The sequence below is a fragment of the Synechococcus sp. MIT S9504 genome (genome assembly GCF_047497135.1).
Classification (GTDB): domain Bacteria; phylum Cyanobacteriota; class Cyanobacteriia; order PCC-6307; family Cyanobiaceae; genus Synechococcus_C.
Window position 1 is genome coordinate 442,364 of sequence record NZ_CP138942.1, and the last position, 222,507, is coordinate 664,870.

Below are 222,507 nucleotides of genomic sequence, written 5' to 3' on the forward strand. Positions count from 1 at the left end.
GGTCGGGCTGAAACTGGTTCGACCAAGACCGAGTGCAAGCACATCGAGTGGTCTGCGAGGAATGATTCCTTGGCTTAACCACCCACCTGCGATGAAGGTCGGGTAAGGGTTATTGGCAGGGTCGAGGCTTACTGTGCCACCAGCCCAAACTCGATTGTCGAGTCCGATCGGCACATCCACAGGCCAAGTGAGTGATCCGTAAACGCCGCGGTTGATTCCTTCTCCAAGCTTCTTTGCATTGTCGACTAAGAGGCGCGTTGATGAGAAATAGCCTCCGAGCTGAACTTCAGGCAGTGGTAACTGTCTGATCACAGTCTCCTTTGTATTGGGAATATTGATCTCTGCCGATAGATCAGTTCTGGATCGGAGCGGATTGGTTTCCCATTGCAGAGCCTGAACACCGCCCTGCACATTGGGGATCCCTGGATCAACGCCAAGGCTGGCCGCAAGACTGGTCTGAGGGTTCAGGTAGAAGTAAGCATATTCCAGTGAACCAAGAGATTCCGAATGAGCCTGAAGTTTGACTCCAGGAGCTATGAAAGGATCAATCGGTACTCCCACAATCAGCAGGTTTAACGTGTTGTTGAGGACTGAGCTGATGTAACTGCCCATGGCGGGAGCAGAAATAAAGCCTGGTTCTCCAGCCATGACAGGATCTAGCGACATCACGCCAAGCTCTGCTTGCCACCAGCTTTCACCGCGATTTCTGACCACGGAGGCTTCGGTGATCCAGGTCCCCACAGAATTCACCAGGGTCTGCAACGTGAAGGCAGATCCCAGATCTGTGTTCAGATCAGGATTGCCGGCATCGTTGGTCAGCTGCACATTGAGCTGCCAGTGGTCCAGTTCATTCCAGTGCTGCTGGCTCTTGCCAAAACCGCTGCTCAGGGACAGATCGAGCACCACAGCCTGATACCAGCTCGAGGCTGAAGGATTGGTACCACCGCTGATTCCTGCCATGGGCTCTGCCGTGTAGTCGATGCTGAGATCGATCCATTCAGGCAGCTCAAGCCAGGTCTGAAGTGGGCCTCCCCGGCTGGGAGAGCCCTGCATTGATACGACCACGAGGGTCAATCCGACCAATGCCTTTTTGAGCTGGGACCCCATGCCGATGCTGGGATATGGCATAGGGGGTGAGCCTGATTCGGAATCAGGCGACAGCAGCGAAGCTGTCTCGGAATGCCTGAATCGTTGCTTCGATGTCCGCGTCGGAATGGGCCAGGGAGGTGAAGCCGGCCTCGAAGGCTGATGGAGCAAGGTACACGCCGCGCTCAAGCATGGCGCGATGCAGTTTGCCGAAGCGTTCAGCATCGGTTGCCTTCGCCTCTTCGAAGTTGCGCACAGGCCCTTCGCAAAGGAAGAAGCCGAACATGGCGCTCACGCTTCCGGTCGTGATCGGAAGGCCGGCAGAGGTCGCTGCCTCATTGATGCCAGTAACCAGCTTCTCAGTGGTTGCAGTGAGTTTTTCGTAGCTACCGGGCTGCTTCAGAAGCTCGAGCGTCTTGATGCCAGCCGTCATGGCGAGGGGATTTCCGCTCAGCGTGCCGGCCTGGTACATGGGGCCCGCAGGAGCGACCATCTCCATGATTTCGCGTCGACCGCCGTAAGCCCCTACGGGAAGTCCTCCGCCAATCACTTTGCCCATGGTGGTGAGATCAGGAGTGACACCGAAATGGGCCTGGGCGCCGCCGTAACTGATGCGGAACCCCGTCATGACCTCGTCGAAGACCAGCAGTGCACCGTTCTCCTTGGTGAGTTCGCGCAAACCCTCAAGGAAACCAGGCTCGGGCTGGATGAACCCGGCATTGCCAACGATGGGCTCGAGGATCACACCTGAAATGGCATCCGGGTTTTCAGCGAAAAGCTGCTTGACGGCCTCCAGATCGTTGTATGGAGCTGTGAGGGTATTGGCCGTGGTGCTGCGGGGAACGCCAGGTGAGTCAGGCAGGCCGAGGGTGGCCACACCGGAACCGGCCTTCACCAGGAACATGTCCGCATGGCCGTGGTAGCAACCTTCGAACTTGATGACCTTGTCGCGTCCTGTGAAGGCGCGCATCAGTCGCAGCACGGCCATGCAGGCTTCTGTGCCGCTGTTCACGAAGCGCACCATCTCCACGCTCGGAACGGCATCGATCACCATCTCAGCCAGGGCATTCTCAAGAGCACAGGGGGCTCCGAAGCTGGTGCCTTTTTCGATCGTTTCCTGAAGCGCACTGATGACTTCGGGATGGGCATGGCCACAGATCGCAGGTCCCCAGCTGCCGACGTAATCGATGAATTTGTTGTCATCAACGTCCCAGGCGTAGGCGCCCTTGACTCGATCGAAGACGATCGGCTGGCCACCCACAGATTTGAATGCACGCACTGGGGAGCTCACGCCACCAGGCATCAGAGCCTGGGCGGCACTGAACAGCTCCTGGGAGCGACTGGTGTTCAAGCTTGGTGCTGTCACGGGGGCGGATGCCAAGGGGCCGATGCAAACCGTGCCACATCCTGACCCAAGAACGTGCCAAAACGGCTGATCTGTGTAGGAAGCGGGGATTCCGGAACTTGTGATACAGACATCGGCATCGTGTTTTAGGCCCTGATCAGGTCTCGCCTGGACAGCGTCCAAGCCGGATCTGAGCCGATTCCCAGCCTTGTGAGGCGTTGTAGGTCCCGCCAAAGAACGACTTGTTTAAGACTGTGACGGATCGAGGATGAACTGGTCCGCATCCTCTCTTCAGGCCGGGATAGGGCGCTTTTTGAACAGCCTTGCTGCCACCAGCCTGCTGTCAACAGCTCTGCCATAGGCCTGTGGCTTCAATCAGCGATGAAGGTCTCCTGATCATCATCAACCTCCTCCTCCAGCTCCCAGGAGAGGTCAACCACCACAGGTGCATGGTCACTGGGTTGCTCTCGGCCACGCTCCCTTTTGTCGATCTGGCAGCTAAGGGCAAGTTCCTGAAGATCGCAGCTCAGATAGATGTGATCAATTCTCCAGCCGCTGTCACGGTTCCATGCACCGCTGCGGTAGTCCCACCAGCTCCAGTGGCCGCTTCCCGTCTCGAACAGCCGGAAGGCATCTTTGAGATCATCACCAAGCGCCAGGACCAAGGCATCGCGTTCAGCATCTGAAGCCATGATTCCTCCGCTGAGACGATCGGGGTCATGCAGGTCTCTGGCTTCCGGTCCGATATTGAAATCACCCACAACGCAGAGGGGCTCGTCCCTTGTCTGAGCTGCCCGCAGATACCTCGCTAGACATGAGAGCCAGTTCAGTTTGTAGTCATATTTCTCGGATTCAAGGCTGGAACCGTTGGGCACGTAGAGATTGATCACCCTGATCCCATCGACAAGAGCACTGATCACCCTCTTCTGCTGACCCAGCTCTTCAGCTTCAGGATCAGTCCCCAGTTCTCCGATGAACCCCAAGCGCACGTCCTCCAGGGGATGCCGGCTGATCAGGGCCACTCCGTTGTAGGACTTCTGACCATGGATGCTGACGTTGTAACCCCTGGATTGGAAGGGCTCGAGCGGAAAGAGCGGATCATCAACCTTGGTCTCCTGCAGGGCCAGCAGATCCACACCGCTCTGCTCCAACCAGCGGACGACGTGATCCAGTCGAGTGCGAATCGAATTGACATTCCAGCTTGCGATCTGCACGGAGACCCTGATGCACCTGATTGGAGACCCTTAGCATCAACCGCATCCGAGCATTCGATCCCATGCAATCGCTCCGCCTGACCTCCGGTGTTGCGTTCGCCGTATCCAGCGCAATGCTCTCGGTTTGCCCTGCTGTCTACTCACAGACAACGCTTTCACAGCCGAGTGTGATTGAGCGCAATGAGGATCGCGATATTTACAACACGCTCCCCGGGGAAGGCAAGAAGAACGGATCGGTCCTGGATGTCACCAACCCCATGGAATTGATGAGGTCTCTGCGTCAGGCGACTTCCATGAACGATGCCACCGATCCAGTCGATGCCATTGATGAGGCACTCAGGGAGTTGTCACAGCCTTGAGGCCTGGCTTTGCCGGTCTGTTCCGTGCAGCTTCGAGAGCCCAGCGCAGTTCAAGTGTTTGTAGATCAGTGCCAGTTGGTGCCAGGTTTTTGTTCAGTGTCCTGGCTTTCCTGAGCAGGGCGACGGCAGCGTCCCCTTGACCCTGATCCCGTTTCAGCAGGGCGAACGCCAGCAACGGCTCAGGTCGTTGAGGGTTGTCGTCGATCAAGTTGCGGTAGCGATCGGAAGCCTTTTTTGTGTCACCTGACAAGCGCTGCAGATCGGCCAACAGCAATCCCAGCTTCAGCCGACGTTCAGCCGGAAGGGATTCAAAACGTGCGCTCAGGCGCTTGATGGGCTCTGCGCCCTGGTCGGTCTCCTGTGAAAGAAAAGCCCACAAGGTCATCACTTCGAGCCGATCAGGGTGCAGGCGCTGCAAAGGCCTCAAGGTGCGGAGGGCTGCTTCTCGATCTCCGTCCTCGTACTGCGCGCGAGCCAGCAACAGTGACCATCGCCAGTCGCTCGGATGGCTCTGAACCTGAGTTTTGAGCATCTCCAGACCTGAGACGTCGGCGGCGGAGGAGTGTTTCTGAATGGTTGTCGGGGAGTGAGTCTCAGTCCAGAGATGGGTCACTGTCCAACCTGCGACCACACACAGCCCTGCAACTGCGCCCAAGCTCGCCAGTGTTTTCGTCGTTTGACGCCTGTAGCCCGGCACCGTGTCGTGGGAATGCTTCGCCAGTCTGAGGGTCTTTGTCGAAGCTGGCTAGAGTTGCCACGGGCCAGTGGATGCCCCTGAATCTGATGCGCGACCATCCCATCCCTGCGGTGACCGAGCCGCTGCAATACCGGGCAATCGGCGTCGTGCGCGGAATGTTCCGGCCCGAATCTGAAGATCAGAGCACCCGTGGCCATTTGGTTGATGCCGATGGCCAGAAACTTGATGCTGTTGTTTTGGGGCGCATGCTCACGTTGATGCGCCGTCATCTCGACATGAGCAAGCCTCACCTCTGGGTGGTGTACCCGCGGTGCAGAGAGGCAGGCCAGTTACATCTCCAAATCGCTGGAATCTGGGAGCCCAGCACCCTCTCAGCTTCGGATGAAGAGACAGCATCCACGGACGCGTCCATGGATGAGCTGCCTGAAGGTGACGATTACTTCTCGATCAGGGGCGAGCTCATCTATACCAAGCCAGAAGCTTCCGAGGTCGTTATCAAAGTTCGTCAGCAGCCACGCGCTGATGGCTTTCGCCCTTTGCCCTTCAAGTTGCAGCTCAGTGGTGATGTGGAGCTTGCGCATTTACGCCATTTCGTCAGCCTCGACGTGCGTCGCCAGGGACAGATGCTTCAGGTGCAGGCGACAGAAGTGATCGCACCGATGCCAACCCGTGGTGGCAAGGGACGTGGTGGTGCCTCCCGCCGCCCTGCAGACCGCAGTCGGTCGGCTCGCAGCTGATGAACGCATCTCCCGTCTCTGCCACCACGGCGGGTCTGGCAGTGGCCGGTTGCACAGGTCTCGCGGTGTTTGGGCCGTTGGTGGGACTATCGCCTGCCTGGATCGCTCTGCTGGTGGGTGGAGGTTTGCTGGGTCTCACCCTCGATGCTTCCCAGCTCGAAGGGATGGGTGGTCATCTTCTGGCCGAAGCTCTCCCTGGAGGTCGGATGCGTCTGCGACGGGTGGCACGCCACGAAGCTGGTCACTGGCTGGTTGCGCGTGAGGAAGAGATGAAGGTGCGGCGCGTGCTGGTGGGTACCCGTCCCTGCCTGGAGGCTGGCCTGCGCTGCAATGGAGCAACCGAATTCGACCTCCCTGATCAGGTCCGCTTGCCCATGGAGGATCTGCGCCGCTGGAGCCGCGTGCTTCAGGCGGGAATGGTGGCAGAAACCCTGTTGGAGGGATCGGCAAGGGGAGGGGCTGATGACCGGGCGCTGCTTGGCAGGATCTGGGGAATGTCAGGTCAGGATGTGGAAACGGCACAACGTGAACAGCGACGTGCTCGACGTGAGGTGGAGCAGTTGCTGAAGAAGCGTCTGAATGATCTGGACGCTGTCGCTGAAAGGCTGCTGGAGGGCCTCGCTCCGGAGGTGGCATGACGCCTGGCCTCGCCGCCTCCTACGTGGTGGATTGCCCGACGGGCCTGGCCGGGGACATGTTGTTGGCGTCCTGTCTGGATCTGGGGGTTTCCCCAGAAGTGATTCACGCGCCGCTGCGTGCCCTGGGTTTTGAGAATGGGTATGCCCTTCGAGTCGAGGAGGCGCATAACGGAGGCCTGCGCGGCCTGCGTCTCGAGGTTGAGTTGCGGGAGGAACATCCGCCTCATCGCCACTGGGGCGAGTTGCGGCAAAGAATCCTCAAGGCTGCGCTCTCTCCCTTTTTGCAGGACAAGGTGTTGTCGGTGTTCACCGCACTCGCTGAAGCCGAGGCAGCCGTTCACGGGATTGCCGCTGATCATGTGCATTTCCATGAAGTTGGAGCCATGGACAGCCTTGTGGATGTGGTTGGCGTTTGTGCTGCCATCGAGCATCTCAATCCGACATCGCTCTGGTGTGTCCCTCCTCCAGCAGGACGGGGCGGAGTTGCCACGGCTCACGGCCTGCTGCCCGTCCCTGCTCCAGCCGTACTCGAGCTGGCGCGACGTCATGGTGTGGAACTGCGCTGGGGCGGGGACTGGCCAGAAGCTGAGCTGACAACTCCGACAGGTCTGGCTCTGATGGCTGTGCTGGCCGATGGCTTTGGATGGCCAGAGAAGTTGGCTCCTGAGGCTGTTGGAACTGGCCTGGGCCATCGTGAGCTGGACCGCCCTAACTTGCTGCGCCTCATCCGTCAGCATCCTCAGGTCTCTGGTGCAACCAACCAGCCCCGTTGGCAGGACCTGATCATTCAGGAGGCCTGGATTGACGATGTTTCGGCTGAAGCCATGGCATGGCTGATTCAGCAGCTGCGTGATTCGGGTGCTTTGGATGTCGCCTGCTCTCCGCTGCAGATGAAGAAGGGACGTCCAGGAACTGCCGTGACGGCACTGGTGCTGCCTGAGCAGGCAGCTGATCTGCGCCGGATCTGGTGGAGGGAGAGTCCAACCCTGGGACTGCGCGAGCGGCGTCAGGGGCGCTGGGTGCTGCCGCGGCGTCGAGGCGTTCTCAGCACTCCATGGGGTGAGCTGGCGGCCAAGCAGATGTTGAAGCCGGACGGAACTCAGTCCGTGAAGCCCGAGCGGGATGCCCTTCAGCAACTCGCACACCGCGCTGGACTCTCTCCGGAGACTTTGTGGCAGAAGCTTTCTCAGGAGAGGCTTCAGTTCAATCCGGAGCAGGAGTGGACATGCTGAAGCGTTTCAGATCCCTGCTTTCGCTGAAGCTCCCGGGAGGCCTGAAGCTGTGGATCACCCTGCTGGCGCTTGGATTTGTGGGCTGGGCGCTGGCCGGTCATGCCGTGGGACTGCGCTCGCTCTCGATCACAACACAAGGCTGGTGGTGGCTTGTGTTGGCCCTCGGCCTCAGTTGGCTGAGTTTGCTCGTGAATGCGGGCGCTTGGCAGGTGCTGGTGGGTTGGCTGGGACATGGCACAGGCTCAACACCGCTGCTGCCTCTGTATCTGAGCAGCAATCTGCTCAAGTATCTGCCCGGCGGGGTGTGGCATTTCCTTCGGCGGGTGAGGGCTTTGGGGCCTTCGATCGGTACGGGGCCGGCACTGGTGTCCGTCTTGCTTGAGCCCATGTTGATGGCGGTGGCGGCCCTGCTCTGGGTGCCCTTTGGTGGTTGGCAGAACGGACTGGCCTTGCTGGCACCATTGCCTGCACTGCTCCTGCTTCCACGCTGGAGAGAGCCCTTGCTCTGCCGGCTTGAACGCAGTCGTTTGCGGCAACTCAACCGCTCTGATCCCGATCTGGCCTCCTTGCCTCCCCTGGATCAGTTGGGAAGTGGCCGCAAGAATTACCCCTGGGCACCTCTGATGGCCGAGCTGGTGTTCATCGCTTCACGCTTCTCCGGTTTCTGGTGCTGCATTCAGGTGTTCGGGCTGACCCCGGTGCTGCCGATCGGCAGCTGGATGGCAGCCTTTGCCCTGGCCTGGGCGACAGGGCTTGTGGTTCCCGCTGCACCAGGGGGGCTTGGTGTATTCGAGGCGATTCTGCTGCTGCGCCTGGGTTCATCCGTGCCGGAGGCAGCACTCCTCGCCGTGGCACTCAGTTATCGCCTCGTGGTCACTCTTGCGGATCTACTGGCTGCGGCAGGCGTGAAAATGGATGGTCTGATCGCCCTGCGCGTCGCTCAGCTGAGTGATTCTCCGCAGTCCTCATCGGGCTCCTCCAGCTGAACCGTGCAGTGCTCGATGCCCTTGTGTTGCATCGCCTGCCGAACCCCGCTCAGCAGCTGCGGATCCTGATCGCTCAGGCCCGCATCTCTCTGAAGGTGAACAGTGAGTGCCACGCGCGTTCCGCCGATGGACCAGATGTGCAGATGATGGACGCCCTGCACCCCTGGCATGGCTTGCAGATCGGCCAAAACGGCGGCTGGATCAATCCGATGGGGAACTTCATCCATCAGCTCGGCGAGGCCATCGCGCAACAACATGATCCCCAGCCATCCCACGCTCAGGCCAACTCCAAGACCTGTGAGGGGATCAATCCATGTCCAGCGGGTGATGGAGGTCACCAAGGCGCTCAGCAGCACCGCCGCTGAGACCGCTGCATCTCCGAGCAGGTGAAGAGCAGCAGCTCGGCGGTTCAGATCACCATGGTGATCTGAACCGAACAGGCGGGCGGAGACCAGGTTCACCACCAGGCCAGCGCCTGCTGCGATGGCGACCGGCCAGGCCACCACCAGCTCCGGTTGTCGGAACCGCTGGATGGACTCCACGCAGACCACTGCGGAGGCCATCAGGATCAAGACGGCGTTGGCGACGGCTGCCAGCTGGGTGGAGCGTCCGAAGCCATAACTAAACCGACCCTTGGCAGGTCTCTGGCTCAGGCTCTCCGCTCCCCAGCCCAGCAGGAGTCCCATCACGTCACCGACGTTGTGTAGGGCATCGCCGATCAGTGCGATCGATCCGAAGGCGATCCCAACGGCGATCTGCAAACCGCTCAGGCTGGCATTGAGCAGAACCGTCCACCGGAATGCTTGTCGACTTTGGCCGTGGCCGTGGCCGTGGCCGTGGTCGTGGCTGTGGTGATGATGTTCCAATCGAACTTGGTACCTAAAAACATGATGGCCGCAGCCTTGCCGGCTTTGCCATCGCCAGCACAGGCACTTCCTTGCCCTCTGGCGGCTGGCTGGGAGTTGATTCACAACATTGAACTCCCAGGGCGAGGGTTGGATGGAGATCGTGTTGGTGGCTTCTCCGCAGTGGCCTATCAGCGGAAGGAGGACCGTCTCTGGTTGCTAAGCGACGCAACCACGGGCTACTTGGTGTCGTTCACTGGCCTGAGCCGTTTACTGCAAGGTGAGCAGGCATCGCTGCAAGGTGGTCGACGTCTGCTGTTGAGGGGGCGAGAGGGTTCATCTCTGCCAGCGGACTTTGACGGTGAGGGGCTGGTGCTTAACGGCAATCAGATCTGGATCGTCAGCGAGGGGCGCCGACGTCCTGAGAGAAGGGCAAGACTGCAGAGTTACAACCTCTTGAACGGACGCCTGCAGCGCGAGGTCCCCCTTCTTGCTGATTGGCAAGAGACAGAGGGGCAGGGACTTGCTGCCAACAAAGGGCCTGAAGCACTCACGCAGATGGCATCCGGTGATCTGGTCATGGCAGCCGAGGCTCCACTGATTCAGGACAGCGCTCAGCAGGGCAAGGACTGGGTTCGGTTCGCTCGTTTGCGCACCGGTTCGGATCATCGGCTTGAGCCCCATGGGGGGTTCGAGATCGGACCTGCGGGTGCAGCGGTCAGTCTGAAGCTGGGTTTGACTGAACTGCTGGCCTTGGGAGAGGGCCCAGCAGTTCTGGCGCTGCTGCGCAGTTTTGCCTTGCCTGTGGGGTGGTCTGCCCATCTTCAGGTTCTGCGTCTGTCGGGAAGTGAGTCGCCGTCCGCTCCGCCGATTCAAGCGTTGCAAAGCTGGGATCTGTTGGCGAGTGGCCTGCCATCAGCCAACTGGGAGGGAATGGCCTGGGGACCGGTGATGAAAGATGGTCGAATTCCGCTGGTGCTGGTGAGTGACGATGGTTTTCACCCTTTCCAGAGCAGCTGGCTGTCCGTTCTGGCTCCGCGACGCGGGCCGGATTGTGTGCCCAATCGTTTCGCCTTCTGATCCCGACCTCTACTCCGAATCAAGATCCAATCGCGGCACCAGAGCTGATGAAGCAATCAGACCCAGGACCAGGATCATCAGCGCCGGCCAGACCGCAGCGGCGAGTCGCTCATCACCTGCGTACTGAAACACCCTCACCGCAAGCGTGTCGAAATCGAAAGGTCGTAGCGCGAATGTGAGCGGCAGCTCCTTGACGGTGTCCACGAACACCAGCAGGCTGCCAACGAGGATCGGGCCTCGTAGAAGCGGCAGATGAACCCGTCTGAGCACGGCCGGCCAACGCAAGCCCAGCCCTGTTGCTGCTTCGTCAAGGCTGGGAGAGAGTCGCTCCAGAGCTGCATCAATGCCCCCCTTGTTCACTGCGAGGAAGCGATCGCTGTATCCCCAGAGCAGAAGCAGGATTGGAGACAGTTGCCATGGGGCGCCGATCACCAGCAGAGCCAGCGCCAGAACTGCCCCTGGAATGGCGTAGCCCATGCCCGCAAGAAAAGTCACACCTCTGAGCCATCTGGCAGGACTCCAGCGCTTGGCAATGGCCAGCAACATTGCCGCCAGGCCCGCCAGCAGGGTCGCTGCCAGCGCGAGACCCAAAGTGCGCAGGGTGAGCAGCAGCAATTCTGGTGTCAGACCGGTGGCCAACTGCTGCCAGTTCATTGCGCCCCACAACAGCGGAATGCCAAGGGTGATCAGGGGAGGTAAAGCTCCAAGCACCTGGGCGGCGAAGGCCCTTCCGCCGCTCAGCATCCATGCAGGAGATTCTCCTCCTGCAACACCTTCTGACCAGCGGCGGCTGCGGCTGCGCAGTCTGCGTTCGCCGAACAGAAGCACCATCACGATGCAGAGTGTGATCAGAGCAAGACCCACAGCACCAGCGGGATTGCCCTCGATTCTCCAGGCCTCGATAATTCCAGCCGAAAGACTGGGAATGCCGAGCAGTTGCACGGCACCATATTCATTCAAAACCTCCATGCCCATGAGGGCAATGCCTGCACCGATCGCCGGCAGGGCCATGGGCAGTGCGATGCGGCGGAAACTGTTCCAGGGCCCCACACCCAGTGAGCGGCAAGCTTCCAGTTGCCGGCGTCCACAGATCGTGAAGCTTTCGGTGCTCAGCAGGAAGACATAGGGGTAGGTGGTCAGCGCCATCACAACGATTCCCCATCCCATCCCGTTGATGGTGATTCCCTCCAGACTGCCGATATCCACCAGAGTCGCCGCCAGCAGATACGACGGATTGGCGAGTGGCAGCAGCTGGGCAATCCGCAGCCAGCGGCGGCCTGGGAATCGGCAGTTCGCCAGCAGCCAACCGTTGGCGGTTCCGATCACACCTCCCATCAGGCTGGTGCCGAGGAGTAGCACCACCGTGCCGCGGATCTGGAGCAGACCGTCGGGTCTGAGGCTGGCATTGCCGCTGCTTACGCCACTGAGTCCTTCGCCCAGCAGGCCGATGACAGGAAGCAGGGCCAAGAACGCAATTGCCACCGCTCCTGCCACCAGCCAAAAGCGGCCTGACAGCAAGCTGCGCGTACGCGTGAGCACTCCTTGCCGAAGGGGATCTGCCATGGAGGAACTGTCGCTATTCACGCTTGAATCACTTATGAGGTCTGGTGATCAGGAGCTGAGCAGGCTTTCGGCACTGTTCGCTGGAGCCAGTAGCTGTGGCGTTCTCCAGGCAGAACAAATCCGTTGTGTCGCGACAGGAATGCTGGGAAGACACGCTTAAGGGCGATTTTGAGAAGCGTATTCAATAACCTGGATACGTGCATCAAAAAACCCTCACGCCAGGTGAGGGTTTTGAAGGTAATAGCGCTTTCAAGCTGCTGTTCAGCGATCGTTGCGACGAACGGGGATGGGAACCAGGGCTGGCTCCATCAAGCCACCACCGCCGTTGTCGTCATCGGAATCGAGCAGCAGCCAGAAGGCAAGCGCCAGAGCCATCAACAGCCCACCAGCCGCGAGAACTTCAACCATGCCCTCTCCTCATCGAATGCCACCCTAATCAACTTTGCTGAATACGGGGCAACTTCGCCCCCACTTACTGATCAACAGGCACGACAACGCACTCTTGAAGCTGATGTCTCAGGGAATCATGGTCGAGACCACGACCGATCAGTACCAGTTGGTTCTTTCGGGTTCCATTCCAGTCGCTGTCGTCGATTGAGAACCGTTTGCCCGCCAGGTGGAACACGTGACGTCGCTCGCTTTCCTTGAACCAGAGAATTCCCTTTGCTCGAAAAACGCTTTCGGGCAGATGATTGTCGAGAAAATTCTGAAAGGCTCTCAGATCAAAGGGATCACTGCTTGAGAAGGACAGTGACGTGAATCCTTCAATGGCCAGATGATCAGCGGATCCATGGTCGTGCCCATGGTCATGGCTGTGTTCATGATCGTGGCTATGCCCATGGTCATGGCTATTCCCGTGATCGTGGCTGTGTCCGTGGTAGTGGCCTTCGTTCACCACCCGGTCGGATTCGAACAGACCCACGCTCAGCAGAAGGGGCAGCGGCACATCTCCCTTCACTGAATGCAGGATGCGCGCATCTTTCTTGACGTCGCGCAGCTGTTGTTCGACATCCTTCACGCGACTTTCATCAACAAGATCGGTCTTGTTGAGCATCAGGATGTCGCCATAAATCACCTGCGATCGACCGACTTCGCTGGCAATGGCCTCTGCTCCGAAGTTCTCGGCATCAATCAAGGTGATGATTGAATCGAGCCTTGTCAAATCACGCAGCTCGCTGCCCAGGAATGTCATTGCAACGGGCAGCGGATCAGCCAGACCCGTGGTTTCAACCACCAGATATTCCACGGGTTTGGGTCTGTTGAGGATGCGGTCCACGGCATCAAGCAGCTCGCCGTTGATCGAGCAGCAGATGCATCCGTTGCTCAGTTCGACCATGTCCTCATTGGTGCTGACCACCAACTCATTGTCGATTCCGATCTCCCCGAATTCATTGACAAGCACAGCTGTTTTAAGCCCCTCCTGATTGCTCAGGATGTGGTTCAACAGTGTTGTTTTCCCTGCTCCGAGAAAACCAGTGAGAATCGTCACCGGCACCGCGGCTCGCTTCACGCTGGTTGTCATAGAAAAATCCCCTTCCTCAATCCATTTTGGCAGCGGCTCACTGCAGGGCGTCGATGGATTGCGCCAGCTCTGCATCCAGATTGCTGAGTCCTCCCAGGTCGTGGGTGGTCAGCTCGATCGTCACCCGGTTGTAGACATTGCTCCAGTTGGGATGATGCTGTTTTGCTTCAGCCAGCAGGGCAACCCTGGTCATGAAGGCGAATGCCTCACTGAAGTCGCTGAACTGCCACTGTCGTTTGAGGCGTTCATCCCCCACCTGCCACTGCGTCAGAGTGGCGCGTAGGTTTTCACGATCCTGAGGGCTGAGCAGTGCTGCCATTGACCATCATCTCTGAACTTCAGCTCTAGCCTGGAGCGTGAGCAGCGGTTGTGGTCAACAGATGATCAACAGACTGGTCTGGATTCTGCTGATCCTTGTCCCGATGGATAGCGTTTCAGTGCTTCCGGCAAGGGCGCAACGGGTGGTCAAGAAACTCACTGCTGAGTGCCCGATGGGCTACATCGATATGTCGAACGGCAAGTGCAGCGCTCTTGGATTGATGAGCTACACCCTTCGCCCGGCAATGGATGACAACTGTCCTTCCGGTTGGAATCCCATGGGCGGTGGCTATTGCCGCAAGGACTGAACCAATCGACCTGAACCAATCGACAAATCCGCGAGACAATGTGGTGATGGAGCGGTCAGCCTGTGTCGGAGAGCTTGAGTCATGACAGACGTCGACTATTTGATCAATCGATTTCATGAGCTGTTCCGACGCCAGGATGCCCAGCGTCAGTTGAAACGGCTGACGCTCGGGGAACAGACGGATCAGGAGCGAGGCTCTCCTGAAGACGGCGAAGAGCAGCCCTGAGCGGAGAGTCGATTCCGACTCCGCCCTGTAACTGCTGTTTCAATTAGAACAGCGTGCACGACAGATCTTGGGAGGTCATGCGACTCCTGTATTTAGCAGCAGTCTTCGCTACGGCCGCCTGGCTGATCGCTCTGTTGTGGCGGAAGCTCGTCGCTGTCCGACAAGTCAACGTCATTGTTGAATCCCCTGAGAGAACAGCCCAGGTCAATGCCCTGGAGAGGGCTCTGAGAGCTGAAGGTGGGGAGACGGATTCCAGTGCGAACGACGATCAGGAGCTGTCCTGATGGCGCATGGATGGAGGGCAAGCGCATCAGCGATCTGCGTTCTGGGGTCTGTGCTCGGATCTTGAAGCTCGTTAAGGTCTTTTCAGATCGATGAAGCCAATGGCTGCCGGGATAACGGCTTGGGATCGTCTTGGCTCGCACCTTCACGAAACCCAGGTTATGGATTCCATAACCAGGACGCTGTACTGGGATCAGAACACCCGAATGCCAAGCGGTGGTTCAGCCTGGCGGGGTGAGCAACTGGCTCTGCTGGCTCGCCAGCTCCATGCACGCCAGAGTTCAGAGCACTATGCGCAGCTGATTGCGGCAGCCCGTGAGGACTGGCGAATTCGCGCCAACAGTGTTGATCACCCTGAAGTCATCAGTGGCCAGGCCCGCAATCTGGACCTGCTTGAGCAGGATCTCCGTCGGCAGCAGGCACTTGATCCGGATCTTGTCAGTGCTCTTGCCACAGCCAAATCCCAGGGTTACGACCTCTGGCAACAGGCCCGCCGCACTTCCGACTTTTCACTTTTTGCGCCGGCTCTTCGTCGGATGGTCGAGTTGCGTCAGGAACAGGCCCGTCAGCTGGCAGAACCGCGAAGTTGCTGGGAAACACTCGCGCAGCCGTTCGAGCCTGATCTCACATTGCAGCGGCTTCAGGATCTGTTTGCGCCGCTGCGCAGACGCTTGCCCGAACTACTGGAGCAACTCAAGGGCAGTCCCAGACCGTCGACTCTCAGTTGGGATCTGCCCGCATCGACACAGCAGCAGCTCTGTGATCAGCTGCTCAGCGACTGGGGCAGGGACAAGGGAATCACATGCGTGGCTGCTTCGCCCCACCCCTTCTCGATCACCTTGGGGCCTCGCGACTTCCGCATCACCACGCGCGTGGTGGCTGGTCAGCCTCTGTCCTGTTTTCTGGCCACAGCCCATGAGTGGGGACATTCGCTCTACGAGCAGGGACTGCCGACCAGCACGCATCAGTGGTTTGCCTGGCCTCTCGGCCAGGCCACGTCGATGGCGGTGCATGAAAGTCAGTCGCTGTTCTGGGAGAACCGGGTGGCCCGCAGTCAGCCCTTCTCAGAACTCTGGTGGGAACGCTTTGCCGCTGCGGGCGCACCTCTTGAGTCAGCAGCGGATCTCTGGAAGGCGATGAATCCGATGGCGCCAGGATGCAACCGGGTGGAAGCTGACGAACTCAGCTATGGACTTCATATTCTGGTGCGGACGGATCTTGAGCTGGCTCTGCTGGAACAGGGCCTGCCGGTGGAGGATCTTCCGAGCGAATGGAATCGTCGTTACCGCGAACTGCTGGGGGTTACCCCTGAGGATGATGCTCAGGGCTGCCTCCAGGATGTGCACTGGAGTGAAGGTCTGTTCGGCTACTTCCCGTCCTATCTGCTCGGACATCTGATCAGTGCACAGCTGAGCGAAGCGATGCAGACGGCGATCGGTTCCCCCGAAGAGCATGTCCGCCGTGGTGATCTGAGCGTCATGCTCGGCTGGCTGAGGGAGAACGTCCATCCCATCGGGCGTGCCCTCAATGCTGAACAGCTTGTGGAGAAGGTCTCCGGTCGCAGTCTTTCCAGCACACCTTTCCTGAACTATCTCGAAGCCAAGCTGGAGCGCTTGTGCATTGCGCGGGTCTGAGCCCTCTTCCCAGAACTCGGTGATGAATCAGCGTGTGGTGATTTTCAGAGTCGAACAACTCTGTTGAGCGCGAAGCTGATGCTGACACTTGCTCGTAATATCACCGCTCCGAACGCCGTCCTCCATGGCCAATCTCGACCAGGCTCCGAGCCGCAGCATGCCGAACCTGCTGCATGTGCTGCCGGCCTTTGCTGATGAATCCGAGTTGCGTCTGAACACGATCGTGGAGCTGAACTCCAACACGATCAACAAGTACGAGCTGATCACCGAGACCGGGCACCTGAAGCTGGACCGGGTTGGTTACTCCTCTTTGGCCTATCCCTTCGCCTACGGCTGCATTCCCCGCACCTGGGATGAAGATGGTGACCCGCTCGATATTGAGATTGTCAATGTCACTGAGCCTCTGATTCCAGGTTCAATTGTTGAGGCTCGCATCATCGGCATCATGACCTTTGATGACGGTGGTGAGGTCGATGACAAGGTCATCGCGGTCCTGGCCGATGACAAGCGCATGGATCACATCAAGTGCTTTGAAGACCTTGGTGAGCACTGGAAAAAGGAAACCACTTATTACTGGGAGCATTACAAGGATCTGAAGAAGCCTGGAACCTGCACCGTGAACGGTTTCTTCGGTACGGAGAAGGCCGTCGAGATCGTCAAGGCCTGTGAGGCTCGATATGTGACTGAGATTGACCCCAAGCTCGTCGATTGATCCACGAGTGGCATTGCGATCAACGTCTTGGTGCTGCCCATCAACTCCTGCATCAGCAAGATGCTGATGCAGGACAACTGACTTTTGGGTGTCAGCTGTTGCCTGTCAGGGGCTGCTCTCTGGCCAGTCGGCGATATCTGGCAGCATTCCGCCTGCTGTGCCCACATTCAGCTGTGCGCACATGGATGAAGGCCTGGAGCATGAATCGAGCTTCAGCTTCGCTCCACTGAAGTTGTTCCGGCATCGCAGCAGCCAGCGGATTGGACCCTTCTGTTAGAGAAAACCTGGAAACATTCCGCGGCGCAGAGGAGGCATTTCTTCAGAAAGTCCTCCACTGGTGTGCGGTTTTTCCTCTGGCCAGTGGATACGTTGAGACCAGTGAGTCTTGGCTGTCCGGTAATGCGTCTCATGTGCGTTGGCTGCTCCTCTTTGTTGGCCGTTGGGGCTGTTTCTGTAGCTCTGGCTGCATCAGATCCAGCAGTTGCTTCGCCTCAGCTGCAGGCACCGCTCTTTGCTTCAGCGAAGGTGCATTCTGTGAATGCTGAGACGAGCATTCATCTCGATCTCAAGCAGCGACGCATCAGTGTGATCCGCGCTGGACAGTCCATCGGGCGCTGGCCGGTGGCGATTGGTGATCCCAAGACTCCAACACCGACAGGTGTGTTTCGGGTCGAGACCAAGCTTGTCAATCCTCAGTACGAAAGCACGAAATCCGGCCGGGTTCATCCGGTCACCGGACCTGCCAGCCCACTCGGCCATCGCTGGATTGGCTTTTTACAGCAGGGACCCAACCAATTCGGCATTCATGGAACCCCCTGGCCTCATTGGGTGAAAATCCGCGCGGCGGTGTCCAATGGCTGTGTACGCATGCTCAATGCCCACGTTCAGAAGCTCTACGAGCTTGTGGACGTGGGCACTCCGGTGATGATCACCCGGTGAGTTTTATCCCCCGAAGCCCCGGGAAGCCTGCACTTAATCCTGAGAACAGCATCTGTACTGCAATCGCAGTGAGGATGGGGCCCATGATTTTCCTGAGCACCTGCAAAGCAGACTCACTGACCTTGGATGAGAGCATCTCACCAGTTAAATATCAGATCAACAAGCACGCTCATGGCGAGCACCACGAGGCTGAGGCTCAGTTTTCATCCCATGCTTGCTGCGCCTGGATCCATCATCACCACAGTGATGTCGCCCGGGCCAGCCAGCAGGGGAATGCCCAAGGGAACGATCCCTTTGACCGAGGAGTTCTGGTCGCGTTCCACGGACTTCGGGTCGTGGCGAACCTTCGAAGGTTCGGAGTGCAGCATCGAAAGGCCGATCATCACCACGATCAACCCCCCTGCCACCTGAAAGGCTGGTCGCCCGGTTCCAAAGAAGCCGAGCAGGTCGTTGCCGATTCAGGTGGCCAGGAGCAGAGCGATCAGCATGGTCAACGCGCTGCTTCGAGCGATCTCTGCTCCTGACGTTTATGGCCATTCGTGAACGACAACTAGATCGGCAGATTGCCGATTGGATTGAAAAATGGTGAAAATTCCGCCCGTCGTGTGCAGCATTGACTTAGTCAGGCTTCGGGACGAACCGTTGCGAAGATCTCCTGCAGGATCTCCCCAGCTCCACGAGATTTCAAGTCTGCTGCGAGCTTCAGGCCCACATCTTCAGGATTACCGAGAGGGCCGCGGCGTTCATCACGGATCAGTCGCTGGCCATCAAGGCTGGCCACCATCCCGGTGAGAACCAGTTCATGGCCGTCAATACGGCTGTTGACCCCGATGGGTACCTGGCAGCCGCCTTCAAGTTCTCGGAGGAAGGCGCGTTCCGCGAGGCATCTCCCTGCAGTGGGGCCATGTTCAAGGACTTGAATGATGTTGAGAACATCTTTGTTGTCTGTGACACATTCGATGCCGAGGGCTCCCTGTCCTACTGCATGCAGTGAGATGTGGCCAGGAATGATCTGATGGATCCGATCGGCGAATCCGAGCCGACTCAGGCCTGCCGCAGCAAGGATCAGACAGTCGTAGCCGCCAGCATCCAGCTTCTCTAGACGGGTGATGACGTTCCCACGAACGTCCTTGAACTGCAGATGGGGAAAGTGGTGGCGCAGCTGGGCGAGTCTCCGCAGTGAGCTGGTTCCGACGACGGATCCCTCTGGAAGTGTTTCCAAGGTGTATTCAGCGTTCTTGCTGTTGACCACCAGTGCATCAGCGGGATCCTCCCGCTCGGTGATGCAACCGAGCATGAGGCCCTCGGGCAGGTTGGTGGGCAGATCCTTGAGGGAATGCACGGCGATCTCTGCTCGACCCACCAGCATCTGGGCCTCCAGTTCCTTGGTGAACAGGCCTTTGTCTCCGATTTTGGCAAGAGCCACATCCAGAATTTTGTCGCCCTGAGTGGCCATGGCTTCCACCGAAATCGCCAGGCCTGGGTGAGCTTTCTCCAGTTCGGCTTTGACCCAGTTGGTCTGCACCATGGCCAGCTGGCTGCGGCGTGAGGCGATGCGCAGTTGCTCGAGAGCCATGGGCACGTTGAAACAGCCACTCAGCCTACGGAGTCGAAGGCCCAGATCTGCTCAAGATTTCACAGAATGCAGGCCCGTGGGGGCTTCTTGCCTCTGGATGACGACTCACTGTTTTAAGCGAGCAGCTTTACGATCAAATCGTTCTCGAGAGTTGTAATGCCTGGTCCTGTGGTCAACGGGGTGAAGGTGAGCCATTCAACTGCTGGCTCGTCTCTTGCTCAGGTGGATGAATCAGTACCTTTTCTGCCTTTGTTGAGCGAGGGATCGATTCGACTGGTGCTACTCACCAGCGGTGTGATGCTGGTGGCGAGGCTCAGGCAGACCACCGACTCCGACGGCGATCGGGCTTATCAGTTGATCAGGCCTCTGCGTCTGGAAAAGCAGGATGATTCAGGGCCATGGTCCCTGCATTCCTATCTGGCTGGGTTAACGCCCCAGCGCAATGTTGTGATGCTCAAGGCTGCTGTTGCAGCATTGCTCGAGCCGGAAGCACGAATTCTTCAGGCTTATACCCGTTCCACCAACCAGGAATGTCCTCCATCGGAAACGCCAGTTGAGCGTTTGAAGAAGGCATTTCAGGAATTTACCGACAGCATTGAGTCCCACTGAACGATTTTTCAATTCAAGAAGGCTACAAAGGAGCCATATAGCTTTCTATAAACAATAGAGATTTATAACCATGGTGCTTTTGATGTGAGATCAGGTTTTAGTTGACACAATGCGACTGGTCTCAGATCTGCATAGGCGTTTTTGGGTTGACATTGAAATTTTGATGAAGTGCTTCTCAGGGTTGGGCCCATGGGCGCTGAGAATTAATTGGTCTTTAGTCAATCGAGCTTGCCATGATTAAGTCAAGTTGATCGCCGCACCTTCTGGCTTGTCGACTTGTGCACTGTGCTTTCATCGCTATGAAAATGCATTTGAGTGCCAGTGCTTCCAGCTTTATAAGAAGGCCATGTCATTACCACTGTCAATAGAACTTCTTCTGCGCCATGCCACATTCGATCATTAGTGCGATCTTTCCTGTTATTGCTTACCTTTGCATTGGCTACATCGCTAAGCGAACTAAAAAGTTTGATCCCGCGAATAGTGGAATTCTCATTGGCTATGCGTTGAATATCTCGATTCCATGCATGATTGTGCTTGATATGACTCGGCAAAATGTGTTTAAGGGCTTTTCTCAATATTTTCAATTCTTTGGCGGTTACCTTCTCGTCTCATTTATTGTTTTTTGATATCCTGTGTTTATGGAAGGCTTGTTAAGCGTCAGAATTTATTGATTGGCTCATATTTTGCAGCTGCTGCTTCTTATTCAAATACCTGCATGATTGCGTTGCCAATTCTCGCCATCATGCTTCCTATTGTAGGCGCAACGTATGGAGTTATTGGAGTGATCGTTTTGATTATAGGGCTCCAAGCTACTTCGATTATTTATGAATGCACATCCAAAGAGGAATCAGGCTTGAATTTTCGTAAGGTGCTTGGCTCAATTTGGAAGGCGATGAAAGCGAATTACTTTATTGCTATGGTCCTGGGCTTAATACTCTCATTCCTGGGCTTTCAGTTTCCCAGTGTGCTGGGAGCGAGTTTGAATGCTGTTGGCATCACAACGGCGCCAGTTGCCCTTTTTGCTATCGGGGCTCAACTCAACTTCACTCTCTTTAGAAATCACATTCGTATTGTCAGTGAGTGTACATTTTTCAAATTATTTTTGATGCCTGTGCTTGCCTGGTTTGTTTGTGATCTTGTTAAATTGCCACCAGCTCCAGCTGTTGCGGTGATCCTTTGTAGTGCAGTACCTACCGCGAAATGTCAATACGCTGTCGCTCGATCACATGACGTCTATGTAGAGGAAACTGAATCGATTGTTGCGGGCACAACGATTCTATCGATGATTACTCTGACAATTGTCATCGCTTTAGTAGCTGCTGAGTTTCCAGCGATTGTTATATGAGCATTGCTGTTAAAAGTAAAGAGCACTTAGGTTTACTTTAAAGTCGTATTTAACAGATCAGCGTTGTGAACGATTAGGATGCCATGGTCATCAGTTGCGGCATTTTTTGTAAAACAGGGATGAGCGATGAGGTGAATTTTCTTGTCAGGACTTTGTTGATGATTAAGTATTTGGTGGCTTGATTCTACATATAGTCTCGTGATCATGAGTGTTCAATGGCGATCAAAGTGAGCGCAAGTTGATACGAGATAGGCGCATTGGTGTTTAAGGCGGCTTTGAAATCATGGAACACCTCCTTTTCTTCTTCTTCTTCTTCTTCTTCTTCTTGTTCCTCGATGTGACTTCAATGTTTTGTGGGCTTGACATCTGATTCAATTGCGCAAGTGATGCTGCAATCAAGTTGTTGGCCTGAAATATGCCATCGTTTCTATAGACTTTCTCTGTGTATTTGATTCGAGCCTTTTCTGCTTAAGGTCGACTTAACAGAGGCAAAAGTATATTAGGGTCATGACTCTATATTCTCTCAGGGGAGGATGAGCTGAGATGCCTCGCTGATTAGGATGGCAAGTGATCTTCCGATTGCCGAATTCTTTGGATTGAATCAAGTTTGTAAAATAAGGTGCCTAGCGGTTTCTCGGGGGATGGATTGCTGCTTGGGTTGGTCCTATTCGTCGGCAAGTATACGCCTATACGATGGCTAGAGATTGTAAAAATAAATCCCACTTTGAATTATGAAGTTGTTGGTTAATGAACCTCTTCAATGCTTCTCGTTTGACCATCCTCTGTTTCCGCTTAGGGCACAACTATTCTTTCCGCTCGGATTGGCTGCTTTGATGTGTTCGGCCATCCTTGGTTGGTGCCGAAATTCCACCCAATCCAAGCCCCAGGTAGTCGAAAGCCCCAGAATCCTCTTGTGGCAAAGGATCCTGAGGCTGTAGAAACTGAGTAGCTGACTATTTGATGTATTCCTTCAGGACCCCGTTCCGATTGGGATGCCGCAGCTTGCGCAATGCCTTGGCTTCGATCTGGCGGATCCGCTCACGGGTGACGTCGAAGATCTGGCCGATTTCCTCGAGGGTCTTCATGCGTCCGTCATCCAGGCCGTAGCGAAGACGGAGCACGTCGCGCTCCCTCGGACTGAGCGTGGCCAGTACGCCTTCGAGATCCTCACGAAGAAGATTTTTGGCCACGTCCTGTTCGGGATTCTCGATATCGGCTTCGATGAAGTCGCCGAGGCGGGAATCCTCTTCTTTGCCGATTGGGGTCTCAAGGGAGATCGGCAGCTGGGCGCTCTTGGCGATGAAGCGCAGCTTCTCAATGGTCATTTCCATTGATTCAGCGATCTCTTCTTCCGTGGGTTTTCGGCCGAACTCCTGGCTGAGCACTTTGGTGGTCTTTTTGATGCGGGAGATGGTCTCGTAGAGATGGACCGGCAGGCGAATTGTTCGACTTTGATCAGCGATGGCCCGAGTGATGGCCTGACGAATCCACCAGGTGGCATAGGTGGAGAATTTGTAGCCTTTCTCGTGGTCAAATTTCTCCGCGGCACGAATCAGTCCGAGACTGCCTTCCTGGATTAGGTCCTGGAAGCTCAGGCCACGATTCATGTATTTCTTGGCGATCGAGACCACAAGGCGCAGATTCGACTGAACCATTTTTTCCTTAGCCCGACGCCCGAGCATCAGTCGGCGGCGGAAACGAATCAGCGGCATCTCCACCAGCGCCGCCCATTCCTTGTTATCGGGTTCGCGGCCGTTGTCACTTTCGAACTGGGCAGCCAGCTCCTCGAGGTAGAGAAGGTCAGCGATCTTTCTGGCCAGTTCGATTTCTTCGTCTGGCCGCAGCAGGCGGATCCTGCCGATTTCCTGCAGATATACCCTGATCGAATCCTCGGTGTAGACCCCTTTGGGGCCAACTTTGATGCTCGCCAGCACCTTGGCCTTGGCGTCTGCTTTGGCTTTCTCTTCTTTGCTGATGGAAGGGTTGCCAGAGGTCTTGGCCAGCAACTGATCAGCGGCGGCATCAAGATCAGCGGGCTTGGCAGCGCTCGAGCTCTTGGCTCGGGTTGCTTTCGCAGGGGTTTTCGCGCTCTTTGCTGTCTTGGCGGCTGCTGCACCCTTGGCCGCAGTTGCGCTCTTGGCTGTAGTTGAGCTTTTGGCTGAGCTGCTTTTCGTGGCCGGCTTCGATTTCGTGGATGCCTTCGTGGCCGAGGACTTTGCTGCTGAAGTCTTTGACTCCGGCTTGGCCTTCTTGCTCACACCCTTGGGCAGTCCTTTGGAATCCGCCAGCATCACGATGGATGGAGTCGCCTTAGACGTCGCCGCTTTGGAAGAAGCAGTCTTGGGCGATGCAGCCTTGGGCTGAGCTGACTTGCTCGCAGCAGGACTCATGGGGATTGGGATGGTGAGGGTGTACGGAACTAACGCAGTCAACTGGTACGCAACCAAGCTCGGCCTGGTGACGCATCACCGCCTTGAAGCCGCCCCAAAACAGACGGGGTGACAACTGAGAGCAGTGATCGAGAATCAATTGGTGGGCTTTGGGCTGGGGCAGGGCTGTCAGGGGCGTTCTCAGACCGGTCGGCCGTCGGGGTAACCCCTGGCTCGAGCTTCGTGTCTTCCCACTGGACGGAACTCTGCTCTGTTCCGACAACAGCTGTTGAGCTGTCCAACATCTGTATCTTAAGAAAAACATGTGATGTCGGCAACCCCCGTCAATCAATCCTCCAGCCTTCCTGCCGCGCAGTTGATTTCGGAAGTCGATGTCTGGCTGGAGGCCGGTCGTGACGGTCGTACTTTCAGCTATTGCGACAGTCACAGTCTCGGAGTGGGACTGGGAGATCTGGTGGCGGTCCGTCTGAGAGGCCGTCGACTGCAGGGGCTGGTCACCGGCTGCAGGCCACTCGAAGCAGTGGCGAATTGTGCCGACAGCGACGCCGTTCAGCTCAACCCGGTCGAAGAGCTGGTGCAGCGCGCTGCAGTCGACCCGTCATGGCGCTCATGGCTGGACGCCATGGCAGCTCTTTGCCACACCAGTTCCTTTCGGATGCTCAAGGCGGCATTGCCTCCGGGATGGCTGGGACAACGGCCTTGTGCGGCACCGGCCCTGCGTCAGCTCTGGTGGGTTGAGCGGCTTGAAGTTTCTGATCCAACAGTCATGCCGAAGGCTTCCAGTTCCAGGCAATGCGAGCTGTTGGCGGAGCTCGAACGCAGGGGCGGTGGCGCTTGGCAACGTGACCTTCTGGCGGAGGGGTTCCAAACAGGCACCGTCAAGAGCCTGGAGAGCAAGGGCCTGATTCGCAGACAACGCAAGCCAGCGACCGCTTCCAGTGGATCAGCCCCGGAGACGTCCTGCCCTGCCGAGCTGGAGTCACCGCGATTGTTGACGGATGAGCAGCAAGCCGTGGTAAGCCAGTTTCAATCACTCCCCGAGGGTGGAGGACTGCTGCTCTGGGGCATCACCGGCTCCGGCAAGACCGAGGTCTACCTGCAGTTGGCAGCTGCTGAGCTGATGGCTGGCCGTCACGTTCTGCTGCTCACTCCGGAGATCGGCCTCATTCCCCAGCTCGTGGATCGTTGTCGTCAGCGTTTCGGAGGGCGGGTTCTGGAATATCACAGCGGTTGCACGTCCAGTGAGCGGGTTCGCACCTGGCGTCGCTGTCTCGAGAGTGACGATCCCATTGTGGTGGTAGGCACTCGCTCCGCGGTGTTTCTTCCCCTGCGCCCGCTGGGTCTGCTGGTGCTGGATGAGGAGCACGACAATTCCTACAAGCAGGACTCACCCATGCCCTGCTACCACGCAAGGGTCATGGCGTCAGAGCGGGTGAGGTTGCAGGGTGGTCGTTTGCTGCTCGGCAGCGCAACACCCTCACTCGAAAGCTGGAGCCGTCTCCAGCCTCAAGGAACTCTGGTTCTCGCCCGGCTGCGCTCGCGGATCTCCAGCCAGCCACTGCCACCCGTCCGGATTATTGACATGCGTCATGAACTGGCCGAGGGCAATAAACGCTTGATCAGTCGCGCCCTGATGGACCGGTTGGCCCAGCTCCCGGACAAAGGGGAACAGGCAGTCGTGCTGGTGCCGAGGCGCGGATACAGCACGTTTCTGAGCTGTCGCAGTTGTGGAGAGGTGGTGATGTGCCCTCATTGCGACGTCCCTCTGACCGTTCACGGCAATCGGGGCGCACAGCAGTGGCTGCGCTGTCACTGGTGTGACCATCGAGCCCCCATCACCCCCTCTTGCACATCATGCGGTTCCCTGGCGTTCAAGCCCTTTGGTGCAGGAACTCAACGGGTGTTGGAGCGTCTTGGCGAGGAACTCGGTGATCTGCGTCTACTGCGCTTTGATCGTGACACCACCGGTGGTCGTGATGGTCATCGAAGACTGCTGGCTCAGTTTGCGGAGGGTGAGGCTGATGTGCTGGTCGGGACGCAGATGCTGGCCAAAGGAATGGATCTGCCGCGCGTAACTTTGGCGGCGGTGCTTGCCGCCGATGGTCTTCTGCATCGACCTGATCTGAGGGCTGGAGAGCAGTGCCTGCAACTGCTTCTTCAACTCGCTGGCCGAGCCGGACGCGCAGAAAAGCCCGGTGAGGTGCTGGTCCAGACCTACAGCCCTGACCATCCAGTGATCCGTCATCTGGTGGATGGTCGTTACGAACGTTTTCTGGAAGAGGAATCGGCCCTGCGCCGTGAAGCAGGACTGGTTCCCTTTGCGCGGGCTTGCCTGATTCGCCTCTCAGGTCAGTCGGCCAGCGATACAGCGACCGCTGGAACCCTGCTGGCTGAACGGATTCGTGCAGGCTGTGCCGCGGCAGGCTGGCAATTGCTCGGCCCTGCGCCCGCTCCTGTGGCTCGGGTGGCGGGCCGCAGTCGCTGGCAGTTGCTTCTGCACGGTCCCCAGGACAGTGAGATCCCCCTGCCATCCGGAACCGGCCTGTGGGAAGGGCTCCCCAAAGATGTTTCCCTGGCCGTTGACCCTGATCCTCTGCAGCTGTGAATCAGGACGGCAGCTGGGGATAGCCAAATCCGAGTCGAACCCGCATGGACTGGAGCAGAAAACTCAGCAGCAGCAGCAGAACGATCAGCACACTGCCCAGCCCGAGAGGACTCCACTGCCATCGCTGGATCTGCAGTTGGTTGACGCTGCCGCTGTCAAGGGTCCAAAGTAGAACATCCCCTTCCAACCGACCCTTCATAGGACTGCTGCTGACCTGCTGAAGATCCTGAATTGGGGTGATGCTGATCTGCAAATCGCCGGCGGGAAACTCGGCGAGTGGAGAGAGGTCGAGGCGCAGGTTCAGTTGCTGCTGCATCCCGACCAACCAGTTTCTCTCCACGATCGCCAGATCCGGGGTGGGAAGGGTCACGCCAGCGCTGCGTCCAGCCAGCTCCACACTGCTGCGCATCAGCGTGGCGGCCTGACCTGCCCCCAGGGTGGGGCTGATCAGGTTGAGGGAACCTGTCCTGTCCTGATGCACCCTCCAGTTGAGGCCTTCCGAACGCAGCGCCTTCGCAAAGTTCTGCTGCCAGGGAAGACTGTGGCCACTGAGGCTGTTGATTCGCCAGCTCATCGCCAGGCGATCCGGACCCGCCAGATCAAGCTCGGCCGTGACGCGTACGCAGCCGCTGAGCAACAGAGTCAGTCCGATCAGTACGGCCAGCACCAGCACGGCAAAACCTGCTGATGGTGCCTGCGTTGGTCCCGTTGGCGGTGGAGGCGGTGGAGGTGGGCCACGTCTTCGCCGGCTGGTGAGAGTGCCTTTCCCCACGCGGGGAGCCATGTCCAGTGTCGGTAGCTGCATCGACCAGCGTGCCGGACGCTCAAGGCTTGGCGCTTCGAGAACACTCAGCAACTGACGAGCCCGGTTGCGCAGATCAGGATCCTTGCAACGTGTGAGCAGACGACAGGTGGAGATCGCCTTGCGTTCCTCGCCCTGTCCCATCCAGGCCGTCACCATCACCATCCGGATGGCAGCTCCCTCGGGTTCAGTGATCGGGTTCGCGTCGGCGAGAGGCTCCAGCAGGCGCAGACACAGGCCGTAATCACCGCGTTCAAGTGCCCGCTCGGCTGCTGCAAGCCCTGTGCTCATCCCTCAGCTGCGTCCCACCACCATGGTGCCGATGCCGGCATCGGTGAACACTTCCAGCAGCAGGGCATGGGCGACGCGTCCATCCACGATGTGGGCAGCGGCAACTCCCTGGGCGAGAGCTCTGATGCAACATTCGGTCTTGGGTGTCATGCCCCCTGCAACCACACCCTCCTGAATCAGTTGTCTGGCTTCTGAAAGCTTCAGCTGACGGATCAGCGATCCCGGATCCTCGCGGTCGCGCAGGATTCCTGGTGTGTCCGTCAACAAAATCAGCTTCTCGGCTTCCAGGGAGGCGGCTACTTCGCCGGCCACGGTGTCGGCGTTGATGTTGTGGGCCACTCCGTCGGGGTTAGCGGCCACGCTGGAGATCACGGGCACATAACCACGCTCAAGCAGTGCTTCGAGCACGTCGGGATTGACCTTGGCCACATCGCCGACCATCCCGTGGCTGCCATCCCCCCAGGAGCGCGCTTCCACCAGGCTGCCGTCACTGCCGCTCAGGCCGACTGCTTTGGCGCCAAGTCGGTTGAGTCCGTTCACGATCTGTTTGTTGACTCGACCAACTAGAACCATTTCCACCACGTCCATCGTTTCGTGGTCAGTCACTCGCAACCCATCCCTGAATTCAGGTGCGATGGCCAGTCGCTTCAACCAGTGATTGATCTCTGGCCCCCCGCCGTGCACAACAACGGGCTGGACTCCGACACTGCAGAGCAACGCCAGATCTCTGAACACGGCTGTTTGCAGCTCGGCATGGGCCATGGCCGCACCGCCGTACTTGACCACGATCCTGCGGCCTGCGAAGCGCTGAATGTAAGGAAGAGCCTCACTCAGAACAGAGACCCTGAGGGCATCATCCATTCGCTTGTTCTCCGGAGTCACCTTGCTGATCCGATGCCGAAACGCCCACTGGCAGGAGAATCAGATCCAGGCGGTCTCCGTTGAGAGGGGTGATTGTTGCCTCGAGGCCTTTGGCAAAAAAACGGCTTAATCGGTCTCTTCGCTCCTGCCAGATCTGCAGGGGAACGGCCTCACAGGCGAAACGCAGCCGCAGTCCGTAGTGACCGCTGCGAATGATCTCCTCGATCTCGAGCAGCTGAGGAGGGTTGTCTTCATCCCACAGCTTGAGCGATTCCAGAGAACTTTCCAGATGCGCTTTCTGGCCATAACGCCAACGTGTGACATCGCCAAGAAGTTTTCCCAGCTCAGGAGTGGAAGCCTCACGTTCTGTCTTGAGTTGTGCTCTGGGCGTTACACGCTTGGCCGGTGGCAGCTCCGACGATTTCAGGGCCAGTCCCCCAAGCAGGATCGGAATGCCGTAAAAAATTGTCGGCAGGCTCAAGTTGGCAGCGCCGGTGCCGTAGGCCACAGAACCAACCACGGTGAGCACACCGCCGGCGATGGTGACCAGGCTTCCTGGCGAGAGCAGATCGTTCATGCGGCATTGGAAGTGGCGCCATTCTGACCGTGCGGGGTTCAGGATGGATGGGCCAGCGGCCGCAGTTGATGGACAGCACCCGATCGCAAGACCAGGATCAGAACTCCACGCAGGATGCAACTGCGCTGATTCAGCAGCTGGAGCAGGACAGGGCCTGGTTGCTGGAACAGATTGACCGGGGGCGATGGCAGGAATTTCGCCTGGACCTGGCCGCACTCGAGCGTGAGCTTGGCCAGCTGTTGCAGCGAGCTTCAGAACATTTCAGCTCCGGCTCCGATCAGCTCTGAAGACTGTGCCCAGTATTCAGAAGGGGATGTCGTCCGTGTCTGGAACCAGCGGCGCGGTGTTCCACTGCGCTGCGGGCTCTTTTGCAGGAGCAGGAGCAGCTTCAGATCGTTTGGCAGGAACGGCCGCTGCGTGCTGGGCCTGAGCCGTGGAACCGGCTCCACCAGTTACAGGGTGGAGCCGGGCGAGTGTGAATTCAGCGCGTTTTTCCTTGGTGCCATCCTGACGTGGCACCGTGTTCATCCTCAGCCTGCCTTCGATCAGCAGACGCTGGCCCACCTGCACGCGATTCTGCAGGTCCTGGGCGAGGTTGCCCCATCCCACCACCTTGAGTTGGCCTCTGGGGTCATCGGGACGCAACGCATCAAAACCAACCTCCATTTCAGCGATTGGTGTCTGGTTGTCTTGGGTGTATCGCAGGGTGGGAGCCTGTAGAACATCCACCTCGAGTACGCAGTGATTCATCCTCGGCCTGGTCGGTGAGCGCCATCCTGATGCACCGCTGGCGGAATCGCCAGAACCATGTGCTGGTCTTCGCCGGAACCGGTGAGGGACCAGTGATCGCCGGGGCTCTGCTGGAGTCCGGTCACCGCGTCAGTATCAGCGTTGTCAGTGCAGCTGGGGCAAGCTCCTACTCCGCCATGCCCCTGCATGACCTGCATGTGGGAGCTTTCCCCTCTCAGGACTCTCTCGAGGAACACCTGACGGCGCTGGGCGTGACGTTTGTTCTGGATGCGACCCATCCCTTCGCCCTGCAGATCAGTGCTCAACTCCGCATGGCCTGCTCCATCCTGAACCTGCCGCTGCTTCGGTTCGAGCGGCCTGATCACGACGTGTCGGATGGATCAGTGCTCTCAACAGTGGGTGATCTTTCTGACTGTGCTCTTTCAGGCCACCGTCTGCTTCTTGCCGTCGGAGCGCGGCAGTTGGCCGCCGCAGCTGCGGCGGCCAGGCTGGCAGGAGCCTCTGTTCACGCCAGGGTTCTGCCCACGCCTGAAGCCATTCGCCAAGCAGGTCTTGCGGGATTGTGCGGCGAGCGGCTTGCCGTGTTGAGGCCTGGAACCGGTGATCGCGCCGGTGGATTGGAAGCTGCGCTGTGTCGCCGCTGGCAGATCACCGATGTGCTCTGTCGTCAGTCGGGTGGAGCTGCGGATCAACTCTGGAGTGATCTGGCTCGCCGCCACTCCATTCGGCTCTGGAAGCTGAAACGACCCAACCCGATGCCCAACGTTGACGTGGTTCATAGCGTGAGCCAGTTGTGTCGACAGCTGAATGACCATGTCAACGGACCTGAAACTGGTCCTCACCACGGAGGCTGATCAGATCAAGGCGGGAGCCCTCGCTGAGCAGTTGATCACGCGCCGTTTAGCTGCCTGTGTCTGCTGGATGCCAGTGCAGTCCTGCTACCGATGGCAGGGGGAGATTGAGTGTTCGCAGGAAGTGCAGCTGCTGATCAAGACGAGCTCTCAACGCCTGGAGCAGTTGCTTTCAGCTCTCGAGGAACTGCACAGCTATGACACTCCCGAAATTCTCCAGCTGGCAGCTCAGGCTGGAGCTGCCTATGCGGCATGGGCGCTGGATGCTCTCAGCCCAGATACTCCTTCATCAGCTCAGGAAGAGAGACCTGGGAGCGAGCACCCAGCTGGGTGACGATCTGACCGGCGCAAAGCGCTCCCAGCTGTCCGCAGCGCTCCAGTGAATCGCCCTGGGTGAAGGCATGCAGAAATCCTCCGGCGTAGAGATCACCGGCACCGGTGGTGTCAACCAGTTCGCCGAGCCCGTAGATGCCGATGTCCCAGCGCTGATCTCCGCTGAGTACAACCGATCCATCGCTTCCGCGGGTGACTGCCGTCACGGAGCAACAACCGCGGACCTTCTCGATTGCGGTGTCGAAGTCTTCGGTTTGATAGAGGGCTTTGATCTCCACTTCATTGGCGAAAAGCACATCGACATGACCGTTCACCAGTTCGAGAAAGCTTTCCCTGTGGCGATCCACGCAGAAGCCGTCGGAGAGGGAGAGAGAGACTTTCCCTCCTGCAGCACGGCAAGCCTCCGCTGCAGCGATGAAGGCCCGCTTGGCTGCAGGGCTGTCCCAGAGATAGCCCTCCAGATAGAGCACTTTCGTCTCCTTGACCATGGAGAGGTCCAGATCCTCCGGCTCAAGCTGTGTTGATGCCCCGAGGAAGGTGCACATTGTGCGCTCTGCATCGGGAGTCACATAAATGAGACAGCGTGCAGTGGTGGCGCCGGTGGTTGCGGAGGGTGTCTCAAACCTGGTTCCCACTGCACGAATGTCGTGGCTGAAGATCGATCCGAGCTGGTCATCACGCACCCGACCGATAAACCCTGTTCGGCCGCCAAGCTGAGCGATGCCGACCATGGTGTTGGCCACGGATCCACCGGAGGTTTCCAGTCCAGGACCACTGGATGTGTAGAGAGCTTCCGCCTGCTGTTCATCAATGAGGCACATGCCCCCTTTCTGCAGACCGTGCTCGCTGAGAAAACCGTCCTTGGTCTGGACAAGTACATCAACAATCGCGTTGCCGATTCCCACCACATCCAGGGAGGCGTTGGGCTGGAAACGGGAGGAATCGGCCATGAACAATCTGGTGTTGACTGCGGCAGTCTTACGCCCGGATGGGCGTGCCGGAATCAGGCGCTGAGCAGTGCCCGTTTTGGACCGTGGATCGGATCCTCAACAACAATGGTCTGATCGCGACCGGCACCCAGTGACACGATGGCGATCGGGACCTCCATCAGATCGGCCAGGAAGCGCAGGTAGGCCATGGCTTTTTCGGGAAGATCCTCAAGGGTGCGGCATTCAGCGGTGGAACACTGCCAGCCAGGGAGCGTCTCGAAAATCGGCTGACAGCGGGCGAACGCCTCGGCACAGGAAGGGAAATGTTCGATCCTTTCCCCATCAAGTTCATAGGCCACACAAACCTGAAGTTCGTCGAGCTCGTCCAACACATCGAGTTTGGTGACGGCCAGGCAATCCAGGCCGTTCACGCCGACGGCATAGCGTCCGATCACACCGTCGAACCAGCCACAGCGCCGGCGCCGGCCGGTGGTGGTGCCGAACTCGCCACCTCGGTCGCAGAGATGATCGTTGAGGCTGCCATCGAGTTCGGTGGGGAACGGCCCTTCTCCCACTCTGGTTGTGTAGGCCTTGGCCACACCGATGACGCGGTCGATCAGGGTCGGACCCACCCCAGCTCCAATGCAGGCCCCGCCTGAGACAGGGTTGGAGGAGGTGACATAGGGATAGGTGCCGTGGTCGAGGTCAAGCAGAGTTCCCTGTGCGCCCTCGAAGAGAATGTTTTTGCGATCGCGCGCCGCCTGGTGAATCTCCCGTGTGCAGTCCACGACATGGGGTGCCAGTCGTTTGCCGTAGGCCAGGTATTCACTGATCACCGCTTCGGCATCGAGCGTTTCCACGTTGTAGATGGTCTGCAGAAGCTGGTTCTTCTCATTCAATGGGCCTTCAAGGCGGTCGCGCAGACGCGATTCGTCAAGAAGGTCGATCACGCGGATTCCACTTCTCTGGGATTTGTCCGCGTAGGTCGGACCGATGCCCCGCCCCGTGGTGCCGATGCGCCGATCGCCTCGCTGCTTCTCCATCGCCTGGTCGAGCAGACGGTGGTAAGGCATGGTCACATGCGCTGTGGAAGACAGCTTCAGCCCGGCGATGTCGATGCCGTTCTCGATCAGCATGTCGAGTTCGCCGAGCATCACCTTGGGATCGACCACTGTTCCTGAGCCGATCAGGCAAATGGTGTCGGGGTAGAGAATTCCAGAGGGGATCAGGTGAAGCTTCAGAACCTGATCGTCCACAACGATGGTGTGGCCAGCATTGACGCCCCCCTGATAGCGAACGACTACATCAGCGGAACGGCTGAGGAGATCTGTGATCTTTCCTTTCCCTTCGTCACCCCACTGCGCACCGATGACGACAACATTGGCCAAAGACACCGCGGCCCGAAGCCGCCATTCTGCACAATCCGGAACTCTCTCAGATCCACCTGCCTGAGGTCAAAGAGAGTTGCAAAATTGTGATTGCATCTTGAGAAACCTTGTGGGTTTTTGAGATCAGGTGCCACGAAGAGCGGCTTTTTCGGCTTTGCTCAGCTCTTTTTCGACGCGCGTGCGCAGTGCTTCCGGTACAGGCCGATTGGTGTAGGTGTTGTAGTGACCCTGCAGGGAATTCAGAGCCGTCTGCATCGTGGTGAATGAGCTGAGACCGTTCACCCTGGACTTTGGGCGATACCGCGACATGTAGTCATTGATGAGGTCGTGAGCTTCCTGTTCCGAGGCCTGCAAGCCTTCCGCATCGGAGGGAAGTGAAAGCGTGGTCTGCAGAGAATGAACGACTGCCACTGTGTCTTCGACGTAGTCACCAGTCATGGTCGAGACCGAGTCGCCGCAGGCGGTGAGCAACAAAGAGAGACCCAGGCACAGGGCCAGTGTGAACCCCCTGAGTTGGCGGCTGAGGCGTTGCAGCGCGATTCGCATGGCAGGAAAAGTTTGACGAACTTTAAGGCGGAGCAGCACTAAATCAGCGGGCGACCCTTGACGGCCTCGAGCACAGAGGTCAGCGCGTCCTGATCAGACATGGTGCTGTTTGAGCGAGTGGATCGTTCCACCAGCTCGACCCGTCCGGACTCCGCTTCGCGACCCACAACGATTCGCCATGGGATTCCAATCAGATCGGCATCCTTGAATTTGACTCCGGCACGTTCGCTGCGGTCATCCAGAAGTGCTTCAACCCCTTTGGATTGCAGCGATCCGTAGAGAGCCTCTCCAAGAGCCAGCTGTGTCGGGTCCTGAACGTTCGCAATGACAACAATCACCTGAAAGGGCGCAATGCTCACGGGCCAGCAGATGCCCGCGTCATCGTGATGCTGTTCCACTGCCGCTTGGGCGAGGCGGGAGATGCCAATGCCGTAGCAACCCATCAGCAGGGAAGACTGTTTGCCATCTTTGTCGGTGAAACGTGCCTCGAGCGCGTCGGAGTATTTGCTTCCCAGTTGGAAGATGTGCCCCACTTCGATGCCCCTGCGCTCCTCAAGAATCTGCTCCTGATTGTGAAGAGACCGATCTCCGGCCTTGGCATTGCGGAGATCAGCACGAATCTGTGCGGGCATGGAGGACCAGGTCGCCCCCCAGCGATGCTGGTCAGAGCAGTTGGCGCCGCAGACAAAGCGCTCAAGATCGAGGGCGGTTGGGTCGGCCAGGCGTTCAAAACGGATTTCCCAGCTGCGGGCACCATTCAATGAGCTGTCTTCAAGGTGCGGGCCGATGGCGCCGAAGGGCAGGGGTGCAAGCCCCTGCTGCCGGAGCTGCTCGGGGTTGATTGGTGCAATCTCCAGTGCAGACGATCCCAGTCGCTGGGTCACAGCATTGGTCAACTTGACCTCATTCAGTTCCTGGTCTCCACGCAGGCTGACCAGCAGGGGTTGTTCTCGACCATCATCCAGGCGGGCGAGCAGCGCCAGCACCTTGACGATCTGACAAGTAGAGAGGCCGTTGGCAGAGCAGAGATCCTCAATTGAGGTCTGATCAGGCGTATCAAACTGTCGTTCCTCGCCTGGCGGCAGAGCCTCCGCTGGGGATGGATGCGACACCGCTTTCTCCTGATTGGCGGCATAGCTCCCGTCGGGCGTGGAGAGGATCAGGTCTTCGCCTGCATTCGCCATCACCATGAATTCCTGGGAAGCGGCTCCTCCGATGGCGCCGCTGTCGGCATCAACACCAACAGCATTGAGACCGCAGCGCTTGAAGATGCGGGCATAGGCCCCGGCCATCAGGGCATAGGTCTGCTCCAGATCCGCTGCGTCGGAATGGAAGGAGTAGGCGTCCTTCATGATGAATTCGCGACTGCGCATCAGCCCGAAACGGGGCCTGATCTCATCGCGGAACTTGGTCTGAATCTGATAGAGCGTCACCGGCAGCTGCTTGTAGGAGCGCAGCAGCTCCCCGGCGAGTTCCGTGACGACTTCCTCATGGGTCGGGCCAAGGCCAACGCGCCGGCCCTGACGATCCTCCAGGTGAAACATGATGCCCTGGCCGGCGGTATAGCCCTGCCATCGACCGCTGCGTTCCCATGGTTCGGCGGGTTGCAGTTGCGGCAGCAGTGTTTCAAGTGCGCCGAGGCTGTCAAGCTCCTCACGAACGATCGTGCTGATCTTGCGCAGCACGCGCCACATCAAGGGGAGGTAGGCGTAGATACCCGGTCCAACACGTCTGATGTAACCACCACGAACAAGCAATTGATGAGATGGGATTTCAGCGTCCGCGGGCACGTTCCTCAACGTCACCAGCGACAGGCGGGAGACGCGCATGACAGGAATTTATAGAGGGGGCCAGGAAACTATCACCGCCAAGAAAACGGTCGATCCGGGAACTGTCACTTTTGCTGTGATCGATGCTGGCGTCCTGAGTCTCAGCTGCTATGTTCTGCAAAATCCAAGCTGTCCCAGAGCTGTCTCATGTTTCCTCGGCCGTTAGAAGTTTCAGTACCGGCCGTGAGTGAATCTTCGGATTTTCGGAGTGATGCTGCCGCAGTTCTTTCTCAGTCGGATGCATTGGTTGGTATCGATGATGTTCAGAAGTCGTTGAATCGATCGCGTGCATCTGTGTATCGCTACACCAACACTGATCCGCGCAACCTCAACCCGGTTTTTAATCCCCGCAAGCTCAACCCCGAATACAGAAGTGATCAGAAAGATCCTCTTCTGTTTCATCCCAACGAAGTGGCGCGATTTGCCAAGGATGTTCTGAGGATCAAGGAGGTCACCGTTGAGGTCCTCAATTCACCTTCCACGGCCACGCAGCAGGTGCTTGGAGCCATTCTCGATGAGCTGCGTCTGATCAGATCCCGCCTCGATGGTCTTCCTGAAGCTCCCTCTGATTTGGCATCACGCCGTGATCGTCAGGAACGTCCTGCTGCATAAGACTTGCAGTGGTGTCAGAATACAAATGAGTTTTGACTCCTTGCATTCACAACTCAATCTCCCGACAGGTCGCTCTTCGTGCCCTCTGTATGACTTCTAAGCCCTGTGCATGAAGTCCGGGATGTCCCCGACCACCACTGAATGGACCCTGAGCCTGCACCCAAGCCCCCTGCGCATGCTGCGCAGTTCGTGGCTATCCCTGCTCTTGCTGTTCTCGGGTTCACCCTCGCCATCACAGGGCTGGGTATTCCATTGGCCGCTGTGCTGACCGATCGCCCCACCCACACCTCCGTCACCGCCAAGGAGAGTTATGGATCTCAGGGCTCTTATCCCATCTCCGTCTCCAGGACTGGTGAATCTGATCGTTGAGATTCCAGCAGGAAGCAGCAATAAATATGAATACTTTGCTGAAGCTGGTGTGATGGCTCTCGACCGGGTTCTTCATTCATCAGTCAGATATCCATTCGATTACGGTTTTATTCCCAACACCCTTGCCGAGGATGGATCACCCCTCGATGCCATGGTGATCATGGCTGAGCCCACTTTTGCGGGATGCCTGATTCAGGCACGACCCATTGGGGTGCTTGATATGCATGACATGGGCCATTACGACGGCAAAATTCTTTGCGTGCCTGTGGCCGACCCACGTCAGCAGGGCATTCAGAGCATTCTGCAGATCGCTCCCAGCCAACTGGAGGATGTTGCTGAATTTTTCCGCACCTACAAAAATATGGAAGGCCGTGTGACGGAGATCGGAGGCTGGCGCGATGTGGATGCGGTGCAGCCGCTGCTTGAAACTTGCGTTCAGGCTGCTTCCGCCTGATCGGTCATCGGCCCAGAGAGCACCGTGCTCACCCTGGTTCGCGCGACGAAATCCTCGAATGCAATCGCGGGCCTTGTAAATTAAGAGACATTCCTATGTAAAAGATCCGTGCCCACCATCCGTTTTGAGCAGGAAGGCCAGCAAATTGGCTGCATTGAGGGTGCCAACCTGCGCAAAGCGGCTCTCTCAGCAGGTGTCAACCCTTACAAAGGTTTGAACAATCTCAACAACTGTGGAGGCGTCGGCCAGTGTGGCACCTGCGTGATCGAAGTTCTTGAGGGTGCGCAGAACCTCTCTCCCCTCAGTGATGTCGAGGAGGTTTACCTGGCTGACCGTCCTGCCAACTACCGCCTCAGCTGTCGGACCACGGTCAATGGTGACGTGACGATCCGGACGCGTCCCGGAGACGGTGTGGGTCAGGGCTCCAATAGCCTTGTTGGTGCTGTCAAGAGCCTTCTCGGTCGATAGGCGTGGCTGATTTCACTGTTTTCAGCTATCCCCGTTGCAGCACCTGCCGGAAAGCTCTTGCATGGCTTGAAAGTGAGGGCTTGGATCACGAGGTGATTGATATCACCCTTGATCCACCATCGCTCGAGCTCCTTCAGCTGGCATTCAGGCAGTTCGGACAGGTCAAGCCCATGTTCAACACCAGTGGTCAGAGCTACAGGGCTATCGGTGCTGAAGCAGTCAAACTAATGAGCGACGAGCAGGCGCTTCAAGCCCTTGCCGCAGACGGAAAACTGATCAAGCGACCGTTTGTTCAATGTCCTGATGGTCGATTTCTGGTCGGTTTCAAGCCCGAGACTTGGTCTGAGTCGCTTCTGAGCTGAAGTTCAATCCGTCAAGCTCCGTGATCAGTTCGTCAACATCTTTCTGAAATCTCAGCTGGTTCATGCTGCTTCTCTTGAAATCCTCGAGAAAAGCCGCCATGAGTTCCTGACTGCGTTCAAGCACCGGACCCTGTTCCAGAGTCTTCGCCAGTTCTTCCCAGAAACGGTCAATGGCCTGGATCCCCAGTTCTTGAAGCATGGGGTCCTTCTGTGCAAAACGATCGCCTGCGTTGCGGGAGAGATTCAACAGTGAATCAACGATGCCTGTCGAAAGCTGAAGACTGAGCTGAGTTTCGGCTTTGTCCATCCCAGGTAGTGCTCGAAGCCGAGCCGGAATCGCCGTCTCCTCAAGGTTGCGTCGCAGAGCATGACTCACCAGGGCAACCAGCTGGGGGCGCATGCCTGGTCCCACCTGAGTTAACACCAATGGAAGCCACAGGCGCAGCAGTTCAGCGAGTTCTCTTTCTCCATCCGATTCGATGCTCTGATGGCTGCAGAGTCGACGAATCTTCTCAGGCCAATGGGGCGAACGCACTGCATCCTGAGCAGCATCAAGGATGCGCAGAGTGATCACTTCGAATAACTCGAGGGCGAGTACGGCGACCACACCACGGCTGACTGCGGCTCTAAGCGGTTCCAGCTGGATCATGCCTGCGCTGGACAGACGCTCTGTGACGGGCACGATTCGCAGCAGTCTCCAAAACGGAATCAGCAGCGGTAAATCAATCCATCGACGCAGCAGTGCGTCTCTCCAGGCGATGGCCGGGTAGCGCTGCTTCAGCCGAATGGCCCGCAGCATGATGTCCAGAAGGAACAGAATCTGGAAGGGAAGATCGATCCTCCACGAGAGATCGATCGGCTGGCCGTTTTCATCGGTGCCGCGCCAGTAATTCGTGGAAGCGAGTGGGAGAATGCTTTTGCGCCAGAACCTGCGTTCTGCCGGCCATCTTGCATCTGTGAGATAGCGGTCTCCAAGCAGATGGGCGGCGGATTGTTTGGCTGAATCCATGCCTGCCCTGGCCCTCAGGCGACTCTTGATTTTCTCCAGTGTTCCCGTTTTGTCGGAGCTGACAAAAGGGTTCTCATCGATCAGCTGACTGTTGCGCACCACCATTTCCAGACGCAGCTGTTTGGCTGCGGTGCTGTTGATGCCGCTGGCTGCTGCGGTGCGTTCCAAACGCTGAAAATGTTTGATGTAGGCCTCGGTGTCCTGATGGGGTTCAATTCCCTTCACCGGGTCGTACAGAGGTGTGATGTCGGGCAGCCAGGGCAGCGGAACAGCGAGGCTGATGGAGGGCAGCGGAAAGAGTGTGCGCTGCAGCCAGAAGTTGCGCAGGGGCACATAGGTCACATCGAAGACGACCCAGGCCAGGTTCAGTGCTGCGATTCCTGCGATCAACCTGTCCCAGCCAAGCCAGAAGCGACGGCTCGCGGAGGGTTTCACACCTTGCCACCGAGGTCTGACCATGGGTGTGAGCGTTCTCAGCTGAGGCTAGGAGGCCATCGCCATCAGGCCTATCTTGGGGGCCTCAAGGTCAGCAAGGTTTCCGTTGCCAGACGCCCAGCACGACGCTTCGCCTCCACAAGCTGATTCTCAATCGGATTCTTCTGCGGCTCCCTCCAAGTCGCAGGGCCCCAAAGGACATCCGTTCTGGGATTTCTGGGGGCCAGTGATCTTCACCCTGGCTCTATATCTTGGGATCCGTCATTACGTGGCTGAAGCACGCTTCATCCCTTCCGGTTCGATGCTTCCAGGTCTGCAGATCCAGGACCGGCTGCTGGTTGAAAAACTCTCCTACGCCACACGCGGTCCAAAGCGTGGAGAGATTGTTGTCTTCAACTCACCGCATGCTTTTGATCCAGCGCTGAAAACCGCTGGCTCGCCACCCACGTTCCGCTGTGCACTGGCCAACTTCCCTCTTCTGGGTTTGATCCCCGGTCTTGGCCACCCTGCATGCGATGCCTACATCAAGCGGGTTGTCGCTGTGGGTGGAGACCAGGTCTCCGTGAACCCGCGTGGTGAAGTGCGCGTGAATGGAGATCCCGTGGATGAGCCCTACGTCACCAGATACTGCCCGGTGGATGAGCAGGGGATGAGTCTTTGCCGCACGCTGAATGTGACGGTGCCTGAAGGGCATGTGCTCGCACTGGGCGACAACCGCAGCAACAGCTGGGACGGACGCTACTGGCCAGGTGGTCCTTTCCTGCCTGAGGATCAGATCATCGGCCGAGCACTCTGGAGGTTCTGGCCTCTCAATCGGCTGGGCTCGCTGGGGTCCTGAGGCCGCACCGCAGAACACGTCCACTTAAGGGCCGGTTGAGGCATGGCTGATTGGCTGCCCTCGAAGCCCATGGATCCGATCGCGTGGGGGTCCAGATCACCTCCGGATCAAAAAGAAGCCAGCGATTGCTTCCCGGGATCAGACGCTCCTCTTCAACCCCCAGCAGTCGGGCGGGCCCGAAGCTGAGCACGTCCCAGAGATGTTCAGCTGTCCAGCCCTTCGACACCACAAGCGCTTGCCAGAGAGAGGGAAGCACATGTTGATGACCGGCAATTCCGCGTTGGCGTTGATCAGGAGGCAGCAGGCACTCTTCATCGTCAAGCGGTGATGCATTCACAGCGATTGCCTGGATCAGGCCAGTGCTTAGGCCTTCAATCAGTGCATCGCGATCTCTTCTGTTGCCCAGCGAAGGTGAAACAAACCAGGAGGCTGCCGTTGCCGCGCTGGAACTGTTACTCGTCAATACGTGCCACCAGCTGACGGTTGCGGCAGGAGGCAACGGCGACCGCTGGAGGAGATCAACGCCTGCTGCGGTGGACAGACCCATCAGGATCAACTTGCGCTGTTGGTGCTCCTGCTGAAGCTGAGCAAGCTGGCTGAGGGGCAACGTTTCGCTGCTCAGAGGATCAGTGGGCCAGCCTGCTCTCAGTGCTTCGGGGCCTTCCCGCAGTAGGCCCTCTCCGCGCAGAACGGCATCCAGGGGTGGGATCAGAACAGGAGATGAACCTGATTCGCCAAGGGTGAGGGCGCGGTCGAGCAAGGGGATCGGCGGCATGCTGTCGCCATCCGACAGACCCACAGCACCCGCCTCGATCAGGTCGGCATGGGCAGTCAGTTGTTCGTCATTTCCCTCCTCACTGAAACCAGCCCAGAGATGGACAGCCACGTCACAGCCGGACAGCACAAATCCGCGAAGTTGATCAGGCCGTTCACGACGTTTTCCTGACGCCTCCGGCAGCAGAGCAAACTGTCCATATCCGCCTGCAGCTGCAGAGCGCACAAGGCTTTCCAGGGTTTCGCCCCTGCTCTGGAATGGTTCCGGCAGATAGGAATGAACATCGACCAGGCAAGGAGCAAGCAGCTGATGCCCGGCAGCTCTCGAGGCGATGCCCGCTGATCGAGCCGCTTCGCGGGCCTGTTCGCCCAGTGCTTCGAGACGTCCCTCACAGAGCAGGGCCGCACCCTGCTCCTGCAGCGGCTGGTCGGGACCGACCAGCACCCTCACGGGGTCGAGCAGGATCATCTCGGTCATCGAACTCAGTATCAGAGCGCTCCGGCCGCCGTGCGATCGATCACGCCGCCGAGGTGGGAGGTGAGGTTCAGGCAGGCAATCACTGCAGGCTGCCCCGGTTCGGATGGCATGTCGACCACCGTGACGCCTCCGTTGCCCTGTTTCACGGCCCAGATGTCAGCAGGGGTGAGACCCAGAAGATGGCAGAGGATTGTTTTGTTGACAGCGTCATGGGCCACCACCAGAGCGGTTTCCGTGGAATCGAGGCTGGATGCAATCGCATTCCAGCTGTCAACGGAGCGATTCCACACGTCCTGGATTGTTTCCCCTTCAGGCATCTGTACCGTGTCTGGTGAGCGTTTCCACTCTTCCAGCAGATCGCCCCAGTCGCTGCTGATTTCCGATTCAAGCTTGCCCTCCCAGAGGCCATGACCGATTTCCATCAGTCCGTCCGTGAGTGTGATCGAGATGCCTGGGTGAGATTTCAGGATGCCCTCAGCCGTTTCGCGCGGGCGTGACATCGAACTGCTGTAGGCCTTCTGCAACGACACGTCCTGCAGAAAGCCCCTCGCAGCCTCCGCCTGAGCATGCCCATTGCTGTTGAGAGGAATGTCGATCTGCCCCTGGAAGCGACCTTCTCGATTCCAGTTCGTTTCGCCATGTCGCACAAGGATCAGCCGCGATCCTGCGCCCTTGGCAGGAAGTGGAGGGTCGAGGTGCGCGGTGCTGTTCAGGCACTCGATCTGCACCTGATGGCCGTTGTCGGATGGGCTGAGATTGAAGATCGAGAGTGAGGCATTGTCGAGGCGGAGTCGACGGAAGCCCCGTTCCGGATCCCCCAGCAAGCTCACGATCAGGCAGCGCAGGATGGCGTTGTGCCCCACCAGCAACACGGTGCCATCGCTGTTCACGGGATGGCGCCTGACCAGTTCGTCCAGGAAGCGTCGGGCCTGCTGCATCAACTCCTCGTAAGGGCGATAACGGCTTCCGTCCTTTCTGATCAACTCCAACGCTTCGGGCTTCTGTTTCCAGGTGGCGAATTCCTCTGGGAAGCGTTCCGATCGTTCGGATGCTGTCAGTCCACTCCACGGCTCGAGATCAATCTCCAGGAGCCCATCATCGAAGCGAGCTTCAAGTCCGTCGTCACGGCTTTCAAGGATTCCCGCTGCTGTGGATGCAGCCCGTTTCAACGGGGAGCTGTAAACCGCCTGGATGGGGACATCGACAAGCGCCTGCCCGAGCAGGCGAGCCTGCTCCTGTCCTGAGACAGTGAGTGTGGAAAGATCGTCCCGCCCCTGGATCCTCCGCTCCACATTGAAGCTGCTGAGACCGTGGCGAACGAGGAGAAGACGCAGGGGCACCGCTACATGCTGAGAGAGCGCCGCCATCGTATGAGCGTGACCCAGGTGCACTCTTCATCGGCTGTGGCACGCGCTACCGACGAGAATCCAACGCAGTTGCCCGCTCTGTGTGACCAGCCCACCCTCCGGACGTTCAACGGCGGCCCCGTCCTGGAAGGTGCTGCTTGCCCTTCTATCGCTGGTGCTGGCCACCGCTGTTTGGGTGTTAGGGCTGGTGGACAGTTTCGCCAAACCTTCTGTCGCACCTGCATTGTCGTTGGAGCAGCAGGAGTTGACGCTGCTGGCAGAACCCCAGATTCCCTCGTCTCTGCGAACGCTTCTGCTTGGAGCGGATGCCTCCGATTCCCTGCTGAGCAGCCTGCGACAAATTCCACTGGACCGGCTGGATGACCGCCAGAAGATTTTGTTCACTGCTCTGGAAACGGATCCAGAGCATCGGCGCAGCCTCCAGCAGGTGGATCTCGAATCCAGTGATCTGCTTCAGCTTCAGAGAGCTCTCGCGAAAGACGACAGCCGGAATGTCCCGGCTGAGCAGCGTTCCAAGCTGCTGCTGCTGACCTCCGACCCGTTAAATCGTCGACTCGCCTGTGAGGCACTCGGTGGTGAAGAGGAGAGCTGTCTCGATCAGGCGTCTGCCAAGAGGGCTGCGCGCCGGCTGGTGATCAGTGAGCTGCTTCCCCTCCTGGCTCTACTGCTCGGTGGACTGTTGTTGTTGCGTCATTTATGGCAACTGCTGCGTCGCCGACTGCCGTCATGGCCCACCCTGCTCGCTCCCCCGCTCGGGGTTCTGGACATGGTGCTGCTTGTGGCGGGCGGTTTCGTGGTGCTTGGGGAGGTGTTGATGCCTCTGTTGGTGATTCCGATCTCCTCCGCATTCTCGCGTGGCCTTTCAGCGCCACTGTCACAGGGCGTCAACGTGTTTCTCGGTTATGTCGCCTTGGCAGGACCTCCCCTGCTGATTCTGCGTCAGCAGCTGGCGCAGCTGGACCGTGCACAGATGCCTCCGCAAGGATGGCTGCAGTGGAGGCTTCAGCCTCTGGGCAGTGCCTTGCTTCAGGGGGCCCGCGGTTGGCTGATGGTTTTGCCGCCCGTTGTTCTGAGCGGCTGGTTGATCACTCGTCTGATCGGCGATCAGGGGGGCAGCAACCCATTGCTCGAGATCGTCCTCAACAGTCAGGACCCGCTCGCCCTGTTGTTGCTCTCTCTCACGGCTGTTGTTCTGGCGCCGCTGTTTGAAGAAACGATCTTCCGCGGCGTGCTGCTGCCTGTGCTGGGCCAGTTTCTCGGTCGATCGGGAGGCGTGCTGGTGAGTGCTCTGGTCTTTGCTGTGGCCCATCTCAGCATCGGCGAACTGGCTCCGCTGCTGGTGCTCGGCCTCGGCCTCGGCCTCCTGCGTCTCAGCACCGGCCGCCTGCTTCCCTGCGTGGTGATGCATGCCCTTTGGAACGGCGTGACCTTTCTGAACCTCGTGTTGCTGGGCGGCTGATCCAATCTTCAGTCCTGGTCAAGGTTTCAGGCTTGCGGTGTCCTCCCTCAGATGGTTCACTGGCGCATTGATGAGCCTTATCCGTGGTCGCGGTTCCGCAGTCACAACCGTCCTCCGCGCAACGTCCTGCTGCCAGTAGTCCGTTCGAAGTCATTCAGGGGTCGCTCTCTGCACGACGCGTTGCACGCAAGTCCCCTTTGTTGGCGGGCCTGCACCGCACGGCAGACGGCAGCCTGATCGGAGTGTTCGCAGCTGTTCTTGTACTCAGTGGTCTCACGCTCCATTGGCAGCATCGCTGGACGCTGGCCTTCCGTCAGCTTGAAATGACCCGGGACCTGGCCCATCGTCTGACCGAATCCACGGCCATGTTCGAACGACATCTGCTGGAGCGTTCCCAGACCCCCAAGCAGATGGTCCCCACCACGGTGGCCAATCTGGTTTACCTAGATCGTCCCTCTTCGGCTGCAGCCAAGCCAGGGGTCGATCATCTGGCCATGCTTGGTTCGCTCATGGAGCGCACCATTCATCACGGCTACTGATTCATGGGCCGTTCCACCAATCCCACCCGGTCGGCAGCCAGCCGTCAGCGCAGGAGAGTTGTGCCTCTGGAGCCAGTCCCGGCAGGACGAATGCGCTCCGTGTTTGCACTTCTGTGTCTGGGGCTTGTCGGCTTGATGGGAAGAATGGCCTGGCTGCAGGTGTTTCAGGCCAGCGAGCTTGAAGGTCGTGCCCGTTCAGTGCAGACGCAGCGCACCAAGCCACTGGGAACCCGTCGGCCGATTGTTGACCGCACCGGGCGGCTGATCGCTCTTGACGAAGAGCGTTATCGCCTCTGGCTGCATCCGCGCTACTTCAATCTTCCCGGTGATGCCCCAACGCTGATTCGCCCCCCCGCTGATGTCGCGGCACGGTTGGCGCCTTTGCTGAAACTCACTGAGGCGGAGATTCTTAAGCGAATCGGCGATCGTCCCTCTGGGATCAAGCTGATTGAGGGACTGGATCCCGAGACGGCATCAACAATCCGCTCAGCTGGTGTCTCCGGAGTTGATCTGGAGTCCTACCCCCACCGCGTCTACCCCCAGGGCGATCTGTTCGCCAACGTGGTTGGTTTCCTCAATCAGGATCGAGAACCTCAGGCGGGGCTTGAACAAAGCCGACACAACGAACTTCAGCGCCATGAACAGCCCCGAAGTCTTCGCAGAGGAGCCGATGGCACTCCGCTGCCCGACAATCTCGATGCCGGAGTCTTTTTCGGGGACGATCTGCGTCTTCAGCTCACCCTCGATGCGCGTCTGCAGGCCGTTGCCGCCAAGGCCCTTGCCGCACAGGTCAAAACCTGGAAAGCCCAGAAGGGTGTTGCCATCGTTATGGATGTCACCAATGGTGAGTTGCTGGCCCTGGCATCCGTTCCCACGTACGACCCGAACAGCTACTGGAGTTTTCCTGCGGGTCGTTTCCGGGAATGGTCGGTTCAGGACCTCTATGAACCCGGATCGACGTTCAAGCCGATCAACCTGGCGCTGGCTCTTCAGGAAAATGCCATTCAGACAACAGGACGTGTTCAGGACAGCGGTTCAGTCACCATCGGTGGCTGGCCGATCAACAATCACGACCGGCAAGCCAACGGTCTGATTGACTTCGCCACAGTGCTGCAGGTGTCCAGCAATGTCGGCATGGTTCAAGCCATGCGTAATTTGTCCTCCTCCACCTACTGGGACTGGTTGAGTCGCCTCGGTCTGGATGCACGGCCGGACACCGATTTGCCCGGAGCCGTTGCCGGTCAGCTCAAGACCAAGGAGCAGTTCACCACCCAGCCGATCGAGCCAGCCACGGCCTCCTTTGGTCAGGGATTCTCACTGACACCGTTGAAGCTGGTGCAGCTCCACGCATTACTCGCCAACGGCGGCCGTCTTGTCAGCCCCCACATCACCCGAGGATTGAGAGCCGGCGATGCGCTGGCTCCGCCTGGATCGCGTCAGGGCAAGCCACTGCTGAAACCTGAGGTCACCAGCACGGTGATGGCCTGGATGGAATCTGTGGTTGAGCAAGGAAGCGGCAAGGGAGTCCGAACACCGGGATACCGCATCGGTGGCAAGACTGGAACGGCTCAGAAGGCTCTGAACGGTGTTTATGTGCCCGGTGCTTTGATCTGCAGCTTTGTGGCGACTCTTCCAGTTGATGATCCGCAATATGTCGTGCTGGTGGTGGTGGATGAGCCCCAGGGAGACAATGCCTACGGATCCACAGTGGCTCTGCCGGTTGCGAAATCAATCATCGACGGTCTCTTGGTGATTGAAAAGATCCCGCCCAGCACAGCGCGCAGCTCTGCTCCAGCTCAAGCAGGTTGAAGCGCTGCTCTGGCTCGCCTGAGGTTGCACTTTCTCGCAAGATGCCAGCTGCGAAAACGCAGCTACGTTACGAGCATCAAGCCCTTAGCGACATGGCAACTCTTCTTGAGCAGCTCTCTGCAATGACCGTCGTGGTGGCGGATACGGGTGACCTTGAAGCGATCCGTAAATTCACGCCACGGGACGCAACGACCAATCCCTCACTGATCCTGGCAGCTGCTCAGATCCCTGCCTACCAAAGCCTGATCGACGAGGCACTGCGGTCCTCCCGTCGTCTGATTGGCGACAGCGCGCCCGTCGAGACAGTGGTCAAGGAGGCGCTTGATGAGATCAGTGTGATCTTCGGCAAGGAGATCCTCAAGATCGTTCCTCGCCGAGTGTCCACTGAGGTGGATGCACGCCTCAGTTACGACACTGCTGCCACCATTGAAAAGGGCCGTAAACTGATCCGCCTTTACAACGACGCTGGAATCAGCAACGATCGCGTGCTGATCAAGGTTGCCTCCACCTGGGAGGGGATCAAGGCCGCTGAAGTCCTCGAGAGAGAAGGAATTCACTGCAACCTCACTCTCCTGTTCGGCTTCGCTCAGGCCGCGGCATGTGCTGAGGCCGGTGTGACCCTGGTTTCACCTTTCGTTGGCCGCATCCTTGACTGGTACAAAGCCGATACGGGAAGGGACTCCTATCCCGGTCCTGAAGATCCCGGCGTGCTGTCTGTGACCAAGATCTTCAACTACTTCAAGGCCTATGGCTACAAAACCGAGGTGATGGGGGCCAGTTTCCGCAACATCGATGAGATCACCGAGCTTGCTGGTTGTGATCTGCTCACCATTTCACCCAAGCTGCTTGACCAGCTGCGTTCCAGTGAGGCCACGCTCACCCGCAAGCTCGATGGTGCCAATCCATCCAGCAGCGAGTCCCAGATTCATGTCGATCGGGACATGTTCGATTCGATGATGGCTGCCGATCGCATGGCCACCGACAAACTTGGCGAGGGCATCAAGGGGTTCAGCAAGGCCATCGAAACTCTGGAGAGCATGCTTGCCCATCGGCTGGCGGAACTCGAAGGAGGACAGGCCTTCGGTCATGCCGTGCAGGAGATCTTCATGCTCAATGACATGAATGGTGACGGCTGCATCACCAGGGATGAGTGGCTGGGCAGTGATGCCGTCTTCGATGCTCTGGATGCGGATCATGACGGCAGACTCACCCAGGAGGAGGTTCGTCGTGGTTTCGGCTCTGCCCTGTCACTGACCAGGGCCTGATCTTCATGTTGCTTCCGATTGTCACTCCGTGAATGCTCTTGACACCATGCGTGCCCTCGCTCGGAAAAGCGAGGTGCACGCCGTCAATGCTGGTGACGTCATCTTCAAGGCCGACGACCCCGGAGCGTCGATGTTCGGTGTTCTTGAGGGAACGGTTCGACTGTCCTGGACCAATGAGAACGGTCAGCAGGGATACGAACTGATCGAGGCCGGCAACGTCTTTGGTGCAGGGGCCCTTGTGATGGAGGGTCATTGCCGTCTCGGTACAGCACAGGCCGAGACCGATTGCCGCCTGATTGAGATGAACCGTGAGAAATTCCTGTTTGCTGTCCAGGAGTCGCCCATGTTCGCCATCGAGCTGCTGGCCTCTGTTGACGCCCGTCTGCGTGATCTGAAGATCGCAACCCACTCCTGATCCCGGGCTGATTAGCTTCGTCCGAGTTGGGTGGAGCTGTCCCGCATTCGATGGCAGTGCAGCTGGTCTGGTTCAAGCGTGACTTGCGGCTCGAGGATCACAGGCCGCTGATCCAGGCGTTGGCCCTTGGAGACGTGCTGCCTCTCTACATCGTTGAACCTGAGTTCTGGCTTCAGCAGGATGCATCGGGCCGTCAGTGGGAATTCTGCAGGGAGGCGCTTTTCGATCTCCGCCAGGCGATGGCAGCCCTCGGTCAGCCCCTGGTCATTCGTTGTGGGGATGCAGTGGCGGTGCTCGAGCGTGCCAGGCGACAGCTTGGTGTGTCGGGCCTTTGGAGTCATGAAGAAACTGGTAATGACTGGACCTACGCCAGAGATCGGCGCGTCGCTGCGTGGGCAAGGGAGCGGAGCATTCCCTGGAGACAGATTCCGCAGTTCGGGGTGATCCGGCCGCTACGGACGCGCGGTGGATGGGCCCGGCGCTGGGAAGAGCGGATGGAGGAGTCGATCACGCCTGCTCCCGACCATCTCGAGCCACTGCAGGGTGTCACGCCGGGCGAGTTGCCAACGGCCGCTGACCTGGGACTTGGGCCTGATCCGTGTCCGCATCGTCAGCGGGGTGGCCGTGATGCCGGGCTGAACGAACTCGGGCACTTCCTGGAGCACCGTGTGGAGCAGTACTGCCGATCCATTTCCAGTCCGAACCGGGCCTTCACGGGATGTTCCAGGCTTTCCGCTTATCTCACCTGGGGTTGCCTGTCCATGCGTGAGGTGCTTCAGCGCAGTCGTGGCATGCAGGGACGCGGTGCCTGCAGCTTTGGCTCAAGACTTCACTGGCATTGTCATTTCATCCAGAAGCTCGAGGATCAGCCATCGATTGAATGGCAGGACTTTCACCCTTTCATGCGTGATCTGCGTGATCCTGATGCCGAACGTCTGGCGGCATGGGCCGAAGGCCGGACGGGGGTGCCTTTTGTGGATGCCTGCATGCGCGCCCTGAGAGCGCATGGTTGGATCAACTTCCGGATGCGGGCGATGTTGATGTCGTTCGCGAGCTACAACCTGTGGCTGCCTTGGAGGGACAGCGGTCTGCACCTCGCCCGTCAGTTTGTGGATTACGAACCGGGAATTCACTGGAGTCAATGCCAGATGCAGTCGGGCAGCACCTCCATCAACACGATCCGGGTCTACAACCCGATCAAGCAGGGTCGTGACCATGATCAGGATGGGGTGTTCATCCGCCGCTGGTGTCCTGAATTGGCTGATGTTCCCACGGTGCATCTTCACGAACCCTGGGCGTTCAACGGTGTCATGCCGATTGTGAATTGTGCTGATTCGGCCAGGCATGCCAAGGAGCGGATCTTCGCGATCAGGCGTTCAGCCGGATTTGATCGTCATGCTGATGCCATTCAGCGGCGACATGGCTCCAGGCGAGCTGGTCTGCCGGCATCCTCCCGACGACGCGCACGTCGTCGCCTGAGTGATCCATCCGTTCAGCAACTGGCCTTCGATCTCTAGCTGCGCTGCAGCAGCAGCCGGCGAATGACTCGCTGGGCGATATCGCCATATCCCATCTCTCCAGAGAGGATCTGGGCGATTCGTCGGGGAGCCGTCGGCCGTTTGATCCCCAGCTGATAGCCCACACCGGGGAAGCGGTAAAACACCTGCGCGATTCGACGACCCCAGGCCATGGAGTCGCCCCAGCGCTGTCGCATCGCCCTGGAGTAGCCCCGTAGGGATTGCTCTTCGCCGTTCAGCCAGAGGTCCAGGTGCTTCGCGGCTTCACAGCCGCTCATCAGAGCTGGTCGTAATCCTTCAGCAAGGAAGGGGTCGCAGAGCGATGCGGCATCGCCCACGGCCACCACTCCGTCGGCATGAAGCGTGCTGTGCCCGTTCCAGACCCTCAGGCTGGCCTGCTGCCGAAGACCTGCATCGGCAGAAAAGCCGAGATCAGGCAGTAGTGCATTCAGGATCGTCTCCGAATCGGTGACGTCACGACCGATGAAGGTGCCAACTCCCACATTGATCCCGTCTGCCAGTGGGAAAGCCCAGGCAAAACCGTGGTGCACCAGGCCGAATTCAAAGCGCGCCGTACCAGGAGCAAGTGTTCCGAGACCTTCCAGGCGAACTGAAAGCGTGCTCGCCATATGCAGGGAGCTTGGGCCGATGCCGACCTTTTGCGGCCAGGGGGACCCTGAACCATCGGCGATCACCACCGCTCTGGCTCGAACAGGTTCTCTCTGTTCCCCTGTCAGCGTCCAGCACTCTCCGGTGCGTTCGAGTGCCATCACGCGAAACGGCCGCTGAACGCTGGCACCGGCACCCACAGCCTGCTCAAGCAGTAGGGAATCAAGATGCTCACGTCTGACGATCCAGAACGGTGCTTCCCCAGGTAGTTCGGCCACAACCGGATCCTCCAGACACCAGCTGAAGTCGACCTGGCGGATCACATCATCAACCGCTGGGCTGAGGTCGAAAGGGAACCAGCTCTGTACAGAGGAGGCCATGCCTCCACCGCAGGGCTTGATCTGAGCCCCGGTCTCCGCTTCGAGAATGGTGACTGAATGTCCAGCGTGAGCGAGGTGAAAAGCAGCTGATGTGCCGGCAGCTCCGGCCCCGATCACGGCAACGTCGGTTTCAATCACACCTTGAGGATGTCGGCCTCCTTGTCGGCCAGGTGCTTCTCCAGTTGCGCGATGAACTTCTCGAGCGTTTTCTGGATGCTCTCCTGTTCGTCACGGCTTTGATCCTCGGAAAATTCACCCTCCTTTTCCTGTTTCTTGATCTTGTCGATGGCGTCGCGGCGGATGTTGCGCAGGGCCACCTTGCCTTCCTCGGCGTATTTGGAGGCGAGCTTGCAGAACTCCTTGCGCCGCTCCTCAGTGAGGGGTGGCACGTTGATGCGGATGATCTTGCCGTCGTTGTTTGGGGTGAAGCCCAGTTCACTCATCGCGATTGCCTTCTCGATCCCCGCCAGTGAGCTGATGTCGAACGGCTGGATCTGGATGGTCTGTGAGTCAGGTGTTGTCAGCGTGGCCAACGATTTCAGGGGTGTTTCAGCGCCGTAGTACTCCACTGAGATGCGATCCAGCAGAGACGAGTTGGCCCGCCCTGTTCGGATGGTGTTGAACATGCGCTGGGTGGATTCCACCGACTTCTGCATGCTCGCTTCGAGGTCTTGCTTCGACATAACGCTTGTCAGTTGTTGATCCGGGAACCGATCGGCTCTCCAGCCACGGCTTTGCCGATGTTGCCAGGTTCGAACAGATTGAAAACAACAATCGGAATGTTGTTGTCTTTGCAAAGGGCGATGGCCGTGCTGTCCATCACGGCCAGTTCACCGCTCAGAACCTGTTGGTAGGTGAGGTGTTCCTGCTTCACGGCATCGGCGTGCACGGCGGGATCCTTGTCGTAGACCCCATCCACCTTGGTGGCCTTGAACACCACATCCGCATTGATTTCGGCGGCCCGTAGGGCTGCCGTGGTGTCGGTGGTGAAGAAGGGGTTACCGCAACCGGCTCCGAAGACCACGACACGGCCTTTTTCGAGATGGCGGATGGCTTTGCGGCGGATGTAGGGCTCGGCCACTTCCTGCATGCCGATGGCGGTTTGTACTCGGGTTGGTACACCTGCTCGTTCCAGTCCGTCCTGGAGTGTGATCGCATTCATCACAGTGGCCAGCATGCCCACGTAGTCGGCGGTGGCTCGATCCATTCCAGCGGCTGATCCTTTAAGGCCTCGAAAGATGTTCCCGCCGCCCACAACAATTGCCAGCTGTGTGCCGCCTTCAATCACTTTGGCGACGTCTTCAGCGATGGACTGCACGATGGCGGGATCGATTCCATAGCCCTGATCTCCCATCAGTGCCTCTCCACTGAGTTTCAGGAGTGCACGCGCGTAGGCCATTCATCCACCTGATCCAGCTGACAGTAGCAAGCAGGATCAGACGGTCCTGCTACTGGCGCACACGCGCTGGAACCGCTTGGATGGGCCAACGTCAATGCCCCCATGCCTGATGAGATCGGTGGACGCAGTTCGGTGATGGCACGCCTCACCCTCTCCGCACTGCACCGTGCCAGTCAGGATCCATCCTGCTGGCGCGATCCCGTTGTTCATCGTGCTCTGCTGGTCAGCGGTCTGTCGGTGCTGACCGTTGCATCGGGCTTGATCAGACGCGATCTGGCCCAGGACTGAGGTTCAGTATTCGATGCCTGCCTGAGCCTTGACACCCTGCTCTCTGAACGGGTGTTTGCTCAAGGTCATTTCCGTGACCAAATCAGCCGCTTCGATCAATGCTGCTGGCGCTCCTCGACCGGTGACGGCCACATGGCCAAGTTCAGGCCGCTCTCTGAGCCCAGCGATCACCGTTTCCGGATCGATGTAGCCCAGTTTCATCGCCACGTTGAGTTCATCGAGCAGAACCAGCTTGATCTGTTCGTCACGCAGATGGCCTAGAGCGGTTTGCCAGGCCTCTTTGACCAGTTGCTGATCACGTTTGCGGTCCTGGGTTTCCCACGTGAATCCCTCCCCCAGGGCGTGCCAGCAGATCTGGTCGCCGAAGGCCTTTAACGCTCTGGCTTCACCCGGCTCCCAACCACCTTTGATGAATTGCACAACAGCCACCCGTTCACCATGGCCGAGGGTGCGAAGCACCAGTCCTAGGCCTGCCGTGGTCTTGCCTTTGCCGTGTCCGGTGAACACCAGGATCAGTCCCTTTTCCTTGTTGCGCTCCTCGACCCGCTGGCGTTGCACCTGCTGGCGTCGTTCCATGCGCTTTCGGTAACCGGCATCGTCCCGCTCCGGTGCGAGGTTGCCACCCATTCCCAGTTCAGCGGCCGTCTGATCGAGATTGTTGTTGCTCATCAAGAAGTTGCGTCGAGGCTGGGGCGAGCAGCGGTGATCCGTTGCAGGGCCTGCCCTGCCAGCAACTCCTGCTTCACCGCCGTGAAACCGAGTTGCTGCAGCTGAAAGGGCAGGTCGTCCTCCAGCATGGACGTGGCCGTATCGGTTTCAAACAAGGCGCAGAACAGTTGTTGCGGCAGTCGCAGCCAAGGTCCGGCGGGGTGCAGGTCCACAATCACCAACCAGCCACCCGGTTTCAAAAGGCGCAAACTCTGACGCAGCACCAGCTCTCGCTCGCGGCGAGGAAATTCATGCAGCGCCACGCTCAGCTGAATGGCAAGAAAGCTTTCTTCCTCAAGCGGTGGTTCCTCGGCCAATCCCTCCACCCGTTTGAGGCCTGGGTGTCTTCGGGCGGCTAGCGCCAGGGCGAGCGGAGAGAGATCAAGCCCTGAGACACGGAAGCCCGCGGCCAGCCAGGGTGCGGCAGCTTCGCCGCTGCCGCAGCAGAGATCCAGCACATCTGCACCGGGCTCAATCCTGGGTTGCAGGGCCTCCAGCCCCAGGCTGCGGAGTCTCTCAACTCCACCCACGCTCAGCGATGAGATCGCCGTGACTGTGTCGTAAATCCAGCGGTAGCGGTAGGCCAGGGGCCGCAGAAACGAGGTCATCAGGATCAGGGAAGGATGCGAGGGACGTCATCCAGGCTGTTTATCCTGCCGCTGATAGATAGCGGTCTGCGGAACCGAAAGCCGGCAGTCAGCTGCGGGAGCGATCCGCTTCGTTGAACACAACGCAACCGCTGTGATCAGCTGCATAACCATTGGATTCACTGGTGTCTCACGACGCATGTTGTCGGGCCAGGGCCGCATCCACCGCTTGCTGTTGATCGCGTCGGGTAATCCAGTGGTGATAAGTGCGGGTATGAATCGCCACGGAGTGACCCATCATTCTTGCAGAAACCGTGTCAGGCAGACCGATGTGGATGGTTCTCACCGCCCAGGCATGACGAAGGTCATAAGGGGTGAGCGGAAGGTCGTAGCGGCGAAACTGCTCGGTGACGCGTCGTCCCACCTGCTGCAGGGTGGTTCTGCTCAGATCGGTGTTGATCACCGGCAGAGCATGCGGCTCTCGCCCAAGTTTCAACAGGTCAAACCGCTCGACCCATTCCGGACTGAAAGGCCACACCTGATGTTCACCCGTTTTGGTGGTGGGCAGTACCCGGATCACACGATCTCCTTCAGCGCACAGAGCGGAGAGGTCGCTGAAGAACACTTCATGGTTGCGAAGGCCATAGGTGGCCATCAGGCCATAGGCCAGTCGCCAGCGTGGATTGGGAATCTGCAGAATGCTCTCGAGAATCTGTTGGTCGCTGGGGAGCTGGCGGAACCTCGCTCGATGTAGGCCATAGCCCGCTGCCTCTGCTCGCCAGTGCTCAGGCAGTTCCAGTTCCAGATGCCTGGCCAGGCCGCCCAGGGCTGTGCTGCATTGCTGGCGACTACGGCTTCCATCGGGGTAGCTGTGCAGGGTCTGAAGCAGCAGTTCTGCAGCGATTGGGCCCTTGTCCTGGCCGGCAAGTGTGCGCAGTCGACGCAGGTAGGGGTTGTAGGCCCCTATCCATGTGGTTCGACTGCCGGAAGGGGAGCGGCGACGCCGTGGATCGGCAAAAAAGGCTTGCTCGAAGCCCATGAGTTGTTGGTCCAGCAGAGCCCGTGCTCGACCCGATGAGCCGGATGTGGTCGCCTTCTGCGCTGGTGCCTTGATCCATTGCTCCCATCGAAACTGGTCGCGTTTGAGCTGAGCATCGATGACCCGTGCGATCTGCTCGGCTTCGCGCAGGCCATCCCTGTCATTCTCAAGGCCAAGGCTGAGACGTTGCACTGATCGCTGGCCTGGTTGCTGACGCCCAGGCAACAAGCCACGCAGGTTTAACCGACGACCGCGACATTCGATACGTAGGCCGATGCCGATCGAGGCCAGCGCTGCATTCGAATTTCGCCTGATCTCTTCAAGCGGTTCGCTACGAGTCATCCTTTCCTTCAGGACATCGTCAAGATGCCGTTAACGGGGGTTACTCTCAACCCCTGCAATCCTTTCCAGACATGGCTCGGGTCGGTGTCGTACTGCTCAATCTGGGTGGCCCTGAGCGGATTCAGGACGTAGGTCCTTTCCTTTTCAATCTCTTCGCTGACCCGGAGATCATCCGGCTGCCGATTCCCGCTCTGCAGAAACCCTTGGCCTGGCTGATCAGCACCTTGCGCAGCGGCAAGTCACAGAGCGCCTACCGCTCCATCGGTGGAGGCTCTCCACTGCGTCGGATTACCGAGCAGCAGGCCAGAGAGTTGCAGAGCCTGCTGCGTCAACGGGGTATCGAGGCCACCAGCTACGTGGCCATGCGCTACTGGCATCCCTTCACGGAGTCCGCCGTTGCAGACATCAAGGCTGACGGCATGGATCAGGTTGTTGTGCTGCCGCTCTACCCGCACTTCTCCATTAGCACAAGTGGGTCGAGTTTCCGTGAGCTGCAGCGGCTGCGTCAGGGAGACGGTGTCTTCGAGAAGCTGCCGATCCGCTGCATCCGCAGCTGGTTTGATCATCCTGGCTACGTCACAGCGATGGCTGAGCTGATCGCTGAGGAAGTTCGTAACAGCGATGACCCTCACCAGGCTCATGTGTTCTTCAGCGCCCATGGTGTCCCGAAGAGTTACGTCGAAGAAGCCGGTGATCCTTATCAACAGGAAATCGAGGCTTGCACCGCCCTGATCATGAAGAAGCTTCAGGAGCTTCTGGGCCATGACAATCCCCATACCCTCGCTTATCAAAGCCGAGTGGGTCCTGTTGAGTGGCTGAAGCCCTACACCGAAGAGGCTCTGGAAGAGCTGGGCAAAGCCAAGACCAATGATCTGGTTGTGGTGCCAATCAGTTTTGTCAGTGAGCACATCGAAACGCTTGAGGAAATTGACATCGAGTACCGAGAACTCGCCACCGAGTCAGGTGTGGTGAATTTCCGGCGCGTTCGGGCCCTCGACACCTACCCCCCCTTCATCGAGGGACTGGCTGATCTTGTGGTGACCAGCCTTGAAGGGCCTGAAGTCAGCCTTGATGCGGCAGCTGAACTGCCAACCAAGGTGAAGCTCTACCCCCAGGAGAAATGGGAGTGGGGTTGGAACAACAGTTCCGAAGTCTGGAACGGGCGACTGGCCATGCTGGGCTTCTCCGCGTTTCTTCTCGAAATCATCAGTGGCCAGGGTCCACTGCATGCACTGGGACTGCTCTGAGCGCCGGCAAACCGGCAGGCCGGCCCTTAATCTTGAGGGTCAGTTCCCCGTGAAGACACAGTGACGCTGATCTCCGCTCCCACGGCCGACACAGCGTCCAGCCGAGATGGAAGCCGCCGGATAAGCGGAGCCCAGGCCTTGATGGATGCGCTGCGTCGTCACGGAGTGGACACGATCTTTGGCTATCCGGGCGGCGCCATTCTTCCGATCTATGACGCCCTGCACATTGCGGAGAGCGAGGGTTGGTTGCGCCACTTCCTCGTTCGTCATGAACAAGGCGGAACCCACGCAGCCGATGCCTATGCCCGAGCCACCGGCCGTGTGGGGGTGTGCTTCGGCACGTCTGGCCCTGGAGCCACCAACCTCGTCACGGGTATTGCGACCGCCCAGATGGATTCCGTGCCGATGGTGGTCATCACCGGCCAGGTTCCGAGGACGGCGATTGGGACCGATGCCTTCCAGGAGACCGACATCTTCGGCATCACCTTGCCGATCGTGAAACATTCATGGGTTGTGCGAAACCCAGCAGATCTCGCCTCAGTGGTTGCGCAGGCTTTTCACATCGCTGCCTCAGGTCGCCCCGGTCCCGTTCTGATTGACATCCCCAAGGATGTTGGCCAGGAGGAGTTTGATTACATCCCGGTTGAGCCGGGATCCGTTGTCCCTGCAGGGTTCGGCTCCACTCCTCCGCCTGATCCCCAGTCGATTGAGGCAGCGCTTGATCTGATCTCCGAAGCCCAGCGCCCTCTTCTGTACGTGGGGGGCGGTGCGATCGCATCATCCGCTCACGACAGCGTCGCCGTGCTCGCTGAGCGTTATCAGATCCCTGTCACCACAACGCTGATGGGGAAGGGCGCCTTTGATGAGAACCATCCACTGGCGCTGGGCATGCTGGGCATGCATGGCACCGCCTACGCCAACTTTGCAGTGACCGATTGTGATCTGCTGATTGCAGTCGGGGCTCGATTTGATGATCGGGTGACCGGCAAGCTCGACACCTTTGCCCCGAGTGCACGGGTGATTCATTTCGAGATCGATCCGGCTGAGATCGGCAAGAACAGGCGCCCCGATGTCGCCGTTCTTGGTGATGTCGGCACCAGCCTTGCCGCGCTGGTGGATCTGAGCCTGCGCCGTTCTCCCGAGCCGCAGACCAGCGTTTGGTTGGAGAGGATTCGCGACTGGAAAGAGCGTTATCCCCTTTCCATTCCGCCTCAGGAAGGGCCCATTTACCCCCAGGAAGTTCTGATGGCTGTCCGTGACCTGGCCCCTGGAGCCATCGTCACGACAGATGTGGGACAGCATCAGATGTGGGCTGCTCAGTATCTGCGCAATGGTCCACGTGGCTGGATCAGCAGCGCCGGACTGGGGACGATGGGTTATGGGATGCCTGCCGCCCTGGGTGCCCAGGTCGCCTGTCCTGATCGTCAGGTGGTGTGCATCGCAGGTGACGCCAGTGTGCTGATGAATATCCAGGAGCTGGGCACTCTCGCTCAATACAGGCTCCCAGTGAAGGTGGTGATTGTGAACAATCACTGGCAGGGCATGGTTCGTCAATGGCAGGAGAGTTTTTACTCAGAGCGTTATTCCGCCTCTGACATGCTTGGTGGCATGCCGGATTTCGAAGCGCTGGCCAAGGCCTTTGGCGTAGAAGGCATGAAGATTGTTGAGCGCGCTGATCTTCACAACCGTCTGGCGGAGGCCTTTGCCTCACCGAATCCAATCCTGGTGGATGTGCATGTTCGCCGTGGTGAGAATTGCTATCCGATGGTTCCCCCCGGTTGCAGCAATGCTCAGATGGTGGGGCTGCCGGCCCATCCAGAGCTGGCTTTCCAGGATTCCGGAAGTTCTTCCTCCAACCCCGGAGGCCAGTGAGAACTGGCATTCTGATCGCAGCGGCTCTCAGTCTGATGCTGTTGTTTGTGCTGCCTCCTCAGGCGTTGGCCGCAGAGGTTCTGCAGGTGCGTTCGGCAACGCTGCTTCAGGTCGGTGACCATAATCGCAATTACAGTGTGCAGCTGGCCTGTGTTTTGGTGGAGCCTGAAAATGAGCAGCAAGCGCAGGATTGGATGCGTCGTGCGCTTCCTCGTCGGAGAAGGGTGAATCTGCGGCCAGAGGGCAGTGCAGATGGAGTTCTGCTGGCAAGGGTCACTCCGATCGGAGATGATCTCGATCTCGGCGCAGCGCTGGTGAGTGAAGGCCTGGCTCAGGTCACTTGCCCCGGAGCCTGAGATGGCACGCAACCGCATTGCCTCAGGAATTGTGATGGTGCCCTGTGTGCTTCTTGGCTCAGCTTTTCTGAGTACGGCCATCTGGGGTGACGTCGCGTCTGAAAACCGCTCTCTTGCCATCGGCATCGGCAGTCTGCTGCTGATCGCCGGACTGCTTTCACTGGCGATTCCCGGGGGGAGTCCCGAAGCTGAGTCCAGGGACGACACAACAGAGCAGTCCCCTTAGTAGGGGTGCGAGCAATCCTTCCGATCTCCGCTCGGTAGTGTTTGGACAGGGGTCAGGAAAGGAGACAGCTCGTGCTGCGCCTGAGCGAGCTTCGACTGGGGTTGGACCATTCCGAGGATGACCTTGAGCAGGCTGTTCTGCGTTGCCTGCGAGTCCCTCGAGAGCAACTGATCTCCTGCCAGCTGGTGAAGCAAAGCATCGATGCCCGTCGTCGGGATCGAATCCGGATCATCTACAGCGTGGATGTTCAGGTACGGGGGGAGAAAGCGTTGCTGCGTCGACGCTCGGCCGACCGGCGCATTCGTCGCAGTCCAGATGAGTCCTACCGATTCGTTGCGCGTGCTCCATCCGATCTGGTCGATGCGTCCTGGCAGCGCCCAGTGGTGATTGGGGCAGGACCCTGTGGTTACTTCGCAGCATTGCTGCTTGCACAGATGGGATTACGCCCACTGTTGCTTGAGCGCGGGCAGGCGGTGAAGCAACGAAGCCGGGACACGTTTGGATTCTGGCGTCGTCAATCGACGTTCAAGCCCGAATCCAACGTGCAGTTCGGCGAAGGGGGGGCCGGAACCTTTTCCGATGGCAAGCTTTACAGCCAGGTGAGTGATCCCGTTCATTACGGGCGCAAAGTGCTGGAAGAGCTGGTGAAATGCGGTGCCAACCGCGACATCCTCACTCGTCATCGTCCCCATATCGGCACGTTCAAGCTGGCGACAGTGGTCAGGGGGTTGCGTGCTCAGATTGAGGCTCTTGGCGGTGAGGTGCGCTTTGGTTCCCGCGTGGAACAACTTCTGCTGGAGCCTGCCAGCTCCAAACAGGCCAAGCCGATGCGCATCATTGGTCTGCAACTGGCCGATGGCAGTCGTCTTGACTGCAGTCAGGTGGTTCTGGCGCCCGGACATTCGGCAAGGGACACCTTTGCGATGTTGGATCGGACAGGTGTTGCCTTGGAGCGGAAGCCCTTCGCGATTGGTCTTCGCATCGAGCATCCGCAGTCGCTGATCGACAACGCACGCTGGGGAGATGCCGCTGGCCATCCGTTGCTTGGTGCCGCTGAATACAAGCTGGTGCATCACGCTGCTAATGGTCGCTGCGTTTACAGCTTCTGTATGTGCCCGGGTGGGTTTGTGGTGGGTGCGACCTCAGAACCAGGCCGTGTTGTGACCAATGGCATGAGCCAGCACTCACGCAACGAACGCAACGCCAACAGCGGGTTGGTGATCCCTGTGTCGGATGCAGACCTGGAGGCCCATCAGCGCTGGCCAGGGGATCCACTCGCGGGTCTGGTGTTCCAGCGTGAACTCGAATCCCTCGCGTTTCAGCTCGGCGGTCAGGACTACAGCGCTCCGGTGCAGCGACAGGAGGATTTCGTGGCAGGAAGGCCATCCACATGTCTCGGATCGGTCAGTCCCTCTTATCAACCAGGTGTCCAACCCTCTGACCTTGCAGAGCTTCTGCCGGAACCGATGGTGGAGGCTCTGAGGGAAGCTCTGACAGCATTCAGTCAGAAGATCTGCGGGTATGACCATCCCGATGCTGTGCTGACCGGGGTCGAGACCCGCACCTCTTCGCCGTTGCGCATCCCTCGGGATGATCGGCTGGAATCAATCAATGTGATCGGTCTGACGCCAGCTGGCGAGGGTGCCGGTTATGCGGGCGGAATTCTTTCGGCTGCGATCGACGGCATCCGTGCTGCTGAGGCGGTTGCCTTGCGTCTGCTTCCACAGACATCGAATTGAAAACTGTGATGTTCAAATCGCAGCCTGCCCCACGATTCCACTCCACTGAACCGCCTTCACCTGATCGCGTCGCCAGGAGTGAAACAGGCTGGGCTCAGCGACTGTGCAGAGCGGACATGTCCTGATCCTGGTGCTGTCAATCGCTTCCGCTTTCAGTTGCTGCACGGCCGCTTGTCGGATGTCGAGACGGCAGCGACCCTGCTCTGGATCGGGATCAAGCACGGCTTGCCTCTGCAGCTCCTCCAGTGATCTCGGTTCGGCTGCCAACGCCTCACCCACCTGAAGGGCCACTGATTGCTCCACTTGATAGCGCTCACCACTGACCGCTGGTCCAAGGGCGACGATCAGCCGTTCCCTTCGGGCACCTCGTTGTTCGAGCCTGGCGATGGCCGCGGGCAGGATGCGGCTGGCCACGCCACGCCAGCCGGCATGGCATGCGGCAACATGCCCACTGTCGGGATCCGCCATCAGAACAGGGGTGCAGTCGGCTCCACAGACCCAGAGGCTCTGCCCTCCGCGATCGCTCACCAGGCCGTCGGCATCGGGCCATGGTGCTGCCGCGGCAGCGGAGGCCTCAAGCACGACGTTCCCATGCACCTGTTGCGGGCGATGAACGGAGACACCGCATGAGAGATAGGCAGCTAGCTCGTCTGGCCCACGACCGTGCCAGCGACGGGTGAAGAATCCATGCTCAAAGCCCGCGTGAGTCAGGTGGTCCGCTGTGAGGTAATAACCGCCATAACATCCCACCCAGGTCCACCCCGGCAGGGTGTTGAAGCGGCTGTCGGGCTGAGAGAGAGGATCCTCACTCTCAGTGCCAGCGGCTGGGTCTGCTCCCTGAGTGGAGCTCATGGTTGCGGTTGATCCCTCAGCATCCAGAAGCCTTCGAAATGCTCACGATCCGGAGAGCTCTGCACAGAGATGAACTGAAGCCCATGCAGGTTCAGGCGCGAAGCGTCCAGAGCTGCTGAGATCTGTTCGGCTTCCTGTTGGCTCAGATCACTGACCAGCCAGGAGTCGTCCTGACCAGCATCAAGAATCAGCTGGAGGGAGCTCACTCGCAGCCGCACGGGTTCCAGCCCACCCAGCCAACCAGCGAGGGCCAGGGCTCTGGTGCGACTGAACAGACGCAGGCCAGGCACTTCAAGGTCCGTCTCGAGAGAGGGTGGAACCGGCAGCAGGCCGTTGAAGCCAAGAGGCCAATCACTTGCCTCCTTGAGGCTGCCGACCGGAAGACCTGCCCAGGTCCAGGCGTCGCCCCGGACGGCTTCAGGCAAGGGCAAAGGCGGGGTCTCGACTGGTGAAGGCGGCAGGGCCAGGGGGCCTGCCATGAAGCCCTCCTCCTGCGGGTACAGCGTCCGCTCGCGTTCATCAAGCCAGTCGAGCAGCGCATAGGTGCGTCTGCTAGACACCACTTCCAGAAGCAGCTCTGCGGCAGCACGCTGCACCATCGTTCTCATGGCACTTCGCCAGGCGCGCAGCCTCTGCGGTGGCTTCCAACCCTGATCTTCAGCCTCAGCCAATGCTTCTCGCAGGGCCGCGGCCAACCAAGTGGAATTCACCTCGCTAGCCGGACAGAGCTTTGCAAAACGGAAGCACTCGCTGCTGTTGATGTCCGGGGTGCTGATGATCAGCAGCTCCCAGCGCTTCTTTCCATCCTTCTCCAGGATGGGCCTTGAATAGAAATCCAGCTCCCAGTCGGCCTGACGATGGGTCCGGGACTGGGGGCCGGCGTCACCGGCAGACATGGAAGCTGTGATCATCCAGCTGACTGTTCCTGCTGCCTGAGGACGTTACGGGCTCTGTTGGCTCGATCGGCAGCCTCAGCCATGACGGTGTCCTTATCCACGAGAAGCTCTCCTGGCTGTCCTTCCAGCAGCGCAGTGTTGAGTCCGATCCGGCCTCGGCCGGGATCAAGTTCGGTGATCAGCGCCCGCACGGTGTCGCCCTGTCCGAAGACTTCGCGCAGCGATCGCAGACTGCCACCGGTGATCACTGACTGATGAAGAAGTCCACTGACGCCTCCCAGATCGATGAACAGTCCATAGGGCTTGATGGAGGCAACCTGGCCTTCCACCAATTGCCCGACTTCAAGCTCTGAGAAACGAGCGGCCGTTGCGGCGCGCTTCTCGGAAAGCACCAGTTTTCGGGTCTCGGAGTTGACTTCCAGGAAAGCGACGCCAAGTGTCTTGCCGACCAGTGCTTCGTGATTTTCGCCCTCCTGAAGCTGGGATCTGGGGATGAAACCCCTCAGCCCTTCGAGGTCGCAGGTGACACCACCACGATTGAAACCGGTGATCTTGACCTGAACCACCTTGCCGTCCTTGGCGAGCTGCTTGACCTTGTCCCAGCTCTTGCGAAGTGCCAGGGCACGACAGCTGATGGTGACCATCCCATCGGCATTTTGTTCACGGGTGACCAGCACCTCAACCTCGAGTCCCTTGGGGAAACGTTCCTTCAGGTTGGTGATCACCCCCAGCCCGCATTCGCTTTTGGGCATGAAGCCTGGAGCCTTGCCGCCGATGTCGACATAGACACCATCGCTTTCCATACCGATCACGGTGCCGGTGACCACCTCACCGGTTGTGCCTACAGGCTCATTGGCATCAAGCGCTGCGAGGAAGGCATCCTCATCGAAATCAAAATCATCAACGCTGCGGCTCGCTGCAGTTGCCGCTTCGGCGGGTGCCTTGTTCAGCCGGCGTCCTGTATCTGAGGCGCCGAGCAGGTCGGCCATGGTCATTCCGGCCAGATCGTCATCGTCGGGATCCCGCGATGGAGTGGAAGACACCTGTGGCCCTCTTGGAGGTGCCGGAGGGCTGGGCGCAACGGATTGACCACCTTCTGCAGCGAGTGCGGCCTGCTCGAGCTGTGCGGCACGCTCTGCCGCTGCATCTGCAGCTGCGCGGGCTTGTTCCGCTTCCTTGCGCAGACGGTCCTGCTCTTCCCGCTTGCTGATGTGCATCACCTGAAGCGGTTTTCGTGGTGGCTGCGCCGAAGCTGCAGCTCCTCTGCCACCATCCAGTCGTGAATTCTGACGTTCTGTTCCGGCCATGGGACCCATCGTCCTTGGCAGGACAGTCTGACAGCAGGAGGTGGATTCAGGATGGGCGGCGATGGTGGACAAAAGTCCAGGCGGCTTGAGTGCATGCACTGGCCGGAGGCTGCGCTGGCGTTTGAACGCAGCGGTTCAACTCTGGTTTGGCCATTCGGCGCTTTCGAGCAGCACGGTCCGCAGCTTCCCCTGCTCACGGATGCGCTGTTCGCGGAACGCATCCTTGATCATGTGCTGGAAGGTCTTCCCGAGGAGCTGCCGATCTGGGCTCTGCCGACCCAGATAATCGGTCTTTCACCTGAACATCGCGGCTTTCCGGGAACACTCAGCCTCAGTGCCGAACTGCTGATTCGCCTTGTCAGGGAAGTTGGAAAGCAGCTTGCGGACCAGGGTGTGAAGCGCTTGGTGTTGTTCAACGCCCACGGTGGTCAGATTGGTCTTCTGCAAACAGCAGCCCGAGAACTGGCTGCGGAAACACCTTCCATGGCCGTTCTTCCCTGTTTCCTGTGGAGCGGAGTTACAGGACTCAAGTCCCTCGTGCCGGCTGCTGAGCTTGCAAATGGATTGCATGCGGGGCTGGCTGAGACGAGCCTGATGCTGGCGCTTGAGCCTTCTCTGGTCGGTGAACAGAGGCCTCTCGATGGTGACCACGTCAGTGAGAAGGCGGCAGCCACTCCTCCCGAAGGCTGGAGCCTTGAAGGTCCCGCCCCCCTCGCCTGGTTCACCGCTGACCTCAGTCGTTCCGGTGTTGTCGGGGACAGCCGAGGTGCGGATGCGAGGCTTGGAAGTCAGTTGGAGACTGCGCTTGTGGCCCATTGGCATCGACTCTTCACAAGCCTGATGTCATCCAGCTGGCCACCTCGTGGAGACCAGCGACGTATCTGAACACCATCAATCGAACATCCAATTTCGGCAACACTGGTTACAGTCATCTGCGTTGAACGTTACGGAAAGATTCATGCCGACCCCCGTCAGCCCCGAGGTCGCCGTCCTTGACGAGCGGGATGCATCGGCTCAACAACTACCTGACTTCTCCGCTGAGGCTTATAAGGATGCCTACAGCCGGATCAATGCCATCGTGATCGAGGGAGAGCAGGAGGCTTATGACAATTACATGGCCCTGGGAACCTTGATCCCGGAAAACAAAGACGAACTCGCCAAACTGGCGAAGATGGAGATGAAGCACATGAAGGGCTTCACTTCATGCGGTCGCAACTTGGGTGTGACTGCAGACATGCCTTTCGCCAAGGAGTTCTTTGGGCCTCTGCATCAGAATTTTCAGAAAGCGCTCAAGGAAGACAAAGTCGTTACCTGCCTGCTGATTCAGGCACTGCTGATTGAAGCTTTTGCTATTTCTGCATATCACATCTACATCCCTGTTGCTGACCCCTTTGCTCGCAAGATCACTGAGGGTGTCGTCAAGGATGAATATCTTCATCTCAACTATGGCGAACTGTGGTTGAAGAACAATTTTGAGGCCAGTAAGGAGGAGCTTTTTGCTGCCAACAAGGAGAATCTTCCGCTGATCCGATCCATGCTCGACCAGGTTGCTTCCGATGCCGCCACGCTGCATATGGAGAAGGAAGATCTGATCGAGGATTTTCTGATCGGTTATCAGGAAGCCCTCAGCGAGATCGGTTTCAATATGCGTGAAATTGCTCGAATGGCTGCAGCAGCTCTTTGAACCTTGGCTGGAATGCGCCTTCCATGCCCCAGTCGAAAAATTCAGGTCCGCTTCAAGTACAGGCACGTTTTCATTGAACGTGCCTTCGTGAGATCATGAGAGATAAGCTCCTCACCTGGTTGAGGTTTAGTTCAATGCGTACACGTACGACCGTCGGCAGTACATGTTTGGTCTGATCGGGCACTCCACCAGTTTTGAGGCGGCAAGGCGCAAGGCTTCAGATCTCGGGTTTGATCACATTGCCGGGGGTGATCTCGACGTTTGGTGCAGTGCTCCACCCCAGCTGGTGGAGCACGTTGAGGTCACCAGTACAACTGGCAAGACCATCACCGGTGCCTATATCGATTCCTGTTTTGTGCCCGAGATGCTGAGCCGCTTCAAGACGGCAAGGCGCAAGGTGCTCAACGCCATGGAGCTTGCTCAGAAAAAGGGCATCAACATCACAGCTCTCGGCGGATTCACGTCGATCATTTTTGAGAACTTCAACCTTCTGCAGCATCAGCATGTGCGCAGTACAACCTTGGAGTGGGAGCGATTCACGACGGGCAACACCCATACGGCCTGGGTGATCAGTCGCCAGGTAGAGAACAACGCTCCTCTTCTGGGCATCGAACTGGCCAAAGCCAAAGTTGCTGTGGTGGGTGCTACCGGAGACATCGGCAGTGCTGTCTGCCGGTGGCTTTCCAATCGGACGGGTGTCGCTGAGTTGCTGCTGGTCGCTCGTCAGCAGCAGCCCCTCAAGGATCTCCAGTCTGAACTTGGTGGAGGAAGGGTTCTAACCCTTGATGAGGCACTCCCCGAGGCTGATGTGGTGGTCTGGGTCGCGAGTATGCCGCGTACGCTTGAGATTGATTCGGCCTCGCTGCGGAAACCCTGTCTGATGATTGATGGGGGATACCCGAAGAATCTCGATGCCAAGGTCGCCTGTGAGGGCGTTCATGTTCTGAAGGGAGGCATCGTTGAATTCGGCAGTGACATCGGATGGACGATGATGGAAATCGCTGAGATGGACAAACCTCAGCGCCAGATGTTTGCCTGCTTCGCTGAAGCGATGCTGCTTGAATTCGAGGAGTGTCACACCAATTTCAGCTGGGGGCGTAACAACATCACGCTGGAGAAGATGGATTTCATCGGCGCCGCATCGGTCCGCCACGGTTTTTCCACTCTCAACCTTCAAGGACAGCCTCAGGCTGTCGTTGTCTGAAGTCGTTTCCACCTCCTTTCATGGCCCGCCGCCCGCTGCTTGATTTCGAGAAACCTCTGGTGGAGCTCGAACAGCAGATCGAGCAGATCCGTCAGCTGGCAAGAGATTCGGAAGTGGACGTCAGCCAGCAACTTCTGCAGTTGGAAACGCTCGCAGCCCGACGTCGCGATGAGATTTTTCGTTCCCTGAGCCCGGCTCAGAAAATTCAGGTGGCCCGGCATCCTCATCGGCCTAGCACCCTCGATTTCATCCAGATGTTCTGTGATGACTGGGTTGAACTGCATGGTGATCGACGTGGCAGTGATGACCAGGCACTGATTGGTGGGATCGGACGGCTGGGGGAACGATCGGTTCTGCTGATCGGGCATCAGAAGGGACGCGACACCAAGGAGAACGTTGCAAGGAATTTCGGTATGGCCACCCCAGGTGGCTACCGCAAGGCTCTGCGCCTGATGGAGCATGCCGACCGCTTCGGTCTGCCGATCCTGGCCTTCATCGACACGCCTGGGGCTTATGCCGGTCTGCTGGCGGAGGAGCAGGGGCAGGGTGAGGCCATTGCCGTGAACCTGCGCGAGATGTTCAGCTTGCGGGTTCCCATCATCGCCACGGTGATTGGTGAGGGTGGCTCCGGCGGTGCTCTCGGTATCGGAGTCGCCGACAGGTTGATCATGTTTGAGCACAGCGTCTACACCGTCGCCAGCCCTGAAGCCTGCGCCTCCATTCTTTGGCGTGATGCGGCGAAGGCTTCCGAGGCTGCAGCTGCGCTGCGGATCACCGGTAAGGATCTGCTCAGTCTTGGTGTGGTGGACGAAGTTTTGCCTGAACCGGCTGGTGGTAACAATTGGGCCCCCCTCGAAGCCGGTGAAACGCTGAGGGCAGCACTGAATCGCCATCTCGACGATCTGCTGGCTTTGTCCGTCGCCGATCTGAGAGATCAGCGCTACATGAAATTCAGGGCCATGGGGCGTTTCCTGGATGCCACCTCGCCGGAAGGCGGTTTTGCTGCCTAGGGTGCTCCGGATTGCACGGATTTCTTGCCTTCCGTTCTGATCACCGGCGCATCACGTGGAATCGGTCATGCTGCTGCCAAGGCATTTGCTGAGGCGGGGTGGGATTTGCTCCTCGTTTCCCGCAGTGGGGCTGCTTTGCAGTCTCTTGAGTCGGAACTGAGTGCAGGTGGTGTTCGTGTCGCTTATCAGGCGATCGATCTCACCGACTCATCCGCCATCGCTCCTGGCATTGATGCATTGCTGAATCAGGGGCTTCGCCCCTCAGTTCTCATCAATAACGCTGGAGCTGCCTGGACAGGGGAATTGCTGGAGATGCCTCTGGATCGCTGGAACTGGTTGATTCAACTCAATCTCACCAGCGTTTTTCAGGTGTGTTCCGCAGTTGTCCCTGCCATGAGGCCAGCGGGTGGATTGGTGATCAACGTGAGTAGCCATGCGGCCAGAAACGCTTTCCCCGGTTGGGGGGCGTACTGCACCGTCAAAGCTGCTCTGGCGAGTTTCACTCGCTGCCTGGGTGAGGAAGAACGTGCTCATGGCATCCGTGCCTGCACTCTCACACTTGGTGCGGTCGATACCTCCCTCTGGGACTCTCCGACCGTCGACAGTGACTTTGACCGACGTGCCATGCTGCCCGTCAATCAGGCCGCTGCCGCTCTTCTGCACTTGGCCCAGCAACCTGCCACTCAGGTTGTTGAGGATTTAACCCTCATGCCAGCTACAGGCGCTTTCTGACTTCTGAAAGAGATGACTTCTACACTCCCTACTTCCACTAACGAAACCAGTGCCGCAGCACTCAGTAAACTGAGTTCGCATGCGTCACTCAGTCATGGCCGTGGTCAGTTCGCCATCACTGACGCCAAGATCTCCGACGTGATTCGTGAGCGTCTGCGCGAGCGTGGTGCTTCATTCCTCGCCAATGACAACATTGCCGATCACATTCTGCCGGGAGAGCTAGAAGAACTTCAGATGGAAGTCGCTGATCGTTTTCGCGATCTTCTGCACAGTTTGGTGATTGATATCGAGAACGACCACAACACCGAAGAGACAGCGGAACGGGTCGCCAAGATGTACTTACAGGAGGTGTTCAAAGGGCGTTACCACCAACAACCCAAGGTGGCGAGTTTCCCGAACGTGAAGCAGCTCGACGAGATTTATACAGTTGGCCCACTCACTGTTCGCTCGGCCTGCTCTCACCACTTTGTGCCGATCATGGGCAACTGCTGGGTCGGCATTAAGCCAGGTGCGCGAGTTATCGGTCTCTCCAAATTCACTCGCGTCGCGGACTGGGTGTTCTCACGGCCTCATATCCAGGAGGAGGCCGTGATGATCCTTGCCGACGAAATCGAGAAACTCTGCGAGCCCAAGGGCCTCGGAATTATCATCAAGGCTCAGCATTACTGCATGAAATGGCGTGGTGTGAAAGAGCCTCAAACCAGCATGGTTAACTCCGTTGTCCGGGGTGATTTCCGTCATGACCCCAGCCTCAAGCAGGAGTTCTTTGAGCTGGTGCGTCAGCAGGAAGCTCTGCTGAGTAACTGATCGGATCCGTTCGCTCGCCGCGCTGGATGTGGGGTGCATCAAGCAGCACCCCACATGTTCAATTGCTGATCGGACCGATCACATTGCTGCTGATGCGTTGAATTTTGCCGTCACGGCTGCGCACCACCAGAACTGCCATGAGCCTGTCCTGTTGATCTTCGGGGCCTACCCGGTAGCTGTGCCCCGAGCCGGATTCCACCAGCTTCCAGTTCCCCTGGGCACTTCGGCGGTACCAGTGGACATCGAGTTCATCCACGTCAGCTCCCTGCAGTGTCAGCTCCGCCTTCAGTAACGCACCTTCCCTGGCTTCTCCGACCAGGACGAACCGTTGCAGTCCTTGGATGGCCTGCTGGAGATGTCCTTCCTGCTGAAGTCCCTGATCGATTTGTCCGTCAAGCACCTGAATCTGCTTCTCAGGGCTGGCTGTCAGACCTGGCACACATTGAAGACTGCCGTTCTCCAGCCGGCATCCCGGCAACATTCCCTGAGCTGAGACCCCGAGAGGGACTGCCGCCATCAAGGTGAGGCAAATTGACGTAGCCCGGCGCATGGAAGCTGTTGAGGGGAGATTCAACCTATCCCTGCTTGCCCGATTTGACCCTGACCGCCTTGACCAGCGCTTCGACACGACGGAGATCCTTCACCCCAGGACTGTGCTCCAGGCGGCTGGAAGCATCCAGACCAAAGGGGGTGACCTGATCCAACAGTGTTGGGATCCACTCAGCGCTGATCCCTCCAGCGAGCCACCAGGGCAGATCGCTGCAGAGCCTTGTCTGCAGTCGCTCAAGCCAGGCAGGATCGAGACGATGACCAGTCCCTCCCAGCTGGTTCGGGCTCCAGGCATCCAGAAGCAGGGCATCCACGCTGGCGAAATAGGCGTCGATGCCGTTGAGATCCGCTTCTCCACGCAGGCGTAGCGCTTTCCACCAGTCGACCCCGGGGTGAAGCCGACGAAGATCAGCGCATCGCTGCGGTGACTCTTCCCCGTGCAACTGCACCACGGTGGGCTTTCCCTCGCCCGACAGTGCCGATGCAAGCTGTGCATCGCTGGGGTCTGCCACGACCCAGACCCGCTTCAGCACAGGATGCTCCTGGGTCAGGCTCTGGAAGATTGCCCTGCGCTGATTCGGCTCCACGAAACGAGGAGTGTCCGGCACTCCGATCACGCCGATCGCATCCACCCCCATTGCAGCGACCTCACAGGCCTGGTCGCAGTCGGTCAGGCCGCAGATCTTGAGAGACAGGCCCTGATCGACCATCGGGGAGCAGCATTGGACGTCCTTTCTAGGATTGAGCCAACACTGCCGGCCAGCCCGCCGGAAAAGCTTTTGGGTGATGGCTGGCAACTGATGCGAATCGGCGGGATCCCTCTGAAGGTCCATCCCAGTTGGTTCATTGTTCTGGTGTTGTTCACCATGGCCTTTCAGCAGCAGGTCTCCAAACTCCCAGCCGCGGCGGGTGCCGACTGGATCAGCTGGTCGATGGGGCTGCTCACTGCGCTGCTGCTGTTCGTGTCTGTGCTGCTGCATGAGCTTGGCCATTCCCTTGTAGCCCTGCGCGAGGGTGTGAAGGTGAGCAGCATCACGTTGTTTCTGATGGGCGGAGTCGCCCGGGTGGAACGGGAATGCTCCACGGCGATGGGCTCGCTGAGGGTGGCTGCCGCAGGCCCGGCGGTGAGTCTGATTCTTGGAGCTCTGTTGCTCTTCAGTGTTCACGCCGCTGAACACGTCAGCCCACTGCTGGGAAACCTTGTGGCTCAGCTGGGAGCTCTCAATCTGGTGCTGGCGCTGTTCAATCTGCTGCCTGGATTGCCTCTGGATGGCGGCTTGATTCTTAAATCCATCGTCTGGCAATGGACGGGCAGTCAACGTCGGGGAATTCAGGTGGCGACCGCCAGTGGTCGGTTCTTGTCACTCCTCGCCGTGATGATCGGGTTCTGGATTGTGCTCAGGGGCGGCGGATTTGCCGGTCTCTGGCTGGTGCTTCTCGGCTGGTTCGGAATGAGCGCTTCACGCAGTCAGACCCAGACCTTGGCGCTGCAGCAGGTGCTCAAAAGGGAAACCGTTGGACCGGCGACGTCCCGTCGATTCCGCGTGGTGGAGGCCGATCAGAGCCTGCGCACGCTTAGCAAGCTGCGTCTGGGAGCCGTGGACAGCGGCGATCCTTGCCTTCAGGACTGGGTGCTCGTCTGTCGAGGTGGTCGATGGATTGGCTTCATCACTGATCAACCACTCAAGGACCTCCCTGTTCAGCAATGGGATCGCCAGACCATTGCCGATCATCTTCAGCCGCTCGAGCTCCTGCCATCGATCAAGCAGACCGCACCGCTCTGGGAGGCGGTCCTTGCCCTGGAGGACACTGAGCAGGGGCGCCTGCTGGTTCTAGGCCCTGCCGGTCTACCCGACGGAACCCTTGATCGCTGTGACCTGGGTGAAGCCGTTCTGAAGGGTTTATCTGTGAAACTGCCCGAGGCCATGCTCACGGCCGCCCGTCGTTCCAACACCTATCCGTTCGGGATGCCTTTGGCGCAGGTGGTGCAAAGCATGCAGGCCTCAGGTCTTCTGGATGATCAAAGCGCTGAAACGCCTAGCCGATAACGCTCGCCCCCTTGCTGCATGAGGCTTCGTTCCTCAGGGCTGAGTGGTTGATCAGTCCAGTCGTGAGTCGACAGCCCTTTGCTGAAGCTGGAGATCAGCGCGCTTTGCACCGCTGAGGCATCAGGTGACGCGGGCGTCCACCGCGGTGGATCGTTCCCGAACACGACTTGCCAGAGATCAGCAGGAGGGGTCAGTGGAATTTCGCCATGCTGTAGAAGATGACCGTGCTGCCAGTACTGAGCACTGCCAATGCGTTTGGTCCCATGTCCATCCACAAGGTCGGCTGTTGTTGAACGGGCAAAGCAATTGATGGCGCCGGCCTCTGCAGGGGAGTCGCCTGGATGGAGGCTCACGCCCAGCTGTGCGAAACCTGCAGTGATCCATCGGTTCACCTGCAGGTAAGCCTCACGCTTCTGTCGAGGCGCTTCGGGCCACACCAGTGCGTAGGTCAGCCCACCGGCGTGGAGCACGGCGCCGCCGCCACTGGGGCGTCGCAGGAGATCCAGCTGCCCTGTTCTTGCAAGGTTGAGCCATGGATCTGGAATGTCCCGTTGATGTCTGCCCAGGGAGAGTGATGGCCTCTTCCAGTTGTAGAAGCGCAAGATCGGTTGGTTCTGCCCCTTGGTCCAACACTGCTCAAGCAGGAGGGCATCCAAGGCCATCTGCTCGGCACCGTTGAGCGTGAGGTTGGGCACTAGGCGACCGTGGCGTGAAGGCTCGGAGCTGCAGGATGCTGGCAGCATCATGGCGGCGATGACCATGTTTCCTTTTTAGAACTGATCACCACAGGTTTTTTACCTTGTCATCGTTGTAAAACTCGTGAAACGGCAGTCATGGGAAGGCCACGAAAACCAATTCAGCAACGTTTCAACGGTATCTGCGTTGTGCAGCTTTTGTTCGATGGCTAGCACCTTTAAGACCAGTGATCCGGTCAAAACAGCCGCAAGGGCACGCCAGGCCATCCTGAAAGTCAAAGTGGAGGCGACTGCCAAGTTCTTTGACTAAGCAAACTCTCAGCGAATATCACCCAAAAGCGGGAGGCATTGAGAAACAGAAGCAAGCCAATCTAAAAGTGAGCATGACAGCCAAAAGAATGAAAACTGTTTTACTACTGCTTGTTTCGGGATTGCTTGCTGTCAACGAGGTGGCTCATGCCCAGACTGGTGCTCTGAAATATGGAAATATTGCTGCAGGTAAGTACTGCGAGGCAAGAAAGCAGGGAAGATCACACACCAATGCTCTGCAGCTAGCAATGATGGATGGAACTGCTAGCTCGAGAAAATACTCAGCACAACAAGGCTCAGTCGAGAACCAAAATGCTCGAGTTGATTTTAACAGTTATATCGACACAATGTGCCCTCAGTACCTGAAAGACTTCGGTGAGGGCGGAATCCAAAACACTGTTATGCATACAGGTTTAAGCTGCCTTTCAAGCGTGGATATATACAATGGAGTGAAGACAGGCGTCGTCTCCAAAAGCTGCACAGATGGGTCGATTTACATCAAAGTGCATAACTGACTAGCACTTTTTGATTGGCAGCAGTTGCTGCAGGGCGACGAAGCCAAACTTCCTAGGCCTTTAGCCAAATCCTCTTTTGGAGTCAGGGTTGAGGACTGGCCAGCTGTGCTGCAACAGCAGGCTGGTGAGTTGGGAGGTGGTCGACATCGGGTTGGTCAGAGGGCAGCCGAGGGGGTCAGTGAGCAAGTCGATCCGCGCCTAGAGACAATGAACCTGCTTCTCTCTCAGCAGCTCACAAACGAGCAGAACCATCACATCTCAAATAAGTCACTCCTGCATGGCTTGGGTGGTGACCATGAGGTACCCAGCGAAAAGATTGGACGCCCTTAGGCAACCGTGCTCAAGATTGCTAGGTATCAGTTCCGTGAAATGGAAGCTGTTGAGGAGGCGTGAAAAGAGCAAGCAGAGTTCTGCAAAGAGGTCAAAGCCTTCATGGACGGGTTCCGATGACGCTTACCGGAAAGACGGATTATTGGACGTCAGAAGCTCTCGCAGAAACCGTGGTAAAACCCGTCTTATGAATTACGAGAGTCATTGATACCACTCAGTTACCTGACAAGGCGGCGATGACATTGGCTGATGTGCTTCTTGCCGTGCCATTAGGGCTCCTGGCAGGAGCTCTGGCCGGTCTGCTGGGAATCGGTGGTGGTCTGATTTTCGCGCCTCTTCTGCTGTGGATGGGCCTCAGTCCCCACCAAGCTCTGGCAACAAGCACCTTTGCGATTGTGCCTACGGCGATCGGCGGCAGTTACACCCATTGGCGCGCGCGCACGCTTCAGCTCAGGCCAGGCCTGGCCATTGGTCTTTCAGCCTTTGCCACCGCGCTGGTGTTCAGCCGTCTTGGTCGACTCGCCGCAGGCTGGCAGTTGCTGACACTTCAGGCATTGCTTTATCTGCTGCTGGCGCTCACGATTCGCGGTGATCGTCGTGATCTGGGTCCTGAATCTGATCAGCCTCTGCCCTTGAAAGGTCTCACGGGCGTTGGCTCTGTTGCTGGGCTGGCGGGCGGGATGCTCGGGCTCGGCGGCGGGCTTCTGATGGTTCCATTGATGGTGAACGGCCTGTCGGTGCCGATTCGGCAGGCGATTCGTCTCAGTACGCTGGCCGTGGCCTGCTCGGCCAGTGCCGCTTCATTGCAATTTCTCCACGAAGGACGTGGTCAGTGGATGCTGGGTCTTGTGCTCGGAGCCGTTGCTGCCTTCGCCGCCCAGTGGACGGCCGCCCGGTTGGATCGGGTGAAGACCGGAACACTTGCTTGGCTGCTCAAGCTGCTGTCGCTGTTGCTGGCGGTCGACAGCGGTAGAAGGGCTGTTCAGCTGGCGTTACAGGGGGCGTGACTGTGTGGGATCAGTTCAACACCCTGAGCTGTTTGAGCTCGACCTCCTGCATCCAGGCTGTCAGAGCCAGCAGCGAAGAACGATCCGGCAGGCAGAGACAGCCGCTGCCTGGATTGCAGTGGTGAATCCCCAGTCCGCTGCGGTTGGTGTCAAAACGGGGGGCGAGCGTGATCCAGATGTCCTCGCCCCAGGGTTCCGCGGGACCCAGGCTGTAGTCACCCTGCGGCAAGGGAGCTCCGTTGCCAGGAGACCAGCGCCGATCAAGGCCCTGGCTGCTTGGGGTACCGCTCACAGCAGGCCAGCTGGCCAGCACGGTTTGGTCATGGTGCAGTTCCAGCAGCCACTGGCGTTGTCCGTCCGTACGTCGAATGTCAGTGCGTTGAGCTTTGAGTTCAAGTTCCTGTCCTTGCAGGCGGGCCAGCAACGCATGGTTTGGCCCAGCCTGGCCAGGTGGTGTTGGCTTTGGAGCGGCTTGTTGGGGTGCTGTCTCGGAGCGCTGAACAGGTAAAACGAGTTCCGCTTCGGATCCGCAGCTCCCCGAGCAGAGGGTCAACAGCAGCAGGGGCAATCCGGCCCAGTTCCGTATGGGTTGATTCATGGTGACTGATCGAGCAGCTCCCAGAAACCACCATCCAGCTCGAAGCCAAGGCTGGCGGCCATCAGGCTGAGGTTGCCGCGCTGACCTCCTGACACCTCCGAGGAGCTGCCCAGCTGGTTCAGCAGCATCAGGCGATGGGTGATCCACAGCTCAAGAGCCTGAGGATCGAAGCGGATGCCTTCACTGGAGCTGAAATCGTGGGGAACCAGCATCGCCACATGCTGCGCCAGGCTTCCGCCGCTGCGATCCAGCAACAACGGGAGCCAGGGGTAGCGAGCGTCTGCACGCAGGGCCCAAAGCCGAGGCTCCGGACATTCGCTAAGTTCTCTGGGGTCATCGACTTCGCGCGGCCATTCGTAGCGCAGTTCCAGAACAGCACCGCCATCGAGCAGGACCTGAAGAGGGCGTTCCATCCAGACTGAAAGAGCCTGCAGGTTCAGTGTCCTGATCGCTTTTGCGTCGATGGTCACCAGGGAATCAGGACTCAAGGCTTCCATGCGGGTGTGACAGGCCTTTGCGAATGATGGCGCCCTGAGGCCTGCACAGGAAAGAATGCAAAGGTTTCAAGCTCCGTCATGGTCAGCACCCTTACCCAAGCCGAAATCTTCATCGCTCTCGTGGTGGCTGCACACGCCGGTATCCTCGCGATACGTCTCTGCGTGAGCCTCTATCGCGCCTGAGCTGCCCTGGGCCTCTTGGCACGAACGGTGCGCCGCGTTACAAGCGGGCATGCAGAAAGCCGTTTCTTCAGCACCTGATGCCGCCTCTTTGGCGGCCTTGCTTCAGCAGCAGAATGATCGGAGAGAACTGTTGTGCAGTTCCCTGGCGCTTGCAGTGAAGGGTGGCCTGATTTTTCTGGGCGTGGTCAGTGTCGTGCGGTTGTCGATGGCATATCAGGAGCGGCTCGACCGACATGGAGAGCTGGCGGCAGTGGTGGATGTGGAAGCCACCAAGTTGCAGGGACTGCAACATCGCTTTGACACCCTGTTCACCCTTGGGGGTGACGAGCGCCTGATGGATGAGCAGGAGCAATGGATTGCTCCGAACCGTTTACGGGTGATCTGGCGCTGACGGTCTGTGCTGCCAACTGCCCGCTGAGATTCGTGACCGGAGGTCGGTGCGGGCATGGTCTGAGCGGCAGACTGAGCGATCTTCACAGCCCTCCCGATGCCCGTTCCAGGCACTGTTCTGATCACCGGAACCACATCCGGGGTCGGCCTGAATGCCACACGTTCTCTGGTGCAACAGGGCTGGACTGTGGTTACCGCCAATCGTTCCCCCCAGCGTGCCGCTGCCGCTGCCGATGAGCTGGGCCTGCCCGCACAGCGGTTGAAGCACGTGCTGATGGATCTCGGTGATCTGGACAGTGTCCGCCAGGCGGTGGAGGGACTGCCTGACCAGATCGATGCGCTGGTCTGTAACGCCGCCGTCTACAAACCCAAGCTGAAACAACCAGAGCGTTCCCCTCAGGGTTACGAGATCTCGATGGCAACGAATCACTTCGGCCATTTTCTTTTGGTCCAGTTGCTGATGGAGCGTCTTAGGGCCTCCACGCACCCCTCTCGCCGCGTGGTGATACTGGGCACCGTCACTGCGAATTCCAAGGAGCTGGGAGGCAAGATTCCCATACCTGCCCCTGCCGATCTCGGTGATCTCTCCGGATTCGAGGCAGGTTTCAAGGCGCCTGTTTCGATGGCCAGCGGCAAGCGTTTCAAGCCAGGGAAGGCCTACAAGGACAGCAAGCTCTGCAACATGATCACCACGCAGGAATTGCACCGTCGCTTCAACGGAGAAACCGGCATCAGCTTCACGTCGCTCTATCCAGGGTGCGTGGCTGATACACCGCTTTTCCGCAATACCCCAAGGGCTTTCAGAAAAATCTTCCCTTGGTTTCAGAAGAACATCACCGGAGGCTATGTCTCCCAGCCGCTGGCGGGTGCGCGTGTTGCCCAGGTGGTCGCTGATCCGGATTTCTCAGAATCAGGGGTTCACTGGAGCTGGGGCAATCGTCAGAAGAAAAATGGTCAGCAGTTCAGTCAGGAACTGTCCGACAAGGTGACCGATTCCCAGACCGCTGCCAGGGTCTGGGAGCTGACGATGGGGTTGGTTGGGCTGAATGCCAGAACCTAGATCTCAGTCAAATCCAAGCAGGTCGAAGATCTCTCGATCTTTCAAGGAGACGGCCTCGAGGGGTTCAACCTTGTCAAGCATGTTCTGCGCGAGGTTCAGATACTCGTTGCGGACAGCCTGAACCGCCTCGTCGTCGTCGTCCATCTCAAAGATGGTGCACTTCTTCAGGCGGGAGCGGCGAATGGCATCCACATCCCTGAAGTGGGCCATGGTGCGCAGACCGGTGCGCTCATTGAACTTGTCGATCTGATCGGTGTCCGCTGATCGGTTGGCGACAACACCTCCGAGCCGCACTTTGTAGTTCTTGGCCTTGGCCTGGATCGCCTGGACGATCCGGTTCATCGCAAAGATCGAATCGAAATCATTGGCGGTCACAATCAGGCAGTAGTTCGCATGCTGCAGCGGCGCAGCAAATCCTCCGCAAACCACATCCCCGAGCACATCGAAAATCACCACATCGGTGTCTTCCAGCAGATGGTGCTCCTTTAGGAGCTTCACGGTTTGCCCTGTGACATAGCCCCCGCAGCCAGTGCCTGCGGGGGGACCGCCGCTCTCAACGCATTGCACGCCGTTGAAGCCGGTGAACACGAAATCCTCGGGTCGGAGCTCTTCACTGTGGAAGTCCACTTCCTCAAGGATGTCAATCACCGTCGGCACCATCTTGTGCGTGAGCGTGAAGGTGCTGTCGTGTTTCGGGTCGCAGCCGATCTGCAGCACCCGTTTGCCCAGCTTTGAGAAGGCGGCTGAAAGATTCGAGGAGGTGGTGGATTTGCCGATTCCGCCCTTGCCGTAGACGGCAATCACCAGGGTCTCCTCCTGGATGTTCAGCGACGGGTCCTGAAGGACCTGCACACTGCCTTCTCCGTCAGCTGGTCGCGTCAGGGTCGTGGTCATGCAGGACCTTTGCAAAAGGGATCAATCTCATTCAACAGCAACACATGCGCCCCAGCTGATATTCACCAACAAATAAAAGATCCTTCGTTTCAGAAATGCTTGCACCTCGTATTTTCTTTGGATTGATTAAAAGAAATGAGTGAATTTGCTCATGCCTTGTAGTGGGCTTTTGCGTCATAGAGCGTTTCGCTGCTGATCTCCATACGCCCCTCCTGGCGTGCATAGGTTTCGGTGTTTCGGCGCACCTTGCCACGCACAAAGAAGGGGATTTTTTTCAGTTCCGCCTCGCCATCGGCAGTCCACACCGGTCCCTGCTCTTCAGGGTTCATGACCACGGTGGATGGGCTGAGGTCTTCGGCGGATTGATCTGCCCCGCCGCGATGACCCAGGTGGCTCTGATGGCCGTCCACAAACTCAAAGTCGTGGCGGAACATGCCGATCAGATGTTCCTCAAGTCCCATCATCAGCGGATGCACCCAGGCGTCGAAAATCACATTGGCGCCTTCCCATCCCATCTGAGGGCTGTTGCGAGCCGGAACGTCCTGCACATGCATCGGTGTGCTGATCACGGCGCACGGGATCCCCAGGCGCTTGGCGCTGTGTCGTTCCATCTGCGTTCCAAGCACCAGCTCGGGAGCGGCGTCGGCCATGGCCGCCTCGACCTCCAGATAGTCATCGCTGATCAGTGCTTCAAGGCCGAGCTCCTTGGCGGCCGTTCGGACCGATCGCGCCATCTCGCGGCTGTAGGTGCCAAGGCCAACCACTTTGAATCCGAGCTCCTCACTGCAGATGCGAGCTGCCGCCAGGGCGTGACTGCCGTCGCCAAAAATGAACACCCGCTTACCTGTGAGATAGGTGGAATCCACGGATTCCGAATACCAGGGCAGCCTTGAACTGCGATAGCCCTCCTCCGCCGTGGGCGGATCCATGCTCAGCAGCGTGTGCAACTCCACCAGGAAGTCGTGGGTGGCGCTGACGCCGATCGGAACCGTGCGTGTGAATGGCATTCCGAAGTTCCGCTGAAGCCAGCTGCAGCTCGATTCTGCGATCTCCGGATAGAGGCAAACATTCAGATCCGCCTGCGGGATTCGCTCGATATCACTGACCTGCGCTCCCAGCGGAGCGACCACCCCTACATCGATGCCGTGCACGGTCAGCAGTCTCTGGATTTCGAGTACGTCATCACGGCATCGAAATCCCAGCAGGGACGGACCGATCAGATTGACCCGAGGTCGACGGCCGACGGCCATCCAGGCCTTGGGATCATGCTGCGGCTGCTCAGGCACCTGGGGCTTCAGCAGATTGCGCACAAGCTGGTAAAGCGTTTCCGCTGCTCCCCAGTTCTCCTTCTTGCTGTATGCGGGCAGTTCCAGGGTCACAACGGGCATGCTCAGTCCCATGCCCTGGGCCAGGGCTCCCGGTTGATCCTGAATCAGTTCAGCGGTGCAGCTTTCACCCACCAGCAGTGCATCCGGACGGAAACGTTCCGCCGCTTCACGCACAGTCCGCTTCACCAGTTCGGCGGTGTCGCCTCCCAGGTCGCGTGCCTGAAAGGTGGTGTAAGTCACCGGTGGGCGCTGCCCGCGCCGTTCGATCATGGTGAACAGAAGGTCGGCATAGGTGTCACCCTGAGGCGCATGCAGCACGTAGTGCACGCCACGCATCGAGGCGGCGATGCGCATCGCCCCAACATGCGGCGGTCCTTCGTATGTCCAGAGCGTCAGTTGCATGGGAATCAGGCGTGGATGGAAGGTGTCGATGTCTGCGGATGCAGTGCTGGATGAATGAGCTGCCTCCTGCGCAGTGGGCGTGAGAACAATTCGGCCAGATCTCCGGCCTGGTCGATGCCGTGGATGGGGCTAAACACGAGTTCGATCGACCATTTGGTGGTGATGCCTTCCGCTTCCAGGGGGTTGGCCAGTCCCATCCCGCACACCACAAGATCCGGATGCTGGTCGCGAACACGGTCCAGCTGCTGCTCCACGTGCTGACCCTCCGTCACGTCGGTGCCCTCAGGCAGCAGTTCCAGTTCCGGCGCCATCTGTTCGCGGTTCAGATAAGGGGTGCCAACTTCCACCAGTTCCATGCCGCACTCGCGCTGCAGAAAGCGTGCAAGCGGAATTTCCAGCTGCGATTCCGGCAGCAGCACAATGCGTTTTCCAGACAGTTCCGCCCTGTGGGGCTCAAGCGCCATGCGCGCTCTCTCTTCCAGAGGGTCCAGCACTGCAGCAACCCTATCTCCTGGCAGGTTGAAATCTCTGCAGGCTGTCTCCATCCATCGGCGGCTGCCCTCCGCCCCAAGCGGAAACGGTGAACTCAGCACCTTGGCGCCCCGTTCCTTGAGCAAGCGTGCGGTGTTGCTCAGAAAGGGCTGGGTGAGCAGCACGGTGGTGCCCGGCCCAACACCCGGCAATTCCGTGGACTGCCTGGGCGGAAGGCTGCATACAGTCTCGATTCCGAGACGGGCGAACAGGTGAACCAGGCGGTCTTCAACCGCATCAGCCAGGGTTCCGGCAAGCAGAAGCTGTCGCTTTTCGGTGCTCGGTAAGAAGGGCAACAGAGCAGACAGAGCTCCGTCCTCCCCCTCTGTGAACGTGGTTTCGATTCCGCTTCCGGAATAGTTCAACACACGAACCCTGCCCTGCAATTCCTCGTTGAGACGTTCAGCGGCGCGGGCAAGATCGAGCTTGATCACTTCGCTCGGGCATGAACCCACCAGGAACAGCGTGCGGATCTCGGGACGTCGCGCCAGTAACTCACGGGCCACACGGTCCAGCTCATCATGGGCATCGGCCAGGCCTGCCAGGTCTCGTTCGTTGAGAATCGCCGTGCCGAATCTGGGCTCAGCAAAGATCATCACGCCCGCTGCGCTCTGGATGAGATGGGCGCAGGTGCGCGACCCCACAACCAGAAAAAAGGCATCGGGCATGCGTCGATGCAGCCAGACGATCGATGTCAGGCCACAGAACACCTCTCGGGGTCCAGATTCCTTACGCAGATTGGCGCCCATCGGGATTCCTGAGCTGTCCTTCCCTTCACCATGACTCCGGATTGGCTCAACGGGGCAAGTGTCTGAAACTCTTCGGGATCATTGCGGTCGAAAATGGTGAATCTGGGTACATTTCGGCGACCGACTCAGATCCATTCATGCCCTCCCTGCGTGTTTTCCCTGCCGCTCTCGCGTTGAGCCTGGCACTCGTGGCCTGCCAGTCGGCTGACAAGAAGGCTGACAAGGATGAGGTGAAGGTTGTCAAAGGCGTTGAAGCCGTCTGCGCCGCCCAGGCTGACGTTGACGCAGCCGTGGGCCAGGTCAATGGACTCACTCCGGACTCCACCGTGGCGGACGCTCAAAAGGCAGGCGACAAGCTCAAGGATGCGCTCTCGGCTCTCAACAAAGCTGAAGGGCAGCTTGAAAAGGCTGAAGTGAAGGAGTACCGCGATCAGGTGGAAATCTTCCGCAAGGCGGTTGATGAAGTCAGCAAGAAGAAGGACCTGACCTTGGCAGCCGCCGCCGAGCAACTGAAGGGCAAGGCTGCTCCACTGATCGCGGCACGTGAACAACTGGCTTCAACAACGGTGTGCATCGATGTTGTTGATGACAGCTCAGATGACAAGTCGGACGCCAAGTCTGATGACAAGTCGGGGTCCTGATCAGGACTCTGACGATCAGGTCAGTGTTTGAACAAGCTTCTTCAGAGGCGGCGGCGGAAGCGATCATCCGCGAAGCTGCTGCCTCGCCCTGATGAGTCGTCCATGCGGCTCAGTCGCCAGACATTGCGGCTGACACGACGGGCTGTAAGGCCCCCCCTCTCAACGGATTCAGTTCCGGGTCGAGCTCCGAGCAGATAGGTCACTTCCGCTGTCGTCAGTGGGGCGCCGCTGTCAACGGCTAGGGAGGTGAGTTCAAGTCTCTGGCGAAGCTGCCGCACCATGCCGGCATGGCTGCTGTCATCGGTTTCGAGCCAAGGCATCTCGGTCTGGCCTTCACGGGCAAGGCGCTGCATCAGGCTGTAGCTGACCAGTCCCAGGGCCTGTTCGGCATTGAGTTCGGTGGAGAGCTGGCCAGGTTCCTCTGATTTTCTAGGGGCGGAAGCCATGGCTCACGGGCGATTGGGCTGAAGTTATCGGCTGTTTCGGGCAGTGCAAGCGCTTGCGCACTGTTTCCCGATCGGCTTCCGGTAAGATCCGCGCCATGAATCGTTTCGCCGGCTTCGACGCCAGGGAGCGGCGGGTTGGCGGAAGCGCTCTCGTCACCGGTACGGAGGTGAATTCCTCCGCGAGTGGTGCAAGCTGCGTGGTCACCACCGATTCGGAATCGATTCGGCTGAAGCGGCGCAACAGCCATGTGCAGTCGATCGAGCTGCGCACCCATGTTTTCATCGATTCCCTGCAGCCACAGCTCGCCGCATACATGGGATCGGTGAGTCAGGGATTTCTGCCGATCCCCGGCGATGCCTGCCTCTGGATGGAGGTTTCACCAGGTATGGCCGTGCACCGTGTCACCGACATTGCCCTGAAAGCCAGCAATGTCCGTCTCGGTCAGATGGTGGTGGAGCGGGCCTTTGGTTCCATGGCTCTTTACCACAGAGATCAGAGCACGGTGCTTCACTCCGGCGATGTGGTTCTGGAGGCCATCGGCAGTTCCATCGAGCAGCGGAATCCCGCCGAAGTGAGCTGGACGGAAGTGATCAGGGCCATCACCCCTGACCATGCCGTGCTGATCAATCGCCAGAACCGCCGTGGCTCGATGATCGAGGCGGGCATGAGCATGTTCATCCTGGAGACCGAACCCGCCGGCTATGTGCTGATTGCCGCGAATGAAGCGGAAAAGGCCTCCAACATCACGCTTGTCGATGTGAAGGCGGTCGGAGCCTTTGGACGTCTCACCCTGGCGGGACGTGAAGGTGATGTGGAGGAGGCTGCGGCCGCGGCCATGCGTGCAATTGAAATCGTGAACCGCAGCACTGCACTGCGCTGAGCGTTCAATCCAGCTGCAGCCTCCTGCGCAGCCCGGGTGCCAGGGCACGCGCGGCTTTGCCTCGGCTGCCCAGCTTCGACAGCTGAGAAGGGTTCAGCTCTCCGTAACTGCATCCGGCCTCTCGCACCCAGAACAGGGATTCGATGCCACCTCCGGCATAGGCGGGTTGGCTGAGAAGTTCACCCCAGCAGATTCCCTCTGACTGCTCATCGCACTCACCATCAGGTGAGCAGAGCACCATGGCACTTCGGAAACGAGCACTCCGATAGGGAACGTCTGTCATTGCCTGCATCAGCTTCGACAGCTTCTCCGCATCGCTGGCGGCGAGTCGCGCTGTGTAGAGACCCGGAGCTCCGTCAAGAGCATCAACTTCAAGGCCTGAGTCGTCGGCAAGTGCCCAGCATCCTGTTCTCGCCGCTGCGGCGGTGGCCTTGAGACGAGCGTTCTCAAGGTATGTGCTCCCTGTCTCCTCGACATCGAGATCGGCGGGTTGTCGCTGAACCTCCAGGTCAATCGGCCCGAGCATCGACTCAATCTCAGCAACCTTGTGGGGATTGCCGCTGGCGATGATCAGCGTGCGCAAAGCGCGGCTCCGGATGGGGAGCACCATTGTGTGTGATCAGGTGTAGGTCTTCTGAACTTCAGTCGTCAGCGGAGACCTGAACAGGTTGAACATCCCACCCGGAAAGCCCGGATTTTCAGGTATCCGCTGGTAACGCTATGAACCTTTCCCGGTTCTGCCATCGCTTGTGTGGGCCCGCTGACGCTGAGATGCACAGCGTTTTAGATCAGTCCCTGACAGGGTGATCAGCAGCGCTTATCAGGTTCACTACGGACAGTGATCCAGAGAAAGCGCATTAGGTCTTGACGGGTCGCCCTCTGGCAGAGCAGTCTCACCGGCGAACATCCCCCCCCTATTCCCGGTAGGTAATGGCAAACGAAACCATGGGCATCGCTCTCGGCATGATCGAGACACGCGGCCTCGTTCCAGCGATCGAAGCGGCTGACGCCATGACCAAGGCTGCCGAAGTGCGTCTGATCGGTCGTGAGTTCGTCGGTGGCGGTTATGTCACCGTTCTGGTGCGCGGCGAAACCGGCGCTGTGAACGCTGCTGTGCGTGCTGGCGCCGATGCCTGTGAGCGCGTTGGCGACGGCCTCGTTGCCGCTCACATCATTGCCCGCCCCCACCGCGAAGTGGAGCCTGCACTAGGCAACGGCAACTTCCTTGGTCAGAAGGACTGAGACGGGCTGAGCCTCTGAAATTCGAGGTTCCATCAACTCACGCGCCTTCAACGACTTAACGGAGTTTTCTTATGAGCAAGAAGTACGACGCCGGGGTAAAGGAGTACAGAGACACTTACTGGACTCCTGATTACGTCCCCCTAGACACCGACCTGCTGGCCTGCTTCAAGTGCACCGGCCAGGAAGGTGTACCCAAGGAAGAGGTCGCCGCTGCTGTGGCTGCCGAATCCTCCACAGGCACCTGGTCCACCGTGTGGTCCGAGCTCCTCACCGATCTCGAGTTCTACAAGGGCCGCTGCTATCGCATCGAAGATGTTCCTGGTGACAAGGAATCCTTCTATGCCTTCATCGCCTATCCCCTCGACCTGTTCGAGGAAGGCTCCATCACCAACGTTCTGACCTCTCTGGTCGGCAACGTGTTCGGTTTCAAGGCTCTTCGCCACCTGCGTCTGGAGGATATCCGCTTCCCGATCGCATTCATCAAGAGCTGCTACGGCCCCCCGAACGGTATCTGCGTCGAGCGCGACCGGATGAACAAGTACGGGCGTCCTCTGCTGGGCTGCACGATTAAGCCGAAACTCGGCCTGAGCGGCAAGAACTATGGCCGTGTTGTCTACGAGTGCTTGCGCGGTGGTCTGGACTTCACCAAGGACGACGAAAACATCAACTCCCAGCCCTTCCAGCGCTGGCAGAACCGCTTCGAATTCGTTGCGGAAGCCATCAAGCTGTCCGAGCAGGAGACCGGTGAGCGCAAGGGTCACTATCTGAATGTGACCGCCAACACTCCCGAGGAGATGTACGAGCGCGCCGAGTTCGCCAAGGAACTCGGAATGCCGATCATCATGCACGACTTCATCACCGGCGGCTTCACTGCCAACACCGGTCTGTCGAAGTGGTGCCGCAAGAACGGCATGCTGCTTCACATCCACCGCGCCATGCACGCGGTGATTGACCGTCATCCCAAGCACGGCATCCACTTCCGCGTTCTCGCCAAGTGTCTGCGTCTGTCCGGTGGTGACCAGCTCCACACCGGCACTGTTGTCGGAAAGCTGGAAGGTGATCGTCAGACCACCCTCGGCTACATCGACCAGCTGCGCGAATCCTTCGTGCCTGAAGACCGCAGCCGCGGCAACTTCTTCGATCAGGACTGGGGTTCCATGCCCGGTGTGTTCGCCGTTGCTTCCGGTGGTATTCACGTGTGGCACATGCCCGCACTGGTGGCGATTTTCGGTGACGACTCCGTTCTGCAGTTCGGTGGTGGTACCCACGGTCACCCCTGGGGCTCCGCTGCAGGTGCAGCTGCCAACCGCGTGGCTCTCGAAGCCTGCGTCAAGGCACGCAATGCCGGTCGCGAGATCGAGAAGGAAAGCCGTGACATCCTCCTGGAAGCAGGAAAGCACAGCCCTGAGCTGGCCATCGCCCTCGAGACCTGGAAGGAGATCAAGTTCGAGTTCGACACCGTCGACAAGCTCGACGTTCAGAGCTGATCACAACCCCGGCCGGTTTCAGCGACCGGCCACACCTTTTACTTACACCCAGGACCCCCATGCCTTTCCAGAGCACCGTGGGTGACTACAAAACAGTCGCCACCCTGGAGACCTTCGGCTTTCTTCCGCCGATGACCCAGGACGAGATCTACGACCAGATCGCCTACATCATCGCCCAGGGCTGGAGCCCGCTCATCGAGCATGTCCACCCCAGCAACTCCATGGCCACCTACTGGTCCTATTGGAAACTTCCCTTCTTCGGCGAGAAGGATCTCAATGTTGTCGTGAGTGAGCTCGAGGCCTGCCATCGCGCCTACCCCGACCACCACGTGCGCATCGTCGGTTACGACGCCTACACCCAGAGCCAGGGTGCCTGCTTCGTGGTTTTCGAAGGACGCTGATCCTTCGAACTCTTGGTTCCGAGCCCTGATTCCTGTTCAGGGCTCCAGTTTTTAACGGGGGCAGCGCCCCCAGCTTTTTGACGACTTCACCGGGCGGACATGGCAAGACTTTCCAGTCGAGAACTCGCACTTGAGCGCCGCAGAGCGCTGACCACCTCGGGGAAGAAAGCGTCCGCTGCCCTCGGTGGAAATAATCGGATCAGGTCGGCCAGTGATGCCCGTCCAACTCGCACCGATGCCACAAACGCGGTTCAGCCTGCGACCTCAACTCCTGTCGCCAGCGTTGCGCAATCCCCGGTCTCGCTGACCCGAACCGCGGCTCCCTCACGCAGCCCCCAGGGGAAAGCGCAGCGTCATCCCAGCCGCGAACTGGTGCTCTCCCGCCGTGAAGCACTCTCCCGTCGAGGCAAGTCTGCGTCTTCCAGTCGGGATCGCAACCGTGCTGATGTAGCCCGAGAAGCTCCCGTTGCTGCTCCTGAAAAAGTCGAACGTCCCGCCGTCACTGTCGAGCTGACTCCTCGCTCCGGTGCAGGCCGATCCGGTCTCGAGCGACGCAAAACCACTCCCAAGAGGCGCTCGATCGAAAATCCCAGTCGGGCCCTAGTGCTGGCGCGTCGTGAAGCCATGTCTAAACATGGCAAAACCGCAGGCAAGCAGCCCACCAGTGCTGCTGCGGTTGCGCGTCAGGCCAACCCCGATCTCTCCAGCCGGGAGATTGCTCAACAGGTGCGCGAGCTGCGGGCCAAAGCCGGTGCCATCAGCAAGCAGAACGCCGGTGTCACCCGCCCGTGCGGCCCCAATCGCCATGGCGCCAAGCAGGCCGCTGCAGCTGATGCGCACTGGAAAGTCGGCGAAAGCACCACAACCACCGGTCAGACCGTGACCGGCACCCAGGCCAACCGCTCGGTCAAGACCACCGGCAACGAAGCCAGCACCTGCCGCTCGATCACCGGCACCGAGTACCTCGGAGCTGAGGTCTTCCAGACCTTCTGCCAACAGGCTCCGGAGCCCACCACCCCAGCCAAGGTGCGCGTCACCTCCACCAGTCACGGCAACCGGGTGACCGGCAACGAAGTCGGTCGGTCGGGCAAGGTCACCGGTGATGAGCCTGGTACCTGCAAGAGCGTGACCGGCACGGAATACATTTCCGCCAATCAGGCTGCAGCCTATTGCGGCGGATCCAACCCATCACCGCGCAAGGTCGGCCACAGCCTCACTCTTGAAGGCCGCCCGGTGAGTGGTGTGATGGTGGGCCGTTCCGCCAGTGTCACCGGCGACGAAGCAGGTGCCAGTCGCAGTCTCACCGGTGATCAGTATCTCGGTTCCGACCCTCTTCCCGATGGTCGGCCTGCGACCAAGGTCGGCCTGTCCGCCACCCTCTCAGGGACCGGTGTCACCGGCACCCTGGTTGGTCGCTCCTCCCAGGTGACCGGCGACGAGTTCGGGTCCTGTCATCGCGTCACCGGTGACCAGTACATCAGTTCCGAGCAGGTCAACGGCTTCTGCGGCACGAATCCTGATCCTGAAGCGGCCAAGGTCGGCTTCAGCATCACCAATCGCAACCAGGTCGTCAGTGGCACACGAACCGGTCGCTCCGAGCGTGTGACCGGAGATGAGCCCGGCAGCTGTCAGGCCGTGACCGGCACGCCCTATGCAGGTCTCGAACAGGCCGGTCAGCATTGTGGAACCCCAGCTGTTCAGGCGATCCGCGAGCGCACGCCTGTGCGTCCCGGTACTCCCTCCGCAGCCATGACCGGCATCCAGCCCGGTGTCGGTGGTGTGATGACTGGTGACAAGCGTGGTGCCTGCGAAGCGGTCACCGGAACTCCTTATGTGGGCGCCGATCAGCTCGCAGCGGCCTGTGGTGCCGATGCCCCTGCCGGAACCGATACCCACGGACAATCCCCAGAGGGTGCCGCATGGACCCGTTTCAGCGTGATGTCACCGGCGCGTGCCGCTCAACAGCAGCGTGATGCCCAGGGTTCCGTCACCGGAACCTCCTATGAACAGGGCAACCGCATCACCGGGCCCTTCGACATGGCCGGCGGCAAGGTGACAGGAACGGAGCAGTTCCGCTTCGATAACCGTGACTTCCAGCGTCGCCAGTTCCAGCCCACCGTGGCTGTTGTCAGTGAACCGGCTGATCAACCCTCCTCCCGCGTCACCGGTGAGGGTTCCTCCACCAAGGTCACCGGTGATGACTGGGACCGTGGTGAGCATGTCACCGGAACCGAAGGCGCTTCAGCCCGCCGTCGCAATCCCAGCCGTCCCGGTCCCATGGGTGCCATGGCTCCGTTCGAGCGCAAGCGCAACGAGCAGGCCGAGTGGCCGGTCTGCCGGGTGACCGGTTCCCACGGCAACACCGACAAAGGCTCATTGATCACCGTCTCCGGCGGCGCAAGGGGCTGATTCGCGAATGGTTCGCTCCATGCCTCCCCGTGGCGGGCGACCTCTTGCGCCCACTGCTCCAACCCGGCGCCAGCTCCAGGAATCGCTTGCTCAGCGGGCCCCCGCTCCTGAAGTCAGTAATCCAGCGGAATCCAGTTCACTGCTCGGCAGCACAACGCGGCAAACCACTTTGCAGCGTCGTCAGGCACTGGCTGCATCAGGAAAAGCGGCTCTTCCGAACGCTGGAGCCGTTTCCGGAAGTCGCATCCGGTCTCAGGCGGATCGCCGTCGCCCCAAACCCCTGAAGCAAGCCAGGCTCAAGCGTGGAGAGTCCGGAAACGCTGTTGCCGTCAACCTCAGCAGAACCTCCCTTCCCTGGTCGGTGGACACCCATCCACTGACCGATCAGGCGGCTAACGACCGGCTCAGGGATTACGAGCTTGACGTCAAAGGTCGCTTCGACCGGATCGTGCCCCTGCTGAAGCGGGTGTCGGCTCTTCAGCATGAACCTGACTTTCTGGCACAGGCTCAGCGCCTTGCCCGCTCCGAGCTTGGGTTTGACCTTCCCGATCACATCCTGGAGAAGTCCTGGGTGAGACCCCTGGACATGAGAGCCCTGTTCGCCTGGTGTGTGTTTCAGTCGCATCAGCTCTTCAGTGAGCGTTTTTTCCAGGACGATCCCCTGGAGGCGGCATCAGGTAGTCAGGCCTCGGAGGAGTTCAATGCGTTCCTTCTCGACTGCGGATTCCATCTGCTGGATGTGACTCCCTGCGCTGACGGCCGGCTGGCGCACACCATCGCCTACGCCCTGCGCATTCCCTTCAGCGCTGTGCGCCGTCGCTCGCATGCCGGCGCCATGTTCGATGTTGAGAACACCGTCAATCGCTGGATCAAGACCGAGCATCGCCGTTTCCGCGAGCAGGTTCCCAATGAAGCGCATGCTCCGACGCGCTATCTGAAGGTGGTGGCGTACCACTTCAGTTCCCTCGATCCGACGCATCAGGGCTGTGCTGCGCACGGAAGTGATGACTCACTGGCGGCTGCTTCGGGTCTGCAGCGTCTGCATGACTTCCGTGAAGCGGTTGAGAACAGCTTCTGCTGTGGCGCTTCGGTTGACCTGCTCCTGGTCGGCCTGGACACCGACACCGATGCCATCCGGGTTCATGTTCCCGATCACAACGGTGAGATCCTTCTGGATCAGTGGCTCTGTGCCCGGGCGCTGTACGAAAGCACTTCCCCGCTGACGGTGCAGCAGGCGAGGGATGCCGTCCAGGCCGCTGTGCAGACCCATGTGTCTTCTGCTCCCGATGAGGGCATGGTCAGGTTCATCACACGGCTGCTTGTCAGCAACATCTCCCAGCAGGACTATGTCCGCTCGCTGCATCACGGTCCTTACCCGGATGCAGGGCATGCGGAGCGTTTCATCGGGGTCGGCATCGGCTTCAAGGAGGTGCACCTTCGCAACCTCACCTATTTCGCCCATCTCGACACCGTTGAGCAGGGAGCGCCGGATCTTGATGTGGGTGTGAAAATCTTCAAGGGCCTCAATGTGGCTCGCGATCTGCCGATTCCGGTTGTCGTGCGCTTTGACTACTCGGGCAAGGTTCCCGGTGCCAGGGAGCGCGCCATCGCCGATTGTCAGCGAATCCAGAAGGCCATCGATGAGCGTTATTCGACGCTCGTCAATGACGGTCTTCTTCACACCCTTCTGACCATTCGCGACCGTGACCAGCCACACCCGGCGTTGGCAGTAGGTTCCACACTCGATCCCGTCCAGCAGGAGGCTCACTGACCATGCTGATTGTCAAGGTCCTGAAGCCGCTCGTCTCAACCAACCGGATTCCGGATTTCGAGCACAAGCATCTCCAGGTGGTGCTGGACGGCAGCACCAAGAAAGTGGCGGTGGATGCAGTTGGGGCCAAGCCCGGCGACTGGGTGATCGTTGTTGGCAGCTCCGCTGCGCGCGAGGCGGCGGGCAGCAAGTCCTACCCCAGTGATCTCACCATCGTGGGAATCATTGACCACTGGGAAGTCGATCCACCCAAGGCGTCGTCATCAGTGCCCTCCGCTCCTGCGACCTCCAATCCCTCCCCAACCCCCAAACCTGGAGAGGCCTCCTGATGGAGATCATGCAGGTCATGGGAACCCTTGTCTGCTCCTATCGCGTCGCGGGGCTGGATCACATGCATCTGCGTGTTCTCAGGAACAACAAAGGAAAAAAGCTCGTTGCCGTTGATCCTGTCGGAGCAAGGGAGGGCAACTGGGTGTTCACCGCCAGTGGCTCGGCAGCACGATTTGCCTGTCCCAACAGCACTGTTCTCACGGATCTGACGATCGGTGGAATCATCGACCACTGGATGCCGGATGGGTAACTGACCGCTTTCCGTCCTTCCCCCCATCCTTCTGATCTCTTCCCATGGCCAGCCCAGCTCCCCGTCGTCGCTCCTCCGCATCCGCCGCTGCAGCATCAACGACATCAGCGCCTGCAAAGGCCTCCGGCCAGGTGTCCACGGGGGCGAAGAAAAGCACTGGCACTGCATCCGAAGCCGTCGCGGCCAGCTCTGATTCCGCAGCCTCTTCGGCAACGGTGGATGTGACTCCCGTCGCCAGCAGCCGCTCCACAACCACCCGTCGCAGCACCCCAGCACGGTCCGGCGCCAGCCGATCCTTGGCTGCAAGGGGCGGCAGCAGCCGTCGCGCCTCATCCTCTTCAGGCTCGTCCGGGTCCGGTCGCGCCTCCAAGTCCCTCACGTCTGCTCCAGAACCTTCCGTGAAGGGAATCGCCCTCGGCATGATCGAAACCCGTGGCATGGTGCCGGCCATCGAGGCTGCTGACGCCATGACCAAGGCCGCCGAAGTGCAACTGGTCAGCCGTGAATATGTCGGTGGTGGCTACGTCACTGTGATGGTTCGCGGTGAGACCGGTGCTGTGAACGCTGCTGTGCGTGCCGGCGCCGATGCCTGTGAGCGGGTCGGTGACGGCCTTGTTGCGGCGCATATCATTGCCCGGCCCCACCAGGAGGTTGAGCCTGCACTCGTGCCTACCAATGTGCGACGGCGCAGTTGATCAATAACGTCCGCGTGCATCATTTCGGACTAGATTCCGCGGCCAACACGCACCACAACGGCCCTTCAGGTCTCGTTGCTTTTGACTACAGCTCTTTCGCTGCCACTTCAGACCGCCTGGTTGATTCCTCTCTATGGATTCGCCGGGATGCTCGTGTCACTGCCCTGGGCCTTCGGCTGGTTCCGTAGAGATGCCCATCGTCCTCCGGCGTATCTGAACATCCTGCTGACGTTGCTCGCCGTGGTTCACGGCAGTCTTGTGCTCAGGGATGTCATGGCCAATGGTCCTGCCGTGATCGGCATGCCCTGGCTCACTGTGGGTGATCTGAATCTTGAGATCAGCTTCAGCCTTTCGCTCACCAATGTTTCCGCTCTTGAGCTGATCACAGGCCTGAGCCTTCTCTCCCAGATCTATTCGCTGGGGTACCTCGACAAGGAATGGGCCCTGGCTCGTTTCTTTGCCCTGCTCGGCTTCTTTGAAGGCGCCATGTCGGGAGTTGTGCTGAGCGATTCCCTGTTTCAGAGCTATTTCCTGCTGGAGATGCTCACCCTGTCCACCTATCTGCTGGTGGGCTTCTGGTATGCCCAGCCGCTGGTGGTCACCGCAGCCCGCGACGCCTTTCTGACCAAACGCGTCGGTGATGTAATGCTGTTGATGAGTGTGGTGGCCCTCACCGCCTGGTCAGGAGTCACGGGCTTTGATGACCTTTACAGCTGGTCGGCCCAGGACACCCTTACGCCGTTGGCTGCGACGCTTCTGGGTCTGGGACTGGTCGCTGGTCCAACCGGTAAATGTGCCCAGTTCCCCATGCACCTCTGGCTAGACGAGGCCATGGAGGGCCCCAACCCTGCATCGATTCTGCGCAATTCCGTTGTTGTGACCTGTGGTGCAATCGTGCTGCTGAAGGTCATGCCCTTGCTGCAGCACGCGCCGGTCACCCTGGTGGTGCTTCAGGTGATCGGCACCATCAGCGCCATCGGCGGGTCCTTGGTCTCGATCGCCCAGGTTGATATCAAGCGCACGCTGTCGTACTCCACGACGGCTTATCTCGGTCTGGTGTTCATCGCCATTTCTCTGCAGGTGCCGGTGCTTGCACTGCTGCTGCTCTATGCCCATGCCGTTTCGAAGGCTCTTCTGTCGATGAGTGTGGGGGGGGTGATCGCCTCGACCAACTGTCAGGACATCACCGAACTCGGCGGACTGGGCAGTCGCATGCCCGCCACCACAGGCTCTTTTCTGGTCGGTGGAGCCGGGCTGGTCGGGTTGCTTCCACTTGGAGGATTCCTCTGCCTGGCACAGGCTGTCGAGCTGGTCGGGGCAAGAGCGGTGGTGTTCGTGCCGGTGTTCCTGATCACCAATGCCCTCACAGCGTTGAATCTCACCAGGGTGTTCCGCCTGGTGTTCCTTGGTCCGTCGCTCGCCAAGACCCGCCGGGCGGCGGAGGTCAACTGGCAGATGGCACTGCCGATGGTGGCGCTCACTGTGATCGTGGTGCTGACTCCGTTCCTGCTGATCCGTCTGGAATCTCTCGATGGTCTGCTGGCCTTCCCTTTCTGGGCCGCTGCTCTGGTGGTCTCCAGTGGTGTTGTCGGTTTGCTTGCTGGGGCTCTTGTTCCACTCAACAAAGCCTGGTCACGCTCACTCAATCCGATTCTTCGCTGGTTTCAGGATCTGCTCGCCTACGACTTCTACACCGAGCGTTTCTACAGAGTCACCATCGTTAATGTGGTGGCCACCTTCTCGCAGCTCGCCGGCTGGTTTGACCGCAATGTCGTTGATGGTGTGCTGCATGGTCTGGCACGCTTCTCCCTGTCGAGTGCCGAAGGCCTGAAGCTGAGCATCAGTGGTCAGACCCAGTCGTATGTGCTCACTGTGATCGGCGCCATCGTGCTGCTGCTCATGTCTTTGAGCTGGGTTCTGCAGTGAGGTCATCATGCTGACGATTCTTCTCCTGATCCCCTTTCTCGGTGCACTCCTCATCTGTGTTCTGCCAGGTGCAGATAGCTCCGACAATTCCGAGAGTGTCGGTCGCAGTCGCACCTTCACCCTGGTCACTCTCGCGGTCCAGTGCCTGCTCAGTTTTGCTCTGCTGATCCCCTTTTCGGCTGTCGAGCCGGGCCAGCAGCTGGTGGAGATTCTTCCCTGGCTTCCGCAGATGGGCCTTGAATTCAGCCTCGGAGTTGATGGTCTGTCGCTCCCGCTTGTGCTGATGAATGGGGTGCTCTGCCTCGTGGCAGCCGCTGCTTCGCGCTCCGTTGAGAATCGCCCCCGCGTCTATTTCGCCCTTCTGCTGGTGATCAGTGGAGCGGTGAATGGAGCCTTTCTTGCTCAGAACCTTCTGCTCTTCTTCCTGTTCTATGAACTGGAACTGATCCCTCTCTGGCTGCTCATCGCTATCTGGGGTGGCGCCAACAGGGCTTATGCCTCCACCAAGTTCCTGATCGTCACCGCCGTGTCCGGCGTGCTGATTTTGGCAGCTTTCCTGGGGATCGCCTTGGTCACTGGGAGCGTTGATTTCGGAATCCGGCCGATCCTCACGGCTCAGATGGGACTGGCCAGTCAGCTGGTGCTGATGACCTGTCTGCTGATCGGCTTCGGGATCAAAATTCCTCTTTTTCCTTTCCACACCTGGCTTCCCGACGCACATACCGAGGCTTCCACCCCTGTTTCCGTCTTGCTGGCCGGGGTGTTGCTCAAGCTGGGCACCTATGGCCTGCTGCGGTTCTGTCTCGGTCTCTTTCCGGAGGCGTGGTCCGTGGCTGCTCCTTGGCTGGCCGGCTGGGCTGCCGTTTCGGTGTTGTATGGATCCCTGGCAGCCATCGCCCAGACCGACATGAAGCGGATGGTGGCCTACAGCTCCGTGGGCCATATGGGCTATGTGCTGCTGGCCGCCGCTGCGGCCACACCCCTTGCATTAATCGGCGCGCTGTTCCAGATGGTCAGTCACGGTTTGATCTCTGCGATTCTTTTCCTTGCCGTTGGAGTCGTGTATGAGCGCACCGGAACTCGTGATTTGAATGTGCTGAGGGGGCTGCTGAATCCTCAGCGTGGCCTCCCACTCACCGGCACACTGATGATCATCGGCGTGATGGCCAGCGCAGGCATCCCCGGCATGGCCGGTTTCATTTCAGAGTTCCTGGTGTTCAAGGGCAGTTTCGAGATGTTCCCTGTGGCCACCCTTCTGTCCATGGTCGGTTCAGGTCTCACGGCTGTGTATTTCCTGCTGCTGGTCAACCGTGCCTTCTTCGGTCGTCTTGCCGTGGCTCCAGGCGTCAATCAGAATCCCAAAATTCTGAATCAGGTGCCCTTCGCTCAGCAGATCCCCGCACTTTCGATGTCTTTGCTGATCCTTCTGCTTGGTGTCGTGCCCAATCTGCTTGTGGGCCTGAGCCAGCCAGCGACCGCTCAGCTCAGTGAACTCGCCACACTGGTTCAGCCTGGAGGACTTTCATGACCACCACCTCCCGACCTCAAGCCACCGAACCCACGCTTCCCGATCAGGAGGAGTTGATAAGGCGTCTGCTCTCGGATACCCCGCTGCTTGCTGACACACCGGATCATCTTTTGCAGGTGGTCAATGTGCTCGAGAGCTACGGGCTCGTGCTCGATGCTTACAGCTGCAATCTTGTTTATCAGGGCAAGACACAGCTTCTCAACCCCTTTCCGGTGTTTCGCTTCTTTCATGAAGGATTCACCCCCAAACGACTTTGGGAACACCTGATGGGTGATCGCATCAATTTCGAATATGCCGAGTACTGCCAGAAGGCGATGTTCTGGCATGGCACGGGTGGGATGGATGCCTATTTCGATTCAGAGCCTTTTCAGGATGTTTGCCGCCGCGTGATCGCCCTGCGTTCCAAGCGGGATCCGCTTCTGCGTTTGGTTAACACCCTTTATCCGGGATTTGCACCGGAGGCGATCAGGTCGATGACGACGATCTATGCCCTCGGCCTGTTCTGGCGAGTGATGAGTGACATTTTCATCGATCTTGCACGCCGCTATCGCATCGGGGAAGTGGCGTGCGTTCTGGATGTGGTTCACCACATCCGCGATGGTCTGGTGACGGCCGCAGGTAATCCCATCACCTACGAGGTCATGGTGGGCGGAGAGTCCGTCTGGGTTCTCCCTCCGGAAGCAGGCCTCACCTTTCTTGTTGATGTTGCCGTCCCCTATGTGGAGGCCGTGTTCTTTCGGGGCATGCCATTTCTGGGAACGGTGTCCTACAACGCTCAGGCTCGTCAGATCGCTGCCGACCAGAGTCTGTTCAAATACGGCGCTCTTTACGCAGATCCTGTGCCGAGCATGGGAGCTGGAATTCCTCCCAGTCTGTGCATGTCGGACATGTACCGGAATCTTCCCGAGGAGCTCAGCCGCTGGTACGACCGTCATGGTCGGGCCCAGGCAGATGCCCATGTTCAGATCTGCATCAGCTTTCAGAAGTCGATGTTCTGTGTCACCAACGCGGCGATTGCCGGAACGATGCCCAATCCTCTCGATACCCAGGACCCAGAGCAGCAGGCGGCTAACCATGCTTATGCGTCATCCTGGTCCGAGCGCCTGATGGGCTGTCAGAGGGGGGCTCTCCTTTAGGTTTCGGAGAGGTCTCGAGGTTGTTGATGGAACCTTGGAATGAACGCAAGCGACCGGTCTGTCTGGAGAAGCGATTCGAGTTCGACAGCTACAGCTCCACCCGTGATTTTCTTGATCGTCTCGGTGAGTTCAGTGAAGTACGCAAGCGCTATCCCGACATCAGCTTTGGGAAAACCTATGTGAACATCACCTTGCGCCCGGATGAGGACGCGGAGGATTCGATCCTCACCGATTCAGACCACGCCTTCGCCGCGGCGATTGATGGACTCATCGATTGATCTTGAAGCCAGCTTTGTTGCTTCGGGAGTCGGAGAGGTTCTCAAGAACCTGGACACCGAGCTGATCGGTTTACGCCCAGTCAAAACCAGAATCCGTGAGATCGCCGCTTTGCTGCTGGTGGATCAGGCCCGGCAGTCCCTGGATTTGGTGAGCAAAGCTCCGAGTCTTCATATGTCGTTCACCGGTCAGCCAGGAACTGGGAAAACAACTGTTGCGCAGAAGATTTCGCAGATTCTTCATCGCCTCGGCTATCTGCGTAAAGGTCAAGTGATCACCGTCACCAGGGATGACCTTGTTGGTCAATATGTGGGGCATACGGCCCCGAAAACCAAAGAGATGATCAAACGCGCGCAGGGAGGCGTGCTGTTCATTGATGAGGCTTACTACCTCTACAAACCGGGAAACGAGCGAGATTATGGAGCTGAAGCGATTGAGATCCTTCTTCAGGAGATGGAGAGTCAGCGCAATGATCTTGTTGTGATACTTGCTGGTTACAAGGATCGGATGACAGCTTTTTATCAATCCAATCCTGGACTGTCCTCAAGGGTTGCTCATCACATCGATTTTCCTGATTACAGCCAGAGTGAATTGATGGCGATCGCCGAACTGTTGCTGGAACAACAGCAGTATCGATTCAGTGACGCAGCGGTTGCAGCGTTTGAGAGCTACATCAGCAGGCGGCGTCAATTGCCCTTCTTCGCCAATGCACGCTCCATTCGCAACGCCCTCGATCGTCTGCGTCTGCGCCATGCCAATCGCTTGTTCTCAAGTCGCGGTCAACCTCTCAGTCGTGAAGCTCTGATCACCATCGAAGCAGCAGATGTATTCGCCAGTCGTGTCTTCCAGGGGGAAGTGGAGGAAACCGATCCTTCTAAGCCGCTGACCGACTGAGCCAAAGAAGCGCTGCTCTGCATGGCTTGCCGAAGCAAGGCCTACCCGGGGCTGGGCTGCTCCAGGTCGCGTCGGATCAGCGCCATCAGGTATGAGGGCGCCTTGTAGCGACCAGGCAGGCAGCGGTTCAGGGTCTCCAGATGGCCCCAGCACACGGTTTTTTCAATGTCCTTCACCTCGCGTCCCTCCTTGAGGAGCCGTCGTAATGCCTTGCAATACAAGGGATAGCCCGCTTCCAGTTCGCCGATGGTCAGCTTGGCCTGGGCCATGAAGGTCGCTCGGTGCATCTCTTAACCTATGAAACCGTGGGATCGCTTCATCCCAGCCAGGCAATGCAGTCGATCTCCACCTTCGAGCCCTTGGGCAGAGCAGCCACCTGAACGCAGGCCCTGGCAGGGCTCACTCCGCTGCCGAACATTTCGGCATAGATCGCATTGACCGCCTGAAAGTCGGCGAGATCAACCAGGTACACCGTTGTGCGAACCACTTTGGCGGCCTCAGTTCCGGCAGCGCTGAGCACGGCTTGCAGATTGCGCAGCACCTGCCTGGTTTCTGCTTCCACATCGCCGCCGCCCACCATCTCACCCGTGGCGGGGTCCAGTGGTATCTGGCCTGAACAATAAAGCCATCCATCAGCCTGGACAGCCTGGTTGTAAGGCCCCACCGGAGCCGGAGCCTCAGCGGTGGTGACCGCCTGATGGGTGGTGGTCGTCATGAAAGGGCATCACAATGGAGCTGCATTTTCGCGCTTCGTGTCGATGGAGTCCCTTCCGGTCGAGATCGACGGTCTGTGGCACAGCTATGTGACTTCAGGTGCTAACTGGACTCTCCAGGACATCAACCTCGGACTGCAGAGTGGAGAACTGGTGGGTTTGCTGGGGCCCTCCGGTTGCGGCAAGACAACACTGCTAAGGCTGATCGCCGGTTTCGAGCGCCCCACCCGAGGCAGCATCCGCCTTCATGGCTGCGAGGTGGCCAGCCCCCAGCTCTCGGTGGCAGCTGAACGCCGCGGAGTGGGCATGGTGTTTCAGGACTATGCCCTGTTCCCCCATCTGAATGCCTGGGACAACACCTGTTTCGGTCTTCGCCGCGGGCAGGACAGTTCTCGGGCGGCCTGGCTGCTGGAGCTGCTGGGCCTGGAGGAGTTGAGGGCGCGCTATCCCCACGAACTTTCAGGGGGACAGCGTCAACGTCTGGCTCTGGCAAGAGCCCTCGCACCGGCACCGTCAGTGGTGCTGCTTGATGAACCCTTCTCCAACCTTGATGTGGAGGTGCGTCTGCGTCTGCGCAGTGAACTTCCATCCGTTCTCAGTGCCTGCAACGCCAGCGGTGTTCTGGTCACCCATGACCCTGAGGAGGCCCTGGCGATCTGCAGTCGGGTGGCTGTGCTGCGCGATGGGCTTCTGCATCAATGCGCTAGTCCGAAGGAGCTGGTGGAGTCACCGGCGACGCCATTCGTGGGCAGCTTCGTGCTGCAGCGCAACGTTCTGCCCGTCTGGAACGATGCCGCCGGTGGCTGCCTGCGCTGTCCCCTGGGTGACCTTGAGAGACCCGGTGATCTCCAGGCCGATTCCCTGCCCGAGGAGGCAACGGTTCTGGTCGCGCCCGAAGCGATCACACTTCAGGAGGATTCCGAGGGGAAAGATGAAGTGGTGGGTCGGGAGTTCCTCGGTCACAGCTGGATGTACCGGGTGAGGAGCGGTGACCGTCAGTTGCGACTGCTGAGACCTCTCACTGAGGACTACCAGCGTGGTCAGACCTGCCGTCTGCGTTTGCAGCCCGGGTCGTCCGTTCTGCTGCATCCGCAGCGTCGCGCACTGCTGAGCCGTGCCAGCTGAGCGCTGATCAGCCTCTCCAGCTGTCCTTGTGCAGCCTCAGGTCCCGCAGCTCCTGCACCGAGCAGGCTTTCAGGAACAGATTGGTGCGGCGCTCCTCTCCCATGGTGCTGGGCAGGGAGAGGCCACCAAGTCTGCGCAGTTCACTGACGCTGCTGAGGCGTTCAGCAATGGCCTGGTCATCCGGTCTGAGGGCATGGGCCCAGCGCAGGTTCGCCTCGGTGTATTCGTGAGCGCAGTGCACGAGGGTCTCGTCAGGAAGATCCTCAAAACGCTGCAGGGCCAGATGCATGTCCTCGGGTGATCCTTCCATCAGACGCCCACAGCCTGCGCCGAAGAGGGTGTCTCCGCAGAACAGCACAGGTGTGGGATGGTCCGTGGAGCTGCCCTGAGGCAGTACAAAAGCCAAATGTGCCCTGGTGTGCGCTTTCACATCGATCACCGTGACAGGTTGTCCCAGCAGTTCCAGCTGCATGTCCGGCTCAATCGAAACCGTCTGAAAGGGGATCCTCGTCCGGTCGGCGGCGGCCGCGATCACCGCGGCTGTCGGCCACTGACGCAACAGATCGGGAGTGCCGCCGATGTGGTCCGCATGGTGATGGGTCTGAAGAACGGCCCTGAGGGTCAGCTGTCGCTCCGCCAGCCACTCGGCCACGGGTTCGGCGACGGAGGGATCGACCACCACAGCGTCCTGGCCCCTTGCCCAGATCCAGACGATGTTGTCCTCCAAGACCGGAAGCGGCTCGATTCCGTCGCTCTGACAGGCGTGACCCATCGTTAAAGTTTTGAGCGATGCAATCTTCCATGATCACCGTTGCACTGGCCAAGGGCGCTCTGCTGCGGGACTCCGTGGAACGGTTCAGGCTTGCTGGTCTCGATTTTTCGGCCGTGCTCGATCCCGACAACCGTCAGCTGATGGTTCCTTCGGTCTGCGGCCGCGCCAGAGCTCTACTGGTCCGAAACGGAGATGTGCCGGTTTACGTCGCTTACGGACAGGCCCAGCTTGGAGTGGTCGGGTACGACGTGTTGCGTGAGCACCAGATGCCTGTGGCGCATCTGGTCGATCTCGGGTTCGGCGGCTGCCGCATGTCCGTCGCCGTGAAGTCCAGCAGCGGTTATCGCAGGGCCACCGACCTTCCTCCCCATTGCCGGGTGGCCAGCAAATTCACCCGCTGTGCCCGACAGTATTTCGATTCGATCGATCTTCCCGTTGAGCTGGTGCATCTCACCGGATCCGTGGAGCTCGGTCCGATCACGGGGATCGCCGAAGCGATTGTGGATCTGGTCGCCACAGGGCGAACCCTCAAGGACAATGGTCTGGTGGCGATTGAGGACCTCTTCCACACCACCGCCCGACTCGTGGGCCATCCGCTTTCGCTGCGCTTGGATCAGGGAGAGCTGCAACAGGTCATCGAAGCGATGGATGCTCCCAGGAGGGAGCTCGTGAGCACGACCTGATGGCCGGTTCCGATCTTCAGCGCATCAGTCGGCTGGGGCGTTACCTCGGACGCGACCGTCGTCGTCTCTTGCTCACCCTGGTTCTGCTGATTCCGGTTGCGCTCGCCGGCGCGATCCAGCCGCTGCTTGTCGGTCAGGCCATCTCGATTCTGCGCACAATGTCGGGAGCCACCAATGAGGCCGTCGCTCCAATTCTTCAGCCGCTGGACAGCACGTTGGCGATCCGGCTGATCATTGCGGCTTTACTGGTTTCCGTGCTGGTGCGTCTGGCTCTGACAGGAGTGCAGACCTACAACATCCAATCGGTGGGACAGCGCCTCACGGCCAGAATTCGTCGTGATCTCTTCGCCCATGCGATGGATCTCTCCCTGCGGTTCCATGACCGCATGCCTGTGGGCAAGTTGCTCACGCGTCTCACCAGTGATGTCGATGCATTGGCTGAGGTGTTCGGCAGCGGGGCTGTTGGTGTGTTGAGCGATCTGGTCACGCTCACCGTGATCGCGGTGGCCATGTTGCTGATCGAATGGCGACTCGGGCTTCTGCTGCTTGTGTCCCAGGTTCCTGTGACCCTGGTTGTGCTCTGGCTGCAGGCGCGCTACCGCAAAGCGAACTACCGGGTGCGCGAGGAACTTTCACAGCTGAACGCAGATTTTCAGGAAAATCTGCAGGGTCTGGACGTGGTTCAGATGTTCCGTCGTGAGGCCCTCAACGGAGCCCGTTTCCAACGAACCGGCCTGGCTTATCGCGAGGCGGTGAATGGAACGATTTTGTTTGACAGCAGCATCTCCGCATTTCTGGAGTGGGTTTCCCTTGGTGCGGTGGCGATTGTGCTCGCTCTGGGGGGCTGGATGGTCACCTCCGGGGCAATGGGGCTGGGCATCCTCACAACGTTCATTCTTTTTTCGCAGAGACTGTTTGATCCACTGCGGCAGATGGCCGAGCGTTTCACTCAGATTCAGGGTGGTTTGACCGCTGTTGAGCGCATCGGAGAACTGCTCGAGGAGCCACTGGAAATCCGGGATCACACTCTTGCGGGCCCTGCCAAAACGCAGGAATCCGCAGCTGAGGGGTTGTCCGCTTCGCTTCAGGTGATGCCTTCGTCGCGCGGTGAAGTGGTGTTTGAAGGCGTTCACTTCGCCTATCGAGCTGATGAGCCGATTCTTCAGGATCTGAGCTTCAGGCTTGCTCCCGGTGAACATGTGGCTCTGGTGGGCCCCACCGGTTCAGGAAAGACCACCGTGATCCGGTTGCTTTGCAGGCTCTATGAACCTCAGCAGGGACGCATTCTTCTCGATGGACGCGACATCCGCAGCCTCTCTCTGCCAGATCTCCGTCGCCAGCTAGGGGTGGTTCTGCAGGACACCTTTCTGTTCAGTGGCAGCGTCGGCGACAACCTTCGTCTCGATCAGGAAATCGATGACAAGCAGCTCAAGGAGGTTTGCAGGAATCTCGGTCTCAACTCCTTACTAGGGAGGCTTCCTCAGGGGCTGGACACAGAACTGCGAGAGCGTGGGGGCAACCTCAGCTCCGGTGAACGCCAGCTGCTCGCGGTTGCTCGCGTGGCGATCCGCAATCCCAATGTCCTTGTGATGGACGAAGCCACTGCCTTCATGGATCCTTCCACTGAAGCAACCCTGCAGAGTGATCTCGACCGCTTGCTGGAACGACGAACCGCCGTGGTGATTGCTCACCGTCTAGCCACCGTTGAAGCAGCGGATCGGATTCTCGTTTTGCGGCGTGGTCGTTTGATTGAGCAGGGAACCCACCTGCAATTGCGTGCGCAAGGCGGTCTCTACGCCGAACTCGCCGAGCTTCAGGAACGTGGCCTTGCCAAGCTCTGATCCTCAACCCAGCTGGAGAGGATGTCGCTCAGAACCTCGGGCTTTTCTCGCATGGGCAGATGGCCACATCCAGTGATCTGGCGGTAGTCGTGACCAGGGCTGTACGCCGCAAGATGGCGCACGTAGCCAGGCTCCATCACCTGATCGTTGTCTCCACTGATCCAGAGGCTTTCGACTCCCAGATTCGCCACCAATCCAGGTAGATCCCGAACCGCGCCCCGGCTGGTGCTGTTGACCAGCAGTCCGCGGGCCGCCCGCCGCTCGGCCTTGAACGGTCCCAGCGCTCCTATGGGAGCCGGGAGCTGGGCAAGGGCATCGGGACGCAGCTCCAGAATCAGCTTCCCGAAGCTGCGCAGTCGACGAAACGGTCGCGGCTGATAGATCCCTCCTCCCGCTGCCAGCAGAACAACGCCCATCAATCCTGGCTGTTGCTGTTGTCGCAGATGTGCTTCGGCATGCAGGACCACACTGCCGCCAAGGGAGTGGCCCAACAGCACGAACGGTCGCCCCTCTGCCCTGTGAACGGCTTCCTCAGCCAGCCAGCGGCCGTAGGCCGACAGGTTGGGAAGCAGTCCTGAGGGGCGCTCCGCATCCCCGAAGCCGGGCAGATCAGGGCACCACAGCTCGATCTCTGGGTGTCGCTCTTTCCAGCATGCGGCGAAAGGCGACCAGACCTGCTTGCTCAAAAGCCACCCATGTACAGCAATCAGCAGTTGATTCGCAGGCATCGGCGCAGAACTTGCCCATCCACCTTGCCGCCCTCTGCGCCTTCCGTGCGCCAGGATCGTGACACTGCAGCATCGTCAGTGATCGACGACCCTTCCCTAACGCCAGAGACACTGCAAGTGATGTACGGCGATCAGGCGAAGCTGTGTGCGACCCCTGCCAGCCAGCTCACTCTGGTGTTCAGCCAGCATCGTCCGTTTGATTTGGTGGAGCTGGAGCAGCTGCTCGAGGCGGTGGGCTGGAGCCGGCGACCTGTACGACGGGTTCGCAAGGCTCTCGATAACAGCCTGATTCGAGTCGGTCTCTGGCGTCACGATGCCAGGATCCCACGCCTTGTGGGCTTCGCACGCTGTACAGGCGATGGGGTGCTCGAGGCGACCATCTGGGATGTTGCTGTTCACCCCCTGTATCAGGGCTCGGGGCTCGGCAGTCAGCTGATGGATTACATCCTCGATGCTCTGCGAGCACTCGGGACTGAACGCGCCACGTTGTTCGCCGATCCAGGGGTCCTGCCCTTCTACAAACGCCTGGGTTGGGACCTTGAGCCCAACGGTCACCGCTGTGGTTTCTGGTACGCCAACTGAGTTCCGTAGTAAGCCTCGGCTAGCCGCTCCGCGGACTCGCCCTGTTTCCAGCGCCTGCGCAGTCGTGTATTGCGCCAGCTGCGACGCAACACACCGTCGCTCTGCCAGCGACGGCCATCGGTGGTCAGAGGTAGGCCGATGCGCCTGAGATCAGCGATGCAGCTCAGGCGCTCCACGAGATCCAGATCCTCCATCAGCGGCAGCTCGGCAAAGCCGCCGCAACGGTCATAAAGCTCGCGATGCAGCAACAGTCCCTGATCGCCGTAGGGACGCTGCAGCCAGCGGCTGCGCAAGGCCACGGCTTGCTCGAGCAGACGTCGCGCCGCAGTGGAGGGGTTGATTTGAAAATCGAAATACCAGGCTGCAGCGGCTGCAGCAGAGGTTTGCAGCAGCGGGCTGACCGAACTGAACCATTGAAGGGGCAGACGACTGTCCGCATGCAGGAACAGCAACCATTCGCCACCTGCCTGAGCCGCTGCGGCACGCAATTGACGGCCACGGCCACAGGGATGAACCGTGATCAGCTGAGCACCTGTCAGGCCCGCAATCTCCGGCGTGGCATCGCTGCTGCCCCCATCGGCCAGCAGGATCTCCAGTTCGCTCCCACCGCGCTGCAGGTCGGCCAGCAGCAATGGCAGCCGTGCTGCCTCATTGAGGCAGGGAATCACCACACTCAGCGTCGCTGATCTGTTCATGCCAACCATGCCTCCAGATCCTCGAGTTGGTCGATGTCATTGCGCGCGTCGAGCTGTGCGGGTGCCAGACCGCGCTCGCAGGCTCGCTGCCAGGTGAGGAGGAAGACCTGGTCGCCACCCCACGGGATCGAATGAAAGGGCCAGCGCGGTGCTCCCGGTGCCGTTGCTCCAAGACCGAACAGCCAGTAGCCACCATCCCGTGACGGTCCGATCACCAGTGGTGAGTGGCGCAGGAGCTCGAGGGCCCTGATCAGATCTCTTGCAGCCAGGTCGGGGAGATCCGTGCCGATCAGGATGACCGGAGCAGTGCGATCAACCGAACGTGCCCGCAGCACCTCCCTGCGCATGCGGTTGCCAAGGTCTCCTCGCCCCTGTGTGCTGATGCTGGCTTCAGGAACTGAGGCCAGCCAGCGGCGCCTGGCTCGAGGGCCAGCACCGCTGACGGCGATGTGCAGACGCAGCGTGCCATCCCTGGCGAGATCTTGGGCCACCGCCAGGGTGTGACTGATCAGCCGAGCCTGTATCCCTGCCGCTTGCGCGCAACCAAGCGTGCTTGCAAGGCGACGTTTGCAGCGCCCGCTGGCAGGCCAGCGGGTCATCACCACCAGAATGGGCTTGCTCATCGGATCAGCCCGCAAAGGATCACTGCTGTCGGGGAAGTTCCTCGGGTTTCACCGTTAGCTCGATGCTGTCACCATCGCGCTCCACAAGGATGGGCATGGCCTGGCCGACGCGCCCCCGGTCGACGGCCAACTGCACTTGGGAAGGGTCCTGCACTTTGGTGCCGTTCACTTCTCGGATCAGGTCACAGGGGCGGATCCCTCCCGCCGCTGCAGGGCTGTTCTCCACCACTTCGATCACCACCACACCATTCAATTCAGGCACTTTGCACAGATTGCTGTTGGCAGCTGCGTTGATCTCCTTGGCGAGCTGGGGTGTCAGGCTCTGGAGCCGCACACCGATGAAGGGGTGAGACGCCTGGCCGGTGCTGATGATCTGCTGGGCGATCCGCTTGGCCAGATTGATCGGGATGGCAAAACTCAGGCCGGCTCCGGGGGCCTTTTTGATAGCGGTGTTAATGCCGATCACCTGGCCAGCGGCATTGATCAGCGGCCCGCCGCTGTTGCCTGGATTCACGGCGGCATCCGTCTGGATGTACGGCACTCTCTGCCCCTCTCCGATGGCGTTGGTGCGATCCACGGCGCTGATGATCCCAGCAGTCACCGTGTTGTTGAGGCCGAGGGGATTGCCGATGGCGATGGCCCATTCCCCGGGGTTGAGATTGTTGGAATTGCCGAGGGGAGCGACCGGCAGTTTGTCGGCAACCACACGCACCACAGCGATGTCCGTGAGTGGGTCGCTGCCGAGAACGCGACCGCTGAAGCTGCGACCGTCCGGCAGCGTCACCGAGACCTGATCCGCACCCTCCACAACGTGTGCGTTCGTGAAGATCAGGCCATCGGAACGGGTGATGAATCCGGATCCCTGGCCTGCCTGCTGCTGGATCGGTGCTCTGCCGCCGAACAAATTGCCGAGCGGATTGACCACGCGCTTCACCGTGTCGATCCGCACCACTGAGGGACCAACCCGATCCACCGCTTCAACAATGATGTTTTTCCCCGGTTGAAGGGGCGCTGAGCGGGGCCCATCGCTCACCTCCGGCAATGGGTCGCTGGCAGGGGCCTGCTCCAGTCCGATCCGCTGTTTCCAGGCGGTTCCGCAGCCGCTGAGACTTGAGCCGATGAGGCCGACGCCGATGAGCGTGAGTGCTCGCTGCAGGGGGCGCTGGATGGCGGAGGCCATGAAGATGTGTGATGTCGTCGGCACCTCATTAAAGACGGACTGATCGGCCAGAGGTGCGTAGATTCAGCCACCGTGAATCGGAGGATGCAGTGCTGACGGGCAGTGAGCTTTGGAGCAAGGTTCAGCAGGCCCTTCAGAGCAACCTCAGCAAGCCGACCTTCGAGACCTGGATCCGCCCTGCCCAGTGCAGCGGATTCAGGGAGGGGACTCTCACATTGCTGGCGCCCAACAGCTTTGCCAGCAACTGGTTGCGCAAGAACTACGCGAGCACCATCGCTGAGGTGGCCGGTGAAATCATCGGTCAACCAGTGACGGTGGCAGTTCTGGCGCGTGATGCCGAGGACCTCCAGGCAGGCTCGGTGCCTGCAGCTGTCACGGCGGCAGCTTCAGCAGCAGCGGTGCCGGCTCCGCTGGCGCCGCCAACCCCAGCGAAGAAGGCGCCTCGTCGTCTGCCCGGGCTGAACATGCGATACGTGTTCAACCGATTTGTCGTGGGGCCCAACAGCCGCATGGCCCATGCCGCTGCCCTCGCTGTTGCCGAGGCCCCGGGTCGCGAATTCAATCCGCTGTTCATCTGTGGAGGGGTCGGCCTCGGCAAGACCCACCTCATGCAGGCCATCGGCCATTACCGACTCGAGATCGATCCTGATGCCAAGGTGTTTTACGTCTCCACCGAGACCTTCACCAACGACCTGATCGTGGCGATCCGTAAAGACGGCATGCAGGCCTTTCGCGATCGTTACCGGGCCGCTGATCTCATCCTTGTTGACGACATTCAGTTCATCGAGGGAAAGGAATACACCCAGGAAGAGTTCTTCCATACCTTCAACGCGCTGCATGAGGCAGGTCGACAGATTGTGATCGCCAGCGATCGTCCCCCAAGCCAGATCCCCCGACTGCAGGAACGTCTGATCTCGCGCTTCTCCATGGGTTTGATCGCTGACATCCAGGCCCCGGACCTGGAAACGCGCATGGCGATTCTTCAGAAAAAGGCGGAACAGGAACGTGTTTCCCTGCCAAGGGATCTGATCCAGTACATCTCCGGTCGTTTCACCTCCAACATCCGTGAACTGGAGGGTGCGCTGACCAGAGCGGTCGCTTTCTCCTCGATCACCGGAATGCCGATGACGGTTGAATCGGTCGCGCCCATGCTGGATCCCAGCGGTCAGGGTGTCGACGTCACACCTCAGCAGGTGATCGACAAGGTGTCGGAGGTCTTCGGAGTCACTGCCGATGACATGCGCAGCAGCAGTCGTCGACGAGCGGTCAGTCAAGCTCGGCAGGTGGGCATGTTCCTGATGCGGCAGGGCACCGGGCTCAGCTTGCCGCGGATTGGTGAAACCTTCGGTGGAAAGGATCACACCACGGTGATGTATGCCATCGAGCAGGTGGAGAAGAAGCTCGGCACTGATCCCCAGCTGGCCAGTCAGGTGCAGAGGGTGCGTGATCTGCTGCAGATCGATTCACGCCGCAAACGCTGAGTTTTCTTGTTGCCTCAAACTTTGTTATCTGGATTCAAAAATTTCAATATGAGATCAAATGCCTTGCTCAAATTGCCCCATAACTCAAGAGCCTATTTCTGCAACGTTAGAAAGATCCCCCATTTGTAATTGGTAGAATGTGAATTCTTTGATCGGGCTCGGATGACTTTTGAGATTGTTGTGGGTTAAGACTAGGCCTACTTCTAATGATAAATTTTGGTCCTGATGACTTGATTGGGATTAAATTAGTTTTGCTGTGCATAGATTATTTTGACATGGAAATCGTTTCACTATCTTTTTCCTCTGTCCGTGTTGGATTGAGCCCTAAGCTCTTAAGGGTGAGTCTTTTGGGAGTCCTAGGGAGTGTTGAAGGTATGTTTTTAGTTGCGAAGCTTAAATCAAATTCCTGAACCGAAAGTGTTGATATTATGTTAAGCTAAAAACCTATATTTTCAAGGGTGGCTGCCAATGAAAACAATATACGATTTTGGGAGCAATAATGGCGATGATATACCCTATTATCTCCTTAAGTCTGATAAGGTAATTTCAATTGAAGCCAATCCGGCCTTATGTGAATTTATCAGGGGTCGTTTTAAAGAAGAGATTTTGAAGGGTAGGCTTATTGTTGAGAACTGCGCAATAACCGAAAGTTGTGACGGCAATGTTGATTTTTATTTGCATGACAAGTATCATGTACGTAGTACTTTGGTGGCCCCGGGCGAGGAGCCAGACGAGGGTGGATTTACCGAAAAAGACTTCACAAGAATAAACATCAAAGCGATCAGTGTTGGCAGTTTGATCAAGCGATACGGCAAGCCTTATTATGCAAAAATAGATGTTGAAGGTTATGATGAAAATCTTTTAAATGCTTTTGTCTTGAATCAAATCATTCCGCCTTATATTTCAGTCGAGTCTCACACGATTGGGGTTTTTGCATTGCTCTCGGAGAAGCTGGGTTACAAAAGTTTTAAGCTTGTTGATGGTCAATCGGTTGGTAGTATTTATAACCGATCTATATTTCATTCCCCAGTTCTTGATAAGCAGGTTTTGTATTCATTTCCTCACCATTCGGCCGGGCCTTTTGGGAATGATATTCATGGTGAATGGATGGATAAAAAAACTTTATTGAAGGTTCTTGCCATTCAGGGTCTGGGCTGGAAAGATATTCACGCTTCAGCGGCGGATCAGCCAACATTAAGTTTCTAAGAGTAGTCCAAATTAATTTCTTTTAGTAGAGCTTATTTTTGGACTCTGTTTATGTAGCAAGCGTCGTGGTTTGTTGATCAGCAGCCTCCAGCCTCAGTAAACGGGTTGAAAGATCTCCATCTGCACCACACCCACCATCTGAGGGATCGGATTCGGCCCTGCCGGAATGGCCGTCAGCGAAAAGGTGTAGATGTCATCCGGTGGGTTCACGCCAGCCTCAAAGGCGATCGTGACGGTATCTCCAGGGAGTACCGCTGATGCGAATCTGACGTTGACCGAACGTGCGTCATCGCTGAATTCCGCCTTGACGTCAAGAAATTTCCCTTGACGACGCGGAGTGCCGATGAAGGCTTGGACTGGCACGGCTCCGTAATAGAAAGCGGCCTGGGCGCCACGGATCTGTTCCAGATTGATCCCTCCCAGATCGGCACCAGCGCCCTCTGGAAAGTCCAGCGTCACGTAGTAAGTGGCGCAACACTCGAAGGCGTACCACCGGTAGTTGGTGAGTTTCGCCTTCGTCGGCACTGCCACAAAACTGGTTTGGCCATTGATCTCAACAGCCTTTGCTGTTGAGGTTGTGATCAGTGCTGCTGCGGCCAGGGCTGAAGTCAGGAGACGCATGGGCGGGGTTTGATTCGTGGATCTTCGTCGGACAGCGCAGTGGTGTGGACAACACCTTTTATGTGTTCAGCTCTGACCGGTCCAGCCGGCCAGATGAGCTGCAGCTCTGGACTGAGCCAGTCTTCGGGATGCCGGCAGAGCCGGTTCCAGCTGGGATGAACTGAACGGAGGCAGAGGGCGGGTGCGCAGCCATGCCCCCCAGCGAAACTCGTGATAAGGGATCAGGCGCTGTGGCTTGATCAGACCCTCCTTCTTGAGTTTCCAGACGAGGCTTCGGTAGGGATCGTCCTCGAGGCCAAGCAATGACTGAGGCAGTTTGCAGGGGTCCCAGGGACCGTTGCCGCGCCCGTCATGGAGATAGAGCCAGCCCCGATCCTGCAGGGCCAGCAGGGCTGCATCGCTGCTAGCGCTGTCAAGCTCAGCGATCACGTAGCCGTAGGTGGTGACCTCGGAGTCCATCTCCAGCAAGGCTCTCAGGCGGTGGTGTCGATCCACCATCCAGAGCTGCCCCAGGCGGTTGCGCACCAGGGGCACCGGCTTGCCCCGCAGATACTCGAGCCGTTCCTTGCTGCTTTCCTGACGGAAGTCCTTCTGACGGCTGCGCACTTCCGCAAGCCCAACGCACATCTGTGTGGGCTGAAGATCACTCACCCTGACTTCGATCAGACGGTGACCATCGTCATGATCAGGAATCCGGTCGTAGTGAGGCAGATGCACACCGGACTCCAGGTCTCGACGAATCCAACCCTATGCGGATCTCACAGATTGGTTGGTTTGCTGATCCTGATCGCACCCTGAGAAGAGCCGGAAACCAGACCCATCAGAATGGGTGGTAACTGAGCGTTAATTGCGGTGGACCAGTCGTTTGATCTTGTGGTGATCGGAGCCGGATCCGGTGGCCTGGCGGCCGCCAAGCGGGCAGCTCGTCACGGTGCTCGCGTGGCCATCGTGGAAGGGGACCGCGTGGGCGGTACCTGCGTGATCAGGGGGTGCGTCCCCAAGAAACTGCTGGTCTACGGCTCCCAGATGGCGGAGCAGATGGAGGAGGCCTCCAGTTACGGCGTCCATCCGTCTGATGTCCGGATTGATTCAGCACAGTTGTTGGCGAATGTGCGTGCTGAGGTGGATCGCCTCAATGCCATGCACATTGATTTTTTGGCGAAGGCAGAGGTCACTCTGATCAAAGGCTGGGCACGGTTTGAGGACGACCATCACATTGTTGTCTCCGCTGATCCCGGTGGTGCACCAGAGCAACGTCTGCATGCTGAGAGGGTGCTGATCGGTGTCGGCGGCCGCCCCCAGCGGCCTGATATTCCAGGAGTTGAGCTGGGCTGGGTCAGCGACGACATGTTCCTGCTGGAGCGTTTCCCGGAGCGAATGGTTGTGGTGGGTGCCGGCTTCATCGCCTGCGAATTCGCCGGCATTCTCAGCGGCCTTGGTGTCGAAGTGACACAGCTGGTGCGCCGCGATCATCTATTGCGAGGCTTTGATGCCGAACTTGCAGCTGTTGTGCAGGAGGGTATGGCTGAGAAAGGCGTCAATGTGCAGTTCTCCACAGGCCCTGAAGCCATTGAGGGAAATCCGGGAGATCTGGTCGTTCGAACCAATCGCGGTGATCAAATCGCCTGTGGTGGGGTGCTGCTAGCTACTGGAAGACGACCTTTTCTGCAAGGTCTCAATCTCGAAGCTGCAGGAGTGACGATCCAGGGCAATCGCGTACCCGTTGATGCTGATCAACGCACCAATGTCCCCCATGTGTTCGCTGTTGGTGATGTGACCGATCGCATCTGCCTCACTCCTGTGGCGATTGATGAGGGTCGCGCCTTCGCAGACAGTGTCTACGGAGATCGTCCGCGACAAGTGGACCATGAATTGGTGGCTAGTGCCGTGTTCAGTCAGCCGGAGCTGGCAACGGTGGGATTGTCGGAAGAAGAAGCCATCGCCCAATACGGCGCCGATGGGGTGGTGGTTTATCGGGCCCGCTTCCGCTCCATGGCACAGGCCTTACCCAAGCGTGGCCCGCGCTGCCTGCTCAAGCTGGTGCTTGAGGTTGAAACCGAGCGCGTGCTGGGCTGCCACATGGTCGGTGAACATGCTGCAGAGATCATTCAGATGGCGGCGATCGCCGTTGGCATGGGTGCGACCAAATCAGACTTCGATCGCACCATGGCTCTGCATCCCACGGTGTCGGAAGAATTCGTGACCATGGGCTGATCACATCAGAACTGATTCTGGATGAGCTGATCAGCTCATATTGGGAGTCGTCCCTGGATCAGTTCTGAAGTCTCTTGTGGAGAGTGTCTGCCATTCGCAGGGCCAGCGCGATGGTGGTGAGACCAGGCCCCACGCTTGGGCAACTTGGGAACACGCTGCTGTCGACGATGTAGACGTTGTCGAGCTCATGGCACTTTCCTGTTGCATCCACCACCGATGCGACGGGATCCTCTCCCATGCGGCAGGTGCCGCATGCAAAACCCACAACACTGAGAGGAGCTTCTCCGCGAGGATGAACCGGCTCTGAGGTCACCACCTTGGTGCCCGGATCGGCTTCCACGGCTTTGAGCGTATCGATCCATCGATAAACCAGTCGGTCATGGGCTTCGCGATTGTTGTGCAGATAATTGATGCGGATCTGTTCCTTGTTAAGCCAGACCTTGTTCTCCTGATCGGGAAGCACCTCTGTCATGGCCCACCAGGCCACTGTGCGGGAAGCAAGCCGCTTGATCCCGAAATTGGGGATCAGTTTGCTGACCAGAGAGAGGACAGGTGGTGATTCAGCAAACAGTGCATCCTGAAGCACACCTCCAGCGGCCTGAATGTGTCCCAATGGGAAGCTCACATTTTTGTCTCCCCAGTAGTAGTCGTTCACTCCGTAAGACCGTGCATAGAGACCGTTGTTGGGTGCCGCGGAACGCTGCAGGATCGAGGTGATCTGAACGTTCATCAGGTTTCTGCCTACCTGGTCCGACTTGTTACTCAGACCGCGGGGGTGACGTTCATTGCCGGATCGCAGCAGGATGGCCGGTGTGTTGATCGCACCGGCAGCCAGCACGAACAGATCGGCGGAAAACAACCAGATCTCGCCGTTTACATCCGCCTCAACCTTCTTCACCTCCCGTCCGCTGGGACTCACATGCAGCCTGAGAGCTTTTGCTTTGTAGCGGATCTCCAGATTGCCGGTGTCGGCAGTCGCTAGTCCACAAAGCTCCGCATCACCAACCGGACTTTCTTCATTGTCTGACCAACTGAGAGGGAGGTCATAGGGTTGACAACCCTGGCGCAGTAGCCCTTCCCGCAGCTCTTCCAGGAATGGCATCACCGGGCGCGGTGATTGGTCAAAGCCTCTGCTGCGTGCTGGTTCTGTGGGATCGACGCCAGCTTTGCCATGAACCCGATAAACCGCCTCAGCCTGGTCGTAGTAAGGCGCCAGATGGCTGTAATCGAAGGGCCATGCCGGCGAAACTCCCTCCTGCAAAGGCAGGTCGGTGAAATCCTTTTCGCGCATGCGCTCGAGCACGGCTCCCCAGATCTTGGTGTTTCCGCCAAGGGCGTAAAAAGTCTGCGGTGAAAAGGGATCTCCATCTGGACCAAACCAAAATTCATCCTTGACTCGCGGACGCTTTTGCCAACCGGCTTCCACGGCTTCTCCCCGCTCGAGCAGAAGCACACTGCGGCCTTCGCGGCTGATGGAACCCGCCAGAGTGCCTCCTCCCGCACCACTCCCGATGATGATGATGTCGTAATGGCGGTCGTCGATGATCATGGATGGCTCATATCGTTGAGAACTAAGTGATGCGAAAGGCGATCAGCTGGTTCGCTGCCACACATAAATCAGCACATAAAGGATGATCCAGATCACATCGACGAAATGCCAGAACAGGCTCACTGCGGTGACACCCATCTCTCCCTTGGCGTAGTTGTTGGGGCGGAAGGAGCGCACCAGCATCAGGCCCATCAGCAGGATTCCCGTGATCACATGCAGGCCGTGAAAGCCGGTCAGCAAATAGAATGTTCCCCCGAAAACTCCACTGCTCAAGCTGAAGGCGAGCTCCGACCATTCGACATATTGCCCATAGACGAAGTAACTGCCCATGGCCATTGTGAGCAGCCACATGGCCCGGAAACCCCAGAGATTCTCCTTGTGCAGATAGCGCTCTGCGAAATAGGCAACAAAGCTGGAGCTCACAAGAATGACTGTATTAATCAGGGGCATCCGTGTCTCAAGGCCTTCGACACCCTCAGGAAGCCATTCAGGACTGGTGATCTTCAGTAGTGCATACCCAACAAAAAATGCCAGGAAGATAATGCTTTCCGAGCAGAGGAAAATGATGAAGCCCGTGAGGTTGTGCCCGTCATGTTTGATGTGTCCGGGTTCGTGATTCAGGGGCAGATCAACATTGGTGCTGGTCATTATTCAGGCCTCCATGGAACGTCCGACATAGAAGGCCTCGTCCTCGACAAGGGGTTTGCCCAGGCCGTAGCCATAGGGTTCACTGATCACAGTGGGCACGTCATCCTCGAAATTCTCCGCTGGCGGTGGTGAGGGAAGCAACCATTCCAGGCCAATGGCTCTCCAGGGGTTGGCAGGGGCTTTCGCTCCCCTCGCCCATGAGCTGACGATATTGAGAATGAAGGGAATGGATGCCACCCCCAGCATGAACGCCCCGATACTGGCAATCACATTCCAGAGTGCGAATTCCGGGTCATAGGAGGCCACGCGTCGAGGCATGCCATAAAGGCCGGCCCAGTGCAGCGGAAGCCAGTTGAGGGTGGCACCGATGAAGGTGAGGGTGAAATGGATCTTTCCCAGCCCTTCGTAGTACATCCGGCCCGTGAATTTGGGGAACCAGTGATAGATGCCGGCGAAGACTCCGAATCCAATGGTGTTGAAGATGATGTAGTGGAAATGGGCAACAACGAAATAGGTGTTGCCGACGTGGATGTCGATCGGAACCGTGCCCAGCATGACGCCAGTGATGCCTCCGAAGATGAAATTCACCAGTCCACCCAGAACGAACAGCATGGGAGTTGTGAGGCGGATCTTTCCTCCCCAGAGTGTTCCTAGCCAGGCGAACACCTTCACCCCGGTAGGCACCGCGATCAGCATCGTGGTGACCATGAACAGATTGCGCATCCACTGCGGAGTTCCCGTGTAGAACATGTGGTGAACCCAGACAATCAGTCCCAGGAAGGTGATGATGAATGAGGCCAATGCCACAAATTTGTAGCCGAACAGAGGTTTGCGTGAATACACCGTGATCAGCTCAGAAAAGATGCCGAAAACCGGCAGAACCATCACGTAGACCGCAGGATGTGAGTAAAACCAGAAAAAGTGCTGGTAAAGCACTGGATCTCCTCCTCCTTCAGGTCGGAAGAAACTGGTTCCGAAACTGAGATCAAACAGCAGCATGATGGCGCCACCCGTCAGTGCAGGCAGGCCGATGAGCTGAAGGGTCTGCGCAGCCCATGCTGTCCATACGAAAACAGGCATCCGGAAGTAGCCCATTCCTGGAGCACGCATGCGGATGATCGTGGTGACGAAGTTGATGGCACCCATGATCGATGACACGCCGGAGATCGCTACAGCCAGGATCCAGAGAAATTCTCCATTGATGAAATGCCCGAGCGGGTTCTGAATGCTCATGGGTGGGTAGGACCACCAGCCCGACGAAGCTGGTCCGCCAGGGACGAAGAAACTGCTCAGCAGCACAAAAGCAAACACAGGCACCAGCCAGAAGGCAGCGGCGTTCAGCTTGGGGAAGGCCATGTCTGGGGCACCGATCATGGTGGGGATCAACAGATTGTTGAATCCGTTCAGGACCGGGAACAGAAACAGGAACAGCATCACCGTTCCGTGCATCGTGTAAAGACCGTTGTAGACACTGGGGTCGACCAGATCCGCAGGCGGAGTGATTAATTCCCCGCGCATCACCATGGCAAGTAATCCACCCAGAAGCAGGAAGAGCAATGCCAGACCGATGTACTGAATCCCGATCACCTTCGCGTCGGTGTTGAAGCTGAAGAAGCGTTTCCAGTTGTCGGGAGCGCCTGGGACTGGGTGTGGCGCCTTGAGCACCCTGGGGTCGTAGTTGGTGAGCGTCATCGTTTCAGGAGTCGTGGGGCGCTTCGGGATTGCCGGGATCGTTGACCATGGGAGGAGCCGCTGGGGCAACTGTGGCCCAGCCACGGTCACCTTCCTTGATGCGTTTTTCGTAAAGAGGAGTGCCCGGGCTTAGTCCCTTCACCATCGGGCGCTTGGCTGTTCTTGTCAGCCATGCGTCGTAGTTTTCCTCAGATTCAACGATCACATCGGTCTGGTTCTGGGAGAAGTAAGCGCCGCTGAACATGGCGTCGCGCAGCCTGAAGCGACCTTCACGGGTGGGCGTGATGCTGTAAGAGATCACGCTGCCTGGAATGATGTCCTGCTTCAGGCGGAACGCTGGGATATAGAAACTGTGAATCACATCCTCGGAGCTGAGCAGAAAATTGGCTCGTAATTCATTCGGAAGGTGAAGTTCCGAACTGCGCACTCCATCGGGGTAGACGAATTCCCAGGACCATTGCCTGGCGATCACTTCAATGGGGCCAACTTCACGTCGTACATCCAGCGTCGCAACCGCTTCTGGGTCCTGATTGATGGCGACGTCGTATTTCTGCTTTGGTCCGAGAGTGGCGAGTGTTTCATTCACATGAATTGAATAGAAAGCTAGCGCCATCACAATGACTAAGGGGATCACCGTCCAGGTGACTTCAAGTTTGGTGTTGCCTTCAATCGGAAGACCATCACTCTCGTCGTACTTCTCAGCCCGACTGAATAACAACGACCAGATAATGAAACCCACACAGCCGACAAAGACGAAGCAGCCGATGCCGACCTCGAGGCTGAAGAGATTGTCGACATAGGGCGCAGCCGTGGATGCTGGAACCGGAAGCCAGCCATAGGCCCAGCGCGAGACCTGGAAGCTCACCGCCGCATCCAGCGCGGTCGAGACCAGGATCACGGCCAGCAGCCTGAGCGGTAGGCCTTTCTTTGGGCTCTGGCGAGTCGATGTCATGGCAGGGCCTCCTTGAGATCGGCTCCGGCTGCCAGTAGTTGATCTGCCGTGATGTGCACACCGAACTCACTGGCGAGCCAGGCACCGAGACTTCCATGAACGCCCATCACCAAAAGGATGACTGCCCCACAGGCCAGATAAAGCCAGGTCACCTGACGACCAAGGTCTTTGCGCCAGACGAAACGCAGGTATCCGCGCCAGATGGTCATCGCCACGATGATCAGCAGCAGTGCCACCCCTCCGATGGCATGCCAGAGCATGGTGTCGATGGCGTTCTGGCCAATGACGCTGTGAATGCCCGGCAGCGGCACGGCTAGAAGCATTTCAAAGAAGCCAGCGGCCACCGTGAAAAAGGTGATCACGCTGCAGGCCAGCACGTTGTACCAACCCACGTCGTGGAACCCGGTCCGTGTCACCGGCAGTGCCAGGAAACGGAACACGCGTTTTTCAAGTGGATAGAAGGCACCCGCGAAATCGAAAGCGATTCCGATCGCAAACAAGCCGATCGTGAAATGCACCAGGTTCGGGTGAATCGGAATCGTGTAGGGAAGATCGTTGGCGCCGAGCTGATCGACGATCTCGTTGATGGGAGAAGGAATCGCCATCATTGGCAACGCGCTCATGGCGTTCATGACACCGCTCCACTGCGGATGGCGTCGACCACCGGCACGGTGTGAAGCCCGTAGACCCAAACGAGCATGTCGCCCAGATAAACCTGGCAGAACACCAGCGTGGCGAGCACGCCATCAATGACCAGAAAGCCTGCCGGCAGACGAGTGGGATCCTTCTGTCGGACGACATAGCGACATCCAGTGAACAGACCGAGCACACCTGCAAGTGACCACCCGATCGTGCTGTGGTAATTGAGGATGTCGCGTGCTGCTCCGTAGGGACTGGCCAGACCTGCTTCGATCTGACCGAAGATGATGGCCACGAAGATGGAGACTGTGGCCACCACCAGATTCCAAAAGCTCACCTCGAAGAGGTTGCGCTTACGTGTAATCACACCAAATAAATCGAACACAACTGTGATCAGCGCCATCGCGATCACGAAGTGCACGACAATTGGATGGATGACATCCAGCCAGGGCAGATTTTTATCGTTGAGAGGTGGAAGCAGCTCGAGCATCGGCAAGCCGCGCAACGCTCTCTAAGGATGTACAGCTTTCAGGGTGGAGTCATCCTTTCGTGAACGAATTCTCCTGATGCTGTGACATGTCTCTCAATCCGAGCACTTTCAGCTCAGCTCAGCTGTGTTCAGCTCAACTCAAATCAACTGAACTCATTGGGCTCTTTGAGTCGCTTGCGTTGTAGTTGTCGCCAGTACAGCCCAGCCTGAACAACAATCACGACAACCACTGCAGGAACCACAACGCAGAGCATCACCAGTCGGAATTCGTCCTGCCAGCTGGGCAGCGTGCGTGGCAGCACCTGATCCACCACATAAAACACGTACAGGGCCAGCAGGATTCCACCCTCCAGTCGGGTGATCTGCCCTTTGGTCCAGAAGATCGGCAGGCAGGCCAGTGCGGTCAGCACCATCACGGGCATGTCGCGTTGAATCAGCAGGGGACTCACCTGCAGGCCTCCGGCTCCAGCGGCTGCCAGTGCACTGGCACCCAGCACGAGCAGCTGGTTGAGCAGGTTGCTTCCCACAACATTGCCAATCGCCAGATCGGTGCGGCCCTTGATGGCAGCCACAAGCGAGGTGATCAGTTCCGGCATCGAGGTGCCGGCGGACACGATCGTGAGTCCGATCACCGCTTCACTCACGCCCAGATAAGCAGCCGTTCCGCTGGCACCGCTGACAAGAACCCGCGATCCCACAACCAGAAGCAGTACGCCGAGCAGTAGTGACATCACTGCTTTCAAAATGCCTCGCTTGCCCTGGTCGGGATTCACGTCGGGTTCGGCCCCTTCAACACCAGCTGGCTCCTCACGGGCTGTGCGAATTTCCCAGATTGAATTGATCAGCAGAGCGAGCATCAGTGCCACACCCGACTGCCAGGTCACCCTCCCAGCCGAGGCCATGCCCCAGACCGCCGCAGACACCGCGATCATCACTGGAACGTCCCTGCGAACGAGGCGGCTCTCGACGCGCAGTGGCATCACCACAGCACTGCTGCCAAGCACCACCATCACATTGAAGATGTTGCTGCCCACCACGTTGCTCACGGCCAGGGAATCCAAGCCACGCAGAACGGAACTGATGCTGACGAACAGCTCCGGAGCACTGGTTCCGAACGAGACCACGGTCAGTCCGATCACCAGTTGGGGGATTCCGAAGATCAGCGACAGCGTCACCGACCCCTGCACGAAGACTTCGCCCCCTGCAAACAACAGGCCGATCCCGATGAGGACCTCCAGGGCGGATGTCAGAAAGTCAGGCATCGTGAGCAGCGGCCTGGCTTCATTGTGCGATGCCAACCAAGGCCCATCAGGGCGCAAGGCTGAGCGGATTCAGTCCATTGCTCGGACTGGGAATTAGCATTCCGCCACATTCGTAACGGTCTGGCGTGTTTCTGAATCACATCAGCACACGCAATGTCCGCGGGGATGTTTTCGGTGGTGTGACAGCAGCCGTCGTGGCCCTGCCGATGGCTCTTGCTTTTGGTGTGGCCTCCGGTGCCGGAGCCGCTGCAGGGCTGTGGGGTGCAGTGATCATCGGCCTGGTGGCATCACTCTTCGGTGGCACCCCCACACTGATCTCCGAGCCGACCGGTCCGATGACGGTGGTGTTCACCGCCGTCATTCTCAGTTTCACAAGCCAGATTCCCAACAAGGGCACTGCACTGGCGATGGCCTTCACCGTGGTGGTGCTGGCGGGCGTGTTCCAGATTCTGTTCGGGTTCTTCCGACTGGGCCGCTACATCACGATGATGCCTTACACAGTGATCTCGGGCTTCATGTCTGGGATCGGTGTGATTCTGGTCATCCTGCAGCTGGCGCCCTTCCTGGGACAAAGCAGTCCTCCCGGTGGTGTGATCGGGACTCTGAGTGCTCTGCCGCAACTGATCTCGGGTATTCAGCCGCTTGAGCTGGGACTGGCGGTGATCACCTTGCTGATCCTTTGGTTCACACCTGAGCAGTTGAAGCGGTTCTGTCCTCCACAATTACTGGCTCTCGTTGTGGGGACCGTGTTGTCGCTCACCCTCTTCGGTGACGTTGAACTGCGCAGGATTCCCGAATTCACAGCCGAATTCCCCAGTTTCAATCCCCCGACCTTTTCTGGTGAGCAAATCCGCTTGATGGTGGTGAACGGTGCCGTTCTCGGCATGCTCGGTTGCATCGATGCCCTGCTCACGTCGGTGGTGGCTGACAGCCTGACTCGCACCGAGCACGATTCCAACAAGGAACTGATCGGCCAAGGGCTCGGCAATGTGATGTCAGGTCTGTTCGGTGGGTTGCCGGGAGCTGGAGCCACCATGGGCACCGTGGTCAATATTCAGGCGGGTGGTCGCTCGGCCCTGTCCGGCATCGTCCGTGCCCTGATTCTGATGCTGGTGATTCTGCTGGCAGCACCGCTGGCATCACAGATTCCCTTGGCGGTGCTGGCCGGAATCGCTTTAAAAGTGGGTTTCGACATCATCGACTGGAGCTTCCTTCAGCGCGCGCATCACCTGTCGATCAAAGCGGCATGCATCACCTATGGCGTGATTGCGCTCACAGTGCTGGTTGACCTGATCTGGGCGGTGTTTATCGGTGTGTTCGTGGCCAACGTGCTCACCATCGAGCGGATGACCGCCCTGCAGTCCAGGGGTGTGAAAACCATCAGCACCACAGACGATGATGTTGAACTTCCTCAGGATCAGCAAGCACTGCTGGATCAGGCCGCGGGACGTCTGCTGCTGTTCCAGCTCACCGGTCCGATGATCTTCGGCGTGGCCAAGACCATCAGCCGCGAACACAACGCCATCGAAGACTGTGAAGCTGTTCTGTTCGACCTCACAGAGGTTTCCCATCTTGGAGTGACTGCATCACTGGCACTGGAAAATGCCATCAAGGAAGCGGTTGAAGTGGGCCGGTCTGTCTACCTGGTGGTGATGAACGGTTCCACCCGCAATCGCCTGGAGAAGCTCAAGCTGCTTGAGCTTCTTCCCGAGAATCATGTGAGCGAGAATCGGGAGGAGATTCTGCGCCGTGCGGTGGGGGAGCTCCCCGTCCTTCAGGAGGTCTGACTTGGCGGAGGTTCCAACGTCCCTGGTGCTGCGCCGTCCGGATGACTGGCATGTGCACCTCAGGGATGGAGCCATGCTTCGCGCTGTTCTGCCCGCCACAGCCAGAACCTTTGCCCGTGCCATCGTGATGCCCAATCTGCGCCCACCGGTCACTTCGGTGGATTTAGCCAAGGCCTATCGGCGCAGGATTCTTGAGGCCCTGCCTGAGGGCGTCAGCTTCGAGCCGCTGATGACGGCCTACCTCACCGATGATCTTGACCCCGATGAGCTGGCCAGGGGGTTTGCTCAGCACGTGTTCCGCGCGGCCAAGCTCTATCCCGCCAATGCAACCACCAATTCAGCAGCGGGTGTCAGTGATCTGTCCAGGATCTCCGCTGTGCTGGCCTGTATGGAGGCCATCGACATGCCCCTGCTGATCCATGGTGAGGTCACGGATCCGGATGTGGATGTCTTCGACCGTGAAGCCCTGTTCATCGAACGGCATCTGAAACCACTGCGCCAGCGCCATCCTCGCTTGCGCATCGTGCTGGAGCACATCACCACCGAGGAGTCGGCGACCTACATCCGAGATGCTTTTCAGGCTGGCGATGATCGCATTGCTGCCACAATCACACCCCACCATCTGCATCTCAACCGCAACGCAATGTTCATGGGCGGGCTGCGCAGTGACTTCTACTGTCTCCCGGTTGTGAAGCGGGAATGCCACCGAAGGGCATTGGTGAAGGCCGCGACCAGTGGTCTGCCCTGCTTCTTCCTCGGCACGGATTCCGCCCCCCACCCTCGCTCCGGCAAAGAGTCAGCCTGCGGTTGTGCAGGCATCTTCAACGCGCCTCACGCTTTGGAGAGTTACGCCGCTGTCTTTGAACAGGAAGGTGCTCTCGATCATCTTGAAGGTTTTGCCAGCGAGCATGGTCCGCACTTCTACGGCCTTCCTCTCAACACTGAAACCATCAGGCTCGTCCGGCGTGAGCAGCAGGTTCCCTCACGCTTGATTCCTCCACCATCTGCTTGTCTCGGGGAGGATCCTCTCCCGGACCGCGAATGGCCGCTGCTGTTCCATGCCGGAGAAAGACTTGCATGGTCGATTGATCTGATTGGGCATCCTGTCGGGATCTGAATAGGGTTCATCGAGACGATCGTCAAGATCATGAGCGACCCTCAGCGACCTGTCGCTGAAAACTATTGGCATCTGTGGACAGATGCCGATGGGATCAGTCGGCAAGAGCGTTGCAAGATCAGTCAGTTCACGCTGGGTCGTCTCGGAGAACGCAATTCACCTCAGTTTTCAAGAGATTTGATGAAGAATGGCAATGCCTTCGTCACTTATCTTCCTGTCGGCTGGGTGGGCCCTTGGCATGAGAATCCTGAGCCGAAATGGATTTATGTGCTGCGTGGGGCCTGGTCAGTGACCAGCATGGATGGGCAAACTGCAGTGATGAAAGTCGGCGAATATTCCTACGGCGGTGATCAGGGGTGCATCATCACGCCGGATGGACTGACGGGACATTTCTCTGCTCAGGTTGGTGATGAGCCCTGCATGCAACTGATCATTCAGCGGAATGATCAGGGCTGGAGAAATCTGCCTCCCGGATCATTTGATTGAGATGGAAACCGCTTGCTGATCGTTTCATGACGTCTGCTCCACGATCGATTTGTGTTTTGAGCCAGTGATGCTGATGATCCCACCACTGCATACTAGGAGTGTTCCGATGATTGTTTCGAGCTGAATGCTTTCGTTGAAAAGGGCAATTCCATAAAGCGCAGCAAAGACAACAGAGATATATTGAAAGGCCCCGATCTCGTGAGGTTTTGCGTATTGATAGGCTTTGATTAATAGGAACTGGAAGGCCAGTAGGCAGCAGCCTGTTCCCACCATCATCCAGTACGCCCATTGGGGTGCTGAGTGTAATTTTCCAATAGAGATCAAGCCAAGAACGATCACGCCAAATAAAAGGAAATAAAAGAGCTGGGTTAATGGCGATTCAGTGTCGTTCAGATGATTCACCGCCAAAAACTCAATGGCTGTTACGAACCCTGCGCCAAGTGCAACCAGATTGCCTGGGTTGGAAAAAATGCTCGCATCGGGCCTCACGATGATGACGACACCAACGAAACCGATAATGATTGCGATCCATACAGCCGTTGGCACACGTTGGTGGAGAAAGGCTAATGCCAGGATTGGAATGAAAATAGGAGTGGTGTTCATTAAGACGTTGGTGTCCACCAGTGTGGTGAGCTGTGCTGCTGCAATGAACATCAAGAAGCCTGCGATGCCGGTGACGGCTCTCAATAGGTGGAAGCGCCCTTGATGTGTGGGAATATCCTTGAATTTTCGAAAGAAGATAATTGGTAAAAGTAGGATGAAGGCGACCAGAAATGTGCCAAATGAAAACATCTCAACAGAAAGACTCTTGTCGACATACTTGCCGAAAACACTCTGGGTTGTGTTTGCAAGAAAAGCCAGGATGATGTAAACAGACCCGATGAAAAGAGACTTCTTCATGATGTTGTCAATGAATGTCTTGTTGGCTTGGGTTGGCTTGATCGGGTAATTGAGGGTGTGATGATCATTTCCTGCTCGACTTGGCAATGTCTATCCTTTGGAGCCTCTACTCATCAGTTGAAGGATGAACCTTCTTGTTGCTCTCGAACAGTGACTGAGCCTGAACATCAACCGGGAATGTGATGGTCAGGCTCAGTGAGTCATGCTCTGAAGTGGCTTCGTTATTCGTCAGAGCCCAGGGCTGCTCATCATGATTCCGCCGTCTGCGAACACACTGGTTGCCGTCATGTAGCTGGCACCATCACTCGCGAGAAAGGCCACCACAGAAGCGATCTCTTTCGGGTCCGCCATGCGACCAATGGGAATGGCCGCATCGAGCTTGGCGAGCAATTCGGGGTTGTTCATGGTGGAGTCGTTGATCGGCGTGGCCACGGCGCCAGGGCCCACATTCACAATCGATACGCCTTTGCTGGCTAATTCAACCCCTGCTGTTCGGGTCAGCATGCGGACACCTCCCTTTGCCACGCAATAGGGCGTGTTATCCGGCATTGGCCAGTCCTCATGCACGGAAGAGATGTTGATGATGCGCCCACCACTTCCCTGCGCGATCATCTGTTTCGCGGCGTACTGCGTTGCAAAAAACACGCCACGCAGATTCACATTCAGCACTTTGTCGAAGTCATCGGGAGTGGTGCTGAGGATCGAGGTGCGGGTCTCGATGCCTGCGTTGTTCACCATCACATCAACCTTGCCGAAGGTCTTCACCGCCGTGTCGACCAGTCGCTGAAGATCTTCCAGTTTTCCAACATCAGCCTGCACGCCAATCGCCTTGCCGCCCAGCTCACCGATTTCCTCAATCAGATCTTCAGTGCGATCAGGGTGAGAGCGGTAATCGATCACCACTTTGGCGCCCAGGGAGCCCAGAGCTTCCACGATTGCCTTGCCGATACCGGAATTACCTCCGGTCACGATGATCACCTTGTCACGCAGACAGAGGGATGTCATCGCCTGGGGGACCTGAGTGGTCATGACAGTCAGGACAGAACAGCCCTTCAATAGCCGTTTTCTCTGCCCCCGTCAGTGTTCCGTGGGCAAACGGCGCTAAGACTTCTTCAGATGTGTTGATTGATCCTTGGCCGACATTCATCACGAAGCACCTTCCATCGAAGGAGTGGCTTTCTCTCTGCCGAAGCCCGGCAGTCTTGATCCACTCCTGGAGGCGCTGGGTGTGACGGATGAAGGTCAGACTCAGTTGGCTGGAGACACTCTGCATCGCCGTTTCGGGCTTGCCGAGGGCAGGGCTGTGATCCGGCATTACAGACTGGGTTGCGAAAAGCTCGACTATGTCTCCTTCGAGTCAGTCGATTGTCGCTCTCAAGTTGATCCGGGACCGTCCAATTCCCTCTGGTTTCAGCATGTGGCCATTGTGGTCAGCGACATGAATCGTGCTGCGGAGCGATTGATGCCCCATGTCGTTCCGATTTCTGAGTCACCGCAGTGGTTGCCCAATGGTGTTGCAGCGTGGAAGTTCCGCAATGCTGCCGGCCATGCCATGGAGCTGTTGTGGTTCCCGCCGGATCAGGGACACCCTCGTTGGCATCAGCCGAAGCCGAGCTTGTTTCAGGGGCTTGATCACAGTGCCATTGCGATTAGCGACAGTGATCGGAGCCTGGCTTTCTATGGTGTCGATCTTGGTTTGCAACTGCGCTATGCCACGCTGAACCAGGGTGTTGAGCAGGGACGCCTGGATGCTCTGAGCGATGCGAAGGTCGCCATTCACGGTTTAAGTGGATCATCTCCCTGTGGCGTTGAGTTTCTGCGATATCTCAATCCGCCGCCTCAACAACCAACAGCAGCTGCATTGCAACCGCAGGATGCGCTTTATGCGCAGATCCTTCTGCATGCTCCAGGAGCCGGTTCCGGTCGTCTTCAATGCGATCCAGATGGCCACAGGATCTGGATCCACTCTTAAGCCAATCCACAAATTTCACCAGCCTCAGAGTTTCTAGCGTTCGGAAAATGCTCGCTCAGCGGTGGATCTCGTTTCCCTGATTGTTCCCCCGTCACCGGACGGATTGGCAGCTGGAGGGCTGGTGATCCTCAGGCTGTTCACCGGTGTTGTGTTCATTCGCCATGGCTGGCCCAAGTTGACCAACCTCGGGATCTGGGCCAATGCGATGAAAACACCGGCCTGGCTTTGTTTCCTCTCCGCTTTTTCGATGTGGGCGGGGGGAATCGCTTTGATTTTCGGCGTGCTGACGCCATTCGCTGCAGCGGCCATTGCCGTGTCAATGCTCTATGCCATGGTGCTGGAGATCAGCAATGGCTTCCCCTTCATTGCCCCGGATCCGTTCCAGATTCCCGAAGGTGATTATGCCGGCCCGATGGGAACCGGCGACCCCCCGAGCTGGGAGAAAGCTGCCATGTACGTGGTGATGTGCCTGGTGCTCATGAGCGCTGGTGGCGGAACTTACAGCCTGGATCTGATCTTGATTGCTCCTCGACTGCAGACACTGCTGGGCTGATTAGCCCAGCCGCTCCTTGAGGTGATCCGCGACCCGGATGGCATTGGCAATGGCGGTGAGTGAGGGATTCACGGCTGAGCTGCTGGGAAAGAAGCTGGTGTCAACGACGTAGAGGTTGTCGACATCGTGCGTGCGGCAGTTGGTGTCCAGCACCGATGTCGCAGGATCTTCTCCAAAACGGCAGGTTCCTGACTGGTGTCCAACTGCAGCAATGTCCATGGAAGACGCAAAGTAAACCTGTCGTTCGGCCAGGTGGTTCTTCAGATAAAGCTTGTCGAGCAGCCCTTCCAGTCGATTGACGAGTTCCTGGGAGGCTTTGTTATTGGTGGGTGTGTAGCTGAGTTTGATCTGACCGTCCTGATTCACTGTGACGCGGTTGTCAGGTCGTGGCAGATCTTCGGTCTGAAGCCAGAAATCAATGGAGTGTTCCGCGATTCGGTCCATGCCCCAGGTGGGTGCAGGTGCTGTGAGTCGGGGTTTGTAACCCTTCATCATTGCCCCATTGGTTTTGCCAGTCATTTGCACATTGCCCATGGGGAAGTCGAAGTCGTTGTCTCCGAAATACCAGTCGTGAACTGCAACCGTCTTCTGGAAGACCGTGGTGTTGGGCTCATGGGCAAGAGCCACCACTGCCTTGCAGTTGTGATACATGTAATTGCGGCCCACCTGGTCGGAACTGTTGGCCAGCCCCCTGGGATGGGAGTCATTGGCCGACATCAGCAGCAATCGTGCTGAATTGGCGGCGCCTGCTGAGACCACCACAATGTCACCTTTGAATCGCCGTTGCTCACCCTGGTGGTTCACCACCACTTCGGTTACCTGTCTGCCGCTGCTATCGGTGTTGAGCCGGAGCACTTCAGCTTCTGTGAGCAGCATGACGTTGTCATGGTCGAGGGCAGGCCGCACCCCCATCACTTCAGCATCACCCTTGGCATGCACCAGACACGGGAAGCCATCGCAGCGGTTGCAGCGCACACAGTCGCTAAAGGCTGGGTTGACCTCGTTGAGAGCGACTCCTGTCGGGGCGTGAAATGGATGCAAGCCTGCGGAGCGCAGGTCATTCACCAGTTTCTGCATGCGCGGTTCATGGCTGATTGGCGCATAGGGGTAGGGAGAGGAGGCCGGTGGCTCGGTCGGATCCTCGCCACGCAGTCCATGCACGTGGTACCACTCCTCAGCTTTGCGGTAATACGGCTCAAAAACGTCGTACTTGACTGGCCATTCCGGTGATTCACCATCCACATGAATCACCGACTCGAAGTCGCGTTCTCTCAGGCGAAAGTGGGCAGCTCCGTACATCTTTGAAGCGCCGCCAACAAAGTAGTGACTCCCTGGTTGGAAGCTCTTGCCGTGTTTATCAAGCCAATGATCAGTGGAGACATAACGGTCTTTCTGGAAGACCTCCACCGGGTCCCAGTTCTGTGGCTCCCGCGGCAGCCAGCCCCCCCGCTCCAGGATCAAAATCGAGTACCCAGAACTGGCAAGTGCACGGGCCAGTGAACCGCCTCCGGCCCCACTGCCGATGATCACCACATTGAAGTGGTCTGCGTTCGGTTCAATCGGTGTGTGGCGATTGGCGGCGTGGGTGACGTGATCCATCAACGGTGCCTATCGCTCTAATTGCAAGCTAGGTAGACCAACCCGTCCCGTCACCGCCAACGTTGAAGTTGAGTAATCATTTTGGCGATAACGGCTGTCCAACCTGTCTGGTGACTGGCTCCTACGCCAGCACCTGTGCAGCCGTTGAAGTATTCATTGAACTGAAAAAGATCGCGCCAGGCATTGTCGTTCTGGAACAGGTCCACATCTCCGTTGAAGGCGCGACGACCCGATTCATCCCGCCTGAAGATTCCGACCAGTCGTTGTTCCAGTTCAAGCGAGATCTGCCAGAGGTTCAGTTCACGCCCTGAACCGGTTGGAAACTCCATCTTGAATTCATCACCGAGAACGTGGCCGAACTTCTGCAGAGCCTCAATCAGCAGATAGTTGATCGGCATCCATACAGGGCCTCGCCAGTTGGAGTTGCCGCCGAACATGGCAACTGGACTATCGGCGGGGCTGTAGCTGATCGTGGCGTAGTCGTCACCCTGTTGATAGGAATACGGCGTCTTCTCGTACACCTTGGAAAGACTGCGGATACCGTAAGGGGAGAGAAACTCCTCTTCGTCGAAAACCCGGGTGAGAATCCGGCGCAGTCGATGGGGAGGCACGATTGAGTAGAGAACGCGATCGTGATGCCATGTTCCAAGATGGCTGATCGCATCAAAAGGCGCCCCACGATCCTCGCCCAGTTCATTGAGATACCTGCGCACATCGAGTGATGGGATCTCTCCCACTGTCGCGGCATCAAACGTGGCGACTGCAAGCAGCGGAATCAGCCCGCTCAGAGATCGTGTGCGGAGGTAATCAGTGCTTCCATCCGGCCGCTTGAGCACGTCGTAATAGAACCCATCCTCTTCGTCCCAGTTGACATAGCCACGCCCTGTAGGACTGTTCAAGGCGTATGTGAGACGACTGAAGTCAGCCACGAAGCGTTCGCACAGGCTTCTGTATTCCTCTCTGTCTTCGGAAAGCAGTACGCACGCCTCCAGCATGTTCAGGCTCAGCAGGCCCATCCAGGCCGTACCGTCTGACTGTTCGATGCGACTTCCGTCCTTCAGCGGATAGCGGCGATCGAAGATCGCGATGTTGTCGAGACCGAGGAAGCCACCTTCGAAGAGGCTGTCGCCATTGCGGTCGGTGCGGTTGGCCCACCAGCCGTATTCCAGCAGCAGTTCGCGAAGGCTTGCACGCAGAAAGGGAAAGTCCTTGTGGCCGTAGCAGCGCTTGGAGATCTGGAAGATGCGCAGTGCTGCCCAGGCTCCGATGGGAGGATTGGCGTCGGAGAGTGCCCATTCATAGGCCGGTGACTGGCCGTTGTTGGCGGTGTAGGAGGCCTGACGCAGCATGCGTGACTGACGTTTGGCTTCACCCGGGTCAAGCTCTGCAAAAGCCACGGCATGGAACATCAGATCCCACTGGCAGAAGTAGGGATACTCCCAGCAGTCGGGCATGGAGATGATGTTGCGAGCTCGCAGGTTGCGCCAATAGGCGTTCTGTGTATGCCAGCGCTCTTCCGGCGGTTTGGCTGAATTGCTGTCGCCGCGTAGCCAGCGGGCCACATACCAGTCGTAGAACTTGCGGCACCAAAACAGACCAGCCGCCGCAGCGGCATGAATGGCTCTGTCTTCATCGTTCAGGCCTGGGGCCACCCAGTTGAGGTGGTCTTGCCAGTCCTGACGTCGCTGCTCCACAAGGGCGTTTGTCGCGGCGGATTCGATGCTGCCCTGCGCCTTCTTCCCGTTTGAGTCACGTCGACAGAGTCTGAGATCCACTCGCCAGACTTCGCCGGGCTCGAGGGTGCGCTGCAGGTGGAGAGCTGCCTTGCTTCCTGTCTGATCTGGATTCACAGCATCGACCTTCCCCTCGATCAGATACCGGTGAAAGGCATCTTTCACATAGGGCTGCTTCAGAGGCTGGTTGTAAAGACGCTGGGTGTTGGTCTCGTTCTCGGTGAACAGCCAGGCTCCTTGTTCGCTGCAACTCAGGCTGTAGGAGCCGAGCCCCTCAACAGCACTGCTAACGAGCAGATCGTCCTTCAGGCGTAGCAAGGGTGTGCTGCCGTCGTTCTCCCTGTTCTCGCCCCAGCTCCATGTGTTGCGAAACCAAAGGGTGGGAAGCAGGTGGAGCTCAGCCTTGTCCGGTCCACGGTTGGTGAGAGTCAAACGGATGACCAGATCCTCCGGCGAGGCCTTGGCGTACTCCACCTCCAGATCGAAGAAACGATTGCCATCAAAAATGCCGGTGTGAACCAGCTCGAACTCGTTCTGGTTTCGGCCGCGGCGACGATTTTCGTCTCTCAGTTGCTTGTAAGGGAAGCTCTTCTGGGGATACCGATATAAAGCCTTGGCGTAACTACCTGTGGGTGTTCCGGCCAGGTGATACATCATGTCCTTGATGTCTTCACCGTGATTGCCCTCCGGATTGCCGAGACCGAAGAGACGTTCCTTTAAAACGGGATCTTTACCGTTCCAGAGTGCCGGAGCGAAGCAGAGCAGACCCTGCTCATCACTAATGCCGAGCAGGCCGTCCTCGCCCCAGCGGTAAGTGCGCAGATGGCTGTGGTCAAAAGGGAACGATTCCCAGGCGTTTCCATCTGACGAGTAGTCCTCTCGAACAGTGCCCCACTGTCTGTCGCTGAGATAGGTGCCCCATCGATCCCAAGGTTGATGCCCGTCGTCGCGCTCGCGGCAGCGGACGAGTTCTGCGGGTTCCTCGCCCAGCTGCGCGTTGGAGATCACCGAAGTGGACATGAACGAAACACCCTCATGTTTCTGAAGTTAATGAGAGTGATCTGGAATGCCCATGATGAAACGGCTTTTATCACTGCCGGTGGTGGGGGCGGGGGGACTTGAACCCCCACAGGATTTTCATCCCAAACGATTTTAAGTCGCGTGCGTCTACCGATTCCGCCACGCCCCCAGGAGCCACCGGCACCGTGATGGCATTCTAGATTCCACCCTGATGGCTGATTTCGCAGACCATGGAGACTCTCCTCAACGCGGTTTCCCTGGACACCTTGCTCGTGATCGGTGCCTATGTGGTTCTGGGTGGTGCCTATCTGGTGGTGGTCCCTCTCCTCCTCTACGCCTGGATGACCCGTCGCTGGACCGTGATGGGTAAATACGAGCGTCTGGGGATTTATGCCCTGGTGTTCCTGTTCTTTCCAGGTTTGATTGTGTTCGCTCCATTCCTCAATCTCCGCTTCAGCGGTCAGGGTGAGGTCTGAACGTTGACGCGTGCCGGAGTCCTGAAACTTGGCCTTGGCCTTCTGCTGACTGGTGGTTTGGGCTACTGGCTGTTTGAAGCGCTCGGGCTTGAAGGGTTTTCTGCGGGGATTGCCGCCGAAGCCCTTCTGGTGGTGATTGTGGTGGTCTGGACCAGCTCCTATCTGTTGAGAGTGGTGACCGGACGCATGACCTACATGCAGCAACGCCGTCGCTACCGCAGTGGTTATGACGAGCTCACCGCTCAGGAGCTTCAGGAGCGGTTCGATGCCATGACTCCGGAACAGCAGCAGGCACTGATGGCTTCCATTGCCGAGGAAGAGACCACGCAGGCTTCTGAGTGATTTCAGCCGACCTTTAGGCTCGCCAGCATCACAGTTTCAGAATCAGTGACAGAGCCGTCTTCACGCATTGCAGAGGTCTTTGTGAAGACCGCCCGTGAGCAGCGTCTGGCACTGATGCCTTTTGTGATGGCCGGTGATCCTGATCTTCAGAGCACGGCTGATGTGTTGCTCAGTCTTCAGAATCATGGGGCTGATGTCGTGGAGCTTGGAATTCCCTACAGCGATCCCCTGGCGGATGGGCCAGTGATCCAGGCTGCGGCTCAGCGAGCTCTTGAACAACTCACCACCCCGGCAAAAGTGCTGGAAATGTTGAGTGGGTTGCGTGAACAACTCACCATGCCGGTTGTGCTGTTCACCTACAGCAACCCATTGCTTAATCGAGGACCGGAACGCTTTTTTTCGGAAGCTGCCGCCGCTGGTGTTTCCGGTTTGGTTGTGCCTGATCTTCCCCTTGAGGAAGCGGAACGTTTGTCTCCGCTTGCAGCACAACATGGTCTTGATCTTGTTCTGCTTGTTGCTCCCACCACTCCTGAACAGCGCATGCAGCGAATCGCTGCTTCCAGTCGTGGTTTCACCTATCTGGTCTCTGTAACCGGTGTCACCGGAGAACGCTCAAGTCTTCAAGAACGTGTCGGCCAATTGGTTACTTCTCTAAAGCGATGTGAAGCAGGTCCTGTTGCTGTGGGATTTGGAATCTCCGGTCCTGAGCAGGTCCGTCAAGTGCGGGCATGGGGTGCCGACGGAGCCATTGTTGGCAGTGCTCTAGTCAAAAGAATTGCCGCTGCACAACAAGGATGCGCAGCGGCGGAAGCAGGTGAATTTTGCCGAGAACTGCGTGCTGCAGCCGGCTGAAAATCACTCTTCTTCTTCGTCAGCGCCACCAACGGGAACGAGTCGGATCTGTTTACGACCAAGCTTGATCTCGAATTCATCGCCAGGCTTGAGATCCAGCATGGCGGTGTAAGCCTTGCCGATCAACAGGTTGCCGTTTCCTTGGACTGTTGCCACGTAGGAAAGCTTGCGACCACCCTTGCCAATTCCAGCGGAACCACCACCAAGTTCAATGCCCTTCGCATTGAGAAGAGCTTCATAGAAAGCAGTGAAATTAACGCGATCAGAACCATCCTTCTTTTTAGAGACATAACCACAGGCAGTGGCCAGGTCTGTCTTGGAGACGTCACCTAAATCCTTGACCTTTGCAAGGAGTTCAGCACCAGTGAGCATCATCATAAAAATAATCTACTCTCCGAACATAGCGCTTAATGTGCAGTATGCGCCAACCTTTCGGCGCGGATTTTTTTAACCGGAGGTGAAACTATGGCCCGCTTCGTTCTCTGGGGGACTTATTGCGACAATGCTTTGGAAAAAAGAGCTCCGTTTCGCGATGAGCATCTCGAGCGGCTTAAAGCCCTCAAGGAAAGTGGGACATTGATCACCCTTGGTCCGACTGTTGGCAGTACACACGTTTTCGCAGTCTTTGAGTCCGACAGTGAATCAACAGTGCGTGCTCTGCTTGAAGCAGATGTCTATTGGCGAGAAGGAATCTGGACTCGCCTGGATGTTTATCCCTGGATCCAGGCATTCTGAGCCTGCTGCCAGATCCAGTCGGCAACCACGATGTCATTCCCTGCTCCAAGTGCATCGGCATAACCGCTCATTTGACCGATTCCTTCGCGGGCAATCTGCGCGATCGCTTGTGCATTGTTGAGCTCTCGTTTCTCGAGGGCCTTGAGTTTCAATGTCCGTCCTCGACGAATGATGTTGCCACCGTTGGGGTGACATCCAGCGCAATGCAGATCAAACAGTTGCGCTCCTGATCCGCTCAGGCTCCAGGCGCTTGAACTCTGCCAGAACAGTGTGATCAGCATCAGTACCCCTGCCAGAAGCGTCTTCATCACCAATCAACAGGTGATTTCAGTCTGCCTTGGTTCAAGCCACTGGCTGAATCTGAATCTGTGGGTTGTCAGGATCACAACAGTTGTTCCTGAACTGATGGCCGAAGAGGATCTGCAGCGTTTCCTGTTGAAGGTTCAACAGCTCAATGCATTGGTCAGCAGTCTTGATGCTGACCCTGAGCGCCGTCGACAGTTGGCCGCATGCTCTGATCACCATGCCGTTGTGCAACTGGCCCAGCAATGGGGGTACAGCATCGGCCGACGCTGGGGTGAGCCGAGTGTTGAGCCACCAGATTTATTCAATCTGCTGGCTGAAGCGCCTTCAGCTTCTGGGCAGGAAACCGAAGAGGAGTTGTGTTCAGGCAAGGATTGGAGACTGATGAGGATCAGCTCCAACGGATCGTGTAGCCCGGATGGTTTCTGGTACCAACAGAAAGAGCAGGAGTGGCTCACCCTGTTGAAAGGGAGCGCAATCGTGCGACTTGAAGATCCAGAGCAATGGGTCGAACTCAGTGTGGGGGATCAGCTGATGCTGCCAGCCGGTCGACGTCATCGGGTTGAGAGGACGGATGCTGATCCTGGAACGGTATGGCTCGCTCTCTACTGGAATGAGAGTCCAGGCGACCATCCGGCTCAGCCGATCGTTTAACCAGCCAGTAAGCCCCTGCCAAAGCGATGGCGGAGACGCCGAGACCGATCAAGAGCTGAGGTTTGTCTTCGGCACCCTTAGGGAGAACAATCACCTTCCTGGCTACGGCTGTGAGTGCGGTGACCAGCACCAGTTCGATCTGGACGACGTGACGACGCAGGTAACTGGTGATGTTCTGCAGGACTTCAAGGGCGATCAACACTGTCAGCAGATCGCCAAGGATGCGAATCAGACCATCTCCCAGCCAGTAGGAATCCTGTTCATTGGTGATCAAGGACAGAGCCACGCGGATTGTGAGCTGCACAATCGATGCAGCGATCACAACGGCGGTGATTGCGGTGAGCAGGATGGCGACCTGCTTTTCACCCGCATCAACCCATTGCAGGAAACTTCTGCGTTTGCGGCGGGACGGAATCACTGTGCTCAGTTGGTGCTGAACGGGTTGAAGAAAGGCTTGGCAGGAGTATCGCCAGGGGGGTTCTCGATCTTGGTGTTACAGGTGATCGATCCATCCGCCCCTTCAACGCAGTCGGTGGGCACCACGGTGCTCTGTTCGCCGGTACGGCTGTTGGGGCCCAGCAGCCAGACCTCTGATTGAGCCATCGCGCCCTGAGGAAGCATCACGCTGACAGCGGTGAGGAAGCTGACAGCGAGAAGTCTTTGCGGGACCGATGCCATGGTGAATCAGACAGATAACTCCATGTTGCCTGCGATCGCGTTCAGCCGGTGCAGTCGTCCCTAATTTCTCTCAGCAACAGATCCAACTGACCGAAGGGATCGGCACTGTTCTCAGAGGTGCTGGCTCCTGAATCCTGGTGCGCAGTTGCTCCTGGATTGGCTGCCCATTCGGCTTCGATGGAGCAGAGTCTGGCCGCCAGCCGGGGCATGCCCCCAAGCACATGCTCACGCTCCAGGACCTCCATCAGGGCCGGCATGCGGGTGGATGTGGCTCTGAGGCTGCGGCGCAGGTCCGACTGGGTCCGTCCCTGCTGCTTGAGCCAGTCCTTCAGCAGTGCTGCAAGATCATCCTCCAGATCTCGTGACCAGCGGGTCATGGGCGTTGGAGCGGGAACCATTGATCCAGTCTGCGTTGCGCCCGTTGCCTGATCTCGGGAGTGATGTGATTCCGGCATAGACCCATGACTGCGGTGAGGGCCACCAGGTCATCACTGAAACCAGCCACGGGCAAAAGGTCAGGGATGAGGTCGGTAGGGACCAGAAGATAGGTGAGCGCTGCCAGCAGGGTGAGCCTTGCCTGAGAAGGCGTTGCCGGATCCAGCATCATCTCCAGCGCTTCGAGGGCTGGACGAGCAATGGATCTGCCAGCTCGCTTGAGCAGTTGTTTGAATGCGGATTCATCAATGACTTCACTGTCAAGCACCTCTGCATCCACCACCTCACCGTTGAACCCTGCGTTGAACTCCGTGGTGCCTGATGAGGAGCTCGAGGTCATGGTGATGGCTGCACAGCATTCAGGTAACAGTCTCACCCCTCTGAGTGGATCTGCCAGGAGGAGAGCCGAACGCCGGTGGGTGGGTTCCCGTTCAGACGCTCATTTCCACCAGGCCGTGTTGGATGCCGGTCTTGCGTAATTTGCGCAAGGCACGTTGCACCACCTGACGACAGTATTCACGGCTGCAGTTCATATGCCGGGCTACTTCCGCAAGAGTGCGCCATTCATGGCTGCCGTCGAGGCCAAATCGCAACATCACCACCGTCCGCTCTTTGGGAGTGAGATTGGATTTGTCCAGCAGCTTCCAGGCCGAAGCAGTCCTTTCTGCGATTTCTGCCCGTTCCATCGGTGGAATTTCATCGCTGGGGAGAACATCGACCAGTTCTGAAGGATCTGATTTTGATTTCACGACCCCCTGAAGGCTGACCGTCACACTGCGTAATTCACAGCCGAGCAGATCCTCCACCTCGCTGAGGGAGATTTGCATCGACTCAGCAAGTTGTTCCGATGTTGGAGGTAAGCCATTGCTCTGCATCAGTCGAGCTTTGGCAGCGCGGAGTTTGGTGAGTTTTTCATTCACATTCACGGGAATACGAATGGTTCGGCTCTGCGTTGAAAGAGCACGGTTCAGACCTTGCCGAATCCACCAGTAGGCGTATGTGGAAAAACGGTGGCCGCGAGTTGGGTCGTATTTCTCGACGGCGCGTGTGAGTCCAAGAGTGCCTTCCTGAATCAGGTCCAGCAGGTCAAGACCCTTGCCCTGGTAGCGCTTTGCAAGATTCACCACCAACCTCAGGTTGGAGGTGATCATCTGATTCTTTGCCCTCTCTCCTCGTTTAATCGTGCGCTTCTCTTCATCGGTGTAAACACATGCGGGTCCACTTCCACCAGCAAGCTGACAGCGCTCGTTCAGAGCAACCATGGCCTGAACTTTGCGCCCCATCGTTAACTCCTGTTCGGGAGTCAATAGTTGATGTCTGCCGATTTCGCCCAGAAATGCACTCAGTGAACTCACCATCACATGTATGCCAGAGTTCTTTGAACCTAGGGCGAATGGCTTTTTATCTGGTGCGTGTAATGAAGACTGCGGAATTCACATTTCAGACGTAATTCTGAATTTGTACCGAATTCAAGTTTTGTTCATAGTGTGATTCGTTTCGCTTCATATTTGAGTTGTATTGGTTGTCCAGGCCTTCCACATGAAGGCAGCGGAGGTTTCCTCTCAGCCGCTACTGTCGCCAGCAACAAATGATTCGAGCTCATGTTGCTGGCTTCTGCGCTGACTCCGGAGATTGCCAAGAGTGCTGGCGTGGCCTATGTCCACTACCTGAGCTTCATGCTCTGCTTCGCGGCCCTGGTGGTGGAGCGACGGCTGATTCGTCCGGATCCCGATCGCAGGACCGCCACGGCCATGGTGATCACCGACATCATCTACGGAATTGCGGCGCTGGCTCTGCTGGTCAGTGGAATTCTGCGGGTTCTCTACTTCGGTCAGGGCAGCGACTTCTACACGGAAAACCCACTGTTTTGGTGGAAAGTCGGTCTCTATTTGAGCGTCGGAGGGCTTTCGCTTTATCCCACGGTCACCTATGTCCTCTGGGCGATTCCGCTGCGCAAGGGTGAGTTACCCAAAGTGGGTCAAGAACTGGCAACCCGTCTGGGCTGGATCATCAATGTGGAGCTTGTGGGATTTGCCCTGGTTCCGATGCTCGCCACACTGATGGCCAGGGGTGTTGGTCTTTCTGCTGCCTGAGTAACCAGTTCGATGCTTGATGACCCCTGTCCACCGGTTCAGCAGGTTCGCAGGCTGGAGGGTCAGCCCTTCACGGCCGCGGCTGCTCAAACAGCTCCTGGATACGGTGCGCGTTTGGCGACCACGGCTTTCGGAATTCCATCCCTTCCTCGGTGGTGTGTCTGGGTCGAGCCTGCCGCCGCCGCTGAGGCGGATCGATGGGAGCGACGCTGGCTGAATGCCGTTAATGCCGCTTTGCAGGATTGGATGCCTCTGTTGCCGATTACGCGTGTCAGTGATCCCAACCGGGCTCACATCCGGATCGAACGTCGTCGACCGCCTCGGCGTCAGCTGGCGGGGGGTTGGCGAGCCAGTAATGGTCGTGCCGTGCTGCAACTGCTTGAGGTCCGTCGCGCAGACGTCTGGCGACTGGAACCAGGGGTGACCGTTCTTGTGTCACCGGAGCTGAGGGCAGAGGCCTTGCAAGCCACCGCGTTGCATGAGCTGGGTCATGCCCTTGGTCTCTGGGGGCACAGCGATGATCCTGCTGATGCCCTTGCGCCGGTGCAAGGAGCCTCTCCGGTGCTCGCTCCATCTGACGGGGATCGGCGCACGCTGAACTGGTTGCGCGCTCAGCCCACTCGCTTTGGTGAGCCATTGAATCCTGCCGACACCGCAGCTCAGTGATGGCTGTTTTGACGCTCGCTTCAAGCTTCTGACAGGCCGCTGAAAACTCGGCATGCTTCCTCCAGTGAACGATGACTGGCCTTGAGGATTGGAACCTTGCTGCTCTCAGGCAGCCTGATGCGTTCACTATTCATGGGGGTTGTGCTCGTTGCGCTTGCCGGGTGTGGCCAGTCGGGTCCCCTCTCGCGGGAAGAGCGTGCCTCCAAAGACAGCATCAGCATTCAGCTGGATGCGACAGACCCCTCCGCGAGCACGGGAGAGCTCAATCAGGGGCGTGAATCCCTTCGTTTCAAGGTGGGTTATGGCCGCAACGGCATTGCCTGCGCTGGATCAAGGTTCGAGGAAGGATGGACTCCGCTGGGCACCTTTCGCGTGAATGCAATTCTCAGCGAGGATCGTTTCGTGATGGATCCTGCGCTGGTCAAGGAGTCCGGAAAGACTGAGACCTATCTGCGCGAGAATCTGTTTCGCAACATGAGTTCCATCGATTTCAAGGGCGATGGTGAAACCGGTGAGTACGGCAAGGGTTACATCAGCCTGGCCCCTGTGCCCGCCACGCCACAGCCATTCCGCTTCAACACCTACGACGGCAAATTCCGCTGGTACAGCTTCGCCATTCATGGCACCAACGATCCCAGCCGGGTGGGGCAGTCGATCACCGGTGGCTGCATCAACGTCGATCAGAACGTGATGACTGACCTGCTCAAAACCGTGCAGCTTGGAGATGAAGTGGTCATCAGCTCTGAATCTCCCTGCACTCCCTGATCAGTGTCTGCGCGGAGCTCCTCGGCGTGCTGCCAGGACTGCCTGCACCCGGCGCCAGCTGACACCGTGATGGGCCAAGGCAACCTGCAGATGGAACAGGATGTCGGCCGCTTCTCCAGCGATCTCTTCGGCATTGTCGTCCTTGCACGCCATCACAAACTCCGCACTCTCCTCACCGATTTTCTTGAGGATGCTGTTGTCACCACCCTTGAGCAGTTGGTTGGTGTAACTGCCTTCCTCAGGGTGATCCCGGCGGCTTTCGATCACGCGCATCAGCTCCGTGCAGGCGTCAGCAGGGGGAGCAAGCGACTCCGGGCCCCCCGGGGCGCGTTGATCACTGTCTTCGTAAAAGCAGCTGCGAGCTCCGGTGTGACAGGCCACATCGCCGGTCTGTTCAATCGTGATCAGGATCACATCCGCATCGCAGTCGTAGCGGAGGTTTCTCACTGTCTGGGTGTGGCCGCTGGTGGCGCCCTTGTGCCACAGCTCCTGGCGTGAGCGGCTCCAGTAATGCACCTCTCCTGTGCTCAATGTCAGTTCGATGGAGTGCCTGTTCATCCAGGCCACCATCAGCACAGCACCATCGAGCCAGTCCTGGGCGATTGCCGGGATCAGGCCCGCATCGTTGAAACGGAGTTGATCAATGAAGGCTGAGGTGAGGGGCTGCATCGGGCTGCGCTTGCTGCAGATGGAGTCAGCACAAATCCTGACGCAGTGCCCAGCCGCCCATCGTCTGGCCCGAATTGGCCGAGACGGCTTTCGGTAACTGTTGGTTGACTGAGGTCAGCATCGATACGTTGAACGCAGAGTTCCGAATGTTCGATGCCATCCGGTCTGAAGCGAGCAATGGTCAGCAGTGGCCTTGTGCTGCTGGCCTGTTCATTTGCCGCTCCGACCTCTGCTTCGCAACCGCGCGGTTCAACACCTCTCGATTTCCTGACCATCCGAAAGCCCTCCAGCCCGCAGATCTCGCCTGATGGTGAGACGGTGGTTTTTGTTTTGGAGGAACCGGGACCTCAAAAGGATGGTCAACCCTGGCGTGGTGATCAGGATCTTTGGAGAGTTCCTGCGGACGGCAGCGCTCCTCCCCAACGCTGGATCTCAAGTCCACAGAAGGACTGGTCACCCCGATGGTCTCCGGATGGAGGAACGCTGGCCTTTCTCTCCAAACGTGGCACGGGAGAGTCAAACGGATCCACAACACAGATCTTCCTGAGCGATTCCTCTGGCGCCGGGGTTCGTCAGCTCACGGGTGTGGGCGGAGAGATCTCCGCATTTCGTTGGGCGCCTGATGGCAGCAGTCTCGCTTTTCTTGCATCAGACGATCTGAATCATTCCGACAGCGCACCCCATCCATCGAACCGGCCCCTGCCTCTGACGAAGCTTTATCAGGTGTCTGTTTCAGGAGAGGAGGTGAAGCTGATTTCACCGTCTGGACTGAATGTGATCGACTTTGACTGGTCACCGGATGGCTCCCGAATTGCCGCTCTGACATCTCCAACAGCCAAGGTTCCGGATCTGGTCAGTGCCAGGCAGCTGGTGATCATTGATCCTTCCCTGGCTGAGGTTGAGCGCCGTTTCCCCAATCGCATCGGTTGGGACTCCCCCGTGTTGTGGTCGCCTGACGGCGAGCTCATCCATGTTGATGTCTGGAGATCACCCGGAGATGCATGGTCTCCAGCTTTTATCTCAGTCAGCGATGGTCAGACTCAGGTTTTACTGGATGGCGTTCGGGCCACGATCGGAGATACACGCTGGTCTGCTGACTCCCGCTTTCTGTTCGGCCAGTTGTTGGAGGGAAATCAGACGTCTCTCGCCAGGATTGAACGGGAGACGGGTGCCATTCAGCGGCTGACACCATCTGGCGCCAGATTATTTGAGAAGGGCACATACACCGCTCATGATTCATCCGGCCGAGTTGTTCTGCTCAAAGCTTCCGCATCGGCTCCGCCGGATCTCTGGTTCGTTGATTCAGGTCAGGCCCCCAAACAGCTCACACGTTTGAATCCGCAGATTGATCAGATCCGATTTGGAGAGGTGCGTGAACTGCAATGGCGCAATCCAGATGATGGTCAAATGGTGCATGGATTTTTTGTGCTTCCCCTTGACTATCAATCGGGTCGCCGTTACCCGATGGTGACGATTCTGCACGGTGGTCCGACATCGGCCTGGCAGATTGGATGGTCGGATGGTTTCACGGATTGGGGCCAGGTCTTGGCTGCCAATGGCTACATCACTTTTTTCCCGAATGTGCGGGGTTCACTCGGAGCTGGAGTTGGTTACGCCAATGCCAATACAGGTGATTTAGGCGGAATTGATTATGTGGATGCGATCAGTGGAGTCGACGAAATGGTGTCGCAAGGATTTGCTGATCCCAAGCGGCTGGGTGTTGGGGGTTACAGCTATGGCGGTTATCTGAGCTCCTGGAGCATCACCCAGACAACACGTTTCAAGGCAGCGGTGTCTGGTGGAATCCTGGCTGATCTGATCAGCTTTTATGGCACCACGGATATCCCTCAGTATCTGACCATTCACCTCGGCGAGCCACCTTTCCCTCAACAATCACTGGCATGGCAGCGCTCCCCGCTCAAGCATGCGTCAAAGGTGACAACACCGGTGTTGTTTTATGTGGGTGATAGTGACCAACGCACACCCCCGGGTCAGGTTCATCAGATGCATCGTGCCGTTGAAGATGCTGGAGTAACGGCCTTGAAGGTCATCTATCCAGGAGAGGGTCATGGATTCGTGGACCGAAACAATCAATTGGATCTGATGCAACGGATGCTGGCTTGGTATGGGCGCTACTTGTCACCAGCTGGGGCATCTCAATGAGACTATCGGCCCAGATCAGGCTTCAGATCGCGATTCAAAAGACATCGCAGTTGTCTTCAGTTAGCTGCTTGTCGTTGGAGTCACTGTCAGGCTTTGAGTGTCGTGTCTGCCCTTGCTGCAGATGTAGACAGGAAGAGGCCTGCCGCAGTGACGCCTCTCTTTTCCTCGATGCCTTCGCCTTCCGCTGGTCACACCTGCAGCAAGCACTTCGAGGGCTATCCCTGCTGCCATCGGCAGTGGCAGCACCCCGGGCATTGCCGTTTCGTGCACGGTTACAGCCGCAGCTTCACGGTTTGGTTCGCTGCCTTTGAACTGGATGCCTGTGGTTTCGTGGTTGACTTCTCCAGCCTCCGGCCTCTGGAGGAGCAACTCAGACGGCAGTTCGATCACACCTTTCTGGTGAATGCCGATGATCCGTTGATGGATCAGTGGCAGACCCTGCATGAACAGGGCGCGCTGGATCTGCGCGTGATGGACAACGTGGGCATGGAAGCCACTGCCCAGTTGGTCTGGGGCTGGGCCAACACCCTGTTGCAACAACGTGATGCAGGCCGCAGCTGCTGCTGGAAGGTGGAAGCCCGGGAAAACCGGGCCAATGGAGCCTGCTACGAGGCACTGCCCGAGTGGTTCGATCCAGCGAACCGCTAACCAGACCAGAGATCAGCGCAGCACCAGTTTCCGCTGCTCCTCGCTGCTGCAGGAAGGGCAGCCCCGCTCGAGGGCGGGGCCTTGGGGTGTGAGGGCTTAAACCATCAACGGCAACCACAGCCGAGGCCATCCGCGCATGCTTCACAGCAGAAGGCTTTGCCGTCGCGCATCACAGCTTTTGCAGCTTCGATTTTGCATTGACAAGCGGTGTTGCATTGGCACTTGATGAGATCTGTCGTCATGGTGAATACCGGATTGGGACAGTTCCTTTCTATGCCGGATCAATGAGTCTCCACAGGAGGAGGACCGACCATGGAGGTACGGTTTAACGTGCACTTATGCGTAGCCGAAACAGTCAGAAGCCTCCCCGGCTGGAGCCCGATGGAACATGCTGTGAGGGCTGTCTGCGCCCCGTCGCAAAGCACCACCGGGAACTGACCAGAACGCCCTGGCAGAACGCTGACGGCTGGTGGAAGCTCACCACATCAGGACGGCTCTGGTGGGCGCCTTTGGGGGCTCGGCGCTGGCGTTTGACGCCATGGTTCGTCGCTGACGATCAGCTCTGGCACTCGAGCAACACCACAAGCCCTGAAGAAACGCAATCACTGCTGGAACTGCTGGCCGATGGCCGACAGAAGCAGCTCAATGATCGTCTTGAAAGACGTGCTGCTGATGCTCGTCGTCGTAGGGCCCTCAAACCAGCCCATCCGCCCAGGCGGTGCTGCTGTTGTGGCTGCACGTTCACGCCGAAGCGTGCGGATGCCAGGTGCTGCTCAGGACGCTGCCGGGCAAAGCTCAGCCGGAATAAGGCGTCAGACGCTTGCTGCGGTACTGCATGCAGCTGACGCTGATGCAGTTGGGGCTGAACCGACTCGGTCTCAAGCGATTGAGCGCCGCGGGCCGCCGGCCGCCATCCGTCCCGCCCCGCCCCGCAAACGAAACTGATTCTCAGCAGCAGATTAGCACTGCTGAATGTGATTCTCAAAAGCATATTTGAGGCTCTTGAATGTGATTCTCAAAAGCATATTTTGATCCACTAATGTTCGGTTTTTACGCATATCTTTCGCTGTTTTGTGATGTAGAACTGATGCATCCCTCCCAGAGGACAACGCAATGACAAATTCCGCCACCCAGGCCACCATCACCATTCCCGTCGGTCCTGCAGGCCGGGCCATGGCCGAACCCATGTCCAGCGAACTGCTCGACCTGATGGAAGCCCATCTCAACCTTGAGCGTCAGTCAGCTGCTGATTACTTCGCTGCTGCTGTCTGGTTTGCTGAACGTGAACTGACCGGCTTTGCCGAGCATCTGCGTGATGAAGCCAAGCAGGAGCAGGAGCACGCCGCCAAGTTTGCTGACTATCTGATCTCCAGAGGTCAGCGCCCTGTGCTCGACACGATCGAACCACCCCGCCAGCAATGGCCTGATGTGGAGCAGGTGATCGCCAATGTCTTCCGCATGGAAGCTGATGTGACCGCCTCGGTGCTGCAGCTTTACGGCACTGCTGAAAAGGACATTGACCGCCGCACGACTGTGTTCCTCGACGCAATCGTTGATGCTCAGCGTCTTTCTGAGCACGAAGCCGCCTATCTGCTGGGCCGCGTCAAGTTCGCTGCCGGCAACCCTGCTGCTGTGATGATCATCGACGCCGAACTGAGGGAAGGCGAGGCCGAGCCCGCCAAACTCGAAGGCTGATCAACAACAGCCTCCTCAACATCAAGCCCCACCTGTCAATCCAATTCACCATCCCTGCAGCCCCGCCAAGTGCGGGGCTTTTGATTGCCCTGGAGTCATGGCATCACCAGATCCTGAACGAGCTAAGCCCAGTCAAGAACTATGTTCTGAGCCATTCACAAGATGCTCACCAGAACCTATTGAGGTCTGCACCAGAGCTGTGTAGTGGGGTTCACCAGAAGGACTGTGATCTTGAAGGAGTCGAGGGCGCAACACCCCTAAACATGCACTCCTAAAACCATGACGACTTCAGCACCCCGCCTCGATCGCTTCCTTTCGGTCTACAAAATGTCGATGAAGTCAAAGCTGTCGATCATTGCCTCAGTGGCAACTGTCATCACTTTTTCGGGATTAGCGGTCTATTCAAGCCCAGATCGATTTGAACCAGCAACAGAGCTTGCAAACAAGCAACGGGGGATGGAGTTTCAATCAGCTGGACATTGCAATGACTTGAAAAACCCTGTTGTATGCCCTTGGATCATGAAATGAGAGGCTTATTCAAAAACTTACAACAAAGTTCCCGCAATTAAATGGGCTTTTTATTTCTTGAACTACGACCTAAATCCCATAAATAAGCCTCCAATAGGTGACGACTTCGTTGCCATGCCTGGCACGATTGATCACAACTATTTTTAGCCAAATGCGTCGCAGAGCTGAATTCCTAGCGCATAGCGAATCACGTTATCGACCAGCAACAGGATGATGTTGGCGTGAGCAGCCAGACGCTGAAATCTGGGATGAGTTTTGCCAGGGGTGCTTCAGGTCGTCGGCCGAATGGGCGCAGCATGTACGCGAAGGCCTGCTGCTCCTGAAGAGCAAGACACCTTCAGCTTCCTTAGCAGCCGTGGCTGACCGACTGGAGGATCTTGAGCAGTGGCTGGAACAGCTCGAGGGCAGGCAGAAATCGACGGCCTTGGAAGCACCTGATTCTGCTCTGGGAATCCGGGGCAAAAAACCGGTGAATTTGCTCCCGTAGAACCCGTCCGAAAAGGTCCTGAAACCGAACCTCAGAGGACGGTTGGCCCACTTCCATGTGTGATCGAGCGGGCATAGACCGAGCAGGTCCCACTCGGAGACACTCATGACAGCAACCACATTTCAAGCACCCACCGGTCTGGTGACACACGATCTGGAAGGGCACGACAACGTCTATGCCATGGAGACCCCGATGGAAATCGCCGGACCTGATGCCGGCTGGGGATTCCATGAACGCGCCGAGAAGCTGAACGGTCGGCTGGCCATGCTCGGCTTCGTTGCAGCGATTGCAACGGAGCTGATCAGCGGCGAAGGCTTGCTTCACACCATTGGCCTTTAACCGGAGACACCCATGACAACTGCAACCCTTCTGGCTGATGAGCGTTATTGGCAGGACCTTGCCGCCGCTCAGATGCGCCGCGAGCGCATGGCGAAAGCTGAATTACTGAATGGAAGGCTGGCGATGCTCGGCTTTTTTGCCCTTATCGGCACCGAAGCACTGCTGCATCAAGGACTGCTAACAGCACTTGGCATTTGCCTTTGAGCGGAGACACCCATGCCATCAGCTGGAGGCTGAGGCTGCCGCAACCAAGCCAGTTCCAGCTGTTGGCGTGTCATCTCCACTGAATCATTCGGTTCTCCCCTCTGGTGACTACTTCGCCACCGACTTCTGATGAATACAGAACAACTCTGAGGCAGAGCTATGTGGTGGGACAGCGATTGGGCTCATGTCATTGAACTATTAACGGTCATCAGTTCACTTGCGCTTGCGGCTTATCAAAATAAGGATCGAAGTCATCATGGAGATGAGCTTTGACATCTCTGGGATCAACAGGGGGCAGCGTGGGGCTGTTGGCACTGCAGAGGAGGTGATTTCGTCATCTTGCAATTCAGATATAACAATCGTCTTCCCTGACTTCATCGCCTTTGCAAACGAATCCGGGTCTGAATCAAGACTGCTATGGCCTTCTGGTAAGCCATCCCATTCACGCTGAGCGGTCGACATTTCCACTGGAATAGCAGCTGGTCCACCCTCTATAAGGTCAATGACTGGACGATCTCTACGATCACCATCGACACCCTTCAGCTCTTCCTCGCTGAGTTCTTGCTTGCTGGACGTTTACTTTTCCTGCTTCTCAGTCATCAGCTTCTCCGGTGAGTAACAGCTTCAAGGGTTAGGAGATTTCTCGTCATACATCGGTATGGCCACGGCTGCTAAGTCCACCCCACCACTCACATTTTTTAGTTCTGATTCGTTGAGTTCTGGCACATCTTCACATCCACAACCGGCACCTTCGACACCCTTTAACGCTTCCTTGCTGAGCTCCTGCTTGCCTTCTTTCTTCTTGTCTTGGTCTTCGATCATCAGCCTCTCCAGGACTTCCCCAGTGGTAACAGTTATCTCGGGTCTGTTGGCACCAGCTTCCACTGAGCACCATCAGAGATCTCTGGGCCAATCTTCATGTTCGCCGGTTCTGAAAACACCACCCGCCAACCGGCGGCGTAACAGGCGACCTAATCAGCTTTTCGACTCGGCCCCTACCGGGCAGTAACCGGCTTCCGTACCCACAAGAGCTCCAGTGAACGCCTTCATTGATGCATCTCTGAACCATACCCAGCAGCGTGCAATGGGTTGGGTGGTGGACTGCTGAGCAGGCATCGGGCGTCACCCTATGGGTACGGACATTCAGTGCGTTTCAGCGAGAGGTCTTGATCTTGCAGCCGACTTGGTCTCAAGCGATTGAGCGCCGCGGGCCGCCGGCCGCCATCCGTCCTGCCCCGCAAACGAAACTGATTCTCAGCAGCAGATTAGCACTGCTGAATGTGATTCTCAAAAGCATATTTGAGGCTCTTGAATGTGATTCTCAAAAGCATATTTTGATCCACTAATGTTCGGTTTTTACGCATATCTTTCGCTGTTTTGTGATGTAGAACTGATGCATCCCTCCCAGAGGACAACGCAATGACAAATTCCGCCACCCAGGCCACCATCACCATTCCCGTCGGTCCTGCAGGCCGGGCCATGGCCGAACCCATGTCCAGCGAACTGCTCGACCTGATGGAAGCCCATCTCAACCTTGAGCGTCAGTCAGCTGCTGATTACTTCGCTGCTGCTGTCTGGTTTGCTGAACGTGAACTGACCGGCTTTGCCGAGCATCTGCGTGATGAAGCCAAGCAGGAGCAGGAGCACGCCGCCAAGTTTGCTGACTATCTGATCTCCAGAGGTCAGCGCCCTGTGCTCGACACGATCGAACCACCCCGCCAGCAATGGCCTGATGTGGAGCAGGTGATCGCCAATGTCTTCCGCATGGAAGCTGATGTGACCGCCTCGGTGCTGCAGCTTTACGGCACTGCTGAAAAGGACATTGACCGCCGCACGACTGTGTTCCTCGACGCAATCGTTGATGCTCAGCGTCTTTCTGAGCACGAAGCCGCCTATCTGCTGGGCCGCGTCAAGTTCGCTGCCGGCAACCCTGCTGCTGTGATGATCATCGACGCCGAACTGAGGGAAGGCGAGGCCGAGCCCGCCAAACTCGAAGGCTGATCAATCGCTTAGCGCAAAGCCCAACCTGCCAATCCAGTGCACCATCCCTGCAGCCCCGCCCAGTGCGGGGCTTTTGATTGCCCTGGAGTCATGGCATCACCAGATCCTGAACGAGCTAAGCCCAGTCAAGAACAATGTTCTGAGCCATTCACAAGATGCTCACCAGAACCTATTGAGGTCTGCACCAGAGCTGTGTCGCGGTGTATTCGACAGATGATCAAGCCATTACAGCAAAGCATGACTTCCAACGATGGCTTTGATTGCTTGCTAACGCAGCGTCATTCCGAACAACGGCCGAGCACTCGTCGATCTCAATGTCCTGATGCACTGCGAGGTTGATTTCACACGAGTAATCGTTTCCATACCATCAACCGCTTATGAAAACTCGCCCAGCCTTGAACAGCAGAATGACTTCAAAACAATTGTGTCAATGAATCGAAACATCATAATCGTCGAAGAAGACGTGCATAATTTCGAATGCGATCAATTCCTGAATTGCCATAGACGCAACTCCCGCATGTGCATTGAATCGTTGTATTGGACGGTCAGTGACCAGCGTGGAAAACTAATTATGAGATGTTGATCAGGTCGCAATAGCCAATCAGAAAATAATCTAAACTTAGATTTAATGATTCAATTGAGATGAATCCAAATAATCGTCAGATTTTCAGCGGGGTAAGCCTGTTGCCTTGAGCAATTCAAGCGCAAGGCCTTCTGCCTCCTTCGGCCAAATGGCAGTATCAAAATATAACCTGGCAAGTTCAATGTTGTAATTTTGAATGGCGTTGATTTCTGTACGAATTGAGCTTTGATACAATCGAACTAACTGGTTGATAGTAGTTACATCCGAAAGACCTGCGTTTAATCGTGCCATTGAAGCGATATAGCTTATTCTTGCTGACTGAGCCGCCGCATCAGAAGAAATGTATTTTAGTCGATTAGACTTCAGAGCATTGATGCTTGTTCTGACACTTGCAACCAGTTCATCACGAATATCTTTGGCTTTAAATTCTTCGGATTTTGATCGGGCGAAAGCACTGCTTGCCAGGGCATCATTGACGCCTCCCTGATAAAAACGCCAATTAAAAAAAATGCCTGCAGAGATGTCATATGAAGTATTATTATTAAACGTGAAATTCCGTCTTGTCTCAGATGAATTGCTGCCTGCATTGGAAGATCCTGAGGTGAAAATCTTTTTATAAGAATCTGATGAGCTGTTCTCTAGAATAGCTCTAGACGTTAGAGAGAAACTAGGCAGTGTTTGGTTGATTTGAGCAATGCCTTCAGAATTCAATTCTTTGGCAGTCTCTAAAGCTACTAGTATTCGATCATTATTCAATTGAGCTAAGTCAATCGATTCTTTTAATCCAAAGATCCATTCACCAGCAAATTGATTTTCTCCTTCTGTCAGTATGAGAGGTTCACCAGGCAAAGAAACAAGTTTCGCAAGTTTGTTTGATAACGCATAGTAACGTTCAATAGATTGCGTTAAATCCGACAGGGTACTGAAAAATTGAGCATGCGCTTGGCCTACTTCTCCTAGATGCGTTCGACCAGCACCAAAGCGAGAATCGTTGAACAGGACTATATTTTTATAAGATTCAGCGATGATTTTATAAGAATTTATCAACTCTTGTGTAGCGAGAAGTTGATAGTAGATATCCTGAATATCAAAAATAAGTCGTCGTGAAGCTAAGTAAAAACCATATCTCTTCGCACTGTAGTTAGAAGCTGCTGCATTGATCTTGGGTTGCCGACTAAAATCAAGAAATATCCAATCTAGTTTTCCTATTAAGTTTTGAGGATATGAGGATGTGCTGCCCGAGGATCTTGTATAGCCTCGTTTGCTTGGCGATAAATTGGGCTGTTTTGCACGTGTAATTTCATTTGTAGTTCTATTCTTTACACTCGAATCACCTCTTATGCTAGCAGTCGGATTCCAAGAGCGAGATGCAGCAATTAATCTATCCCGACTTGCTTTTAATAATTCAATTTCAGATTTTAAACTTGGATTGTTAGCAAAGGCAACTGATATACATTCATCTAGACTAAGGGTTGTTGATTGGTTGGGATCAATAGATGTAGCCTTAAAATCTTCGACAATACTCAGGAGTCCCTGATCGTCAAGAGCTTTCAGCTCTCTTATATAGTGACCTACAGGCATTTCAATGGGATTAAAATTATCTTGTGTGATTTTTTGAGCTTTTGCAGGATAACAAATTGTCGGGAGGAGCAATAGAGTTAGCAAAATCACCCTTACATAAGGGGCTCTTCTCTTTAAAATAGTGAAGGAAAAGATCTTCATTTGAACCATGCTTTGAGTGAATTTAATCATCGTCTAATCGCCCTCATTATCATGCATGATTTTCGAAAAATATAAAGAATTTTCCATACATTCTTCAAATGAACCAGAATATTCGACGCTTCCTTCGTTGAGAATGATCATGTGATCACAATCACGAATGGCGGTTAGTCGATGGGCGATGACAATGCGCGTAATGCCGATCTCTTTGAGATTCCTAATGATGACTTTTTGTGAATAATTATCCAATGCAGATGTTGATTCGTCTTCAATCAACATTGATGGTCGCCTCAAAAGAGCACGCGCAATACTAAGTCGTTGTCTTTGCCCCCCGGAGATATTTGTAGCACCTTCGGATAAAATTGTTTCTAGCTTCATTGGTAACGATTGAATTTCTTCTTCAAGATTAACCATTTTAAGTGTCTCCCATATTTGCTCATCTGGTGTCAATAATCCAGAAGTTAAAGCTTCCCTAATTGAGGACACCGATAGAGCTGTAGATTGCAGGACCGTGCCTATTTGTGACCTTAGGTTTTTAATATCCAGTTCATTGATTTCACGACCATCAACAAAAATACTACCACTTTGAATGGGATAAAATCCTAAAATTATTGAAACAACAGTCGATTTCCCGCAACCACTAGGCCCAAAAATGACATTAAATTTGCCGGGATAAAGTTTAAATGATGCATCTGAAAGCACGTATCGATCTGAATCTGGATAAGCAAAATAAACATTTTTGAATTCAATTAAGCCTTTAAGCTCAACACGCTCCAATTGGGAATTCAATCCTGGCTCGGGACCTTGGCGAATCAAAGGAATAGACCGTTCAAAATCGACCAGGGACCTACCTAGAATATTATTAAATAGCTCTACAAGTTCAATAAATTTGGCAGCAAAATTAGAAAATGCGTTTTGGAAGACGATAAAAGTCGATGTACTTAGTATGACTTCGTCAATATTCTTTGCATTCAGCAAACGGTAAATGAGTATACCGTAGATCAGCGACAGCCCAAAATTATCTAAAAATCGTGAAATGATCCGATTGTAATCAGAAAATATGCTAACTTTAAAGCTTAACGATGAGATCGAAAAAATATACTTTGACCACCTATTTAAAATGGTCTTTTCTTTCCCATTGGTTCGAATTTGTGCAATGTTATTAATAGATTGAAGTGACTCATCAAAAAAGTCGGCCTTGCGTTCTACAAGTTTACGCTCATACATAAGCCGCCTTCGAAATAGTATTGTCTGTACAATTGCTACTATTAATATGAATAATAGGGCTGGAATACTTAAATAAAGATCATAATAAAGCATCATGCCGATAAATCCAATGAGAGATATCAGGCCGATCACAGATGAAAGAGCTGATGATGAGAGTGACCTAAGAATATTATTAACTGACATCGCTCTTGACGAGAGATCTCCTGTTTTGTATTGATCAAGAAAATAAACTGGATATGAGAGGATTCTGTGGTAAAGGGGGATTTGAATTCTGAGATTTAATTTCTGATTGAATCTGAGTAAATAGAATGACTGGATCCATCTAAGTGCGGTTGAGTATAATGCAATCAGTATCGAAATAATAAAAGTTGAGATAATCCACTTCATATTACCGCTCGGGACAACATCACCAACGACACGAGCCGTGATAATCGGCCCCAACAATGCGAATGCTGTGACCAGAATTGATAATAATAATGCTCTGGTTAAGTCTGGGCGAATTGCAGGGAATGAAAATTTAATTAACTTCCAAAATGTATCTAGTGATTCTGGAAATACAGGGTAGATTTCATAGACAGATTTAGAGAAACTATTTGCTGATAAATTAATTGCTGCGCTGGAGTTGTCTTGTGCACTATATGCATATACTTTGGATCCTCTAGAATAAATAATCAGGGCAGTCGAATCATGCTCGCGAATACAAACGATAGGTATTTGTTCGTATTTTGACCTGTCTTGATTCATTGAAGACAGCCTGAAATAAAATCCATTTGAAGTCAATAAGTCTTCAAGACTGCCTCTCAATTGAACAGGTGTTTTAGAATCTAATCCACTAAGGTCGCGCAATTTATTGATTAAATTTTCGCTTTCATAATTAGCACTTTGCCCATCAGTGATTGTCGCTCCGATTGATGTTGCGATATCAAGTGTTAGAAGAGAGCGTATTGCTCCTGAAGTCTGTTGCAAGCTTGTTTTTGATGGTTTTGAATTTTTCACGCTTCTTCAGCATCTACAAGAGACTTGAACAAGGAATGATCTTTTGACATTAAATCAGTAGGTCTTCCCGACTCAATTATTTCTCCTTCATCGAGCACAATCACCTGATCGCTTAGCTTTGCGATTAAAAGCCTGTGTGCAACTGAAACAATTGTCTTATCAAGCGCTTTGATGTTAGTGATGACACGCTTCTCCGTAGATATATCAAGAGCACTTGTTGCTTCGTCGAGGAAGAGTATCTGGGGATCCTTTAGCAATGCTCTCGTAATCTCAAGACGTTGTAATTCTCCTCCGCTAAGACCAATTCCCTGGTTTCCTAACATTGTGGAATATCCCTGGGGTAACTCCATTACAACTTCATCAAAACATGCTAATTTTGCAATTTCACGAACCTTCTCGAGCTTATGCTGATCATCATAAAGCGTTAGATTATTATAGATTGTTCCACTAAAGATGCTTTGCTCCTGAGAAACGTAAGCAAATGATTGGCGGATTGATTTATCTTCAATTGATAACCAATCAGAGCCGTCATAAAGGATTTGTCCTTCAGTAGGAGTGTAGAGACCAACCAGGTTTTTGATTAATGTTGACTTACCAGATCCGCTCGGTCCGACAATACTGAAAAGCTCTCCAGCATCAATTTCAAAACTTAGATCTTTCAATATGTTTTGCGAGAGCGGTGAGAAGCTCTGGGTCAGATGGCTGACGCTGATACGTTTAGGGAAAGTTTTGATTAACGAATCAACATTATTGTTCAATTCGTTTTTGGATATTTCATTAATAACGGAAGGTCCAAAGTATGCTTTTTCATCATCAAGAGATCTCACTTTTTTGTCATTACTAACCAGACGTAAATCCTGAAGCCTACCAAGTTCGGCTTCAGCCCGCTGCAATTGATCAATGATCGTTGAAACACCCAGCAAAGGTCCTGTGATTTCCGATCGGAGAACCTGAAAAGCCATGAAACCGGCCAGGTTCATTGAACCTTTCATGACTAAATAGCCTGAGAATGCAATAGTTCCATAGTTGTAGAGCGAATCAAGTAGGTTTGATATAAAACTGAATCCATTCATTTTTTCTTGCACTTCTTGTGACTTTCTTAGAATAGGTGTGTAATATTTTTGGTAAAGGGATAGATAATTTTGCTCTAGTCCAGATGCTTTGATCGTACGAGTATCGTTCAGCATTCTTACTGTGACACCACTGACCTTACCCGTTTCTACTTGAATTGAGCGATTTGAATCGATCATTATTTGCGACGCAATACCTGCTATTACAATGCTTATTCCGATGTAAAATAGAGATACTAATGTTAACTGCCAAGAAATTAAAGCTAAAAATGGGATGAGTAAGACTGCACCACCAACACCAAGCAGGAACACTAAAAATTGGTTGATTATAGTGTTTGAAATGCTTTCGGATAGATTGAGTCTGCTAGCAACATCTCCGATAAACCGACTCGTAAAAAAATTGTAGTCAACTGAAAGAAGTTTAAATGATATCTCTACTGCGAAACGTCTTTGAATGGCCAGTGCTATTCGCCTCACAATTGTCAGCTCTACTGCTGTTAGGCATCCAGCTAGAAGTACAATAAATATTGAAAGCCAGAGGATGGGTAATCCAATTTCATAGCGCTGATCGCCTAAAAATGTCTGTACGAATGCTCCAGATAAGCCAGGTGAAGCCAACGAGGTTACCAGCAATGCTGTTGCAATGAGCAGTAACAGAAATATGGCCGTTCTATATTTAGAAAGAACAGCGATAAATCTAACGATTTCACGTTCAGGCTGTCCAGATCTTTTAAAGCTAGTTGTTTTGTTAAATTGAAGAAGTATGCCTGAGAAACTTTCTTCAAGTTGTGAGAGGCTAACCCTATATTTACCACCTGCAGGGTCGGCAATATGAACAACGTTTCCATTGGCCGATTCAAAGACCAAAAAATGATTGTAGTTCCACCATGCTAAACAGGGAAACTGTATTTTTCCTTCAATGATATCTTTGACTGTTGGTTTTTGAGCTTTCACCTCCAACCCATAATGCATCGCTGCTTTTTTTATATTGAGCATGTTGCTTCCATCTCGGCTTACCCCACACTGATAGCGCAGCTCTGATAGCGATACATACTTTCTAAAGTATCTAAGTATCATCGATAGTGATGCTGCACCGCATTCCACCATTTCATATTGAAGTACTAAAGGAACCCGAGATCTTCTAAATTTATTGATGATCATATTATTCATTCTTGATTCAGGTTAAAGCGGATCAATTTGTTTGGAGCTGCAAGACCTGTGAGCTCTTTGACAGCTGGTATCAGCATCTCGATAGGTGTTCTCATGCGTGTTGTGATTTGACTCGCCAGTAAAAAACCTTCTCTTGGAGCGATTGGAGGATTACTTCTATTGTTCCAAACATATCCTCCTGTATTATCCTTCGATGAACCTAAGAGTTTCTTGTAGTTGGGTTCTTTGCTTGATGCTTTAATGCGAAGGTCATCAATATCTTGTTTTAATAATTTTACATTGACTTGATAAGCGCTTCCTCGTGGACTGACGATTGCTGCAAGACCTTGTGAATTAAGGCGAGTCGATAAAGTTGCAGTTGTGAATGGAATAGGTTCAAGTGAGGCGATCTGCCCCTTGATCCCTCCCACTTCAGATGCACTGAAGCCAAGTGGTGTCAGGATGACTTCCTGCCCAATTTCGACTTCTGTAGCAGCCTTCTGATCAACAAAAACTGGAACGATGCTTGGTTCTGCAACTTTGGACCAACTGACCGTCATGATTTCTGCCCCTACACTCACAAAGTCCCATTGTGAAGTCGCGAATGACTGCACATAAGCCTCGTCGAATGCAAAAATCACTGAATCCCTTATAAATTCAGACAAAGCATCAATAAGACTGGCTTGATTCTTTTTGATATCAAGCTGCACGTCTTGAAGTTTAGATGTGTAGTCGGTTACGCCGATCCGCGAGCGTGTTGCCTCCGCCAGTGCGTTATTGAACTCCAACCGTGATGCAAAACCTTCTTCGACAAGATTGTTTAACGGATCGATTAAGCCTTTTTTGGCTGTTTCAACATTCCGACTTAACTCTAGTGATTCTTTGTGGATTGCTATCAGATTTTTATAATTACTGATCGATTGTTGAAGCTTCATCAGATTATTTCTAAGAGCTTGCCGGGCCGCTGGTTTGTCAATAATCGCAATTACATCGCCGTCTTCCATCTTGACGGTATAGTCCCCACCGCTTTCCACGCCACCACTGAATTGACTGGCTGGCATTCGTGTTGTTTGCAAGACTTGTAGGTAGTCAAGGATTTGTTGAGTTAAATCAACAGAATCTTCGTAATTATTGCCTTCTCCGTCGCTGATGAATTGGTATGCTTTTTTAGACCATTCGGGTACCGAATACTTGATTTGTGCAGATTTTTCGTTGTAGACGAATGGTAATAGGATCCTGCCAGCCGATGGGGATTTATATGTGAATAAGCCGTCAACTGGGGCTAAAATTCCAAGTCCGGACACTTTAACCGGTATCGGCGCCAGAAATGCCCATGCAGCTGTAAATCCCGCCAGCCCAATAAAGATCGAGCTTGCGATTTTTGTGGGAGAATTGAGAATCGATACATTAACAATCCCTTTGGCCTTGGATTGTTCTAGTTCATTTTTCATCTGATTTTGGCTGCTTCTCTAGGGGATAGCTTTTTCCCTTTCGTGCGCTTTATCTCAGGGACAATCTTTAGGCCTACAAGCCTGATCTGTTCTACAAGCCTCAAGCTGAGCATTTATATAAAATTAAATTTTTTTGATGCTACCGAGCTTATAGGCTCAAGTCAACCAATTGTTTTGGGTCTTGCACCTCTCTCCGTGTGCATAATTTGCTATTGGTTAACGATTTGATTGCTTTTGCGGTGAGGCCAGTTTGCATGATTGATTGCCTCTTTTTGAACCGTTTGATGCCTGGAGTCCCTGTCCTTTTGTCCTTCATCCTGCCAGCCTTGATCTATTCTTTCTTTGCTGTCGCTTGGCACGGGTTTATCAGCTGTTGATCAATGGTCTTGAGTTCATTGAATCCACAATTGAGTGCCCACCGGCACACCAATCAATGTCATCATCCTGGCACTGAATGATTCATCGCTGAAGCATTGTTTTGCTGAATTTTGTCTCAGATGGTGCCTTGAAGATCTCCGTTTCGTGATTCCCTGCCTCTGGTCATGAGGAATCAGTTTGATGTTTCTTCCGCTGCAAGCTGGCCCTTCAATCGCTTCAGTCTTGCATCACGACTAGCAAAATTTTGAATCTTAGCCTCACTTTTTTGATTATCGAACATTGACTTTTGTGGCATCTCGTAGCTTTTTCGCGCCTCTGACATCGATTGATTCGCCTGAATGAATGCCAAAACTACAGGGCTACTATTTACATTATCCGAACACTTCAACGTGAATCCTTTCTGCTCCGCCGCGCTGAGATAGGAGAGTGTATTTCTGCTGATGATCAGCACCCGAATGAATCACGATGTCTTGAACCAATGGGTGGAGGGTTCATCGCGTTCATCTTCATCTGATTGGAGTCCAAGCTTCGCCTGGCCTCATTGCATGCCAATCCCAGGTGATCGCGATGCAGTGCGCTGGTGGTCTGAACTCAATCGGATTATCAGGCCTGTTGGGCACCTTTCGGACTCCATCGACAAGCTTTGGACTGAAGGATCGTGCAGCATCATGTGAAACGCCGTGATGACTTGAAGGCCTTGAGCCCAGAATCATTGACGCGCACCTTCCTGGGCTTGCTTCACTTCAGCTTTGCTTACTTAGTGGCTGAACATAGTGGAGACGTATTGCCAACTCGTTTGAACACTGTCTTTGGCGGTGCGGAGCTCATTGAAACCGTACGTCCTCAGGGACCTAGCGCAATTTTCCAGATAACCCGATCGCATTCAGGCCATTGGCAACCAGCCCAGTGATCATGGCAGTATGAGTTTCAATTGCTGTTCGCTGCCCCCGGTCTGCTGCACATCCACACGGACGTCATCACCGTCGCCGTATCGTCCGGATAAAATGGCCTTAGCGATCGGTGTTTCCAGTTCGCGCTGGATGGCACGCTTGAGAGGACGGGCTCCGTAGATCGGGTCATACCCTGCATCAGCAAGCCAGTCGGTGGCCTTGTCGCTGATGGTCAGACCGAGCTTGCGCTCCATGAGACGTTTGCGTAGACGTTCCACTTGTAGATTCACGATCTGACGCAGTTCGTTTCTGCGCAGACTGTGGAAGATGATCTGATCATCAAGTCGATTGAGGAATTCAGGACGGAAATGGCCGCGAAGGGCTTCATTCACTCGGCGTTCCATTTCTTCGTGCTGTCCATCATCGCCGCCAAGATCCAGGATCGACTGGCTGCCGATGTTGCTGGTGAGGATCAGAACGGCATTGGTGAAGTCAACGGTTCTGCCCTGCCCATCAGTGACTCGACCATCGTCGAGGATCTGCAGCATCACATTGAATACATCGGGGTGCGCTTTCTCGACTTCGTCGAAAAGGATCACGGCATAGGGGCGACGGCGCACCGCTTCAGTGAGCTGACCGCCGGCCTCGTAGCCGACGTAACCAGGAGGAGCACCAATCAGACGACTCACGGTGTGTTTCTCCATGTATTCACTCATGTCGATGCGCACCATGGCGTCTTCACTGTCAAACAGCTGAGCCGCCAGGGCCTTGGACAGCTCGGTTTTGCCGACACCGGTGGGACCGAGGAAGAGGAAGCTGGCGATTGGCCTGTTGGGATCACTGAGACCGGCACGTGAGCGTTGAATCGCATCGGCCACAGCGGCAACGGCCTGCTGCTGGCCCACGACTCTGTCGTGCAGCTGGTGCTCAAGCCCCAGAAGCTTTGCCATTTCCGACTGCACCAGCTTGGCCACGGGAATTCCGGTCCATTTGGCAATCACCTCTGCGATGTCGTCTTCGCTGACCTCCTCGCGCAGCAGCGACTTCTCTTGACCGTTGTCATCGTGTTCGGTCAGCGCGGCCTCTTTCTCCGCCAGCTGCTTTTGGAGTGTGGCCAGTGTTCCGTATTCCAGTTCAGCAGCCTTGTTCAGGTCATAGCTGCGCTTGGCCTGATCCACCTGCAGTTGCACACGCTCAATCTCCTCCTTGAGGTTGGAGAGCTCATCAATCGCTCCCTTCTCCTGCTGCCACTGAGCATTGAGGGTGCTTTGCTGTTCCGATAGTTCTGCAAGTTCCCGCTCGAGTCTCTCCAGCCGCTCCTGACTGGCGGCATCCGACTCACGGCCCAGAGAAAGTTTTTCCATCTCAAGCTGCAGGATCTTGCGATCGATTTCGTCGATCTCCTCCGGTTTGGAGGTGATCTCCATCTTCAGCCGCGCTGCGGATTCATCCACCAGATCGATGGCTTTGTCAGGCAGAAAGCGGTCTGCGATGTAGCGACTGCTGAGCACAGCGGCAGCGACCAGAGCGCTGTCGGCAATGCGTACACCGTGGTGGACCTCGTAGCGCTCCTTGAGCCCGCGCAGGATTGAGATGGTGTCTTCCACCGTGGGCTGGTCCACCAGCACCTGCTGGAAGCGACGCTCCAGAGCTGGATCTTTTTCGATGTGTTGACGGTGTTCGTCGAGTGTGGTTGCGCCGATGCAGCGCAGTTCACCTCGCGCGAGCATCGGTTTGAGTAAGTTGCTCGCATCCATGGCTCCTCCGGTGGCGCCGGCACCTACCACGGTGTGGATCTCGTCGATGAACAGAACAATCTGTCCTTCCGAGTCCGTGACTTCCTTTAGAACCGCTTTGAGGCGTTCTTCGAATTCACCTCGATATTTGGCTCCGGCGATCAGGGCCCCCATGTCGAGGGCGATGAGCTGACGATTTTGCAGCGCCTGTGGAACGTCGCCGTTCACGATGCGCTGAGCCAGCCCTTCCACAATGGCGGTTTTGCCCACTCCGGGCTCGCCGATCAATACAGGGTTGTTCTTGGTTCTACGGCTGAGGATCTGAATGGTGCGGCGGATTTCCTCGTCGCGGCCAATCACAGGATCAAGTTTGCCGTCCCGGGCAGCTGCCGTGAGATCGCGTCCGTATTTCTCCAGCGATTCGTAGGTTGCTTCTGGGTTCTGGTCGGTCACGGTTTGGCTGCCGCGCACGGCATCAATGGCGGTTTTCAGGGCTTTGGCGTCGGCCCCCACCTGAGTGAGTAGGCGTTGGCCGCAGCGGGAATCCTCGGCTAACGCCAGAAGAAGGTGCTCGATTGAGATATAGCTGTCTCCATAGCTCTGCTTGAGAGATTCGGAACGATCCAGCAGGGCATTGAGCCCCTTACCGAGGTAAACGGATTCTGGTGGAGATTGCAGCGCAGGTTGCTGACTGAGATGGGCTTCAAGGTTGCTTTGCAGAACGGATGGCGTGACACCGGCTTTCTCGAGAATGCGACTGGTCAGTCCGTCCTGTTCCAGGAGTGCCAGCATCAGATGCTCGGTCTCCAATTGCTGATGGCGTCGCTGCTGGGCCATGTTCTGGGCCGAGAGGATCGCGGCCCAGGCCTTTTCAGTGAATTGTTCGGCCGTGGGTTGCATGATTCCTTTTGTACTGCAACAACCGTATGGGGCAAGTCATGGTCAAGGCCATGGGGAACCGATCCTCTGGGTTCGGTGTTCACGCCAGCATGCGGTCAACCGATCCAGATCGGTAGGGTCCACCGAACGATGGAGCATCAGCAGTGGATAGCAACGGTGTGACCCCTGATCTGGTTGCGAGACTGGTTGAGAGAGTCAGGGAGCTTTACGGACCTTCCCCCTCGGACCTGGAGAGAATGTGCTGGACCGTGGTCCACGAACATCATCACGGCGCGATGCCCTCGGAGTACGACATCCGCGAGGTTGATGAGGACCTTTACCTTGCAGTGTTGACCGCATATCGCCAGTCACTGCAATGAGCTTGAAGAATTTCTCCGGTGCATGCAGAGGCAAGTCAACACCTCAAAAACCTGCCTTACTTGACGCCTCGTGCATCAATCCAACAATCGACTGACGTGGTTTCAAAAGTCGATTGCGTCCCACCACATCACTCACAAAAGCTTCCGTAAGCAGCAAACTAGCTTTCAAGTTCGTGATGGATACATTCAGCGAGACAGCCGTGCATGACTGGCCAAAGCAAGTGGAATTCTTCCCTTGGGTATTGATCGTTGATCAGCTCGTCAACGTAACCAATTGCCTCCAGATAGGTGGTGATTAAGGGGCTCCGAGATTTAGTGGATGGCTTTGCAAATCAGGCCCTGACGGAACATCTACCAGCTGCTGGATCGACGCACGTCGATCCTTAATATGATTTTTTCGCTTCCATCCTGGCAAGATACGGATTGCGCACTGAATATTCATTGGTATTTTAAATCGCACCTCCAATCATAATCCTCACCAGTTATCTTTCGAAGACATGAATTCCGATTCGCAAAACGCAATGGCCAACGCACATACCTTGCGAATGGTCGATTACAATCAAAATTCAGAAGTACAAGCACTAGCAGCAAGCATTCTCTCGGAACTTATAAAAAAGTTTGCGGCAAAGATCCTTGTCCATTTAGCTCCGAATGAGATATTGAATGTTTGTGAGTACGGTTGCGCAACGGGTGGATCATCAATTGCGCCAATCAGGGCGATCGAAGAGCTTGCAGGTCAACGAAAGGTCGTAATTATTATGAATGATTTGCCCATGAATGATTGGAAAACACTTGAAACAACGATTGAAGCAAAGTTTCCCAGAATTGATTTTAAATATCTTGCGAAAACCATGTATTCTCCAATCGCTGAAGAAGCCTCGATCCATCTTGGCTATTCATGCTTCGCTCAGCATTGGCTGGACAATGGTGCTCCAACAGGGCTATCTGGCGATGCCCTCTGGGCGAATCAGCTCCCCATGAATTGCCTCGAACGCCAATCCTGGGAGAAAGCTTCGAGAGACAATTGGACAAACAAACTCCTGCTACGTGCCAACGAGATCGTTCCAGGAGGCAGGCTCATCATCCATATTCATAGCTCATTGAATTGTGGCAACCTCAGCGAAAATTTTGCTGAAACGCTACGGAAAGCCAAGTTTCAAATGATCACAAACAAGGAACTGAGTCCAGAACAAGCAATCGATCTGCACATTCCACAATATTGCAAGTCACCAGCTGAAATATTCAACATCTTGTGTACTCCAGAGATGAGTTCATTGTGGCAGATGGAGGAAGCGCATTATCAGCAGCTGCCTTGTGACGAACTTTTCGAGCAAAGCAATATAAAAAAGCAAATAGGATTCTTAAAAGGATTCTTGGATTCAACACTGAGAACATCGCTTAACCAACTGCAGATCAACAGGTTCTGGGATCACGTCTCGCAATTCGCCAGCAACGATTCGACCGCGCTGACCTCCAACGGAATGTCTACATTTATTAGCCTGAAAAGGCTGGGATAATTCAGTCAAATTCAATCACATGCACCCAGTCAACACCGGAAAACAACATGATTGAATATCCACTCTCCTGGGTGGCCTGTCCTACCTTTCTGATCGATGTCATCCTGACATCCCAACCATGCTGAGCTGAATCACCGCCAGCATGCACTGATGCTTGTGCTCCTGATCTTCAGTTGCTGACATATCTGCGAACAGCCCTTACCTCTTTGACCTGTAAATTTGTCAACTACAATATCTATCCATAATTTCACTTTCTTTTTGCAGGTGCTTTCATAACAATCAACAGTAGCAACAGTTGTTCAATATATCTTTGGATGGCTGTTAAGGCGAGAGCTCTGTACCAACAGAGGCCGTTGATGAATACAAAGCGAGCAACTGGCAGGACGTTTGTTTGTGCGATCAGCTCTGCATTAGGGTTGCACTGTTTCAACTGACTGCCATGAACAAGTTTTTCTGTTTGATTGGTCGCCAATTATTGCCTTGTCGATGGATGTTTTATCTATATCGTTTTTAACCGCAGTCAGTGCTTTGCTAAAGATCTATGCCAAATTCGGGGATTTCATAACATCCCTTTATTGCTGTTTTTCAATGGATGCAAGCGACTTTGAAAACAGCACCGATGCAAAAAATTTGTTTGTTACATCTACAACGCCTGATTCACGCCACGCAAATTCTAAAAATCCCCACTCAACGCCCCAGGTGATTTTTGAGAGATGTTGAAGATTGCGATCGCTGAGGCTTCATGGCCTCCAGCCTGTGGGAATCGTGAGTTAAGACATTGCTTTTGGACGGGACCATGGTCATGAAAGGTTGTGTTCTTGGAGGCTCATCGCTGCCTTGGTTTGGGGTGGATCAATGGGCCGATGCATCGACCTTTGACAGGTGAACGTATGGAGAAAGTCTTTCTGGGATTGATGACGTTTGGGGGCCTCAATGCTTGCGTCGTATTGGCTGTGGCGATCTTGCTGTTTGAATCAGTTGCAGAACATCGCCGTCGTAATCGGCTCGCTATAGCAAAAGATGGTAAAAGTATCACTGATGCCACAAAAAATCTTATGCCTTTGTTAAGGCAGATGAGGTCTGCAGATTTTTTCTTATCAATAGAATGATTGCTTTTGTTTTGAATGGCTGAACGAGACATTATTTCTACGATTGCAGAGCTGCGTGAAGCGATTTTGAATTATGAGGTGAAGGAGGTTTCCAGTGATCTGGTTTTTAATTTTTCAGGAGATAAGTCACTTTATCCTCAGGAACTAGGATTTGCTTGGACAGCAAGTTCAGCGACTCTGTACGATTTGCTTGTTCTTAACCAGCGATTCCAGTCTTCATCGGTTGATTTGTCTAAAAATGATCCCAATGAATTAAAGATTGATCTGAAAGTGATTAATGCGCTCGAGCGTGGAGTGGGATTCGGTTTTGGATATCAAAACTTTCTGAGTGTTGATGAATTAGAGAATACTGTTTATCCTGTTTTTGATGTAGTTGAGAATACTTCTCCTATTCCCATTACTGCTGTCATCTTTGACAAGACAGAAGGACCTTTTGAGTCCTATGATTCAAGTGGGAATGAGATTACGATTAGTCGGTTGACAATCGACCAGAGAATGCCAACCCAGACTTTTTGGCGAGAGCTTCTGGGCAAGAAAATTGCTGAAAATGTTGACAACCCCATTCCTATTCCTGGGATTGTCTTCAGTGAAATAACCAAGCGATATGCGAATAGTGAACCGGTGACTACAAATTATGGAGGGGTTGTTGGTATAAAAGATCCGCTGTTTTTTGGTGCCGGGGGTGGCTCTAGTGTTTTAAAGCCAGACGGTCAACCTCCTTTCACTGAGGGATTGAAGAGTGCTGACTTTGATCAATGGAATACGTTCCCTCAAGCGTTTGTCAGTTCAGACGTTGCTTTTGAGCTCATGAAGAGTGTTAATAGAAGCTTTGGTGCCAATGGAGGTCCAAATTTCAGCCTCGACCAGGCATCTGGAATTTTTTATGAGGAGTTTTTAAGGAGCAGATTGGAGGAATATGTTCAAATAGAGAATCAAGGTGGAAACGTAGAATCTAGACAAGCCGAAATTATCAGCGAGCTTGTGGTGTTGGTTCGTTCGTTCGAGAATTTTCAGCTTGGTTCCTCTTCCTTGAATACTGGAAGCAATGGAGAAGGCTTTTCCAATGCTGCCAATCCTTTGGTCGGACGAAGTTATGAGGACATAACTCTGAATGACGATTTTTATCTTGATACTTTCATGGGGCAAGAGTTTATCATTGATAATTTGATCATTCCTGATCCTGGCGAATTTGCTGCTGCGGGCTGGTTGTCTTTGAATTCAAGTTCCGATGGCGCCGATCCAAATATGAAAACTTATCCTAGTGATGGATGGTTTGATTTGGATGAAGAGAAATCGCTTAAGAAAAGCGATATCGGTGGTGATTTGAATGATTATAAAAGTAATTATGTCATTAATGATGATACGATTAAATGTGCTGTTTTTGCTCGGGATTCGGTTAGTAGTGATACGCTCTCTGCGGCTGAACTGACCTCTGAATTTAAGAATACGCTTCAAGCTAGTACGCGTGTTGACAATGATGCCTTTGAGAATGTTCGCATCGATGATCTTTTGGGATTTGGAGGCGACTTCCTTCCTGATGAATTCAGTACATTCATCTCAATGGCCGGCGGAGTGGATCGAGTTACGGGAAGTCGCTTTGCCGATGTGATTCTTGGGCCGGACCTGAGCAGCTTGCATGGAACGATGACATTTGACTCCGGAGAAGGTGATGATTTAGTCAGGCCAGGAAGGGGGCAGTCGTTGTGGTTGCTCGGTGAGGGGCGCGATGTCATTGCATTTTCCAAGGGGGATTTGTTTGGTCAGTCGATCTTCCTTGACTACAGCATGGGCGAGGATGTATTGATCTATGAGAAGGGAATTACTGCAGAAATTGATGCCAACGATCGTTCAATCCTTTATTTGAAGGATGATTCTAGTGATGCCATGAAAACAATCCTGCTGTCCGGTTCCAGTGATCTGTTCTGGTCTGAACAATCAATCCAGGCTTGTTTCTAAAGTGGATGGCTTGGTTCGCTTGAGCCGCTTCGAGTTGAGGGGATTAGTAACCCGTGGGCCCAATGCCTCCACTGCTTCAATCCTGTTCATCCTCTTTCGGCAGAGCTCTTGTCTGTGTTCGATGTGTTCATTAGTGATCTTCGGTCTCGCGTTGAAGTTCACTTTTTGCATTGGAAAAGAATGGAAGCTGCCTATCGATGATCTGCCCATTCTTGTGTTTGCTGATTCGCCAGGTCAGCATTGATCTCATCACGTTCACGCGCCCTTGCTCCACTCCACCCAAGAGCTCGGTGCGCTGCAGTTGCATCTCCGCCGAAGCCTGGGCCATGGTTAAGCAAATCTGAAGGAGTGGGTTGTGAAGGCTGCCCCGTCCTGTCCCCTGCATCTGGGGATTCTTGATTCACCTGACTACTGGACCGACAACGCTCTGGTTGACGCTGTTTCGCCAGCCTCCGCTTCAGAGTGGAGGCAGTGGACTTTTGAATCGAAGTCCGCCGGCATGAACGGCAACCAAGACGGGCATGGTGGTTCGCGTGGCTGAATCTGCCCCTGTTCGTCAGGATGAAGGGATGAAGATACGCTCATGGCTGACTCGGATCAGTTCTCACCTCCTGGGTGTGGTGGATGAGTACTGGGCGATGCGCGAACCTGCTCAGTACCACCAGCAGCTCCCCTGCTGCAATCTGAAAAGTGAAGCGGATTCCACCAGGCCTACCGGCAAGCGTTGAGTCCGCGTCATCCCTGTTGCGGTTTCATCAGTTCTTGACCAGTTCATGTCAGCACTGACGAGCTTGCTGCCACTCGGATGGGCCCTGGCTAGGGATGGGAGGTGACCTCATTGGTGGTGAGCTGCATGTCCGTGATCAATATCTCCGGTGAGAAGATCCCCAAGCTTGACCGGGTGTCCGAGTATTGGCCTGGCACGATCCAGCAGTACTGGCGTGATCAGGAGAATCGTCAGAAGTCGCTTCAGGCCAAGCTCTTGTCTGAAACAATTCGTCTGCGAAGTGCTTCCAGGCCTCGCAAGCAGCTCTTCGCGAAGCGCCAGAGCTTCGTCTCGCCGAGCCATACCCTGCGCTCCTGAGGCCCGATCCCAGCATTTTCCCCAGTCCTGCTGCTTGATTCGGCAGCCTGTGCTTTTTGAGTTTCAGCGACAGGCGGCAAGGTTGATCTTTGCCGCCTTCAGGGCTTCTTCACAGGCAGCACGATCCTCTTTGTCAATATCCCCCTGACTGCCATTCAGGCGCGCTTCAAGAAAGGCGATTTCGTCGATCCAGTGGTGGCGGTCTTGCGATTCAATGCTCATGGCTGACTGATCATCATGGCGGCCGGCGCACCTACTATCTCAACATCCGGGTAGTGCTGATGTCGTTTGTGGCGCCGGAGGATTTCGATTATTCAGCTTCGATCTCATGTCTTGAGATCAGGGATCAGCTGCCATTCATCGATCCTGAAAGCCTCACCCGGTCGGATGTGCTGGCGATCCTTTTGCACCTGTTTGATCAGAAACCCGGTTTTGTCGACCGAGGACACGATCTCAACAACACTGAAACGGCCTGGGTGAATGCCTATCTCTTCAGGCTGAGGCCAGGCAGCGACGATCAGGGGTTGGAGGGATACATTGTGGAATGCATTGGATCGAGTGTTGATCGCATGGCAGAACTGCGCTGATCTCAGTCACTGATGATCAGTGCTCTGACCGGATCAATCACTGCTCCAGTGGGCGATCAACTAGGTCGCATTGATTCAGTCCCTGGGCATTGGGGTCGGCTTTCTGAAGTCGATGCAGGATGTTGCGTAGATCGGCTCCAGCCAGTTCTCCATTGGTTTCCCATTTCAGGCTGGTCCCGCGACGGTTGTGAACGGTGTCGTTCATGAGCACTCTCGAGCCAATGCACTTTCGTCGATCAGCAGGGCTCGACACAGCTGTTCCTTAAAAGCCTTAAAGGAAGTTTAAATTGTAGTGATTGCTACCATTTGAATGCGGCGCACGGCTCAGCCGAATCCTTTCGCTTGTGCCTGCTGGGTGAGCTTGAATTGCCGGCGGCTGAACAGAGCCTTGCGCTCCATCGCTTCGCCGACATGGGGTGCTATTTCAACACCACTTGCCTGCATGGCTTGCTGTTGTCTCTCTTCTTCGTCAGACCCTGTATCGGTCTGGAGGTAAGCGGCCACACTCGCCTGGGCCGTCTCCGTCGGTGCGTAATAAAGCGTGCCGGGCCCCCTGCGGCGGCGGGTGAGATTCCTCGCTAGGCGCCTTTGCTGCATGCCCGCCCACAGTTGGCCAGGGTTGCGGACCATGTAACTGTTGAGGCTTTGCGCCTCTGTGTCTTCGCTGAGTGCCATGGAGGTCCCATCAACGAAGTCGCTCAGCAGGGTCACCACTGGCATGGCCGGGGCTGCAAAGGTTCAGTCTGTGCTGCCGGGCGGTCGGATTCCAAGGGCACTGCGGCTGAACCAGCTCTCCAGGGTCGATGCCTGATGATCTTCGATCAGATCGGCACGGTTGATGGCGAAGTCGAGACTTCTTGCCAGGGAAACAATCTCAGCGTCATCTGAACATCCATGCAGTTGTCGTCTGAGCGATGCACTGTGTTCGAGCGCATGAACAAAGGCGCTCAATGCTTCTCTGCTCATCGTGACCAACCCTTTTCGGCCTGTTTCTCCACGAATGCAGCCACATCATCGATGTCCGTAAGACTCAGTTTTCCTTCGTAGGAAGGCATCGCATTTTTACCGTTCTCGATCTGGTGTTCGATGGCTTCAATCGGATGCTGGCTGTAGGAGTCGAGATAGGCTTGCAGGTCAGTCTGACTGAGCGTGCGACTGGCGCGGATGACATTGCCGCCACCCATATGACAAGCAGCACAGTTGCTGGAGAACAGCTGGGCGCCATGGGACAGGTCTGGATCAGCGATTGCTCTGACAGGCAGAGCCGCCCCGAAACTCAGACAGAGGCTGAGGATCAGTGCCAGTGTAGAAGCAGGGTTTGGCATCCCTTGGCGTTCATCTCTATGCCAAACCTATCCATCATCAACAACATGAAAAGACCCCAGAATGAACATTGACAAACTGGGGTCTGAATATGTTGAAACCTGAAAAATCAGGTGTTGTCTGAAAAGATCACTCGACGATGACTTGACCAACCATGCCTGCGCCACGGTGGGGCTCGCAGTAGAAGTCGTAGGTACCGGCTTCACTGAAGGTTTCCTCCCAGGATTCGCCGGGGGAGAAGGCCAGGTCGGGGTGGCTGTATTCGTCGTGACCTTCAAAGACAGCATTGTGAGGGGCCATCTTGTTGTTGACGAATTTGACGGTGTCACCCGCTTTGATCGTGACGGAACTGGGCTCAAAAGCCAGCATTCCGGAATCAGCACCAAGCTTCACCTCAACGGTGGCTGCGCTGGCAGATGCGACACCCACCGTGCAGGCCAGCACAAAGGCAAGTGCGGTGTAGAAAATTGATTGAAGGCTCTTCAGCATGACGACTGTTGAAGTTGACTAATTATAGGGGCACTTCAGGGTGATCCTCGCCTCGGTAAACCTGAATCCTGCAGGACCGCCTCTAGGTCTGCCGCATGGCTTTTTTCTCCAAAACGCTCCGGCTGGGTCGCGGGCTCATGGATGAAATGGCGCTGACGAATGGAGAAGCGATCCCAGGCATTGACTTCGATCGGCAACACCCGGATCAACGTTTCGATCAACCAGGGCCAGAGAGGGATGCCAGGGGTTCGTCGAATTCCCCGCCAGCGGCAGAGGCTGGCCACTGCTTCGTTCACGCTGATGGCCTGCTGTCCCATCACAATCCTGCGGACAGCGCCCTGGCCGGGTTCCCGGTTGCGTTGATGGGGGTGGGTGGCGAGATGGCCACAAATCGCAGCGATGTCTGCTGCGTGAATAAAGTGGAAACTGGCATCGGCCCGAAGAAATCGAGCCAGCCAGAGCCATTTGCTGGCCTCCGCAAGACCTTCGGTGAGGTAGCTGGTGGGAAAAGGGCTGCTGCCGTCGACCCGGCCTCCGAACACTAGGGTGGGGAAGACGGCAACGATTTTCTCAGCCAGAGGATGCTGCTCCAGATCTTGCAGGCACTGGGCTTTGGTCTGGATGTATTCAGTGCCGTAAGCCAGCGCTTCGGTCAGGGGCTGCAGATGTCGATCCAGGATGCTGGCTGTCGAGAAATAGGTGATCTGCTCGATCAAGGATGGATTGAGCAGTGACAGCATTCGCTTCACTGCCGCCACATTCACCTGCTGAGCGCGCTCGGGATCACCCCAGGCTGTGGCTGTGTGGATCACGCGCTGCACGCTGGCCAGTTCTGAGGCGAAACGATCGGCCTCGCGAAGGTCGCCCACCAGCAGTTGGATTCGCGGATGATTCGCGGAAACCGCAGTGAGTTTGCTGGGATCACGCAGCCAGAGCAGCAGCTCGGCGTCGCTGTTCTCCAGCAGCCATGAGGTGGTGTATTGACCGACGCAGCCGCTGGCGCCGGTGATCAGAATGCGCTTGTGAGTTGTGGTCTGACTCAAGCGAGAGCCCCGACCCGGTCCATCACGCTCTTGCCGGCGGTGAAGAAGGCAGCTCCATTCTCCTCAGGCGTGCCGGGGAGGATTCCATGGCCGAGGTTGAGGATGTGGCGACGGCCGCGGGCCTTGCGAACGCAGTCATCGATTCGGGCTTCGATGGCCTGCGGGGTTCCGAACAGCAAGCCGGGATCAACATTGCCCTGCACCCCGATGTGTTCAGGCAGGCGTGCACAGGCCTCGGCCATGTCCACGGTCCAGTCGAGAGAGATGATGTCCACGCCGGTCTGGGCCATGCGTTCAATCACCCCGGCGCTGCCGGAGATGTAGAGGATGAATGGGGTGTCGGGATGGGTCTGCTTGACCAGGTCGACCACCTTTTTCTGGTAAGGGGCTGCGAAGACGTCGTAGTCGGCTGGGCTGAGTTGCCCGGCCCAGGAGTCGAACATCTGCACGACCTGTGCCCCGGAATCGATCTGGTAGCGCAGGTAGTTGGCAATGGACTCGGCGAAATGGTCGAGCAGTTTGTGGAGCAGTTCCGGCTCGCGGAAGGCCATGGCCTTGATCACCGCATAGTTCTTGCTGCTTTTGCCCTCCACCACGTACGCAGCCAGGGTCCAGGGAGCGCCAACGAAACCCAGCACAGCAGCCTGATTGCCGACGCTTTCGCGCAAACGACTCAGCACTTCGCCCACGAAGGGCATGGATTCGCTTGGAATCAGAGGACGCAGAGCATTGACCTGGTCGATGTTGCGGATCGGATCACCGATCTGGGGACCTTTGCTCTCGACGATGTCGAAGTCGATGCCCATGCCGGGGAGAGGCGTGAGGATGTCGGAGAACAGGATCACGCCGTCCGGCTTGAAGGCCCTGAACGGCTGCATCGAGATCTCGTAGGAGAGATCGGGGTTCTCGGAACGCTCGCGAAAACTCGGGTACTGATCCCTCAGGTCGCGGTAGATCTTCATGTAACGACCGGCCTGGCGCATCATCCAGACCGGAGGACGCTCCACCGCTTCACCGCGGGCTGCACGCAGTAACAGAGGCAGAGAGTCGCTCATCAAGCCGAAATCAAATCATTCGGAAACCTACCTGAAGGAACCGTGCGCAAACGCTGGATTCCAGGCATGCTGAGCGGTTCGTCACATCGCTGGCAACGGCTCAGTCGCTCTTGGATTGTTGAAGAGCGCTCAGGCTGCGTTTGGGATCGTGTCTGAACACCATCAGACTCAACGGTGGCAGGCAGAGGTCGAGAGAGTTGTCATAGCCGTGAATGCCCCATTCATCGGTGGGTTTGCCGCCCATGTTGCCCAGATTGCTGCCGCCGTATTTGGAGGCATCGGTGTTGAAGATCTCCTCATAGAAGCCCGACAGCGGCACGCCAACTCTGTAGTGGGAATGGCTCTGAGGAGTGAAATTGGCGACCACCACAAGCCAGGTTCCACTGCTGCTTTCCCTGCGCATGAAGCTGATCACGGAATGGCGATTGTCGTTGCAGTCGATCCATTGGAAGCCGAACTGATCGAAGTCATCCCTCCATAACGCAGGTTCCGCCTTGTAGAGAGCATTGAGATCACCCACAAGGAGCTGAAGACCCTGATGTGGTTCGTGGTTCAGCAGGTCCCATTGCAGATCGCCCCACACGTTCCATTCGGATCGCTGACCGAACTCCATTCCCATGAAGATGGTTTTCTTGCCTGGGTGAGTCCACATGTAGGCCAGAAGAGCACGCGTATTCGCGTATTTCTGCCAGTCGTCCCCAGGCATCTTGTGCAGGAGATGACTCTTGCCGTGCACCACTTCATCGTGGCTCAGGGCCAGCATGAAATTCTCGGTGTAGGTGTACCAGATCGAGAAGGTGATGTTGTTCTGATGAAACTGACGGAACCAGGGATCAAGCTCGAAGTAATCGAGCATGTCGTGCATCCACCCCATGTTCCATTTCAGGTTGAAGCCAAGACCGCCAATGTCGGTGGGTTGGGTCACCATCGGCCAGGTGGTGGATTCTTCCGCGATCGACAGTGCTCCAGGGAAATGCTGGAAGAGCACATGATTGGCCTGCTGAAGAAAACGCACCGCTTCAGTGTTTTCACGGCCGCCGTTTTCGTTGGGGAGCCACTCGCCGTCCGGCCGCAGGTAGTCGCGGTAAAGCATTGAAGCCACCGCATCCACGCGAATGCCATCGATGTGGAACTGGTCAAACCAGAACACCAGGTTGGCCACAAGGAAGTTGCGCACTTCGTTGCGGCTGTAGTTGAAGATCAGCGTGCCCCATTCCTTGTGCTCGCCGATGCGTGGATCGGCATGCTCATACAGGTGGCAGCCATCAAAAAAGGCCAGACCGTGACTGTCACGGGGAAAGTGACCTGGCACCCAGTCGATGATCACGCCGATGCCCTCGGAGTGGCAGCGGTCAACGAAAGCCCGGAATTCATCGGGGGTTCCGTAACGGCTGGTCGGGGCATACCAGCCAGTGACCTGGTAGCCCCAGGAGCCATCAAACGGATGCTCGGTGATCGGCATCAGTTCGATGTGCGTGAAGCCCCTCTCCTTGACGTACGGAATCAGCCGATCAGCCAGTTCCGGATAGGTGAGCAGGCGTGCGCCTGGCTTGAGATCTGCTGCGGGAACAGGCGTCCGTGCGCTGCCATCGGCCTCGATGAAAGGCTCTTCCGCGGAGGCATGAATCCAGCTGCCAAGGTGCATCTCATACACAGAGATCGGCTGGTCCAGCACATTGCTGCTGTCTCTCGTCTGCATCCAGCTGCTGTCGGTCCAGTTGAAACCATCGAGATGGCTTACGAGCGAGCTTGTGGCCGGACGCACTTCGTGCTGGAAGCCATAGGGATCGGCCTTCTGATAGCAGTGGCCGTCCTGAGTACGGATTTCGTATTTGTAGAGCTCTCCTTCAGCCAGTCCGGGGACGAATAGCTCCCAGATCCCTCCCAGGCGCAGTTGCATGGGGTGCTGGCGTCCATCCCAGCTGTTGAGGTTGCCGATCACGCTGACGCTGCGTGCGTTGGGAGCCCACAGGCAGAACATCACCCCCTGGACTCCGTCCTGATCACAGCGATGGGCACCCATGCGCCGCCAGATGTGATGGTGATTGCCCTCCGCGAACAGATGGCGGTCCATTTCGCCCATCCATTCCTGACGGAAAGCCCAGGGATCGTGCTGTTCATGGGTGATCCCTCCACGGTTGACGCGGACCCTGTAAGCACTGCCTGGGTTGTGATCGACCTCTGCTTCGAAGATCCAGGAATGGTGGGGAGTTGCCATCGCGATCTCCTCTCCATTGATCAGCAGAGTCACGTGGCTGGCTTCGGGCATCCAGACACGGATCACCCAGCCACCGTTGTTCTGCGATTGAGGGCCGAGAACGGAGAAGGGGTAGTCGTGACGACACTCCGCCAGTCGCTGGGCGTCCTCAACCATCCAGTCCTGCACAGTGATGGTCATGACGACGGAGCTTTCGTAGGCCGGGAGCTTAAGCGGAAAGCCCGCTCAAACTCCTTCCCTGCCAGGGATTTCAGACCAGATCTGCTGAGAAGTCGACGTTGATGATCCGCCCCTGGCGGTTGAAGACCACGAAGAGGTTGTCGGTCATGTTGCCGAATTCGATCGTGACCAGCACCAGCTGCTGCTCACTGCTGCTTGAGGCTGCAAGTGAGCTTTTGATGCTCTTCACGCCCCCGAGAACCCGCTCCAGCTTCGACCACTTGCGTTTGAGGTCAGCTGGGGAGATCTCCCTCTGAAAGTCAAGGTCCAGGTAATAGCGGGCTGCGACCCAACGACCGGCATCCAGATCCTTCACAAAGTTCAGTGCGGTCTGCTCGATGGGGAGCATCGTGTCGACCCACTTCCAGGCCAGCAGTTGTCCGTCGTCATCGAGAACCAGGAGAAGTGGCAGTTCACGGGTGCCACTGTTGGTGATCGCCACCGTTTCCACGGTCGTGTCATCAAGCCCCGGGTTGATTGCGCCCACCCGGAAAGACTCGATCAAGGGTGCGCTTTGCAGGCGCTGGCTAATGGCTTCCACGCTGGTGGCTGACTTCAGTGGCGTCGCCAGCAGCTCGTAGATGCCCTGGGCGTTCTTTGTCTGGATCGATTTGAGAAGTTTGCTGGCGGCCGCTTTGGCTTGGCTTGGGGTGAGATTGGTCCGCGGCGCATTGAGGGCCTGTGCAACCCCAATGTCGGCTCGCACGCTCGCCGCAGGGATCATCTCCACAGTGCAGGTGGCCATGGCAGCGGCCAGAAGACAGGAGGTGAACTTCACGGCAATCGTCAGAACAGTCGCGTCAGTCTGCCGGAGTTCCCAGGTGTTGGGGCGCCAGCAGAGGCAGCATCCACAACTGAGCCATCTCAAGGTGCAACTCGATGCTGATCACGCGGCAATCGGCACTGGGTGCACTGCAGGCCATGCCCGGTTGCCCAGGATTGATGCCAATGGCGGGCCAGGCGGCTCCTGCAATCGACAGGCGCAGCCGGTCGCCGGGCTCGAGCGTGGCATGCAGAGGCTGAAGGTCCAGCTCGCGCGCACTGAGCTCGAGGGCTCCCTGTCCGCGAACTCTCAACATCCCCGTTGAAAGCTGTTGCACCGTGTTCGTGCCCAGCGGCAATCGCGACAGTGCCACGCACAGATCGAATCCAGGCTGGTCGGCGCAGACGCGAAGCTTCAGCTTCGGCGTTCCATTCAGAGCAAGGGCGCTTTCCAGGGGTGCACCGGTAAACACCGCCACATCACTTCGACGGTCAAGGGATGCCCGATCGCAGGGGCCTGCGCTGGGGCTGAGGTGGCCGCCGATGGCGGGTACAGGCCGCCATGGGTCATGCACGATCATCACCCCACCAGCATGGTCAGGGGCTGTGCCAAGGATCTGTCCTTCTTCGGGGTCAAGACAGGCGAGGCCTCGACTGCAGAGGTGCCAGCGCTTCTGATCCGTCGGTTGTGCTGAACCCATGGATGAGGCTGTGATCGATGCTGGATTCAGATCGTTCGGTCCGCTCCAGCTTTCGCTGACCTGGTCCCACAGCCGGATGACAATGTCATCCGCACTTTGCAGAGGTGCGGAGTCGCTGAGAGAGGTGATCAGATGCCGCTGGAAGAAGTTCAGCAGCAGTGCGCTGCTCTCTGGCCACCACTGCAGATGGGTGGCTGGGCCGATATGGAGTTCAGGTCGACCTCCCGCCGCCCTGGCATGTTCCGCAAGAGCAATCACGCCGCGGAGATGGGGATCCCACCATCCGCCCAGTAACAGCATGGGTAGCTGCAGCCATCGATGCGGCATGGAATGTTGGATCCAGTCGCTCTCCCTTTCGGGGTTTTGCCTGAGCCAGCGCAGGGCCATGCCTTCGGGATCATGGCGTTCAAGCATCGCGATGCCTTCACGCAGATAGTTGCCGTCCTCAAGGCTGCGTCGCATCTCGTCCCAGGCCTGATGATCCCCCCGTCTTCTGGCCTGGAGACTCGCCAGCTGCAATCCCCAGCCCAGTCCCAGGTGCCACCAGTGGGCGTTGCCATCGCAGCTCCAGTGATCGCGTTCGTTCAGGCCGCACATCGCCGGTGCCAGGCAGTCAGGCGGCTGGCAGTCCACAGGCGCCAGCAGTTGGGTCACACCTTGATAGGAGAAGCCGTACATGCCGATACGACCATTGACCTCCGGTCTCTGCCTCAGCCAGGTCAAGGTGTCCTCTGTGTCCTGCGCTTCCTGGGCAAATCCCCGGAAGCATCCTCCCGAGTCTCCCTGGCCGCGCACATCCTGGACCACGACAACAAAACCGTGACTGCACCACCAATCGGGGTGAGGAAGGGTGACTGTCGATGCGATGGACCTGCCATAGGGCTGTCGCATCAACAGTGCAGGCCAGGGTCCATCTCCGCGGGGGCGCCACAACCGCGAGACGAGCTCAACGCCGTCGCGGGTGATCAGTGACGCATCAGCGAACATCCGGGCAGTTGAGTCCGATCACGTAGGTCGCCAGAATTTCGGCCTCCGTCTTGTTGAGATTGCGTTGGCCTGCAATCAAAGCAATGGATTGGCTGGAGAGAGCCGACTCACCTCGGGAATTGATGGATTTGAATTGTTGGCAGAGTGCTTGGGCTTCGCCGGGATTGCGCTTGACGCTCTCCAGAAGCGAAGACTGGGCCTGACTGACAGGGCTCACCGCGAACAGCGTTGACACAGCGGCCACTGTTGCGAAACTGAGGTTGTTGAGGAAACGCATCGGAACCTCTGTCCGAATCTGTCCTCATTTGAAACGGGTGAGACGGACCTGGCTGGTCTGGACGGTCAGTTCGTGTTTTGCCTCTCCCTGGCCCGCTTGATCCAGCGACGTGCCAGGACAAGATCCACAACCGGGGGGCGCCCGCTGCGCAGCTGACGTTCAAGCCGTCCGGTTCGGGTGAGCAAGTCCTGAGGGGAGGCGCCAGCGATCGCTGTCACGGTGGCCAGTCCTGCATGCATCAGCAGGGCAGCATCCTGGGGAGCCAGGTCCAACGCGCAGGCGAGATCGGCTATGCCTTGCAGCCGTCTGAGGTTGCGTGCTGATGCCCGTCCGCTGGCGGACAGTCGACTGATCTGCAGCGCATCGAGAGCCTGCAGCTGCCCCCAGGTGGTAATGCCCGAGGCAAGAAGCTGTTTCTGTTCATCGCGCAGACCCTGGGGCAGGTCCTGCAGAGGATCCTCGGGTCTCATCCGGCTCGGAAGTCGCGCACGGTTTCACCCAGAACCACCGATCGGGAAGCGCCTGCACCTGCGGGCTGCAGCTGACGCAGGCGAACGGTCACCTTCGGGCTGTAGCGGCCGCCTGGTCGCACATTCCCTGCCAATTGCTGCAGGGTCGGTTCGATCGCTTCATCTGGAAAATCGGCCTGGGCCTGAGCCACAACCAGGTCATCACCATTGTCAAAAACGATTGGTGCCCGCAGTGCACCCTCCACGCTGACGCTGGGTGTGTAGCTGAGACCGAATGCCCAGCAGCTTGCCGACAACAGCAGCGTGAAGCTGCTCACTCCTACCAGCCGGAAACGGATCCCCCAGCGGGCGATGAAAGCGATCAGGGTCAAGCCGAACAGCGCCACCCCTCCCTTGGCGAGCCAGATGCTGGAGGTGGAGAGCAATTCCTCAAGTGGCATGGGCTGGTCTGCTGGGAATGTGGTCCTTATATTGCGTCGACCTCCGGCGTATTGACGGGCATCGATGCGAGGAGGTCCAACCAGCATGCGACGTAACAGGCTCGTTCTGTCTGTTCTTGGAGGATCCCTCATCGGTGGGGGCGCGCTCTGGTTTGCGGCCGATCGCTGCGCTGCTTCACTTTTTCAGCGTGTGCGTCCAGGGATCGAGGCTCAGATTTCCAGGCCCCTCGGTCATCCCGTCAGCATCGGTCGCTATCGCGGCCTGGGTCTGCAGGGAATCGCTTTAGGACCTGTTCAGGTCGGCAAAGGTCCACTTGATCAATCGACTGCGGAGATTCAGCGCATCACCATCGGGCTCGATCCCCTGGCCACAGTGCAGCGACTCAGGCCTGTGTTGCAGGTGCGGGTCAGAGGAGCTCATCTCGAGCTTCGGCGCAATAACAAGGGTGCTTACTGGGTTCCAGGCCCCTTCCCAAAACAGGGCGACCCACCTCGAGTGGATCTGAAGGTGCGTTTCAGCAACCCTGCCAGGATCCGTATCGCTCCTGCGGGACTCAGTCTCACAGCTGCAGGTTGGAGCGGTATCCGTCTTGATGAGCACAGGGCTGATGGCGTCCTCAAGTTTGTGCTTCCAGAGAGGGGGCGCATCACCGTCAAGGCACGGGGGCGCTGGGTCCGCCCGGAGTTTGAGCTCACCACCCGACTGGAACGGATTCAGTTGGCTCGCTATCAGGGCCTGCTGCCGTCGAAGCTGCCCCTTCAGATGCGGGGGCAGCTAGGAGGCAACCTGCGCCTGGGCTGGAGTCGGGGACAAGCCAATTGCAGCGGGGGAGTGTCCCTGCAGAGAGCGGAGTTCAGCGGCCAGGCCATGGAGCACACGCTCGAGTCGCCACAGCTGCGCGTCAGTTGTCGTGGGGACGTGCTCAAAGTCACGAACAGTCGATGGGCTTACGGGCCTTACAGGGCTTCACTTGGAGGCAGCGTGCGTCTCAATCGTTCCTTTGATCTGAAGGGGGCTCTGAAGGAACTGGATCAGAACCGCAATTTGGCTTTCCAGCTGAACGGCGACTGGTATCAACCGAAATTGCGCATCAATGGGCTCTGGGCTTTGCCGGACACCATCCCGGTGGACGGACCTCTTCGACTTGGTGCTCAACTGAGTGCTGATTGGAGCGACTCCCAAAACTGGTCGGCAACACTGGATGGGCTTGACCTCAAAGCACCTGGCCTGGATGTGAAGGCCAAGGGTGCCTTGCACCCTCAGCTGAAAGTTGCGACCCAACGGCTTGATCTGGCGGGGCCCGCCTGGAAGCGCCTGCCTCTGGTCCCGTCTCTTCTCGGGACTGCAGCTCCCCTTAAAGGAGAGCTGAGATTGACCGGTGCATCATCCAAGCCGGAGCTGTCTCTCGCCATCGCTCAGGCCAGCAATCCCTTGCTGCAGGCCTGGTCGCTGCAGGCTGGCTGGACTGCGCAATCGGGATTGCTGAAGCTTGAGCAGTTCCGCAGTCCTGATCTCACCGCCCGCGCCCGGATGCCGCTCAGCCTCGGTGCAGGTGGTCTGAAAACCGGGCCACTGGAGGCCGATCTGCGTCTTGAGTCCTACCCCCTGAAGCGGCTGGGACCTCTTCTGGGTACGGAAATGGATGGAACGATTGCGGCATCCGGGCGGGTGCAGGGCCCTCTTGATGCACTGCGGCCTGATCTGCGTCTTGCAGTGAATCATCCGCGGGCGGGTGCTGTGCGTCTGATGGAGGACTGGAGTGGAACCTTCCTCGGTCGCTCCGGTGGAGGCGGGGTGCTGTCGATGGCGTCGGTTGGAGCGGTCATTGCGGGATCACTTGAGGCCCGGCTAGGTGCGAACTGGCTTCCCAGCGAAGTGATGCTGCGCCGTCGCAAGGGGGATCTGCAGCTCAGAGGAACGCCGGCTGCTTACCAATGGACAGCCAATGACCTGACGGTCGATGGACTTGAACTGGCCCTTCCTCCCAGGCAACGCTGGGAAGGGGTGTATGGCCGCTTGAGTGGTGAGGGCACTCTTGGGCTGCAACCGCTCGCCATGACAGGCGATCTGAGCATCAAACGTCCTGGAATCATGGGGCTGCAGCTTCAGCAGATTCTGCTCACCGGCCGTTATTCGGATCGTCGTTACGCGATCACGGGCGAGTTGCTGCCACCGGATACGGGCCAGATCACAGTGGATGCCGAAGGACGGGTTGATGGTCCTTTCAAGGGTGAGGCCGTGGCGAGGGGACTGAGCGCTCGCTGGCTCAGCAACAGTGCCCTAAGCCTGCCCAGGCTCAATCAGGATGCTCCTTTGGAGCAGGGCTCAGCGGCAGATCTGGGCACGCTGCTGGTGAATACATTCGGCGGCAATCTGGACGGGCAACTTCAGGCCTTGCGTGACGCCCGGAAAGCCCTGCTGCAGGCACGGCAGGAGAACCGTGACCGTGAACCCTTCCGGCTTGAGGATCTCCGCGGTCAGGTGGATGCGGTGATCGATCTGACCGGTCCTCGGATCAGTCGTCTCAACCTTGATCTCAATGCCCGGGGGCATCTCTGGATCGAAGGTGATGATGCGGATTACGCCTTGCAAGTGAAACCCTTCACCGCACGGATAGAAGGTCCACTTCAGGGAGGAGAGGGGCAGTTCTCCTTTGCCCATCTGCCCTTCAGCCTCCTGGCACTGGTTGCACCCGTCCCGAGGTCACTGATGGGAGCACTTGGCATGAGCGGCACTTATCGACTCGATGGCTCCAAGGCAGCGATTAGCAGTGAGTTGGTGCTCGAAGATGCGCGCCTCGGCCCCAACCCGATTGCGCTCAAACGCGGCCAGGTGCTGCTGAGTGATCAGGCTCTCAAGCTCGACCTTGCTCTTGTTTCCGAAACCTCTACAGAGCCAGTGACCGTTACCGGGAGGATTCCATTTGCGGCTGATCAGCCACTCGATGTCCGGATCGTGAGTCTTGGCGATGGCCTGAAGTTCCTGACAGGACTCACCAATGACACCGTGTCTTGGGAGAAGGGTGATGCGGATCTTCGCCTGTTGCTCGGTGGCACTCTGCGAGCGCCGAAGGCCAATGGCTACATCGTGATCAAGGAGGCTGCGTTCAAGGCTCAGGGCCAGAGCCTTGCCAAAGTCAATGGCTCCATGGTCTTCGACTTTGACCGCTTGGAAGTGCAGTCGCTGAAGGGTCGTTTCGGCTCTGGTGGTCAGCTCGAGGGAAGTGGTGCCTTAGCGCTTCTGCGCCCCAATCCTGAGCCCAAGCCCCTGCGAATCCAGCTCGAAAAGGCTCGCCTGAAGCTTCCCAATGCTGATGTGAACGTCGGCGCTGACCTGATGATTACCGGAGCTGTGGTGAATCCACAGATCGGCGGAATTCTCGAGGTCAGTGATGGAGCGATTCGGCCTGGTCGCTCAGTGCTCTCCCGCGTCAGGAACCCACTGGCTCAGAAAACAGACTCCACAAAGGCGTTCTCCACCGAGGCCGCTTCCGTTGATGAACTCCTGGAGGAAAAGTGGGACTTCAAAGAGCCACTGGTTCTCCGGGGTGCTGATGTTGAGGCGGAGACGAGCCGCTCGATCAAGGCGTCTTTGCCCAAGCTGCCCTTCATCGGATTCCGCGACCTGCGCGTCACGCTTGGTCCCAAGCTGAGAGTTGAGATGCAACCGTGGTACAACTTCACCACAGCGGGGCTTCTCAACCTCAACGGGGCTCTGGATCCCAGCCTGGAACTGCGGGGAGTTGTTCAACTGCTGTCCGGTCGGGTGACCATGTTCACCACGACTTTCAACCTTGATCGTGCTGCCCCAAATGTCGCGGTCTTCACCCCGTCGCTCGGGCTGATCCCCTACGTGGATATCGCCATGGTCACGCGGGTCTCCGACAACGTGACCACCAACGACGACGACAACGCCTTCTCCAAATCCATATTCGATACCAACGGTCTTGGCAATCTCGGTGCCGGAGGAGAGCTCCGCCTCATCAAGGTGATGCTCTCGGCCAGCGGACCGGCCGACCGTCTGTCTCAGAGCATCCGTCTGCGCAGCACACCATCTCTTCCCCAGCCGCAGCTGCTGGCTCTGATCGGCGGCAACTCACTGGCTGGTCTATCGGGAGCTGGCGCCGGTGCCGCTCTGGCCGCTGTTCTGGGGCAGTCGCTGTTGTCTCCGGTCCTCGGGACGCTCTCGGATTCGTTCAGCCAGAGGCTGCAGTTTGCCCTCTATCCGACCTACGTCTCCACCATTGTTCAGAATGAAAAGGATCGTGTTTCTGGACAGGTCCCCCCCCAGCTCGCCCTCGTGACCGAAGTGGGTGTTGCCATCACTGAACGCTTCGACTTCTCGGTGCTGGCTGCTCCCAATCGCAACGACATCCCGTCGCAGGGCACCGTGACGTATCAGATCAATCCGAACCTGAGTCTGTCCGGATCGGTTGATAGTCAGGGCACCTGGCAGAGCCAGCTGCAGCTTTTCATGCGGTTTTGATCGATGGCTCAATCGAGTGCTGATCGGTGCGTTCTGGGTGTGGATCTCGGTGGAACCGCGATCAAGCTCGGTCTGTTCAGCCTTAAAGGGGATCTACTGGCGGACCACCAGCGTCCAACGCCTCAACCCGCCACACCTGGATCAGTTTGTGTGGAGATCGTTGACGCGATCGGAAGCCTCGATCCCCATAACCTGGCTTCGGTGGTCGGGATTGGCCTGCCGGGTCCGATGGATGCCCAAGCGCGAGTGGCCCGCGTCTGCATCAATCTGCCGGGCTGGGAGGAGGTTCCACTGGCTGCGTGGCTTGAACCACGCCTGCAGCGAAGGGTCACCCTCGCCAATGACGGGAACTGCGCTCTCGTGGGTGAGGCCTGGAAAGGCGCGGCCCTGGGCTGCAGTGATGTGGTGTTGCTGACTCTTGGAACCGGTGTTGGCGGAGGGGTGATGCTCGGTGGCCAGTTATTCACAGGTCACAACGGAGCCGCCGCGGAACCGGGGCTGATCACGCTGTTTCCTGATGGACCTGAGTGCAACAGCGGCAACAGGGGGTCGCTGGAGCAGTTTGCGAGTATCGCCGGCTTGAAGCGGCTAAGTGGCACTGAGCCGTCCTCACTGGCCCTGGCCGCATCCAGTGGGGATGCTCAGGCCAGGGCGCACTGGGAGCGCTACGGCCAGCTTCTCGGCACAGGCATCAGCTCGCTCGTTTACCTTTTCACGCCGCAGCTGGTGCTGGTTGGGGGGGGACTGGCTGGGGCCAGTGAGCATTTCCTGCCTGCGGTGCGTCATGAGGTGGCCACCCGTGTTCAGGCGGTGAGTCGCGAGGGCCTACAGATCAAGGCGTGTGCACTAGGCAATGGCGCGGGGCGTCTGGGCGCCGCACGCCTGGCGATTCAGCGGCTGTTGCCTTCAGCGTCTCCCCAGGCGGGATGATGGAAGTCGTTCTCAATGTTGCCCGTGCAGGCCGTTCCAGACCCCTCCCCGGAGCTTCTGTCTGTGGCGGTGAGCCTGCGCCGTGCCGCCACCAATCTGGGCCTGACCAGCGATGACCAGCGTCGGCAGGCGCTGCTGGCCATGGCGGAGTCACTCCGTGCGCACACCGGCGCCATCGTTGCCGCGAACCGTACTGACCGTGAGAACGCCGAGTACAACGGGCTGGCTCCGGCACTGATGGCCCGTCTCAAGCTCGATGAAGTCAAGCTTGAAGGAGCAATCACCGGGGTGCGACAGCTGGCAGAGCTTGCTGATCCCCTCGGCCGACGTCAGTTGCACCGGGAGCTTGATGACGGTCTTGTGCTTGAACGCGTCAGCGTCCCTCTCGGGGTCGTCGGTGTGATTTTCGAGGCCCGACCGGATGCTGTAATCCAGATTGCCTCACTGGCGATCCGGTCCGGTAACGGGGCGATCCTCAAGGGTGGACGTGAAGCCGAGTGCACCAACAAGGCAGTCATGGCAGCACTGCAGGAGGGACTCGCGGCCACCTCGGTCGCTCCCGAGGCCCTCGCTCTGCTCACCACCCGTGAAGACAGCCTTGCAATGCTGCGCCTTGAGGGATTGGTGGATCTGATTATCCCCAGGGGCAGTAACGAACTGGTGCGCTTCATTCAGGACAACACCCGCATTCCCGTGCTCGGCCATGCCGATGGGATCTGTCATCTGTATGTGGATGCCGAGGCGGACGCTGATCAGGCTGTGACCATTGCCCTGGACAGCAAGGTGCAGTATCCGGCTGCCTGCAATGCAATCGAGACCCTGCTGGTGCATGCCGATATCGCCGGCACTTTCCTGGAGAAGGCCATCCCCGCCTTCCAGTCGGCAGGTGTGCGGCTGCTCGGCGATCCAGGCGCCTGTGCACTTGGGATCAGTGAGGCCGCGGCTGATGAGGACTGGAGCACGGAATACCTGGCCTTGACCCTGTCCGTTCGTCTTGTGGACGATCTCGATGCAGCTCTTGAACACATCCGTCGCTATGGCTCACGCCATACCGAGGCGATCGCAACCCATAACCTCTCCACTGCGGAGCGATTCCTTCGCTCAGTCGACAGCTCCGGTGTCTATCACAACTGTTCCACTCGATTTGCCGACGGCTTCCGCTATGGATTCGGCGCAGAAGTGGGCATCAGTACGCAGACTTTGCCTCCAAGAGGTCCCGTGGGCTTGGAGGGACTGGTGACCTATCGCTATCGATTGCGTGGTGACGGCCACATCGCTGCCGACTATGCATCGGGTGCGCGTCGCTTCAGCCATGTGGATCTGGAGGGATGAGCAACGTCACCCATTTCCTGGACATCATCAGAGTCGACAATCTCCGACTCTGGGCCCATGTCGGGGTCCTCGACCATGAGCGTGAACATGGTCAGTGGTTCCGTGTTGATCTGGAGTTGCATCTTGATCTGAGCCAGTCGGCCACTGCTGATTCACTGGCGGCCACCGCTGATTACAGCCTGGGAGTGCAGGCTCTGCAGCGCCTTGCTGCCGAGATCCGCTGCCATACCCTCGAACATTTCAGTGAGCGCATGTTTGAAGAGCTTGAGGGGATCTATGGGGCTTTGCCGATCCATCTTCGGCTGAGCAAATGTCATGCTCCGATTCCAGGTTTCGCGGGTACGGTGAGCCTTGAGCGCTGGCGCCGTAAGCCGTTCTGATATGACCACCACGGTGCCTTCTTCATCACGGCGACCGCTGGTCCTTGTCCATGGCCTCTGGGATACGCCGCATCTGTTTCGGCGATTGGTCCGTCGATTGGAGGTGCATGACGTTCCACTGCTCGTGCCCCATCTTCCGCACCGCCTGGGGGCTGTTCCTCTGCGTACCCTGGCGGAGCAGCTCGACGTTCACATCCGTGAGCGCTGGGGTGACGACATGGAGGTGGACCTGCTTGGTTTTTCGATGGGCGGCATCATCGGGCGTGTCTGGCTGCAGCAGCTGGGTGGTGCAAAACGCACCCATCGATTTGTCAGTGTTGGCAGTCCTCAGCGGGGAACTGTCACGGCTCAATGGATTCCCTCATGGCTTTGCGCCGGGCTGGCCGACATGAAACGAGGCAGTCCTCTGTTGCGTTCTCTCAACGCTGATCTGCAGACGCTCAAGGGATTGGACTGCGTCAGTTATTACTGTCGCTGGGATTTGATGGTTTTCCCGGGGTGGCAGGCCCATCTGCCAATAGGACTCGTGAGCAGTGTTCCTGTATTCACCCATCAGCAGTTGATGTCGCATCCCCGATCGCTTGATGTTTTGCTGAGAACGCTTCTGAGTGACTGATTGGTGCGCGAACAGTGACATGTTCTGTGCTGATGGGCACACTTTGGATGTCATCCATGTCCTGCCGCGCATGTGTTTTTCGGCTTCGGCAAGTTTCACGGCATCAGCAGTGCTCGTTCCTCTCGGTCTTTATTCGCATCATCTGGCCACGAGTCATGAGCGGCCTGATTACAAACCTCTCGCTCTGGTGCCGTTCTTCTTTGGGGTTCAGCAATTTGTCGAGGGTCTGGAATGGACTGCGATCGACCGTGGCGGCATCGAGCCCCTCGCAACGATCGGTGGGCTCGGTTTTCTCTTCTTCGCCTATTGCTTCTGGATGATCTGGATCCCGTGGAGCGCATGGTCCGTCAGCCGAAGTACGGACTCCAAGGGATTGCAACGACGTTTGAAATGGGTCGCGATTGTGGCCACTGTTCTCGGCATCGCCTTCTATCTGCCGATGCTCTTCAACCCGCCGGCGATTCAACCAGCGGTTCACAGCAATGGTCGACTTCTCTACAACATTTCCGATCTGCACAGCATCCTGCACAACTTCGTGAATACGGAACCGATCGGTGAACTGGTGTACTGGGCCTTCATTGTTTTGCCGTTGATTGCCCTCAGTGACAAAGCAGTAAAGCTGTTTGGTGTGCTCATTTTCGTGTCGATCTTCCTCACCTGGGCCACTTACAGCGCGACTTTCAATTCGGTCTGGTGTTTCTACTGCGCCGTGCTCTCGATCGTTGTGATCTGGATCGTTAATCGTCCCCATCTGCGTCAGGCCTGAAGCCGATGGCTGACCAGCTGTTGGCATTTCTGGAGTCCATGGGCCAGGTTCTGCTGGCCATGGATACCGGCGTCGGACTGCTGATCGGCGTTGGATTCTCGATGTCTGCCTCGCATCTGTTCGCGTTGCTCGCCAATCGACTGACGCCGATGCAGATCCTGATGCACATGATCGTGGATGCTCTGGTGCTCAGTCTGGCTTTTCTGCTCGGAATCCTCTGCCACAGCCTGATGCTGATGCTTCTCGAAGGTGTTCCTTTGCAACCGATCACCTTCGCCAATCGCATGGGTGCCGCCATGTGGCCAGGTTTGTTTTATGTGCTGGCGGCGGCTCCTTATGTGAGCGATCTGATTGCAGTGACCCTGCTGGCCTGGATCCATCTCAATGTGATGTTGCTGCTTCAGGCGGTTTACAACATCCCCCTGGAGACGAGCCTGGTGGTGGCTCTGCCTGGATTTGTGCTCGCGCTGCTGCTGGTGGGCTTGCTGTTTGCTCAGCGCTGGCGCACGAGCTACGCCATGCTCGCTACAGAGGTGTCAGCCCTGACGTCGCCATGACAGGGTCTCCCCACGCAGAAACTCAAGCAGCTGTCCAGCATCAACGTCGTCGTCTTCGGCATGTGCGCCGTTGGCTGGTGGTGGCGCTGGTCTGTGTCGCCATGCTCGGCCTGCTTGGTCTGACCGCTGTGCGTCGCGATGCGACCTCCCTGCTGCAACCGGAATCGCTGCTGGAGCTGCTCACCTGGTTCGGGATCGTGCTGGTGGTGGTGGTCGCACTGGTTGGTGTCTATTCGGTGATGGTGGATTTCGTCTTCTGGGAAGGCTGGATGCATGGTCTTCCAGATCCCAGCCACCTTTTTGCGTCGGGCAGCGAGGGCTCTGATCGGCATCGTCACTATGTCGTCTATCTCGATGGCATTCATCAGAGTGAAGAGAGTCATCCACCGCGTGTGAGCGATTTCCTCAGCTGTCTGCAGGAGTCGATTGCGGATGACACGATGCTGGTGAAAGGGATCGAGGCCTACACGATCACCAATGTTGGACTGCGCTCGACCACTTTCGCCGGCTGGTTCTGGCAGCGCCTGTTCGCCCTCCAGGAGCATCACCCCAATGGTCTGGTTCGCTTCATCTGCGCCTTCTGCGTGCAGGCCAACAACGTGATCAAGGTTGGAATCTCCTCGGATCGCCGTTATGGCCCTGTGATGAACTACGAGTTGGCATTGAAGATCGCCCGTCGTCTCGATGCGATCGGCTTCCGTCCCCATCAGGCTTCTCGCATCGTCCTCGTCGGTTACAGCGGAGGTGGAGAGATGGCGATTGGAACGGCTGAGATTCTGCAGCAGCTCTGTCGTGTGAGGGTTCAGGTGATCACGGTCTGTGGCGTCTTCAGCGGCAACGGCGCGCTCGAGTCTGTCAATGATGTGGCCATGGTGTTGGGCAGCCGAGATCCCGTGGCGGCTCTGGGGCGGATCGCTTACCCCGGTCGTTTGCCCCTGCTTCCACTCACCAACTGGAATCGCTGGCAACGTCATCACACGCTGCAGCGCTACATGATCGAGGGGATGAGTCACAACGGCTCATCCGGTCCATTCTCTACTGCTTTCCGCGGCTCGGTTGTCGAGGCCATCTGCCAGGAACTGGAGCGTTCGGCGCTCAGTCCTCCGCTGAGAGCTCTCCGTTAAGAGCGCGCACCAGCGCGAAAGGGCTGTGTCTTGGCTGGCTTGCTTTCAACCTGCGATGAGCCTCAGGTCGAGACTGGTTGTCGTGAAAGAGGTCCTGGGGCAGCTGGTCCAGGGCGAGGCGGTAGCGGTTCACGCTGTCGTCGGTCGCTTGCAGACCAGCGTCCAGTTGATGTTGCAACTGGCGGTGCAGTCGCTGACGCCACAGGTCTCCGAGCGTCAGCGGGAACAGATTGGTTGTGCCCGTGATGGCCTGCTCCAGCAGGGCTGTGGAATCGATGCAGAACCCCAGCGCTCCGTATCCGCCCATATGAAGATGGCTGAACTGGGCTTCGCTGTTGTGCACTGCCGCCATGAGCTCACAGAGGTCGAGGGTTTCGCCCAGCTGTTCGCCTCTGAGTTCGGTGGGTTGATAGGCAACGGTGCCATTGCTCCGGTCGTTCTGCCATGGACGATGTAGCTCATTGAGGGCCGCCCAGCCATTCAGTCCTTCAACGCCCTGGTAGTACTGCAACAACAGCGGTGAGCCGCTGGGAGGCTGCAGTTCCATTTCCAAGGAGGAGTGGGGCATCAGTGCCTGGATCTCTTCGCCTGTTGCATCGACCAGAGCGGTCCGATAAGGCACCGCAAGGGGAATCTGCAGCCATTGCTCCTCCACGCGAGTGCTGGCACCGAGGCCGAAACTGGCCACACTCGTGCGAATCCGAGCGCAAGACTGCCATCCCTGGCTGTTCAGATGATTCAACAGCTCACGGCCACTGCTGACGCTTTCGAATCTGAATGGTTCGGATGCAGTCCCTGCTCTCGGCAGTCGGTTACTCCCCAGCACATTGAGGATCTGAGCCAGCAGACGGTTGCGCAGTCGTTCAGCTTCTGTCTGCACATTGGGGAGTCCGCGGTTGCTCCAGGTCAGAACCCCGCCCATGGCACTGATCTTCGCCAAAGTTCCTGAGGACTTCTTCGGCATCACCGGCAATTCCTCCACGGCTTCCGCCGTCATCGACCAGAGCGCCTCGAGGGTTTGCGGCAGGTCCAGGTTTTGTTCAGCGCTGACTTTGACCGTTCGCTGGCACCAGCGCTCAAGGGCATTGATGGCTGAGGATTTGGAGACTGCGGGCAACATGTGCTGTAGGTCATCGGCCAGGGTTGCTAACAGCAGTGGACTGACCAGATTGTTTTCCAGCAGGCTCCCCAGGCTGCGCAGATGCTCCGGCAGGCTGGCGCTCTGTCCGCGCCAGCGGCGAGGAAGCATCAGTAACAGCGGGATCAAACGTTGATGGTGAAGATCGCTGAGCAGCTCTTTGATAAACGCATCACGACTGATGCCGCGTCGCAAGCTGCTTTGCTCCAGTGCTTCATCCAGCGCGATCAGAGGCGCGAGATCAGTGCCATCGTCAGTGCAATGGCCCCAGGTTGCACTGAGCCTGAGCAGATTGTCTGCCATGGCTCAGGCCTCAATCTGATCAGGACGCCGAGACCGCCAGACCCGTATGGCGGATGAGCGCAGCGCTGGTGGCGTCCCTGCCGCGGAAGCGTCGATAGACCTCGGCAGGCCGCAGACTGCCACCAAGGCTGAGGACCGTATTGCGGAAACGTTCCCCTGTGGCGGCGACGTCATCGTCTTTCTCCAGACCCACTTCCTCAAAGGCAGCAAATGCATCGGCGCTGAGCACCTCGGCCCATTTGTAGGAGTAATAGCCAGCGGCGTATCCGCCGGCAAAGATGTGGCCGAATGCGCAGAGGAAGCGGTCTTCCTCCACCGGTTGCAGCACGCTGGTGGTTTCAGCGATGCGGCGACGGAACGCATCCGGGCTGATCTTCAGATCCGGGGTCCATTGGCTGTGGAGGCGCAGATCTGTCAGGGCGAAATGCACCTGCCGAAGCGTGCCATTCCCCTGCATGAAGGTGCGGCTGCTGCAGAGCTTCTGATAATCGGCCTCCGGTAGTGGCTCTCCCGTCTGCCAGTGGCGGGCCATCCCCATCAGGGTGCTTCGATCGAGACACCAGTTCTCCATGAACTGGCTGGGAAGCTCCACGGCGTCCCATTCCACGTTGTTGATGCCAGCCGCTTCCGGATGCTCAACCGTGGTGAGCATGTGCTGGAGGCCGTGACCAAATTCATGGAAGAGGGTTTCCACCTCCTCGAAGCTCATCAGGCTGGGCGTGTCGCCTGAAGGAGGTGTCTGATTGCAGATCAGGTATGCCACCGGCAGGGTGAGATCACCGTCGGCATTGCGCTGACGGCTCAGGCACTCATCCATCCATGCACCGCCGCGTTTGCTGGCAGGACGGCTGAAAGGGTCCAGATAAAAGGCCGCCAGATGCTCACCGCTGCAGTCCATCACTCGGAAGAAGCGCACATCCTCATGCCAGATGGGCGCCTCACCGTCTGCGGGCTTGATACGGATGCTGAACAGGCGTTCGCAGAGGCCGAACAGCCCCTCGAGCACCTGGGGGAGCGGGAACCAGGGACGCAGGGCTTCCTGATCGAGATCAAAACGTTCGCGTCTGAGCTGTTCCGCCCAGTGGGTCACATCCCACGGGGCCAGTGCATCGGCTTCGGCGGCACCATGACTCAGGGCGCATTCACGCAGTTCCTGGAGCTCGTTCTGAGCCACAGGCATCGCCGAGGATCTCAGCTCTTCCAGCAGTGACTCAACAGCTGAAACATCATCCGCCATCTTGGAGGCAAGGCTGAGCTCCGCCCAGTTGGCATACCCGAGCCGTGATGCCTGCTCACGCCGCAGCTGCAGGATTTCCTCGATCAGCGGTGCGTTATCCAGATCGCCATGGCTGGCTCTGCTCACGTGTGCTTTGTAAAGGGTCTCGCGCAGGTTTCGGTCCTTGGCGTGGGTGATGACCGGGATGTAACGCGGCATGTCCAGACCCAGACGCCAGGGACCTTCGGCAGCGGTTGGTGCTGAACCGTCAGTTGACTGATCCCCGGCTTCAGCTGCAGCTGCAGCGAGAATTGCCAGGGCACGGTCGGGAACTCCCTGAAGCTGTTCACGATTGTGGATCACCAGATTCCATGTCTGCGTGGCATCCAGCACGTGATTGCTGAAACTGGTCGAGAGAGCGGCGAGCCGCTCACTTGTGCTGTTGAAATCAGCTTGCTCAGCCCCTTTCAGGCCCACTCCGCGATGCTGCATCGAGAGAAGCTCAGCGTCGAGGATGCGTGTTTGTGTGCCGTCCAGCGGTTGAGCGGGGGATGTTTTCAGTCTGCTGAGCGCTTCGTGCAGAACCTGGCTCTGGCCGAGGCGATTGCTGAAGCGCACCACCTCGGGTTGCTGTTTCGCATGGGCCTCACGCAGCTCTGGAGTGTTGCGGACACCGGTGAGATGACTCACTACTCCCCAGCTCCAGCGCAACCGTTCACCAAGCTGATGCAGGCTGGGCATCAGCTCGTCCCAGCTCAGCGGTGAGGCCGCGGCGAGGCGCTGCTGCAGCGATGTTTCCAGAGTTTTTAGCTGATCGTTCAGCGTGGTCAGCAAGACAGGAATTTCCTTGTTGACCTGCTCAGCGTCGATGGCCTCAAAGCGAGGAAGACCTTTGCCGCGCAGCAGTTCTGGGGTACTCATGGGTGATCAGCCGGTGGGGAGAAGGGCGCGGGCAGCAACAACCGTGTGACTTGCCAGATCGGAGGCAAGGGCATCGGTGGATGCTTCATAGAGATCCATGGCGATCCGAGGCCAGAAACCGATCACCAGTGTTGGAACAAGCAGGGTGAGTCCGATCACCGCTTCCCGAGGGCGCATGTCCTTCACGAAAGCGAGTGCGGGAATGCGTGGTCCGAAAAACACTCTCCGGCACATGGACAACAGGTAGATGGGAGTGAGGACGAGCCCGATGGCCGCAAGCACGATGGTCGTGACTCTGAAAAAGGTGGTGAAGCTTTCCTGACTGGTGATGCCGAGGAACACTGTGATTTCGCTGATGAAGCCGCTCATGCCCGGTAGGGCCAGTGAGGCTAGGGAGCTGGCAAGGAAAAAAGCGAATGTGATCGGCAGCGCCTTGGCCAGGCCTCCCATGTTGGGGATCGAGAGGGTCTTGGTGCGTTCGTAGAAGCAACCCGTGACGAAGAACATCGCTGCCGCGATCAGACCATGGCTGATCATCTGCAGCATGGCTCCACTCAGGCCGAGAGCATCGACGGCGCCGATCCCCACCAGCACGAAGCCCATGTGACTGACTGAGCTGCAGGCGATCCTGCGCTTCACATTGTCCTGGGCAAAGGCGTTGAGAGCGCCATAAACGATGTTGACAATTCCGAGAATGATCAGAGCTGGTGCAAGCACCAAATGGGCTTCCGGCAGCATCTGCACGTTGAAGCGCAGCAGCGCGTAACCGCCCATCTTGAGCAGAACACCTGCAAGCAGCATGGAGACTGGAGCATTCGCTTCACCGTGGGCATCCGGAAGCCAGGTGTGCAGCGGGAAAATCGGCAATTTCACACCGAATCCCACCAGGAAGCCCAGGTAGCAGAGCAGGCCGAAGCTGCCTCCGGGAGAGCGCTGGGCCATCTCAGTCATGTTGAGGCTGAAGCTGTCACCGGAATTGGCGATGGCCAGTCCACTGATCAGGATCAACAGAGATGCCAGCGCTGTGTAGAGAATGAATTTGGTTGCCGCGTACTGACGGTTCTGACCGCCCCAGATGGCAATCAGCAGGTACACCGGCACCAGTTCCAGCTCCCAGGCCAGGAAGAACAGCAGGAAGTCCTGGGACAGAAACACCAGGGCCTGTGCTGAGGCCTGGACAAGCAGAAGTGCGAAATAGAGCCTCGATTTATGGGTGATATTCCAACTGGCGGCAACGGTCAGCAGCGTGACCAGACCGCTGAGCACAACAAGTGGAGCTGACAGTCCGTCCGCTCCAAGGGACCACTCCAGGCCGATGGCTGGCACCCAACTGACCCGTTCCACCAGCTGGAGTTGACTCTCCAGCGGGTCGTAGTGACGGCTGAACGCCACGATCATCAGGCCGAGATCCGCCAGCAGGACGGCAATCGTGAGATTGCGTGGGATCGGTGAAGTGTTCTGATCTTCCCCTGGGAGAAGCGGCATCAACAGCGCTGCTGCTGCAGGAAGCAGCACGATCAGCGAAAGCCAGGGGAACCCTGCGTCGGACGCAGCCGTCAGCGGCAGGTTGGCGTCCATAAGACTCCCCAGATTGTGATTGAACTTATCAGCTCCGAGGCCTCTCCTGAGTACTTCTACCCAGCTCTGAGCTCAGCCTGCGTCCTTGGGCTGCCAGTGACTGCCTGCTGTTTGCAGGCTGAGCAGCGGTGCGCGACTGGCAACTCCCACGGATTCCCATGCCTTCACCATCGCCTGGCTGACGGCTGCACCATGCTCTTCGCAACAGAGAGCCAGAATGCTTGGGCCGGCACCACTGATGGCGCATCCCCAGGCTCCTGCAGCAAGCGCGGCTTCCTTGACTTCCTGTCCGCCCTTGATCAATCGCCAGCGATAGGGCTCATGCAGCCTGTCGTGCATTCCATCTGCGATCAGGTCGCCATTCCCTGTGCGCAATCCCTGGAGCAGTAGAGTCAGTGCCCCCAGATTGACCACCGCATCGCTGATCGGCACAGCCTTGGGCATCGCACGACGGGCTTCACTGGTGCTCAGTCGTATCGCTGGAATCGCCACAACGGCCTTGACGCTGTTCATCCATTCGCAGCGCACAACCCGCCAGCGTTGTGAGGCGGCCTTGGCCGTCATGCAGAGGCCGCCGAGCAGTGAGGGAACGACATTGTCGGGATGCCCTTCGATATCGATCGCAAGCTCCAGCAGTTTTTCCCGACTCAGAGGCTCTCCCACCAGCGCGTTGGCTCCTACAAGCCCTGCCACGATTGCCGTGGCGCTGCTGCCCAGTCCTCTTGCTGGAGGCACGGCGAGACGTACTCTTGCCTCAAGAGCAACTGGTTCTTCTCCGGCCGCTTTCCAGACGCGTTGAGCAGCTCTGTACACGAGATTTTCAGCACCGCCTCGCAGGTGAGATCCCTCCTGTCCCTCGATGATCAGCTCAAAACGTTCTCCATGGCCCTCGATGCGCCGCATCGTGAAGCGATTGTTGAGATCCAGTGCGGCGCCAAGGCAGTCAAAGCCTGGCCCGATGTTGGCGGTGGTGGCTGGTACATCCACCACCACGGTCTGGCCTATGCGCGGCTGCGCCATCCCTGCTGCTCTGCTCAGGCCAGTGTCCCACCCGACTCCAAAAGATCACGTGCACGGCAAGCCGCGCTGAACAATCCGGCTTCCGGATCAATGACCGCACGGATGGTCATTCCCTCGATCAGAGATCGAAATCGTCCTTTGGACCGCAATGGCTCAAGAAATTGCCTGGAACCCAGTCCATCCAGGTTTTTCGGGGCCGTTCCCCCTCCGATCCAGAGACCTCCGATACAGAGCTCCTGAAGCGCCAGGTCACCAGCGACGGATCCATAGGCTCCCAGCCAGAGTTTCATGGCTTCGCCAGCGAGGTGATCACCGTTTGCGGCTGCTTTGCCTGTGCAGGACGGGAGATCTTGATAGCCGGGTTGATCGGCAGACAGGGTGCGCCAGGCGTGGGCGTGAGCCATCAGAAAATGCTCGATCCCCGACTGACGATGGAGCAGCCAATTCATCACATGCCCCAGTCCTGTGCCACTGACAATCCGCTCGATGGACAACCGTGGCAGTCCAAGGTCCTGCTTCAGCCACTGAGCTAATTCCCATTCCGCCTCGTTGCGCGGTGCAAATTCCCTGTGCCCGCCTTCGCTGGGTATGGCAAGCCAGCCGCTCGGGGTGGGTAGTCCGCGCGCCATGCCGAGGCCGGTTCCCGCACCGAGAATGGCCACAGGTCCGTTTTCGGCACCGGCAGGTGCGGGGGTCGAACGGTCGCGTCCAATCTGCAACACGACCTGTTGCTCGTGACTGAAATGGGAAAGCCCATGGATCAGTACAGCGAAGTCATTGACCAGCTCCAGGTGTTGCAAACCCGTTGCAGCGGATAAGGACGTCTGACTCATCTGCCAGGGCAGATTGGTGAGCTTCGCGCTGCCCTGATGCACAGGCCCGGCAACGGCAATGCAGCTGGTGTTTGGCCTTGGCAGCTCGGCAGGTGTCTGATCCAGAAAGTGCTTGAGCATCGACTCGAGATCGTGCCAATCCGCTGATTTGTAGCGGTGGCTGTGCTCTTTCTTGAGCTGCCCATCAATCTCCCTGTAGATGCTCAGGAGTGTCTTTGTGCCTCCAAGATCGCCTGCCAGGTAGGTCTTGGCTGCCATGGCTGCGGATCAAGCCTGCTGTCTTCAGGCTGGAGCTCACGCCGAAGCTCGGCAACCAATTGGGATCACCCAGCTCAAGGATGGAGAAGCCTCAGTTGGTCGACTCGAAGAAATCCAGGGGCAGCGGCCCCCAGGTCACGCTTGGCTCGGTGTTGTCATAGCCGTGACCGCTGATCAGGATTCCTTCCCCGAGACCATGCTCGATGCGCATTCTGGCGGTCAATGTCTGTTGGTTGGCCTTGAGATAAACCGGTCCATCCAGTGCGGGATCAGCGATGAGCTCGTGAGCGGCCCAGCCCTGATGTTGTTCAAGCTGGCGAAGTGATTCGACAGCCTGATCAGCCGTTAACGCCATTATTCCAGCTGTGAACCATCGATAAAGAGTCATTTGTTCCTGAAGATCTGGAATTAATAAGGCCCTCTCATTCGCACTGAGTATTGGTGCAGTCCTTAACCGGTTTAAGTCACTCAGCTTCATGAATCCACTGCTTTGACAAGAGGATCTTCTGATTTATTGTTGTTCGCGTTATTGCAGTAATCGATCAATTCGTTGACAGATATTTCCCCAAGATCACCATTTTTTCTGCTTCGAAGGCTGACTGTGTTGTTTTCGGCTTCTTTGGCTCCGATCACTGCCAACACAGGGATTTTGGATTTTTCTCCATTGCGGATTAATTTGCCAAGGCGCTCCCCTGATTCATCGACCGTGGCGGAAATACCCTGATTGAGTAACTGTTTCTGGACCGTTTCAGAGAAGTTTCTCGCATCATCACTCACTGGAAGGATTCTGATTTGTTCTGGTGCAAGCCAGAACGGGAATTCACCGGCATAGTTTTCAATCAGGATGCCGATGAAGCGTTCGAAACTGCCGAGAACTGCTCTGTGAAGCATCACGGGTGTATGGCGTAATCCATCTTCCCCAATGAAGCTTGCATCGAGACGGTCAGGCATTGAGAAGTCGACCTGGATTGTTCCGCACTGCCATACCCTTCCTAAGCAGTCTTGTAAAGAGAATTCGATTTTGGGGCCATAGAAAGCTCCTTCTCCTGGATACAACTCCCATTCCAGGTTTTTATTGTCTAGTGCCTCTTGGAGTGCTTTTTCGGATTTGTCCCAGACTTCGTCGCTGCCCACTCTCTTTTCAGGGCGTGTAGATAATTTGATTGAAATTGTGTCAAATCCAAGTGTTTTGTAGACGTCAAATACAAGGTCGATGAAGTTAGAAACCTCGGACTGAACTTGGTCTTCTGAGCAAAAAATATGCCCATCATCCTGAACGAAGTTTCTGACCCTCATCAATCCATGAAGTGTTCCTGATGGCTCGTTTCTGTGGCATGAGCCAAATTCGGAAAGTCTGACTGGCAAGTCTTTATAACTACGTAATCCCTGGTTGAAGATTTGAACATGACACGGGCAGTTCATTGGCTTAACCGCGTAGTCTCTGTTTTCAGAGGAGGTTGTGAACATGTCTTCTTTAAACTTGTCCCAATGCCCTGATTTCTCCCACAAGGTTCTGTCAACAATCTGAGGAGTGCTGATTTCTTGGTAGCCAGCTTCTCTTAGTCGTCTTCGGATGAATTGTTGGAGCTTTTGATAGATAGCCCATCCCGGTGGGTGCCAGAACACCATTCCTGGTGCATTGTCCTGGATGTGAAACAGCGAGAGCTGACGACCGAGGCGTCGGTGATCTCTTTTTTCGGCTTCTTCGAGCTGTTTTAAGTGCGATTTGAGTTCTTTCTCTGTACTCCAGGCAGTTCCATAGATTCTTTGGAGCATCTGGTTTTTGGAGTCACCTCTCCAATAAGCACCAGATACCTTCATTAATTTGAAATGTCGCAAGTGTCTTGTATTGGGGACATGAGGCCCGCGGCACATGTCTGTGTATTCCTCATGGTGATAGAGCTTGATTGTCTCGCCATCGGGAATTTCTTCAACAATTTCCAGTTTGTATGGCTCTTCTCTGGATTCGAATGCTTGTTTTGCCTGGTTGCGATTCACTACCTCAACATTCACTTCGTAGTCTTTTGCAATCAGCTCTTTCATTCGCTGTTCTATGGCTTCTAAGTCTTCCGGGGTGAAGGGTTTGTCATAGGCAATGTCATAATAAAATCCGTCTTTAATGACAGGACCAATTGCCATACGAGCTTCTGGGTAAAGCTGTTTGACCGCATGTCCTACGAGATGAGCAAATGAATGTCTTATGATGTCAATTCCTTCAGCATCTTTTGCTGTTAACAGACGTAGGTCAACATCCTTTTCGATAGGCATAGCCATATCCAAGGATTCACCGTCAACGACTCCTGCGACAGCTGCTTTTGCCAGTCCGGGGCCGATTGATGCAGCGACGTCTGCGATGGTGACTGGCCCGTCAAAACTTTTGGTGGTTCCGTTTGGAAGAGTGACGACGGGCATGGATGCTTGAGTCCTGAGATCTGATCGATGGCTGTTGCCGCAGCTGACAGCCACGAACATCCTATTAGTGGATGTACGCTCGCAAAAGAATGAGGCTCGTTTCACTTGTCCTCTGATGCTGAAGGTGGTGACTTGCTGAGGTCACTCCTCGCTTCATTGCTTGCTGATTTCGACCACTGGTTTACCAGGGGTCAGTCAATACTTGAGCAATGTCCCGACAGTGTTCTCGCGTCCGGTGATCGTCTGGATTTGGCCGAACGTCTCGCTGACGGAAAGCGTTCGATCGCTGCCACCCGCTCTCTGTTGAAGGCCGCATCCGAGCCTGTCGCCGTCTCGATGAAAGCGATGGCTCCCTGGCATCAGCTGGTGATGGAGGTCTGGGCTCTTTCGGCCCGTGTTTCGCGTTCCTCAGGATGAGCTTTCCGCTTGTGGCTCTTGGCTGCACGTCGCCCAACAGGATGCGGTGATGGCGCTATCCGCTGCTGGGCAAGGGTTTCTCTGCCGTTGTCAGCTGAAGCGCCTTCAGGCGCCCCGACGCAGCTGACTCAGATTGGTCACATAGAAGGCCACCAGTTCGGCATGGCTTTTCACGGGTTGTCCGTAGGCGCTTTGGCCGGCATGGGTTGGAAACGAAGCCCATTCCGGTGCGAGCCGATTCATTGCAGCTTTGGTGAGGCCATTGCGATCGATCTCCTGCAAGGCGCCACGCTTTTTAACGAGATGCAGCGCTGCCTGGTCCTGGTGCTCAGGGGCGAAGCTGGGCAGGTCAAGTCTGTGGGCGACTTCCTGCCAGGTGGTGGGGAGGAACTGATAAGCCCCTGCTGCGGCGCTGGTATATCGCTTGACGACCACACGTTCGGGATGGCGAGAGAGGTCCTGAAACTGGCCTCCTCCGTAAAGGATGCGGTAGCCGAGATCCTTGCCGTCTTTCCAGGTGCCTTCAGCAAAGCGAATGGTGTTAAGCAGTGCACGACGTTCAGGGGTGATCGCGTAATGCGATGCGGGCTGGCCGGAGAGGGCCGCATCGCTGATGTTGTCCGCCGTGGTGTTCGCGGATCGCTGCGGCTTCAGTGCCTCGGCAACCATGCGGTTCTGCTGATTGCGTTCGCTGGAGCGCTCAGCCTGCAGGCTCTGTCCCAGGAAAAGCGCCAATCCCATTCCGATCGAGCCAAGACCGATGGCTTTTGGAGCGGCCTGGACAAGGGGTTGGATCCGTTGGGTGAATCGATGCAGCAACCGAGTTAACTCCAAACAAAGGAGCCGCCACCTTCGTCAATGCCATGGCTTGATGGCGAGGGCCTCGAGCGCTCTCTTGACGCGTTGCCGTTGATATGCCTAGGCAGAAAAGCTCAGTCAAATCTCGGCGCTGGACTCGCGAGACCGGCCTGATGGAGCGCAACCCATCAAGTGCGTGTCCTTTGATGCGCTTGGTGCTCTCATCAGGCTTTAAGTATTAGCGAATCTTTTTAATTGATTTGGAACTGATTAGCTGGCACTGAGGAAACCCATGGCTTCTCGCGTCCGCCTGACAGTGGAGCAAGCCACGGCACCAGCCCGCTCGCGGCCTTGCTGCAGGACCATCTCCAGTTGAGCGCGGTCGTCCATCAGCAGGCGGTAACGCTCCTGAATGGGCTCGAGAGCAGCAATCGTGGCCTCCGCCAGCAGCGGTTTGAACTGGCCCCAGCCCATCTCAACGCACTCCTTGGACACGGCGTCTCGTCCCTTGCCGCTGAGGATGGCGTAAAGCCCCAGCAGGTTGTCGGTCTCGGGGCGATCGGGGTTGTCAAATTCAAGACCACGCTCAGGGTCTGTTTTGGCCCGTTTGATTTTCTTGGCAATCAGTTCGGGTGGGTCAAGCAGGGTGATGCGGCTTCCCTCATTGGGATCGCTCTTGCTCATCTTGCTGCGGCCATCCGTCAGGCTCATGACCCTGGCGCCTTCCTTGAGGATGAGTGGTTTGGGAACCTTGAGCAACGGGGTCTCAGCCTTGCCGAAGCGGGCATTGATGCGCTGTTGAGCGATGTCACGGGCCAGTTCCAGGTGTTGCTTCTGGTCTTCGCCGACCGGAACCAGATCAGCGTCATATAAAAGGATGTCCGCTGCCATCAGCACGGGATAGTCGAGCAGGCCCACAGACACGTTGTCGCCTTGTTTGACCGCCTTTTCCTTGAACTGGATCATCCTTTCCAGCCAATTCAGAGGTGTGACGCAGTTCAGCAGCCAGCAGAGCTCGCTGTGGGCGGCCACCTGGCTCTGAACAAAAACAGTTGAGTGCTTCGGATCCAGGCCGCAGGCCAGATACAGCGCTGCTGTGCTGAGAGTGTCCTGGGCTAAGCGATCGGGGTCATGGGGAACGGTGATGGCATGCAGGTCGACCACACAGAAAAAGGTGTCGTGATCCTTCTGCAGATCAACCCAGTTGCGGATCGCTCCCAGCCAGTTGCCCAGATGAAGGGCGCCCGTCGGCTGGACGCCCGAAAGAACACGAGGCAGCCCCATCAATCAGGCCTCTGCTGTGCTGTCCTGGTTTGCGCCGTCATCTCCTGCCGGTTGTTGAGAAGTTGAGTCCGCTTCTGCAGGAGCTGCTGTTTCGGCAACCTCTTCAGGCTCCGGTTCAGGAGCGGGGGGCTGGGGCTTGGCCGGGCGCGCGAAGGGATCCGGTCGGGAACCGCGACCTCCCTCTCCACGGCCCTCACGGCGTCCGCCACGGTCATCATCACGACGGCCACCACCACGGCTGCCCTGGTTGCCCTGGGCACGTTGCTGAGCCACCAGCTCCTCCAGCTTCCCCTCCTCGAGCATCTGACCGAGTGTGCGCACTGCGAAGCCAAGAACGGCAACGGTTGAGCGAAGATTGAAGGCCTCCTGGAGAGCTCTTGCGGAGCGCATTTCGTTGTCGCTCAGTCTGATTCTGAAGCCACCGCCTTCACGGTTGCCCTGGCCGCGACCTCCGCGGCCTCCACGACGGCCATCGCGGCCGTTGTCACCTTGTCCGCCCTGATGGCGGGAATCGCTGTAGGAATCAGTCATGGCCTGGGGCCTGGAGTCAGGCGCAAGTGTGACGCATCACCGCGCTTCTGACAGTGACCCGCACCGTTTCAAACAGCTTTGCTGAGATTGTTGCGATCGAGACCTGATCCTTCCCCCCTTGCAGGGTTCGGGTGGGGCAGGCAGAACCGAGTTGTTGATCGATTGCAGGCTGTGGATTCTCTGGGCTGTATCACTGGAGGTGAGCTAAGAAGGCCTGATCTGGAGGATCCCAGTGCAGTACCCGGTGCAATTGATCCGCTCCCTGTCGCTGGGTGATGGAACCATGACATCCGGTTTGATCAGACGTGTTCTGCTGTCAGTGGGCGTGATCGGAACCGGTCAGTGGCTTCTGTCGGATGTGCTGCACATTCCTGGTGGTGGGCTGGGCATTGCTGTTGCTGCTACTGGCCTGTGGTGGTTGTCCAGGCCTCCGAAGCCATCCGGTTTCCGTGAGCCGACATCCTTGAAAGCTTGGATCGAGCGCTGTGAGCGGGTGCTGAACCAATTCGCGGAGCTTGAGGAGGTGTTGGGACTGCAGGGATTGCGCTCCTCCCGTGAAACTGAGCTGCGGCGAATCGAAGGCTTTGATGCGCCGCTCACTCTCGGTGTTGTGGCGACTGAGGGATCCGATCTGCCCGCCACTGATCAGTTGCAGCAGGCTTTGGTGGGCGTGAGCTCTCTCGATCTCTGCCTGGCCAATCCATTGCCGGTGACATCCACCTCCTGGTGCTGGCCTGACGACCTTCAGGAGCTGGATGTGCTGCTGCATGTGTTGTCCCTGCCTCTGCGAGCTGCTGACCTGCTCTGGTTGGATCAGCTGCCTGCGGATCGTCCGGTTTGGCTGCTGCTGCGATCCTCAGCCGGCAAATCTGCCGATGACCATCTGGAGGCTTTGCGCTGTCAGTTGCCGGAGCGATGGCATCAGTGGCTGCTCCCCTGGTCCGGTCAAGCCATCGAACTGCGCGGTGTGCTCCAGCCGGTTCGCCAACAGCTGATGCGTTCGGAACGGGTGCGACAGGGCACCCGTCAACGACTGCTCAGCAATCTGCATCGGCGCTGGCAAGCCGACCTTGAAACACTGCGAAGAGAGAGATTCCGCCTGCTGCTGCAGCGCAGTCAGTGGATTGTCGCTGGCGTTGTCATCGCTTCGCCTGTTCCCTCTGTTGATCTGTTGGCTGTTGCCGTGGGCAATGGCCTGATGGTGAAGGAGATGGCCACGATCTGGAGCTGTCCCTGGAGTGCCGAGGTGCTGCAGGTGGTCGCCCGGCAGCTGGGCAGCGCCGCCCTGGCTCAGGGTGTTGTGGAGCTGAGCGGGCAGGCGCTGCTTGGACTGGCCAAGCTTGACGGGGCCAGCTGGATCGCCGCAGGTGCCATGCAGGGATTGAGCGCTGCTTACCTGACCCGGGTGGTGGGCGTTTCCCTGGCCGACTGGATGGCGTTGAACGCCGGCGTCGCTGAGCCCGATCTGGAGGAGCTCAAGCGACAGGCTCCGCTGCTGGTTGCGCGTGCTGCAGAGCAGGAGCGCCTCAACCTTGCTGGATTTGCTCGGCAGGCCCGTGAATGGATCGAGGAACGCAACAGCTGCACAACGGCATGATTCAGACGACCCGAGCCTCTTCATTCAACTTGCTTCAAGTTTGTTCATGAAGCCTTCATGAAGTCGTCATGAATCAATGCTGCGAGTTGACTCGAATGATGTGATTGCCAGGCCATCAGTCGACATTTCCATAGCCTTGGTTCGAATCTTGGCCGACCTATTGGAAAGCCTGGTTCAAATCCGTTCTCATTCCTTTCATGGCTACTGCAATCCGCAGCGGGCGCCGCGGCAGTTGGGAAAATTTCTGTCAGTGGGTCACCGACACCAATAACCGCATTTATGTGGGTTGGTTCGGTGTGCTGATGATTCCCTGTCTGCTTGCAGCCACCGTCTGCTTCATCATCGCCTTCATCGCCGCTCCCGCGGTGGACATCGACGGCATCCGTGAGCCCGTCGCCGGCTCCCTGATCTACGGCAACAACATCATCTCCGGTGCTGTTGTGCCCTCCTCGAACGCCATCGGCCTTCATTTCTATCCCATCTGGGAAGCGGCTTCTCTCGACGAGTGGCTGTACAACGGCGGTCCCTACCAGCTGGTTGTCTTCCACTTCCTGATCGGTATCTCCGCCTACATGGGGCGTCAGTGGGAACTCTCCTACCGCCTCGGCATGCGGCCCTGGATCTGCGTTGCCTACAGCGCACCGCTGTCTGCAGCCTTCGCTGTGTTCCTGGTGTACCCCTTCGGTCAGGGTTCCTTCTCTGACGGCATGCCCCTGGGCATCTCCGGCACCTTCAACTTCATGTTGGTGTTCCAGGCCGAGCACAACATCCTGATGCACCCCTTCCACATGCTTGGTGTGGCTGGCGTCTTCGGTGGTTCACTTTTCTCCGCCATGCACGGTTCACTGGTGACCTCCTCCTTGGTTCGCGAAACCACTGAGAACGATTCACTGAACTACGGCTACAAGTTCGGCCAAGAGGAAGAGACCTACAACATCGTGGCTGCCCACGGTTACTTCGGTCGCCTGATCTTCCAATACGCCTCCTTCAACAACAGCCGTAGCCTGCACTTTTTCCTGGCTGCCTGGCCCGTTGTCGGCATCTGGTTCACCTCCATGGGCATCAGCACCATGGCGTTCAACCTGAACGGTTTCAACTTCAACCAGTCTGTCCTCGATGGTCAGGGCCGTGTTATCAACACCTGGGCGGATGTACTGAACCGCGCCAACCTCGGCATGGAAGTGATGCACGAGCGCAACGCTCACAACTTCCCCCTCGACCTGGCTGCTGCTGAGTCCACTCCTGTGGCTCTGCAAGCTCCCGCCATCGGCTGAGGCTGAAGTCTCCAAGAGATTCAGCTTTAGCTGAATCGGAAAGCCCCCTCTCACGAGGGGGCTTTTTGCTGACTTGCTGTGAGATCAGTGACCGGCAATCAGTGATCATTGCTGATGTGACAGGCGGAACAAAGATTGTTTTGATCTATGGAATGGATTAACGAATTAGCCGTTAACTCGTCGGTGATCTTTTTTTATGGATACTTGACTGATGTTAATTGTATGGATTGTTGTTTGAAATAGTAGTTATTGTGGGAACATTGACTGTGGTCTGTGCCTTGTCTTCGATCTTTTAACGTCGCTTTTGACATGCTTGAGCGTAAGTGTGATTTTAGACAGCTCAAATCAGCGAGCGGGCATTTGTTAATCTAAATGGCATTACGATGTGGCGTTAAGATGAATATTAAGCGGGTGAATTGCCTGAAATATTTTAATCCAATTTCTTTGGTACAGGGCGTATTGATTAGTATTTTTGGCCTGATCTGAAATCATGTTCTTCTTCTTTGAGTTCTGAAGAGCTACAGGTTGACTGAGCGTAGTGGATCAAATTCTTGTAGCCGTCAGGGACCAGCTTGGGGCAAAGAGTTCCAACCTCAATGGCCTGAGGACAAAAATAAACACCAGCCCAGCGATTGATGAATCGGCCTTTGATCTCGTCGGAGAACATGAAGCCATTGCGAGCCGCGTAATCAATGATTTGTTGCGGTCCAAGATCAGCTAATTGGTCTCGGAATGCCTGGTCTTCTCTTGCTCTGTCAATAAAAGCATGCAGCGCAGCCTTAGACATTGGGCTCCTGGATGTTTTCATCAATTTACTGCTTTGTGATTCTCTCATTGCTATCAAGCTTGTGATTGCAATATTTGCTTGCACCGTGGGTGAGGGCTGTTGAGCTTTGTAAACTGAATCGCTTTCTGAATCCATTTCTTATTAAAAGATCTAAGATCGATGGAATAGGGCTTTTCTTTGTTTTACGCTCTTATTAAGATAGCTGTCTTCATATGAAACGGGTCACGTTTGAGCTCAGCGATGAACTCCATAAGAAATTAAAACTTCTCTGTTATACCGAAGGCGTTTCTATTGGACATATTTTGCGCGAGTGTGTTTCTGACTTCTGCAATAAGCATGACGCTCATCTTATTGAATTAATTGATCATCGCTCCAAATAGTTTTTTGGGTCTGATGGTTTAAGGTCGCTTTTGTTTTGTTTGAGATAGGGTTCTTCTGAGATTGCGATATTGTTTGCTTGAGTATGGTTGTTAGGGCAAGTCTGATTGTTCTGGCAGCGGTATTGGTTTGATCGGTTTTGATTGGCGGCAAAGTGTAATTAAAAACTGTAACGCATTTGCTTGAATGTTCTGGTTTTGAATGGTCCGGCGATAGTTTAAATTACTTTGTTAAATGCTGCAGGGGTATGGCAGAGCGTTTCGATGTTTTGGTTCAGGGGATATCAAAGTCTGATGCACTTCATTTATTGTTTGCCAAAACAGACTCTGTTGAAAGACCGTCTGATCGGTATTTTGCGGCTACAAGATTGGGACTGTGTGATTGTGATGAAACTCTGGACGCTTTGATCAGGGCGACTAGCGATCTAAAAGTTGACGAATTGTTCGACAGGATCACTCGACGTAAGGCTGTTGAAGCACTGGGTAGAAGGAAGGATGCAAAGGCGATTCCTGCATTGGTTGAAGTTCTGAGGTGCTCTGATACCGAGGCGGTGATTAATTCCTTGTCAGCATTGATCAGAATTGGCTGGTCACCAAGTGAAGAAGAGGAAAGTCATCTTCTCAACCTCTTGGATGGAGAAGTCACGCAAGCACGTGCAGTGATTCAGCTTTTCACGAGGCTTCGCATCAAAAGCGTTCGTTCCAAAGAATGCATAGGAGGTTTGTGCGATGACGAAAGCCTTTTGATCTCTGGTGCTTCCAGGGCCTGCATGGCCTCGCTTTACGGGGAACATGATCTGATGAAGCCATTGGTGGCATGTCTGACAGATCTTGTCGCAGGCAAGCGTAGGTCCGCTGTCATTGATATCGGTGACTCTGGCGTTGAAGCTCTTCTTCCGGATTTGATTCGTGCACCTGTTTCAATGTCCCTCAGGGCTAAAAGTTTCTTTCAGATTGTTGATGCTAATGACTCGGTCTCTGATGCCAGACATCAAATTTTTTTAAAGCAGCTTTTACGTGATGATCCCCTTTTATTGGATATCAAATCTGAGTGGCAGTGTGGTGAAGATCCCTCCGAGATTGAGCAAAATCTCAGTCATCGTGATGAAGCACGGCAATATGGTGCTGCAGCGAGTCTGATGAGAATAGATCGTGATGAATGTTTGAAGTTAATTGAGAGTATGCAGGAGAGGCTCTGGTCTGATTATGTGACTCACTACTACCTGACCTGCATTGTTGGACTGCGTTCAATTCAGGAGAAAGGAGCTCTGATTCGTTCCGCGCTTGCAGAGACAACACCTCAATACACCAAGTCAAGAATTGCTGCCGCCTGGGCTTGTGTTGAACTACAGCTTTTTGATCAGATGGAATTACTGGATGAACTTTCCAGCTCTGCTCCATGGGCTCCACTGCGTTGGTCTTGCCAACAGGCACTTGGACATCTGCGTGAACAGCAAAACATCGCCGCCAGTGCATGAAGTTTGTTAGTTGAATTCTGCTGATAAAGCTCTGCTATTGAGGGATTCAGTCATCAATCTGCAGAATGTTTGGCCATGTGCTGCATCAGGTCAATGCATTTGCAGCTATAGGCCCACTCATTGTCGTACCAGGCAACTAGCTTCATGAACTGATCGTTGAGTGCCATTCCCGCTCCTGCATCAAACACTGAGGTGCAGCTTTCTCCGAGAAGATCGTTGGAAACGATCGGATCTTCGGTGTAACCGAGGATGCCGGAGAGACCATTCTGTGAAGCATCTTTCATTGTTTTCTTGATCTCTTCGTAGCTGGCCGGTTTGGCCAGATTCACGGTCAGGTCGACCACGGAGACGTCCGGTGTCGGTACTCGGAATGCCATGCCTGTGAGTTTTCCATTGAGTTCTGGAATCACACGGCCTACCGCTTTGGCTGCACCCGTGGAGCTGGGAATAATGCTCTGCCCGGCTCCCCGTCCACCACGCCAGTCCTTCAAAGAGGGGCTGTCCACAGGCTTCTGGGTTGCCGTGGTGGCGTGCACGGTGGTCATCAGGCCGCTGACGATGCCGTAGTGGTCATTGACCACTTTTGCGAGTGGTGCCAGGCAGTTGGTTGTGCAGCTGGCATTCGACACGATCTCCTCTCCTGCATAGGAGTTGTGATTCACTCCCATCACGAACATCGGAGTGTTGTCCTTGGAGGGAGCGCTCATCACCACGCGTTTGGCGCCTGCTTCCAGGTGTTGGCGGGCGGTGTCGTTGGTCAGAAAGAATCCAGTGCTCTCCAGCACGTAGTCCGCTCCCACATCACCCCAACGCAGCTGGCGAGGGTCACGTTCGGCCGAGACCCGAATGTGACTGCCATTCACCATCAGGTGCCCATCCACGACCTTGATTTCACCTGGGAACCGGCGATGCGTTGAGTCGTAACGCAGCAGGTAGGCGAGGTAGTCGAGTTCGATCAGGTCGTTGATGGCAACCACCTCCACGTCGGGACAGGCCATGGCCTGTCGGAAGGCGAGACGCCCGATGCGTCCGAAGCCATTGATGCCAATACGGATGGACATGAAGGCGAGCCCTTCTTCTTCCCTGATTTATAGAGCCCATTGCAGTCGAAAACCCCCTCCTTTTCTGGGACGAAGACAGAGTGGGCTCAGGTCGTTCCCTCAAGTCCATGGTTTCTCCGGAGCCGCAAGCCTCCTGCGCAATCTGTGCCCTGCATGGCGATGAGTCTGAGCTGACGGCCCATGAGGTCTGGCGGAGTGATCTCTGGTTGATGCGACATCATCCTCGTCCTGCTCCGCTGACCGGTTGGTGTCTGCTGGATTCCCGGCGCCACTTTGGTGGTCCGATGAACTTTGCTCCTGACGAAGCGCGGCAGTGGGGCGCTGTTGTGCAACGAGCTTCCCAGTTGATCCGTGAGGTCACAGGCTGCGATCGGGTCTATGCCATTGCCTTTGGAGAGGGTGCCCGCCATTTGCATCTGCATCTGATCCCACGCTGCGGTGATGATCCGCGCACCAGCGCATGGAAGATTGCTGATCTCTATCGCGATATCGAAGCGGGAAAGGTCACTGCAGCTTCCACTGAGCATGTGCATGACTGGTTGCTGCGCGCCAGGGCTTTAGCCCCGGCATTCCTGAGTTGATCAAACCATTGCGGTTGCGGGACTCACCGATGCCAGTCGTTGCCAGTGACGGTCTTGTAGCGATCAATCAGCATTTTTTCAGTTTGCTTATATCGTTCGATATTTTCTTCTAGCTCCTGTTCGTTGTGCTTGAGATAGGCATGATGTCCTACTTTCCATAATGTTCTGGCTTTTTTCCAGCGAATCCCTGCCTCCTTGGCGGCAGCAACTAATTCGTTGAATTCTTCTTTTGTGAAGTCAAATCTCATCCGTTTAGGATGCTGATCTGGTTGTTCAAGAGTCTAAGCAGCGATTTGTGGTGATGTCGAAAATCCTCTGGAAGTCGATCTCGATCAAGCTTTTCATGGGGTTGTTTGCTTGCGTTCCCATGGTTCAGGCAGAGCCCAAAACCTTGATCAGACTCGGTCACACAAGCGAAGAGGTGACTTTGAACAACCTCATGTCAAAAGCACCACAGGGTGCAACTATCACGGAGCAATCCTGCATCAGAATTGGGACAGGCAGGAGCTATCGCTACCGCTGCCAAATCACATTTGAATGATTGTTTCTGCTGTTCTCAATTGCAGCTTGATGCATCAATGAGAGCATCGGTTCAAGCGCGTCGAATCGAGAGCGGTGTGTTTGCCATTGTTTCTTTCTGTCACTGAACGGATCAGCTTCAGCCGTAAGGACCGAAGCGTGTTGCACAGGCAGCACCGCAGCGCGCTCCCAGCACAACGGCCTGATGGGTGCTCCAACCTGCGCTCAGTCCTGCGGTGACGCCGGCGGCAAAGCTGTCACCACATCCATAGGTTTCCACCATCCGGCCTGGCAGTTGCAGAGCATCAAAACGTCCGCCGGGAATCATCAGGCCGCCTGCCTCACCCTCGGTGGCGATGCGAACAGCGGGTGCAGGATTGAGACAGTTCTCGGGAACCTGTTCACCGGGGTCAAGTCCGCTGCCGATCAGGGCGTCCAGTTGCACCGATGCTTGCTGCAGTACCGAGAGGCCCAGCCGTGGCGTTGCGCTCAGAACCCTGGCCTGGCGCGCCTGCCGCAGGCCATCGCAGTCGGTAGCCGATGCGAAGACGCCGTCGCAGTCGGCAAGTCGTTCCCAGCCGAGTTCATCTTGAGCCGTAGGCATCAAACGCTCTCCGATCACTGTGATCGCACGGTCACCGCTGGGGTCCATCAGGCTGATTCCGCGGCGACTGGGTTTGTCACGCCAGGCCACCACCGGTTCAACGCCTAACTCCCTGAGGCGTTGTTCGCTGCGTTGGCCGATCGCATCTCGACCGAGTGCTGTGAAAAAGAGCACTCTTTGACCGGTGAGGCGTGCCAGCTGGACTGCGATCACAGCTCCGGCGCCCGCAGGTTCTTCGAGGTCCCGGAAAGCTCTGCCGATCCTGCCTGGCCTGGGTAGTGCATCGACCTCCAGAAAGGTGACCCATTCCTGATGACCCACCACCGCCAGTTTGAGAGATTTCAACTCGCGGTCCAAAGGCGTGGGCATTGCGTCAGGGGATTGGCAGGACGGATTTGGCGGCATCGCGCAGCTGCACGTTGATCTTGCCTCCAACAGAATCCACTTTCACTCCTCCGGTCACATTCAGCAGTTCCCCGTCGGGAGTGCCGACCAGCACTGGTCCTCCCTCGGGGCCATTCACGCTGACAGGAGCGGTGACCTCTCCCACCGTGACGGAACCATCCACGGAGACTCCGCCCTCGACATTGACTGGTTGAGTCACAGCTACACCCTTGGGGACTCCCACGTCACCACTGACGGGTAACACCTTGACAGCTTCGATCGACAGGGGCTCCTCGCCTTTCACGCTGACGGGTGCAGAGAGTTTGTCGACGGTGATGCCACCGACGAGCCGCACGGGAAATGGCTGATTGAGTGGCAAGCCAATGGGAATCGGTTGGCGAAGAATCTGAATGGCAGCCACGGCAATGGCCCATGCGGCAATGACCACAGCCAGCGGCCAGCGGCTGGCCATCATCAGAACGAACCAACGTGGGTCCGAGCTTTGTGAGGTCTTTGGGCCCTGGTCTGCCATGGCTTGGATGTACTTGATGCACCGGTTGTACCGGCTTCCCGCGGCTCGGCCATGGGTTGCACTGTGACCTGCGGCTCAAGTTCAAAGCTCGTATTCCTCTTCGAAGCGCGCCAAAAGGCCTTTGTAGAGAGCCAGAGTTCCCTCGCTTTCTTCGGTCACCCCCTCGGTGACGTAAAGCGCTGCCAAGTGGGTACAAGCGGCATGAACCTGGGCAAAGGCTTCCGCGTACTCGTTCTGAACGTCCTCCTCGCGGATGTCTCTGATCATCGCCGAGACAAATTCCACTTTCTTCTCGGCTGCTTTGATCTCAGCCTCCATCTCCTTGCTCAGTTTACGACGCTTGCGAGCCATGCCTCTGGGTCGACTGCCTTCAACCTAGGAGTGAGACCTGCAGCCGGACTGAGACTTGCAGGTCTGCACGCGAGTCAGAAACAGAAGGGAAGGTATTTGGCGCTGCAGGCGACGTATCCATCAACGAGTGGTCCGAGTCCGATTTGATGAACGATTCCCTGACCTGTGATGGCTTCAGTCAAGACGCCAATCACGATGCCCAACATGGCGGCACGTCCGTTGAAACGTTCCACCTGTTCGAGCTGTTGTTCATGGATGGCGCGGGCGGCTGAATCCTGAAACCACTTGTTGGTTGCCTGCTGCTGACTCATGGAACCGATGCGAATGTTGAGCAATGTAACAGCACATTGACTTTTGTTCTCAATCACTTTCTTTGACGTCTCTGATTTCCACCCAGTGGCAGATCGGTCCCTGGCCCTGTCCGATGGCCAGGGCCTGCCTCAGGCCTCGTTTGACGTACTCCCGCGCCCGCGCAATCGCCTCTTCGAGATCCTGGCCAAGAGCCAGTCCTGCGGTGACGGCTGCTGACAGCGTGCAGCCTGTGCCGTGGGTATGTGGCGTGTCCACCCACGTACCTTCCTCAAGCCAGTGGGGTTGGCCGTTGAACAGCAGATCACGGCCACCCTGGGATCGATCACTGCCGCTTTTGATCAGAACCGCCGCAGGGCCCTGGGCGTGGATGATGGCGGCCGCTTTCTCGGTGTCACTGTCGTTGTTCAGCTCATGGCCGCTGAGCAGTCGGGCTTCATGGCGATTCGGGGTGAGCAGGGTTGCCAGCGGCAGGAGGTTTTGGCGAAGCGCCGCGATCGCGTCAGCTTCAAGCAGTGCTGCACCGGTGCGGCTCACCATCACAGGGTCGATCACCTTGGGGATGGTCCAGTGCCGTAACAGCTCAGCAGTGGTTTGAATCAGTTCGGCATTCAGCAGCATCCCGGTTTTCAGTGCATCGACAGCCAGGTCGTTCTGGATGGCTTGCAGCTGTGCTTTCAGGCCTGCGGGTGGAATTGGATCAACCCGGTCGACTCCACAGGTGTTTTGTGCGGTGACGCATGAGAGAGCGCTGCAGCCATGCACCCGGAAGGCCATAAAGGCGCGCAGATCAGCCTGGATTCCAGCCCCTCCTCCTGAATCGCTTCCCGCGATGGTGAGGGCGATCGGTGGAGTGATGTGATGGGCCTTCATCAGGGTTTACGCCAGATCACCGGCTTGCGGCGTTTGGGATAGAGCTCTCGGCATAGCTTGCAGACCGTGCCATCGCAGCCGCGAGCCGTGCAGTGCTCGCGGCCGTAGAAAATGATCTGCAGGTGCAGTCGATTCCAGTGCTCCCTGGGGAAGAGAGCCTTGAGATCAGCTTCTGTTTTCACAACGCTGTCGCCCTTGCTCAACCCCCAGCGTTGGGCAAGACGATGAATATGGGTGTCTACAGGGAAGGCGGGTACACCGAAGGCCTGCGCCATCACCACGCTGGCGGTTTTGTGACCGACACCCGGTAGCGCTTCAAGCTCTTCAAAACTCTGTGGCACCGCTCCGCCGTGGACATTCACCAGGATGTGGGCGAGTTTGTGCACATTGCGCGCTTTGGTTTTCGCAAGTCCCAGCTGACGGATGTGGCTGTGGATCTCAGTCTCGTCGAGCGCTGCCATGGCAGCGGGCGTTGGTCCAGCGGAGAACAGTGCTGGAGTGACTTCGTTCACTTTCTTGTCGGTGCACTGGGCACTGAGCAGAACGGCGATCAGCAGCGTGAAGGCATCGCTGTGATCCAGGGGAATCGGCGTCTCGGGGTAGTGCTCATTCAGCCGATCGAGGATCACTCTGGCCCGTTCGCCCTTGTTCATCACGCCCTGGGATCGACATTCATGATTGCAGCGCCGTGCCTGGGATGAGAGATTGGCAGAGGTTCGAACTGTGGGTTCATGAGCTCTGAAAAGCGCCGAACCGGTTCTGATTCAAGCGACGCCTACGCACGGGCTGTTCGCAGGGAAGAGCAGCAACAGGAGCGTGAGCAGCAGCAGCATCCTCATAACGACAAAATTGAAAAGAATGCTGAAATCACTGAAATTGATGAAGCCAGTGATCTTTTTCGTCAGCACAGCCATCAACAATCGATGGAGGGTGGCTGAAATCAGGATTGTTTGGGTTCATGTTGATTCAGAAGAGTTAAATTGCGATCTGTTCTGTGTGGTTAGTTGGTGTTGGTTCCTGCTTGCTTTTGTTATTGCGCGAAATTGATTCACCCAGGTTGCACGCGATTTTTATGGTGATGACCAGATATTAATCGCCTCGTTTGAATTTAGGTTGAATTCATTTCGCTTGTGAATTACTGGATGATATTGATCGAAGTATTCATTGATTTCTCACTGAGTGCTCAGGCTCGTCTTTTTGCGGGTCGCTATTCAAGTAGAAGATTCATTGATGTCTTCATGTCAACTGCTATAGACTACGATCTTCGGCATGGGTTGAGTGACACGCTGTTGTTTTCATTTTTATCCACGGCTCTATCCTCAGCTGCTGTTTGCTTTGTTTTGATTATGTGGTTTGATTTGCTCCCATAGGCTTCTGCCTGCTCTTTTTTCTGGTGCGCCTGACCAGACTGCGACAAGGCTTTTTCTGATCACCAGTAAGATGCCTTTCGGTCCTAGTCTCGGCGCACGAGTTCTCTAACCACATGTCGAGTCGACGGACCGCTTTATGGATCGGCAGCGCTCTCGGCCTGATTGCGATTGTTGCCTGGGTCGCTGAAATTGACATTGTTTTTCAGGAGTCAGCTGAAGAACAAGAGCCAAATCGAAAGTCACTTGTGATTGACGGTGCTTCGTCTGGACAGAAAGTCGACGTCCAATAACATCTGATTCAACGTCTCTGGGAGCTTAAGCACGCGTTGTCCAGGGCTCAGAGATTGTCAGCTTGAAGGCCGGCTCAGGGGATTACAGGCTTGTGGGTCTGAAGCAATGTTGTTTCTAGGCTGTGGTTCGCAACTCAGTGATTGCTTTCACATTGTCCTGATTTTCGGTGGGTGTTTCTGTTTGACCATTCATATAAGCTCCTAAAACTGCGACCACAAATAACAGGCCAAGTAGAAGTAAATATTTCACGCTGCTGTGCCGAGTTTGTTTCCAGCTTACACATCACTTGCCTGATACGACAACAGTTTTGATTGTGGTAAGCCTGAATGGCTGTTGTTAACTGATTGGTTTGCCATTAATGCTGGACTGCTGATCTTGCTTGTGTGCTCCAGGCGTTGATTGGTCGATCGACTCTGTTTGTTTGGTTTTTTTGTTGAACTGTTGGTCTGTTTTGACACGCTAATCCAGCTTGATTAGTCTTGCTCTAGTCGCCCTGAGTGCGTGGTACAGACAATTATTTTGGCGTTTCTTGGGCTTGCATGGGCTTTCTATGTAAGAAGAACTAAAGCAACGATCAAAACCTTAAGGTGCCAGCTTCGAGAACATCAGCTACAGGAACATGCAGCGATCAATTGGTGCTGCTGCGCTGTTCAACGGGCGGATAACAAGGATCAGCTATTGCAAGCATTCCGTCAGTTTGTTGATACCGGTCGTGAAATTATTGACTTTCCGGACCGTCTCGCTGAATTTATGAGAGTGAATAGTCTGACTGAGGTTCAGCACATGAGGAACATCATTGTGCTTGATAAGGTGTTGCAAGCGTTTAATGAACGTTGATTTCTGCTGATGGGATATCTTCCTCTGCCTATCGCTCACTGTTGACGGATTAATTTATCTCAGCCGCCGCCTCAGCTTCTGACGACTTTGCTGGATTGATCTGAATGGAGAAAGCATTGTCCTTGCATTCTCCCTTGACGTCTGAAGCTTCGCCCGCCGGTATTAATGCCACTCCTCCTTTCTTTCCATAGTTTGGCTCACGGTATTGGTCATGTTCTGAGTAGCCAGCTTTGCCAGCATTGCAATCCACCGTCACTGCCACCACCTTGTCACTCCTGACCTCAAAAGATTGTCCCAGATTGAAGTTGAGAGTTGATGCATTGCCTGTTTCAGTGCTCAGCGTTGTCTGAATGCTTGCAGGGCTGCAGATACTGGTGACATCTGTTGGTTTGCTGTACTCCGTGGCATAGCTGAACGGTAATTCCTGTGGGAAAACAGTCACGGACATTTGTAGTGGATGGTCTTTCCCTTCCAATCTCTTGTAATCCGTAGGGTAGGTTTCTCTAACACTGTCGTAAACCACCATTTGTAGAAGAGTTGGGCTGCACCATGTCACAACTGTCTGTAGTTTTGATCTGTCGATCCCGATGGTCCCTTGTTGGTAAGGACCATTGTTCAGAAATGTTTTTTCTTCAAACCGATCCGATGCAGTGCAGCCTGCTAACAGGGTTGAGATTGAAAGAACGATGGCAACAAAGCTCTTCATGTGTTGACCGATGATTTGAAGACTGGATGTTGTGTGTAAGCGGCTTGATTCCTTCAAGCCATTTATCTTCATTGCGTTCTACATTGTTGAATTGTGTTGTTTCAAGCCGTAGCTCGATGAGGTCGACTCAGGAGCCAGGCTTAATCGCTTCCTTGACCGATTCAACGCCTTTCTGTATTGCTTCTGCGGGCACTCTGAGCCTCTGTTGCTGGGTATTGGACCAGATGTTGACGGCGTAGACGATGGCGCCACCCACGATCAATGCGGCAAGAACAAGGCCGACTCCGTTGCCCCCCTGTTGGATCACAACCGGCCTTTGCTGTTCCGGATCACTCATTGACCTTCCTCGAATGGTTCATCACTGACATGGTTGTAGCCATTGCCTGTTGTCTTGTCTGTCTGTGCCAATGGGTTTGATCGTTGTCATCGTTGCCGCTATGACGTCCCATAACGTCGCCAGTCCGGAGTGTTAGTGCCATGCTCACCACCAGCACCCGTCTGAAACTGCAGTCCATCCTCCGGCGAATGGCTAATGGTTGCAGTGTCAGCCTGTCGGATCGTGTTTATCTCCAGAAGTTCGCCGACCGAGATCGCACGGTCTCTTCCTGGCTTCGTCGTGCTCGGCGACAACAACTTGCAGGGGGCCATTTTGAAGGTCTTGACAGCCTTCTCGACGGTCTTGATCTCGGCAGTGCAGAACCCGACCAGCAGCACAGGCCCGATGCTGATGACCTCGGCGATTGGTTCGCGGGTGCCGATCCCTGGCTGAGACGTGACTGAGGTTCGCTTAGCGTTGGCTCAGTGCATGCTCTCGTTTTGAACAACACCTCCCGGGGAGTGATTTACGTATCGGTTTGGGTTGTGATCTGGGGCACGGCGTCTTCTCTTGTTGACTGGTTGCTTCTCAACTCAGATCTTTATCAAGAAGGGAGTTTCGGTCAGGCCGCCACCTTCATCGGTTATGGAGCTGCTGCCTCCGTTCTCGCGGTCCGTCTTTCCAGTCGCTTCCTGTTCAAAATCCAGTCTGCAGAAGACGGCGCAGATGCAGATCAGTCATCCAGTTGAGCAGGCGCTCGATGCACAGAAAGCGCTGCAAGCAATCCGCCCACAAAGCCGGACGCATGTCCGATCCAGCTCACGCCTGCGGGAGATGCCCAGGGCAGCAATCCTGGTAACGCGCTTCCGTAGAGCAGCAGGGCAATGATGCTCAGCACAATGGGCAGTGGTCGCCTTTCCAGAAAACCGATCAGCACCAGATAGCCCAGTAGTCCATACACCACACCCGATAGTCCGTGAGCGCCGACCGGCCAGAACAACCAGATCGGAATCTCCATCACGATCACGGCGATCCACACGCTCAGATAGGCCCTCTGGCTCCGTGCCAGCACCAGATAGCTGAGCGGAAGGAACACCAGGCTGTTGGCGATGAGATGGCCGAAGCCCTGGTGGCTGAATGGTGCGGTGAACAAGGACCACCAGGGTGTTCCAGGTCCCATTGCCAGGTTCCAGCGACCGCCGAAAATCAATTGATCCACCAGTTCCTGCAGCCAGGCCAAGCCGAGCAGAATCAGAGGCAGAGCGATCAATGCTTCAACAGGTTCTCTGGGATCACTGAAGCAGTTTTTGGCTGATCCCGGTTGGTCGTGTTGATAACAGCCGGTGATCATGTGTCGGAATTCAGCTCCGACCCGCTATGAACTGACCAGTCAGCGAGCGGATCACACCATGACCACCAAGTGTGAGGTGATCGTGATCGGCAGCGGTATCGGTGGTCTCTGCTGCGCTGCGTTGTGTGCTAGGGCCGGCCATGAGGTCATGGTTCTCGAGGCCCATGGCCATCCCGGTGGTGCTGCTCACGGTTTCGAGCGGCAGGGATATCAGTTCGAATCGGGACCTTCTCTCTGGAGTGGACTTGGCCGCTGGCCTAGCAGCAACCCGTTGGCCCAGATTCTCAGGGCCTTGGACGAACCTCTGGATGTGATTCCCTATCGGGACTGGGATGTGCTGTTCCCGGAAGGGCATCTGCGCATCGGGGTGGGCGCTGACGGCTTCGAACAGGTTGTCGCTGATCTGCGCGGAACGGCAGCGGTCGAGGAGTGGCGTCGATTCGCTGAGGTGTTGCAGCCGATCGCTGCAGCGGCGGACGCCCTGCCGCTGCTGGCACTGCCTCCGGGTGGGCTCGATGGTCTTGGCCCTCTGCTGCGGCGCAGTGGTCGTTTGCTTCCCCACCTGCCGGCTCTGCGCCATCTCAGCGGTGCCTTCGGCCCACTGGTGGATCGCCACCTTCAAGATCCCTTTTTGCGCCATTGGGTTGATCTGCTCTGCTTTCTGATCAGTGGCATGCCCATGGCCGACACCAATGCCGCTGCCATGGCAACACTGTTCGGTGAATGGTTTGAACCGGAGGCCTGCCTCGATTTTCCCAAGGGCGGGAGTGCTTCCGTTGTGCAGGCTCTGCTGCGCGGACTTGAGAAACATGGCGGCAGCCTGCGCCTTGGAGCCCGCGTGAAGCGGGTTTTACTGGATGGTGATCGGGCCGTCGGCGTCGAGCTGGTCAACGGTGAACAGTTCGCAGCAGATCATGTGGTCAGTAACGCTGATGCCTGGAGTACGGCAAAGCTGTTGCCTGAAAAGACATCACCCTCATGGCGCCGCCAACGTCTCGAGACTCCAGCCTGCGCCTCCTTTCTCCATCTGCATCTGGGCTTTGATGCCAGCGGCCTTGAGGATCTGCCCATTCACACGGTGTGGGTTGGAGACTGGGAAAGGGGAATTGATGCCGAACGCAACGCCGTGGTGGTGTCGATTCCGTCGGCGTTGGATCCATCGATGGCGCCTCCCGGTCAGCACGTTCTGCATGCCTACACGCCGGCCAATGAACCTTGGTCTCACTGGAGTGGTTTGGAACGATCCACGGCTGCTTATGACGAGCAGCGTGAGCAGCGTTGTGCGGTGTTTTGGCAGGTTCTTGAGCAGCGCATCCCCGATCTGCGCCGTCGCTGCCGAATCGTGATGGAGGGCACGCCCCTGACCCATCGCCATTTCCTGTCGGTGCATCAAGGCAGTTATGGACCAGCGCTGTCGGCTGCAAAGGGGTTGTTCCCTGGTGTGCAGACACCCCTGCAAGGTTTTCTTCAGTGCGGTGCCAGCACCTTCCCCGGTATCGGGATTCCTCCTGTCGCCGCCAGTGGGGCAATGGCCGCCCATGCGATCACTGGACAGCGGTCTCAGAAGCAACTTCTGGAGAGCCTGTCTCTCTGACCAACATCAAACCTGCAGCAGCTGCGTCTTGGTGAGCCTCTGCGGACGCGCTTCGTCGCTGGCTTCTCTAGGTTCCGGCGGTGTTGGAGAGTAGGACTTACCCGTGGTCGTGCAGGTTTTGAACGACAACGAGCGCTTCAAGCTCGATGACAGTGATGATGCGCTGTTCTACAGCGACCCCCGTTTTGTTCAGCATCTCGATGCAGCGTTCCGCTTGCGCTTGACGCAGCTCTACAGCGAGCGCATTCCCAGTTGTGCAGTAGTGCTGGATCTGATGAGCAGCTGGGTGAGTCACCTGCCCGAGCAACAGCGCTACGAGCAGGTGATCGGTCATGGGCTGAATGCTCAGGAGTTACAGGCCAATCCGCGACTCGATCGTCACTGGGTGCAAAACCTCAATCGCGATCAGACATTGCCCCTTGACGACGCCAGTATCGATTGCACGTTGATCGTGGCCGGCTGGCAGTATCTGCAGCAGCCCGAAGCCGTGGCTGCTGAACTGCTGCGCATCACCCGACCCAGGGGGCAGGTCATCTGTGCTTTCAGTAATCGCATGTTTTTCACGAAGGCACCTCAGATCTGGACCGATGGCGGTGATGGTGATCACCTTCGCTACGTGGCGGAGGTGTTGATGGCCCAGGGGTGGCCCAAGCCTGAACTGGTTGCTGAACAGACGCAGCAAACGGGCCCTCTCGGTTGGGTCGGTGCCAAGGGTGATCCCTTTTTCGCCGTGATTGCCACCAAACCCTTGGTTTCAGATCACGTCTGAGTCTTCGCAGGCAATGGGCTGCCAGCCGCTTTGCCATTGCGTCTTGTCCTGAAGCTGGTTCCAGCTCTCCCTGAGTCGCACCTGCGGATCCAGCAGTGAAGCCAGTTCCACCCAGCGTTCAGCACCACGCCCACCTTGCAGAACCACGCGGAAGTGACGTCGTCCTGCTCTAGGGGTAAGGCTGGTCCAGGCTTCGGCCGGTTTCCAGGGCACAGATCTGCAGGACGACGCTGGTGGACATGATCATGCCTCGCTCTGAGCAAGCTTGGTGATGTAGAGGTTGAGTTGAACTGGACGGCTCAGCAGCTGGCGATTGCTTCCTGCAAGCTCACCACGGGCTGTTGCTTTGAGCTGGTGACCTCGAGGATTTTGCCGATCGAATCGGAGGTGTTCAAGGCTTCGAGGCAGCAACGTGCAACCAGACGGCGAGGAATTGAATCGCTCTCCTGCTGGTCAGCTCCAGTCCACAGCACGCCCTCCCCTTCCAGGTCGTCTTCGCGCTCGTTCAGCCCTCCAGGTCTGATCACTGTCCAGTCGAGCCCGCTGTTCTCCAGATTGCGCTCACCCACACGCTTCCAAACCAGGATCAATCCAAACAGGTTGAGAGGGTGTTTCCAGCGCCCTGCGCACAGGGAACTCACCAGGACCACACGGTTGACACCAACACGCTTGCAGCTCTCGATCTGGCGTTCGACGCCCCAGGCATCAACTTTCATCGGCCCAGTCAAGTCAACAGATGGACGTGCTCCTGTCGCGATCACCAGAGCGTCCACCCCGCGCAGAGAGTTGTCCAAGGCGTTCGTATCCGTCAGGCTGAGTCGGTGCTGCTCACAGCCTTCTAGTGATGCGGGGATCTGGGATTCAGGCCGCAGCAGCAGCCTGGCCTGATCTCCTGCAGCCAGCACTTCTTCAGCTACACGGAAGCCTGTTTTGCCTGAGGCACCGCTTATGGCAATCGTGCGCGTCATATTCAATGGATGCGAGCACGAAACTTAGCCATAAAGCCCATCACCAGGCCCCGCCTGTAATCCGTGAGCTGTTTTGGGGTGACAGCAGACGTGGCTCCGATTGCCCTCCACCGCCAGGGAGGCATCAGAGCAAAACCACCTCGATGCATAGCTTTACGAATAGAGTAGGATTGTTTACATAAATTGATGATCGCGTTGATGATTGGCTGCTTTACTTTCATCGACGCGCTCATCGCTTTTGCTCCCGTGATCGCTGCAGGTGTCGTTGATGAGCTGGCACAACCGACTGACCTGCCTTCCGTTCCGGCAAGGGGCTGATTGATGTCGATCGATTCGCGCTGTAAAGAGCAGCAGTCTGTTGCTGATCAGATGTTCATGGACTTCAAATACACCAGGCCAGGTTCTCAGGAGCAGGTTCGTGCATTGTCGACCCTTAGTTTCCTTTTTGGCATGTGGTCCGATTTTCTGGCGAGCGAAGAGCGCCGAATGAGGTCGGCTCTCAATCTTGAGTCTGGTTCGTCGTGATCAGTCTTGTTGGAATCAGCTCTTCGCATGCTTAACGATTCTGGCGTTGATTGATGTTTTTTTGAGGTGTAAGAGATGTAGATGTAAAGCAATTTGCCAAAGTTTCAGTTTTTGCATTTTAATTTCTTTGCTAAAATCAGACGATTTAATGCTTGTTGTCAGGGTTCGGTGTGGCGGCAATTTCCTTGAATGATTTATGGTCTGAGGCTGTTTTGTGAAATCGATCTTCGGTTATTCGACTAATTCTTCTCTGATGGCCTTGACGGCGCTATCCGTTCTGTTCTTTGCGTGGAGTTTTCTGATCACTGCCTGGACATGCTGTCGTGCGGTGACATCTGCTATATGTAATTCCTTGCCGATTTCATGATTGGTCATGCCGTCGCAAACTAATTCGAGAACGTTAAGCTCGCGCTTGGATAAAAGATCACTCTTTCTCAGTTGGCTGGGATCAAGAATGTGGTGAATCAAGGGGTCAACGTAATTAATTTTCTCCTTGACTGAATGAAGGACGTGGTGAATCGTAAATGTTTCAAATCCGCGCTGCGTCAGGATGATGTTTGCCCTTGAATCCAGTGCTTCCTTCAGTGATGATGGATTGACCGTATTCATTGTCAGCACGGTGATGTGCTTTTCCCCTGATGCGCTCAGGACCTGATGATGAATGGCGTTGATCAGGCTGATTCCTGAACCATCATCAAGTCGCCCGCTGATGAAGATCAGCAATGGCTCGTGAGACTCTTCAATGAGCTCAATGCACTCGCTCTGAGAGGTGCAGACACCGATCAAGTGATCCGTCTTGGCTTCCGGGTCAATGGCAAACAGCGTTGCCACTGAAATAGCGGTTGGTTTATGACCGCAGCAGATTAAAATTTTGTGCCCCCAGTCTGATTGGTTGATCATCTTCTGCCATTCGTCGAAGCTCTCATTGAGAAGTATTTTCACTGAGACTTGAGCGCGCTTTACTCAACGTATCAATCCTTTATTTGCTCGTGTCGGGATGGATATGGAAGTTCATCCGTTCTGATCGCGTGCTCTTTGAAGAGGTTGATCTCTTCCGCTGAATCTGTTAATTAGCCTGTTTCTATCGGCATTGCATTTCCGCATCTTCAATCCATCACTGCAGTGACGGATGATGTGAGAGTGTTTTTCTCCTTTGATTGCTGATGATTGCCGTTCAACTGATGGCAGCACTGGTGCTGCTGGTCCTGGTCGCAGTTGCAGTTTGCTTTCGCGATCTTAGGCGCCTGCACCGCGCTTCTTTTGTGGCTTTGAAGGGATGTTTTGTGTTCAATGATTTGAGTATCGATTCCTACGGCGTCAGTGCCCTATCTACGCGATAAGGAGTGTGCACGGAGTTCTGCTCCGGTAAGCGCTTAGGGGGAGTCAAGACGGGCCGCCACCCGTCTTCTTTTATTTCGTACAGAATCAAGGCTTCTTCATCAGTTTCCATGCCTGGCAGGGATGTCGATCTTGTTGTGATCGGTGCTGGGTTGTCCGGTTGCCCGTTCGCGGCAGCTCTGAGAAACAAGGGTTGGAGCGGGACCATCCAGATTTTGGAAGCGGGCCGAGGACCTGGTGGACGCTCAGCGACCAGGCGACGGCGCGATGACCCTCTCTGGCGCCTGGATCATGGAACTCCGACCCTGAGTTTTCAGTCCGAACCTTCTGGGCCGTTGCGGGAGTTGATGACATCGCTTGAGCAACGTGGTGTCGTTCGCGTTGATCACGATCCGGTCGTTGGCCTGAACCACCATGGTGCCGTGGTTGAGCCTCCTGATCACCCTCTGTTGCGGGGGCCGCGTTGGCGAGGCATTCCAACGATGGCAACTGTGGTGGAGACGTTGCTGTCCGATGGCACAAATTCCGTTGATGCCTGTTTTGGAGAGCGGATTCAGACGCTCTCCAGAGTTGATGAGCGCTGGGTGTTTCCAGGTGGAATTAGGGCCTCGGGACTCGTGCTGAGCGGAACACTCCTCGCCCATCCTCGTTCGTTGGCGATGCTGGGCTGGAGAAATGTGCCCTTGCGTGAGGCTGTCCCTGAGGGGCACGATCCTGTGCTTGATCAAGCACTCGCCTGGATTGCCGGTCTTAACGCAAGCGTCCGTTGGAATCTGATGGTGGAGTTTGCGGGGATGGCTTCCGATCCATTGCCTCGGCAGATCTGGCTAACCCCACGCGCTCAGCAGCAATTCGCAGTGGAACGCATTGTGCTTCAACGACAGCCGCAGGGGCGTCTTGGCCTGGTGATACATGGTCTTGATGATGGTGCGTTGATCACACCTGAAACACAGCCAGAGTTGATGAATGTTCAGGAACAGCGTTTGCTGAGCCTCCTACCAGAGCTTCTAAGGCCCTGGCCATCACTGCAGAGGAGGGTCTCCAGTGCTCGTTCACTTGGCGTGATGCGCTGGGGAGCTGCTCAACCCTTGGACGAGGGAATGCCAAAAGCACTGCAGTGGTGCAGGCAAGCCCGTGTGGGTTTCTGTGGCGACTGGATTGCGGGATCTGGTTTCGGCATGGCGGAGGGGGCTCTCCAGAGCGGTCTCGATCTGGCCGAGTTGATCGCGTCCTGAACTTCAACTCTCCTTGGAAGAGGCCGTATCCGTCGTCGGTTCATGCACAACAATCACAGGATTGTGATAACTACTGGCCGGATTCCGCAGAGCGCGTCACAACAGAGAAAAGGTCGTTTCCCATGCGCAGCCGATTTCAGCCTGTCCGGGTTCATGCCAGTGTTCACGATGATGAGCCATGCCAGTGCCAAGACTGTGTGGCTCTGCGCCGTCGTTTGACCCAGATGGTCAATCAGACCAAGCCGTTGCCCGGGCCGCATCGTTCTGTTTATCTCTGCCGTTGAGCTCAAACCAATTTCGGATTGTCTTGTCAAGTCAGCACCGGGCTTCTGACAAGTGTCTTAGTTGACAATCACAGTCGATCTGGTTTGGTCTCGTCACCATTCAGATCACACTTTTGCGATTGCTTGATTCACTTTGAGGAATCACCCAATGTCTCAATCCTGAATACTGAAGCGTTAGAGAATCGTGACGCTCTATTGATCATGAGCCGTCATCCGGACACCCTTCGAGCTGCTCCTGCCACATGGGCACCAATGCCGGCAGCGCATGCTGAGGTGGTCTCCTTGCAGCCGCGGCTGTCTGAGTTTGCAGGCCACCATCGTGCTGCAGTGAGCATTCACTCCGCTGGCGAACAGTTCTGACGCTCCCTTTCGTTGACGTCTCCCAACGCTTCGATTGCCGCTTGATGGCTGGTACGTTTGCGCGGATGCGCTATTTGGCATTTCCTCCAGTGGCTTCAGAAAAGCTTCTGGTCATCTTTGGGCAAGATCCCCATTTCAGAAGATGTAAGCCTTGTGTTGATGCGTCATGGTGATGGGTGCAGGGTGCTGAATCAGCCCTTGGAGGCGATACCGGGGGCTTTTTCAGTGCACTCTCAATGGTGTTCGATCTCCTCGAGATTCCACCGGATGCTCTGCCAGTGGGCAGAATCAAGTTCGTTGATTCAAGGTAATGCAAAGGTGGATCGCGGTTCTGCTTTGCCTGGCAACTGGTTTTTTTGTCTTGGCGAGCGGAGTGAAGACCGATTCCACCATTCACGTGGGTTCAAGAATTCCACCTGCCGAGGCCCATTGTCATCGGGTTGGAACTCGGAATACTGATGAAGGCCGGGTTCTGAATGTTTATGCCTGCCGCCCATGAAAAAGGGGCAGAGTGCCAGCCCTGCCCCTGAACTTCTCGTCGTGCTTCCCACGGCTTGGACGCAGTCAAAGCTTCTCTTCATCGCCGGAATCTGGTCGTATGCATGGACACCGAATCGCTGTTTATTGGCCAAAACCCTTATTCGATGATTGCTTTTGAACTTTCTTTGTTCTCGATTCAGTTGTCGCTTCCACAGCAGAATCTTTGAAAAATATCCCATCTAGCCAGATGGTGATGATGTAAACAACGATCAGGACTGGTATCAGAACAAGCCACTGATTATCAAGCTCGTAAGGAATTTTCTGGACTCCAAAAATCGCCAGATATCCGGTGATCAGAGTGAAGATGAATCTGCGAATGCTGGAGGGATTCAAGGCGGGGTGGCGGTTTTGTCGAGTAGTTCATATTCACGTCTGCTATCGCCTCGTGAGGGCTGAAAGCGAATGTGAATCGGATCTGTGTAGACGTTTCGGTTCAGTCAACACCTGTGCGACTCACAAGGCATCCAGCCGTAACAACAGTGTTGGTTGAAGAGGTTTGTCTTGGCCTATTCAGGCTTCAGGGATTTCCAGCGCCTCGCCGAGGCTCTCCAGGCGTTGTGCATTCACGCCGAGGTCGGACTCTCCGAGGCGGGAGATGGAGCGTGCCTCCAGAGTGACCGCATCGTTGGCATGAAGTTCAACGTCATCGACGAAACCAAAGATCCTGCTGCTGTAGGTGGCATGCAGGTAATTGGAACTCTGTTCAATGATCTCTGTGCGAGGAGTGCCTTGGATCCGTTCAGAGAGCTGTTTCAGGGCAGCAGAGGAATCAGCAACCTGCCATTGGCTGCTTGCGCAGTGCTCAGGACCTGGGCAGGCACTCAGGTGTCCGCCGTTGACACCCAAGTC

Annotated in this window: 244 protein-coding genes, 1 tRNA gene and 1 pseudogene (2 of these 246 only partly in view); 121 read left to right on the forward strand and 125 right to left on the reverse strand. The window is 56.8% G+C overall.

Annotation, left to right across the window (positions count from 1 at the left end; genetic code table 11):
* The 3 genes from SIB58_RS02505 to xth all read right to left on the reverse strand — a co-directional run.
* On the reverse strand, positions 1–1,107 hold the 5' portion of the coding sequence (locus tag SIB58_RS02505; RefSeq protein ID WP_066906142.1) for a carbohydrate porin. 168 nt of this gene lie to the left of the window's left edge; only the first 1,107 of its 1,275 coding nucleotides appear in the window; it begins with the start codon at positions 1,105–1,107; its stop codon lies off the left edge, out of view.
* A gap of 43 nt (positions 1,108–1,150) precedes the next feature.
* Positions 1,151–2,452: a glutamate-1-semialdehyde 2,1-aminomutase gene (gene hemL, locus SIB58_RS02510; protein ID WP_067325904.1), complete on the reverse strand. Its 1,302-nt coding sequence runs from the start codon at positions 2,450–2,452 to the stop codon at positions 1,151–1,153.
* Positions 2,453–2,802: 350 nt separating this feature from the next.
* Positions 2,803–3,645, reverse strand: coding sequence for an exodeoxyribonuclease III (gene xth, locus SIB58_RS02515; RefSeq protein WP_067325843.1), 843 nt, complete (start codon positions 3,643–3,645; stop codon positions 2,803–2,805).
* Between the two features lie 62 nt (positions 3,646–3,707).
* Here xth and SIB58_RS02520 point away from each other — a divergent pair, with 62 nt between their 5' ends.
* The gene (locus SIB58_RS02520) at positions 3,708–4,004 is read left to right on the forward strand and encodes a hypothetical protein (RefSeq protein WP_231857007.1); all 297 of its coding nucleotides are present in this window, start codon (positions 3,708–3,710) and stop codon (positions 4,002–4,004) included.
* On the opposite strand, the gene SIB58_RS02525 is transcribed toward SIB58_RS02520, so the two are convergent.
* Complete coding sequence (locus SIB58_RS02525) at positions 3,982–4,659, reverse strand: tetratricopeptide repeat protein (protein WP_156486591.1); 678 nt, start codon at positions 4,657–4,659, stop codon at positions 3,982–3,984. The genes SIB58_RS02520 and SIB58_RS02525 overlap by 23 nt on opposite strands.
* Before the next feature lie 128 nt (positions 4,660–4,787).
* Between SIB58_RS02525 and SIB58_RS02530 the strand changes: the two genes are divergently transcribed.
* From SIB58_RS02530 to SIB58_RS02545, 4 genes are read left to right on the forward strand one after another with little or no spacing between them, the layout of a single operon-like run.
* Complete coding sequence (locus tag SIB58_RS02530; RefSeq protein WP_067325901.1) at positions 4,788–5,438, forward strand: hypothetical protein; 651 nt, start codon at positions 4,788–4,790, stop codon at positions 5,436–5,438.
* Entirely contained in the window at positions 5,438–6,076 is a 639-nt protein-coding gene (locus SIB58_RS02535; RefSeq protein WP_066905884.1) for a hypothetical protein, read from the forward strand. Before SIB58_RS02530 ends, SIB58_RS02535 begins: the two co-directional genes overlap by 1 nt.
* Positions 6,073–7,308 (forward strand): nickel pincer cofactor biosynthesis protein LarC, encoded by a 1,236-nt coding sequence (gene larC / locus SIB58_RS02540; protein ID WP_066905882.1) that lies wholly within the window; start codon positions 6,073–6,075, stop codon positions 7,306–7,308. The genes SIB58_RS02535 and larC overlap by 4 nt, the downstream gene beginning before the upstream one ends.
* Positions 7,302–8,294 carry a lysylphosphatidylglycerol synthase domain-containing protein gene (locus SIB58_RS02545; protein WP_066905880.1) on the forward strand — a complete coding sequence of 331 codons (993 nt, stop codon included), beginning with the start codon at positions 7,302–7,304 and terminating at the stop codon, positions 8,292–8,294. Before larC ends, SIB58_RS02545 begins: the two co-directional genes overlap by 7 nt.
* On the opposite strand, the gene SIB58_RS02550 is transcribed toward SIB58_RS02545, so the two are convergent.
* Positions 8,249–9,160, reverse strand: coding sequence for a cation diffusion facilitator family transporter (locus SIB58_RS02550; protein ID WP_066905878.1), 912 nt, complete (start codon positions 9,158–9,160; stop codon positions 8,249–8,251). The genes SIB58_RS02545 and SIB58_RS02550 overlap by 46 nt on opposite strands.
* Here SIB58_RS02550 and SIB58_RS02555 point away from each other — a divergent pair.
* The gene (locus SIB58_RS02555) at positions 9,098–10,219 is read left to right on the forward strand and encodes an esterase-like activity of phytase family protein (RefSeq protein ID WP_231884135.1); all 1,122 of its coding nucleotides are present in this window, start codon (positions 9,098–9,100) and stop codon (positions 10,217–10,219) included. The genes SIB58_RS02550 and SIB58_RS02555 overlap by 63 nt on opposite strands.
* A 9-nt stretch (positions 10,220–10,228) precedes the next feature.
* Here the strand turns inward: SIB58_RS02555 and SIB58_RS02560 are convergent, their stop codons facing one another.
* The 4 genes from SIB58_RS02560 to SIB58_RS02575 form a co-directional block, all read right to left on the reverse strand.
* On the reverse strand, positions 10,229–11,782 hold the full coding sequence (locus SIB58_RS02560) for an ABC transporter permease (protein WP_082823318.1): 1,554 nt from the start codon (positions 11,780–11,782) through the stop codon (positions 10,229–10,231).
* Positions 11,783–12,043: 261 nt separating this feature from the next.
* Positions 12,044–12,190: a hypothetical protein gene (locus tag SIB58_RS02565; RefSeq protein ID WP_170953724.1), complete on the reverse strand. Its 147-nt coding sequence runs from the start codon at positions 12,188–12,190 to the stop codon at positions 12,044–12,046.
* Positions 12,191–12,254: 64 nt separating this feature from the next.
* Positions 12,255–13,304, reverse strand: coding sequence for a CobW family GTP-binding protein (locus SIB58_RS02570; protein WP_067325841.1), 1,050 nt, complete (start codon positions 13,302–13,304; stop codon positions 12,255–12,257).
* 37 nt (positions 13,305–13,341) lie between these two features.
* Complete coding sequence (locus SIB58_RS02575; RefSeq protein ID WP_067325839.1) at positions 13,342–13,623, reverse strand: 4a-hydroxytetrahydrobiopterin dehydratase; 282 nt, start codon at positions 13,621–13,623, stop codon at positions 13,342–13,344.
* Positions 13,624–13,726: 103 nt separating this feature from the next.
* On the opposite strand from SIB58_RS02575, the gene SIB58_RS02580 reads away from it, so the two are divergent.
* A complete protein-coding gene (locus SIB58_RS02580; protein ID WP_231857004.1) occupies positions 13,727–13,930 on the forward strand; it encodes a hypothetical protein in 204 nt (67 codons plus the stop codon).
* A gap of 81 nt (positions 13,931–14,011) precedes the next feature.
* Positions 14,012–14,155 (forward strand): hypothetical protein, encoded by a 144-nt coding sequence (locus SIB58_RS02585; RefSeq protein WP_156486590.1) that lies wholly within the window; start codon positions 14,012–14,014, stop codon positions 14,153–14,155.
* A 92-nt stretch (positions 14,156–14,247) separates the two neighbouring features.
* Here the strand turns inward: SIB58_RS02585 and SIB58_RS02590 are convergent, their stop codons facing one another.
* Positions 14,248–14,466 (reverse strand): hypothetical protein, encoded by a 219-nt coding sequence (locus SIB58_RS02590; RefSeq protein ID WP_066905873.1) that lies wholly within the window; start codon positions 14,464–14,466, stop codon positions 14,248–14,250.
* Positions 14,467–14,538: 72 nt separating this feature from the next.
* Between SIB58_RS02590 and SIB58_RS02595 the strand changes: the two genes are divergently transcribed.
* Both SIB58_RS02595 and SIB58_RS02600 read left to right on the forward strand, forming a co-directional pair.
* On the forward strand, positions 14,539–16,071 hold the full coding sequence (locus tag SIB58_RS02595; RefSeq protein ID WP_067325837.1) for a carboxypeptidase M32: 1,533 nt from the start codon (positions 14,539–14,541) through the stop codon (positions 16,069–16,071).
* Positions 16,072–16,195: 124 nt separating this feature from the next.
* Positions 16,196–16,783: an inorganic diphosphatase gene (locus SIB58_RS02600; RefSeq protein ID WP_066905869.1), complete on the forward strand. Its 588-nt coding sequence runs from the start codon at positions 16,196–16,198 to the stop codon at positions 16,781–16,783.
* Between the two features lie 91 nt (positions 16,784–16,874).
* On the opposite strand, the gene SIB58_RS02605 is transcribed toward SIB58_RS02600, so the two are convergent.
* Positions 16,875–17,027, reverse strand: a complete 153-nt coding sequence (locus tag SIB58_RS02605; RefSeq protein ID WP_156486589.1) for a hypothetical protein — start codon at positions 17,025–17,027, stop codon at positions 16,875–16,877.
* 188 nt (positions 17,028–17,215) lie between these two features.
* Here SIB58_RS02605 and SIB58_RS02610 point away from each other — a divergent pair, with 188 nt between their 5' ends.
* Positions 17,216–17,722: a L,D-transpeptidase gene (locus SIB58_RS02610; RefSeq protein ID WP_231857003.1), complete on the forward strand. Its 507-nt coding sequence runs from the start codon at positions 17,216–17,218 to the stop codon at positions 17,720–17,722.
* On the opposite strand, the gene SIB58_RS02615 is transcribed toward SIB58_RS02610, so the two are convergent.
* The 3 genes from SIB58_RS02615 to hemC all read right to left on the reverse strand — a co-directional run bounded on the left by SIB58_RS02615 (position 17,712) and on the right by hemC (position 19,298).
* A complete protein-coding gene (locus SIB58_RS02615; protein ID WP_231884134.1) occupies positions 17,712–17,858 on the reverse strand; it encodes a hypothetical protein in 147 nt (48 codons plus the stop codon). The two genes, SIB58_RS02610 and SIB58_RS02615, sit on opposite strands and share 11 nt — an antisense overlap.
* A 67-nt stretch (positions 17,859–17,925) precedes the next feature.
* A complete protein-coding gene (locus SIB58_RS02620; protein WP_231857002.1) occupies positions 17,926–18,129 on the reverse strand; it encodes a MarC family protein in 204 nt (67 codons plus the stop codon).
* Between the two features lie 215 nt (positions 18,130–18,344).
* Complete coding sequence (gene hemC / locus SIB58_RS02625; RefSeq protein ID WP_066905862.1) at positions 18,345–19,298, reverse strand: hydroxymethylbilane synthase; 954 nt, start codon at positions 19,296–19,298, stop codon at positions 18,345–18,347.
* Between the two features lie 156 nt (positions 19,299–19,454).
* Here hemC and SIB58_RS02630 point away from each other — a divergent pair, with 156 nt between their 5' ends.
* Both SIB58_RS02630 and SIB58_RS02635 read left to right on the forward strand, forming a co-directional pair.
* Positions 19,455–19,907: a DUF6561 domain-containing protein gene (locus SIB58_RS02630; RefSeq protein WP_066905860.1), complete on the forward strand. Its 453-nt coding sequence runs from the start codon at positions 19,455–19,457 to the stop codon at positions 19,905–19,907.
* 622 nt (positions 19,908–20,529) lie between these two features.
* Positions 20,530–21,252, forward strand: a complete 723-nt coding sequence (locus SIB58_RS02635) for an AEC family transporter (RefSeq protein WP_369818630.1) — start codon at positions 20,530–20,532, stop codon at positions 21,250–21,252.
* A gap of 953 nt (positions 21,253–22,205) precedes the next feature.
* On the opposite strand, the gene rpoD is transcribed toward SIB58_RS02635, so the two are convergent.
* On the reverse strand, positions 22,206–23,642 hold the full coding sequence (gene rpoD / locus SIB58_RS02640; RefSeq protein WP_067325831.1) for an RNA polymerase sigma factor RpoD: 1,437 nt from the start codon (positions 23,640–23,642) through the stop codon (positions 22,206–22,208).
* A 307-nt stretch (positions 23,643–23,949) separates the two neighbouring features.
* Here rpoD and priA point away from each other — a divergent pair, with 307 nt between their 5' ends.
* Entirely contained in the window at positions 23,950–26,247 is a 2,298-nt protein-coding gene (priA, locus tag SIB58_RS02645) for a primosomal protein N' (protein ID WP_066905852.1), read from the forward strand.
* Position 26,248: 1 nt separating this feature from the next.
* Here priA and SIB58_RS02650 read toward each other — a convergent pair whose 3' ends face one another.
* Genes SIB58_RS02650 through SIB58_RS02660 form a run of 3 tightly spaced genes read right to left on the reverse strand, consistent with a single transcriptional unit; the run spans position 26,249 to position 28,778 of the window.
* On the reverse strand, positions 26,249–27,340 hold the full coding sequence (locus SIB58_RS02650; RefSeq protein WP_066905850.1) for a DUF3153 domain-containing protein: 1,092 nt from the start codon (positions 27,338–27,340) through the stop codon (positions 26,249–26,251).
* A 3-nt stretch (positions 27,341–27,343) separates the two neighbouring features.
* Entirely contained in the window at positions 27,344–28,201 is an 858-nt protein-coding gene (gene argB, locus SIB58_RS02655; RefSeq protein WP_066905848.1) for an acetylglutamate kinase, read from the reverse strand.
* On the reverse strand, positions 28,194–28,778 hold the full coding sequence (locus SIB58_RS02660; RefSeq protein WP_066905847.1) for a DUF2854 domain-containing protein: 585 nt from the start codon (positions 28,776–28,778) through the stop codon (positions 28,194–28,196). Before SIB58_RS02660 ends, argB begins: the two co-directional genes overlap by 8 nt.
* A gap of 68 nt (positions 28,779–28,846) precedes the next feature.
* On the opposite strand from SIB58_RS02660, the gene SIB58_RS02665 reads away from it, so the two are divergent.
* Positions 28,847–29,065 (forward strand): hypothetical protein, encoded by a 219-nt coding sequence (locus tag SIB58_RS02665; protein ID WP_066906127.1) that lies wholly within the window; start codon positions 28,847–28,849, stop codon positions 29,063–29,065.
* Positions 29,066–29,081: 16 nt separating this feature from the next.
* Here the strand turns inward: SIB58_RS02665 and SIB58_RS02670 are convergent, their stop codons facing one another.
* Positions 29,082–29,528: a single-stranded DNA-binding protein gene (locus SIB58_RS02670; RefSeq protein ID WP_066905846.1), complete on the reverse strand. Its 447-nt coding sequence runs from the start codon at positions 29,526–29,528 to the stop codon at positions 29,082–29,084.
* A 14-nt stretch (positions 29,529–29,542) separates the two neighbouring features.
* Between SIB58_RS02670 and SIB58_RS02675 the strand changes: the two genes are divergently transcribed.
* Both SIB58_RS02675 and cutA read left to right on the forward strand, forming a co-directional pair.
* Positions 29,543–30,382, forward strand: coding sequence for a precorrin-6A/cobalt-precorrin-6A reductase (locus SIB58_RS02675; protein ID WP_082823317.1), 840 nt, complete (start codon positions 29,543–29,545; stop codon positions 30,380–30,382).
* Complete coding sequence (gene cutA, locus SIB58_RS02680; protein WP_369813411.1) at positions 30,342–30,713, forward strand: divalent-cation tolerance protein CutA; 372 nt, start codon at positions 30,342–30,344, stop codon at positions 30,711–30,713. Before SIB58_RS02675 ends, cutA begins: the two co-directional genes overlap by 41 nt.
* Here cutA and SIB58_RS02685 read toward each other — a convergent pair.
* The 4 genes from SIB58_RS02685 to SIB58_RS02700 form a co-directional block, all read right to left on the reverse strand.
* Positions 30,649–31,662 (reverse strand): adenosine kinase, encoded by a 1,014-nt coding sequence (locus SIB58_RS02685; protein WP_066905842.1) that lies wholly within the window; start codon positions 31,660–31,662, stop codon positions 30,649–30,651. The two genes, cutA and SIB58_RS02685, sit on opposite strands and share 65 nt — an antisense overlap.
* 53 nt (positions 31,663–31,715) lie before the next feature.
* Positions 31,716–33,035: an adenylosuccinate synthase gene (locus SIB58_RS02690; RefSeq protein WP_197461107.1), complete on the reverse strand. Its 1,320-nt coding sequence runs from the start codon at positions 33,033–33,035 to the stop codon at positions 31,716–31,718.
* 117 nt (positions 33,036–33,152) lie between these two features.
* On the reverse strand, positions 33,153–33,575 hold the full coding sequence (gene psb27, locus SIB58_RS02695; RefSeq protein WP_066906123.1) for a photosystem II protein Psb27: 423 nt from the start codon (positions 33,573–33,575) through the stop codon (positions 33,153–33,155).
* Positions 33,576–33,613: 38 nt separating this feature from the next.
* Positions 33,614–35,404, reverse strand: coding sequence for a proline--tRNA ligase (locus tag SIB58_RS02700; RefSeq protein WP_067325829.1), 1,791 nt, complete (start codon positions 35,402–35,404; stop codon positions 33,614–33,616).
* A gap of 147 nt (positions 35,405–35,551) precedes the next feature.
* On the opposite strand from SIB58_RS02700, the gene SIB58_RS02705 reads away from it, so the two are divergent.
* The 5 genes from SIB58_RS02705 (at position 35,552) to SIB58_RS02725 (ending at position 37,669) form a co-directional block, all read left to right on the forward strand.
* On the forward strand, positions 35,552–36,016 hold the full coding sequence (locus SIB58_RS02705) for a resolvase (protein ID WP_066905836.1): 465 nt from the start codon (positions 35,552–35,554) through the stop codon (positions 36,014–36,016).
* 141 nt (positions 36,017–36,157) lie between these two features.
* Positions 36,158–36,385, forward strand: coding sequence for a hypothetical protein (locus SIB58_RS02710; RefSeq protein WP_066905834.1), 228 nt, complete (start codon positions 36,158–36,160; stop codon positions 36,383–36,385).
* The gene (locus SIB58_RS02715; protein WP_066905831.1) at positions 36,327–36,839 is read left to right on the forward strand and encodes an inorganic diphosphatase; all 513 of its coding nucleotides are present in this window, start codon (positions 36,327–36,329) and stop codon (positions 36,837–36,839) included. Before SIB58_RS02710 ends, SIB58_RS02715 begins: the two co-directional genes overlap by 59 nt.
* 108 nt (positions 36,840–36,947) lie before the next feature.
* The gene (locus tag SIB58_RS02720; protein WP_066905830.1) at positions 36,948–37,307 is read left to right on the forward strand and encodes a 2Fe-2S iron-sulfur cluster-binding protein; all 360 of its coding nucleotides are present in this window, start codon (positions 36,948–36,950) and stop codon (positions 37,305–37,307) included.
* Positions 37,308–37,309: 2 nt separating this feature from the next.
* A complete protein-coding gene (locus SIB58_RS02725) occupies positions 37,310–37,669 on the forward strand; it encodes an arsenate reductase family protein (RefSeq protein WP_066905828.1) in 360 nt (119 codons plus the stop codon).
* On the opposite strand, the gene SIB58_RS02730 is transcribed toward SIB58_RS02725, so the two are convergent.
* Entirely contained in the window at positions 37,632–39,137 is a 1,506-nt protein-coding gene (locus tag SIB58_RS02730; protein WP_066905826.1) for a hypothetical protein, read from the reverse strand. The two genes, SIB58_RS02725 and SIB58_RS02730, sit on opposite strands and share 38 nt — an antisense overlap.
* A gap of 82 nt (positions 39,138–39,219) precedes the next feature.
* Between SIB58_RS02730 and lepB the strand changes: the two genes are divergently transcribed.
* Positions 39,220–39,951: a signal peptidase I gene (gene lepB / locus SIB58_RS02735; protein ID WP_066905824.1), complete on the forward strand. Its 732-nt coding sequence runs from the start codon at positions 39,220–39,222 to the stop codon at positions 39,949–39,951.
* Here lepB and SIB58_RS02740 read toward each other — a convergent pair.
* Positions 39,923–41,203: a dihydroorotase gene (locus SIB58_RS02740; protein ID WP_066905822.1), complete on the reverse strand. Its 1,281-nt coding sequence runs from the start codon at positions 41,201–41,203 to the stop codon at positions 39,923–39,925. The two genes, lepB and SIB58_RS02740, sit on opposite strands and share 29 nt — an antisense overlap.
* Before the next feature lie 11 nt (positions 41,204–41,214).
* The gene (locus SIB58_RS02745; RefSeq protein WP_197461108.1) at positions 41,215–42,543 is read right to left on the reverse strand and encodes a histidine phosphatase family protein; all 1,329 of its coding nucleotides are present in this window, start codon (positions 42,541–42,543) and stop codon (positions 41,215–41,217) included.
* A 109-nt stretch (positions 42,544–42,652) separates the two neighbouring features.
* Here SIB58_RS02745 and SIB58_RS02750 point away from each other — a divergent pair, with 109 nt between their 5' ends.
* The 6 genes from SIB58_RS02750 (at position 42,653) to SIB58_RS02775 (ending at position 49,574) form a co-directional block, all read left to right on the forward strand.
* The gene (locus tag SIB58_RS02750; RefSeq protein WP_067325824.1) at positions 42,653–44,029 is read left to right on the forward strand and encodes a CPBP family intramembrane glutamic endopeptidase; all 1,377 of its coding nucleotides are present in this window, start codon (positions 42,653–42,655) and stop codon (positions 44,027–44,029) included.
* Positions 44,030–44,112: 83 nt separating this feature from the next.
* On the forward strand, positions 44,113–44,568 hold the full coding sequence (locus SIB58_RS02755; RefSeq protein ID WP_066905816.1) for a hypothetical protein: 456 nt from the start codon (positions 44,113–44,115) through the stop codon (positions 44,566–44,568).
* 3 nt (positions 44,569–44,571) lie between these two features.
* Positions 44,572–46,377, forward strand: coding sequence for a peptidoglycan D,D-transpeptidase FtsI family protein (locus tag SIB58_RS02760; protein WP_066905814.1), 1,806 nt, complete (start codon positions 44,572–44,574; stop codon positions 46,375–46,377).
* Positions 46,378–46,469: 92 nt separating this feature from the next.
* The gene (locus SIB58_RS02765) at positions 46,470–47,642 is read left to right on the forward strand and encodes a transaldolase (protein ID WP_066906121.1); all 1,173 of its coding nucleotides are present in this window, start codon (positions 46,470–46,472) and stop codon (positions 47,640–47,642) included.
* 28 nt (positions 47,643–47,670) lie between these two features.
* Complete coding sequence (locus SIB58_RS02770) at positions 47,671–48,057, forward strand: Crp/Fnr family transcriptional regulator (protein ID WP_066905812.1); 387 nt, start codon at positions 47,671–47,673, stop codon at positions 48,055–48,057.
* Positions 48,058–48,107: 50 nt separating this feature from the next.
* Complete coding sequence (locus SIB58_RS02775) at positions 48,108–49,574, forward strand: FAD-binding domain-containing protein (RefSeq protein WP_067325895.1); 1,467 nt, start codon at positions 48,108–48,110, stop codon at positions 49,572–49,574.
* Here SIB58_RS02775 and SIB58_RS02780 read toward each other — a convergent pair.
* Genes SIB58_RS02780 through pyrH form a run of 3 tightly spaced genes read right to left on the reverse strand, consistent with a single transcriptional unit; the run spans position 49,571 to position 51,962 of the window.
* Positions 49,571–50,701: an NAD(P)/FAD-dependent oxidoreductase gene (locus SIB58_RS02780; RefSeq protein ID WP_066905810.1), complete on the reverse strand. Its 1,131-nt coding sequence runs from the start codon at positions 50,699–50,701 to the stop codon at positions 49,571–49,573. The two genes, SIB58_RS02775 and SIB58_RS02780, sit on opposite strands and share 4 nt — an antisense overlap.
* Complete coding sequence (gene frr, locus SIB58_RS02785; protein ID WP_066905808.1) at positions 50,698–51,246, reverse strand: ribosome recycling factor; 549 nt, start codon at positions 51,244–51,246, stop codon at positions 50,698–50,700. Before frr ends, SIB58_RS02780 begins: the two co-directional genes overlap by 4 nt.
* An 8-nt stretch (positions 51,247–51,254) precedes the next feature.
* Positions 51,255–51,962: a UMP kinase gene (gene pyrH, locus SIB58_RS02790; RefSeq protein WP_066905806.1), complete on the reverse strand. Its 708-nt coding sequence runs from the start codon at positions 51,960–51,962 to the stop codon at positions 51,255–51,257.
* A 102-nt stretch (positions 51,963–52,064) separates the two neighbouring features.
* Between pyrH and SIB58_RS02795 the strand changes: the two genes are divergently transcribed.
* Complete coding sequence (locus SIB58_RS02795; protein WP_066905804.1) at positions 52,065–52,250, forward strand: hypothetical protein; 186 nt, start codon at positions 52,065–52,067, stop codon at positions 52,248–52,250.
* Positions 52,251–52,253: 3 nt separating this feature from the next.
* Here the strand turns inward: SIB58_RS02795 and cobO are convergent, their stop codons facing one another.
* From cobO to SIB58_RS02810, 3 genes are all read right to left on the reverse strand, one after another.
* Positions 52,254–52,919 (reverse strand): cob(I)yrinic acid a,c-diamide adenosyltransferase, encoded by a 666-nt coding sequence (gene cobO / locus SIB58_RS02800; RefSeq protein WP_067325821.1) that lies wholly within the window; start codon positions 52,917–52,919, stop codon positions 52,254–52,256.
* Positions 52,919–53,566, reverse strand: coding sequence for a class I SAM-dependent methyltransferase (locus tag SIB58_RS02805; RefSeq protein WP_067325818.1), 648 nt, complete (start codon positions 53,564–53,566; stop codon positions 52,919–52,921). Before SIB58_RS02805 ends, cobO begins: the two co-directional genes overlap by 1 nt.
* A gap of 169 nt (positions 53,567–53,735) precedes the next feature.
* Positions 53,736–54,926 carry a site-specific integrase gene (locus tag SIB58_RS02810; protein WP_067325815.1) on the reverse strand — a complete coding sequence of 397 codons (1,191 nt, stop codon included), beginning with the start codon at positions 54,924–54,926 and terminating at the stop codon, positions 53,736–53,738.
* Between the two features lie 71 nt (positions 54,927–54,997).
* Between SIB58_RS02810 and hemH the strand changes: the two genes are divergently transcribed.
* From hemH to SIB58_RS02835, 5 genes are all read left to right on the forward strand, one after another.
* The gene (hemH, locus tag SIB58_RS02815) at positions 54,998–56,173 is read left to right on the forward strand and encodes a ferrochelatase (protein WP_066905796.1); all 1,176 of its coding nucleotides are present in this window, start codon (positions 54,998–55,000) and stop codon (positions 56,171–56,173) included.
* A 60-nt stretch (positions 56,174–56,233) separates the two neighbouring features.
* Complete coding sequence (gene ilvB, locus SIB58_RS02820; protein ID WP_067325813.1) at positions 56,234–58,045, forward strand: biosynthetic-type acetolactate synthase large subunit; 1,812 nt, start codon at positions 56,234–56,236, stop codon at positions 58,043–58,045.
* A 35-nt stretch (positions 58,046–58,080) separates the two neighbouring features.
* On the forward strand, positions 58,081–58,401 hold the full coding sequence (locus SIB58_RS02825; protein ID WP_067325892.1) for a nuclease: 321 nt from the start codon (positions 58,081–58,083) through the stop codon (positions 58,399–58,401).
* A 1-nt stretch (position 58,402) separates the two neighbouring features.
* Positions 58,403–58,627 carry a GIVxVP protein gene (locus tag SIB58_RS02830; protein WP_066905794.1) on the forward strand — a complete coding sequence of 75 codons (225 nt, stop codon included), beginning with the start codon at positions 58,403–58,405 and terminating at the stop codon, positions 58,625–58,627.
* 71 nt (positions 58,628–58,698) lie between these two features.
* Positions 58,699–60,366, forward strand: coding sequence for an NAD(P)/FAD-dependent oxidoreductase (locus SIB58_RS02835; protein WP_067325889.1), 1,668 nt, complete (start codon positions 58,699–58,701; stop codon positions 60,364–60,366).
* 12 nt (positions 60,367–60,378) lie between these two features.
* Here SIB58_RS02835 and pgeF read toward each other — a convergent pair whose 3' ends face one another.
* The 3 genes from pgeF to SIB58_RS02850 are packed head-to-tail and all read right to left on the reverse strand — an operon-like array spanning position 60,379 to position 63,421.
* Entirely contained in the window at positions 60,379–61,218 is an 840-nt protein-coding gene (pgeF, locus tag SIB58_RS02840) for a peptidoglycan editing factor PgeF (RefSeq protein WP_067325811.1), read from the reverse strand.
* Positions 61,215–62,114 (reverse strand): Tab2/Atab2 family RNA-binding protein, encoded by a 900-nt coding sequence (locus SIB58_RS02845; protein ID WP_067325886.1) that lies wholly within the window; start codon positions 62,112–62,114, stop codon positions 61,215–61,217. Before SIB58_RS02845 ends, pgeF begins: the two co-directional genes overlap by 4 nt.
* An 11-nt stretch (positions 62,115–62,125) precedes the next feature.
* Positions 62,126–63,421: a S1 RNA-binding domain-containing protein gene (locus SIB58_RS02850; RefSeq protein WP_066906111.1), complete on the reverse strand. Its 1,296-nt coding sequence runs from the start codon at positions 63,419–63,421 to the stop codon at positions 62,126–62,128.
* Positions 63,422–63,514: 93 nt separating this feature from the next.
* Here SIB58_RS02850 and SIB58_RS02855 point away from each other — a divergent pair, with 93 nt between their 5' ends.
* From SIB58_RS02855 to folE, 6 genes are all read left to right on the forward strand, one after another.
* Positions 63,515–64,306, forward strand: a complete 792-nt coding sequence (locus SIB58_RS02855; RefSeq protein WP_231857000.1) for a creatininase family protein — start codon at positions 63,515–63,517, stop codon at positions 64,304–64,306.
* A gap of 73 nt (positions 64,307–64,379) precedes the next feature.
* On the forward strand, positions 64,380–65,105 hold the full coding sequence (locus SIB58_RS02860) for an aldehyde oxygenase (deformylating) (protein ID WP_066905788.1): 726 nt from the start codon (positions 64,380–64,382) through the stop codon (positions 65,103–65,105).
* 163 nt (positions 65,106–65,268) lie between these two features.
* Complete coding sequence (locus tag SIB58_RS02865; RefSeq protein WP_066905786.1) at positions 65,269–66,309, forward strand: long-chain acyl-[acyl-carrier-protein] reductase; 1,041 nt, start codon at positions 65,269–65,271, stop codon at positions 66,307–66,309.
* A 20-nt stretch (positions 66,310–66,329) separates the two neighbouring features.
* Positions 66,330–67,319 (forward strand): acetyl-CoA carboxylase carboxyltransferase subunit alpha, encoded by a 990-nt coding sequence (locus SIB58_RS02870; protein ID WP_066905784.1) that lies wholly within the window; start codon positions 66,330–66,332, stop codon positions 67,317–67,319.
* A gap of 24 nt (positions 67,320–67,343) precedes the next feature.
* Entirely contained in the window at positions 67,344–68,051 is a 708-nt protein-coding gene (locus tag SIB58_RS02875; protein ID WP_066905782.1) for an SDR family oxidoreductase, read from the forward strand.
* A gap of 12 nt (positions 68,052–68,063) precedes the next feature.
* Positions 68,064–68,858 carry a GTP cyclohydrolase I gene (gene folE / locus SIB58_RS02880; RefSeq protein WP_066905780.1) on the forward strand — a complete coding sequence of 265 codons (795 nt, stop codon included), beginning with the start codon at positions 68,064–68,066 and terminating at the stop codon, positions 68,856–68,858.
* 58 nt (positions 68,859–68,916) lie between these two features.
* Here folE and SIB58_RS02885 read toward each other — a convergent pair whose 3' ends face one another.
* Both SIB58_RS02885 and SIB58_RS02890 read right to left on the reverse strand, forming a co-directional pair.
* A complete protein-coding gene (locus SIB58_RS02885) occupies positions 68,917–69,375 on the reverse strand; it encodes a hypothetical protein (protein ID WP_231856999.1) in 459 nt (152 codons plus the stop codon).
* A 58-nt stretch (positions 69,376–69,433) separates the two neighbouring features.
* Complete coding sequence (locus SIB58_RS02890; protein ID WP_066905776.1) at positions 69,434–70,117, reverse strand: phosphoribosylanthranilate isomerase; 684 nt, start codon at positions 70,115–70,117, stop codon at positions 69,434–69,436.
* A gap of 69 nt (positions 70,118–70,186) precedes the next feature.
* On the opposite strand from SIB58_RS02890, the gene SIB58_RS02895 reads away from it, so the two are divergent.
* Positions 70,187–71,455 carry a site-2 protease family protein gene (locus tag SIB58_RS02895; RefSeq protein WP_067325809.1) on the forward strand — a complete coding sequence of 423 codons (1,269 nt, stop codon included), beginning with the start codon at positions 70,187–70,189 and terminating at the stop codon, positions 71,453–71,455.
* Here SIB58_RS02895 and SIB58_RS02900 read toward each other — a convergent pair.
* The gene (locus tag SIB58_RS02900) at positions 71,428–72,216 is read right to left on the reverse strand and encodes a lipoate--protein ligase family protein (RefSeq protein ID WP_231884133.1); all 789 of its coding nucleotides are present in this window, start codon (positions 72,214–72,216) and stop codon (positions 71,428–71,430) included. The genes SIB58_RS02895 and SIB58_RS02900 overlap by 28 nt on opposite strands.
* A gap of 236 nt (positions 72,217–72,452) precedes the next feature.
* Here SIB58_RS02900 and SIB58_RS02905 point away from each other — a divergent pair, with 236 nt between their 5' ends.
* Both SIB58_RS02905 and SIB58_RS02910 read left to right on the forward strand, forming a co-directional pair.
* Complete coding sequence (locus SIB58_RS02905) at positions 72,453–72,974, forward strand: hypothetical protein (RefSeq protein WP_066905772.1); 522 nt, start codon at positions 72,453–72,455, stop codon at positions 72,972–72,974.
* Between the two features lie 566 nt (positions 72,975–73,540).
* Positions 73,541–74,311, forward strand: coding sequence for a sulfite exporter TauE/SafE family protein (locus SIB58_RS02910; protein WP_066905768.1), 771 nt, complete (start codon positions 73,541–73,543; stop codon positions 74,309–74,311).
* Positions 74,312–74,321: 10 nt separating this feature from the next.
* Here SIB58_RS02910 and SIB58_RS02915 read toward each other — a convergent pair whose 3' ends face one another.
* Together SIB58_RS02915 and SIB58_RS02920 are read right to left on the reverse strand one after the other, a co-directional pair.
* Entirely contained in the window at positions 74,322–74,909 is a 588-nt protein-coding gene (locus SIB58_RS02915) for a hypothetical protein (protein ID WP_066905766.1), read from the reverse strand.
* Positions 74,906–75,406, reverse strand: coding sequence for a CRR6 family NdhI maturation factor (locus tag SIB58_RS02920; RefSeq protein ID WP_066905764.1), 501 nt, complete (start codon positions 75,404–75,406; stop codon positions 74,906–74,908). The genes SIB58_RS02915 and SIB58_RS02920 overlap by 4 nt, the downstream gene beginning before the upstream one ends.
* Before the next feature lie 78 nt (positions 75,407–75,484).
* Here SIB58_RS02920 and psaM point away from each other — a divergent pair, with 78 nt between their 5' ends.
* The 3 genes from psaM to SIB58_RS02935 all read left to right on the forward strand — a co-directional run bounded on the left by psaM (position 75,485) and on the right by SIB58_RS02935 (position 77,039).
* Complete coding sequence (gene psaM / locus SIB58_RS02925; RefSeq protein WP_067092922.1) at positions 75,485–75,589, forward strand: photosystem I reaction center subunit XII; 105 nt, start codon at positions 75,485–75,487, stop codon at positions 75,587–75,589.
* Between the two features lie 49 nt (positions 75,590–75,638).
* On the forward strand, positions 75,639–75,980 hold the full coding sequence (locus SIB58_RS02930) for a hypothetical protein (protein ID WP_067325804.1): 342 nt from the start codon (positions 75,639–75,641) through the stop codon (positions 75,978–75,980).
* Between the two features lie 96 nt (positions 75,981–76,076).
* Positions 76,077–77,039: a protochlorophyllide reductase gene (locus SIB58_RS02935; protein WP_066905760.1), complete on the forward strand. Its 963-nt coding sequence runs from the start codon at positions 76,077–76,079 to the stop codon at positions 77,037–77,039.
* Positions 77,040–77,042: 3 nt separating this feature from the next.
* Here SIB58_RS02935 and bchL read toward each other — a convergent pair whose 3' ends face one another.
* The 3 genes from bchL to SIB58_RS02950 form a co-directional block, all read right to left on the reverse strand.
* Entirely contained in the window at positions 77,043–77,933 is an 891-nt protein-coding gene (gene bchL, locus SIB58_RS02940) for a ferredoxin:protochlorophyllide reductase (ATP-dependent) iron-sulfur ATP-binding protein (protein WP_066905758.1), read from the reverse strand.
* Between the two features lie 149 nt (positions 77,934–78,082).
* Positions 78,083–79,663, reverse strand: a complete 1,581-nt coding sequence (locus tag SIB58_RS02945) for a ferredoxin:protochlorophyllide reductase (ATP-dependent) subunit B (protein WP_066905756.1) — start codon at positions 79,661–79,663, stop codon at positions 78,083–78,085.
* 5 nt (positions 79,664–79,668) lie between these two features.
* Positions 79,669–80,943: a ferredoxin:protochlorophyllide reductase (ATP-dependent) subunit N gene (locus SIB58_RS02950; RefSeq protein WP_066905754.1), complete on the reverse strand. Its 1,275-nt coding sequence runs from the start codon at positions 80,941–80,943 to the stop codon at positions 79,669–79,671.
* Between the two features lie 137 nt (positions 80,944–81,080).
* On the opposite strand from SIB58_RS02950, the gene SIB58_RS02955 reads away from it, so the two are divergent.
* Complete coding sequence (locus tag SIB58_RS02955; protein ID WP_066906106.1) at positions 81,081–81,584, forward strand: hypothetical protein; 504 nt, start codon at positions 81,081–81,083, stop codon at positions 81,582–81,584.
* Between the two features lie 41 nt (positions 81,585–81,625).
* On the opposite strand, the gene SIB58_RS02960 is transcribed toward SIB58_RS02955, so the two are convergent.
* Positions 81,626–82,030, reverse strand: a complete 405-nt coding sequence (locus SIB58_RS02960; protein WP_066905752.1) for a hypothetical protein — start codon at positions 82,028–82,030, stop codon at positions 81,626–81,628.
* 95 nt (positions 82,031–82,125) lie between these two features.
* Between SIB58_RS02960 and SIB58_RS02965 the strand changes: the two genes are divergently transcribed.
* Positions 82,126–82,911, forward strand: coding sequence for a BMC domain-containing protein (locus SIB58_RS02965; protein WP_066906104.1), 786 nt, complete (start codon positions 82,126–82,128; stop codon positions 82,909–82,911).
* Between the two features lie 4 nt (positions 82,912–82,915).
* On the opposite strand, the gene SIB58_RS02970 is transcribed toward SIB58_RS02965, so the two are convergent.
* Positions 82,916–83,521, reverse strand: coding sequence for a non-canonical purine NTP pyrophosphatase (locus SIB58_RS02970; RefSeq protein WP_066905750.1), 606 nt, complete (start codon positions 83,519–83,521; stop codon positions 82,916–82,918).
* 320 nt (positions 83,522–83,841) lie between these two features.
* Between SIB58_RS02970 and SIB58_RS02975 the strand changes: the two genes are divergently transcribed.
* The 13 genes from SIB58_RS02975 to cbbX all read left to right on the forward strand — a co-directional run bounded on the left by SIB58_RS02975 (position 83,842) and on the right by cbbX (position 97,256).
* Positions 83,842–84,153: a BMC domain-containing protein gene (locus SIB58_RS02975; RefSeq protein WP_006169870.1), complete on the forward strand. Its 312-nt coding sequence runs from the start codon at positions 83,842–83,844 to the stop codon at positions 84,151–84,153.
* Positions 84,154–84,224: 71 nt separating this feature from the next.
* Positions 84,225–85,640, forward strand: coding sequence for a form I ribulose bisphosphate carboxylase large subunit (locus SIB58_RS02980; protein ID WP_066905748.1), 1,416 nt, complete (start codon positions 84,225–84,227; stop codon positions 85,638–85,640).
* A gap of 59 nt (positions 85,641–85,699) precedes the next feature.
* Positions 85,700–86,041: a ribulose bisphosphate carboxylase small subunit gene (locus tag SIB58_RS02985; RefSeq protein ID WP_066905746.1), complete on the forward strand. Its 342-nt coding sequence runs from the start codon at positions 85,700–85,702 to the stop codon at positions 86,039–86,041.
* A 99-nt stretch (positions 86,042–86,140) separates the two neighbouring features.
* The gene (locus tag SIB58_RS02990; RefSeq protein ID WP_066905744.1) at positions 86,141–88,450 is read left to right on the forward strand and encodes a CsoS2 family carboxysome shell protein; all 2,310 of its coding nucleotides are present in this window, start codon (positions 86,141–86,143) and stop codon (positions 88,448–88,450) included.
* Positions 88,451–88,457: 7 nt separating this feature from the next.
* A complete protein-coding gene (locus SIB58_RS02995) occupies positions 88,458–90,221 on the forward strand; it encodes a carboxysome shell carbonic anhydrase (RefSeq protein ID WP_066905742.1) in 1,764 nt (587 codons plus the stop codon).
* A 2-nt stretch (positions 90,222–90,223) separates the two neighbouring features.
* A complete protein-coding gene (locus SIB58_RS03000) occupies positions 90,224–90,550 on the forward strand; it encodes a carboxysome peptide A (protein ID WP_066905741.1) in 327 nt (108 codons plus the stop codon).
* Positions 90,550–90,801, forward strand: coding sequence for a carboxysome peptide B (locus tag SIB58_RS03005; protein ID WP_066905739.1), 252 nt, complete (start codon positions 90,550–90,552; stop codon positions 90,799–90,801). Before SIB58_RS03000 ends, SIB58_RS03005 begins: the two co-directional genes overlap by 1 nt.
* Before the next feature lie 44 nt (positions 90,802–90,845).
* Positions 90,846–91,496, forward strand: coding sequence for a BMC domain-containing protein (locus SIB58_RS03010; RefSeq protein ID WP_066905737.1), 651 nt, complete (start codon positions 90,846–90,848; stop codon positions 91,494–91,496).
* An 81-nt stretch (positions 91,497–91,577) separates the two neighbouring features.
* Entirely contained in the window at positions 91,578–93,422 is a 1,845-nt protein-coding gene (locus tag SIB58_RS03015) for an NAD(P)H-quinone oxidoreductase subunit F (RefSeq protein ID WP_067325801.1), read from the forward strand.
* A gap of 4 nt (positions 93,423–93,426) precedes the next feature.
* Positions 93,427–94,950: an NADH-quinone oxidoreductase subunit M gene (locus SIB58_RS03020; protein ID WP_066905733.1), complete on the forward strand. Its 1,524-nt coding sequence runs from the start codon at positions 93,427–93,429 to the stop codon at positions 94,948–94,950.
* A complete protein-coding gene (locus SIB58_RS03025; protein ID WP_066905731.1) occupies positions 94,947–96,086 on the forward strand; it encodes a CO2 hydration protein in 1,140 nt (379 codons plus the stop codon). Before SIB58_RS03020 ends, SIB58_RS03025 begins: the two co-directional genes overlap by 4 nt.
* A 26-nt stretch (positions 96,087–96,112) precedes the next feature.
* Positions 96,113–96,364 carry a 4a-hydroxytetrahydrobiopterin dehydratase gene (locus SIB58_RS03030; protein ID WP_066905729.1) on the forward strand — a complete coding sequence of 84 codons (252 nt, stop codon included), beginning with the start codon at positions 96,113–96,115 and terminating at the stop codon, positions 96,362–96,364.
* Positions 96,348–97,256, forward strand: coding sequence for a CbbX protein (gene cbbX, locus SIB58_RS03035; RefSeq protein WP_066905727.1), 909 nt, complete (start codon positions 96,348–96,350; stop codon positions 97,254–97,256). The genes SIB58_RS03030 and cbbX overlap by 17 nt, the downstream gene beginning before the upstream one ends.
* Before the next feature lie 41 nt (positions 97,257–97,297).
* On the opposite strand, the gene SIB58_RS03040 is transcribed toward cbbX, so the two are convergent.
* Both SIB58_RS03040 and SIB58_RS03045 read right to left on the reverse strand, forming a co-directional pair.
* Positions 97,298–97,525 carry a DUF3136 domain-containing protein gene (locus SIB58_RS03040; RefSeq protein WP_066906102.1) on the reverse strand — a complete coding sequence of 76 codons (228 nt, stop codon included), beginning with the start codon at positions 97,523–97,525 and terminating at the stop codon, positions 97,298–97,300.
* A gap of 47 nt (positions 97,526–97,572) precedes the next feature.
* Positions 97,573–97,971, reverse strand: coding sequence for a Rid family detoxifying hydrolase (locus SIB58_RS03045; protein WP_066905726.1), 399 nt, complete (start codon positions 97,969–97,971; stop codon positions 97,573–97,575).
* A 43-nt stretch (positions 97,972–98,014) separates the two neighbouring features.
* Here SIB58_RS03045 and SIB58_RS03050 point away from each other — a divergent pair, with 43 nt between their 5' ends.
* On the forward strand, positions 98,015–99,094 hold the full coding sequence (locus tag SIB58_RS03050) for an ABC transporter ATP-binding protein (RefSeq protein WP_231856997.1): 1,080 nt from the start codon (positions 98,015–98,017) through the stop codon (positions 99,092–99,094).
* Positions 99,095–99,101: 7 nt separating this feature from the next.
* Here the strand turns inward: SIB58_RS03050 and gloB are convergent, their stop codons facing one another.
* Positions 99,102–99,866 (reverse strand): hydroxyacylglutathione hydrolase, encoded by a 765-nt coding sequence (gene gloB, locus SIB58_RS03055; protein ID WP_066905722.1) that lies wholly within the window; start codon positions 99,864–99,866, stop codon positions 99,102–99,104.
* 29 nt (positions 99,867–99,895) lie between these two features.
* On the opposite strand from gloB, the gene hisG reads away from it, so the two are divergent.
* Both hisG and SIB58_RS03065 read left to right on the forward strand, forming a co-directional pair.
* On the forward strand, positions 99,896–100,549 hold the full coding sequence (hisG, locus tag SIB58_RS03060; protein ID WP_066905720.1) for an ATP phosphoribosyltransferase: 654 nt from the start codon (positions 99,896–99,898) through the stop codon (positions 100,547–100,549).
* Positions 100,549–102,390: an ABC transporter ATP-binding protein gene (locus SIB58_RS03065; protein WP_066905718.1), complete on the forward strand. Its 1,842-nt coding sequence runs from the start codon at positions 100,549–100,551 to the stop codon at positions 102,388–102,390. Before hisG ends, SIB58_RS03065 begins: the two co-directional genes overlap by 1 nt.
* Here the strand turns inward: SIB58_RS03065 and SIB58_RS03070 are convergent.
* On the reverse strand, positions 102,363–103,118 hold the full coding sequence (locus SIB58_RS03070) for an alpha/beta fold hydrolase (protein ID WP_066905716.1): 756 nt from the start codon (positions 103,116–103,118) through the stop codon (positions 102,363–102,365). The genes SIB58_RS03065 and SIB58_RS03070 overlap by 28 nt on opposite strands.
* 120 nt (positions 103,119–103,238) lie before the next feature.
* Between SIB58_RS03070 and SIB58_RS03075 the strand changes: the two genes are divergently transcribed.
* On the forward strand, positions 103,239–103,700 hold the full coding sequence (locus tag SIB58_RS03075) for a GNAT family N-acetyltransferase (RefSeq protein WP_074159282.1): 462 nt from the start codon (positions 103,239–103,241) through the stop codon (positions 103,698–103,700).
* Here the strand turns inward: SIB58_RS03075 and SIB58_RS03080 are convergent.
* Genes SIB58_RS03080 through SIB58_RS03090 form a run of 3 tightly spaced genes read right to left on the reverse strand, consistent with a single transcriptional unit; the run spans position 103,670 to position 106,198 of the window.
* Positions 103,670–104,395: a TIGR04283 family arsenosugar biosynthesis glycosyltransferase gene (locus SIB58_RS03080; RefSeq protein WP_066906100.1), complete on the reverse strand. Its 726-nt coding sequence runs from the start codon at positions 104,393–104,395 to the stop codon at positions 103,670–103,672. The genes SIB58_RS03075 and SIB58_RS03080 overlap by 31 nt on opposite strands.
* Positions 104,392–105,018, reverse strand: coding sequence for a TIGR04282 family arsenosugar biosynthesis glycosyltransferase (locus SIB58_RS03085; RefSeq protein ID WP_066905714.1), 627 nt, complete (start codon positions 105,016–105,018; stop codon positions 104,392–104,394). Before SIB58_RS03085 ends, SIB58_RS03080 begins: the two co-directional genes overlap by 4 nt.
* Positions 105,019–105,037: 19 nt before the next feature.
* A complete protein-coding gene (locus tag SIB58_RS03090) occupies positions 105,038–106,198 on the reverse strand; it encodes a trypsin-like peptidase domain-containing protein (RefSeq protein ID WP_066905713.1) in 1,161 nt (386 codons plus the stop codon).
* A gap of 53 nt (positions 106,199–106,251) precedes the next feature.
* On the opposite strand from SIB58_RS03090, the gene dnaA reads away from it, so the two are divergent.
* Positions 106,252–107,679 (forward strand): chromosomal replication initiator protein DnaA, encoded by a 1,428-nt coding sequence (gene dnaA / locus SIB58_RS03095; RefSeq protein ID WP_231856996.1) that lies wholly within the window; start codon positions 106,252–106,254, stop codon positions 107,677–107,679.
* Positions 107,680–108,147: 468 nt separating this feature from the next.
* A complete protein-coding gene (locus tag SIB58_RS03100) occupies positions 108,148–108,885 on the forward strand; it encodes an FkbM family methyltransferase (protein WP_066905711.1) in 738 nt (245 codons plus the stop codon).
* 93 nt (positions 108,886–108,978) lie between these two features.
* On the opposite strand, the gene SIB58_RS03105 is transcribed toward SIB58_RS03100, so the two are convergent.
* Together SIB58_RS03105 and SIB58_RS03110 are read right to left on the reverse strand one after the other, a co-directional pair.
* A complete protein-coding gene (locus SIB58_RS03105; RefSeq protein ID WP_066905709.1) occupies positions 108,979–109,506 on the reverse strand; it encodes a DUF2808 domain-containing protein in 528 nt (175 codons plus the stop codon).
* 66 nt (positions 109,507–109,572) lie between these two features.
* Complete coding sequence (locus SIB58_RS03110; protein ID WP_066905707.1) at positions 109,573–110,223, reverse strand: ParB-like protein; 651 nt, start codon at positions 110,221–110,223, stop codon at positions 109,573–109,575.
* Between the two features lie 135 nt (positions 110,224–110,358).
* Between SIB58_RS03110 and gorA the strand changes: the two genes are divergently transcribed.
* Positions 110,359–111,720 (forward strand): glutathione-disulfide reductase, encoded by a 1,362-nt coding sequence (gorA, locus tag SIB58_RS03115; RefSeq protein WP_066905705.1) that lies wholly within the window; start codon positions 110,359–110,361, stop codon positions 111,718–111,720.
* A gap of 58 nt (positions 111,721–111,778) precedes the next feature.
* On the opposite strand, the gene SIB58_RS03120 is transcribed toward gorA, so the two are convergent.
* The 7 genes from SIB58_RS03120 to SIB58_RS03150 form a co-directional block, all read right to left on the reverse strand.
* A complete protein-coding gene (locus SIB58_RS03120; protein ID WP_066905703.1) occupies positions 111,779–113,269 on the reverse strand; it encodes a GMC oxidoreductase in 1,491 nt (496 codons plus the stop codon).
* Between the two features lie 42 nt (positions 113,270–113,311).
* Complete coding sequence (locus SIB58_RS03125) at positions 113,312–113,917, reverse strand: heme-copper oxidase subunit III (protein ID WP_067325798.1); 606 nt, start codon at positions 113,915–113,917, stop codon at positions 113,312–113,314.
* A gap of 3 nt (positions 113,918–113,920) precedes the next feature.
* Positions 113,921–115,609, reverse strand: coding sequence for a cbb3-type cytochrome c oxidase subunit I (locus tag SIB58_RS03130; RefSeq protein ID WP_066905699.1), 1,689 nt, complete (start codon positions 115,607–115,609; stop codon positions 113,921–113,923).
* A 4-nt stretch (positions 115,610–115,613) separates the two neighbouring features.
* Positions 115,614–116,561 (reverse strand): cytochrome c oxidase subunit II, encoded by a 948-nt coding sequence (locus SIB58_RS03135; RefSeq protein ID WP_066905697.1) that lies wholly within the window; start codon positions 116,559–116,561, stop codon positions 115,614–115,616.
* Positions 116,558–117,193: a DUF2231 domain-containing protein gene (locus tag SIB58_RS03140; protein ID WP_414494695.1), complete on the reverse strand. Its 636-nt coding sequence runs from the start codon at positions 117,191–117,193 to the stop codon at positions 116,558–116,560. The genes SIB58_RS03135 and SIB58_RS03140 overlap by 4 nt, the downstream gene beginning before the upstream one ends.
* Positions 117,190–117,690 (reverse strand): DUF2231 domain-containing protein, encoded by a 501-nt coding sequence (locus tag SIB58_RS03145; protein WP_066906092.1) that lies wholly within the window; start codon positions 117,688–117,690, stop codon positions 117,190–117,192. The genes SIB58_RS03140 and SIB58_RS03145 overlap by 4 nt, the downstream gene beginning before the upstream one ends.
* A 143-nt stretch (positions 117,691–117,833) precedes the next feature.
* On the reverse strand, positions 117,834–118,952 hold the full coding sequence (locus SIB58_RS03150; RefSeq protein ID WP_066906089.1) for a calcium/sodium antiporter: 1,119 nt from the start codon (positions 118,950–118,952) through the stop codon (positions 117,834–117,836).
* A gap of 125 nt (positions 118,953–119,077) precedes the next feature.
* Here SIB58_RS03150 and SIB58_RS03155 point away from each other — a divergent pair, with 125 nt between their 5' ends.
* From SIB58_RS03155 to SIB58_RS03165, 3 genes are read left to right on the forward strand one after another with little or no spacing between them, the layout of a single operon-like run.
* Complete coding sequence (locus SIB58_RS03155; protein WP_066905695.1) at positions 119,078–120,739, forward strand: SulP family inorganic anion transporter; 1,662 nt, start codon at positions 119,078–119,080, stop codon at positions 120,737–120,739.
* A 1-nt stretch (position 120,740) separates the two neighbouring features.
* Positions 120,741–121,856, forward strand: coding sequence for a dihydroorotase (gene pyrC, locus SIB58_RS03160; protein ID WP_066905694.1), 1,116 nt, complete (start codon positions 120,741–120,743; stop codon positions 121,854–121,856).
* Between the two features lie 30 nt (positions 121,857–121,886).
* On the forward strand, positions 121,887–122,342 hold the full coding sequence (locus SIB58_RS03165) for a cupin domain-containing protein (protein WP_066905692.1): 456 nt from the start codon (positions 121,887–121,889) through the stop codon (positions 122,340–122,342).
* Between the two features lie 24 nt (positions 122,343–122,366).
* Here SIB58_RS03165 and SIB58_RS03170 read toward each other — a convergent pair whose 3' ends face one another.
* Together SIB58_RS03170 and SIB58_RS03175 are read right to left on the reverse strand one after the other, a co-directional pair.
* Positions 122,367–123,242 (reverse strand): DMT family transporter, encoded by an 876-nt coding sequence (locus tag SIB58_RS03170; RefSeq protein ID WP_156486584.1) that lies wholly within the window; start codon positions 123,240–123,242, stop codon positions 122,367–122,369.
* A 228-nt stretch (positions 123,243–123,470) separates the two neighbouring features.
* The gene (locus tag SIB58_RS03175) at positions 123,471–124,247 is read right to left on the reverse strand and encodes an SDR family NAD(P)-dependent oxidoreductase (RefSeq protein WP_066906087.1); all 777 of its coding nucleotides are present in this window, start codon (positions 124,245–124,247) and stop codon (positions 123,471–123,473) included.
* Between the two features lie 127 nt (positions 124,248–124,374).
* Between SIB58_RS03175 and SIB58_RS03180 the strand changes: the two genes are divergently transcribed.
* Together SIB58_RS03180 and SIB58_RS03185 are read left to right on the forward strand one after the other, a co-directional pair.
* Positions 124,375–125,214: a VOC family protein gene (locus tag SIB58_RS03180; RefSeq protein ID WP_231856994.1), complete on the forward strand. Its 840-nt coding sequence runs from the start codon at positions 124,375–124,377 to the stop codon at positions 125,212–125,214.
* Between the two features lie 61 nt (positions 125,215–125,275).
* Entirely contained in the window at positions 125,276–125,767 is a 492-nt protein-coding gene (locus SIB58_RS03185; protein ID WP_066905688.1) for a DoxX family protein, read from the forward strand.
* Here the strand turns inward: SIB58_RS03185 and SIB58_RS03190 are convergent, their stop codons facing one another.
* The 3 genes from SIB58_RS03190 to SIB58_RS03200 form a co-directional block, all read right to left on the reverse strand.
* Positions 125,768–127,366 carry a GMC oxidoreductase gene (locus SIB58_RS03190; RefSeq protein WP_066905685.1) on the reverse strand — a complete coding sequence of 533 codons (1,599 nt, stop codon included), beginning with the start codon at positions 127,364–127,366 and terminating at the stop codon, positions 125,768–125,770.
* Positions 127,367–127,416: 50 nt separating this feature from the next.
* Positions 127,417–130,119: an MGH1-like glycoside hydrolase domain-containing protein gene (locus tag SIB58_RS03195; protein ID WP_066905683.1), complete on the reverse strand. Its 2,703-nt coding sequence runs from the start codon at positions 130,117–130,119 to the stop codon at positions 127,417–127,419.
* An 80-nt stretch (positions 130,120–130,199) separates the two neighbouring features.
* Positions 130,200–130,288: transfer RNA gene (locus tag SIB58_RS03200), tRNA-Leu, on the reverse strand.
* Positions 130,289–130,349: 61 nt separating this feature from the next.
* Between SIB58_RS03200 and SIB58_RS03205 the strand changes: the two genes are divergently transcribed.
* Genes SIB58_RS03205 through trpA form a run of 3 tightly spaced genes read left to right on the forward strand, consistent with a single transcriptional unit; the run spans position 130,350 to position 131,789 of the window.
* Positions 130,350–130,595: an NAD(P)H-quinone oxidoreductase subunit L gene (locus SIB58_RS03205; protein WP_066905681.1), complete on the forward strand. Its 246-nt coding sequence runs from the start codon at positions 130,350–130,352 to the stop codon at positions 130,593–130,595.
* A gap of 3 nt (positions 130,596–130,598) precedes the next feature.
* Positions 130,599–130,937, forward strand: a complete 339-nt coding sequence (locus tag SIB58_RS03210; RefSeq protein WP_066905679.1) for a DUF3007 family protein — start codon at positions 130,599–130,601, stop codon at positions 130,935–130,937.
* A gap of 45 nt (positions 130,938–130,982) precedes the next feature.
* A complete protein-coding gene (trpA, locus tag SIB58_RS03215) occupies positions 130,983–131,789 on the forward strand; it encodes a tryptophan synthase subunit alpha (RefSeq protein WP_066905676.1) in 807 nt (268 codons plus the stop codon).
* A 3-nt stretch (positions 131,790–131,792) separates the two neighbouring features.
* On the opposite strand, the gene SIB58_RS03220 is transcribed toward trpA, so the two are convergent.
* Positions 131,793–132,161 carry an AbrB family transcriptional regulator gene (locus SIB58_RS03220; RefSeq protein ID WP_066906083.1) on the reverse strand — a complete coding sequence of 123 codons (369 nt, stop codon included), beginning with the start codon at positions 132,159–132,161 and terminating at the stop codon, positions 131,793–131,795.
* Positions 132,162–132,254: 93 nt separating this feature from the next.
* Here SIB58_RS03220 and SIB58_RS03225 point away from each other — a divergent pair, with 93 nt between their 5' ends.
* Positions 132,255–132,524 carry a YciI family protein gene (locus SIB58_RS03225; protein ID WP_066905674.1) on the forward strand — a complete coding sequence of 90 codons (270 nt, stop codon included), beginning with the start codon at positions 132,255–132,257 and terminating at the stop codon, positions 132,522–132,524.
* Here SIB58_RS03225 and SIB58_RS03230 read toward each other — a convergent pair.
* Positions 132,500–132,832, reverse strand: coding sequence for a c-type cytochrome (locus SIB58_RS03230; protein WP_066905672.1), 333 nt, complete (start codon positions 132,830–132,832; stop codon positions 132,500–132,502). The genes SIB58_RS03225 and SIB58_RS03230 overlap by 25 nt on opposite strands.
* A 97-nt stretch (positions 132,833–132,929) precedes the next feature.
* Between SIB58_RS03230 and SIB58_RS03235 the strand changes: the two are divergent.
* Positions 132,930–133,379 (forward strand): annotated as a pseudogene (locus tag SIB58_RS03235) (Nif11 domain/cupin domain-containing protein); the annotation flags it as partial.
* Here SIB58_RS03235 and SIB58_RS03240 read toward each other — a convergent pair.
* The 5 genes from SIB58_RS03240 to SIB58_RS03260 all read right to left on the reverse strand — a co-directional run bounded on the left by SIB58_RS03240 (position 133,342) and on the right by SIB58_RS03260 (position 135,952).
* Positions 133,342–133,899, reverse strand: coding sequence for a phosphate-starvation-inducible PsiE family protein (locus SIB58_RS03240; RefSeq protein WP_231856993.1), 558 nt, complete (start codon positions 133,897–133,899; stop codon positions 133,342–133,344). The pseudogene SIB58_RS03235 and the gene SIB58_RS03240 sit on opposite strands and share 38 nt — an antisense overlap.
* A gap of 5 nt (positions 133,900–133,904) precedes the next feature.
* Complete coding sequence (locus SIB58_RS03245; protein WP_231857012.1) at positions 133,905–134,102, reverse strand: hypothetical protein; 198 nt, start codon at positions 134,100–134,102, stop codon at positions 133,905–133,907.
* Positions 134,103–134,200: 98 nt separating this feature from the next.
* Positions 134,201–134,536 carry a hypothetical protein gene (locus SIB58_RS03250; RefSeq protein WP_066905668.1) on the reverse strand — a complete coding sequence of 112 codons (336 nt, stop codon included), beginning with the start codon at positions 134,534–134,536 and terminating at the stop codon, positions 134,201–134,203.
* Entirely contained in the window at positions 134,533–134,934 is a 402-nt protein-coding gene (locus SIB58_RS03255) for a YkvA family protein (protein WP_066905666.1), read from the reverse strand. Before SIB58_RS03255 ends, SIB58_RS03250 begins: the two co-directional genes overlap by 4 nt.
* A 91-nt stretch (positions 134,935–135,025) precedes the next feature.
* The gene (locus SIB58_RS03260; RefSeq protein WP_066905664.1) at positions 135,026–135,952 is read right to left on the reverse strand and encodes a sigma-70 family RNA polymerase sigma factor; all 927 of its coding nucleotides are present in this window, start codon (positions 135,950–135,952) and stop codon (positions 135,026–135,028) included.
* Positions 135,953–136,195: 243 nt separating this feature from the next.
* Between SIB58_RS03260 and SIB58_RS03265 the strand changes: the two genes are divergently transcribed.
* The 3 genes from SIB58_RS03265 to SIB58_RS03275 all read left to right on the forward strand — a co-directional run bounded on the left by SIB58_RS03265 (position 136,196) and on the right by SIB58_RS03275 (position 138,118).
* A complete protein-coding gene (locus SIB58_RS03265; RefSeq protein ID WP_066905662.1) occupies positions 136,196–136,687 on the forward strand; it encodes a DUF2214 family protein in 492 nt (163 codons plus the stop codon).
* Between the two features lie 12 nt (positions 136,688–136,699).
* Complete coding sequence (locus SIB58_RS03270) at positions 136,700–137,353, forward strand: peptidase (RefSeq protein ID WP_066905660.1); 654 nt, start codon at positions 136,700–136,702, stop codon at positions 137,351–137,353.
* Between the two features lie 117 nt (positions 137,354–137,470).
* Positions 137,471–138,118, forward strand: coding sequence for a lipoprotein (locus SIB58_RS03275; protein ID WP_066906078.1), 648 nt, complete (start codon positions 137,471–137,473; stop codon positions 138,116–138,118).
* On the opposite strand, the gene hisIE is transcribed toward SIB58_RS03275, so the two are convergent.
* Positions 138,119–138,787 (reverse strand): bifunctional phosphoribosyl-AMP cyclohydrolase/phosphoribosyl-ATP diphosphatase HisIE, encoded by a 669-nt coding sequence (hisIE, locus tag SIB58_RS03280; RefSeq protein ID WP_066905658.1) that lies wholly within the window; start codon positions 138,785–138,787, stop codon positions 138,119–138,121.
* A 153-nt stretch (positions 138,788–138,940) separates the two neighbouring features.
* Here hisIE and SIB58_RS03285 point away from each other — a divergent pair, with 153 nt between their 5' ends.
* Both SIB58_RS03285 and SIB58_RS03290 read left to right on the forward strand, forming a co-directional pair.
* On the forward strand, positions 138,941–140,950 hold the full coding sequence (locus SIB58_RS03285) for an alpha/beta hydrolase family protein (protein WP_066905656.1): 2,010 nt from the start codon (positions 138,941–138,943) through the stop codon (positions 140,948–140,950).
* A 168-nt stretch (positions 140,951–141,118) separates the two neighbouring features.
* Positions 141,119–141,598, forward strand: a complete 480-nt coding sequence (locus tag SIB58_RS03290) for a 6-carboxytetrahydropterin synthase (RefSeq protein WP_066905654.1) — start codon at positions 141,119–141,121, stop codon at positions 141,596–141,598.
* Between the two features lie 104 nt (positions 141,599–141,702).
* On the opposite strand, the gene SIB58_RS03295 is transcribed toward SIB58_RS03290, so the two are convergent.
* Entirely contained in the window at positions 141,703–141,840 is a 138-nt protein-coding gene (locus SIB58_RS03295; RefSeq protein WP_074159276.1) for a hypothetical protein, read from the reverse strand.
* Positions 141,841–141,936: 96 nt separating this feature from the next.
* On the opposite strand from SIB58_RS03295, the gene SIB58_RS03300 reads away from it, so the two are divergent.
* The 6 genes from SIB58_RS03300 (at position 141,937) to SIB58_RS03325 (ending at position 144,851) form a co-directional block, all read left to right on the forward strand.
* Entirely contained in the window at positions 141,937–142,443 is a 507-nt protein-coding gene (locus tag SIB58_RS03300; protein WP_156486582.1) for a hypothetical protein, read from the forward strand.
* Between the two features lie 268 nt (positions 142,444–142,711).
* Positions 142,712–143,293, forward strand: coding sequence for a ferritin (locus SIB58_RS03305; RefSeq protein ID WP_186538112.1), 582 nt, complete (start codon positions 142,712–142,714; stop codon positions 143,291–143,293).
* 279 nt (positions 143,294–143,572) lie between these two features.
* Positions 143,573–143,821, forward strand: coding sequence for a hypothetical protein (locus tag SIB58_RS03310; protein ID WP_186539805.1), 249 nt, complete (start codon positions 143,573–143,575; stop codon positions 143,819–143,821).
* A gap of 355 nt (positions 143,822–144,176) precedes the next feature.
* The gene (locus SIB58_RS03315) at positions 144,177–144,308 is read left to right on the forward strand and encodes a hypothetical protein (RefSeq protein ID WP_414494696.1); all 132 of its coding nucleotides are present in this window, start codon (positions 144,177–144,179) and stop codon (positions 144,306–144,308) included.
* Positions 144,309–144,413: 105 nt separating this feature from the next.
* On the forward strand, positions 144,414–144,647 hold the full coding sequence (locus SIB58_RS03320) for a chlorophyll a/b-binding protein (protein ID WP_186539806.1): 234 nt from the start codon (positions 144,414–144,416) through the stop codon (positions 144,645–144,647).
* A gap of 12 nt (positions 144,648–144,659) precedes the next feature.
* A complete protein-coding gene (locus tag SIB58_RS03325; RefSeq protein WP_186539807.1) occupies positions 144,660–144,851 on the forward strand; it encodes a chlorophyll a/b-binding protein in 192 nt (63 codons plus the stop codon).
* 213 nt (positions 144,852–145,064) lie between these two features.
* Here SIB58_RS03325 and SIB58_RS03330 read toward each other — a convergent pair whose 3' ends face one another.
* Together SIB58_RS03330 and SIB58_RS03335 are read right to left on the reverse strand one after the other, a co-directional pair.
* On the reverse strand, positions 145,065–145,313 hold the full coding sequence (locus SIB58_RS03330; RefSeq protein ID WP_414494697.1) for a hypothetical protein: 249 nt from the start codon (positions 145,311–145,313) through the stop codon (positions 145,065–145,067).
* A gap of 162 nt (positions 145,314–145,475) precedes the next feature.
* Complete coding sequence (locus SIB58_RS03335; RefSeq protein ID WP_414494698.1) at positions 145,476–145,673, reverse strand: bacteriocin; 198 nt, start codon at positions 145,671–145,673, stop codon at positions 145,476–145,478.
* Between the two features lie 597 nt (positions 145,674–146,270).
* Between SIB58_RS03335 and SIB58_RS03340 the strand changes: the two genes are divergently transcribed.
* Positions 146,271–146,852 carry a ferritin gene (locus SIB58_RS03340; RefSeq protein WP_186538112.1) on the forward strand — a complete coding sequence of 194 codons (582 nt, stop codon included), beginning with the start codon at positions 146,271–146,273 and terminating at the stop codon, positions 146,850–146,852.
* A 667-nt stretch (positions 146,853–147,519) separates the two neighbouring features.
* On the opposite strand, the gene SIB58_RS03345 is transcribed toward SIB58_RS03340, so the two are convergent.
* The 6 genes from SIB58_RS03345 to clpB form a co-directional block, all read right to left on the reverse strand.
* Entirely contained in the window at positions 147,520–149,187 is a 1,668-nt protein-coding gene (locus SIB58_RS03345; RefSeq protein ID WP_067326344.1) for a TolC family protein, read from the reverse strand.
* Between the two features lie 3 nt (positions 149,188–149,190).
* On the reverse strand, positions 149,191–151,377 hold the full coding sequence (locus SIB58_RS03350; protein WP_156486646.1) for a peptidase domain-containing ABC transporter: 2,187 nt from the start codon (positions 151,375–151,377) through the stop codon (positions 149,191–149,193).
* Positions 151,374–153,617, reverse strand: a complete 2,244-nt coding sequence (locus SIB58_RS03355) for a peptidase domain-containing ABC transporter (protein ID WP_066908395.1) — start codon at positions 153,615–153,617, stop codon at positions 151,374–151,376. Before SIB58_RS03355 ends, SIB58_RS03350 begins: the two co-directional genes overlap by 4 nt.
* Entirely contained in the window at positions 153,614–155,047 is a 1,434-nt protein-coding gene (locus SIB58_RS03360) for a hypothetical protein (protein ID WP_067326341.1), read from the reverse strand. Before SIB58_RS03360 ends, SIB58_RS03355 begins: the two co-directional genes overlap by 4 nt.
* A 550-nt stretch (positions 155,048–155,597) precedes the next feature.
* Entirely contained in the window at positions 155,598–155,876 is a 279-nt protein-coding gene (locus tag SIB58_RS03365) for a hypothetical protein (protein WP_066908389.1), read from the reverse strand.
* A gap of 459 nt (positions 155,877–156,335) precedes the next feature.
* The gene (gene clpB, locus SIB58_RS03370) at positions 156,336–158,951 is read right to left on the reverse strand and encodes an ATP-dependent chaperone ClpB (RefSeq protein ID WP_067326338.1); all 2,616 of its coding nucleotides are present in this window, start codon (positions 158,949–158,951) and stop codon (positions 156,336–156,338) included.
* A gap of 143 nt (positions 158,952–159,094) precedes the next feature.
* Between clpB and SIB58_RS03375 the strand changes: the two genes are divergently transcribed.
* Positions 159,095–159,310 carry a hypothetical protein gene (locus SIB58_RS03375; protein ID WP_066908379.1) on the forward strand — a complete coding sequence of 72 codons (216 nt, stop codon included), beginning with the start codon at positions 159,095–159,097 and terminating at the stop codon, positions 159,308–159,310.
* Positions 159,311–159,807: 497 nt separating this feature from the next.
* Complete coding sequence (locus SIB58_RS03380) at positions 159,808–160,827, forward strand: hypothetical protein (RefSeq protein ID WP_066908376.1); 1,020 nt, start codon at positions 159,808–159,810, stop codon at positions 160,825–160,827.
* Positions 160,828–161,074: 247 nt separating this feature from the next.
* Here the strand turns inward: SIB58_RS03380 and SIB58_RS03385 are convergent, their stop codons facing one another.
* A complete protein-coding gene (locus tag SIB58_RS03385; RefSeq protein WP_156486645.1) occupies positions 161,075–161,299 on the reverse strand; it encodes a hypothetical protein in 225 nt (74 codons plus the stop codon).
* A gap of 403 nt (positions 161,300–161,702) precedes the next feature.
* Between SIB58_RS03385 and SIB58_RS03390 the strand changes: the two genes are divergently transcribed.
* Both SIB58_RS03390 and SIB58_RS03395 read left to right on the forward strand, forming a co-directional pair.
* Positions 161,703–161,936, forward strand: a complete 234-nt coding sequence (locus SIB58_RS03390; protein WP_197461133.1) for a hypothetical protein — start codon at positions 161,703–161,705, stop codon at positions 161,934–161,936.
* A 15-nt stretch (positions 161,937–161,951) separates the two neighbouring features.
* Complete coding sequence (locus tag SIB58_RS03395) at positions 161,952–163,892, forward strand: hypothetical protein (protein ID WP_066908369.1); 1,941 nt, start codon at positions 161,952–161,954, stop codon at positions 163,890–163,892.
* Positions 163,893–164,022: 130 nt separating this feature from the next.
* On the opposite strand, the gene SIB58_RS03400 is transcribed toward SIB58_RS03395, so the two are convergent.
* Entirely contained in the window at positions 164,023–164,220 is a 198-nt protein-coding gene (locus SIB58_RS03400) for a hypothetical protein (protein WP_067326335.1), read from the reverse strand.
* Between the two features lie 27 nt (positions 164,221–164,247).
* On the opposite strand from SIB58_RS03400, the gene SIB58_RS03405 reads away from it, so the two are divergent.
* From SIB58_RS03405 to SIB58_RS03415, 3 genes are all read left to right on the forward strand, one after another.
* Positions 164,248–164,433: a hypothetical protein gene (locus tag SIB58_RS03405; protein ID WP_156486643.1), complete on the forward strand. Its 186-nt coding sequence runs from the start codon at positions 164,248–164,250 to the stop codon at positions 164,431–164,433.
* A 28-nt stretch (positions 164,434–164,461) separates the two neighbouring features.
* Entirely contained in the window at positions 164,462–164,620 is a 159-nt protein-coding gene (locus tag SIB58_RS03410; protein WP_231857099.1) for a hypothetical protein, read from the forward strand.
* Between the two features lie 125 nt (positions 164,621–164,745).
* Entirely contained in the window at positions 164,746–164,976 is a 231-nt protein-coding gene (locus SIB58_RS03415; RefSeq protein ID WP_067326332.1) for a hypothetical protein, read from the forward strand.
* Between the two features lie 63 nt (positions 164,977–165,039).
* Here SIB58_RS03415 and SIB58_RS03420 read toward each other — a convergent pair whose 3' ends face one another.
* Complete coding sequence (locus SIB58_RS03420; protein WP_197461132.1) at positions 165,040–165,198, reverse strand: hypothetical protein; 159 nt, start codon at positions 165,196–165,198, stop codon at positions 165,040–165,042.
* Between the two features lie 59 nt (positions 165,199–165,257).
* Between SIB58_RS03420 and SIB58_RS03425 the strand changes: the two genes are divergently transcribed.
* Positions 165,258–165,563 (forward strand): hypothetical protein, encoded by a 306-nt coding sequence (locus SIB58_RS03425; protein ID WP_066908474.1) that lies wholly within the window; start codon positions 165,258–165,260, stop codon positions 165,561–165,563.
* Between the two features lie 37 nt (positions 165,564–165,600).
* On the opposite strand, the gene SIB58_RS03430 is transcribed toward SIB58_RS03425, so the two are convergent.
* From SIB58_RS03430 to SIB58_RS03490, 13 genes are all read right to left on the reverse strand, one after another.
* On the reverse strand, positions 165,601–165,768 hold the full coding sequence (locus tag SIB58_RS03430; RefSeq protein ID WP_197461131.1) for a hypothetical protein: 168 nt from the start codon (positions 165,766–165,768) through the stop codon (positions 165,601–165,603).
* A 119-nt stretch (positions 165,769–165,887) separates the two neighbouring features.
* Positions 165,888–166,283, reverse strand: a complete 396-nt coding sequence (locus SIB58_RS03435; RefSeq protein ID WP_066908357.1) for a hypothetical protein — start codon at positions 166,281–166,283, stop codon at positions 165,888–165,890.
* 18 nt (positions 166,284–166,301) lie between these two features.
* Complete coding sequence (locus SIB58_RS03440) at positions 166,302–166,514, reverse strand: Nif11-like leader peptide family natural product precursor (RefSeq protein WP_197461542.1); 213 nt, start codon at positions 166,512–166,514, stop codon at positions 166,302–166,304.
* Between the two features lie 11 nt (positions 166,515–166,525).
* Positions 166,526–166,888: a c-type cytochrome gene (locus SIB58_RS03445; protein WP_066908352.1), complete on the reverse strand. Its 363-nt coding sequence runs from the start codon at positions 166,886–166,888 to the stop codon at positions 166,526–166,528.
* Between the two features lie 127 nt (positions 166,889–167,015).
* Positions 167,016–167,375, reverse strand: coding sequence for a plastocyanin (gene petE, locus SIB58_RS03450; RefSeq protein WP_066908349.1), 360 nt, complete (start codon positions 167,373–167,375; stop codon positions 167,016–167,018).
* Between the two features lie 35 nt (positions 167,376–167,410).
* A complete protein-coding gene (locus tag SIB58_RS03455; RefSeq protein ID WP_066908346.1) occupies positions 167,411–168,418 on the reverse strand; it encodes an NAD-dependent epimerase/dehydratase family protein in 1,008 nt (335 codons plus the stop codon).
* Positions 168,415–169,473: a uroporphyrinogen decarboxylase gene (gene hemE / locus SIB58_RS03460; protein WP_066908342.1), complete on the reverse strand. Its 1,059-nt coding sequence runs from the start codon at positions 169,471–169,473 to the stop codon at positions 168,415–168,417. Before hemE ends, SIB58_RS03455 begins: the two co-directional genes overlap by 4 nt.
* 100 nt (positions 169,474–169,573) lie before the next feature.
* Entirely contained in the window at positions 169,574–171,871 is a 2,298-nt protein-coding gene (gene glgB, locus SIB58_RS03465) for a 1,4-alpha-glucan branching protein GlgB (RefSeq protein WP_066908339.1), read from the reverse strand.
* Positions 171,872–171,941: 70 nt separating this feature from the next.
* Positions 171,942–172,688 (reverse strand): DUF3887 domain-containing protein, encoded by a 747-nt coding sequence (locus SIB58_RS03470; protein WP_066908336.1) that lies wholly within the window; start codon positions 172,686–172,688, stop codon positions 171,942–171,944.
* Positions 172,689–172,710: 22 nt separating this feature from the next.
* Positions 172,711–174,360, reverse strand: coding sequence for a CocE/NonD family hydrolase (locus SIB58_RS03475; RefSeq protein WP_066908333.1), 1,650 nt, complete (start codon positions 174,358–174,360; stop codon positions 172,711–172,713).
* Entirely contained in the window at positions 174,350–174,637 is a 288-nt protein-coding gene (locus SIB58_RS03480; RefSeq protein WP_066908331.1) for a hypothetical protein, read from the reverse strand. The genes SIB58_RS03475 and SIB58_RS03480 overlap by 11 nt, the downstream gene beginning before the upstream one ends.
* Before the next feature lie 65 nt (positions 174,638–174,702).
* On the reverse strand, positions 174,703–175,107 hold the full coding sequence (locus tag SIB58_RS03485; RefSeq protein ID WP_066908328.1) for a DUF4332 domain-containing protein: 405 nt from the start codon (positions 175,105–175,107) through the stop codon (positions 174,703–174,705).
* Positions 175,104–175,547 (reverse strand): Ycf51 family protein, encoded by a 444-nt coding sequence (locus SIB58_RS03490; protein WP_066908325.1) that lies wholly within the window; start codon positions 175,545–175,547, stop codon positions 175,104–175,106. The genes SIB58_RS03485 and SIB58_RS03490 overlap by 4 nt, the downstream gene beginning before the upstream one ends.
* Positions 175,548–175,632: 85 nt before the next feature.
* Here SIB58_RS03490 and SIB58_RS03495 point away from each other — a divergent pair, with 85 nt between their 5' ends.
* The 8 genes from SIB58_RS03495 (at position 175,633) to SIB58_RS03530 (ending at position 185,738) form a co-directional block, all read left to right on the forward strand.
* Complete coding sequence (locus SIB58_RS03495) at positions 175,633–180,033, forward strand: translocation/assembly module TamB domain-containing protein (protein ID WP_231857098.1); 4,401 nt, start codon at positions 175,633–175,635, stop codon at positions 180,031–180,033.
* 3 nt (positions 180,034–180,036) lie between these two features.
* Positions 180,037–180,963, forward strand: a complete 927-nt coding sequence (locus SIB58_RS03500) for an ROK family protein (RefSeq protein WP_066908320.1) — start codon at positions 180,037–180,039, stop codon at positions 180,961–180,963.
* Positions 180,964–180,978: 15 nt separating this feature from the next.
* Positions 180,979–182,295: a glutamate-5-semialdehyde dehydrogenase gene (locus SIB58_RS03505; RefSeq protein WP_066908316.1), complete on the forward strand. Its 1,317-nt coding sequence runs from the start codon at positions 180,979–180,981 to the stop codon at positions 182,293–182,295.
* Positions 182,292–182,675, forward strand: a complete 384-nt coding sequence (gene folB / locus SIB58_RS03510) for a dihydroneopterin aldolase (protein ID WP_197461130.1) — start codon at positions 182,292–182,294, stop codon at positions 182,673–182,675. The genes SIB58_RS03505 and folB overlap by 4 nt, the downstream gene beginning before the upstream one ends.
* 1 nt (position 182,676) lies before the next feature.
* Positions 182,677–183,291, forward strand: coding sequence for an esterase/lipase family protein (locus SIB58_RS03515; protein ID WP_066908313.1), 615 nt, complete (start codon positions 182,677–182,679; stop codon positions 183,289–183,291).
* Positions 183,292–183,361: 70 nt separating this feature from the next.
* Positions 183,362–184,057 (forward strand): DUF6629 family protein, encoded by a 696-nt coding sequence (locus SIB58_RS03520; RefSeq protein WP_066908468.1) that lies wholly within the window; start codon positions 183,362–183,364, stop codon positions 184,055–184,057.
* Between the two features lie 5 nt (positions 184,058–184,062).
* The gene (locus SIB58_RS03525; protein ID WP_066908310.1) at positions 184,063–184,614 is read left to right on the forward strand and encodes a hypothetical protein; all 552 of its coding nucleotides are present in this window, start codon (positions 184,063–184,065) and stop codon (positions 184,612–184,614) included.
* Entirely contained in the window at positions 184,611–185,738 is a 1,128-nt protein-coding gene (locus tag SIB58_RS03530) for an alpha/beta hydrolase (protein ID WP_066908307.1), read from the forward strand. Before SIB58_RS03525 ends, SIB58_RS03530 begins: the two co-directional genes overlap by 4 nt.
* Here the strand turns inward: SIB58_RS03530 and SIB58_RS03535 are convergent.
* The 7 genes from SIB58_RS03535 to thrS all read right to left on the reverse strand — a co-directional run bounded on the left by SIB58_RS03535 (position 185,710) and on the right by thrS (position 195,417).
* Entirely contained in the window at positions 185,710–187,179 is a 1,470-nt protein-coding gene (locus tag SIB58_RS03535) for an ArgR family transcriptional regulator (protein ID WP_066908304.1), read from the reverse strand. The genes SIB58_RS03530 and SIB58_RS03535 overlap by 29 nt on opposite strands.
* Before the next feature lie 19 nt (positions 187,180–187,198).
* The gene (locus tag SIB58_RS03540) at positions 187,199–189,316 is read right to left on the reverse strand and encodes a M3 family metallopeptidase (protein ID WP_066908301.1); all 2,118 of its coding nucleotides are present in this window, start codon (positions 189,314–189,316) and stop codon (positions 187,199–187,201) included.
* 6 nt (positions 189,317–189,322) lie between these two features.
* On the reverse strand, positions 189,323–190,894 hold the full coding sequence (locus SIB58_RS03545; protein ID WP_066908298.1) for an NAD(P)H-quinone oxidoreductase subunit 4: 1,572 nt from the start codon (positions 190,892–190,894) through the stop codon (positions 189,323–189,325).
* Between the two features lie 72 nt (positions 190,895–190,966).
* Positions 190,967–191,914, reverse strand: a complete 948-nt coding sequence (thrB, locus tag SIB58_RS03550; RefSeq protein WP_066908295.1) for a homoserine kinase — start codon at positions 191,912–191,914, stop codon at positions 190,967–190,969.
* Positions 191,915–191,928: 14 nt separating this feature from the next.
* Positions 191,929–193,005 carry a glucokinase gene (locus tag SIB58_RS03555; protein ID WP_066908292.1) on the reverse strand — a complete coding sequence of 359 codons (1,077 nt, stop codon included), beginning with the start codon at positions 193,003–193,005 and terminating at the stop codon, positions 191,929–191,931.
* Between the two features lie 91 nt (positions 193,006–193,096).
* A complete protein-coding gene (locus tag SIB58_RS03560) occupies positions 193,097–193,483 on the reverse strand; it encodes a DUF1824 family protein (protein WP_066908289.1) in 387 nt (128 codons plus the stop codon).
* Positions 193,480–195,417 carry a threonine--tRNA ligase gene (gene thrS, locus SIB58_RS03565; RefSeq protein ID WP_066908286.1) on the reverse strand — a complete coding sequence of 646 codons (1,938 nt, stop codon included), beginning with the start codon at positions 195,415–195,417 and terminating at the stop codon, positions 193,480–193,482. The genes SIB58_RS03560 and thrS overlap by 4 nt, the downstream gene beginning before the upstream one ends.
* 105 nt (positions 195,418–195,522) lie before the next feature.
* Between thrS and SIB58_RS03570 the strand changes: the two genes are divergently transcribed.
* Complete coding sequence (locus SIB58_RS03570) at positions 195,523–195,834, forward strand: DUF2605 domain-containing protein (protein WP_066908283.1); 312 nt, start codon at positions 195,523–195,525, stop codon at positions 195,832–195,834.
* Between the two features lie 105 nt (positions 195,835–195,939).
* Here SIB58_RS03570 and SIB58_RS03575 read toward each other — a convergent pair whose 3' ends face one another.
* The 3 genes from SIB58_RS03575 to SIB58_RS03585 all read right to left on the reverse strand — a co-directional run bounded on the left by SIB58_RS03575 (position 195,940) and on the right by SIB58_RS03585 (position 198,447).
* The gene (locus SIB58_RS03575; protein WP_066908280.1) at positions 195,940–196,653 is read right to left on the reverse strand and encodes a glycoside hydrolase family 104 protein; all 714 of its coding nucleotides are present in this window, start codon (positions 196,651–196,653) and stop codon (positions 195,940–195,942) included.
* 249 nt (positions 196,654–196,902) lie between these two features.
* The gene (trpS, locus tag SIB58_RS03580; protein WP_066908277.1) at positions 196,903–197,916 is read right to left on the reverse strand and encodes a tryptophan--tRNA ligase; all 1,014 of its coding nucleotides are present in this window, start codon (positions 197,914–197,916) and stop codon (positions 196,903–196,905) included.
* A gap of 3 nt (positions 197,917–197,919) precedes the next feature.
* Positions 197,920–198,447: a hypothetical protein gene (locus tag SIB58_RS03585; protein ID WP_066908274.1), complete on the reverse strand. Its 528-nt coding sequence runs from the start codon at positions 198,445–198,447 to the stop codon at positions 197,920–197,922.
* A 283-nt stretch (positions 198,448–198,730) separates the two neighbouring features.
* On the opposite strand from SIB58_RS03585, the gene SIB58_RS03590 reads away from it, so the two are divergent.
* Positions 198,731–200,044, forward strand: coding sequence for a YcjF family protein (locus SIB58_RS03590; protein WP_067326359.1), 1,314 nt, complete (start codon positions 198,731–198,733; stop codon positions 200,042–200,044).
* A gap of 197 nt (positions 200,045–200,241) precedes the next feature.
* The gene (gene psbA, locus SIB58_RS03595; protein ID WP_066908271.1) at positions 200,242–201,318 is read left to right on the forward strand and encodes a photosystem II q(b) protein; all 1,077 of its coding nucleotides are present in this window, start codon (positions 200,242–200,244) and stop codon (positions 201,316–201,318) included.
* A 463-nt stretch (positions 201,319–201,781) separates the two neighbouring features.
* On the opposite strand, the gene SIB58_RS03600 is transcribed toward psbA, so the two are convergent.
* Positions 201,782–202,240 (reverse strand): Nif11-like leader peptide family natural product precursor, encoded by a 459-nt coding sequence (locus tag SIB58_RS03600; RefSeq protein ID WP_231857092.1) that lies wholly within the window; start codon positions 202,238–202,240, stop codon positions 201,782–201,784.
* A 490-nt stretch (positions 202,241–202,730) separates the two neighbouring features.
* Between SIB58_RS03600 and SIB58_RS03605 the strand changes: the two genes are divergently transcribed.
* Positions 202,731–203,960 (forward strand): HEAT repeat domain-containing protein, encoded by a 1,230-nt coding sequence (locus SIB58_RS03605; protein WP_066908265.1) that lies wholly within the window; start codon positions 202,731–202,733, stop codon positions 203,958–203,960.
* A gap of 53 nt (positions 203,961–204,013) precedes the next feature.
* Here SIB58_RS03605 and gap read toward each other — a convergent pair whose 3' ends face one another.
* Complete coding sequence (gene gap, locus SIB58_RS03610) at positions 204,014–205,021, reverse strand: type I glyceraldehyde-3-phosphate dehydrogenase (protein ID WP_066908262.1); 1,008 nt, start codon at positions 205,019–205,021, stop codon at positions 204,014–204,016.
* 107 nt (positions 205,022–205,128) lie between these two features.
* Between gap and SIB58_RS03615 the strand changes: the two genes are divergently transcribed.
* Positions 205,129–205,602 carry an HIT family protein gene (locus tag SIB58_RS03615; protein ID WP_066908259.1) on the forward strand — a complete coding sequence of 158 codons (474 nt, stop codon included), beginning with the start codon at positions 205,129–205,131 and terminating at the stop codon, positions 205,600–205,602.
* A 23-nt stretch (positions 205,603–205,625) separates the two neighbouring features.
* On the opposite strand, the gene SIB58_RS03620 is transcribed toward SIB58_RS03615, so the two are convergent.
* From SIB58_RS03620 to nth, 7 genes are all read right to left on the reverse strand, one after another.
* The gene (locus tag SIB58_RS03620; RefSeq protein ID WP_066908256.1) at positions 205,626–205,850 is read right to left on the reverse strand and encodes a hypothetical protein; all 225 of its coding nucleotides are present in this window, start codon (positions 205,848–205,850) and stop codon (positions 205,626–205,628) included.
* Between the two features lie 410 nt (positions 205,851–206,260).
* Positions 206,261–207,094: a PfkB family carbohydrate kinase gene (locus tag SIB58_RS03625; protein ID WP_066908250.1), complete on the reverse strand. Its 834-nt coding sequence runs from the start codon at positions 207,092–207,094 to the stop codon at positions 206,261–206,263.
* Positions 207,095–207,098: 4 nt separating this feature from the next.
* On the reverse strand, positions 207,099–207,641 hold the full coding sequence (locus SIB58_RS03630; protein ID WP_067326329.1) for a hypothetical protein: 543 nt from the start codon (positions 207,639–207,641) through the stop codon (positions 207,099–207,101).
* A gap of 81 nt (positions 207,642–207,722) precedes the next feature.
* Positions 207,723–207,992, reverse strand: coding sequence for a hypothetical protein (locus tag SIB58_RS03635; RefSeq protein WP_066908243.1), 270 nt, complete (start codon positions 207,990–207,992; stop codon positions 207,723–207,725).
* 74 nt (positions 207,993–208,066) lie between these two features.
* Positions 208,067–208,303: a high light inducible protein gene (locus tag SIB58_RS03640; protein ID WP_066908462.1), complete on the reverse strand. Its 237-nt coding sequence runs from the start codon at positions 208,301–208,303 to the stop codon at positions 208,067–208,069.
* A 49-nt stretch (positions 208,304–208,352) separates the two neighbouring features.
* The gene (gene thiD / locus SIB58_RS03645; RefSeq protein WP_066908240.1) at positions 208,353–209,174 is read right to left on the reverse strand and encodes a bifunctional hydroxymethylpyrimidine kinase/phosphomethylpyrimidine kinase; all 822 of its coding nucleotides are present in this window, start codon (positions 209,172–209,174) and stop codon (positions 208,353–208,355) included.
* Positions 209,174–209,827: an endonuclease III gene (nth, locus tag SIB58_RS03650; RefSeq protein WP_066908237.1), complete on the reverse strand. Its 654-nt coding sequence runs from the start codon at positions 209,825–209,827 to the stop codon at positions 209,174–209,176. Before nth ends, thiD begins: the two co-directional genes overlap by 1 nt.
* A gap of 78 nt (positions 209,828–209,905) precedes the next feature.
* Here nth and SIB58_RS03655 point away from each other — a divergent pair, with 78 nt between their 5' ends.
* Both SIB58_RS03655 and SIB58_RS03660 read left to right on the forward strand, forming a co-directional pair.
* A complete protein-coding gene (locus SIB58_RS03655; protein ID WP_066908234.1) occupies positions 209,906–210,112 on the forward strand; it encodes a hypothetical protein in 207 nt (68 codons plus the stop codon).
* A gap of 1,224 nt (positions 210,113–211,336) precedes the next feature.
* Positions 211,337–211,672: a hypothetical protein gene (locus tag SIB58_RS03660; protein ID WP_066908231.1), complete on the forward strand. Its 336-nt coding sequence runs from the start codon at positions 211,337–211,339 to the stop codon at positions 211,670–211,672.
* A 49-nt stretch (positions 211,673–211,721) separates the two neighbouring features.
* Here the strand turns inward: SIB58_RS03660 and SIB58_RS03665 are convergent, their stop codons facing one another.
* Both SIB58_RS03665 and SIB58_RS03670 read right to left on the reverse strand, forming a co-directional pair.
* Positions 211,722–212,378, reverse strand: a complete 657-nt coding sequence (locus SIB58_RS03665; RefSeq protein WP_156487698.1) for a hypothetical protein — start codon at positions 212,376–212,378, stop codon at positions 211,722–211,724.
* Between the two features lie 127 nt (positions 212,379–212,505).
* Entirely contained in the window at positions 212,506–212,715 is a 210-nt protein-coding gene (locus tag SIB58_RS03670; protein ID WP_066908225.1) for a hypothetical protein, read from the reverse strand.
* Positions 212,716–212,855: 140 nt separating this feature from the next.
* Here SIB58_RS03670 and SIB58_RS03675 point away from each other — a divergent pair, with 140 nt between their 5' ends.
* Positions 212,856–213,158, forward strand: coding sequence for a hypothetical protein (locus SIB58_RS03675; protein ID WP_066908222.1), 303 nt, complete (start codon positions 212,856–212,858; stop codon positions 213,156–213,158).
* A 36-nt stretch (positions 213,159–213,194) separates the two neighbouring features.
* The gene (locus SIB58_RS03680) at positions 213,195–213,443 is read left to right on the forward strand and encodes a hypothetical protein (RefSeq protein ID WP_066908459.1); all 249 of its coding nucleotides are present in this window, start codon (positions 213,195–213,197) and stop codon (positions 213,441–213,443) included.
* On the opposite strand, the gene SIB58_RS03685 is transcribed toward SIB58_RS03680, so the two are convergent.
* On the reverse strand, positions 213,428–213,964 hold the full coding sequence (locus tag SIB58_RS03685) for a rhomboid family intramembrane serine protease (protein WP_066908456.1): 537 nt from the start codon (positions 213,962–213,964) through the stop codon (positions 213,428–213,430). The genes SIB58_RS03680 and SIB58_RS03685 overlap by 16 nt on opposite strands.
* Positions 213,965–214,103: 139 nt before the next feature.
* Between SIB58_RS03685 and SIB58_RS03690 the strand changes: the two genes are divergently transcribed.
* Both SIB58_RS03690 and SIB58_RS03695 read left to right on the forward strand, forming a co-directional pair.
* Complete coding sequence (locus SIB58_RS03690; protein ID WP_066908453.1) at positions 214,104–215,639, forward strand: phytoene desaturase family protein; 1,536 nt, start codon at positions 214,104–214,106, stop codon at positions 215,637–215,639.
* A gap of 103 nt (positions 215,640–215,742) precedes the next feature.
* Entirely contained in the window at positions 215,743–216,408 is a 666-nt protein-coding gene (locus SIB58_RS03695; RefSeq protein WP_067326325.1) for a class I SAM-dependent methyltransferase, read from the forward strand.
* Here the strand turns inward: SIB58_RS03695 and SIB58_RS03700 are convergent.
* The 3 genes from SIB58_RS03700 to SIB58_RS03710 all read right to left on the reverse strand — a co-directional run bounded on the left by SIB58_RS03700 (position 216,394) and on the right by SIB58_RS03710 (position 218,843).
* Positions 216,394–216,621, reverse strand: a complete 228-nt coding sequence (locus tag SIB58_RS03700) for a TIGR02450 family Trp-rich protein (protein ID WP_066908217.1) — start codon at positions 216,619–216,621, stop codon at positions 216,394–216,396. The two genes, SIB58_RS03695 and SIB58_RS03700, sit on opposite strands and share 15 nt — an antisense overlap.
* 86 nt (positions 216,622–216,707) lie before the next feature.
* Positions 216,708–217,376, reverse strand: coding sequence for an SDR family oxidoreductase (locus SIB58_RS03705; RefSeq protein WP_066908214.1), 669 nt, complete (start codon positions 217,374–217,376; stop codon positions 216,708–216,710).
* 756 nt (positions 217,377–218,132) lie between these two features.
* Complete coding sequence (locus tag SIB58_RS03710) at positions 218,133–218,843, reverse strand: response regulator transcription factor (protein ID WP_067326320.1); 711 nt, start codon at positions 218,841–218,843, stop codon at positions 218,133–218,135.
* A gap of 221 nt (positions 218,844–219,064) precedes the next feature.
* Between SIB58_RS03710 and SIB58_RS03715 the strand changes: the two genes are divergently transcribed.
* The 3 genes from SIB58_RS03715 to SIB58_RS03725 all read left to right on the forward strand — a co-directional run bounded on the left by SIB58_RS03715 (position 219,065) and on the right by SIB58_RS03725 (position 221,118).
* On the forward strand, positions 219,065–219,241 hold the full coding sequence (locus tag SIB58_RS03715; RefSeq protein WP_156487697.1) for a hypothetical protein: 177 nt from the start codon (positions 219,065–219,067) through the stop codon (positions 219,239–219,241).
* 108 nt (positions 219,242–219,349) lie between these two features.
* A complete protein-coding gene (locus SIB58_RS03720) occupies positions 219,350–220,474 on the forward strand; it encodes an NAD(P)-binding protein (protein ID WP_067326318.1) in 1,125 nt (374 codons plus the stop codon).
* 485 nt (positions 220,475–220,959) lie between these two features.
* On the forward strand, positions 220,960–221,118 hold the full coding sequence (locus SIB58_RS03725; RefSeq protein WP_156486641.1) for a hypothetical protein: 159 nt from the start codon (positions 220,960–220,962) through the stop codon (positions 221,116–221,118).
* 1,050 nt (positions 221,119–222,168) lie between these two features.
* Here the strand turns inward: SIB58_RS03725 and SIB58_RS03730 are convergent.
* Positions 222,169–222,507: the 3' portion of a DUF1499 domain-containing protein gene (locus tag SIB58_RS03730; protein ID WP_066908191.1), read on the reverse strand. 75 nt of this gene lie beyond the right edge of the window; 339 of the gene's 414 nt are visible here — the last part of the coding sequence; the start codon falls outside the window, past its right edge; the stop codon is at positions 222,169–222,171.

Coding starts and splice junctions, on each gene's coding strand:
- SIB58_RS03220 (WP_066906083.1), bottom strand. CDS start 132,161: ATGCTCACTGGTGCTGAACTCCTTGCAAAGGTCAAGGATTTAGGTGAC.
- SIB58_RS02650 (WP_066905850.1), bottom strand. CDS start 27,340: ATGAGCACAGGGCTTGCAGCAGCCGAGCGGGCACTTGAACGCGGTGAT.
- SIB58_RS03080 (WP_066906100.1), bottom strand. CDS start 104,395: ATGAACAGATCAGCGACGCTGAGTGTGGTGATTCCCTGCCTCAATGAG.
- SIB58_RS03265 (WP_066905662.1), top strand. CDS start 136,196: ATGTTGCTGGCTTCTGCGCTGACTCCGGAGATTGCCAAGAGTGCTGGC.
- SIB58_RS03175 (WP_066906087.1), bottom strand. CDS start 124,247: ATGACATCCCTCTGTCTGCGTGACAAGGTGATCATCGTGACCGGAGGT.
- SIB58_RS03480 (WP_066908331.1), bottom strand. CDS start 174,637: ATGCGTTTCCTCAACAACCTCAGTTTCGCAACAGTGGCCGCTGTGTCA.
- SIB58_RS02765 (WP_066906121.1), top strand. CDS start 46,470: ATGGCAACTCTTCTTGAGCAGCTCTCTGCAATGACCGTCGTGGTGGCG.
- SIB58_RS03245 (WP_231857012.1), bottom strand. CDS start 134,102: ATGCTTCCTCAGGGCGCGATGGCTCAATCAGAGGTCTGGCTGCTGGGC.
- SIB58_RS03400 (WP_067326335.1), bottom strand. CDS start 164,220: ATGGCCCAGGCTTCGGCGGAGATGCAACTGCAGCGCACCGAGCTCTTG.
- SIB58_RS03005 (WP_066905739.1), top strand. CDS start 90,550: ATGGAGATCATGCAGGTCATGGGAACCCTTGTCTGCTCCTATCGCGTC.
- SIB58_RS02930 (WP_067325804.1), top strand. CDS start 75,639: ATGCAGAAAGCCGTTTCTTCAGCACCTGATGCCGCCTCTTTGGCGGCC.
- SIB58_RS03435 (WP_066908357.1), bottom strand. CDS start 166,283: ATGCCAGTGGTGACCCTGCTGAGCGACTTCGTTGATGGGACCTCCATG.
- SIB58_RS03555 (WP_066908292.1), bottom strand. CDS start 193,005: ATGGCAGCCAAGACCTACCTGGCAGGCGATCTTGGAGGCACAAAGACA.
- SIB58_RS03340 (WP_186538112.1), top strand. CDS start 146,271: ATGACAAATTCCGCCACCCAGGCCACCATCACCATTCCCGTCGGTCCT.
- SIB58_RS02715 (WP_066905831.1), top strand. CDS start 36,327: ATGGATCTCAGGGCTCTTATCCCATCTCCGTCTCCAGGACTGGTGAAT.
- SIB58_RS03635 (WP_066908243.1), bottom strand. CDS start 207,992: ATGGCTCGCAAGCGTCGTAAACTGAGCAAGGAGATGGAGGCTGAGATC.
- larC (WP_066905882.1), top strand. CDS start 6,073: ATGACGCCTGGCCTCGCCGCCTCCTACGTGGTGGATTGCCCGACGGGC.
- SIB58_RS03705 (WP_066908214.1), bottom strand. CDS start 217,376: ATGACGCGCACGATTGCCATAAGCGGTGCCTCAGGCAAAACAGGCTTC.
- SIB58_RS02830 (WP_066905794.1), top strand. CDS start 58,403: ATGGCACGCAACCGCATTGCCTCAGGAATTGTGATGGTGCCCTGTGTG.
- SIB58_RS02710 (WP_066905834.1), top strand. CDS start 36,158: ATGGACCCTGAGCCTGCACCCAAGCCCCCTGCGCATGCTGCGCAGTTC.
- SIB58_RS02985 (WP_066905746.1), top strand. CDS start 85,700: ATGCCTTTCCAGAGCACCGTGGGTGACTACAAAACAGTCGCCACCCTG.
- SIB58_RS02870 (WP_066905784.1), top strand. CDS start 66,330: ATGGCCCGCCGCCCGCTGCTTGATTTCGAGAAACCTCTGGTGGAGCTC.
- SIB58_RS03260 (WP_066905664.1), bottom strand. CDS start 135,952: ATGGTGAGTTCACTGAGTGCATTTCTGGGCGAAATCGGCAGACATCAA.
- SIB58_RS03625 (WP_066908250.1), bottom strand. CDS start 207,094: ATGCCCACGCCTTTGGACCGCGAGTTGAAATCTCTCAAACTGGCGGTG.
- SIB58_RS02605 (WP_156486589.1), bottom strand. CDS start 17,027: ATGCCGGAACAACTTCAGTGGAGCGAAGCTGAAGCTCGATTCATGCTC.
- SIB58_RS03395 (WP_066908369.1), top strand. CDS start 161,952: ATGGCTGAACGAGACATTATTTCTACGATTGCAGAGCTGCGTGAAGCG.
- folE (WP_066905780.1), top strand. CDS start 68,064: ATGACTTCTACACTCCCTACTTCCACTAACGAAACCAGTGCCGCAGCA.
- SIB58_RS03715 (WP_156487697.1), top strand. CDS start 219,065: ATGATTGCCGTTCAACTGATGGCAGCACTGGTGCTGCTGGTCCTGGTC.
- SIB58_RS03135 (WP_066905697.1), bottom strand. CDS start 116,561: ATGACATCGACTCGCCAGAGCCCAAAGAAAGGCCTACCGCTCAGGCTG.
- SIB58_RS03290 (WP_066905654.1), top strand. CDS start 141,119: ATGCCTTCGCCTTCCGCTGGTCACACCTGCAGCAAGCACTTCGAGGGC.
- SIB58_RS02665 (WP_066906127.1), top strand. CDS start 28,847: ATGGACAGCACCCGATCGCAAGACCAGGATCAGAACTCCACGCAGGAT.
- SIB58_RS03690 (WP_066908453.1), top strand. CDS start 214,104: ATGACCACCAAGTGTGAGGTGATCGTGATCGGCAGCGGTATCGGTGGT.
- hemH (WP_066905796.1), top strand. CDS start 54,998: ATGGCTCGGGTCGGTGTCGTACTGCTCAATCTGGGTGGCCCTGAGCGG.
- hisIE (WP_066905658.1), bottom strand. CDS start 138,787: ATGCAGCCCCTCACCTCAGCCTTCATTGATCAACTCCGTTTCAACGAT.
- SIB58_RS02950 (WP_066905754.1), bottom strand. CDS start 80,943: ATGGGCGCCAATCTGCGTAAGGAATCTGGACCCCGAGAGGTGTTCTGT.
- SIB58_RS02860 (WP_066905788.1), top strand. CDS start 64,380: ATGCCGACCCCCGTCAGCCCCGAGGTCGCCGTCCTTGACGAGCGGGAT.
- SIB58_RS03620 (WP_066908256.1), bottom strand. CDS start 205,850: ATGAGATTTGACTTCACAAAAGAAGAATTCAACGAATTAGTTGCTGCC.
- thrS (WP_066908286.1), bottom strand. CDS start 195,417: ATGCCCGTCGTCACTCTTCCAAACGGAACCACCAAAAGTTTTGACGGG.
- SIB58_RS03420 (WP_197461132.1), bottom strand. CDS start 165,198: ATGAGCATTGAATCGCAAGACCGCCACCACTGGATCGACGAAATCGCC.
- SIB58_RS03085 (WP_066905714.1), bottom strand. CDS start 105,018: ATGAGCAAGCCCATTCTGGTGGTGATGACCCGCTGGCCTGCCAGCGGG.
- SIB58_RS02980 (WP_066905748.1), top strand. CDS start 84,225: ATGAGCAAGAAGTACGACGCCGGGGTAAAGGAGTACAGAGACACTTAC.
- SIB58_RS03360 (WP_067326341.1), bottom strand. CDS start 155,047: ATGAAAAATGAACTAGAACAATCCAAGGCCAAAGGGATTGTTAATGTA.
- thiD (WP_066908240.1), bottom strand. CDS start 209,174: ATGAAGGCCCATCACATCACTCCACCGATCGCCCTCACCATCGCGGGA.
- SIB58_RS03075 (WP_074159282.1), top strand. CDS start 103,239: ATGTACGGCGATCAGGCGAAGCTGTGTGCGACCCCTGCCAGCCAGCTC.
- SIB58_RS02910 (WP_066905768.1), top strand. CDS start 73,541: ATGACATTGGCTGATGTGCTTCTTGCCGTGCCATTAGGGCTCCTGGCA.
- SIB58_RS03305 (WP_186538112.1), top strand. CDS start 142,712: ATGACAAATTCCGCCACCCAGGCCACCATCACCATTCCCGTCGGTCCT.
- SIB58_RS03345 (WP_067326344.1), bottom strand. CDS start 149,187: ATGATTAAATTCACTCAAAGCATGGTTCAAATGAAGATCTTTTCCTTC.
- SIB58_RS03030 (WP_066905729.1), top strand. CDS start 96,113: ATGGAACCTTGGAATGAACGCAAGCGACCGGTCTGTCTGGAGAAGCGA.
- SIB58_RS03590 (WP_067326359.1), top strand. CDS start 198,731: ATGACATCCGGTTTGATCAGACGTGTTCTGCTGTCAGTGGGCGTGATC.
- SIB58_RS03530 (WP_066908307.1), top strand. CDS start 184,611: ATGACAGGGTCTCCCCACGCAGAAACTCAAGCAGCTGTCCAGCATCAA.
- glgB (WP_066908339.1), bottom strand. CDS start 171,871: ATGACCATCACTGTGCAGGACTGGATGGTTGAGGACGCCCAGCGACTG.
- SIB58_RS03560 (WP_066908289.1), bottom strand. CDS start 193,483: ATGAAGCTGAGTGACTTAAACCGGTTAAGGACTGCACCAATACTCAGT.
- SIB58_RS02535 (WP_066905884.1), top strand. CDS start 5,438: ATGAACGCATCTCCCGTCTCTGCCACCACGGCGGGTCTGGCAGTGGCC.
- SIB58_RS03040 (WP_066906102.1), bottom strand. CDS start 97,525: ATGGCCCAGGCCAAGCTGACCATCGGCGAACTGGAAGCGGGCTATCCC.
- SIB58_RS03090 (WP_066905713.1), bottom strand. CDS start 106,198: ATGGCCTCCGCCATCCAGCGCCCCCTGCAGCGAGCACTCACGCTCATC.
- SIB58_RS02530 (WP_067325901.1), top strand. CDS start 4,788: ATGCGCGACCATCCCATCCCTGCGGTGACCGAGCCGCTGCAATACCGG.
- SIB58_RS03675 (WP_066908222.1), top strand. CDS start 212,856: ATGCTCACCACCAGCACCCGTCTGAAACTGCAGTCCATCCTCCGGCGA.
- SIB58_RS02995 (WP_066905742.1), top strand. CDS start 88,458: ATGGTTCGCTCCATGCCTCCCCGTGGCGGGCGACCTCTTGCGCCCACT.
- psbA (WP_066908271.1), top strand. CDS start 200,242: ATGGCTACTGCAATCCGCAGCGGGCGCCGCGGCAGTTGGGAAAATTTC.
- SIB58_RS03335 (WP_414494698.1), bottom strand. CDS start 145,673: ATGATCGAAGACCAAGACAAGAAGAAAGAAGGCAAGCAGGAGCTCAGC.
- SIB58_RS02865 (WP_066905786.1), top strand. CDS start 65,269: ATGTTTGGTCTGATCGGGCACTCCACCAGTTTTGAGGCGGCAAGGCGC.
- SIB58_RS03515 (WP_066908313.1), top strand. CDS start 182,677: ATGACCACCACGGTGCCTTCTTCATCACGGCGACCGCTGGTCCTTGTC.
- SIB58_RS03600 (WP_231857092.1), bottom strand. CDS start 202,240: ATGGATTCAGAAAGCGATTCAGTTTACAAAGCTCAACAGCCCTCACCC.
- gap (WP_066908262.1), bottom strand. CDS start 205,021: ATGTCCATCCGTATTGGCATCAATGGCTTCGGACGCATCGGGCGTCTC.
- SIB58_RS03320 (WP_186539806.1), top strand. CDS start 144,414: ATGACAGCAACCACATTTCAAGCACCCACCGGTCTGGTGACACACGAT.
- SIB58_RS03655 (WP_066908234.1), top strand. CDS start 209,906: ATGAGCTCTGAAAAGCGCCGAACCGGTTCTGATTCAAGCGACGCCTAC.
- SIB58_RS03500 (WP_066908320.1), top strand. CDS start 180,037: ATGGCTCAATCGAGTGCTGATCGGTGCGTTCTGGGTGTGGATCTCGGT.
- SIB58_RS03105 (WP_066905709.1), bottom strand. CDS start 109,506: ATGCGTCTCCTGACTTCAGCCCTGGCCGCAGCAGCACTGATCACAACC.
- cobO (WP_067325821.1), bottom strand. CDS start 52,919: ATGAGCAACAACAATCTCGATCAGACGGCCGCTGAACTGGGAATGGGT.
- bchL (WP_066905758.1), bottom strand. CDS start 77,933: ATGACCACGACCCTGACGCGACCAGCTGACGGAGAAGGCAGTGTGCAG.
- SIB58_RS02825 (WP_067325892.1), top strand. CDS start 58,081: ATGCTGTTGTTTGTGCTGCCTCCTCAGGCGTTGGCCGCAGAGGTTCTG.
- SIB58_RS02920 (WP_066905764.1), bottom strand. CDS start 75,406: ATGGAAGCCTTGAGTCCTGATTCCCTGGTGACCATCGACGCAAAAGCG.
- SIB58_RS03190 (WP_066905685.1), bottom strand. CDS start 127,366: ATGGATCACGTCACCCACGCCGCCAATCGCCACACACCGATTGAACCG.
- SIB58_RS02740 (WP_066905822.1), bottom strand. CDS start 41,203: ATGACCGAGATGATCCTGCTCGACCCCGTGAGGGTGCTGGTCGGTCCC.
- SIB58_RS03540 (WP_066908301.1), bottom strand. CDS start 189,316: ATGAGTACCCCAGAACTGCTGCGCGGCAAAGGTCTTCCTCGCTTTGAG.
- SIB58_RS02890 (WP_066905776.1), bottom strand. CDS start 70,117: ATGGTCGATCAGGGCCTGTCTCTCAAGATCTGCGGCCTGACCGACTGC.
- SIB58_RS03070 (WP_066905716.1), bottom strand. CDS start 103,118: ATGCCTGCGAATCAACTGCTGATTGCTGTACATGGGTGGCTTTTGAGC.
- SIB58_RS03630 (WP_067326329.1), bottom strand. CDS start 207,641: ATGGCAGACCAGGGCCCAAAGACCTCACAAAGCTCGGACCCACGTTGG.
- hisG (WP_066905720.1), top strand. CDS start 99,896: ATGATCACCGTTGCACTGGCCAAGGGCGCTCTGCTGCGGGACTCCGTG.
- SIB58_RS03120 (WP_066905703.1), bottom strand. CDS start 113,269: ATGATCATCGACGACCGCCATTACGACATCATCATCATCGGGAGTGGT.
- SIB58_RS02990 (WP_066905744.1), top strand. CDS start 86,141: ATGGCAAGACTTTCCAGTCGAGAACTCGCACTTGAGCGCCGCAGAGCG.
- SIB58_RS03165 (WP_066905692.1), top strand. CDS start 121,887: ATGAGCGACCCTCAGCGACCTGTCGCTGAAAACTATTGGCATCTGTGG.
- SIB58_RS02730 (WP_066905826.1), bottom strand. CDS start 39,137: ATGGTCAGACCTCGGTGGCAAGGTGTGAAACCCTCCGCGAGCCGTCGC.
- SIB58_RS02595 (WP_067325837.1), top strand. CDS start 14,539: ATGGCTGCCGGGATAACGGCTTGGGATCGTCTTGGCTCGCACCTTCAC.
- SIB58_RS02575 (WP_067325839.1), bottom strand. CDS start 13,623: ATGGCAGCACTGCTCAGCCCTCAGGATCGTGAAAACCTACGCGCCACT.
- pyrH (WP_066905806.1), bottom strand. CDS start 51,962: ATGGCCTACGCGCGTGCACTCCTGAAACTCAGTGGAGAGGCACTGATG.
- SIB58_RS02670 (WP_066905846.1), bottom strand. CDS start 29,528: ATGAATCACTGCGTACTCGAGGTGGATGTTCTACAGGCTCCCACCCTG.
- SIB58_RS02970 (WP_066905750.1), bottom strand. CDS start 83,521: ATGGTGCTCCCCATCCGGAGCCGCGCTTTGCGCACGCTGATCATCGCC.
- SIB58_RS03670 (WP_066908225.1), bottom strand. CDS start 212,715: ATGAGTGATCCGGAACAGCAAAGGCCGGTTGTGATCCAACAGGGGGGC.
- SIB58_RS03545 (WP_066908298.1), bottom strand. CDS start 190,894: ATGGACGCCAACCTGCCGCTGACGGCTGCGTCCGACGCAGGGTTCCCC.
- SIB58_RS03495 (WP_231857098.1), top strand. CDS start 175,633: ATGCGACGTAACAGGCTCGTTCTGTCTGTTCTTGGAGGATCCCTCATC.
- pgeF (WP_067325811.1), bottom strand. CDS start 61,218: ATGAGCTCCACTCAGGGAGCAGACCCAGCCGCTGGCACTGAGAGTGAG.
- SIB58_RS03355 (WP_066908395.1), bottom strand. CDS start 153,617: ATGAATAATATGATCATCAATAAATTTAGAAGATCTCGGGTTCCTTTA.
- SIB58_RS03425 (WP_066908474.1), top strand. CDS start 165,258: ATGTCGTTTGTGGCGCCGGAGGATTTCGATTATTCAGCTTCGATCTCA.
- SIB58_RS02975 (WP_006169870.1), top strand. CDS start 83,842: ATGGCAAACGAAACCATGGGCATCGCTCTCGGCATGATCGAGACACGC.
- SIB58_RS03525 (WP_066908310.1), top strand. CDS start 184,063: ATGGCTGACCAGCTGTTGGCATTTCTGGAGTCCATGGGCCAGGTTCTG.
- petE (WP_066908349.1), bottom strand. CDS start 167,375: ATGCTGAAGAGCCTTCAATCAATTTTCTACACCGCACTTGCCTTTGTG.
- SIB58_RS02520 (WP_231857007.1), top strand. CDS start 3,708: ATGCAATCGCTCCGCCTGACCTCCGGTGTTGCGTTCGCCGTATCCAGC.
- SIB58_RS02760 (WP_066905814.1), top strand. CDS start 44,572: ATGGGCCGTTCCACCAATCCCACCCGGTCGGCAGCCAGCCGTCAGCGC.
- SIB58_RS02560 (WP_082823318.1), bottom strand. CDS start 11,782: ATGGCAGATCCCCTTCGGCAAGGAGTGCTCACGCGTACGCGCAGCTTG.
- SIB58_RS02915 (WP_066905766.1), bottom strand. CDS start 74,909: ATGAATCAACCCATACGGAACTGGGCCGGATTGCCCCTGCTGCTGTTG.
- SIB58_RS03485 (WP_066908328.1), bottom strand. CDS start 175,107: ATGAGACCCGAGGATCCTCTGCAGGACCTGCCCCAGGGTCTGCGCGAT.
- SIB58_RS03520 (WP_066908468.1), top strand. CDS start 183,362: ATGTGTTTTTCGGCTTCGGCAAGTTTCACGGCATCAGCAGTGCTCGTT.
- SIB58_RS02630 (WP_066905860.1), top strand. CDS start 19,455: ATGCCTGGTCCTGTGGTCAACGGGGTGAAGGTGAGCCATTCAACTGCT.
- SIB58_RS03025 (WP_066905731.1), top strand. CDS start 94,947: ATGACCACCACCTCCCGACCTCAAGCCACCGAACCCACGCTTCCCGAT.
- SIB58_RS03605 (WP_066908265.1), top strand. CDS start 202,731: ATGGCAGAGCGTTTCGATGTTTTGGTTCAGGGGATATCAAAGTCTGAT.
- SIB58_RS02795 (WP_066905804.1), top strand. CDS start 52,065: ATGCCTGATGAGATCGGTGGACGCAGTTCGGTGATGGCACGCCTCACC.
- SIB58_RS02775 (WP_067325895.1), top strand. CDS start 48,108: ATGGCAGTGCAGCTGGTCTGGTTCAAGCGTGACTTGCGGCTCGAGGAT.
- SIB58_RS03490 (WP_066908325.1), bottom strand. CDS start 175,547: ATGCCACTTGAGGAATTGCTCTCCACCTCCAGCATCTGGCTCGCCAAG.
- psaM (WP_067092922.1), top strand. CDS start 75,485: ATGGTCAGCACCCTTACCCAAGCCGAAATCTTCATCGCTCTCGTGGTG.
- SIB58_RS03125 (WP_067325798.1), bottom strand. CDS start 113,917: ATGACCAGCACCAATGTTGATCTGCCCCTGAATCACGAACCCGGACAC.
- SIB58_RS02685 (WP_066905842.1), bottom strand. CDS start 31,662: ATGGCCGATTCCTCCCGTTTCCAGCCCAACGCCTCCCTGGATGTGGTG.
- frr (WP_066905808.1), bottom strand. CDS start 51,246: ATGTCGAAGCAAGACCTCGAAGCGAGCATGCAGAAGTCGGTGGAATCC.
- hemC (WP_066905862.1), bottom strand. CDS start 19,298: ATGGCTCTCGAGCAACTGCGCATCGCCTCACGCCGCAGCCAGCTGGCC.
- cutA (WP_369813411.1), top strand. CDS start 30,342: ATGTCAACGGACCTGAAACTGGTCCTCACCACGGAGGCTGATCAGATC.
- SIB58_RS02935 (WP_066905760.1), top strand. CDS start 76,077: ATGCCCGTTCCAGGCACTGTTCTGATCACCGGAACCACATCCGGGGTC.
- SIB58_RS02965 (WP_066906104.1), top strand. CDS start 82,126: ATGAATCGTTTCGCCGGCTTCGACGCCAGGGAGCGGCGGGTTGGCGGA.
- SIB58_RS03720 (WP_067326318.1), top strand. CDS start 219,350: ATGCCTGGCAGGGATGTCGATCTTGTTGTGATCGGTGCTGGGTTGTCC.
- SIB58_RS03640 (WP_066908462.1), bottom strand. CDS start 208,303: ATGAGTCAGCAGCAGGCAACCAACAAGTGGTTTCAGGATTCAGCCGCC.
- SIB58_RS03445 (WP_066908352.1), bottom strand. CDS start 166,888: ATGCCAAACCCTGCTTCTACACTGGCACTGATCCTCAGCCTCTGTCTG.
- thrB (WP_066908295.1), bottom strand. CDS start 191,914: ATGGCGCAGCCGCGCATAGGCCAGACCGTGGTGGTGGATGTACCAGCC.
- cbbX (WP_066905727.1), top strand. CDS start 96,348: ATGGACTCATCGATTGATCTTGAAGCCAGCTTTGTTGCTTCGGGAGTC.
- SIB58_RS03150 (WP_066906089.1), bottom strand. CDS start 118,952: ATGCCTGACTTTCTGACATCCGCCCTGGAGGTCCTCATCGGGATCGGC.
- SIB58_RS02545 (WP_066905880.1), top strand. CDS start 7,302: ATGCTGAAGCGTTTCAGATCCCTGCTTTCGCTGAAGCTCCCGGGAGGC.
- SIB58_RS03475 (WP_066908333.1), bottom strand. CDS start 174,360: ATGTTCGCTGATGCGTCACTGATCACCCGCGACGGCGTTGAGCTCGTC.
- SIB58_RS02945 (WP_066905756.1), bottom strand. CDS start 79,663: ATGCAACTGACGCTCTGGACATACGAAGGACCGCCGCATGTTGGGGCG.
- gloB (WP_066905722.1), bottom strand. CDS start 99,866: ATGGGTCACGCCTGTCAGAGCGACGGAATCGAGCCGCTTCCGGTCTTG.
- SIB58_RS03010 (WP_066905737.1), top strand. CDS start 90,846: ATGGCCAGCCCAGCTCCCCGTCGTCGCTCCTCCGCATCCGCCGCTGCA.
- SIB58_RS03045 (WP_066905726.1), bottom strand. CDS start 97,971: ATGACGACCACCACCCATCAGGCGGTCACCACCGCTGAGGCTCCGGCT.
- SIB58_RS02585 (WP_156486590.1), top strand. CDS start 14,012: ATGACAGACGTCGACTATTTGATCAATCGATTTCATGAGCTGTTCCGA.
- SIB58_RS03295 (WP_074159276.1), bottom strand. CDS start 141,840: ATGACGACAGATCTCATCAAGTGCCAATGCAACACCGCTTGTCAATGC.
- priA (WP_066905852.1), top strand. CDS start 23,950: ATGTCGGCAACCCCCGTCAATCAATCCTCCAGCCTTCCTGCCGCGCAG.
- trpS (WP_066908277.1), bottom strand. CDS start 197,916: ATGGGGCTGCCTCGTGTTCTTTCGGGCGTCCAGCCGACGGGCGCCCTT.
- nth (WP_066908237.1), bottom strand. CDS start 209,827: ATGAACAAGGGCGAACGGGCCAGAGTGATCCTCGATCGGCTGAATGAG.
- SIB58_RS03100 (WP_066905711.1), top strand. CDS start 108,148: ATGAAAACAATATACGATTTTGGGAGCAATAATGGCGATGATATACCC.
- SIB58_RS03430 (WP_197461131.1), bottom strand. CDS start 165,768: ATGAACGACACCGTTCACAACCGTCGCGGGACCAGCCTGAAATGGGAA.
- SIB58_RS02850 (WP_066906111.1), bottom strand. CDS start 63,421: ATGGCCGGAACAGAACGTCAGAATTCACGACTGGATGGTGGCAGAGGA.
- SIB58_RS03230 (WP_066905672.1), bottom strand. CDS start 132,832: ATGAAGACGCTTCTGGCAGGGGTACTGATGCTGATCACACTGTTCTGG.
- SIB58_RS02845 (WP_067325886.1), bottom strand. CDS start 62,114: ATGTCTGCCGGTGACGCCGGCCCCCAGTCCCGGACCCATCGTCAGGCC.
- SIB58_RS02855 (WP_231857000.1), top strand. CDS start 63,515: ATGCACTGGCCGGAGGCTGCGCTGGCGTTTGAACGCAGCGGTTCAACT.
- psb27 (WP_066906123.1), bottom strand. CDS start 33,575: ATGCGAATCGCGCTGCAACGCCTCAGCCGCCAACTCAGGGGGTTCACA.
- hemE (WP_066908342.1), bottom strand. CDS start 169,473: ATGAGCGACTCTCTGCCTCTGTTACTGCGTGCAGCCCGCGGTGAAGCG.
- SIB58_RS02565 (WP_170953724.1), bottom strand. CDS start 12,190: ATGGTTGAAGTTCTCGCGGCTGGTGGGCTGTTGATGGCTCTGGCGCTT.
- SIB58_RS02600 (WP_066905869.1), top strand. CDS start 16,196: ATGGCCAATCTCGACCAGGCTCCGAGCCGCAGCATGCCGAACCTGCTG.
- SIB58_RS02660 (WP_066905847.1), bottom strand. CDS start 28,778: ATGAACGATCTGCTCTCGCCAGGAAGCCTGGTCACCATCGCCGGCGGT.
- SIB58_RS02590 (WP_066905873.1), bottom strand. CDS start 14,466: ATGCGCTTGCCCTCCATCCATGCGCCATCAGGACAGCTCCTGATCGTC.
- clpB (WP_067326338.1), bottom strand. CDS start 158,951: ATGCAACCCACGGCCGAACAATTCACTGAAAAGGCCTGGGCCGCGATC.
- SIB58_RS03300 (WP_156486582.1), top strand. CDS start 141,937: ATGCGTAGCCGAAACAGTCAGAAGCCTCCCCGGCTGGAGCCCGATGGA.
- SIB58_RS03270 (WP_066905660.1), top strand. CDS start 136,700: ATGCTTGATGACCCCTGTCCACCGGTTCAGCAGGTTCGCAGGCTGGAG.
- SIB58_RS02580 (WP_231857004.1), top strand. CDS start 13,727: ATGGATAGCGTTTCAGTGCTTCCGGCAAGGGCGCAACGGGTGGTCAAG.
- SIB58_RS03255 (WP_066905666.1), bottom strand. CDS start 134,934: ATGACCTCGAGCTCCTCATCAGGCACCACGGAGTTCAACGCAGGGTTC.
- SIB58_RS03505 (WP_066908316.1), top strand. CDS start 180,979: ATGTTGCCCGTGCAGGCCGTTCCAGACCCCTCCCCGGAGCTTCTGTCT.
- SIB58_RS03065 (WP_066905718.1), top strand. CDS start 100,549: ATGGCCGGTTCCGATCTTCAGCGCATCAGTCGGCTGGGGCGTTACCTC.
- SIB58_RS03310 (WP_186539805.1), top strand. CDS start 143,573: ATGACGACTTCAGCACCCCGCCTCGATCGCTTCCTTTCGGTCTACAAA.
- folB (WP_197461130.1), top strand. CDS start 182,292: ATGAGCAACGTCACCCATTTCCTGGACATCATCAGAGTCGACAATCTC.
- SIB58_RS03205 (WP_066905681.1), top strand. CDS start 130,350: ATGGAGACTCTCCTCAACGCGGTTTCCCTGGACACCTTGCTCGTGATC.
- SIB58_RS03050 (WP_231856997.1), top strand. CDS start 98,015: ATGGAGTCCCTTCCGGTCGAGATCGACGGTCTGTGGCACAGCTATGTG.
- SIB58_RS03615 (WP_066908259.1), top strand. CDS start 205,129: ATGGTTTCTCCGGAGCCGCAAGCCTCCTGCGCAATCTGTGCCCTGCAT.
- SIB58_RS02955 (WP_066906106.1), top strand. CDS start 81,081: ATGCCCTCCCTGCGTGTTTTCCCTGCCGCTCTCGCGTTGAGCCTGGCA.
- SIB58_RS02810 (WP_067325815.1), bottom strand. CDS start 54,926: ATGACTCGTAGCGAACCGCTTGAAGAGATCAGGCGAAATTCGAATGCA.
- SIB58_RS03140 (WP_414494695.1), bottom strand. CDS start 117,193: ATGAACGCCATGAGCGCGTTGCCAATGATGGCGATTCCTTCTCCCATC.
- SIB58_RS03170 (WP_156486584.1), bottom strand. CDS start 123,242: ATGAAGAAGTCTCTTTTCATCGGGTCTGTTTACATCATCCTGGCTTTT.
- SIB58_RS02705 (WP_066905836.1), top strand. CDS start 35,552: ATGTTTCCTCGGCCGTTAGAAGTTTCAGTACCGGCCGTGAGTGAATCT.
- SIB58_RS03585 (WP_066908274.1), bottom strand. CDS start 198,447: ATGACTGATTCCTACAGCGATTCCCGCCATCAGGGCGGACAAGGTGAC.
- SIB58_RS02885 (WP_231856999.1), bottom strand. CDS start 69,375: ATGGCGGCAGTCCCTCTCGGGGTCTCAGCTCAGGGAATGTTGCCGGGA.
- SIB58_RS03665 (WP_156487698.1), bottom strand. CDS start 212,378: ATGAAGAGCTTTGTTGCCATCGTTCTTTCAATCTCAACCCTGTTAGCA.
- SIB58_RS03330 (WP_414494697.1), bottom strand. CDS start 145,313: ATGTCGACCGCTCAGCGTGAATGGGATGGCTTACCAGAAGGCCATAGC.
- SIB58_RS02805 (WP_067325818.1), bottom strand. CDS start 53,566: ATGACCTCGTTTCTGCGGCCCCTGGCCTACCGCTACCGCTGGATTTAC.
- SIB58_RS03225 (WP_066905674.1), top strand. CDS start 132,255: ATGGCCCGCTTCGTTCTCTGGGGGACTTATTGCGACAATGCTTTGGAA.
- SIB58_RS03275 (WP_066906078.1), top strand. CDS start 137,471: ATGCGTTCACTATTCATGGGGGTTGTGCTCGTTGCGCTTGCCGGGTGT.
- SIB58_RS03145 (WP_066906092.1), bottom strand. CDS start 117,690: ATGCTCGAGCTGCTTCCACCTCTCAACGATAAAAATCTGCCCTGGCTG.
- argB (WP_066905848.1), bottom strand. CDS start 28,201: ATGGATGATGCCCTCAGGGTCTCTGTTCTGAGTGAGGCTCTTCCTTAC.
- SIB58_RS03130 (WP_066905699.1), bottom strand. CDS start 115,609: ATGACGCTCACCAACTACGACCCCAGGGTGCTCAAGGCGCCACACCCA.
- rpoD (WP_067325831.1), bottom strand. CDS start 23,642: ATGAGTCCTGCTGCGAGCAAGTCAGCTCAGCCCAAGGCTGCATCGCCC.
- SIB58_RS02960 (WP_066905752.1), bottom strand. CDS start 82,030: ATGGCTTCCGCCCCTAGAAAATCAGAGGAACCTGGCCAGCTCTCCACC.
- SIB58_RS03380 (WP_066908376.1), top strand. CDS start 159,808: ATGAATTCCGATTCGCAAAACGCAATGGCCAACGCACATACCTTGCGA.
- SIB58_RS03195 (WP_066905683.1), bottom strand. CDS start 130,119: ATGTCCACTTCGGTGATCTCCAACGCGCAGCTGGGCGAGGAACCCGCA.
- SIB58_RS03415 (WP_067326332.1), top strand. CDS start 164,746: ATGTCCGTGATCAATATCTCCGGTGAGAAGATCCCCAAGCTTGACCGG.
- SIB58_RS03250 (WP_066905668.1), bottom strand. CDS start 134,536: ATGACCCGCTGGTCACGAGATCTGGAGGATGATCTTGCAGCACTGCTG.
- SIB58_RS03410 (WP_231857099.1), top strand. CDS start 164,462: ATGAAGATACGCTCATGGCTGACTCGGATCAGTTCTCACCTCCTGGGT.
- SIB58_RS02700 (WP_067325829.1), bottom strand. CDS start 35,404: ATGCGCGTCTCCCGCCTGTCGCTGGTGACGTTGAGGAACGTGCCCGCG.
- SIB58_RS03325 (WP_186539807.1), top strand. CDS start 144,660: ATGACAACTGCAACCCTTCTGGCTGATGAGCGTTATTGGCAGGACCTT.
- SIB58_RS03725 (WP_156486641.1), top strand. CDS start 220,960: ATGAGCCGTCATCCGGACACCCTTCGAGCTGCTCCTGCCACATGGGCA.
- SIB58_RS02900 (WP_231884133.1), bottom strand. CDS start 72,216: ATGGTCATCGCCGCCATGATGCTGCCAGCATCCTGCAGCTCCGAGCCT.
- SIB58_RS02615 (WP_231884134.1), bottom strand. CDS start 17,858: ATGCTCTCATCCAAGGTCAGTGAGTCTGCTTTGCAGGTGCTCAGGAAA.
- SIB58_RS02570 (WP_067325841.1), bottom strand. CDS start 13,304: ATGACAACCAGCGTGAAGCGAGCCGCGGTGCCGGTGACGATTCTCACT.
- SIB58_RS03000 (WP_066905741.1), top strand. CDS start 90,224: ATGCTGATTGTCAAGGTCCTGAAGCCGCTCGTCTCAACCAACCGGATT.
- SIB58_RS03535 (WP_066908304.1), bottom strand. CDS start 187,179: ATGGCAGACAATCTGCTCAGGCTCAGTGCAACCTGGGGCCATTGCACT.
- SIB58_RS03285 (WP_066905656.1), top strand. CDS start 138,941: ATGCCATCCGGTCTGAAGCGAGCAATGGTCAGCAGTGGCCTTGTGCTG.